Here is a 198,302-nt window from a genome sequence, read left to right on the forward strand (position 1 = left end):
GTGCGTATCACGCACATTCCGTCGGGTATTGTCGTGCAGTGCCAGAACGATCGCTCGCAGCACCGTAACCGCGCTGAAGCAATGGCCATGCTGAAATCGCGCCTGTACGAAGCGGAAATCCGCAAGCGTCAGGCCGAGCAGGACAAGCTCGAAGCGGGCAAGACGGACGTGGGTTGGGGTCACCAGATCCGCTCATACGTGCTGGACAACAGCCGTATCAAGGACCTGCGCACCAACGTCGAAATCAGCAATACGAAGAGCGTGCTCGACGGCGATCTCGATCCGTTCATCAGCGCGAGCCTGAAACAGGGCGTCTGAGTACGACCGGCGCGGCATGCAACGTCGCGCCGTATCTTTTTACCGCCTGAGGTCTGTCACCAACTGGCTGTCCGCAAGCCGGCCGCCGATTGCGGACCACCGATTGCGGACCACGAATACCAAACCATCATGAACGAACCGATCCAGCCTAATACGGCCCAGCCCGATGTGGCCCAGCCGAGCGTCGTGCCCGAGGTGGACGACAACAAGATCATCGCCGAACGCCGTGAAAAGCTGCGCGAGGTGCGTGAGCAAGGTATCGCCTATCCGAACGATTTCCGTCCCACGCATCATGCGGAAGATCTGCAATCGCAGTTCGAGCACACCGACAAGGAAGCGCTCGAGGCAAACCCGCTCGAAGTCGCGATTGCCGGCCGCATGATGCTCAAGCGCGTGATGGGCAAGGCAAGCTTTGCGACCGTGCGCGACGGCTCGGGGCAGATCCAGTTCTTCATCACACCGGCCGACGTCGGTCAGCAAACGTACGACGCCTTCAAGAAGTGGGACATGGGCGACATCGTCGCGGCGCGCGGCGTGCTGTTTCGTACCAACAAGGGCGAGCTTTCCGTGCGCTGTACGGAACTGCGCCTGCTGTCGAAGTCGCTGCGTCCGCTGCCGGACAAGTTCCACGGCTTGTCGGACCAGGAGATGAAGTATCGCCAGCGCTACGTCGATCTGATCGTCACGCCGGAAACGCGCAAGACGTTCGTCGCGCGTACGAAGGCAATCTCGTCTATCCGCAAATTCATGGCCGACGCCGACTTCATGGAAGTGGAAACGCCCATGCTCCACCCTATTCCCGGTGGCGCAGCGGCCAAGCCGTTCACCACGCACCACAACGCGCTCGACATGCAGATGTTCCTGCGCATCGCGCCTGAGCTGTATCTGAAGCGGCTGGTGGTGGGCGGCTTCGAGCGCGTGTTCGAGATCAACCGTAACTTCCGCAATGAGGGCGTCTCCGTGCGCCACAACCCGGAATTCACGATGATCGAGTTCTACGCGGCGTACACCGATTACAAGTGGCTGATGGACTTCACCGAGCAGTTGATCCGCCAGGCAGCGATCGACGCATTGGGCACCGCGACGATCACGTATCAAGGGCGCGAACTCGATCTGGCGAAGCCGTTCCATCGTTTGACGATCACTCAGGCTATCCAGAAGTACGCACCGCAATACACGAACGAGCAGTTGGCCGACAGCGCGTTCCTGCGTACGGAACTGAAGAAGTTCGGCGTGGACGCGTCGCAGCCGCAGTTCCTGAATGCGGGCGTGGGCTCGCTGCAACTCGCGCTGTTCGAAGAGACCGCCGAGTCGCAACTGTGGGAGCCGACGTACATCATCGACTATCCGATCGAGGTGTCGCCGCTCGCGCGCGCTTCGGACAAGGTGGAAGGCATCACCGAGCGTTTCGAGCTGTTCATTACCGGTCGCGAAATCGCCAATGGCTTTTCGGAATTGAACGATCCGGAAGATCAGGCGGCTCGCTTCAAGAAGCAGGTCGACCAGAAAGACGCCGGCGACGAAGAAGCCATGTTCTACGACGCCGACTATATCCGCGCGCTCGAATACGGCATGCCGCCAGCGGGTGGCTGCGGTATCGGCATTGACCGTCTGGTCATGATGCTCACTGACAGCCCGAGCATCCGCGACGTGATTCTGTTCCCGCACCTGCGTCGCGAAGACTGAGCATTACTCGCTTTGGTTCAAAGACGCCCGGCTCCGATGCCGGGCGTTTTGTTTTGTACGGAACGCCGAACACTGGCTGGACCATTCGGGCGTGTAACCATTGGTAAAAGCGCCCTTGGGTACGCGGGCGAAAGCGCGATTTTGGTCAAATCGTTACAATTGGAAACGTCAGGTGGATCGATTTCGCGGAGACTTGGTCTCACTACAAGTCACTCTGCCAAAGACGGAGGCGAAGATGGAAAGACCCAACACGCAACCTGCTACACCAGTCACGCAGAACTCGGCACCGCCGACATCCCAGCGGCGGCTTCATCCGCTCGTCGCGACCGCTGCGGGCGCTGTGATTATCGCGAGCCTCGTCGCGACGGCGGCGATGACGGGCATGTTCCCCAAGGCGTCCAGCACCGGCGAGCCCACCAGCCAGACGCAAGCGGCGCAGGTCTTGCCGCAAAACGGCCAGCCAGCCGTGGTCGATTCGGCGGCACCGGCTAGCCCGTCGGCGCAGCAGAGTTCCGGTCAGATCGCCCAGCAAGCCGCGCAGCAGCAACCCGTACCGCAGCCGCAGCGCGCGCCGGCACCTAGTCCCGCGCAGCAACAGTACGCACAACAGCAACAGGCGCAGCCGGCGCCGCAATACGCTCAGCCGCAGCCGACGCAACCGGCCTACTGCGCGAGTTGCGGCACTGTCGTGGCCATTTCCGAAGCACGGCAGGAAGGTCATGGAACCGGCATTGGCGCCGTCGGCGGCGCGGTGGCGGGCGGCGTGGTCGGCAACCAGTTCGGCAGCGGCAACGGACGCACCGCGATGACACTGCTCGGCGCGCTCGGCGGCGGCCTTGCGGGCAATTCAGTCGAAAAACATATTCGCAGCACGACGTCCTATTCGGTGCGGGTGCGAATGGAAAACGGCAAGACGCGCTACTTCACGTATCACGAAGCGCCGCCCTTCCAGCAAGGACAACGCGTTCGCGTGCAGAACGGCACGCTGGTGGCGGACTGACGCCGCGCATCTGATCCGACGTGCATAAAAAAGGCGATTCCAATGGAATCGCCTTTTTCTTTACCGCAGCCGCATCAGCGCAAGCCGCTTCGCAAACTCAGTAATCCGCGTCTTCAATCCATGCAGCCTGGATCGCCTCGAGGATCTTTTCGTTCGACCGGTTGGGATCGTCGTCGAATCCTTCCAGTTCGGTGACCCAGCGGTGCAGGTCGGTGAAGCGCACTTGCTGCGGATCGACGTCCTGATGCTTGTCGGTCAGGGCCATCGCGATGTCTTGCGTATCGGTCCACTTCATGGCTGCGTCCTCCTGTTAGTGATTTTCCTTCGCGTGATTGATCGAGTAACGCGGGATTTCGACGACCAGGTCCTGCTCGGCCGGCACAATCGCCTGGCACGACAGACGCGAAGCCGGCTCGAGCCCCCACGCCTTGTCCAACAGATCGTCCTCGTCTTCCTCGGACGGCGTCAAGGCGGCGAAACCCTCACGCACGATCACGTGACAGGTCGTGCACGCGCACGACTTCTCGCAGGCATGCTCGATTTCGATTCCGTTATCGAGCAGGTTGTCGCAAATGCTCTTGCCGGGCACGGCTTCGATCACCGCGCCTTCCGGGCACAGTTCGACGTGAGGCAGCACAACGATTTGAGGCATACATTTTCCGTTTGGGTCTGAGGCGCGGCCTCAACCAGGTCCGCGCCATTTTACTGGCGACACGCGAAGTTTTTAAGTCCGCGCGACGCGCTTCAGTTCTTGCGGCGACGCCGCTTGCCGGCGCTGTCAAAGCAGCCGGCGCGAGCTTCAGATTTCGTCGAGCTTGCGGCCGGCCAGCGCGCGACGAATGCCCTTGTTCATGCGACGGGCAGCGAATTCGTCGGTGCCCTCGGCAAGCTTTTTGGTGGCTGCTTCGATCGCGTCGACGTCGTCGCTGCCGGCGACATTACGCAGGCCGGTCAGCAGCGCGTCGAGTTCCGCGCGCTCGCCGTCGTCGAGCAGTTCGGCGTCGGCGGCGAGCGCCGCGTCGGTCGCTTCGACGAGACGCCGTGCTTCAACCTGCGCCTCGCGCAGCGCGCGGGCGCGCATGTCGACTTCAGCGGTGGAGAAGCTGTCTTCGAGCATTCTGGCGATGTCGTTGTCGGCGAGACCGTAGGACGGCTTCACGACCACCGACGCCTCCACGCCCGAGCCCAGTTCGCGTGCAAACACGGACAACAGGCCGTCCGCGTCCACCTGATACGTCACGCGGATGCGCGCCGCTCCGGCCGCCATCGGCGGAATGCCGCGCAGCTCGAAACGCGCGAGCGAGCGGCAGTCGCTGACGAGCTCGCGCTCGCCTTGCACGACATGGATCGCCATCGCCGTCTGGCCGTCCTTGAACGTGGTGAAATCCTGCGCGCGCGCCACCGGAATCGTCGAATTACGCGGGATGATCTTCTCGGTCAGACCGCCCATTGTCTCGACGCCGAGCGACAACGGAATCACGTCGAGCAACAGCCATTCGTCGCCGTCCGCGCCGCGGTTGCCGGTGAGCAGGTCAGCCTGAATTGCGGCGCCCAGCGCGACGACCTGGTCGGGATCGAGATTGATGAGCGGCGGCTGGCCGAAGAACGATTCGACCGCGCGGCGAATCACCGGCATGCGCGTCGCACCGCCCACCAGGACGACGCCCTTGATCTCTTTGGTCGTAACCTTGGCGTCGCGCAACGCTTTCTTCGTCGGGCCGAGCGTGCGTTGCACGAGCGCCTGAGTGATGGCCTCGAAAGTGGCCTCGTCGATCGTCAGATCGATCCTGGTGCCGTTGGAAAGCGTCACGGCGAGGGTTGCCTCAGGCGCGTCCGACAACGCCTCCTTGGTCGTGCGAACGCTGTCGAGCAGCAGCCGCACGTCTTCGGGCGCGAGCGTTTTCGGCGCGATGCCGGCTTGCTCCAGCATATGGCGATACAGCGCGTGGTCGAAATCGTCGCCGCCGAGCGCCGAGTCGCCGCCCGCCGCGAGCACTTCGAATACGCCTTTCGTGAGCTTGAGAATCGACAGGTCGAAGGTGCCGCCGCCGAGATCGTAGACGGCGTACAAGCCTTCCGAGCCGTTGTCGAGGCCGTAGGCAATCGCGGCCGCGGTCGGCTCGTTCAACAGGCGCAGCACGTTCAGGCCCGCCAGACGCGCGGCGTCCTTGGTCGCCTGGCGCTGGGCTTCGTCGAAGTAAGCCGGTACGGTGATCACCGCGCCGACCAGCTCGTCGCCAAGCGTGTCTTCGGCGCGCTGGCGCAGCGTCGCGAGAATCTCCGCCGATACCTCGACCGGGCTTTTCACACCGTCGACGGTACGGATCTGCACCATGCCGGGCGCGTCGATGAAATCGTAGGGCGCGTTTTCGGCACCTTCCACTTCCGCCTTGCCGCGTCCCATGAAACGCTTGACGGAGACGATGGTGTTGCGCGGATCGGTCGCCGCCTCGGCCTTGGCCGCGCGGCCGATGCGGCGGCCGCCCTTTTCCAGGTAGCGCACGACTGAGGGCAGCAGCACGTGGCCGTCTTCGTCGGGCAGCACATCGGGCACGCCGCTGCGCACGGCGGCGACGAGGGAATTGGTCGTGCCGAGGTCGATACCGACCGCGAGACGCCGCTGATGGGGCGCCGGCGCCATGCCGGGTTCGGAGATTTGCAGTAAGGCCATCTGGATCTTCTCGGAGCCGTCAGGCTCCGTCCTGAAATTGCGTTGCTGGATGTAATGCCAATGCCGCTTTGCATCGCTGCGATGCGATGCTGCAAACGAGCCGCCTAATCCTCGAGCCGCTCGATCTGCGTGCCGATTTCCGCGGCCACCCGTTCGATAAACATCAACTGCCGCACCGCCTCGCCCGCCGCCTGATTTGCGCCGCTGTCGAGCAATGCGCCGAGCTTCTCGAAACGGATGCGTTCCTCGTCGCGCAATTCCGTGAGCAACGCGTCGAGCGCGTCGACGTTCTTTGCCGCGGCGGCGTCTTCAATGCCTTCGCGCCACTCCATCTGCTGCATCAGAAACGCCGGCTCCATGGCGGTGTTGTCATGCGCGCCGACGTCGATGCCACGCAGATGCAACAGGTAGGTCGCGCGCTTTAACGGATCGCGAAGCGTTTGATACGCCTCGTTCGTGCGCGTGGCCCATTGCATCGCGATGCGCTTCTGTGCGTCGCCGGCCGCCGCGAAGCGGTCCGGATGCACTTGCGCCTGCACCGTGCGATACGCGTGATCGAGCGCAGCCGGATCGAGCGCGAATTGCGCAGGAAGACCAAACAGGTCGAAGTGGCTGTCGTTCAGCGAGACGTTCAGCGAAACCATCGAATCAAAAAATTCCGTCGAGAAAAGTGCATTGGAGCGGAGGTCGGGCGCATAGCCCGCTCAACCGGGCTGCCTCACGCGAAATCGCGGAGCAAACTAAAAAGGCGGCCCGCGCCGCCTTTGGTCCGCTGCACGCGGAAGTTTTCGAGCTACACGCGGAACGACTCGCCGCAGCCGCACTCGTCTTTCACATTCGGGTTATTGAACTTGAAGCCTTCGTTCAGCCCTTCGCGCGCGAAATCGAGCTCGGTTCCGTCGATATAGGCAAGGCTTTTCGGGTCGACGATGATCTTCACGCCATTGCACTCGAACACCTCGTCTTCGGGCGCGAGTTCGTCCACATACTCGAGCTTGTAAGCCAAGCCGGAGCAACCTGTGGTGCGCACGCCGAGACGCAGGCCCACGCCTTTACCGCGACGGGTCAGATACTTCTGGACGTGCTGTGCTGCCTTCTGGGTCAACGTAATTGCCATAGCGTTTCTCATTGCGCGGTGCGTGCCGACACACCGCTACCCTGCCTGCATCAAATGTCGCTCATGCCTGACGGCGCGTGTTGCCGCGCCGCCCGCTTCCTTTCACCCGGTCGTTCCCGAACCAGAAGTTTCAAGCGTGCTGCTTGTCGCTTTCTTCGACCGCTGCGCCGTGACGTTGCTTGTAGTCGGCGACCGCAGCCTTGATCGCGTCTTCCGCGAGAATCGAGCAGTGGATCTTTACCGGCGGCAACGCGAGTTCTTCCGCGATCTGCGTGTTCTTGATCGACATAGCCTGATCCAGCGTCTTGCCCTTCACCCATTCGGTGACGAGCGAGCTTGATGCGATCGCCGAACCGCAGCCGTACGTCTTGAACTTCGCGTCTTCGATGATGCCGTCTGCGCCCACGCGGATCTGCAGCTTCATGACGTCGCCGCAAGCAGGCGCGCCGACCATGCCGGTGCCGACCGTGTCGTCGTCTTTCGCAAACGAGCCGACGTTGCGCGGGTTTTCGTAGTGATCCAGAACCTTGTCGCTATAAGCCATGATTACACTCCTTAATTCGTTTCAATCTGCCAATCGGATAACAGCGCGATCAATTTCGACCAGCCGGCGCGTCAGTGCGCCGCCCACTGGATGGTCGAAATGTCGATGCCGTCCTGATGCATTTCCCACAGCGGCGACAGATCGCGCAGCTTCGAAATTTTCGTCTTCAGCAGATTGATCACGTAGTCGACGTCCTGCTCGGTCGTGAAGCGGCCCACCGTGAAGCGGATCGAGCTGTGCGCGAGTTCGTCGTTACGGCCGAGCGCGCGCAGCACATACGACGGTTCCAGCGAAGCCGATGTACACGCCGAGCCCGACGACACCGCCACGTCCTTCACCGCCATGATCAGCGATTCGCCTTCGACGAAATTGAAGCTGATGTTCAGGTTGTGCGGCACACGCTTTTCCATGTCGCCGTTCACATACACTTCTTCGATTTCCGACAGGCCGCGCAGCAAGCGGTCGCGCAGCATGCGAATGCGCTCGTTCTCCGTTGCCATTTCTTCCCGCGCAAGCCGGAATGCTTCGCCCATGCCGACGATCTGGTGCGTGGCCAGCGTGCCCGAACGCATGCCGCGCTCGTGACCGCCGCCGTGCATTTGCGCCTCGATACGCACACGCGGTTTGCGGCGCACGTACAACGCGCCGATGCCCTTCGGGCCATAAGTCTTGTGCGCCGAGAACGACATGAGGTCGACCTTCAGCTTTTGCAGATCGATCTCGATCTTGCCGGTGGCTTGCGCCGCGTCCACGTGAAAAATGATGCCTTTTTCACGGGTGATCTCGCCGATTGCCTCGATGTCCTGAATCACGCCGATCTCGTTGTTCACGGACATGATCGACACGAGAATCGTGTCCGGGCGAATCGCCGCCTTGAACTTTTCCAGGTCGATCAGACCGTCGTCCTTCACATCCAGATACGTGACTTCGAAGCCTTCGCGTTCGAGCTCGCGGCAGGTGTCGAGCACGGCCTTGTGCTCGGTCTTCACCGTGATGATGTGCTTGCCTTTGCTCTTGTAGAAGTGCGCTGCACCCTTGATCGCGAGGTTGTCCGACTCGGTTGCGCCCGAGGTCCAGATGATTTCGCGCGGGTCGGCGTTGACGAGCGCCGCGACGTTCTCGCGCGCTTCTTCGACTGCACGCTCCGCCGTCCAGCCATACGAGTGGCTGCGCGATGCGGGGTTACCGAACTGCTCGCGCAGATACGGAATCATCTTGTCCACCACGCGCGGGTCGACCGGGGTCGTGGCGCTGTAGTCCATGTAAATGGGCAGGTGGGGAATGTCGTTGTTCATCTATCGCTCCGGGGACGTCGTGTGCTCTGGCTTCTGAATTCGCTATGGGCTGCGGTGATGTCGTGCCGCGCCTCAGGAACCGGCCATGTTGAAAACGGAATTGGGCCCTTTTGGCGCCACGCGCACCGGCTCGACCGCCGGCGCCTCGCTGCGCCTATCGCGCAGGACGGCCGGGGCGCCTTCGCGCGAACGCTGCTGATCCACCAGATCTTTCAGGGAGACCGAATCCAGGTACTCGACCATTTTCTGGTTCAGCGTGGACCACAGCTCGTGGGTCATGCAGTGACCGTCGTGCTGTTTCGTGCCCTCGCACGAGCCCTTGCCGCCGCATTGCGTAGCGTCGAGTGGCTCGTCCACCGCGATGATGATGTCGGCCACGGTCACGTCTTCAGCACGGCGGGCAAGGTTATAGCCGCCGCCCGGTCCGCGCACGGACTCGACGATTTCATGGCGACGCAGCTTGCCAAAGAGCTGCTCGAGGTATGACAGGGAGATATGCTGGCGCTGGCTGATACCCGCAAGCGTCACCGGGCCCTGCTCCTGGCGCAACGCCAGGTCAATCATCGCCGTGACGGCGAAACGGCCTTTCGTGGTGAGTCTCATATGTATGGGGAACCGCTATTCTCGACAAGTTTTGTCAAGTATAAATACATGAGCGATTTAGTCAAGTATCCCTATCGCAATTTGGGTCATTCGCTTAATTGTCCGCGCGCCTCGCGGCCAACCGCCGGTGGATCTAGCCGATCAATTGGGGACGCAGCGCCGCGATAAGGCCTCGGCACGCTGCCTCGCATTGATCGAGAACCTGCTCGAAGCCTTCTGCGCCGCCGAAGTACGGATCGACGACTTCGCGTGAGCCGCCCCAGCGCGCGTCGGTTTCAGGCACGAACTCCATCAGCAGGCGAATCTTGTCCCGGTGATCCGGCGGGCAGACCTGGCGCAGTGCGGCCACGTTCTTGTCGTCCATTGCGATCAGAAGATCGAAGCGATCGAAGTCGATCCCGGCAACCTGCCGGCCGCGCAACGCGGCGAGATCGTAGCCCCGGCCACGCGCCGCGTGCTGCGCGCGCTCGTCCGGTGGCTGGCCGATGTGCCAATCGCCTGTTCCTGCCGAGTCGATCAGGATGCGCTCGCCAAGCTTCGCTTCTTCGACGAGACGGCGCATCACGCCTTCCGCGGTGGGAGAACGACAGATGTTGCCGAGGCAGACAAAGCAGATAGACACAGTTTTCATCAGCGGCTTCTTCTGACGCTTCACAGCGCACTAGTAGTACAACTCCGCGGCAACGGTACCGGCCCGCAAAACGTCGTCGACGCGGGCTCAGCAGATGAAACGCAGCGGCTACCGCACGGTGCCGCGATTATACAAAGCCCCGCCGAATCTCGCCCGCAGCCTAACGCTTGATCCGGCCGGTTGCTCGCCAGTTCAGGAGGCTTGCGGCAGCGGCGACGCAGTGACGGCGCGCATCGGCTTGGCGGGCAACGAGGATGTGTCATCGATCATGCCGTACGAGACGGCGCGCGCGAGTTCCGCAGTCAGCTGGTCAGCGGCAAGAGGCGCCTGCGAGGCACGCGAAGCCATGTCACCGCAGATTTGCATATACGCCAACCCCGCCAGCGCGAGGACGAGTGCGAGAGGCCAATACACCGCTATTGTCTTTTTCATGATGTCGTTCTTCCGAAGTGGCTCGCGAGTTCAATGCTCACTATGCCCATCACGAATCCTATAGAAAGAGGCAATCGAGAAAAACCCGCCGTCGCGCGATACAGCGTTGCGTGTAATGGAACAGTGCAACGACGTGACTCCCCGCAGCGCCACGTACCGTCGCGCCTGGCACGGAACTTAACTCCTTACAAAAGCATACAAAGCTGGCGAGACAGACGGTCATAATTGCGGTCTCATAGACATGAAACCTCTTGGCTCGGACTTGAAATGAAACGCTTTGCACCCCTCGGCGCTGTCGCCGTTGCCGCCCTTCTGGGCGGCTGCGCCGTGTATCCGGACGGCACTCCGATGTACAGCAACGGCTACAGCACCTACGACGGTTACGATGGTTACGGCGCGCCTGTCCCGCCACAGACCAACGTCTACATGGGTTACAGCAACTACTACGCCCCCGGTTATTACGACGGCCCCGGGCGCTACTACGGACCTGGACCGGGATATCGCGGCTATCCGGGACGTCCGTACCACGACGGCGACAACGGCAATCACGGCGGCAATGGCAATCACGGCGGCAACGGTGGATGGCACGGCCAGCCCGGCGGCGCATCGCCGCCCCAAGGGGCGGCCGCCGGTCCGCGTGGACCGAGTGGGTCGAATGCGCCGCGCCCGGCCGCCGCGCCTCCGCCGTCGGCACCGGCGCAACAGGCAGGGGGAGGAGGCGGAGGCGGAGGCGGCCATGGCAACGGCGGCGGAGCGGTAGTGAGAGGAGTTCCGGGTCGCCCGTCGGGCGGGATGACAGACCACTAAATGGCGCTTGAGCGCCTCGGCGATGTGCAAGAAGCACGTATAGCGTAGCTGGCAGGGACCTCGGTGCACGCTGATTCGCTGTCGCGCAGTTGACACAAGCCTGCGGGAACGGGCGCCTCGCTGAGTCAGTGACTCACTGACTCAGCAACTACGGCCACGATGGCTGCGCCCCGTTACCCGCGTTACAGCGGGACGCGAAGCGCCGTCACCACAATTAGCCGATATGACTGCGCTGCGCGGCGTACAACTCCCTGAACGTGCGGCCCACCGGTGCGGGCATGTCGCGGGTGTCAGTCCAGCCGGCGCCGGCTAACGGCAACTTGGCGATCGACCGGTTGCTTCCGCCGAGGCGCTCCAGCACGCGCACGGCGAGCTTCGTGACAAGCGCATACATCCCGGGATGCAGCGCCATAAAGCCCCACACAGCCAAGCCGGCGCGTTCCTTCCACGGACGCAGTCGTCGCTCCACCTGCTTCTCGCGCAGCTTTCGCAACAGATCGGACAAAGGAATCCCGACCGGGCACACGCTGTTGCACTCGCCACATAGCGTGGCGGCCTGCGGCAGATCCAGCGCCTTGTCGAGGCCGACGTAGCTCGGCGTCAGCACCGAGCCCATAGGTCCGGGATACACCCAGCCATACGCATGGCCGCCCACTTTCTGATACACCGGACAATGGTTCATGCACGCGCCGCAGCGAATGCAGCGAAGCATCTCCTGAAAATCGCCGCCGATCAGCCCCGTGCGCCCGCCATCGACGAGCACTACATACATGTGCTCCGGCCCGTCCTGATCGCCCTCGCCTCGCGGTCCGGTCAGGAGCGAAAAGTAATTTGACGTGGTCTGGCCGGTCGCCGAGCGCGGCAGCAGACGCATGGCCGTGGCGAGGTCTTCGAGTGTGGGCAATACCTTTTCGATGCCGGTGACGGCCACATGCACGCGCGGCATGACGGTGCACATGCCTTCGTTACCCTCGTTGGTGACGAGCACGACCGAGCCGGTTTCCGCGATCACGAAATTGCCGCCCGTCACGCCCATGTCCGCGCTCATGAAATGCGGACGCAGCACCTGCCGTGCTTCGAGCGTCATGTCGGGAATTTCGGTGAGGCGCGGCCGGCCATGTGTTTTGGCGAAGAGGTCGGCGATCTCGTCCTTATCCTTATGCACGACCGGCGCGATGATGTGGCTCGGTGGCTCATTGCCGTTGATCTGCAGAATGTATTCGCCGAGATCGGTTTCAATGGACTGCACGCCCATTTGCCCGAGCACTTCGTTCAGGCGCATTTCTTCGGTGACCATCGACTTCGTCTTGATCACCTTCTTCACATCGTGCCGGCGTGCAATGTCGCCGACGAGCCTCGCCGCCTCCTGAGTGGTCTGCGCGAAAAGCACCGTGACGCCGCGCCGGGTCGCCTCCCGCTCGAAGGTTTCCAGCCACACGTCGAGGTTTTCGAGCGCGCGATTGCGACGTTCCTTGAGCGCCGCGCGCGTGGCGGCGAAGTCGATTGCCGTCATCGCGACGGCGCGGGCGGAAACGAACTTGGTGGACAGCTTGGTCAGGTTCTGCTGCAACCGCTGGTCCGCGAGTTTCTGACCGGCGCGCGCCTTGAACTGCATGGACTGGATTTGCATGGCGATCCCCTTAAACGTCCCCGGCCAGCACTTGCGCGATGTGCAGCACGCGCGTCGCGGTATCGCCGGTACGCCTTAAACGCCCTTCAATATTGAGCATGCAGCCTAGGTCGCCGAGCACGACCGTGCCTGCACCGCTGTCGCGTATATTCGCGCATTTTTCGTCGACGATTGCAGTGGAAATGTCGCCGTACTTGACCGCAAACGTGCCGCCGAAGCCGCAGCAGTGCTCGCAGCCCTTCATTTCCGTCACCGCCACGCCCACTTGTGCGAGGAGCTCTCGCGGCTGCGCCTTGACGCCAAGCTCGCGCAGCCCGGAGCACGAGTCGTGATACGTAACCGGCCCTCCGAACTCGCCCGGCTGCAATTGCACGTGGGCGACATTCACGAGGAAATCGGTGAGTTCGAAGACCTTGGCGCGCAGCCGGCCGAAGCGGTTCATCAGTTCGGGATCGTCGGCGAAGAGGTCGCCGTAATGTGTGCGGATCATGCCGCCACACGAGCCCGAGGGCACCACCACATAATCGAACTGTTCAAACTCCCGCAAGGTCTTTTCGGCGAGATCGCGGGCGATTCGGCGCTCGCCCGAGTTGTACGCGGGCTGCCCGCAGCATGTCTGCGCCGGCGGGACTACGACTTCAAAACCGGCGCCCTCGATCAGCTTGATGACCGAAAAACCGATTTCGGGCCGCATCAGGTCGATGAGGCAGGTGACGAACAATCCGACTTGCATGAGCCCTCCTCCGGGAAAACGTCCCTGATTATCCGCTGTTTGGCGGACAATACCAACGCTCGGAAGGTGTAGGACGAAGGCCTCGCCGAATTCGAAGAGGTCTTCCAAGTGCGTTCGCTTTTTTCACGATACGAGATACAATCAATTTCCGCTGTTTGACGCGTCAACTGATTCTTCTTATGAGCGACACGAACCCGGATCCCAAAACTTCGATCCAGGTGATCGAACGCATGATGCGCCTGCTCGACGCACTCGCCGCGCATAGCGACCCGGTCAGCCTGAAAGAACTCGCCATCCGCACGCAGCTGCATCCGTCCACCGCGCATCGCATCCTGAACGACATGGTGATGTGCCGGCTGGTCGATCGGTCCGATCCCGGCACTTACCGGCTCGGCATGCGCCTGCTCGAACTCGGCAACCTGGTGAAAGCGCGCCTGTCGGTGCGCGACGCGGCGCTCACGCCGATGCGCGAACTGCATCGCGAGACCGGACAGACAGTGAACCTGTCGGTGCGTCAGGGCGACGAGATTGTGTACATCGAACGCGCGTATTCGGAGCGTTCCGGTATGCAGGTGGTGCGGGCCATCGGCGGACGCGCGCCGCTGCATCTCACCTCGGTGGGCAAACTTTTTCTCGCCGCCGACGAATCCACGCGCGTGCGCGCTTACGCGACACGCACGGGCCTGTCCGGTCACACGCAGAACAGCATCACCGATCTCGCCAAGCTGGAGCGCGAACTGTCGCACGTACGCCAGCAGGCTTGCGCGCGCGATAACGAAGAACTCGAACTCGGCGTGCGCTGCATCGCCGCGGGTATCTACGACGATACGGGCAAGCTGGTCGCCGGCTTGTCGTTGTCCGCGCCGGCCGATCGCCTGCAAGACTCCTGGCTCGGCCAACTTAGCCAGACCGCGCTCGTGATTTCCGAGGCGCTCGGGTATCGGCCGCAAGCTTCCCAAGGTCATAACCACCATCCGGGCTCGCACGCGTAACGCGAAAACCGTCCGTCGAATGAAAAAAGCCCCGCAGAAGTGCGGGGCTTTTTAACTTCAAGCGGCTGGCCGGCAAGCCGGCCGTGCGCGAACAGATCACGTTCCGGGGCCGCCGGCGTCGGCGCTCGTGATACGCGCCTGGTCGCCGCCGTTGTCGAGCCACGTGCGCAGCCGCGTCGCATCGGCGAAACGCGAATACTTGCCCGACGAATCGAGCAGCACCAGCACCATCGGACGGCCATGAATGTTGGCTTGCATCACGAGGCATTCGCCTGCTTCGTTGATGAAACCCGTCTTTTGGAGACCGATGTCCCAGGTCGGGTTACGCACGAGTGCGTTAGTGCTGTTGTAGGCCAGCGTGCGCTTGCCGGTGTAGACCTCATAACTATGATCCGTTGAGAACCTGCGGATCAGCGGATATTGATATGCCGCGTTGACCATCTTCACGAGATCGCGCGCGCTCGACACGTTCTGGCTCGTCAAACCCGTCGGATTCTCGAAGTGCGTGTCGGTCATGCCGAGTTGCCGCGCCTTTGCGTTCATGGCCGCGAGAAACGCCGGGCGGCCACCGGGGAAGTAGCGCGAAAGCGCTGCAGCCGCGCGGTTTTCCGACGCCATCAGCGCAATGTGCAGCATGTCTTCACGCGAGAGCACCGAGCCCACGGACAGGCGCGAGCCAGTGTTCTTTTCGTAGTCGCGGTCTTCGTCGGTGACTTCGAGCTGATCGGTCATCGGTTCTTTCGAATCGAGCACGACCATGGCCGTCATCAGCTTGGTGATGGACGCAATCGGCACCACGGCGCGCGAATTCTTGTCGAAGAGCGGTTCGCCCGTGTTCTGATCGACCACGTACGCGACGCTCGAGCGCAACATCAGCGCGTCCGGCGTTTCGTGCAGCCCGAATGCCTGGCCAACGGTAGGCTGCCGCGGCTCATATGCGACGCGCCGCACTACCGAGCGATGACGTCCGTTCGACGTATAAGTCACACGCTTGCGCTTGACGCTCGCGCGGGGCGCGTCGTCGTCGACGGCTGCGGTCTTCGCCACCGCGGCTTTGCCCACTTTAGCCGCCTTGCTGGACACCTTGGCGGTGGCGGCCGGCTTGGTCGCGGCTTTCGCGTGTTTCGAGGTTTTTGCAGATGCAGCTGGCGTTGCGGCAAAAGTGCTCACCGGGGCGCCAAGCGCGGCCGCGAGGACCATGGAGGCGGCCACCGACAGCGCGGTGCTGCGCGCCGCGCCGTGGATCACTTTTAGCGACGAAAACATGTCGGTTTTCATGGGTGTTCTATGAGGAGCGGCGAGAGATTTCCGCAAGTGTAGTAAAACAACGAAAATTTAGCAATTTGAAGCACTTATGGGCGCTCCTTAAACCGGCTTGTAAGCTCCGATCGCAAAAATACAAATAAGTGCCGCGCCTCGATCGAAAAAAACGATCGGGACGCCGAGCCCCGCCATCGCCGTTCCGCTCAAAAAGGGCGTGATCCTTCAAGCATAACGGCAATTTCGAGACAACCTTGATGAGGGGAAACACGAGCGCCGCGCAACCAGCGCCGCAACGCCTCGCGCGACGCTTTGAATGCGCGGCGCCTGCGCGATGTTAAGTGTCCGCTGCAAATCGAAGGACGCGCATTCGACCAGCATCAACGATTAACGTTCCGTGACACTTTATGGTTTACATCGATTCGCTTGCGCGGCGATATTTTGTTAAATGACAACCCTGCGCTCCACCCGCTTTGCGACGCACAACTAGCGCGTAAAAGCGGGCACTTTCCGGAACTAACTACCGAAAAATCGCCGCACCAGTTCAGTGCAACGGTCAATTCGACCGCGTCACGCGCTTGTCATGCCCAGCGCATAAGCTATTGTTTCTAAGTGGTTTCTTAAAATTGTGCAATGCACAAAAACCGCTTGACATTCGCTGGCGGCATCTTAAAATAGGATCCATTGCTGCGATGCACAATTCATCGCGGTCCGGGCAGACGAATCTGTGTCTCGCCACCACCCAATGCGGTCTGCAAAGATGGGCCGCGATCCAGGAGCGTAAACCATGACTTTGCTGACCCCCGAGCAATTCGCTGCAGCCCAGAAAGCTAATTTCGAAACGCTGTTCGGCCTGACGACCAAGGCATTCGAAGGCGTCGAAAAGCTGGTTGAACTGAACCTGCAAGTCGTGAAATCGACGCTCGCGGAAAGCCAGGAAAATGCCCAACGCGCGCTGTCCGTCAAAGACGCGCAAGAACTGCTGGCACTGCAAGCAAGCCTCGCACAGCCGGTCGCTGAGAAGGCGCTGTCGTATGGCCGTCACGTGTACGAAATCGTCTCGGCAACGCAAGGCGAGTTCGCCCGCGTAGCCGAAGCGCAATTCGAAGAGCAGAACCGCAAGGTTCAGTCGCTCGTCGAAAACGTCGCGCGCAATGCACCGGCCGGTTCGGAAACCGCCGTCGCCGTGATCAAGTCGGCCATCACCGCCGCCAACACCACGTACGAGACGGTTCACAAGGCCACGAAGCAGGCTGTTGAAATCGCCGAAAGCAACTTCAACGCAGCCGCTACGGCCGCGTCGAAGGCAGCTTCGCAAGCCGCAGCGCAAGCATCGCGCTCGGCCAAGAAGCCGGTCTAACGTTCGGGCCTCGCTCCTCGGGCTTGCCCGGGAGCGTGACTTGAAGGCGTTATTTGCGCCGGCCCAGCTCACCGCTGCGCCGGCGCTTCTGCAAGCAACAGCGTCGTGCCGTTGCCGCTCACACGGTTTCAATTGGCCGAACGCTCCGATACGTTGACTGACGTATCGTTTGCCCGGCGAAGCGCCGGGATTTTTTTGCGCGGCGTCACCACCCCGCTGGGGGGCGATCCGGCAGCAAACCTATCCAGCTCGCTGTCCCAAATGAAAACGGCGCGCCCCGCAAAGGGCGCGCCGTTTTTTTCGTCAGCACGATCCGCACCAATGCGGATGTACCGTGCGCATTACTTCTTTTTCTGCGGCGGCAAGTCCGTACACACGCCTTCGTAGAGTTCCGCGGCCATGCCGATCGATTCGCCGAGCGTGGGATGCGGGTGAATCGTCTTGCCAATGTCGGTGGCATCCGCGCCCATTTCGATCGCGAGACACACCTCGCTGATCAGGTCGCCTGCATTCAGACCGACAATTCCGCCGCCGATCACGCGATGCGTTTCCTCGTCGAACAGGAGCTTCGTGAAGCCCTCGTCGCGTCCGTTGGCAATCGCGCGGCCCGAAGCGGCCCACGGGAATACTGCCTTGCCGTACTTGACGCCTTCGGCCTTCAACTGATCTTCCGTCTTGCCGGCCCACGCGACTTCCGGGTCGGTATAAGCCACCGAAGGAATCTGCAGCGCGTCGAAGTACGCCTTCTCGCCATGAGCCGCTTCGGCAGCAACGTGGCCTTCGTGCACGGCTTTGTGCGCGAGCATCGGCTGGCCGACGATATCGCCGATCGCGAAGATGTGCGGCACATTCGTGCGCATCTGCTTGTCGACGTCGATGAAACCGCGGTCCGTTACCGTCACGCCCGCCTTGTCCGCGCCGATCTTCTTGCCATTCGGCGAGCGGCCGACTGCCACCAGCACCAGGTCGTAGCGCTGGGCCTCGGCCGGAGCCTTCTCGCCTTCGAACGACACGTAGATGCCGTCGTCTTTGGCCTCTGCCGCAGTGGTTTTGGTCTTCAGCATGACGTTCGCAAAACGCTTGCTGTTGTACTTCTCCCAAACCTTGACGAGATCGCGGTCGGCGCCTGCCATCAGACCGTCGAGCATTTCGACGACGTCGATCTTCGCGCCGAGCGTGGCGTACACGGTCGCCATTTCCAGGCCGATAATGCCGCCGCCGATCACCAGCATCCGCTGCGGAATCTGGCGCAGTTCGAGCGCGCCGGTCGAATCCACCACGCGCGGATCTTCCGGAATGAACGGCAGCTTCACCGCTTCAGAGCCCGCAGCGATGATCGCCTGCTTGAACTTCACGACCTTCTTGCCGCCTTCGGTCTGCACTTCCATGTGATTCGGATCGACAAAAGAGCCGGTCCCCGTCACGACTTCGACCTTGCGCATCTTGGCCATGCCAGCGAGGCCGCCCGTCAACTTTTTGACGACGCCCGACTTGAAGTCGCGCAGCTTGTCCAGATCGATCTGCGGCTTTGCGAACGTGATGCCATGAGCGCCGAGCGCTTCCGCTTCGTCGATCACGAGCGCGGTGTGCAGCAGCGCTTTGGACGGAATACAGCCGACGTTCAGACAAACGCCGCCAAGCGTTGCGTAGCGCTCGACGAGCACCGTTTTCATGCCGAGGTCGGCCGACCGGAACGCGGCGGAATAGCCGCCAGGGCCCGAGCCGAGCACGAGCATGTCGCATTCGATGTCCGCGCTGCCGGAGAAGCTACCGGCTTGCGGCGCGGGCGCGGCGGCTTGAGGCTTCGCCGCGTCAGCCTGAGGTTTCGCTTCAGCCGGCGCTTTCTCGGGTTCGTTGGCCGGAGCCTTAGGCGCATCTTCCGCGGGCGCCGCGTCCGCCGACGTTTCGACGAGCGCGATGATCGTGCCTTGCGAAACTTTGTCGCCAGCCTTGACGCGGACTTCCTTGACGGTACCGGCTGTGTCGCTCGGCACTTCAATGGAAGCCTTGTCGGACTCGAGCGTCATCAGCGCCTGTTCGTTCTCGATGACGTCGCCAGGTTTGATGTTGACTTCGATGACATCGACGTCTTTGAAGTCACCGATATCCGGCACTTTTACTTCGACGAGACTCATAGTGTCCCCTTCTCTTATTGACTGTGATGAACGAGGAACCTGCGCCGTCAGGCGAAAACGCGCCATTCGTCTGGCTGCTTTTCTCTGGAATACGGAGGAAAGCAGGCGCCGCCCTGCACAAGGGCGACGCTAATGCACCGACGCGAAAGCAGGTTCTACAGGGAGACGCGGATCAAAGAAAAAACCAGCGCCCACGCAACATCACAATCAAAGAATCACACGCCGGAAATCGGCAAGAAGCGCCCCAAGATACGCATTGAAGCGCGCAGCTTCGGCCCCATCGATCACGCGGTGGTCGTAAGACAGCGACAGCGGCAGCATCAGCTTAGGTACGAACTGCTTGCCGTCCCACACCGGCTTCATCGCGCCACGCGACAAGCCGAGAATCGCGACTTCCGGTGCATTGATGATCGGCGTGAAGTTCGTGCCGCCAATACCGCCCAGCGACGAGATCGAGAAGCATCCGCCTTGCATCTGGTCCGGCTTCAGCTTGCCTTCGCGCGCCGCCTTCGACAGGTCGGTCATTTCCTTTGCGATTTCGACGAGACCCTTCTTGTCCGCGTCGCGAATCACCGGAACCACGAGACCGTTCGGCGTGTCGGCGGCAAAACCCACGTGGTAATACTGCTTGAACACGAGGTTGTCGCCGTCGAGGCTCGCGTTGAACGTCGGGAATTTCTTCAGGGCCGACACGACGGCCTTGATCACGAACGCCAGCATCGTGATCTTCACGCCGGCCTTTTCGTTTTCCTTGTTCAACTGCACGCGCAGCGCTTCCAGTTCGGTGATGTCCGCTTCGTCGTTGTTCGTGACGTGCGGAATCATGACCCAGTTGCGATGCAGGTTCGCACCGGAAATCTTCTTGATGCGCGAGAGCGGCTTCGGGTCGACCGGACCGAACTTCGTGAAGTCGATCTTCGGCCACGGCAGCAGATTCAACTCGCCGCCGCCGGCAGCCGCGGGCGCGGCTGCACCGGCCGGCGCTGCGCGCTGGCCCGTCATGACGCCCTTGATGAACGCGGTCACGTCAGCTTGCGTAATGCGGCCTTTCGGACCCGTGCCCTGCACCTGCGTCACATCCACACCGAGTTCGCGCGCGAACTTGCGCACCGACGGCGACGCGTGGCTCGAATGCCGTGCGCCGCCCTCGCCGGCCGGAATCACCGGCGCTTGCGCGAGTGCGGACGGCGAAGCCGGAGCGGGCGACGGCGTAACCGGCGCGTCCGAAGGCTTTTCGGTTTGCTGCTTCGGTGCTGCTGCGGGTGCCGGAGCGGGTGCCGCGGCGGCGCCTTCGGCTTCCACCACGACGATGACCGAGCCTTCGGAGACGGTATCGCCGACCTTGACCTTCACTTCCTTGACGACGCCAGCGGCCGAGCTGGGCACGTCCATCGTCGCCTTGTCGGATTCGAGCGTGACGAGCGACTGCTCTTTCTCGACGCGATCGCCGACCTTCACCGCGACTTCGATCACGGGAATGTCTTTGTAGTCGCCGATATCCGGCACCTTGACATCCTGCAGGCCGCCGCCGGTTGCAGCGGGCGCTGCGGCCGGTGCAGCTGCGGGCGCAGGAGCAGCAGCGGGCGCCGGAGCAGCCGCGCCGCCTTCGGCGCCGTCCAGCACGACGATCAGCGAACCTTCCGACACGTTGTCGCCGACCTTGACCTTCACTTCCTTGACGACGCCGGCGGCCGAACTCGGCACGTCCATGGTCGCCTTGTCGGACTCCAGCGTGACGAGCGATTGCTCTTTTTCGACGGTATCACCCGCCTTGACCAGCACCTCGATCACAGGAATGTCCTTGTAATCGCCGATGTCCGGCACCTTGACTTCGATCGCTTGACTCATTGTTAGTGTCTCCTGGGCCGCGCACGCACCTGCCCCTGACGATCAGGAACAGGCGCGCACGCCGTGGCACACGGGGAATGATGCCTTAGACGGTCATCGGGTTGGGTTTGGCGGGATCAAGGTTGTATTTCTTGAGCGCCTCGGCGACGACCTTACGTTCGATCGTGCCCTCGTCTGCCAGTGCGTTCAACGCGGCCACCGTGACCCAGTAGCGGTCGACTTCGAAGAAGTGGCGCAGCTTTTCGCGCGTGTCCGAACGGCCGTAACCGTCCGTGCCCAGCACGACGAAACGTTGCGGCACGAATGCGCGAATCTGCTCGGTCAGCGCGCGCACGTAGTCGGTGGAGGCAATCACCGGACCAGGCGCGTCCTTCAGGAGCTTCTCGACGTGCGAGACTTTCTTCTCTTCGGTCGGATGCAGCAGGTTCCAGCGCTGCACTTCGTGGCCTTCGCGCGCGAGTTCGGTGAAGCTCGGCACGCTCCACAGATCGGCGGCGACGCCCCAGTCGTTCTTCAGCAGGTCGGCGGCGGCGATCACTTCGTTGAAGATCGTGCCCGCGCCCATCAGCTGCACGCGCGGCGCCTTGCTGTCGGCATCGGCCTTGCGGAACGCGTACATGCCCTTGATGATGTCGGCCGCTACGCTCTCGCCCTGCGGGATCGCCGGGTGCTCGTAGTTCTCGTTCATCACCGTGATGTAGTAGTACACGTCTTCCTGATCAGCGACCATGCGGCGCAGGCCGTCCTGCATGATGACCGCGAGTTCGTAACCGAACGTCGGGTCGTAGCTGATGCAGTTCGGCACCGAAGCGGCCCACAGCAGCGAGTGGCCGTCTTCGTGTTGCAGACCTTCGCCGTTCAGCGTCGTGCGGCCCGCGGTTCCGCCCAGCAGGAAGCCGCGCGAGCGCATGTCGCCAGCGGCCCACGCGAGGTCGCCGATGCGCTGGAAGCCGAACATCGAATAGAAGATGTAGAACGGGATCATGATCTCGCCGTGCGTCGAGTACGACGTCGCGGCTGCGATCCAGTCCGACATGCCGCCGGCTTCGTTGATACCTTCCTGCAGAATCTGACCGGTTTCCGACTCGCGGTAGAACATCAGCTGGTCGGAATCTTCCGGAATGTACTTCTGGCCATCCTGATTCCAGATACCGATCTGACGGAACAGACCTTCCATACCGAACGTACGCGACTCGTCGGGCACGATCGGCACGATGCGTTTGCCGAGCGCCTTGTCCTTCAGCAGGATGTTGAGAATGCGCACGAACGCCATCGTCGTGGAGATCTCGCGGCCTTCGCCCGTGCCCTTCAGCAGCGGCTCGAATGCCGACAGGTCCGGCACCGGCAGCGATTCGGCCTTCTGACGGCGCGCCGGCAGATAACCGCCGAGTTCCTGACGGCGGGCACGCATGTACTCGAGTTCCTTCGAACCTTCTTCGAACTTGAGGTACGGAACGTTCACCAGGTCTTCGTCGGCGATCGGCAGACGGAACTGGTCGCGGAATTTCTTCAGCTGCTCCACCTGCATTTTCTTCTGCTGGTGGGTGATGTTCATGGCCTGGCCGGCTTCGCCCATGCCGTAGCCCTTGATCGTCTTCGCAAGAATGACGGTCGGCTGGCCTTTCGTCTGGGTGGCTTCGGAAAACGCCGCGTAAATCTTGTGCGGGTCATGGCCGCCGCGGTTCAGATTCCACACGTCTTCGTCCGACCAGTCGGCGACCAGCGCCTTCAGTTCCGGCGTATTGAAGAAGTGCTCGCGAACGAACGCGCCCGACTCCGACTTGTACGTCTGATATTCGCCGTCCACGACTTCCATCATGCGGCGCATCAGCGCGCCCGACTTGTCGCGCTGGAACAGTGCGTCCCAACGGCTGCCCCACACGACCTTGATGACGTTCCAGCCCGCGCCGCGGAATTCGCTTTCCAGTTCCTGGATGATCTTGCCGTTACCGCGCACCGGACCGTCGAGGCGCTGCAGGTTGCAGTTGATCACGAACACGAGGTTGTCGAGCCGTTCGCGGCCGGCCATGCCGATCGCGCCGAGCGATTCCGGTTCGTCCGTTTCGCCGTCGCCGAGGAAAGCCCACACCTTGCGGCCTTCGGTCTTAGCGATGCCGCGCGCCTGCATGTACTTCATGAAGCGCGCCTGGTAGATCGCCATGATCGGGCCAAGGCCCATCGAAACGGTCGGGAATTGCCAGAAGTCGGGCATCAGCCACGGGTGCGGATACGACGAGATGCCCTCGCCGCCCACTTCCTGGCGGAAGTTGTCGAGCTGCTGTTCGGTCAGACGGCCGAGCAGGAACGCGCGCGAGTACACACCCGGCGACGAGTGGCCCTGCACGAACACGAGATCGCCGCCGTGTTCGGGCGACGGCGCGTGCCAGAAATGGTTGAAGCCGACGTCATACAGCGTGGCCGCCGACGCGAACGACGCGATGTGGCCGCCGACATTGGTGTCCTTGCCGGCGCGCAGCACCATGGCAATGGCGTTCCAGCGCGTGTACGAACGGATGCGGTGTTCGATGTCCTGGTCGCCGGGAATCTTCGCCTGACGCGTGACCGGAATCGTGTTGATGTACGGGGTGTTGGCGGAGAACGGCAGATGTTCGCCATGCACGCGGGCAAACTCGATCTGCTTCTCGATCAGGTAGTGGGCACGGTCGGGGCCAACAGCAGAAATCACGCCATCCAGCGCTTCGAGCCATTCGCCGGTTTCCTGGGGATCGTCGTCTTTCTCAGCGGCGACATATTTCATGACTTCGTCGGGTACAGCGGACATGCTCGTCTCCTGGATATAGAGGAACGCTCTTTGGACAGACGACGCGGACGAAGCACGGCCGCGGCAGCTTCGGCCGATTGTAATAAGGGTCCCGACGTCCACGCAACAAAATTTTCGAATTACGAGATCGGTTCTCATAATGCGGAAAATTGTTGCGGCGCAACCTGATTTGACTGCCTTTTGACGGATACGCGAGCTAGTGTGCGCCGATTAACGGCACTTTCCGTGATTTTTTGCGCCATTTGGGAAGTACGCGCTGCGCTACAATGCCACGCATGTTGACCGAACGGCTTTTCGCTCGCTCGGCGCGCACCGCCGGTTCGCCGACGGATTCGACGCCGTCCTCCCGCTGGCACCATGGACCATGGTGGTCGAATTCCTATTTGCTCACGCCGCTCCTGTCGATCCTGGTTTTCCTGGTCGTCATGAGCCTCATTCTGTGGAGCCTGAACCGGCGCGAGCAGCAGCAACAGGAAGACACGCTCTACCGCAACGTTGCATGGGCCCAGCAGCAGATCCGCCTGTCCATGACGGGCGCGCAAGAACAGATCCAGGCTCTCGCCCGCGACCTCGTGGCGGGCCACGCCGATCCGCAGTCGTTCCAGGTGTCCACCACGGACATCATGCAGGGGCATCCCGAGATCCTCTACATGAACTGGTACACGAGCCAGCAGCAGCCGCGCTGGCCCAGCACGGCGCTTCCGGTATTCGGACAGCGGCTCGCGAAGCCTAACGACACCCAGATGGACGAGGCAGTGAAAGCCGCCTTCACCGAGGCGCGCAGCACGCGCCGCCAGGTCTACTCGCCGCTCATCTACGACGACCTCGGCAACGGCTACATCACGTTGCAAACACCGGTCTATCGCGATCGCGAATTCCTTGGCTCGATTGCCGCCGTGTTTTCGGTCGAAGGCATTCTGAAGCACGACATCCCGCCCGAGCTGTCGGCCAAGTACAAGATTTCGATCATCGACGCGAACAACCGCGAGCTGACCACCACGTCCACGCGCCCGCGCCTGCCGCGCGACATGTTCTACGACCTGCCGCTCGACCCGCCGGGCCAGGGTGTCTCGGTGCGCGTCTATGCGTTCCCGCAAATGACCAATTTCACCAACAACACACTCGTGTGGCTGGTGGCAGGTCTATCGTGTTTCGTGCTGTGGAGTCTGTGGAGTTTGTGGAAACACACGCGGCAGCGTTTCGAGGCGCAACAGGCGCTTTACGCCGAAGCGTTTTTCCGTCGCGCGATGGAAAATTCCGTGCTGATCGGCATGCGGGTGCTCGACATGCACGGCCGCATCACACACGTGAATCCGGCGTTTTGCCGGATGACCGGCTGGGACGAAAGCGACCTGGTCGGCAAGACCGCACCGTTCGCTTACTGGCCGCGCGACGCTTATCCGGAGATGCAGCGTCAGCTCGACATGACGCTGCGCGGCAAGGCGCCCTCCTCGGGCTTCGAATTGCGCGTGCGCCGCAAAGACGGCTCCACGTTCCACGCGCGCCTCTACGTATCGCCGCTCATCGACAGTTCGGGCCGCCAGACCGGCTGGATGTCGTCGATGACCGACATCACCGAACCCAAGCGCGCGCGTGAAGAACTTGCCGCCGCACACGAGCGCTTCACGACCGTGCTGGAGAGCCTCGACGCCGCTGTCTCGGTGCTCGCCGCCGATGAAGCCGAACTGCTGTTCGCCAACCGCTACTACCGGCACCTGTTCGGGATCCGCCCGGACGGCCACCTGGAATTGGCGGGCGGCGGGTTCGATAGCGCACAGGCGTCGTCGGATTCGATCGATATGGTGGATACCTACGCCGGACTGCCTGCCGCCGCGTTGACGGAGAGCACGGCCGACGCGCAGGAAATCTATGTGCAAAGCATCCAGAAATGGTTCGAAGTGCGCCGCCAGTACATTCAATGGGTGGACGGCCACCTTGCGCAGATGCAGATCGCAACCGACATCACCACGCGCAAGCAGGCGCAGGAACTGTCGCGCCAGCAAGACGAAAAACTGCAGTTCACGAGCCGGCTGATGACCATGGGCGAAATGGCCTCGTCGCTCGCGCACGAACTGAATCAGCCGCTCGCCGCGATCAATAACTATTGCTCGGGAACCGTTGCACTGGTTAAATCCGGTCGGACGACGCCTGACAACCTGCTGCCCGTGCTCGAAAAGACCGCCCAGCAGGCGGTGCGCGCCGGCATGATCATCAAGCGGATTCGCGAGTTCGTGAAACGCAGCGAGCCGAAGCGTCAGGCTACGCGCGTGGCGGACATCGTCGCAGACGCGGTGGGCCTCGCGGAGATCGAGGTGCGCAAGCGGCGCATTCGCATCGTCACCGACATGCGCTCGCGGCTGCCCGTCATTTACGTCGACCCGGTGCTGATCGAGCAGGTGCTGGTCAACCTGCTCAAGAACGGTGCCGAGGCGATGGCCGAAGCGCGGCCCAATGCGGTCGATCCGGTGATCCGCGTGGTCGTGCGGCTGGAAAGCGGCTTTGTCTGCATCAGCGTCGTCGACCAGGGTCCGGGCGTCGACGAAGCAACGGCCGAGCGACTGTTCGAACCGTTTTACAGCACCAAGTCCGATGGTATGGGCATGGGGCTGAACATTTGCCGTTCGATTATCGAATCGCACCGCGGCCGTCTGTGGGTGGTCAACAACGTCGAGTCAGACGGCCACATCACGGGCGCCACGTTCCATTGCAGTCTGCCTATTGGAGAGCCCGACGGCCCGAGCAACGGCGGGTCAGAGGCGCCGACACCACAAACCGTTACGGGAGAGCTATGAACAGCCCAGTCACCACACAGGAAACTGTCTTTGTCGTCGACGACGACGAGGCCGTGCGAGATTCGCTGCGCTGGCTGCTGGAGGCAAACGGCTACCGCGTGCAGTGCTTTTCGAGCGCCGAGCAATTCATCGACGCATGGCAACCGCATCAGCATCCGGGCCAGATAGCCTGCCTGATTCTCGATGTGCGGATGTCCGGCATGAGCGGACTGGAACTGCAGGAGCGCCTGATCGCCGACAATGCGTCGCTGCCGATCATCTTCGTGACAGGTCATGGCGATGTGCCGATGGCAGTGTCCACGATGAAAAAAGGCGCGATGGACTTCATCGAAAAGCCGTTCGACGAAGCCGAGTTGCGCAAGCTCGTCGAGCGCATGCTCGACAAAGCGCGCAGCGAAAGCACGAGCGTGCAGCAGCAGCGCGCGGCCGCCGAGCGTCTCGGCAAGCTCACCGCCCGCGAACATCAGGTGCTGGAGCGGATCATTGCCGGCCGCCTGAACAAGCAGATCGCCGACGACCTCGGCATCAGCATCAAGACGGTCGAAGCGCACCGCGCGAACATCATGGAAAAGCTGAACGTCAACACGGTCGCCGACCTGTTGCGACTCGCGTTGTCGAACAAACCGCAGCAAGCGGCACAATAAGCGCCGGCGGCGCGCCTTCTGGCGTGCTTCACGCGAACTGAAAGGCCGTCGCCCCCGGCGGCCCGGTCGGCGCGGTCGGTCCACACGGCCCCAAGCGGCCGGACTGCCCAGTCCGGCCTTTCGTCGGTTCCTCCTCGCTACTTCTTCGTCAAGGCAAGCGCTCGCGTCGATCGGACGTCATCGGCATGACCGCGCACGCCGGTATAATGACGGACTTTGCAGCGGCGCCTAGCTCCGATTGGCGTCACGTGCTTTTCATGCGCCGACCCGTTCCCGCTGAAAAACGCCACGGTGCGCGGCACGCGCGCTGCTCCGCTTTCCATACTGTCCCTCTCGACCGACCATGACTGCCAAACTGATCGACGGCCTCGCCCTTTCCAAGACCCTGCGCGCCGACGTGGCCGCGCGCGCCGCCGCACTCACCGCTCGCGGCCATCAGCCGGGGCTTGCCGTCGTGCTGGTCGGCGACAATCCGGCAAGCGAAGTCTATGTGCGCAACAAGGTCAAGGCCTGCCACGACAACGGTCTCGGCTCATCGCTCGACCGCTATCCGGCCGATCTGCCGGAAGCCGAACTGCTCGAACGTATTGACGAACTGAACCGCGATCCGCGCATTCACGGCATTCTCGTGCAGCTTCCGCTGCCGCCGCATATCGATAGCCACAAGGTGATCGAGGCGATCGCGCCCGAGAAAGACGTGGACGGTTTCCACGTCGCCAATGCCGGCGCATTGCTGACCGGCCAGCCGCTGTTTCGCCCGTGCACGCCGTACGGCGTGATGAAGATGTTTGCGGCTTACGACATTCCGCTTCAGGGCGCGAACGCGGTGGTGATAGGACGCTCGAACATCGTGGGCAAGCCTATGGCGCTGTTGCTGCTCGAAGCGGGCGCCACGGTCACGATCGGTCACAGCAAAACGCGCGATCTGGCCGCGCATACGCGCAACGCCGACATCGTGGTGGCCGCCACCGGCCTGCGCAACATTCTCACCGCTGACATGGTGAAGCCGGGCGCGGCCGTGATCGACGTCGGCATGAATCGCGACGAAGCCGGCAAGCTGTGCGGCGACGTGGATTTCGCAGGCGTCAAGGAAGTGGCCGGCTACATCACGCCGGTGCCTGGCGGCGTGGGCCCGATGACAATTACGATGTTGCTCGTCAACACGATCGAAGCCGCGGAACGTGAGGCCGCGCGGCACGCTTGAGGTAAAAAAGAAAGCGCTGAGCGTTGCCCTGCCCCGCGCTTTCAACTCGCTTCGCACCCTACTCGGAGGTCGGCTCTCGCATCAATTTGAGCCGACCTCCCGCTTCGCTTCCTGCCTCGCTTTCAGACTCACTTACTGCCACACTTCAAGACCACCCTCGCGTCGCTTCCAGCCGACGTCTCGTCATCTCCTCGCCCTGCTCCCCGCCCCGCTCATTTCGAATGTCTGTCTCACACGCATCGCGTCTCACGGCGTTGCCGTCGCAGAAGACACAACCCGTCACTCCAAGCCTCGATCGACCGCCCCACACATTCACCACACGCTCTAGCGCACAGCCTGCTCGCTCACCGGCACGCCGTCGGGACGCGGCGCCCGTCGGCGCGCGAGGCGCCCACGGCACCACATCAGCACCGGCCGCTCGACGCAGTGCCACGACAAAGCCGCGCAGAGCAGGATAAACGGGGCGGCGATCAGCACTGCCGTCACATGGCTCAACTGCGGAGCGATATTCGCGACGCATTGCTGCACCATGAAGCCATACAGATAAATTCCGTACGAGTAGTCATGGCGCGGCACGAACCGCCGCAACAGCGGCGTCGTCCCGATCCACAGTACACCGTACACAAAAGCCAGATAGAACAGCGGCTGCGCGCCGGCCGTGTCGCGGAACACGAGGAACACCATGGTGAATGCGAGCGCTGTCAGACCGTCGATACTGATCCGCTCCCGCAAGCCATAGAGCAGCATGCCAAGCATGAAAAACGGCTCCGGCCAGAACGAATAGCCGCCGGGCGTCTCGGTGAAGTCGCGCAGGCCAATCTGTACGAGCGGCAGCGAATGCGGCGTCAGATGCGGCGGCAAATGCACGCGCAGCACGAAAGCGGCAATGCCGAGCGCCGCCGCGAGCGCGATGCCGCGCGCGCTCGACAGCAACCCGAGCAAGCCGGTTGCGAGCACGATCAGGTAGCAGCGTACTTCGAGCGGCAGCGTCCACAACGGGCCGCACACGTCGACGGGAAAGCGGTTGTGTTCGAACACGCCCGGCAGCGCCCAGCCGGTTTTCATCACGATGGTCGAGAAGTTGTCCAGATTCGCCCACGTCATGCCCGAACTGAAGTACTCACGCAGCGGCAGCGTCGTGAAAAGCGGCCCGACGATGAAGACTGTAACGAGCGATCCAAGCGCCACCGCCGGCCACAGGCGGGCAATCCGCAGCACGGCGAAGCGCGGCACCGAGCGTTGGCGGTCGAAGCTGGCGGTCACCAGCATGCCGCTCAGCAAAAAAAACGCGTACACACCGAGCGCGCCGAAACCGTCGAAACCGAGCGCGTTTTCGACCCAGTCGGTCGTGCCGTCCGGGGACTGCAGCAGATACGAATGGCCATACACCACGGCCACGGCGGCTAGCAGCCGCACGAGGTCGAAATTGTTGCCTTTGCGCGATAAAGCGTGCGAAAGCGGGGTCATCGGTACCTCTCCTGCTGAAAAGCGTCGCAACGCAATAGACACGTCAGAATGCGGCGCGGCACCATTTAGCACCGTTCGTTTTCGCACAAAAGCGCTACGGGCGGCCACATCTGCTAATTTGTGTGCCGGCGATTGGAATCGGCGCGCCCCGCCCCAATAATGCTGATGTGCGGTGTAATAACCGCCATGAGCCGCCACGAGCCGCCGCAGCGCGCACGCGGCTCAAGCACCGATTAAAGTACCGATTACCCGTTCACCCGCGTCAGACAGGAAGCCTCATGTCCACTACCGTCTCGAATCACGACAATCCGCTCCTCGATTTCTCCGACCTGCCGCGCTTTGGCGACATCCGCCCTGAACATGTCACGCCCGCACTTGACGTGCTGCTCGCCGATGCGGCCGCCGCCGTCGAGCGCGCTGCCCGGCCGATCACGCCCGCTTCGTGGGCCGATGTCGTCGAGCCCGTCGAGCGCGCGACCGAACCGCTGTCGCGCGCCTGGAGCGTTGTGGGCCATCTGAACGCCGTCGCCGACACGCCCGAGTTGCGCGCCGTGTATGGCGAAAATCTGCCGCGCGTGACCGAGTTCTGGTCGAGCGTCGGTCAGAATCTCGCGCTCTACGAGAAGTACAAGACGCTGAACGCGAGCGATGAATTCGCCTCGCTGACGAGCGAACGCAAGAAAATTCTTGGCAACGCGCTGCGCGACTTCCGTTTGTCCGGCGCGGAATTGCCTGAAGACCAGAAGCCGCATTTCGCCGAGTTGCAGGAACGTCAGGCAGCGTTGTCGAAAGCGTTTTCGGACCACGTGCTCGATGCGACCAACGCCTACGCGTATTTCGTCGAAGCCGGCAACGAGGCGGAACTGGCCGGCCTGCCGGAAGACGTGATCGAGGCCGCGAAGGAAGCAGCCGAGCGCGAAGGCAAGACCGGCTACAAGTTCACGCTGCATTTCCCGTCGTATTTCCCGGTCATGCAGTACTCGGAAAACCGTCCGATGCGCGAAGCGATGTACCGCGCATATGTGACGCGCGCATCCGAACTGGGCCCGCAATACGGCAAGGGCAAGCCCGAATGGGACAACACGTCGGTGCTCGCCGACCAGTTGAAGCTGCGTGCCGAAGAAGCGCATATGCTCGGCTACAAGAATTTCGCCGAGGTATCGCTCGCGCCCAAAATGGCCGAATCGCCGGAACAGGTCATGGCTTTTCTCGAAGACCTCGCCACGCGCGCGCGACCGCATGCGGAGCAGGACTGGAAGGAGTTGCGCGAATTCGCTTCAAGCGAACTCGGCTTGAGCGATCTGCAACCGTGGGACATGACGTTCGCCGCCGAACGTCTGCGTCAGAAGCGCTATTCGTTCTCAGAGAACGAGGTCAAACAGTATTTCCCTGAAGACGCCGTGTTCAAAGGCCTGTTCAAAGTGACGGAAACGCTCTTCGGCGTGCGCATCCGTCGCGACGAAGCAGCCGTCTGGCATCCGGACGTGCGCTTTTTCCGCGTCGAGAACCAGGACGGCGGCCTTGTCGCGCAGTTCTATCTCGACCTGTATGCGCGCGAAGGCAAACGCGGCGGCGCCTGGATGGACGACGCGCGCGGCCGTCACAAGCATACCCATGGCGGCGTGCAAACGCCGGTTGCTTATCTGACCTGCAACTTCTCTGCGCCGGTCGGCGGCAAGCCGGCCTGCTTCACGCACGACGAAGTCATCACGCTTTTCCACGAATTTGGGCACGGCCTGCATCACATGCTCACGCGTGTGGACGAGCTCGGGGTTTCGGGCATCAACGGCGTGGAATGGGACGCGGTCGAACTGCCGTCGCAATTCATGGAGAACTTCTGCTGGGAGTGGGATGTGCTCTCGGACATGACGTCGCACGTCGAAACCGCGCAGCCGCTGCCGCGTGAACTGTTCGACAAGATGCTGGCCGCGAAGAATTTCCAGAGCGGTCTCGGCACGTTGCGCCAGATCGTGTTTTCCATGTTCGACATGCAGTTGCATACCGGCTTCGACGCAGCAGGCACGAAGAACGCGACCGAACTTGCAAGCGAGATCAACGAGCGCTTTCATGTCGTGCCGCAGGCGCCGTTCTCGCGTTGGCCGAACACGTTCAGCCATATTTTTGCCGGCGGTTATGCGGCCGGCTACTACAGCTACAAGTGGGCCGAAGTGCTGTCCGCCGACGCCTACGCGGCATTCGAGGAAGCGGCGCAGGCCGCGAGCGGCAGCGTGCTCGACCAGACAACCGGCATGCGTTACCGCAAGGAGATTCTCGAAGTGGGCGGCAGCCGTCCGGCGATGGAATCGTTCAAGGCGTTCCGCGGACGTGAGCCGAACATCGACGCCTTGTTGCGACACAACGGCATGACGCCCGCCGCGGCGCATTGAAACGCCGCACGATGCGCGGAGGAAACCCTCGGCGCATCGGTCAGTGCCGATGTAAAGAAGCCGGTGTTCCGCGCGAGCGGACACCGGCTTTTCTTTGGCCGCACCCTGCCGCGCTCAACCGCGATGCAGCTTGAAATCCACCTCTGCGGGACGCCCTTCGAGCGACAGCGCCGCGCGCGCAGCCGGTGCACGGCTCACCACCTTGCCGCGGCTTATTACCGCCAGCCGCGCCGCGCGCAAACGGATCGCTTCGACCGGATCGCGCGCGTCGAGCAGCACGAGATTGGCTGCGCGGCCAGGCGCGACGCCATAGCCTTCCAGACCGAGAATGCGCGCTGCGTTCACCGTGACCGCGTCGAAACACGCGTGCATGCCTTCGACGCCTGTCATCTGCGCGACGTGCAAGCCCATGTGCGCGACTTCGAGCATGTCGCCCGAGCCCAGGCTGTACCACGGATCCATCACGCAATCGTGCCCGAAGGCGACGTTGATACCCGCCGCCATCATCTCCGGCACGCGCGTCATGCCGCGCCGCTTGGGATACGTGTCGCTGCGTCCCTGTAACGTGATGTTGATGAGCGGATTCGCGATGGCCGCCACGCCCGATTCGCGCATGAGCGGCAAGAGCTTGCTCACGTAGTAGTTGTCCATTGAATGCATCGACGTCAGATGCGAGCCGGTGACGCGCCCATGCAAGCCGAGACGCTGCGTCTCGGCCGCGAGCGTTTCGATGTGGCGCGACATGGGGTCGTCCGATTCATCGCAATGCATGTCCACGCGCAGCCCCTGCTCCGCCGCATACTCGCACAGCATGCGCACCGACTGCGCGCCGTCGGCCATGGTGCGCTCGAAATGCGGAATGCCGCCGACCACGTCGACGCCCATTGCGATCGACCGCTTCAGGTTCTCGAAAGCGCCTGGGCTGCGCAGCACGCCGTCCTGGGGAAATGCCACCAGTTGCAGATCGAGATAAGGCGCGACGCGGCGCTTCACTTCGACGAGCGCCTCGACAGCGAGAAGACGCGGATCGCACACATCGACGTGACTGCGGATTGCAAGCAGCCCGCGCGCGACCGCCCAGTCGCAATACTGCATCGCGCGTTCGATCAACGCGTCCTGCGTAAGTTGCGGCTTGAGTTCGCCCCACAACGCAATACCTTCGAGAAGCGTGCCCGACGCGTTCACGCGCGGCAAACCATACGAGAGCGTCGCGTCCATATGGAAATGCGGATCGACGAACGGCGGCGTGACGAGCGAGCCGGCAGCGTCGATTTCCTCGCGCGCGGCGGCGGCGAGATTCGGTTCCACGGCAACGATGCGCCCCGCTTCAATGCCGATGTCGAGCGGCTGCCCGGCTTGCGGCGCGATGCTTTTCGGCAGCATCGCGTGGCGGATGATCAGATCCATCTCTCCCTCCTTGTCTGTATGTCCGTGCGCTGTGGCTGATGACGATTCTATCGGCGCCAGAAAGTATGCGCAGGTTGTATCCGGCGTCTATCTAGCGTTTTGCCTGGCGCTTAATCCGCTTGCCGTACCGGCGAGTGCCGCGAAATCCGTACCGGCTGCGTGCACCGCGGCGCACCTATACTCAGCTCAGTCATCAAGACGCAATGATCGGGAGCATGCAGATGAAGACGATAGGTGTGATTGGCGGAATGAGCTGGGAGTCGTCCGCCGAGTATTACAGGCTGCTCAACCGTCACGCGAAGGCGCGCCTGGGCGGTCATCACAACGCACGCAGCCTGATGCTGACCGTGGACTTTGCGCCGATCGAAGCAGATCAGCGCGCGGGCGACTGGGGCGCGCTCGGCGAGCGGATGGCCGACGCGGCGCGTCAACTGGAACGCGGCGGCGCCGAGCTGGTGATGCTCGCCACCAATACGATGCATCGCGTGTATGAATCGATCGAGCAGGCGATCAACGTACCGTTTCTGCATATCGCCGATCCGACCGGCACCGCGTTGCGCGCGGCGGGCGTCGAGCGCGTCGGCTTGCTCGGCACGCGCTATACGATGGAGCAGACGTTTTACACAGGCCGACTGCACGATCGCTATGGACTCGAGACTTTGGTGCCCGAAGAAGCAGAACGCGCGGACATACACCGCATTATTTACGACGAGTTATGTCACGGCAACGTGAACAGCGAATCGCGCGCGGTGTATCAAAACGTGATCGAATCGCTGGCTTCGCGTGGTGCGCAAGCGGTGATTCTCGGATGCACCGAAATCACGTTGCTGATCAAGCCGGAAGATTCTGTTCTGCCCGTTTTCGATACCACGGCGTTGCATGCGCAAGCGGCGGTTGAGTGGGCGATTGGAACGCAGTAGTGGCGGACGACGCGCGATTGCATTTCAACGCAATCGCAGCGCCACAATTGCGGTGCTACAAGTTAAAAAGCCCGCTGGTTTGCGCCAGCGGGCTTTCAACAATGCTTGGTTGCGGGGACAGGATTTGAACCTGTGACCTTCGGGTTATGAGCCCGACGAGCTGCCAGACTGCTCCACCCCGCGTCAGAGAAAAAGGATTGTATAGAGATGTTAGCTATACGTCAAACGATCCCGCAACAATCGCATGATTCATTAGAGCGAAGCACGAACGAAAGCGCAAAAGGAGCATCTGTGGCTCACAGATCCAGCACAGTCGCGCCCTCGATCTTGCCGTCGATAATATCCGCGCCGTACTGGCTCGCGCTGCGTTTGGCCACGCCGAAATCGGAGAACGTTGCAGGTAGCACGAGACGAAACACGCGGCTCGCCTTCGACCCGCTGATTGCGCCGGGACGACACACGCGCACCGCGACGTCATAGCCTTCCGCGTGCCGCTTGTGACCGTCGAACTTGTCGAACGCCCGCGAGAAAACCAGCGGATGCACTTCGAAGTCCTTATAAAGATCAGGATAAAGTTGAGCCATGATGCCCTCCGCTGCACGCCAGTGCCTGAGTAAGTCAAACTGTGAGTGTGATCCCCACTATACGCCGCGCGCGTCGCGCATCGGCTTTTTATTTTGGTTCGCTTCGCGTGGTTCGAGCCGCGCGAAAATCGTTTTGCCCCGTATGCGCTGGTAAGCTACGGCTCCTGCGCCATTCAGCTTGAGAATCTCCCGTGAAAATCGCCACCTGGAACGTCAACTCCCTCAAAGTCCGCCAACAGCATGTGATCGACTGGCTGGAAACCAGCGGCACCGACGTGCTGTGCCTTCAGGAACTGAAGCTGCCCGACGAGAAGTTCCCGCGCGCCGAACTCGAAGAGAAAGGCTACCGCAGCTGGTTCGCGGGCCAGAAGACGTACAACGGGGTCGGCATTCTCGTGCGCCAGGGTCTGAATGTGGACGAAAGCAGCATCGTGCGAAATATTCCCGGCTTTGAGGACTTGCAGCAGCGCGTGGTCGCGGCGACCGTCGAGGGCGTGCGTATCATCTCTGCGTACTTCCCGAACGGCCAGGCGCCCGGCACCGACAAATTCGCGTACAAGCTCCGCTGGCTCGCCGCGCTGCACAACTGGATCGCAAGCGAAATGGCGCTGTATCCGAAGCTCGCGCTGCTCGGCGACTACAACATCGCACCTGACGACCGCGACGTGCACGATCCCAAGGCGTGGGAAGGCCAGAACCTCGTTTCGCCGGAAGAACGCGCCGAGTTCCTGCGGCTGATCGAATTGGGTCTCGTCGACGCATTCCGTCAGTTCGAACAGCCCGAAAAAATCTATTCGTGGTGGGACTACCGGATGATGGCGTTTCGCCGCAACGCGGGCCTGCGCATCGACCATATCCTGCTTTCAAAGCCGCTCTCTGAAGCCTGCACGTCATGCGAAGTGGACAAGGTGCCGCGCAAGTGGGACCAGCCGTCGGACCATGCACCGGTCGTCGCGCAGATCGGCTGACGAACACCGGCAAGATCCGGCCGGGTCTCGCAACGTCAAACCCGGCTGCGAGACAGACTGTTACGACCTGCTCTCACGAAGCCTCTCCCAAAGCCTCAAGCGGAAGCGCTCAGCGTTCGCCATAGAAACTCGAAAACCATCGCATCGTGCTCGGCCTGCTCCAGTTCATCGGAGCCGCCGTGTCCTCCGTCCGTGTTTTCGCGATACCACACGTTGTCGACGCCGAGCGCCTGCATGCGCGCGGCCATCTTTCGCGCATGGCCGGGATGCACGCGATCGTCGGCGGTAGATGTCGTGAACAGGACCGGCGGATACTTCACGCCGGCCGACACGTTGTGATAAGGGGAGTACGCGGCGAGTGCGCGCGCGTCGTCGGGATCGTCGGGATCGCCGTATTCGTCGATCCATGACGCGCCTGCATGCAGCAGGTGATAGCGGCTCATGTCGAGCAGCGGCACTTCGCAGATCACCGCGCCGAAGAGTTCGGGGCGCTGGACCATGCACGCTGCCACCAGCAGGCCTCCGTTGCTGCCGCCCTGAATGCCGAGTTGCGCGGCGCTCGTCACGCCGTTCGCGACGAGCGTTTGCGCTACCGCAATGAAGTCGTCGAACGCACGCTGCCGTTCTTCGCCTTGCGCCGCCGTGTGCCAGCGAGTACCGAACTCGCCGCCGCCGCGAATGTGCGCGACCACGTACACGCCGCCACGCTCCAGCCAGCCGATGCCCTGCCCCGTCAGATAACTCGGCAGCAATGGAATCGCGAAGCCGCCGTAGCCGGTCAGCAGGCAGGGCCGCGACGATTGCGAGGCCGGCCGCTCTTCTGCCGGGCCGTTGCATTGCTGATCCCGCGCGGTCCGCGGTCCGACCACTGTGTACGGTATCCGCGTGCCGTCCGCGGAGACAGCATGCCCGCGCGTCACCATGAAGCGCGTCGCGTCAAACTGTGTCGGCCAGCGCTCGAGCAGTTCCCACTCGTTGAGATCGTCACGGGCAAGATCGGCGAGCCAGTACGCGGGAGGCTGCAGATAGTCGTCGGTATCGACGAACACCTCGTCGTTCAGCGTGGACTCCACCGGCGAGACGTCGGCTTGCCCGTCCGGGTGCGATGGAAAGACGCGCCGCTGCCGCTGCCATGTCTGATCGGCGGCTTGCGACGTGGTGAACAACAAGGTCTTGTTCTGCACGTCTTCCAGATACGAGACGATGAGCTGATTGCGCGTATGCGTCCATTCGCACGCGGAGGTCTGCGCAGTCGGCATGAAGAGCGGCGTCACGTCACGCATGCCGCGCAGGAACGCGGCTTCGCGAATCGCCAGCAACGCGCCGCCCGGATAGACGACGCCGTTGCAGTGCCAGTCGAGGCGCGGTTCGAGCAACAGCCAGCCCTGCCAGCCGCTCACTGCCACGTGCGACGGCACATCATAAAGACGCCAGGCGTCGGCCGGAGCGTGAGCGCCGTCGACGCCGCCCGCATCGTCCAGGTAGTACGTGCGCGAATCGAAGAAATCGACGCTGCTCACCACCGTGTGCCGCTTTTCCACCGGATCGTAATGCCCTTCCACGCCGATATCGCTAAACGCACCCTTGAACACGACGGGTGCATCGGCGAGCGCCGTGCCGCGCGTCCAGCGCCGCACTTCGCGCGGATAGCCGGAGCGCGTCAGGCTCTTGCGACCATTGTCCCAACCCACGTAAAGCGTATTGCGGTCGATCCAGGACGCGGTGTGCTTGCCGGCCTTCGGGATCGCGAATCCGTCGTCGACAAAACGCCGCGTTTCGATGTCGAACTCGCGGACCACCAGCGCGTCCGAGCCGCCCGGCGACATCGTGATCAGCGCGCGATCGCCGTCGGGATAGAGAATGTCGAACTCCGAGCACACCCACGGCGTTCCTTCTGCTTCGCCGAGTGCATCGAAGTCGATCAGATTCTCCCATTCAGGCTTGCCGCCGCGCCATGCGGACCAGGTTGTGCGCCGCCAGATGCCTTTGGGATTGCGCTCGTCCTGCCACAGGTCGTATGCCCATTCCTTCCAACGATCGGGAATCACCGGACGTTCGCGCGGCAAGTAGGCATCGGCGAGACGTTGCCTGAGCGTTTCGAATGGCGCGCCGCTGCACCATGCGGCGCGCGTGCGGGCATTTTGCCTCTCGACCCACGCGAGCGCTTCAGGGGCGTCGAGTGCCTCGAGCCAGAGAAACGGATCGGGAGAAAGCGGCCAGGAAAAGGAAACTGGGGAACCGGGGGAACCGGGAGAACTGGGAGAAACGGAAGAAGCAGAAGGCATCGTCGGCTGTCGAAGGAAAACAGCGTTGATTATGCCTTGCGACCGCGGAAGCCCGCTTCAATGGCTTCCGCGACTCGCGAAGCGGGGTTGCCGGGCGCAACATCTCGCGATCGGCCAGGGCGGGCGCCGTGCACGCCATACCCTGAGCCGCCGCGCTCCGGTCAGTGGGAATGAACGCGCGTCAAGGCTCGAGATTGAGTTCCTGAATCTTGCGCGTAATCGTATTGCGCCCGATGCCCAGACGCTCCGCCGCCTCGACCTTGCGTCCGCGCGTGAAGTCGAGCGCCTCGCGGATCACTGCAGCTTCGAAGCGGCGCGCGAGTTCGTCCATCACATCGGCGGAGTTCTCGCGCAAGAGGCGTGCGACTTCCGTGCGCAGGCCGCCTTCCCAAGCGCTGACGGGCGTGGCGACCGGCATGCTGCCAGCCGCCGCGGAATGCGTGACCGGATTCATGCCGTTGATCGGCGCAGTACCCGCCAGGCTCGCGTCCGACGTGCCGAGCGCGGCACCGCCACCGCCGGCAAGGTCGGTTGCACCGGCCTGCGCGGGACCGAGATCGGGCGGCAAGTCCTTGATCTCGATGGTCTGCGCGGGCGCCATCACCGTCAACCAGTTGGCGAGGTTTTCCAACTGCCGCACGTTGCCGGGAAACGGCAGCGACGCCAGATACGCGAGCGCCTCTTCCGACACCCGCTTGGACTCGACGCCAAGATCGCGCGCGCTTTTTTGCAGGAAGTGCCGCGTGAGCAAAGGAATGTCTTCGCTGCGCTCGCGCAATGCGGGCAAACGCAAGCGGATCACGTTGAGACGGTGATACAGGTCCTCGCGGAACAAACCCTGACGCACGCGCGATTCCAGATTCTGGTGCGTCGCCGCGATCACGCGCACATTGGCGCGCAGCGGGTTGTGTCCGCCGACACGGTAGAACTGACCATCCGACAGCACGCGCAACAGACGCGTCTGCAAATCGAATGGCATATCGCCGATTTCGTCCAGAAAGAGCGTGCCGTTCTCGGCCTGTTCGAAGCGGCCCTGGCGCATTGCCTGCGCGCCGGTGAACGCGCCGCGCTCGTGGCCGAATAGTTCGGATTCCAACAGATCCTTCGGGATCGCGGCGGTGTTGAGCGCAATGAAGGGACCGTTCGCGCGTGGGCTATGTCGGTGCAGCGCACGCGCGACCAGTTCCTTTCCGGTGCCCGATTCGCCGGTAATGAGCACGGTTGCCGCGGAATGGGACAAACGTCCGATCGCGCGAAACATGTCTTGCATTGCCGGTGCCTGGCCGAGCATTTCCGGTGCATCGGCAACGCGCTCGTCCCAAGTCTGTTCGCCGCGCATGCTCTCGTCCACGGCGCGGCGGATCAGTTCGACAGCCTTGTCGACGTCAAACGGCTTCGCGAGATATTCGAATGCGCCGCCCTGGAATGCGGCCACCGCGCTGTCGAGATCCGAGAACGCCGTCATGATGATGACGGGCAAGCCCGGCACCTTGTCACGCACGGTTTGCAGCAATTCGAGGCCGGAGCCTCCGGGCATCCTGATGTCCGACACCAGCACCTGCGGGCTGTCGTGATCGAGCGCCGCCGAGGCCTCGCGCACATTCGCGAAGCTGCGAGTCGCGAAGTTTTCGCGAGCGAGGGCTTTTTCAAGCACCCAGCGAATCGATTGATCGTCGTCTACTATCCAGATCGGCTTCATATAGGTCTGTCAGAAGTCTTGAGATGCCTGCAGTGTGCAGATGCGGTGTTAGCAGTCGAGCGGCAGCAGAATCTGAAACTCGGTGTGGCCAGGCCGGCTTTCCACTTCGATCAAACCGTCGTGTTGTTGCACGAACGTCTGCGCGAGCGTCAGGCCGAGACCGCTGCCATCCTCGCGCCCCGATACGAGCGGATAGAAGATGCGGTCACGGATTTCCTCGGGAATGCCGGGGCCGTTGTCGATGATATGCAAGTCCAGTGCCAGCTTACATAAGCGTTTCGACACCGTAATCTTGCGTGCGATGCGCGTGCGCAATTCGATGCGCGCGTCGCCTTGCGAAATGCGTTCGCGCAAAGCTTCGGCCGCGTTACGCACGATGTTCAGCAGCGCCTGGATCAATTGCTCCTTGTCGCCGCGCAGGTCCGGCACGCTCACGTCGTAATCGCGCTCGATGGTGAGCCCGCGCGGAAACTCCGCGAGAATCACCTGACGCACGCGCTCGCACACTTCGTGAATATTCACGTCGCCGACGATATGCGGATGACGATGCGGCTCGAGCAACCGGTCCACGAGCGTCTGCAAGCGGTCCGATTCCTTGATGATGACCTGCGTGTATTCGCGCAACTCGTCGCGTTGACGCTCGCCGAGTTCGAATTCCAGCAATTGCGCCGCGCCGCGAATGCCGCCGAGCGGATTCTTGATTTCGTGCGCAAGATTGCGGATCAGCTGTTTATTGACGGCCGTCAGGTCGTTGATGCGCTCCTCGCGGTCGGTGCGCAAATGCCGCTCGTTCTCGAACAGTTCGAGCAACACGTAGTCTTGCGCGCTTTCCAGGAAGCCGACGATCGCATGCACATGCAGCGGCTCGTGACCGGGCCGCTCGAGCACAGCATCCAGATGCGTCGCGTGGAAACGGTTCGCGGCGATCGAGGTGATGGTCGCGACCAGCTCGTCCGCGTTCGAGAAAATGTCCGGCCACGCCATCTGCGTCAATTGCTTGCGCGAAAGCTCGAGCATCGACTCGGCCGACGGATTCGCAAACGCGACGCGCAGCGTGCGCTTCTCGAGTATCAGCACGACGGTGGGCAGTGCCTCGAAGCCCTGCAGCAAACCGGAAGCGACGAGCTGCGCGTCATCCGACAACGTCTGCTCGTGCCCTTTGCGCGCCTTGATCAGATTTTTCAGAACCATCTTGCAGTCTGGCCGATAGGAGATGGTGGCAAATCACTGCGGCCGGTCCAACGAAAAAGGGACGGCGCCGCCGTCCCTTCGTGACCGATCGCGAGCGTCGGACAAAGCGCTTCGCCGTTCGAAGGGCGAAGCGCCATTGCCGCTTACAGCGAGTAATACATTTCGAACTCGATCGGGTGCACCGACTGACGATAACGCTGCAGCTCGTTCGTCTTCAGTTCGATGTACGCATCGAGCATCGAATCCGTGAACACGCCACCGCGCGTCAGGAATTCGCGGTCGCCGTCCAGCGCGTCCAGAGCCTGATCGAGGCCGGCACACACGGTCGGGATCTTTGCATCCTCTTCCGGCGGCAGGTCGTACAGGTTCTTGTCGGCGGCTTCGCCCGGATGAATCTTGTTCTGCACGCCGTCCAGACCCGCCATCATCAGCGCGGAGAAGCACAGGTACGGATTCGCCATCGGATCGGGGAAGCGCGTTTCGATACGGCGGCCCTTCGGGTTCGACACGTGCGGAATACGGATCGACGCCGAACGGTTGCGAGCCGAGTAAGCCAGCTTCACCGGTGCTTCGAAGTGCGGCACGAGACGCTTGTACGAGTTCGTCGACGGGTTCGTGATCGCGTTCAGCGCGCGAGCATGCTTGATGATGCCGCCGATGTAGAACAGCGCGAATTCCGACAGACCTGCGTAGCCGTTGCCTGCGAACAGGTTCTGGCCGTCCTTCCAGATCGACTGGTGAACGTGCATGCCCGAACCGTTATCGCCGACGATCGGCTTCGGCATGAACGTTGCCGTCTTGCCGTACGTGTGCGCGACGTTCTGGATGATGTACTTCATTTGCTGCAGCCAGTCGGCGCGTTGCACCAGCGTCGAGAACTTGGTGCCGATTTCATTCTGGCCCTGGCCCGCGACTTCGTGGTGATGCACTTCGACCGGAATGCCGATCTGTTCGAGCAGCAGGCACATTTCCGAACGGATGTCCTGGAACGTGTCGACCGGAGCGACCGGGAAGTAGCCGCCCTTCGTGCCCGGACGGTGGCCGGTGTTGCCGCCTTCGAATTCCTTCGACGACGACCACGGTGCTTCTTCCGAGCCGATCTTGACGAAGCAGCCCGACTGATCCGTGTTCCACTGAACCGAGTCGAAAATGAAGAATTCCGGTTCCGGACCGAAGAAGGCCGTGTCGCCCAGGCCCGAGCTCTTCAGATAGGCTTCAGCGCGCTTGGCGAGCGAGCGCGGGTCGCGCTCGTAGCCCTTGCCGTCCGCCGGTTCGACGACGTCGCAGGTCAGCACGAGCGTGGACTCTTCGTAGAACGGGTCGATGAAGGCCGTGTTCGCGTCCGGGACCAGCAACATATCCGATGCTTCGATGCCCTTCCAACCGGCAATCGACGAACCGTCAAACGCATGGCCGCTTTCGAACTTGTCTTCATCGAATGCCGACACCGGCACCGAAACGTGTTGCTCTTTGCCGCGCGTGTCGGTGAAACGGAAGTCGACAAACTTGACGTCTTCGTCTTTGACGAGTTGAACGACGTCGGCCACGGATTTACTCATAACCTATCTCCTGATTAACGAATTCGGCGGATTTCAGCCGCCGCCCAATCTAGCTGACCCGTCCCGGCACGTCCACCCCTCAATGATGAAGAGTAAAAGTCGAAATTAGCCGCGGCAGATCGATCGGGACGGTTAAAGCAGCAACTGTGCCATGTATGCGCCAACAAGGCGCGAACGCACGTGCTGCGCGCGTTTCCGGGGAATTCGCGCACCGCGTGACGTGCGCCCTTGAGTTCTTGTCTCAGCGTCAAGCACCGTATTGGGGCAATTTTCGTTGAGCGCTATCCGCGTCGGTTTATTTTGGTGCATCGGCAGAAATTTGCACCAGACATGGGCGCTTAAATCCGCCACATGGCTTACTGTTCGACGCAGCATCTGGACCCCGCGCCACGCCTGGAGGCCGCGATAGAATGGTCTTTTGGTCAAGGAGACTGACTCATGAGCACACTAGAACAGCTGTATTCACAGGCGGACAAACGCCGTACCGAAAACCAGTTGCCGTACGCTGGCGCGCTCTCGCCTGCCGAGGCGTTCGAACTGCTCCAGCTCGATCCGCGCACGCATCTCGTGGATGTGCGCACGCGCGCGGAACTCGACTGGGTCGGCCGGCCGGTGATCGGCGACGGGCAGTATGCGCACGTCGAATGGACGCGCTATCCGGGCGCAGTGCCGAATCAGGAGTTCCTGCATCAGTTGAGCGACGTTGCGTCGCCGGATACGCCGGTGCTTTTTCTGTGTCGCAGCGCCGCGCGTTCGAAGCTCGCGGCCATCGCGGCCGCGCAAGCTGGCTTTACGAAGGCTTATGACCTGCTGGAAGGCTTCGAAGGCGACAAGGACGGCCAAGGGCATCGCAAGACCGTCTCGGGCTGGTGTTTTCGCGGATTGCCGTGGATCGGCGCTTAAAGGGGATTGCGTGAGGGCGATTGCGTGAGGGCGATCACATACGAGCGATTACGCACCGCCCAATGCGAATCCGCGCGGCAAGCGCGGTCGCAAATTTCGTAGCGCGCAGGCGAAGCTCAGGCGCGGGGCTTCGCCGCTGCCGCCTCGTGCTCGACGATGTCACCGCCCAGCAGGTGCACGCCTTCTCGCAGCTTCACAAACGCCGCCGCAACGGCCTCCGGCTCGCCCTTCACGCCCAGGTCGATGTGATGACGCGCATAAACACCCCCGCGCTCGGCGTCGCCGACACTCGGCAAACTGAACACGCGCACGCCAGGAAAATCGTGTTCGATCTTTTCCATTAGCGGCGTGACGCGCGACTCGGGCAGCTCGAACACCAGCAAGGACTTTTCCGCGTGCGGCATGGCGTGATGCAGATGCGCGTAGTGGGTGTCCAGCACCCATTCGATCATCGGCCAGGCCATGACTGGGAAGCCCGGCACGAAATAGTGCTCGCGGATCGAGAAGCCCGGAATCTTGTTGTAGCCGTTCGGAATAATCTCCGCGCCCTGCGGGTACGTGCCCATATTCAGACGATGCAGATTCTCGGGCGAATTCAGGTCCAGCGGCGTCGCTGCGGTGGCCGGATACATGTCGCGAATGCGCTCCTGAATCAGCTTCTGCGCTTGCGGATGCAATTCCAGCGGCACGCCGAGCGCAGCCGCCGCGCATTGACGCGTATGGTCGTCCGGCGTCGCGCCGATACCGCCCGTCGAAAACACGATATCGCCGGAGTCGAAAGTGCGCCGCAGCGTCGCGGTAATGCGGTGCGGGTCGTCGCCGATATATTCCGCCCAGCCGAGCGACAAGCCACGCGCGCCCAGCAGTTCGATGACTTTCGGCAAATGCTTGTCGACGCGCCTGCCCGACAGAATTTCATCGCCGATGATGATGACGCCAAATGCCATTGCCGCCTCTTTGGTTATGTCGTTTGTTGATCAATAAGGAACCGGCGCAGTCTGCCGCACGCCCCCTGCCTCGTCCGCGCGCATGCGTTGCAGTGCCCGCAAACAGTAGTAGCCGAACCACAGCGCCGAAAACACGAGGATGAATGCATAAATCCAGATGGTCACCGCGGTGATGACCGGGAATAACACGATCAGCCACACCGACGATGCCCACAACAGCGTCGGCAACGAACCCAGCAAACCGCTCGCGACGCCGATCAACAGCAGCGGCAAGCGGAAACGCCGAACCAGCGCACGCCGTTCGTCGCGGGTCGCGTGCAGAGCGAGCGCGTCGTAGGTCATCACGCGATAGGTCAGCCAGCCCCACAGCAGCGGCGGAATCAATGCGAAAAAGGGCGGCACCAGCCACAGCGGCAGCGTGACGATCAGCAGCACGAGACATACCAGCGTCGTCCAGAGCGCCTGGCCGACGCTGCCGTACCACGTTCCGCCGCGACGCATTTCGAGGCCTGGGAACTGGCGAGTCGACAGGAAGCGGATCACGGCCGGCATCGACAGTGTGGCGATCAGCAGCAATACCGTGACGACGATCAGCGGGATCGTCATGGCAATCACGAGGAACGGCGCGATGGCCGCGTGCAGTCCGGAAAAGCCAAGCGAGTCGAACAGATGGTAGAGCGTGACGGTGAACGACCAGCTTTCGAGCCAGCCGCGCGTCGCGCCGATCAGCGTCTGCCACGAGAACCACAGGATCACGCCCCACCCGACTGTTGCCGCGAGGAACGGCAGGAAGGTCAGCCAGAGCATGCGCGGGTGGAGCGCGCTTGCGAGCGCGCGCCCGAACGAGCGCAACAGATCATTCATGCGAGCCAGTGCCGGTGAGTGCAACGATGAAATGGAGGAAGCGGCGCGCGGTCACAGAATGCGGACCTTGAGCGCGAACGTGGACAGCATAAACCACGTGACGCGCCGCCGGGGAAACCGGCGGCGGGCGGAGAAACGAACCGTCAGGCTCAGACTGCGGTCGCACCGCCCTGATTGCGCCGCCGTGCCGACAGACGCCGGCCGATGCGCGCGAAGGCGAGCCAGTGCTGTGCCCAGAAACCTTCGCCGTAGACGCGGCCCTGGAGTTGGTCGCTGATTCCGGTCGGCTCCATCTCGCGGCTCCACGACACGCTCCGGAACAGCATGTCCCACCACGGAAACAGCACGCCGAAATTGCAGCCGTATTTCAGACCTTCGTGACCGTAGCCAATCGCATGATGGCGCCGATGGAACGTCGGGCTGACCAGCAGACGCTCTCCGAGCCAGCCGAAGTACAGGCGAATGTTGGCGTGCTGGACGCTTTGCGCGAGATTCGTGATGGCAACGAGCACGACGAATTGCGACGGCGGCACGCCAATCACGAGCGCGATCACCGCGAAGAACGACGCCTGCAGCAGGTCGTCGAGCAGATGATTGCGGTCGTCGGCCCACAGCGACATTTGCTGCTGGCTGTGATGCACCGCATGCAACTCCCACCAGACGCCGACGCGGTGCTGCCAGCGGTGATACCAGTAACCCGCGAAATCGAGCACCAGAAGGTACATGACAAAAGTGACGAGCGGCTGCGTCGTCACGCCGGGCCACAGATTGTCGAACTCGATATTCGAGATGTCATGCAGGCGCAACCACGCCTGCACATGGTCGAAAAACGGCTGCAGCGCAAAAAAGAAGAACAGGTTGAGAATGCCCAGCTTGGCGATCCACGTGTAGATCACGTCAACGCGCACCGCCTTGCGGTTCTCCCACTGCTCGACCGGACGCAGCGCTTCCAGCGGCCGCAAGATCGCGTACATGGCCAGCACTTCGAGGACGCCCACGATCACCCAGTAAAGGCTGTCGTATGTGTCCTCGTCGTAGTCCATCAGATTGAAGTGGAACAGCAGCGGCTGCACCACGTCGACATACAGCAACGTCTGCAACGCGGAGACGAAGCTGTCGAGGGAAGACGAAATCAGATGGAACATGGCGCTGGTCGGGTTACTTCGATCGTTGCGGCTCGCTGAAAAGCGGCTTGGATAGCAGCATTATCACGCGCCATTCGGCGCTGTGACCGGCGCACGATTAAAGAAATAGATGCCATGCGGCGAACGGCCCACCGCAATGGTCTGAATCAGCTTGCGCGTGTTCAGGTCGATGACGCCGACGTGCTTCGCGAAGCGGAACGTTACCCACAGATACCGTTTGTCGGCGGAAAGTTCCATGTCGTCCGGACCCGGCAGCAAACCGGTGATGTCGCCGACATTGGTAAGCGAATCTTCGTCGATAATGCTGATCGTGCTTGCCACCCGGTTGGACACCGCGACGTGCTTGCCGTCGGCGAGCGAGCGGAAGTTGTGCGCGCCGTTGCCCGTGTGAATGGTCTTCACGATCTTCTGCGTATGCCAGTCGACGACGGCCACGTAGTCGGCGCCGGTCATGCCGACGAGCAGATACTTTTCGCCCGGCGTCATCCAGAGCCCTGCGGGGACCTTGCCGACCTTCATTTTCCACTTGACGGTTTGCGTAGCCAGGTCGATCGCGGCGAGTTCGCCGGAGACCTGCAGCGTGACAAACACCGTCTTGCTGTCGTTCGTGAACGCCATGTGGCTCGGCATGACCGCGAGCGGCAGACGCGACGCGAGCGTCATCTGGTTCTTCTGGCCGTCGTAGTGATAGATATCGAGGCGGTCGAGGCGCAGACCGGTTGTAACCAGCCACTTGCGATCAGGCGAAAAGCCGATCTGGTACGGGTCTTCTATGTTTTCGACCCAGCGCTGCACCTGCCCCGACTTGGGGTCGACGAACATCAGGTTGTTCGACACCGAGTTCGCCACGATCAGCGACGAGTTGTCCGGCGTCGCCATCAGGTGATGCGGTTCCTTGCCGGTCGGTACAGTGCCGACTACCTGGCGAGTCGTCTCGTCGATAAGGCTCAGCGTGGCTTCGGCGGAATTCAGCACGATCACGTTGTTGGCATGGGCCGCCGGAGAAAAAACGCCTGCGGCGGCTACGAGAGCCATGCCCGCGGCGAACGTGGCTGTCACGCCAGAAAGAAAAAATTTACGCATGAAAACTCACTTCGGAGAACGACCGTCATTGTAGAACGTTTGCCCGGGCCTGCGGTTGACGCAGATCGGGGTGTCGCTCACGGAAAATGAAGGGCCGGATGGGACGCTTGTTGAGCGTTTGAATCTGCTTCCGGATGCGCAGCGATGGGAGAAAACGTCAGTCTCATTTGTGCGCGGACGCGATAAGACAATCTCCGCTCCGCATTATTAAAACTCGGAATAATCACGACTACTCTCTATTCCGCCTCGCTTTACAACCAAATTAATCGATCGATTTAAGACCGCTGGATTTGTTTCGCATATTTTCGGATTTCGCTTATTTCCGCCGTTCGCAGCGCGCTCCGACAATCTCGCGTGCTCATCGTCCAACCCTCAATCCCGTGGACGTTTCGAGTGTGACGCAGATAATCCGGGCGTGGGCAACCACACGAAAGCAACAGCCAGATAATTGGCAGCAAGCAGGCTCGCGTTAATAGCCAATATTTTCCGCACGCAACCTGATTAATGGGCGATGACGCCCTCTCCGATTATTTCGTCCACTCCGGCCACGACACAACTGCGCGGAGTTTCAAGACAAGTGAACAAAATCCATCAATCAATCTGGTGCGAAGCGACGGCAACCTGGGTAGCGACGCCCGAAACGTCAACGGCGAAGACCAAGCGCGGTTCTACGCGCACGAAGCTTGTCGTACTGGCGGTTGTCGCGGCGGCTGCGGCATTGGGTGGGGCGAACGCAATGGCGGCAGGCGTCAATTCCACGGCCGCGGGGCCTTTCGCAGTCGCCGCCGGAGATAACTCCGTGGCGCTCGGATTGAACGCGACGGCATCGGGTACGAGTTCCATTGCGGAAGGTGCGGGCGCCGCCGCGGCGGCAGACAACTCGATTGCAGTGGGCTCAGGGGCAACAGCCTCCGGGTTAAATTCGATCGCACAAGGTGCGGGTTCCAGCGCTTCAGCCGAAGGTTCGACAGCGTTGGGCATGAGTGCGCGTGCAGAGGGTTTCCGGTCGATTGCAGCAGGAACTGGCGCCGTGGCGTCGGGCGCCGATTCGGTCGCAACAGGGACCGCAGCCGTTGCCACTGGTGATCACGCGGTTGCCACGGGAGTGCTGGCAAGTGCAAACGGCATCGACTCGATCGCGGCCGGGTCAGGAGCGCTCGCAGACAAGGATGGCAGCGCCGCCTTAGGCAGTGGCGCAGCCGCAACCGGAACGCAGTCGACCGCCCTTGGCTACGGCGCGAAGTCCAGCGCGATCGGCAGTGTCGCGCTGGGCTATGCGGCCACGGCGTCGGGCAACAACGCCTTCGCCGGTGGACCCTCGGCTACTGCCTCAGGCGGGAACTCCACGGCGCTCGGCTACGCGGCCCTGGTTACAGGCTTGAACTCGGTCGCGATCGGTTACGGTGCCGCAGCCTCCACTGACAACAGCGCGGCGCTCGGCGCTCACTCCGCAACGGGCGCGGACCTCAGCAAACCCGCGTATGTACCCGCTGGCGCCGATCCCACGACCATTGCGGCTACGGTCGCAAAGGGCGAAGTATCGATCGGCTCTCAAGACAACGAGCGCCGCCTGACGCATGTCGCGGCTGGAGCGGACGCAACCGACGCTGTCAACGTCAGCCAGTTGCAAGCCGCTACCGCAAGCGCGTCGCGCTATTTCAAGGCAAACGGCAACGGCCTGAACGATGGCACGGACGACGCATCGGCGACCGGGGCCAATGCGGCCGCCATCGGCAGTTCGGCACTTGCCGCGGGCGATGCAAGCTTGGCCGTCGGCACGAGTTCACAGGCACAGGGCGGCTACAGTACCGCCGTTGGGGGTTTTGCCAACGCGTCAGGCGACGGCTCGACTGCCCTCGGATATGAGGCAAGCGCTCGCGCGGCCAACTCGGTTGCGCTCGGCTATCAGGCAAGCGCTGTCGCCGCCAACTCGGTCGCCCTGGGCTATCAGGCTAGCGCTGTCGCCGCCAACTCTGTCGCGCTCGGTCAAGGTTCCATCGCCGATCGCGCAGGAACGGTCTCGGTCGGCTCGGCCGGCAGCGAACGCCAGATCACCAACGTCGCTGCCGGCACCCAGGCAACCGACGCCGTCAACCTGAGCCAGTTACAAACGGTCAGTGCGAACGCGGCGCGCTACTTCAAGGCAAACGGCCTGAACGACGGCACCGACGACGCATCGGCGACCGGGGCCAATGCGGTCGCCATCGGCAGCTCGGCGCTTGCCGTCGGCGATGCAAGCCTAGCCGCCGGCACCAGTTCTCAGGCGCAGGGTGGCTACAGCACCGCCGTTGGAGGCTTTGCCAGTGCGTCAGGCGACGGCTCGACTGCCCTCGGTTATCAGGCAGGCGCGGCGGGGCTCAACTCCCTTGCCGTCGGCTATCAGGCAAGCGCGGCGGCTTCCAACTCCGTCGCGCTCGGCTATCAGGCAAGCGCCGTCGCCGCGAACTCCGTTGCGCTCGGCCAGGGTTCCATCGCAGATCGCGCGGGAACGGTCTCGGTCGGCTCGGCCGGTAACCAGCGGCAGATCACGAACGTCGCAGCCGGCACAGCCGATACCGACGCCGTCAACGTCGCACAGTTGAAAGCCGTCAGCGATCAGGGCGCCGCCAACGCCGCGAAGCTCGACGGTGCAGTGATGTACGACCAGGACGCCAATGGCGACGTCGACAAAAACAGCGTCACGCTGGGTGGCAATGCCGCTAGCGGCGGCACCACGATCCATAACGTCGCCGCAGGCGTCGACGCTTCCGATGCCGTCAACGTCGGTCAACTGAACGCTGCGATCACCGGCGCCGTCAACAACGCCGTGGTCAACGCAGCGAATCCGTTCTTCAGCGGCGAAGGTAATCGCGACACCGAAGGTGCCGTGTCGTCGGGCGTGCACTCGGTCGCGGGCGGCGCGAACGCGCAGGCCACCGGCGTGAACGCCACCGCAATCGGCGCGAATTCCATCGCAGGCGGCAACAACGCGACTGCGCTCGGCTCGGCTGCCACTGCTAGCGGCACGAATTCCGTCGCCTTGGGCCAAGGCTCGGTCGCGGATCGCGCGAATACGGTGTCCGTCGGCGCCGCGGGTCAGGAGCGCCAGATCACCAATGTCGCAGCCGGCGTGCAAGGCACGGACGCAGTCAACGTCAATCAGTTGCAGCAGAGCGCGAGCGGCGCGGTCGGCGAGGCGCGCAACTACACCGACGACCAGATCCGCTCAGCTCGACGCGACTCGTACGGCGGCACTGCATCTGCTTTAGCCATGGTCGGTCTGCCGCAAGCTGTGCTGCCCGGTCACGGCATGGTCGCGATGGCCGGCGGCACCTATGGCGGCCAGTCAGCGCTTGCCATCGGCGTGTCGCAGTTGTCGGAGACGGGCAAGTGGGTCTACAAGCTGCAAGGCAGTACGGACTCACGTGGCCAGATCGGCGCATCGATCGGTGCGGGTATGCACTGGTAAGTGAGTGTTGCCGGACTGGGGCGCTGGCGTCCGGTCCGGCAGAGCGCCGTGCGTCGCGGCGCTAAAAATATGGAGTCAGCCGGTCGGCGCAGGTCCGGCGCCGAATTGCGCCTGTTCGCGCGTGACACCCGTCCTCCCATAAGGAACGAGTGTCACGCGCCTTTTTTGTTCAGCGCGGTTGAAGGCGAGGAAAGCGCAGGAAGCGCTCGGCATGCGCAGCGGCCCCCAAACACCCGAGCCACAGCCACGCATTACGCCCCCCCACGACTCACCGCTGCATCGAATCCCACACCTTGTAAAGCCGCTTGACCGACACAGGCATCGGCGTGCGCAACTCCTGGGCGAACAGCGAAACGCGCAGCTCTTCGAGCAGCCAGCGGAACTCGGACAGACGTGCATCGGGCACGCCGCCGCGCTGCGCGACCGCTCGCTGATAGTTCTGCAGCAGTGGCTGCAATTCCGCGAACTGCCGTGCGTCGCGCGCGGGATCAGCCTTCAATTTGTCGATCCGCAACGCGATACCCTTCAGATAACGCGGAAAATGCGTGAGCTGCGAGTACGGGGTGTCCACCACGAATCGCTTGCCGATCAAAGCGTCGAGCTGATTCTGCATGTCCGCGTGCGCAGCGGTGAACGACTTGGCCTGCACCAGCTTCTTCAGTACCGACGCATATTCGCCGAGAATCTGTCCAACCAGCCGCGCAATCTCCTGCGCCAGCAACGTCAGCCGGCTACGGCCTTCATCGCGGCGCGTATGGAAACTGACATCGTCGTCGGGCAGCGGGTCCTGCAGGCAGGCGCGATCGAGCGCGGTGTCGATCAGCTGATCACGTAACTCTTCCTGTGTACCGCGTGTCATGAACTGCATCGCCATTTCGCGCAAGCCCGGCAGATTTTTCTCCAGATACTTGATCGGCTCCTTCAGCTGCAAAGCGAATAGCCGACGCAGGCCCGCCCGATGAATACGCGCGGCCTCATCCGGCGAATCGAACACCTCGACGTCGCAATGCGTGCCGCGATCCACGAGAGCCGGGTAGCCGAATAATGTCTGCCCGCCGCGACGGATTTCGAGCAACTCCGGCAGCTTTCCGAAATTCCACGTGGTGAGGTTTTCGTACAGCGCCGTGCCGCCCGCACTACCTGCGCTACCCTGCGACGGCGTCTGCGGCGCTGAAGCAGCCGCGCCCTTCCCTCGCTGTGCCTGACCACTGGAGGCAGGCGCCGTCCGCGGCGCTCCACCAACTCCTGCTCCGTCCGTCCGCGAACCGGCCGCGTCCGCCAACGCCGCGCCTGCCGCGCTCGATGCGATCTTCTGGAAGTGCTGCTGGGCCTGGCCGCCCAGTTCCGCCCGTAGCTGCGACAGGTTGCGCCCCATCGCGAGCTGCCGCCCGTGTTCGTCCACGACCTTGAAGTTCATGAACAGATGCGGCGGCAACGTCTCAAGCTTGAAGTCGGACTGTTTCAGCATCAGTTGCTTCTGCTCGCGAATATCGGCGATCAACGCTTCGAGCAACCCGCCGGCACCAAAACGCGGCGGCCCATGCCGGTCGACGAAACCGGCCGCATATTCCGGCAGCGGCACGCAGTGACGCCGGAGCTTCTGCGGCAGCGACTTGAGCAGCAGTTGCGTCTTCTCTTTCAGCATGCCGGGCACGAGCCATTCGCAGCGCCGCGCGTCGACCTGATTGAGTGCATAGAGCGGCACGGCGAGCGTGACGCCGTCGCGCGGAGAACCCGGCTCGAAGTGATAGGTGAGCGCCATTTCGACGCCCGCCATCGTCATCCGTTTCGGGAACAGATCGGTCGTCACGCCGGCAGCTTCGTGCCGCATCAGGTCGTCGCGCGACAGATACAGCAGGCGCAACTTGTCCTCGGGCTGACCGCTTTTCTTCAGTTCATCGCGATACCAGCGCTCGAACGACGCGCCGGTGTAAATCCCCTTCGGCAGCGCCTGATCGTAGAACGCGAAAATCAGTTCGTCGTCGACGAGCACATCCTGACGGCGCGACTTGTGTTCCAGTTGCTCGATGTCGGCAAGCAGCTTGCGGTTGTGCGTGAAAAATCCGAGCTTGGTGTCGAACTCACCTTCGACGAGCGCGCCGCGAATGAACAGTTCGCGCGCTCGCGCAGGGTCCTGTTTGCCGAAGCTCACGCGCCGCCGGTGATAGATCGGCAGCCCGTACAAAACCGCGCGTTCGAAGGCCGACACCTGCGCCGCGCGCTTCTCCCAATGCGGTTCTGACAGCGACTTCTTCAGCAAATGCGAGCCGATTTTTTCGATCCATTCAGGCTCGATCTTCGCAATGCAGCGCGCGTACAAACGGCTCGTCTCGACGAGTTCCGCGGCCATGACCCACTTCCCCGCTTTCTTGACGAGCGCGGAGCCCGGCCACAGATAGAACTTGATGCCGCGTGCGCCGAGGTAGTACGGCTCATCGTCGGCTTTCAGTCCGATGTTGCCCAGGAGACCGGTCAGCAGCGCGAGGTGAATCTGCTCGAAAGTCGCCTCAGCTTCGTTCAGACGCCAGCCGTGTTCGCGCACCACCGTCAGCAGTTGCGAATGCACGTCGCGCCATTCGCGCAGACGCAATTGCGACAGAAAATTCTTCCGGCATTCCTCGTGCAACTGCTTGTTCGATTTCTTGTGCGCGATCGCTTCTTCGAACCAGTTCCAGATTTTCAGCCACTGCAGGAATTCCGAGCGTTCGTCGGCAAACCGGCGATGCGCCTGGTCGGCCTGTTCCTGCGCCTCGATCGGCCGGTCGCGCGGATCTTGCACCGACAACGCGCTCGCGATGATCAACACTTCCTTCAGCGATTGCTGGTCGCGCGCGGCGAGAATCATCCGGCCGACGCGCGGATCGAGCGGCAAACGCGCGAGTTCGCGGCCGAGCGGCGTGAGCTGATTGTCGTCGTCGACGGCGCCGAGTTCGTTCAGCAGCTGATAGCCGTCGGCGATCGCACGGCCCGGCGGCGGTTCGATAAACGGGAACGTCTCGATCGCCGTCAGATGCAGCGACTTCATGCGCAAAATTACCGACGCGAGCGACGACCGCAGAATCTCCGGATCGGTGAAGCGCACGCGGCTCTGGTAATCGCTCTCGTCATACAAGCGAATGCAGATGCCGTCGGCCACCCGCCCGCAGCGCCCTGCCCGCTGATTCGCGGCGGCCTGCGAAATCGGCTCGACCTGCAACTGCTCGACCTTGTTGCGATACGAATAGCGCTTCACGCGCGCGAGTCCCGTATCGACCACGTAGCGAATGCCCGGCACCGTGAGCGACGTCTCCGCCACGTTCGTCGCGAGGACGATGCGCCGTGCGTTGGAGGTGCGGAACACGCGCTCCTGATCGGCGGCGGAGAGGCGCGCGAACAGCGGCAGGATTTCCGTGTGCGGCGGATGATGCTTGCGCAGCGCCTCGGCGGCGTCGCGGATTTCACGCTCGCCAGGCAAAAACACCAGCACGTCGCCGGGGCCTTCGCGGCACAGTTCGTCGACGGCGTCGACGATCGCTTCCATCAGATCGCGGTCGCGCTCCTTGCCCGTCTCTCGCGGAGTCTTTGCACGTTCACGCGACGCCGGACCGCCCGAGGTGCCTGACGTACCCTGCGCCGCTTTCACGGCGGGGCTGTCCTCTTCGATCGGACGGTAGCGCACCTCGACCGGGTAAAGCCGCCCGCTCACTTCGATTACCGGCGCGGGCTTTTCCTCGCTGCCGAAGTGGCGCGCGAACCGGTCGGTGTCGATCGTCGCCGACGTCACGATCAGCTTCAGATCGGGGCGCTTGACCAGAATTTCCTTCAGGTAGCCGAGCAGAAAGTCGATGTTCAGACTGCGCTCGTGCGCCTCGTCGATGATCAGCGTGTCATACGCTTTGAGCAGCGGATCAGTCTGTGTTTCGGCGAGGAGAATGCCGTCCGTCATCAGCTTGACGGATGCACCCGGCGACAGATTGTCCGTGAAGCGCACCTTGTAGCCGACCACTTCGCCGAACGGCGTGCCAAGCTCCTCGGCGATGCGCCGGCCCGTCGCCGAAGCGGCAATGCGGCGCGGCTGTGTGTGGCCGATCAAGCCCGAGCCGCCCGCGCCGAGGCCGCGCCCTAGCGCGAGGCAGATTTTCGGCAACTGCGTGGTCTTGCCCGAGCCGGTTTCGCCCGACACGATCACTACCTGGTTTTCGGCGATCGCCTTGGCGATTTCGTCGCGGCGGGCCGAGACCGGCAGCGCTTCGGGGAAGGTGATCGGCGGAACCGGATTCGGCTGCACCACGCGCGCCTCACGTGGGGCGCGCGGTTCACGGGGCGGTTGCTGGCGCGATGGCTTTCCAGCCTCCGGCTGCCCGCGTTGTTCGCGCTGGTCGCGCTGGCCACTCTGAGCGCTCTGCCCGCGTTGTTTGCGTTGTTCACCCCGCTGACTCGATTCTGGTAAGTCACGCGTCTCGCCAGGCGGCTCAGCGCGCTCGACATCTTTCGCCGTGCGAGACGGATTCTTCTGGTTGGAAGACGCCTGCGCGCGTTCGCCGGCACGATGCGGCTCGCGCGCCTTGCGAGGCGCGTCCGGGTTGCTTCGGTTCGCGTCCTTTTCGGGGCGGCGCTGCGCGTCGCCGGAGTTCGCCTGATCGGCGGCCGGCGCCGCATTCTCGTTCGCCGCGGCGGGACTTTTGGGTACATTCGACATGGGGGCGCATTATAATCCCCGGCATGAATTCCCAAACCGACCTCGTCCCCGCGCCCGCGAGCGTTCCGGCCCCCGCCGGAGCAACGGAAAACCTCGCACAGCACGCGCAATTCGTCGACTGGATGCGCTCAGTCGCCCCTTATATCCACGCGTTCCGGAATAAGACGTTTGTTGTCGGTTTCGGCGGCGAAGTGGTGCATCAGGGGCTCCTGAATGCGCTCGTGTCCGACATCGCGCTGCTGCAGGCCATGGGCATCCAGATCGTTCTCGTGCACGGCTCCCGGCCGCAGGTCGAAGAGCAGATGAGTCTGCACGGCGTCGAGTCGGAGTTTTCGCACGGCATGCGCATTACCGACGCCCGCGCGCTCGAGTCCGCGAAAGAAGCCGCGGGCGAAGTGCGTCTGGATATCGAGGCCGCCATCAGCCAAGGCTTGCCGAACACGCCCATGGCGCACGCGCACATCAGCGTCGTTTCGGGCAACTTCGTGACGGCGCGCCCAGTCGGCATTCTGGACGGCGTCGACTTCGCGCACACAGGCGTGGTGCGCAAGATCGACGCGGATTCGATCCGCCATTCGCTCGCAAGCCGCAAGCTGGTGCTGTTGTCGCCGCTCGGCTTTTCGCCCACCGGCGAGGCGTTCAACCTCGCAATGGAAGACGTCGCCTCGGCTGCCGCCATCGCCTTGCGCGCCGACAAGATCGTGTTCCTGACCGAAACGCCCGGCCTCATGCAGGCCGGCGAAGACGGCACCGAACTGATCCGCGAACTTTCGCTCGACGACGCGTACAAGCTGCACGAAAGCGGCGAAGTCACCGGCGACGCGGGCTTCTATCTGAAGCATTCGATCCGCGCATGCCGCGGCGGCGTGGCGCGGGCGCACATCATCCCTTACGCGCTCGACGGCAGTCTGCTGCTCGAACTGTTCCTGCACGACGGCGTGGGCACGATGATCTCGTACGAGAATCTGGAAAGTCTGCGCGAAGCCACGCCGGACGACGTCGGCGGCATTCTCGCGCTGATCGAGCCGCTCGAATCGGACGGCACACTGGTGCGGCGCGGCCGCCATCAGATCGAGCGCGACATCGACCATTTCTCGGTGATCGAGCACGATGGCGTGCTGTTCGGCTGCGCGGCGTTGTATCCGTACACGCAGGAGCGCATCGGCGAAATGGCTTGCCTCACAGTCGCGCCCGAAGCGCAGGGTACCGGCGACGGCGAGCGCCTGCTCAAACGCATCGAGCAACGCGCGCGGGCCCGCGGGCTCGCGCGCATTTTCGTGCTCACCACGCGTACCGAGCACTGGTTCCTCAAGCGCGGCTTCGTCAAGGTCACGGTCGACGACCTGCCCGAAGACCGCCGCCGACTGTACAACTGGCAGCGCAAATCGCTCGTGCTGATGAAACAGCTCTGAGCGGCCCCATATAAAGCGACCGCCCGTCCTCGTATCGATTACGGTAATTATTTTTTATGGGACTGGAGTGAGTGCCGAAGCATTCACTCCGGTCGACACAGGAGAAGCACAGCATGACTCGTATGGTTCAATGCGCGAAGCTCGGCAAGGAAGCCGAAGGCCTCGATTTCCCGCCGCTGCCGGGCGAACTCGGCAAGCGGATCTACGAAAGCATTTCCAAGGAAGCGTGGCAAGCCTGGTTGAAGCAGCAAACCATGCTGATCAACGAAAACCGTCTGAACATGGCCGACCCGCGCGCGCGACAGTATCTGATGAAGCAGACCGAAAAGTTCTTCTTCGGCGAAGGCGCGGATACGGCGCAAGGTTACGTGCCGCCGCCGGCTGAGTGAGCGCAATTGGAGTGCTCCGCACTCGCAGCGGTAGCGACGAAATCCGCGCCAGGTGCGCGGATTTTTTTCGTCCCTCGCCTGCCCCGCAAACTCTCCAAACGGTACATTTCGTGCTCTTCCAGACGTCTTTTCGGGACCGTCTCGATCGCCGGAATCTCCCGCCCCGCATGGGATCGAGCGCCTTCGCCAGACCGCGGATCCAAAACCGGGTTTGCACGATCCTCTGTCATCGTGCTAACATGTGCGTCGTTCCAACAGCAATTCACCTACATTCGCGTTCTCTGACCTTGCGACCCGCCATGTGCCTGCACTGCGTGAGTCCATCGCGATGGAACAGTTTTTATACAAGAAGGCTTGTCGGTCGTATCGCGGTTTGAAGTCGCCCTTCGGTCATCCAAGGGTCATTCAGGCGGCGAATAAAGCACCGGCCTTTTTCGTTTCAAGCCTTCCAGTGGCGTAGTCCGGCCTCCAGCCGTCTGCGTCCTCATGCATCTGCCCCCCTCCACGGCCACGCAGGTGCAACAGTCAACACAATTTAATCGAGTGTTTTTTCGCGACCTGGCTCGCGAGGCACGGGCGTTTGCTGCTATTGCCGCGCTTTCGCGTTTCTTTTCCGACGCGCGCCCACTCTTTCGCCTTCGCAGCGCAAGAACGCCATCGCCCCGTTTGCGAAACTGCACTTCCCAGCAACCGTGGCGGAACGCATCATGAGTTTCGTCGCAGTCATCGGAGTTTTACCTTGACCGCTTCCAGCAACGGCTTCTGGCGACATCACAAACAAGAACAGCGCCTTTCTCTCGACGACATCACCGTCGTCGACAACTCGCTCCTCAAACGTGCCGTCGGCGCCATGGCGCTCGGCAACGCAATGGAATGGTTCGATTTCGGCGTGTACAGCTACATCGCTGTCACGCTCGGCAAAGTGTTCTTCCCGTCGTCGAGCCCTTCCGCCCAGTTGATCGCCACGTTCGGCACGTTTGCCGCCGCATTTCTCGTGCGCCCGGTCGGCGGCATGGTGTTCGGGCCGCTCGGCGACCGCATCGGCCGTCAGCGCGTACTCGCAATGACCATGATCATGATGGCGATCGGCACGTTCGCGATCGGGCTGATCCCGAGCTATGGCTCAATCGGCATCCTCGCGCCGGCGCTGCTGCTCGTAGCGCGTCTGGTGCAAGGCTTTTCGACCGGCGGCGAATACGGCGGAGCAGCCACCTTCATCGCCGAATTTTCGACCGACAAGCGGCGCGGCTTCATGGGCAGCTTCCTTGAGTTCGGTACGCTGATCGGCTACGTGCTCGGCGCAGGCACGGTTGCGGTGCTGACCGCGACGCTGTCGAACGACGCGCTGCTGTCGTGGGGCTGGCGTGTGCCGTTCCTGATCGCCGGTCCGCTGGGCCTGGTCGGCCTTTATATCCGGATGAAGCTCGAAGAAACGCCCGCGTTCAAGAAGCAGGCCGAACAACGCGAAGCCGAAGACAAGGCGGTGCCGAAGCAGTCGCTGCGCAATCTGCTCATGCAGCAATGGAAGCCGTTGCTGCTGTGCGTCGGCCTCGTGCTGATCTTCAACGTGACCGACTACATGGCGCTCTCGTACCTGCCGAGCTACCTGTCGGCCACCCTGCACTTCAACGAATCGCACGGCCTTTTCATCGTGCTGCTCGTGATGGTACTGATGATGCCGATGACGCTCGCAGCCGGCCGTCTGTCCGATACGATCGGCCGTAAGCCGGTGATGCTGTTCGGCTGCGTGGGTCTGTTCGCGCTGTCGATCCCTGCCCTGCTGCTGATCCGCATGGGCACGCTGGTGCCCGTGTTCGGCGGCCTGATGATTCTCGGCGTGCTGCTGTCGTGCTTCACGGGCGTGATGCCGTCGGCACTGCCGGCGCTGTTCCCGACCAAGATCCGCTATGGCGCGCTGGCCATCGGCTTCAATATCTCGGTGTCGCTGTTCGGCGGTACGACGCCGTTGGTGACCGCATGGCTCGTCGACCGCACCGGCAATCTGATGATGCCTGCGTACTACCTGATGGGCGCGTCGCTGATCGGTATCGTCTCCGTGATGGCGCTTCGCGAAACCGCCCGCAAGCCGCTGCTCGGCTCGGGCCCTTGCGTGGCGACGCGCGCCGAAGCGCACGCAGTACTGCGCGGCGAACGTGAAGCCGAAGAGATGGACGAACGCTACGCAGCCACTGCTACGGCGCGTGCGTGATTGACTACGGCGCGGTAGCCGCGGTGACGCGACACGATTCCTTCGGCAGTCGCCGCTAACCGCGGTATCAGGCTTGATTGCGGTAATCGCGCTAGCGAAGCCGACTCACCGCGCGGCATTCCAGTTACATCGAAAGTAGACGTACGACGGGCCGGCAGATTTGCCGGCCCGTTTTCATTTCAGCAGCAGATCGAATCTCGCCTGCGCGCGCGATCCTTCGATCGTTAGAATGCCCGCCGACACCGGCAGCTTGAAACGCCGCGGCCCCGCACTGCCGGGGTTGATGAACAGCACGCCGTCGCGCTCGGTGATCGACGGCTTATGCGAATGGCCGGTCACCACCACGCCGATACCGTCGTTGAGCGGATCGGCTGGCACGTCGGCGATGTCATGCACGACAAGAATCGCGACCTGCTGCACGTTGAGCGTCGCATGCGTAGGCAGCGACGTGGCCCACTCGCCGGTGTCGTTATTGCCGCGCACGACGGTGAGCGGCGCGATCTGACGGAGCGCCTCGAGCACGGCCTCATTACAGATGTCGCCCGCGTGGATGATGGCGTCGCAGCCCGCGAGATATTCGAGCGCTTCGGGACGCACGAGGTTGTGCGTGTCAGAGATGAGACCGATGCGGCTCGACGGCGCGCGGCGAGTAGATGAAGTCATGACGACAGTATCCGTGAAGCTCGGGTCTGGTCGCAATTAGCCTCGTTGCACGAAGGCGGTCGCCCGCCAGCACGCTCAGGCTTCCATCACATGCTCGATGCGCCGGTCCGGCACGAGCCACCATGCCGCAGCAAGCGCGTAGAGCGCCGCCGAAATCCACGGTGCGACGAACGCGAGCGCAATGCCCGCCAGATAAATTGCCACCGACACTTTCCCTTTGATGTCGTTGCCCACCGCTTTTGCGAGCGTCGAGTCACGACCGTGCGCACGGATCAGCGTGCGCGTCAGGATGAAGTACGCGATGGCCGACATGAACAGCACGACGCCGTACATGGCGGTCGGCCACGAGGCAAGATGATTTTCGCCGACCCAATGCGTGACGGCGGGAAGCAGCGACAGCCAGAAGAGAAGATGCAGATTGGCCCACAGCACGCCGCCGTTGACCCTTTGCACCGCATGGAACATGTGATGATGATTGTTCCAGTAAATGCCCACGTAGATGAAGCTCAGCACATAGGCGGCGAATACCGGCACGAGCGGAGTCAGTGCGGCGAGATCGAAGCCTTCCGGTACCTTGATTTCCAGCACCATGATCGTGATGATGATGGCGATCACGCCATCGCTGAAGGCTTCGACACGTCCCTTGCCCATCGGCTGTTCCTCGAATGAATGCGATTGAATGCGAATGAATGCGATTGAATGCGGGGCGATTATCCGCGATGGCGCGACGCTTTGTCGATGCGCGCCGCGCTCGCGTTACTTCAGCGGCTTCAGACCGTCGAGCAAGGTCGGCACCAGTTCGCTGATGGTCGGGTGAATGTGCATCGCGTATTGCAAGGTGGGATACGGCGCGCCCGCCGTCATGATGTCGATGATGGTATGGATGGCCTCGTCGCCTTCTATACCGTGGATCGCCGCGCCGAGAATCTGCCGGGTGTGCGGGTCGGCAAGCACCTTCATGAAACCGTCGGTCTCGCCGCGCTCCCGCGCGCGGCCCACGCGCGACATCGGCATGGTCGCGATCAACGCGTCGCGGCCGCTCTTGCGCACGTCGTCTTCGGAAAGGCCCACGCGCGCGAGCGGCGGGTCCACGAACACCGCGTACGCCATGATCCGTTTGTCGACAGTGCGCGTGCCGCCATCGAACAGATTGGCCGCGACGATCTGATAATCGTCGTAAGACGTATGCGTGAACGCGCCTCGCCCGTTGATGTCGCCGATCGCCCATACGCCCGGCACGTTGGTGCGCAACTGGCCGTCCACGGGAATCGTGCCGTGCCGGTCGGTCTCGATGCCGGCTGCGGCAAGACCGAGATCGTCGGTATTCGGTTTGCGGCCGGTTGCGAACAGCAGGTGCGACGCCTCCAGCGCCGGAACATTCTGCTCGAAGCCGATACACACTTCATTCTCGCGATGCGGATGCGGCTCCACGCGCGAAGGCTGCACTCCGAAACGGAACTCCACGCCCTCACGCGCCAGCACGCTCTGCACCGACTCCGCAAAGTCGGCGTCCTCGCGCGTGAGCACACGATCGCCGCGCACCAGCACCGTCACTTCGCTGCCGAAGCGGCGAAACACCTGCGCGAATTCGAGCGCGATATAACTGCCCCCGACGATCACGAGCCGGCTTGGCAACTCCGTGATCTCAAGCAGACTCGAGTTGGTGTAATAGCGGGCTCGCTCGATGCCTTCAAGAGGCGGCACCACGGCGCGCGTGCCCGTATTGAGGAAAATCTCATCCGCGCTCAGTTCGTGCAGCACGCCTCCGTCTGGCCCGCTGACGGCAAGCGTGTGCGGCCCGGTGAAGCGCGCATGGCCGGTGAACACCGTGAGGTTCCTGGCGCCCCGCAGCCAGGCCTCCACGCCGTCGTGCGACTGGCCCACGATCTTGTCCTTACGCGCCTTGACCGCCGCCATATCCACGCCGACCGCGCCGCCGATATGCACGCCAAGCCTCGCCGCATGGCGCGCCACATGCGCCGCGCGGGCGCTCGCCACATACGCCTTGGTCGGCGTGCAGCCGACGTTCACACAGGTCCCGCCGAACGCCGCGCGTTCAATGACCGCCGTGCGGCGGCCGCTTTTGCCAAGACGCACGGCGAGCGGCGCGCCGCCCTGTCCCGTGCCGATCACAACCGCGTCGAAGTGCTGTGCCATCGCAAGTCTCCTGGGGCTCAGATGCAGGTCGTTGCATCTTACGCCCAGTCTTCAGCGCGGTTATGTCACGCTGCCGATCCTCGCGGATTGAGAACCCTCGCGACATACGCCAACGCGGCGAGCGGATCACGTCGCCGCATACACATCCGCCAACGCGCGTGCATACGCGCTCGCTCCCACTGGCCGGCTGTACAGATAACCCTGCTGTTTGTCGCAATCGATCGAACGAAGGAATGCGGCCTGCTCGGGCGTCTCCACGCCTTCCGCGGTGACGTTCATACCGAGCGAGTGCGCCATGGCCACCACGGCCTGCGTGATCGCAATCGAATCGCGATGATCGGGCAAGCCCGCCACGAACGACCGGTCTATCTTCAGGTTGTGCAACGGAAAGCGTTTCAGATACGACAGCGACGAATAGCCGGTGCCGAAGTCGTCGACGGAAATACGCACGCCCGTCGCGCTCAACGCAAGCAGCATGGGCAGCACGGTGTCGCTGTCGCTCATCAGAAGCCGCTCGGTGATTTCCAGTTCGAGCGCCGCCGGCTCGAGCCCGGAGTGGTCCAGACAGCGCCTGATCCGCTCCACCAGACCGTCGTTGAACTGGCGCGGCGACAGATTCACCGCGACGATCAGATCCGGCGCGAGCGTGCGCCGCCATTGCGCCGCCTGCTCGCAGGCACGGGCGAGCACCCAGTCGCCGATCTCGACGATCAGGCCCGCGTCTTCCGCAACCGGAATGAATTCGGCCGGCGAGACATTGCCAAGCTCGCTGTTGTACCAGCGCAGTAGTGCCTCCGCGCCGATGGTCCGGCCGGCGTGACTATCGACGATCGGCTGATATACGAGACTGAGCTCGTGGGCGGCAAGCGCGCGGCGCAGCGACTGCTCGATCAGGAACCGGCGTTGCAGTTGCTGATTGAGTTCCGCCGTGAAGAACTGGAAGTTGTTGCGCCCGCGCTGTTTCGCGTGATACATCGCCGAGTCGGCGTTGCGCATCAGCGTAGGAGCGTCCTGGCCGTCTTCGGGAAAGCGGCTGATGCCAATCGACGCGCCCAGGTAGTACTCGTTGTCCGCCACCGCGAACGGCACCGCGATTTCCCCGAGGATGCGACGCGCGAGGCCGACTATCTGCTCGTTGCATTCGCAGGCGCTCACCACGATCACGAACTCGTCGCCGCCCACGCGCGCGAGTGTATCGTCCGGGCCGACGCAGCCGGCAAGCCGCTCGGCGACCCGTTTCAGCAACGCGTCGCCGGCCTCATGACCGGCCGTGTCGTTGACCTTCTTGAATCCGTCGAGATCGACGAAGAGCACGGCAACGCTCGTGAGCTCGCCGCTGTAATTCGGGTTGCCGGGCGCGAACAGGCTGTTCATGCGCTCCGTCAGATAGGCCCGGTTGTAGAGCCCGGTGAGGGAATCGCGCGTCGCGAGAAATTTCAACTGGCGCTGCGCCTCGCGCACCGGGCCGATGTCGGTAAACGAGATCAGTACGGAGTCGGGCTTGCTCTCGCCCGGCTTCAGAATCGGCACGACGTTCTCGGTGACCCAGATCACTTCGCCGTTCACCAGTTCCAGCGCCAGTGTGACGCCGAGCATCGGCTGGCCGCTCGCAAGCACCTGCGCGACAGGCCGCTCATGCTCGGCTACGGGCGAGCCGTCCTCGTGAAAGCCACGCACCATCACCGTGCGGATACTGCGCCCGACGATCTGCGGACCGGTGCGCAACATGCGTTGCGCGCTCGGATTGCAGGCCAGCACGACGCCCGAGCGAGACTGCACCACAATGCCCTCGATCAGATGATCGACGACCAGCCGGTGGTGCTCCTCGCTATTCGCAAGCCGCTGCGCCATCGCGTCCTGATGCACGGCAAGCCCGACGCTGCGGCTGATGTCGCGCAGCATCGTCTCTTCCTGCGCGGTAGGACGGCGCGGCTCGCGGTGATAGACGGCGAACGCGCCCAGCACGGCGCCGGCGTCGTTCTCGAACGGCACCGACCAGCACGCGCGCAAGCCGTGCGGCAACGCAAGCGCGCGGAAGTCCGCCCATAGCGAATCCGTCTCGATGTCCTCGACCACCACCAGCCGCCGCTCGTACATCGCGGTGCCGCAAGAGCCCGCGCTCGGACCGATCGGCACGCCGTCGATCGCCGTGCTGAACTCCGCCGGCAACGACGGCGCGGCGCCCATCTTCACGTGGACGCCGTCGTCGTCGAGCAGCAGGATCGAGCACGACGCGCCCCCGCCCAGCAGCGCTTCCGCGCGGTGGCAGACTTCTTCCAGCAATTCCGGCAACGGCGTATTGCGCGTGATCAGCCGCAACACGCTACGCTCCGACGCCAACACCTCTTCGGCCAGATCCGGCCGGTAATGGCCGGCATCGGGCGTCGCTCCTACGTCCATGCGTGATGTCGCTTCGCGGTTCATATATGCGCCCCCCAACCCAACATCGGCAAAAAAGCGTAAGCAGCGCATCAGGGTATACCCGCCAAACGTGAAGATGTCCGCCGGGCGTGCTTCCGTTTGTGCTGCATTGCGCGATCCGGAGTGTCGGGCGGACCCGCGCGAGGCAACATCTGGTAATCACTCGCGGTAAGTGCCGCGTTTTTCCGGCGTCTCGATCGCACGGGATCGGACGATCATCCGTTGCATGAAAAACCATGCATCGCGGGAATCGTCATGAAAATCGTCCGCTCCGTTCTGATCGCCGCGCTGCTGATCGCGCATTCGCCCGTTCAGGCCGCAAGTTTCAACTGCACGAAGGGCCGTTCCTTCACCGAGAAGATGATCTGCAGCGACACGGCGTTGTCGCGTCTTGACGACACGCTTGGGCAGCTCTACTGGAAAGCGCGCCGACGAGCGCCGGATCGGCGCGGCTTCATCGCCGACAGCGACAGCAAATGGGCCTGGCGCGAGGCCAATTGCCGGGACGCGGCGTGTCTCGGCACGTGGTACGCAACACGTATCGACGAGCTTCAGCAGTTGCTGGCGAGCCTCCCGACGGGCGCGCCGCCTGCGCTGGCGCAACCCCCGGAACCTGCCGATGCGTTCAAGCCCGCGCTCAAGCCCGCGCTGCCGGAGCGCTCATACAAGCCGTCCGTGCCTGCGAGTCCTACCGTCGAAACGGCAATGCGCCAATGCACGGCCGCCAATCCGGGAATCGCGATCGGCGAGCAGTGCCCGAGCGTCATCAAGCAGAACGACGGCCGGTGGAAATACCGGCCGCATGGCGGCGACTGGTTCTGCGGCATCGCGATGCTGGAGCGGAGCTAACGGCTATTCCAGAACCTGCGCTGCACGTCCATTACCTCGGACTCGACTTCGGCGACCGGGCCGATCACTTCGACGCGCTTCTGACAGTGATCGAAGACATACCGGCAATCGACGCTCATGGTCGGATTCTCGGCGTGATCTCCGGTCGCCTCCAGCAGGCGCTTCTCCGTCATGCCGAACACCACCCGGCCGATGTTCGCCCAATACATCGTGCCCGCGCACATGCAACACGGCTCGACCGACGTGTACAGCGTGCAGCTCCACAAGTACGCGGGAGTGAAGTTGAGCGCCGCCACGCGAGCGAGCACCGACTCCGCATGGTTCACGGTGTCGACGTTGCCTTGCTCCATCAACACGGTTTCCTGGTCCGGGCCGACCAGCACTGCACCGAACGGGTGATGCCCGAGCAGCGTCGCACGCTCGGCGATCCGGCTCGAATGCCGCAGATGCCGCACGATCTGCTCGTGCGTGGGCGTCAAGCCCTGCGGCGGAAAGCCAGCCGCATCGGCGCCGGCGGTTGCGCTCATCTCCCCGCTCGGAACAGTCAGACTCACGGGTGTACTCCTTTTTTTTGTCGGCAGGCTGGGAGGCTCGATGCAGTTCGCGTTACTTCGGCAGCGAGCCGTCGACGCCCTGCACGAACCAGTTCAAACGCAGCAGCTCCGCGTCGCTCAGCGACTTGCCCGCCGCAACCTTCACCGCCCCGGACTGATCCACGATCGGCCCGGCGAACGGATTGAACTTGCCCGAGATGATGTCGTCGCGCTTCTGGCTCAACGCCTTCTGCGCAGTAGGCGACACCGCTTCGGTGTTGATATCGGCGAGATCGATCGCCTTCTCTTTCAGGCCCCACCACACCGGCGCGTTGTTCCATGTGCCCGCCATGACCTGCTGCACCAGATACGTGTAATACACGCCCCAGTTGCTCACGCACGCGCCCAGTTGCGCGTTGGGCCCGAACTTCTTCATGTTCGAATCCCAGCCGAACGCGTGCACCTTCTTCTGCTCGGCGGTCTGCATGGTGGCCGTCGAATCCGTGTTCTGAATGAGAACGTCCGCGCCCTGGCCGATCAGCGTTTCGGCGGCCTGCTTCTCGCGGCCCGGATCGAACCAGCTATTGATCCACACGACCTTGACGCGCACCTTCGGGTTCACGGAGCGCGCGCCCATCGTGAACGCGTTGATGTTGCGCACCACTTCCGGCACCGGCACCGAGCCCACGAAGCCAAGCGTGTTCGACTTCGTCGTGTAACCGGCGACGAGCCCGGCGAGATAGGCGCTCTGGTAGGTGCGCACGTCATACGTCGCGAAGTTGGCCGCTTTCTTGTAGCCGGTCGCGTGTTCGAACACCGTGTCCGGGAAGTCTTTGGCGACTTTCAGTTCGAAGTCCTGGAAGCCGAAGCTCGAACCCACCACGATCTTGTTGCCCTTCGACGCGAGATCGCGGAACACGCGCTCAGAGTCTGCGGACTCGGGCACGTTCTCGATGCGTGTCACCTTGATCTTGTCGCCAAACTTTGCCTCGACCTCTTTTACGCCCTGTTCGTGCGCATAGGTCCAGCCGGCGTCGCCGGGATTGCCGAGGTAGACAAACGCAATGCCGACGGGCTGCGCGGTGGCCGCCGACGCTGCCGTTGCAGCAAACCCGAGGCTGAGGCCGAGGGTTGCGGCACATGCCGCAACGAGCGCGGTCCGGGCAGTCTTGATACGCAATGATCGATGCAGCGCTCGCGCCAGCGTTGTTTTCATGAATTCTCCGAAATCGATTAAGGGGTTCGCCTGGCGCCCGTTGGTGCGGGCAGGCCTCCAGCATAGGGGGCCATATTCCGAGGTCAATTTCAGAGGAAAAATTATTCGCTGTTATCCCGTGTATAACGGAACCGGTATTGCGCGCGGCGCGATTAACTAGTGAAGGCTCGGCGGCGACGTGTCGTCGGGGTCGGGCGCCCCGTCATCGCCCGCGGCACCGCTCTCGCCGAACAGCTCCGCGCACACTTCCCGGCCGCTGTCGCTCAGACGCGCGGTGCCGGCGCCCTCCTCGTCGAAAGTCGTCTCCACCAGACCGCTGTCGACGAGCACCGTCAACTGCCGCCGAAGCGCGCTCATCGGCACGTTGGCCTGCTTGGAGAGCCGTGCTAACGACCACGCGCCGCTGCGCATCTCGCGGCGAGGCCTCGCGTCTCCCAAGCTTTCTCGATGCGCGCGCCAAAGCTGCCCCAGCACGGCGATCAGCACCGGGTCGATTTCATCGTCATCCATTCGTGTCTCCTTCTTACTGTTTTTGTCTGTCAAGCTCTGCTGCATCAACTCGTGCAAGCGCTTCACGCCATCTGCGTCACCAGTTCGCCCAGCGTCTTCAACGCCGCCTCCGTTTGCGCAGTCCACGGGTAGCTGTAATTGAGCCGGATGAAATGGCGAAAATCGTTGCGCGTCGAAAACATCATGCCCGGCCCGACCGTAATGCTGCGCGCGAGCGCCGCCTGATAAAGGCGCATCGAATCGACACGCTCGGGCAACTCCACCCACAACACATAGCCGCCTTGCGGCGTGGAGATACGGGTGCCGGCCGGAAAGAAACGCCGCACCAGCGCGGTCATGATGCTCGCCTGCTGCCGGTAGACCTTGCGAACATGCCGCAGATGCCGGTCGTATGCATCCTGCCGCAGATAATCGGCGACCGCGACCTGCGGCACGGAAGGCGTCGTGAGCGTGTTCAAAAACTTCAGCTTCTCGACCTGCGCACGATAACGCCCCGGCAACGCCCAGCCTATCCGGTACGACGCCGTGAGGCTCTTCGAAAACGACGCGCAATGCAGCACGAGCCCTTGCCTGTCGAAGCTTTTCAATGCCGACGGCCGCGTCTCGCCGAAATACAACTCCTGATAAACGTCGTTCTCGATCACCGGAATCTGATGCGCGGCGAGCAATTCGACGAGTTGCCGCTTGCGCGCATCCGGCATCTGGAAACCGAGCGGATTCTGAAAGTTCGGCATCACCATGCAGGCGGCGATCTTCTGCCGCTCGATGACCTGCGCGAGTGCGTCGACGTCGATTCCGTCCACCGGATGCGTCGCTACCTCGATAGCGCGCATACCGAGACGCTCGATCGCGTGCAGCATCGCGTAGTAAGTCGGCGATTCGACGGCCACTGTGTCGCCCGGCTTGGCGACCGCCTGCAGGCTCAAGTTGATCGCCTCGGTGGCGCCGAGCGTGATGACGATCTCGTCCGGATCGACCGGCATGCCGTTCTCGGTATAGCGCCGGGCGATCTGCCGGATCAGCTCCGGGTTGCCGGGCGGCAGATCGTCGATCAGGTTCCAGCTCGCCTGACGGCGCGCAATCGCGTTCGCGTACTGGTTGATGCGCCGCCACGGAAATAGCGATGGATCGGGATACGGCGAGCCAAACGGTATGGCGTCGTGCGCGCGGATGCTGCGAAGCGTCGACAGAACGAGGCGGCTCACGTCGACTTCCGCGGCAACGGGCGCTACCGGCGCCGCAGGCTTGCCGCCCGCCCGCCGGGTCTCGGGCCGAAACGCGTGCAGCGCGGCTTCGCGCACGAAGTATCCGGACTGCGGGCGCGTCTCGACGATGCCGCGGCTCTCCAGCAACGCGTACGCATGCAGCACCGTCTTGATGCTCACGCCATGCTGCTGGCTCGCCTGCCGCACCGAAGGAATCCGCTCACCGGCGGCGAACACGCCCCGGCGCACGGCTTCGGTAATTTCATCGGCGAGCTTTTCGTACAGTTTCAAGGACGTGGCTCAAGGAACTAGATGGTTTGAGACGCCAGTCTATGACAAATCGCGAGCAACTGTATCCCTTCCCTTTTTGATTTTCTGTATGCTGCAGTGCGATTGGAACACAGTAGTCTTGGAACATCGGCCCGAAAAGCCATGACAAGACCACGCGCGGCAACATCATGAAAAAAACCGACACACGCAGCGAATCCGGCAGCGAACCTCGCATCGAGCCATACAAGCATCCGGCAGCGGGCTGGGGCGCGCTCAAGTACGTCGCCATCAACCTGATCAAGGAAAAGGTGACGGGCGGCAACTACCGCACGCTGCTCAAACAGAATCAACCTGACGGCTTCGACTGCCCCGGCTGTGCATGGCCCGACCGCGAGCATGCATCCACGTTCGAGTTTTGCGAGAACGGTGTAAAAGCGGTGGCCGCCGAGGCAACCAGCAAGCGCGTGACGCCCGCGTTCTTCGCGGAGCACAGCGTCGCCGAACTGATGACGCAGTCCGACTTCGAGTTGGAGCAGCACGGGCGCCTGACCGACCCGCTCGTCTATGACGCGATGCGCGACCGGTACGTGCCGATCGGCTGGGACGAAGCGTTCGATCTGATCGCGAGCCATCTGAAGCGTCTCGACGATCCGAATGAGGCCGCGTTCTATACGTCCGGCCGCGCGAGCAACGAAGCAGCGTTCCTGTACCAGTTGTTCGTCCGGATGTACGGCACCAACAATTTCCCCGATTGCTCGAACATGTGCCACGAAGCGACGAGCCGCGGCTTGCCTCACACCGTGGGCATCGGCAAGGGCACGGTGACGCTCGACGACTTCGAACATGCCGACACGCTGCTGATCTTCGGCCAGAACCCGGCGACCAACCATCCGCGGATGCTCGGTGAACTGCGCGAGTGCGCAAAGCGCGGCGCGACGATCGTGTCGATCAATCCGCTGAAAGAACGCGGACTCGAGCGTTTTGCGAGCCCGCAGCATCCAGTGGAAATGCTGACGATGGGCAGCACGAAGATCAGCTCCGTGTTCATCCGCCCGAAGGTCGGCGGCGACTTCGCGCTCATCAAGGGCGTGGCCAAGCGCGTGATCGAACTGGACGACGAGGCTCAGGCTTCCGGGCTGGAACGCGTGCTCGACGTCGCGTTCATCGCCGAACATACGGTCGGCTTCGAGGCCTTCGCCGAAGATCTGCGGGCGGAAAGCTGGGAGACCATCGTCGCCGAAGCAGGCGTGCCGTTCGAGGACGTGCTGAAGCTCGCCGACATCTACGTGAAGGGCCGCGCGGTAATCTCGACATGGGGCATGGGCCTCACGCAGCACAAGAACTCGGTGCCGACGGTACAGCTGCTGTCGAACCTGATGATGATGCGCGGCAATATCGGCCGGCGCGGCGCGGGCCTGTGCCCGGTGCGCGGACACTCGAACGTGCAGGGCGACCGCACCGTCGGCATCGAAGAGAAGCCGACGCAGGCGTTCCTCGACCGGCTCGGAGAGGCCTACCGTTTCGAGCCGCCGCGCGAGCATGGGCTCGACGTGGTCAATACGATTCAGGCGATGCTCGATGGCAAGGTCAAAGTGTTCATTGGCCTTGGCGGCAACTTCTCGATTGCGACGCCCGACACGCCGCGCACATGGGAAGCCATGCGGTCGTGCGATCTGACCGTGCATATCACGACGAAGCTCAACCGCAGCCATCTCGTGCATGGCCGCGACGCACTGATTCTGCCGACGCTCGGCCGCACCGAGATCGACTTGCAGAACGGCGTTGCGCAAGGCGTGAGCGTCGAAGATTCGATGAGCATGGTGCACATCTCGTACGGCATGAACAAACCGGCGTCGGAGAACCTGCTGTCGGAAATTGCGATCGTCGCGCGCATGGCGCATGCGACGCTCGGCAGCGACAAGGTCGATTGGCTCGCGCACGCCGCGGATTACTCGCTGATTCGCGACGGCATCGAGAAAGTAATCGACGGTTTTTACGATTACAACGAGCGGCTCAAGCGCCCGGGCGGTTTCCATCTGGGCGTCGCATCGCGCGAGCGGATCTGGAAAACGCCCTCCGGCAAGGCGCAGTTTCTTGTGCATCCCATCGCGCTCGACACGCCGATTCATCGCGCACGAGAACAGCACGGCGAGCGCCTGATGACGTTGATGACGACCCGTTCACACGATCAGTACAACACGACGATCTACGGTCTCGACGACCGTTATCGCGGCGTGTATGGACAGCGGCGCGTGCTGTTCGCCAACAAGGACGACATCGCGATGCTGGGGTTTGCCGCCGGACAGCGCGTGGACATTACGAGCGTGTGGGCCGATGGTATCGAACGTCACGCAGATGGCTTCCTGCTAGTCGAATACGACATTCCGCGCGGTTGCCTCGGCGCTTACTACCCGGAGACGAATCCGCTCGTGCCGCTGTCGTCGGTCGCGGACGGTGCGGGTACGCCCACATCAAAGTCCATTCCGGTGTTGCTCAAAGCATCGGCTGTCGAAATGGCTGAAGCGGTCGCCGCCTGAAAAAACCATGACGTGCCGCGTGTTTTCGTTTGGATCGACCGCGGCACGTATCAAGCCTGACTCTTCGCCGACTCGCGATGGGTCAGGTAAAGCCGCAGATCGAATTCGATCTGGTGGTAACCCGGCTGCATGAACTCGCAGAGGCGGTAGAACGCCTTGTTGTGCTCGCTCTCTTTTAGATGCGCGAGTTCGTGCACGACGATCATTTTCAGAAACTCCGGCGCCGCCGTTTTGAATAGCGACGCAATGCGGATTTCCTTCTTCGCTTTGAGCTTGCCACCCTGCACGCGCGAAATGCTGGTGTGCAGGCCCAATGCATGACGCACTACGTCGAGCTTGCTGTCGTAAGTGACTTTGTCGATCTGCTCCGCGCTGCGCAAATGCTCACGCTTCAATTCCGCGCAGTACGTATAGAGCGCACGATCCGTCTGGACTTCGTGCGTGTTCGGATAGCGCGCGGCGAGATAGGCGCCGAGCTGGTCGTCGGCGATCAGCTTTTTGACTTTCTCCAGCAATGCCGGTGGATAGCCGCTCAGGTATTTCAGTTGATGCATGGTCGTGGCTTTGCATGAGCGCCGCTTGAGAATGCGGAACGCTGAATGCCAAGTTTACACGGCCAGGCCAGCAACGCGCTCAAGGGCGCCAAACGGGACCATGAGGAAAGTCATGCTGGTCGAGCGAGGCCGCGTGCATTTCGATGCTGTAGCCCGGTCGCTGCGGCGGCATATAACGGCCATTGCGGATCACGACAGGATCGACGAAATGCTCATGCAAGTGGTCCACATATTCGAGCACCCGGTTTTCGAGCGACGCCGATACGCAGATGTAGTCGAACAGCGAAATATGCTGCACGTACTCGCATAAGCCGACGCCGCCCGCGTGCGGACAGACGGGCACGCCGAACTTCGCCGCCATCAGCAGTACGACGATCACTTCGTTCAAGCCGCCCAAACGGCAACTGTCCACCTGACAGAAATCGATTGCGTGCGCCTGCAGCAACTGCTTGAACATCACGCGATTATGGCAATGCTCGCCCGTCGCTACGCCGATTGGCGCAAGGCGTTGGCGGATCGCCGCGTGACCGAGAATGTCGTCGGGGCTCGTGGGCTCTTCGATCCACCAAGGGTCGAACTGCGCGAGATGCCGCATGTTCGCGATGGCTTCGTCCACATCCCACACCTGATTCGCGTCCATCATCAGCTTGCGGTCCTGACCGATCTCTTCGCGCAGGATGCGAGCGCGGCGCATGTCCTCGTCGAGATTGCCGCCGACCTTCTGCTTGAAATGCGTCCAGCCTTGAGCGACGCCTTCGCGCGCGAGCCGGCGAATCTTGTCGTCGTCATAGCCGAGCCAACCCGCCGACGTCGTATATGCAGGATAGCCGTGCGCGAGCATTTCGTTCTCGCGCTCGCTTCTGGTGGCCGCGTGACGATGCAGCATGGCGATGGCCTCCTGCGGCGTGATCGCGTCCGTCACATAGCGGAAGTCCAGGCACCGCACCAGTTCTTCCGGGCTCATGTCGACAAGCAGTTTCCACACCGGCTTGCCTTCTGCTTTTGCCCACAAGTCCCACGCCGCGTTGACGACCGCAGCCGTGGCGAGATGGATCGCGCCCTTGTCGGGACCGATCCAGCGCAACTGGCTGTCCGAGGTCAGCATGCGCCAGAAAGCGCCCATGTCCGAAGCAATCTCTTCGAGCGTTCTACCGACGACGAGCGGAGCGAGCGCCTCCACCGCCCTCACGCAGATCTCGTTGCCGCGCCCGATCGTAAATGTCAGCCCGTGGCCGGTAAGCGCGTGTGGCGAATCGGTTTCAAGCGTCACGTAGGTGGCCGAATAATCGGGCGCGGCGTTCATCGCATCGGAGCCGTCGAGCGAGCGCGAAGTCGGAAACCGGATGTCCCTGACGGACAGCGTGGTAATCGTGGTCATGTGAGCACGCTCCTCGACGGCAGTTCGTTAAGCGACGATCAATCAATCGTAGAGCACTGCTGCGATCTTCGGATCGTTCATGTTGCTCTTGTCGTACCAGTAAAAGCCGGTGTCGACTTTCTTCGGCAGCTTCTCGCCCTTGAGCGCTTTCACTGCGGAATCGACGACGCATTTACCGATCCCGATCGGGTTCTGCGTGATTGCGCCGGCCATCAACCCGGAGTTGATGTCGTCTTTTTGCTCCTTGCCGGAGTCGTAGCCGATCAGCACGAGCTTCTTGCCCGATTCCTTGACGCCGATAGCCGCGCCTTCCGCCGAACCCTCATTCGCGCCGAAAATGCCCTTGAGGTTCGGATTCGCCTGGATCATCGCCTTGGCGATTTCGGCCGACTTCAAATGGTCCCCGCCGCCGTACTGCACCGAGACGATCTTGACGTTCGGATGCTTGCTTTTCATTTCGTTGAGGAACCCGTCGCGGCGGTCGATGCCCGTGCGACTCGTCTGGTCGTGCACGATGACGCCGACTTCCCCTGCATTGCCGATCGCCTCGGCCATCTTGTCGGCGGCGAGCGCGGCTGCCGCGAGATTGTCGGTCGAGCAGGTCGTGAGCGGAATGTCGCTGTCTACGCCGGAGTCGAACGCAATGACCGGAATCTTCGCGGCCTGCGCTCTTCGCAGCAGCGGAATGGCCGCCTTGCTGTCGAGCGCGGCGATGCCGAGCGCCTGCGGTTTTTTCGCGAGCGCGGCCGACAGCATGTCGATCTGCTTGTCGACCATGGCTTCCGTCTCCGGTCCTTCGAAGGTGATTCTGACCTTGTGTTCTTTCGCGCCCTGTTCGGCGCCTGCCTTGACCGCCTGCCAGAACTGGTGCTGGAAGCCCTTGGAAATGAGCGGAATGTAGACCTCGTCCGCGTGTGCGAGATTCGCGCCGCCGACGAGCGCGCCGACGCCTATCACGACGCCGAATAGTTTGCGATTCAACATGAAATATCTCCTCCTGAGGTGTGGACCCTTCTTCTTCAGCTGTGCAGGAAGCCTTGTGGCGCCTCCCGTTGTTGATATTGTCGCGAGCGTCAGCTCTTCCTGCGTCGCAAGATGTCCGCGTAGACCGCGAGAATGATGATGAGGCCAGTCACCACGATCTGCCATTCCTGAGCAACGGACATGATGCGCAGGCCGTTGGTCAGCACGCTCATGATGAATGCGCCGATGATGGTGCCGAGTATCGTGCCCGAGCCGCCCGAAAGCGAGGTCCCGCCGATCACTACGGCCGCAATCGCTTCGAGCTCGTAACCCTGGCCGAGCGCAGGCTGTGCCGAATTCAGGCGCGACGCGATCAGCAACCCCGCAATACCGCAAATTGCGCCGCCCAGGCCGTAAATGGCGATCTTCCACCTGTCGACGTTCACGCCCGAAAGCCGCACCGCTTCTTCGTTGCTGCCGAGCGCGAACGTGTAGCGGCCAAGCGCCGTGCGATTGAGCGTGACGGAACTCACGATTGCGAGAAAGAACAGAATCAGCACTGCGTTGGGAATCGGCAGGCTCGGCACCAGATAACCGATCAACGAGTCCTGCGAAATCATGTAGAAGTTTTCGGTGTCGGTGAAATAGATCGGCTTGTCGGCCGACACGACAAGCGAGAGCCCCTTGAGCAGCAGCATCATGCCGAGCGTCGCGATGAACGGCGGTATTTTCATCTTCGCGGTGAGCGTGCCCGAAATGGTGCCGCAGATCGCGCCCGTGCCGATCGCGGCAAGCACGCCGAGCCACATCGGCAAATGCCAGTACGTGAGAAACACGCCGCAAATGACCGCGGTGAAGGTCATCAGTGTGCCGACGGACAGATCGATGCCGCCGGTGATGATGACGAACGTGGAGGCAATCGCGAGAACTCCGTTGACCGCCGTCGCCTGCAGAATGCCGAGGATGTTGTCCATCTGCATGAAAGCGGGCGACGCGAAGCTGAAAAACACCAGCAACAGGATCAGGCTTGCGAAGGCGAGCAGCTTCTGCAAAGCAGTCGGCGAGAAGATGCGGGCTCTCAGGCCGGTTAAGCGCCGCTGGCCGGTCAGCGCGGAAGAATCGGGTTGCATTGTCATAGCGTCCTCTCGCGGCTCACGCCGCTTTCAGTGTTTGGCGCTGCGTGGCCAGATGCATGATGCGCTCCTGGGTCGCCTGCTCCGCCGGGAGTTCGCCGGTGATACGGCCTTCGCACATCACGACGACACGGTCGCTCATGCGCAATATCTCCGGCAGTTCCGACGAAATCATCACGATCGCCTTGCCCTCGTCCGCGAGCGAGCGCAGCAGCTTGTAGATTTCGCTCTTTGCGCCGACGTCGATGCCGCGCGTCGGTTCGTCGAAGAACAGTACGTCGCAGTCGCGCTCCAGCCACTTCGCGATCACGATCTTCTGCTGGTTGCCGCCCGACAGCAGCCGCACTTGCTGCGCGGCGGACGGCGTGCGAATCGCGAGCAGATTGATGAAGTGGGACGCGCGGCGGCGCATCCGCGCGCGGCGCAGAAAAAAGTTGAGCGACAGGAAATTGCGCAGGTTCGACATGACGATGTTCGATTCCACATCCATGCCGGTGGCGAGCCCGAAACGCTTACGGTCCTCCGACAGATAGCCGATGCCATGCGCGACGGCGTCGCTCGGCGTTCTGATCGAGGCCTTCGCGCCCTTCACGAAGATCTCGCCGGACTCGACCGGATCGGCGCCGAACACGGCTCGCGCGACCTCGGTGCGCCCGGCGCCCATCAGGCCGGCAAAGCCTAATATCTCGCCCTTGCGCAGCGTGAAACTCACGTCCCGCACGAGCGGGCCGGCGTGGAGATTTCTGACTTCGAGCGCGATCTCGCCTTGCGACGCAGCGCGCCCGGCAGGCGCGACATCGTTCAAGGTGCGCCCGACCATCATGCCGATGATCGCCTCGACGCTCGTGTCGGCGGCGGCGACGGTGGCCACGTACTCTCCGTCGCGCAGTACGGTGACGCGATCGGCGATCTGCTTGAGCTCGTCCATCTTGTGCGAGATATAGACGACGCCGACGCCACGCTGCTTCAACTCACGGATGATGCGAAAAAGCTCGGCGATTTCGGCGTCGTTGAGCGCCGACGTAGGCTCGTCCATGATGAGCACGCGCGAGTCGAACGACAAAGCCTTGGCGATTTCGACCATCTGCTGGCTCGCAACCGTGAGGTTGCCGACCATGGCGCGCGGGTCGATATTCACATGCATGCGCGAGAGGATTTCGCGCGCCTGTGCGTTGAGCTTGTCTTCATCGAGAAAGAGGCCAAGCCGCCCGCGAGGCTCGCGGCCGATGAAGATGTTCTGGGCGACCGTCAGGTGATTCATCAGTTGGAGTTCCTGATGAATGATGCCGATGCCCGCGGCTTGCGCGTCACGCGGGCTCTGCAACTCCACCGGCTGTCCACCGAGGAGAATCTCGCCGGAATCGCGGGTGTAGACGCCGGCGAGGATTTTCATCAGCGTCGATTTGCCGGCACCGTTTTCGCCCATCAGCGCGTGGACTTCGCCCTCGACCAGGTCGAACTGAACGTCGTGAAGCGCCCGCACGCCGGGAAAGCTCTTGCTGAGCTTTTTGACGGAAATCAACGGGGTCATGGCGCGAAGCCGATGGCGAGCGAGCGGCAAACGCCCGCATCAACCCGGGAGACGGGCCGCGAAAGCGCCGGGCGGCCGGGTTTGATTCGAATGAAATCGCAACGAGAAGCCAGGCACATTGCTGGACCCCCAAACCGATGTGCGACGATTCTACGACGCGCGACGGGAGCGGCTCAAGCTCAGGCATTCCCCAGTGTGTGCAGTGCTTACGTGGTGGGGTTTGTGCACAGTTTGGGATTGGGGTGGGGGCGGCGGCGGATACCGCCACCAGCAGGGAAAGCAGATGAATCAGGTCGACATGCAAACCCACGGCGTCCGCGGACCCACATCGCAAGCAGCGGGAGCCACGTTACGACTCACGCATCATCTTTGGAAGCGCACGGCGGCTCCGAAGAAGGGGGATTCGTGCTCACCTTCCGGGATATTCCGGAGGCCATTACCTGGAGCGATACCCTCGATGAGGCTCGCCCCATGGCCGCTGATGCGTTGCTCTCGGCAATGGATTCTTATTTCGAAGATTAGCGGCCGGTTTCGGCGCCGTCCAAGGCAAAAGAAAGGCGAGGAGTTGATCAACCTTCTCGCGATCGAGTCGGCGAAGGTACTTTTTGCGAGCACATCGACCTTGCTGACGTAGAAAGTGACTAGTAAAAACCAGCTCAAAACTTGGCTACCTCCGCGTCTATCCCTCTCCCTACATCCGCTGCAGATGGATGTCCGTCGCGCGACTTGGGGCGTTTACCTTTGCTGTAAAATTCGCCGACCCGTTTTTGCGCCCCGCGATGTCCACAGAGGTAACAAAAGAGAATGACAGGAAAATTCACGAACTTGCTCCCGGGTGTGCCCAGCGTCGAGAGCCCGTTTTTCAAGCAGATTTTTGCGGACCCGTCGGTCGACGCCGAAACGCTTAGGGTCGCCACTGATTTGAATCGCGACGGCTACGCAATTATCAAGTTTCCCGACGACGACTTTGACGCGATTGCAGCAGCCATCAAGTCAAATCTTTACGATCAGTGCGATTGGGCCACGTGGCGGGAAAAATGGTATGACGCCAAAGTCGGCCTGCGAGTCCTTGATGCATGGAAGACCGACGAAAACGTTCGTCGAATTGCCACGAACGCGAAGGTGATCGACTTGCTGTCCAAGCTTTTCGGACGGCAAGCGTGGCCGTTTCAAACCCTGAATTTCCCTGTCGGCACGCAGCAGCATGTCCACTCTGACTCGATTCACTTCAGCTCAGTGCCGGAGCGCTTCATGTGCGGCGTATGGACGGCTCTCGAAGACATTGGTGAAGATGCCGGCCCGCTCCTGTACTATCCCGGCTCACACAAATGGCCCGTCTACACGAACGAACACATCGGCTACTGCGCCACAGAGCCAGTCACAGAAACAAACAAGATGGACTACGAGACGATGTGGGACGCATTGATCGAAGCCCATGGAGCAAAGCCGGCCATCTTCACACCAAAAAAAGGCGAGAGCGTCATCTGGCTATCCAACTTGTTGCATGGCGGTCTTGAGCACAAGAACAAAGAAAAGACTCGCTGGTCGCAAGTGACACACTATTACTTCGAAGGCTGCGCGTACTATCGTCCGTTCAGATCCGACCCGTTCTATGGCTCGATCTATTTTTCGAAAATGAACGACATGATCACCGGCGAGCCGGTGAAACACCAATACAGCGGCTTCAATATTCCTGAGAGCTTCATAGACTCGTCTTTCAATAATTGCAGCGCACAAAAAGCGGTGATCCCTGCAGACTTCGACCCGCAGCAGTACCTGCTAGCTAATCCCGACGTCTTTGAGGCCGGAGAAGATCCAGTCTTGCACTACCGCCTGCACGGTTGGCGCGAAGGACGGCGACTCAGGCCAGAATGACCGGTGGCCGATGCATATTGAACGCCGGTGGCGGATGCCCCGGTCGTTGTCTTCCTATGCCGCATACGCGGTGATCGGGGCTGAGGAAGGAAGAACGTTCCCTCTGGCGTCGAGGGCGAGCGGGTTCCGTCGATGACTGTATTTGGTGAGCGCGCATTGCTGACGCGCGCTCAGACATTGGAAACTGTTGGAATACCCACCAAAATTGTTGACGAGCAGCGCACGCGTCAACTCATAGCTGCACAATCCGCAAGCAACGGGATCACAATGAAAACGAAAACAGCGCTGGCAGCACTGACCATGCTCGCCGCATGCACCACCATATCCGACGTCACGCCGGCTGGCGACGGCCGCTACACAGTCACCACGCAGGTCCGAGGCGGCATGACCGCATGGGGCGAGGTCAAGGCGTCGAGCCTGCAACGGGCGGACGCATACTGTAGGCAGCAGGGCAAGCTGATGCATCAAGTCGATATGCAGACGCACGGCGTCCGTGGATGGACGCCCCAGGAGGCAGAGCTGACGTTCTCGTGCACGACCAGTTGATGCCGTCCTGGACAGCACTATGATCATGCGATCAGCGTAGTTTCGGTGGACATTTGCAGCGTAGTTGATCCTCGGTGCGGACGCCTATGCCCGTGGTGGTCATTACCGCTGCGGCCGCAGATGCAATTCACTCGGGACACTCGTCTTACTCGGAATCATTGCCTTACCCAGAGGACGTACCGTTCGGAACCTCCAAATGGGACGCGGTCAGCGCGGAGTTCATGCCGGACTTGTGCCGAGTGATGAGCGGCGATCCTGATCAGGCAAAGCGCATCGGTCTTTGACTGACGATACATTCCCTCATCCGATTAAAGTTCTGCTTGGACGTGCCGAAATAAAGTAAGCGGGGACCGGACCAATTGCCGGTGACAACCTCGTACGTTCGAGGGAACGACGAGCGCGACCTGAGAAAATTTTCGAACAGCTTGCTTTGCACCACCCGCTTTCGATAAGGGCGGGAGAATAAATGCATACCGGGGAACTACGATGAAAGTATTCGCAGCGGTCGGCGTTGTGGCGCTGGCTTTAACTGCTTGCAAACCGTCGACTCAAGAGTCGGCACAGCCCTCCGCGGTGCCATCCTCTGCTGCGACGGTCAACGAAGCACCAACTGCCCAACGTTCAACGATCACACCAGTGCAGCGGGTGAACGTCGAAGTTCCGGCGCTGCCTCCTCCGCCTCCTCCACCGTCCCACAACTACGTGTACGAACAGGACGGGTCATATGGATATCAAGGAGCGCTAAGTGAGGACGACATCAAGAGCGGTAAAGCAACCAAGCCGCTCATCATGATGCGATACCTGGGTCGGGCCAACGGCACGTATGCGGTCTTCATTCCGGAGAACGATTCGGGCTCGCTGGGAACGCGGGTAACTTGCGCAGCTCCCTGCCAGTTCGCGAAGACGCAGACCATGTCGAATGGTATGGTCCTCAATACCGAAACGATACCGGTGCCTCAAACGTCCATAATTGGCGCCATGATGGAAGACGCGATGGCCGGCCAGGTCATCCCATTCGGGAGCGCTCCGGAACGGCAGACAATCGTCACGCCGTCGGTGCCGGCCGCGGCACAAACCTCCTCCGCAAATCCTCCGACGGTGGCGCCGGCCACGGTAGCATCACAAGACCCCAACCCGTCGACGTCACAAGGCCAAGTACAGGTGACAAGCTTCGATTGCTCTGCGGCCCACTCAATCCCTGAGTATCTGATTTGCCACGATCCGGAGTTAGCGGCATCCGATCGAGAATTGGCAACCCTCTATCAGCAAGCGAAAGCAGCTGCTCAAGACCCTGATGCGTTCAAAGAACGCACGCGAAAGCAATGGAACTATCGAGAGAAGAACTGCCGCGACAAGGATTGCCTCGTTTCCTGGTACGCGTATCAGAAGGACACGCTGACGAAAATTGCTCAGACGGGCAACATCAACACACAGTGACCAAGTGGGTCGCGACTTGGACTGGGGCCCTCTGCCCCTCTCGATCACAATCGCTAACCGCCGGAACGATCTGAGCTGGATTTGCGGACGGTCAGCGAGTCAGACAGTGCACCGATGGCTGGCAGCTTTTGCAGTGCTCTTGCCCCTATCGGCCTTCGCTCGCGGCGGCATCACCATTCCTACTGCTATCGCGGAGGCTGCACCGCCAGCGACATGCTTTTGTTTGGAGCCGTTGCTTTTATTGCTTTGTGCTACCTGCTTCTGGAGCTAGCGAAAGCGCTTGAGCCGACCGCGAGGCGAATCTCATGGTTTGTCCGTGATTTCCGGGGCGAGCAAGGTGTTCCTGGGCCGCTGATTCCACAGGGCCTGTCGACTCTCTGTGACATAGACACGATAAAAGGGGAACCATAACGCCCGCTCTCACACTTGCTTGCCCCATGCAGGTCGAGCCGGGCAACGACCCCGATGTGCGACGATTCTACGACGCGCGGCGGGAGCGGCTCAAGCTCAGGCATTCCCCAGTGTGTGCAGTGCTTACGTGGTGGGGTTTGTGCACAGTTTGGGATTGGGGGGGCGGCGAACGACGGGTTGACGTGCGATTGACAGAGTCGTCGAGGAAACTGGTTCATTCTTACAGCGACAGTGCGCGCACTGCGCCGCGCTCAGGGAAAGTTGAATCCCGAGGACCTTACCTTCCGGTCGCTACAGTGGGAGACCACCGGGGCGGAATTCATGCGCGGCGTATATCGAGCAATGGGCGGTGATCCCGACGGGTTCAGGCGCGTCGATCTCTGAGCCAGAAGCGGCGTCTTAGCCGATGAGTTGGGCCAGCCAAGCAGTAGCGCACCCAGGCATACAAACGACATGGTGAGACACAAGATGCCTGCGACTAAGTCGTACGGATATTTCATGCGATCCCCCGATTTCTCAGCCAGCAAGAATACGGTGGACCGAAATGGCGCACTGTTAAGGATGGTTAGAGATGAACAACGAGCGCGCGGCGCGCTTGTGGAGACCTGTCGGCACCGGGTTTGATCTTGCCCGGCAGGCAAAGCGCGTCTCGTCTTCTGCCTGTGGACTGTAGACGGAGCCGCGCTCTTATCAGCCAATTCCCTCAGGTATTCAACCACCGGGAAAGACTCGCTGCGTCGCTCGACGTTCCTGAACACTTCCTTTCACTTGCGCATGTGCCTGGAGCTGATCGCATCGCCCCAGTACTTCTTCCCGTCCTTTTCCATCGACCATGGATCCGAATGTTCTCGATGACTGCGTTCGACGTAGTCCTCACCTTGAGAGCTTAGCCGCGCGCGTTCTTCGCGCCGATGTCGGCGGTGCCATTTTGCTTTCTCGGGCGCTTCGGTCTCAGCGGTCGTGTTACCCAGAATTGGATTCTTACCGCGTCTACAGTGGAGCCGATCAATGATGAACTGTGCGGTTTCCACGCCTGCCGGAGCGCCGCTGACTTACTACACAGCCGACATTGCGCCGACGCTTGAGTCGATGCTCTCGGGGATCAAGAAGGACACGTGACCACTATGCGAATTTTTCCTGATGAGTTGTTCCTTCCCATTGCGACAGGGCGGCATCCAACTTGACCTCAAGCTTTTATCGACGCTGCCGTTAGTCTTCGCATGGACCCCAACATCATCACCCAAGCAAAAGCATTCTTCGAGTCGGCGAGCATTGCAGCCGAAGCCAGCGTTGTCGCGCGATACGGGGAGTTCGACATCTTCAAGGAGAAGCACTGTGCTGCATACGACGCCGCATTGTTTCCGCTGCTCGTGGAGTACTTTGGCGACATGACGATCGAGGAGGTGATAAGCATCGTCGGGTAGCCTCAACGATGGTGGCTCATCATCGAGATTGCAGTGTCGCTACACCTTCCGCCGAATGATCGCGTTCATGATGTCACACAGTTCGAGCGCGGAGCCCGATCCCGGAAGGATGAAGCGAAAATGGACAAGACTTCGGACGTCGTCAAAGTCGCAGCATGGGTTGCAAAGCTGACGGCCGAAACGCAGAAGTTGAAACTGTAGGTGCGCTGGATGTCCTTAGTATGGCGCGCGGCCTGATCCTCGCGATCATGACAATCGCGAAGTTTCTGTTCAACTAAATCCGAGGGCCGCCGAAAGGCGGCTTTTCTCTATGAAATGTTCGTCTCCGAAAGCGTCCGACTTCCACGATCTCAAGAACCGATTGGATCGCACAGGCGAACAGATGGCCGAGCTGTTCGGCGTCGCGGGTAGCCAGCAATGGCGCAAATATACGGGTGGCGTCGAGCCACGCGAGATGAGTCCACACATCCTTTTTTCGGAGCCGCTCGGCTTGCACTGTCTCCCGATGAACTAGCGAAGGTGCTGGCAACGATGCGGAAAATAGGTGCTGAGATCGAATTGGATTGATGTGTTGCCGAGACGCAGCCAAGACGGCATACGTGAAGGTGGGCAAGCCGGGCGAGGCTGTCACGCTACCCTTAAAGCCCCTATCCGAACACGAAATTCCATGATCTGCGGCACGGCGCCGCGTCGGAAATGATTAACGCGGGAATCGACCTGTTCACGGTCGGCGGCGTCCTAGGGCACAAGTCCGTCGTGTCGACCAAACGGTACTCGCACCTCGTCACTGACAGACTGGCTGCTGCAGTGGGTAGGATCGGGCAAAAGAGGAAGGACCCGCAGAATCCGGTTTAGGGCAGAAAAATCCACACCCCCTCGTTGGTACGCGTTGCGCGATTTCGTCATTTCCCGCGCTGGGCGAATGGTGCCGGGGACCGGACTTGAACCGGCAAGCCGTTAGGCGGCGGATTTTAAGTCCGCTATGTTTACCAATTTCATCACCCCGGCGAGGGTGGTCAAAACGCGTGGACGCGCATTCTACCATTGGCCGCCTGGCCGGCCAAACCTGCGCAGCGCCGCCGATCGCACCGGCAACGCCAACACCCCCGCACCGCACTTCACCGCCCCCGCTCGACTTCAAACCAAACAATCCGCAACCGAAACCGACGTCATCGCCAAGTCACAAACCTTTCCGATAATCCGCTCCTGAAAACGTTTACAACCGAGCGGAAATCATGACCCCGACAATCAAGGATGTCGCTGCGCACGCGGGCTTTTCGATCGCGACGGTCTCCCGCGCGATCAACGCGCCGCACACCGTCAATCCGGTCACGCTCGACAAGGTGCGCCAGTCCATCGACGCGCTCAACTTCCGCCCCAGCCCGCTCGGCCGTCAACTGCGCGGCGAGCGCACGCGCCTGATCGGCGTGATCGTGCCCACGCTTGCCAACCCTGTGTTCGCGGAGTGCCTGCAAGGCATCGACGAACTCGCAGCCGCGCAAGGCTACCGGCTCATGTTGATGACCACCCAGTACGACGCCGAACGCGAACGCCGCGCCATCGAAACGCTGCGCGAGCATCGCGTGGAAGGCCTGATCCTGACGGTCGCCGACGCCGACACGCATCCCCTTCTCGACGAACTCGACCGTGACGGCCTGCTCTATGTGCTGATGCACAACGACACGGTGCGGCGTCCGTCGGTGTCCGTGGACAACCGTCTCGCCGCCTACGAAGGCGTGCGCATGCTGATCGCGCACGGCCATCGCCGCATCCTCATGCTCGCCGGCACGCTCGCTGCCTCCGACCGCGCGCGGCAGCGGCATCTCGGCTACACGCAAGCAATGCAGCAAGCCGGCCTCGCGCCTGCACCCGCGCTCGAAGTCGACTTCAACGCGGACGAATTGTCGCCGGCGGTGCTCGCGCATCTGACGAGCGGCCCGAACCGTCCGAGCGCCCTCTTCTGCAGTAATGATCTGCTCGCAATGGTCGTGATGCGCGGCCTGCGCCGGGCGCGTCTGCAGATTCCACGCGACATGTCGATTCTCGGCTTCGACGGTCTCGCAATGGGCGAACTTTTGTCGCCGCCGCTCGCAAGCGTCTGCGCGCCGAACCGTGAGATCGGCTGTGCCGCGTGGCGCCGTCTGCTGACACGCGTCACCGCAAATTTCGAAGGTCTCGGCGAAACGCCGCTTGCACTGACGCTGCCGCACAGCTTGCGCGAAGGCGCCACGATCGCCGCAATTTCAAATCGCAACGACGCGGGCGCGACGCATGTCGGCCAGCGTCTTCATCTCCAACGTTGAACAATCCACCTGAACCACCCGCTCTCTTCCATTCCAGGAGAACCGCAGTGATCCGCTCTTCCGTACGCCTTGCATCGGCAGTCTCACCGCTGATGCGCCGCCTCGCCCAATCCACCGCCGTCGCACTGTGCGCCGGTACGCTCGTGACCGCCGCGCTTGCCACCGTCACCTCGCAAACGGCCCACGCCGATGAAACCGCGATCTGCTACAACTGCCCGCCCGAATGGGCCGACTGGGCAAGTCAGATCAAGGCGATCCAGCAGAAAACCGGCATTCGCGTGCCGTTCGACAACAAGAACTCCGGCCAGTCGATCGCGCAGTTGATGGCGGAACAAAAGAGCCCAGTGGCGGACGTGGTGTATCTGGGCGTCTCATCGGCTTTCCAGGCGAAAGACAAGGGCGTCGTCGAGCCGTATAAGCCCGCGCATTGGGACGACATCCCCGCCAACATGAAAGACCCGCAAGGCTACTGGTTCACGATCCACTCGGGCACGCTCGGCTTCTTCGTCAACAAGGACGCGCTCGAAGGCAAGCCCGTGCCGCGCTCGTGGGCAGACCTGCTCAAGCCCGAGTACAAAGGCATGGTCGGCTATCTCGATCCGTCGAGCGCATTCGTCGGCTATGCAGGCGCGGTTGCGGTGAATCAGGCGCTCGGCGGCACGCTCGATAACTTCGAACCGGGCCTCGACTGGTTTCGCAAGCTCAAGGCCAACGCGCCGATCGTGCCGAAGCAGACCGCCTACGCGCGCGTCATGTCCGGCGAAATTCCAATTCTGCTCGACTACGATTTCGACGCCTATCGGGCGAAATACAAGGATCACGCGAACGTCGAATTTGTGATCCCGAAGGAAGGCACGATCTCCGTGCCGTACGTGATGAGTCTCGTGAAGGGCGCGCCGCATGAAGCGAACGGCAAGAAGGTGCTCGACTTCGTGCTCTCCGACGAAGGCCAGAAATTGTGGGCCGATGCGTATCTGCGCCCGGTTCGTGCGAATGCGATGAGCGCGCAGACCGCCGCAAAATTCCTGCCGGCAAGCGACTACGCACGCGCAAAACCCGTCGACTTCGGCAAGATGGCCGAGAAGCAGTCGAGCTTCGGCGAGCGTTATCTGCAGGTGATGCATTGAACGACATTACGTTCCCACTGCGCTGGCGCATTGCACTGATCGCGCCGGCGCTAGCGGTCTTCATCGCGTTCTGGCTGTTGCCGATGGGCGCCCTCGCGCAACTGAGCGGCGACGGCCACGCGTTCGCCACCTATCGCGCGATGCTGACGAATCCGCGCTACATGTCGAGCCTCGGCGCGACAATCGTGTTGTCGGCGGCCGTCACGGCGGCCACGTTAGTCCTCTCGGTGATCGCCGGTTTGCTGCTCGCGCGTCGCGAGTTCGCGTTCAAGCGCACGCTGCTCGCATTGCTGACGTTTCCGCTCGCGTTTCCCGGCGTAGTGGTCGGCTTCATGGTCATCATGCTCGCGGGACGCCAGGGGTTGATCGGAGCGCTGTCGCTCAAGCTCACCGGCGACCGCTGGGTGTTCGCCTACTCGATGAGCGGCCTCTTTCTCGGCTACCTGTACTTCTCGATTCCGCGCGTGATCGTCACGGTGATGGCGTCGGCAACCAAGCTCGATGCATCGCTCGAAGAAGCCGCGCGTTCGCTCGGCGCGTCGCCGTGGCGCATTACGCGCGACATCGTGTTGCCCGCGCTGTCGCCCGGCCTGATCGCGGCGGGCGCGGTGTGCTTCGCGACCGCGATGGGCGCGTTCGGCACGGCATTCACGCTCGCAACCGACATCGACGTATTGCCGATGACCATCTACACCGAATTCACGCTCAACGCGAACATGATGACGGCGGCCGGACTTTCGATCGTGCTCGGCATCGTCACGTGGGCGGTGCTTGCATTGGCGCGCAGCGTGAGCGGCTCAGCCGTGGCGGCGAGCGCATGAGCGGCGTCATTCGATACAGCGCGAACCCAACCTGAAGCAGAACCTCTCGATGAATTCCATTACTTCCTCTTTGCCGTCCGAGGCAAAGCCACGTACGCGGCTCCGTCTGCCCGATGCAAGAGCGTGGCTCACGGCGGGCCAATGGCTCGTCACGCTGCTGCTATGCGCGTTCCTGATCGTGCCGGTTGTCATGTCGATCGTCGCCGGCGTGACCGTCAACTATTTCAAGGGTGTCTCGAGCGGCTTCACGCTGCGCTGGCTCGCCGAAGTGTGGACGCAATATCACGGCTCGGTGTTCCTGTCTCTCGAAGTGGCAGCGATCACGTTGCTTATCACGCTGCTGACCGGCGTTCCCGCAGGCTACGTGCTCGCGCGCAGCAAGACGCGGCTTTCGCGCATCGTCGAGGAATTTCTGGTGCTGCCGATCGCATTGCCGGGTCTTGCATCGGCTCTCGCGCTCCTCGTGGTGTACGGCGGCTTCACGATGTTCCGCATGAGCGTGGCGTTTATCGTGGTCGGACATGTGGTGTTCACGCTGCCGTTCATGGTGCGCGCGGTTGCCGCAGTGTGCGCGAGCAGCGACCTGCGCACGCTCGAAGAAGGCGCGGCAAGTCTCGGCGCGAGTTTCATGCAGCGCTTCGTGACCATCGTTTTGCCGAACGCGAGGCCGGGCATCGTGGCGGGCGCGCTCGCCGTGCTGACGCTTTCCATTGGCGAATTCAACCTGACGTGGATGTTGCACACGCCCGACACGAAAACGCTGCCGGTCGGTCTCGCCGACACATACGCGTCGATGCGCATCGAAATAGGCAGCGCGTACACGATTCTCTTTTTCATCATGACGATGCCGCTCCTCGTCGCAATGCAATGGCTCGGCGTCGATGCGACCGGCCAGCGCAACGCGGCGAAAAAACGCATCGCCGCTTCTGCTTCGAATTCCGTCACGACATCATGAAACTCGCCTCTACCGCTGTGTCCGCTTCTGTTGCCGGCTCGGTTCCCATCACGTTGACGCAATGCGCGAAAACCTTTCGCGGCACACGTGTACTCGAACCGGTCGATCTTCATATCGAAGCCGGTGAGACGCTCGTGCTGCTCGGTCCGTCCGGCTGCGGCAAGACCACGACGCTGCGCATGATCGCAGGACTCGAAACGCCCGACGCCGGCGGCCGCATCGCATTCGGCGACGACGACGTCACCGCCCTGCCCATCGAAAAACGTCAGGTGGGCATGGTGTTTCAGAGCTACGCGCTGTTTCCTAACCTGACCGTGCGCGGCAACATCGGTTACGGATTGAAAATCAAACGTATGCCTGCGGCGACAGCGCGGCAGCGCATCGACGAATTGCTCGACATGATGCGCCTCACCGCGCATGCCGATAAGCCGATCGACCAGCTCTCCGGCGGACAGCGTCAACGCGTGGCGCTGGCACGCGCGCTTGCCGTGCAGCCGCGCGTGCTGCTGCTCGACGAACCGCTCACGGCACTCGACGCCCGTTTGCGCGACGCACTGCGCAGCGAGATGAACACGCTGCTGCGCAAACTGGGCATTACGACCGTGTATGTGACGCACGACCAGGCCGAAGCGATGGAACTGGGCGACCGCATCGTCGTGATGAGCGCCGGGCGTATCGAGCAGATCGGCTCCCCGCGCGACATCTACTACCGACCTGCAAATCGCACCGTCGCGCAGTTCGTCGGCACGATCAACCGTGTCGCCGGCGAACGCCGCGGCGACATGTTGACGACGACGGGCGGTGCCGTGCCGCTGCCTTCGACACCCACGCAAATCGCGGCACCGGCACGCTCGGCGCACGAGATCTTTTTCCGCCCCGAAGATGCGTTTCTCGCCGATCCCGCACACGCGCAACTGCGAGGCCACGTCGAAACAAGCGCGTTTCTCGGTGAGCGCACGCGCCTGACGATCTGCGGCGCCGCACCGGATGCGTTGCTCGTCGACGTCGCGGGCCGCGTCGAACTCGCCCGCGGCACGCCGGTCGGCATCTCGATCGTGCAGGACGCGCTGATTGCGCTATCGTAATAACGCGGCGCTGCTTTGGAGCGCGCTCAAACAAGGACTATCCCATGCTGCTGGCTCAAATTAGCGACCTGCATATCAAGCGGCCCGGCGGGCTCGCCTATCGCCGCGTCGACACCGCCGCGTATCTCGCGCGTTGCGTCGCTGCGCTGAACGCACTCGTTCCCCGTCCTGACGCCGTGATCATCACCGGCGACCTAGTCGATCAGGGCGATCCGCAACAGTACGAACACCTGAAGACGCTGCTCGCGCCGCTTGAATTGCCCTACTTTCTGCTGGTCGGCAATCACGACGACCGGACCGCGTTGCGCGCCGCCTTTCCCGACCGTGCGGAACTGCACAGCGGCGGCGAATTCGTCCAGTACGCATTCGATGTCGGCGCATTGCGCGTGATCGCTCTCGATTCGCTGGAGCCGGGCGAAAGCGCCGGTACGCTGTGCGACGCGCGGCTCGCGTGGCTCGAGACGCAACTCGACGCGGCGAGCGGCAAGCCAACAATCGTCGCGCTGCATCATCCGCCGTTTGCTTGCGGCATCGGACATATGGACGAGCTGCGGCTCGATCCTTCTGCGTCAGCCAGACTGGCTGCACTGATCGCGCGTTATCCAAACGTGGAGCGCGTGATCTGCGGGCACGTGCATCGTCCGATGTTCGTGCGTTTTGGCGGCACGATTGCATCCGCGGTACCGGCGCCCGCGCATCAGGTCGCGCTCGATCTTCGCGACGACGCGCCGTCGGCGTTCATGATGGAACCGCCCGCGTATGCGCTGCATCGCTACGATCCGGCAACAGGCCTGGTTACGCACCACGCGTATGTCGATGCCGCGGACGGTCCCTATCCGTTCTACGAGCCAGAAGGCACGCTGATCGACTGAACATGCGTTCGTTCTGTGCGGGTCAGCGGTTGACGAATGTTCGACGCGCGCGCCGCGATACGCTGGAGTACGGTATTCCGAGCGCGGCCGCGACGATCGCCTGCATCAGGCCGTCGAACGGAATCGCAATGGCGATCCCGATCGCATGCGTCATGTAATCGCTCACCAGATAGGCGCCCGTGCGCAGTACCAGAATCGCACCGAGCCACGCCTGCACGTGCACGTTAAAACGCGCCGATCTGCGCGCGGCAAGGAGCGTCAACCACCCTGCGCCCGCCACGATGAACGCGCCGGTCATCACATTCGCGCCGCCCATTAAGATCACCGTGCGATACCAGCCATGCGTTCCGGCGCGCGCGAATACCGCAAGCAGTTCCCATTCGAGCATCATTTCCAGTGGGTCGCGCATTGCGATTGCAGTAGCGAGCGCCCACGCCGCGAAACAGATCAGCGCGATAAACAGGCCTCCGCCAATGCGTGGCGACTGCCGTTGAGTTGAGCGTGTCGTGGGCTCTTTCATGAGATCGTACGGAGTTGGCTGAGATAGCGCGCCGATTCTACGAATCCGGGCCCGGCAAACTTCGCATTTTTGTCACGGGCGCACATGGCGCACGCGTGGCGGCGAGTCAGCACAATCCGGTTCGCTCCGGTATGATCGGCACGCTTGAGGACCGTGCATGGGCCGGTCCGCCCACCGCATCTCTCATGTCCACTTCCAACCCGTCCACACCCGCCTCCGACCGGTCGCTGCGCGGCCTGCTGCTTCTGCTCGCGACCATTGCCGGCATCTCGGTCGCCAACATCTATTACAACCAGCCGCTGCTCGACAACTTCAGGCAGTCGTTTCCGGCGAGCGCGTCATGGGTCGGCGCGGTGCCGGCCATTACGCAGCTCGGCTACGCGGCAGGCATGTTGTTGCTCGCGCCGCTGGGCGACCGCTTCGACCGGCGGGCGTTGATCCTGCTGCAGACTGCGGGCATGTGCGTCGCGCTTGTCGTCGCGGCCGCCGCGCCGACGCTGTCGGTGCTGATCGTAGCGAGCCTCGCGATCGGTGTGCTCGCTACCATCGCCCAACAGGCGGTGCCGTTCGCCGCCGAACTCGCGCCGCCGTCGGAGCGCGGCCATGCGGTCGGCACGGTGATGAGCGGTCTGCTGCTCGGCATCCTGCTGGCGCGGACAGCTGCAGGCCTCGTTGCGCAATACCTCGGCTGGCGTGCGGTATTCGCCGCTTCCGTGGTCGCATTGCTCGTGCTTGCCGTGGTCATCATCCTGCGTCTGCCAAAAAGCAAGCCGACCTCGACGCTGACCTACGGCAAGCTGCTCATGTCGATGTGGCATCTGCTCGTCGAGCATCGCGCGTTGCGCGAGGCTTCGCTGACGGGCGCCGCGCTATTCGCCGGTTTCAGTATCTTCTGGTCGGTGCTTGCGCTGTTGCTGGCGGGCGCGCCGTTCCATCTCGGACCACAGGCTGCGGGACTGTTCGGCATCGTCGGCGCGGCGGGCGCGCTCGCTGCGCCACTTGCCGGCAAGTTCGCGGACCGCCGCGGACCACGCGCGATCATCACGCTGTCCATCGTGCTGGTGGCGATCTCTTTCGTCGTGTTCGGCGCATCCGCGAAGAGCATCGTGGGACTCGTGATCGGCGTGATCGTGCTCGACGTCGGCGTGCAGGCCGCGCAGATTTCGAATCAGTCGCGCATTTACGCGCTCAAGCCAGACGCGCGCAGCCGCGTGAATACCGTGTACATGGTTGCGTATTTCATCGGCGGAGCGATCGGCTCAGGCGTCGGCGCAGCGGTGTGGCCGGTCTTCGGATGGGTGGGTGTGAGCGTCGCGGGTCTGTTGTTCGCGGGCCTCGCCGCGTGGAATCATCTGGCGCTGCAGGCTCGTACTGCCAAAGGTTGATTGCGGCGAACGCCTAGCCGTTGCTTCGTGCGAATGCGTACTCGTGCAGCGCATCGATCACGCGATCGAATTCGAAAGACTTGTCGTAGAAGTGGCGCACGCCATATTGTTCGCAGCGCTCGCGATAAGCCGGCAATGCATGATTGGTCAGCACCGCGGCAAACACGGAGTCGATCAAACCTTCGCGCTGCAAATAGGCCAAGACGGGTACGCCCGATCCCTGCTTCAATTGCAGATCGACAATCACCGCGTCGAACGCGTCGTCGCTCAGGAGCGCGATGGCTTCGTCGGCCGAATCGGCGTAAGCCGCCACGCGCAGCGAACCCGACGCGTCGATCGCCTCCACCAGACTGCGGCGGATCAGCGGCGAATCCTCGATAAGCAGCACGCGCAACGGTGCGCGGCTGGCTGACTCGGCAACGGTGTTCGATTCGCTGTTCATCGGGATTTCTCGATCGTCCATTATTCGATCAAGCCGTTCTTGATCGCGTAATAAGTCAGATCGGCATTGTTCGCCAGGCGCATTTTCTCGAGCACGCGAGCCCTATACGTGCTGACCGTTTTCACGGACAAATGCAGTTCCTCGGCAATCTGCGTGGGAATCTGCCCCGCCGCGAGCTTGCAGAAAATCTGAAACTCGCGCTCGGACAGCGCTTCGTGCGGCCGCGCCGCTGCCGGTTTGTCGAGATTGTCGGCAAGCGTGTCGGCCACCGCCTCGGATAAATAACGATGCCCTCGCGCTACCGCACGAATCGCGCGCACGATCTCGTCGGGTTCGCAGTCCTTGTTCAGATAACCGTTCGCGCCCGCGCGCAGCAGGTTGATCGCGTACTGGCTCTCCGGGTAGCCCGAGAGGATCAGCACGCCCTGCTCCGGGCGCACCTGCTTGATGACGCGCAAGGTGTCGATACCGTTCTTGTCCGGCATCGCAATGTCGAGCAGCACGACGTCAAATGCCTGTTCGCGCACGAGGCTGATGGTTTCGTCGCCGGTGGCCGCTTCCGCCGCGACGCACATGTCCGGCTCGTCGGCGACGAACTGTCTGAAACCCCCTCGGACGATCGCGTGGTCGTCAGCTATCAACACTCGAATCATCGGCTTGGTGTCCGTACGATGGAATCGCTCCAAAGCAGACATTGTAATGACGTCGCGCCGTACTTCGGCGTTATCGCGGCCGGAACCGCCGGCCGCAAGCTCGCCATGCCAGGCGCAATCACTCGCGCCCTTCGAGCAGGTCGGCCATATCGTCGGCATGCTCTTCCTCGACTGCGAGAATTTCTTCGAACATACGCCGCGTCGTCACGTCCTTCTCGCCGAGATAGCGGATGATCTCGCGATAGGTGTCGATAGCGATGCGCTCGGCCACCAGGTTCTCGCGAATCATGTCCGTCAGGTTCTCGCCTTCCTTGTACTCGGAATGCGCGCGCGTCTTCAGCCCGTCCGGCGCGAAGTCCGGCTCGCCGCCAAGCTGCACGATGCGCTCGGCGATACGGTCGGCATGTTCCTGCTCTTCGGCCGCGTGCTCCGCGAATTCGGCGGCTACCGCTTCCGAGTTGATGCCCTTCGCCATGAAATGATGGCGCTTGTAGCGCAACGTGCAGACGATTTCGGTAGCCAGCGCGTCGTTGAGGAGCTTGAGCACCGTGTCGCGATCAGCGCCGTAAGTTTGCGTGACCGGGCCATCCGACATGTGCTTGCGGGCGTCGTCGCGGATCTTCTGAATGTCCATCACGAACGGATCGCTCGACTGCGATGCCGCGCCTTGGGCGCCAGGTGTGTTCGCCATTGAATCTCTCCTTTATCCGTATTGGGGGTGGCTGCATCACGCAAGGTGCCCGCGCGATGCGCCGATAGAATCATGTTCAGGTCTATGTTCGGAAGACACCGAGCAGCAGCGTGACCACGAACACGACGAGGAAAATATAGAACAGTATCTTCGCGATCTCGGCCGCGCCCGCCGCGATTCCGGTGAAACCGAACACCGCAGCAATGATGGCGATGACGAAGAACACGATGGCATAGTGAAGCATGGCGACTCTCCTTCTTGTTAGTATCCGCGGGGATTTCCGTGCGCTCAGGTTGCGCGTGCCGCTTTGCTTAAGCGCCCAGTTTCAGGCGCCTCGACGAGGCAAAGCGGCGCTAATCGACGATTTTTTTCGTCACCACGAAGCCGAGCACGAGGAACACCACGCACAGAATCAGGAACACGACAAACAGGAACTTCGCGATTGCCGCCGCGCCCGCAGCCACGCCGGTGAACCCAAGAAGGCCGGCGATCACCGCGATGACGGCGAAAAACAACGCCCACTTCAGCATGATGGCTTCCTCCAGAACAGTGAATGGGATCAGGGTCCATCGTATCCAGCTGTATCGCCGGGCGCATTCCGACGCACTCCGGTTTTCGTGTGAGAATCCGCTTACATTGGATTACGGCCGCTTTACGCGAAGCGGCCCGGACGCAGATTCGCCACGCACAATGTGCGCGCCAGCGCGCGGGCGCGCACCCGCGGCGACTGCAGCGGACGCTACACTGATGCGTGTCCAAGGAGTAGAACGTGTCAAACGTGCAGAACGCCGCTGATGTGCATAATGAAGTGCACAATAAAGTGCAGAACGAAGCGCAACAGGAAGCCCGAACCGGCTCGCAAACCCAGGCGCCGCAACCCGGAGCCGCAGCCCGCCTGAGCAACTGGATGCGCAACCGCAGCTGGGCGATCGCGATGACCGTGGCGATTGTGATCACCGTCGGCGGCCTGGTGATTCTCGAAACCGCGCGCGAGCGCATCGCCGCCGAGTACGAGACAGCGCTCGAAGCCCGCGACGTCACCGTGCAACTCAGCGCGCTCGCGAGTCAGCTATCGCGTCTGAGCGCGCAGCAAAGCGATTTTCTTCTGACGAAGCGTGACGCCGCAGCGCACGATTTTTGCGCAACCGCCGTCAGCATTCGCGACAGCGAACAGCTGCTGGAGCGTTTTTACCGCAGTCCCAAAGCCGATAGCGCGGAGCTCGCGAGCTTCACGCAAATCCGCGCGCTGATCGACGCGCGAATCGGCGCCGGCGCCGCCGCCTTGCAACGCGCGGCGCCTCGTCCGCTCGATCTGAGCGCATGCGGCAACGCGAGCCATGCCAACGCGGTAGATGCGGCGCTCGTCGACAGCACACTGAGCCTCCTGCGCGACAACGAAGAACGGCGCGCGCAGCACGCACTCGCCGCGAGCCGTGCCGATCAGCGCATTTCGACGTTATGCGCGGCTGGCCTGTCGGCGCTCAATATCGTGTTGTTCATTCTGCTCTTCCGCAATCTGGGCATTCAGATCGACCGGCAGGCGCGCGTTCAGCGTCAATTGATCACACAACAAGGCGAGCTCGATCAACTCGTGAACGAACGCACGCGTCAACTCGAGGCACTCGGCTGGCATTTGCAGGCCGTCAGCGAAAACGAGAAGACGCAACTCGCCCGCGAGCTGCACGACGAACTCGGCGCGATTCTGACCGCGAGCAAAATGGACGTGGCGTGGGCAAACCGCAAACTGAAAGAGAGCGACCCCGACATCTCCGAGAAGTTGAAGCGCGCGCTCGCCAATCTGGACCAGGGCATTGCGCTCAAGCGCCGCATTATCGAAGACATGCGGCCTACCGTGCTGGCGAATTTCGGTCTTGTGACCGCACTGCGCACACTCGCCGACGAAGCCGCGCAACGCAATAACTGGACGCTGAACCTGCAGCTTCCCGCCGACGATATCCAGCTCGACGAGCAAACGGAAATCGCGCTCTTTCGCGTCGCGCAGGAATCGTTGACGAACGCGGCGAAGTACGCGCGAGCGTCGCAGGTGTCGATCGGCTTGCAGGTCGGCGACGGCCGGGTCACGCTCGATATCGCCGACAATGGCGTAGGCATCATGCCAGCCGATCTGACACGCACGCATACCCATGGACTGCTCGGCATGCGCCAGCGGGTCGCCGCGCATGGCGGGCAGTTCGACATCAGACGCGGCGTGCCGAGGGGCACCGACATCCATGTCGTGATGCCGAGCGTCAGCACGTCGGCGCAGCCGGGCAGCGACCCGTTGCCGTTCCCCGCGCGCACTTCGGTGTAGCCGCGTTGCGCCGCGCTTGAATCCGCTGCTGCTCGTATTTGTAGGAGTGCGCCGACGCCAACACCAGAGCACGCCTACAACAAAATCGCAGCGTAGCCGACAGCGCGGCACGCACCCTTTTTTTACCATGCAATCAGACCGGATCGACTGGCGCAAGCCACGGTCGGCAGCTAGCACAGCCGCTAGCGGGACACGTCTACCGATACCTTCTCGACAAGGAGAACTTTCATGAATCGACTGATCGCTTTGCTTCTCATCGCAGGCACGGCCGCGCTCGCCGGCTGCAACACCATGGCAGGTGCCGGCCAGGACATCTCGAAGGGCGGCGACGCCCTTACCAACTCCGCTGAAAAGGCGAAGTAAGTCGTTCTACGTCGAGCGGCCAGCGCCGTCGCGGCGCATAGCCGCTGCGTTTGAATGAAACCCGCTGCGGGAAACCGCAGCGGGTTTTTTTGTTGAACGTTGTTGAACGTTGTTGAGCGCGGTCATGTCCGGGTGCGGGTATCGAATGCATGTATCGAATGCTTGCGCACAAAACAAAGCGGCGACCCACATGCGTGGATCGCCGCCCCGTCCTCCCCAGGACTTGCCGCTATCGCGTGCGCTGCAATGCGCGCACGCTCTCTAGCGAACTTATGCGCCCGTCAGCGTGTTCGACAATTCGACGCTCGGCGTGTTCGTGTTGCCGTTCTGCACGACGAGCAGATGGATCTGTCCCACCGCCAGTTGGCTCAGCGCGCCGCCGATCGGCACCGACGTGATCAGCCAGTCAGCGTTGTTCGACAACGTGAACGACTGCGACTGATAGATCGGCGTCTTGCTGCCGGCCGCCGTCGCGATCAGCACATACTGGCCGCCCGACACGTAGATGGAATCCTGGCCGCTTGCCGGCACCGCGTTCTTGAACGACAAGCCGGACATCGTCGGGGCTACGTTGCTGATGTTCGTGTTGGTCGACTGGACCAGATAGAGGTCGAGGTTCGGTGCATTGCCCGATGCGTTGAAGCCCCGCACACGCGCGCTGTTCGAAAGCAGACCCTTGTCGAACGGATCGTCGATCAGACCGATGTCGGCTGCCGCCGCGCCCGGCAACGCGAGCACCGTATATTCGTGGCCCTTCGCGACGTTCGGGAAGTTGCCGCTTGCGAGCGCGGTCGTCGTGCCGGTTGCCGCATAACCCACGTTCGTCGAGCCGGTGTTGATGTTCGTGAAGTTCGTCACGCCCTTATACGAGACATTCGTCTGTCCCGACGGTGCGGTGCCGTTCACGAGAAAATCCACGGCCGGTCCGCTCGGGATCGCATGCACGAAATGGATTTGCGGGTTCGTCAGGCCAAGCTCCTTGCCTACGTCGTCGGAGCCCCCGCCGCACGCGCTCAGGACAGAAGCAACGGCGATCACGGCCGCCATGGTTCGGATCAGTTTCATTGTGTTCACCTATATCGATGTCGGGCTCTCCGCCCATTCATATGCGGGCGCACGCTTAAAGACAGTGCCATCTGAAACCGTGTTCGATGCGTTGTTCGAACGGTCCCGGTCCGGCTGTCCTTCGCGAAGCACTCCCTCCTATCCCTGCGCGCATTACGCCTTTTCAGGGCGCCGCGCGGTCCATTCGATGGACGCTCGCAATGAGCAATGGCTGTGCCGCAACCATCGATTTGGCTTATCGAGGCGTGACAATGTCTTACCGGGCAACATCTTGCGAGCATTAGAAGCTTTCCTCAGATGGTGGTCGCGAGCGCGCGGTGTATCGTTCGTGCGCATCCCATACTTACAACGGCAGCCTGTATGTCTTACCAACACTTACTCGCGGAGCTGGACCTCGGTTTCACCCGCCTGCGCAATCGCGTTGTGATGGGCTCCATGCATACCGGCATGGAAGACCGCTTCTGGAATTATCCAAAGCTGGCCGCGTACTTCCGTGAGCGAGCGAAGGGCGGCGTTGGTCTGATCGTCACCGGCGGCATCTCGCCGAATCGCGAAGGATGGCTGCTGCCGTTCGGCGGCACGCTCAACTCGGTATTCGATCTGCGCAATCATCGGCTGCTCACGCAAGCGGTTCACGAAGAAGGCGGCAAGATCGCGCTGCAGATCCTGCACGCGGGGCGTTACGGGTATCAGCCGCTAGTTGTGTCGGCATCGGCTTTGAAGTCGCCGATCTCGAAGTTCAAGCCGCGCGCGCTCAGCATTGCCGGCATTACGAAGACGGTGCGCGACTACGCGCGCTGCGCGAAGCTCGCTCAACGCGCGGGCTATGACGGCATCGAAATCATGGGCAGCGAAGGCTACCTGCTCAACCAGTTCCTTTGCCCGCGCACCAACCGGCGCACGGACCGCTACGGCGGCGGCATCGAGAACCGCATGCGGATCGCGCGCGAGATCGTCGAGCGGGTTCGCGAGGTTTGCGGGAAGCGCTTTATCGTCGTGTACCGGCTCTCGCTGATCGATCTGGTGGAAGGCGGCAATACGTGGGATGAAACCGTGCACGTCGCGCAGGCGCTTGAAGCAGCGGGCGTGACGATGTTCAACACCGGCATCGGCTGGCACGAGGCGCGCGTGCCGACCATCGTCACCTCGGTGCCGCGCGCCGCGTTCGCCGCGCTGAGCGCGCGACTGAAGGCGGCGGTGAAGGTGCCGGTGATCGTCTCGAACCGCATCAACACGCCAGAGGTCGCGGAGGCATTGATCGCCGACGGCGCCGGCGATCTGGTCTCGATGGCAAGACCGCTGCTCGCCGATCCGGAGTTCGTGCTGAAAACCGCCGAAGGACGCGCGCACGAAATCAACACCTGTATTGCGTGCAATCAGGCGTGTCTCGATCATACGTTCAGGAATCAGCGCGCAACCTGCCTCGTCAATCCGCGCGCGGGGCGCGAAACCGAGCTGGTGTATCGACCGCTCGCGGGTCCCCAACTCGTGCGGACTGTGGCGGTCGTCGGTGCGGGACCGGCGGGGCTGTCGGCGGCGACGGTTGCAGCGTCGCGCGGACATCGCGTGACCTTGTTCGATGCAGCCGCAACGATCGGCGGCCAGTTCAATCTGGCCATGCGCGTGCCGGGCAAGGAAGAATTCAGCGAGACGATCCGCTATTTCCAAAGCCAGCTGGAACGGCATTGCGTCGACGTGCGGCTCGGTACGCGCGTCGACCCAGCGCTCCTCGCCGCCGGCGCTTACGACGACATCGTGATCGCGACCGGCATCGTGCCGCGTCGGCCCGCAATCGCGGGCATCCATCTGCCCAATGTTCTGTCATATGTGGATGTGCTGCGCGGCGCGCCTGTGGGACGCCGCGTCGCCGTGATCGGCGCGGGAGGCATCGGCTTCGACGTCAGCGAATTCCTGCTGCATCCCACTGGCGAGCCTTTGCCGATGCCGCGCGACGCGTGGCTAGACGAATGGGGTGTCGATCTTTCCGTGCGCGAACGCGGCGGCTTGAAGCCGCCCGCTGCGGCTAGGCCGATCCGGCAAATCTGGCTGTTGCAACGCAAAGCGGGCAAGCTCGGCACGGGGCTCGGCAAGACTTCGGGCTGGGTGCATCGAGCGACGCTCGCGCGGAACGGCGTGAAGATGCTGGCCGGGGTGTCGTACCTGGAAATCAGCGAGCGCGGTTTGAAGATCGCGCATGGCGGCGTCGAAGAATGGCTGGAGGTCGACAACATCGTCGTGTGTGCAGGACAGGAATCGCTGCGCGATCTGCATCCACGGGACCCGGCGGATGCAGGCGGCCCACGCTATCACGTAGTTGGCGGCGCGGCGCTCGCCACCGAGCTTGATGCCAAGCGCGCAATCCGCGAAGGCGCGGAACTGGCCGCACGGCTTTGACGCAGGGCATCTACGGGAATCGGCGGAGTCGCGTGCGCGCCCAGCTCGTACCGCCGCAGGCGTCGCCTTTCAGGCGAGCCCTTTCTTCCGATAATCGAGCCAGAAAGACAAGCCCACGCTGACCAGGATCACGACAGTCGCGATCACCGTCGAGTGCGTAACGGGCTCGCCGAGCAGCAACGCGCCGAGCGCCACCGCAACCACCGGATTCACGTACATGCAACTGCTCGCAATGATCGGGCTCGTATGCCGTATGAGAAAACCGTAGGCGACGTAGGCGGCCATGGTCCCGATCAGCATCAGATAGACGAACGCGAGCAGCGGGAGGAAATGCACTTCGAGCATGCGCTCGCCCGAAACCCAGGCGACCATGGTCGACATTGCGCCGCCAAGGCCGATCTGCAGCGACGTGGACAAAAACAGGTCCGACGGCAGCTTAAGACGCCCCGCGAGATGCGCGCCGCCCGCCCAGAAGAGCGCCCCGCATAGAATCGCGAGACTGCCGCCCGCCGAACCGGGCGCACTGTCGCCATGGCTCAGGATCGCGATACCGACCAGCCCGAGCCCGACCGCGAACCACTCGCCTTTGCCGATCTTGCGTCCCGCCACGGCAGCGATCACCGTCGCAAAGAGCGGCACGGTCGCGACCATTACCGCGGCTGTGCCCGTGCCGACCGTGCGCATGCCGTACGCCAGCATGCCGCTCGACAGCCCGACCAGCATCGTACCGACGAGGCCGGCGTTGCGGATCTCCGCCGCGCTCGGCCAAACCGGATTGCGGCGAGCCGCGAAAACGAACAGCCCGACGCCCGCGAAAAGATTGCGCAGGCCGGACATCAGCAACGGCGGAAACGAGCCTAGCGCAACATGGACTGCAAGATAGGTCGAGCCCCACACCACATAAACGACGCCGAGCGCGAGCGCGATCTGCCCGTTGCGCGACTGCGGCAGACGGATCGGGAAACCACGAGAAAACCGGCTTGGAAGTTCCAGCGACATCGTTTCAACCCGCCCATGCCGTTCGAGGCGCCCGCTGGGGGGACGGCGGACACCGCATCGGCGATGCGGTCAGGCGGGCGAGGCTGGCAGACATGATGGTGGAGCGAAGTACGAAGGTTGGCTAACAGAGAAAGCCAGACGGGACATGCAACGCCGCGCCGGTCGAGCGGTGGCTCTGGCGGATTCGCGGCTGACACGCGCCGAATTCGTGGCGCGCATCGCATTATGCAGTAAGCGCCCACCGCGCCATGCGAAAGAATCGTAACTTTTGGTGCGCATGCAACAAAAAGCCGGGGCGTAACCGCACCCCGGCTTTTTGTCTGGATTTGAGCGCCAGGCGCCGCTTCATGCAACGTGCATCGGAACCACCCGGGCGGCGCAAGCCGCACCCGGCACGCAGATATGCGGCTTCGGCGGCCCGCCTAGTTGCTCATCGCGCCCGACGCCTCGTGTTTCATGCCCATTGCGTCGCCTTTTTTCATCTTGTCGTGCTTCATTGTGTCCTTCTTCATGTGGTCTTTCGACATGCCGTCCTTGGACATGGAATCTTTCGACATCGAATCATGCGACATCGAATCGTTGGACATCGCGCCGCTTGCCTGCGCGAATGCGGCGCCGCCGCTCATCAGAAAGGTGACGGCCACTGCTGCGATTGCAAATTTCTTCATGGGATAACTCCGTTTGTTGTGGATCAATCGAACCGGCCGTAGCCGGCGTATTTCCGAAGCTTCTGCCGCCCGGGGTCGCGCATGCGCGCGGCGCATGCGGCGACCCGCGCGCGTCAGGAGCCTCCGAACCAGTTGTAGCCCTGGTCGACCCAATAGCCGCCAGGATACGTGTTGGTGACGAACATCTCGACGATGTGCTTCGGGTTCTTGTAGCCGAGCTTGGTCGGCATGCGCAGCTTCATCGGGAAGCCGTATTTCGCGGGCAGGCGCTCGCCGTCGTACGAAAACGTGAGCAGCGTCTGCGGATGCAGCGCGGTGGGCATGTCGATGCTTTCGTAGTAGTCGTCCGCGCATTTGAAGCCGACGTACTTCGCACTCGTGTCCGCGCCGATGCGACGCAGAAAATCGCCGAACGGCGTGCCGCCCCAACGACCTATCGCGCTCCACCCTTCCACGCAGATATGCCGTGTGATCTGCTCCTCGTGCGGCAGCGCATACAACTCGGGCAAGCTCCAGACGCGCTGGCCGGTCACGAGGCCGCTGATTTTCAGTTTGTAGCCGGAAGCGTCGACCTGCGGCACCTCGTCGACACCGTAGTAGGCATTGAACGGAAACGGCCGAGTGATCTGCGCTTCGGTGTATGTAGGCGCCAGTTGCCTAGGATCGAACAGCGCGGCTTGTGCGCGATCGTTCAGGCGCGAGACGGCAGTGAGAAACTTGTTGACCGATTCGTCGTCGGTCAGCGAGCAGCCGGTCAGCATCGACAATCCGCCGAGCGACAGTAGCTGCTTGCCGAAGAGTCGCCGCGACGGCATCGAAAGCTCGCGCCTGACGTCGATCAGGATCGACTCGCGGTCCAGTTTGCCAGCGACATTCGTCGCAGCGTTTTTAATGAGCTTGTTCATGATTCGGTATCCGTAACATTCGCGCGAAGCATTTATCGACCGCGCAACATGGCAAGCAGCGAGCGAGGCACGAGCGCAACCATCGCCAGATGAACGACGATGAACGCGGCCATCAGCGCCATCGCGCAGAAGTGGACGATGCGGGCGTTGTCGTAGCCGCCCATCAACTCGCGCAGCAGCGGGAACTGCACCGACTTCCAGATCGCGAGCCCAGACAGCACAAGCACGAGCAGATCGAGAACGACGAACAGGTAGGCGAATTTCTGCACCGCGTTGTAGACCCGCAAGTCCGCGTGCGACAGCTTGCCGGTCAACGCGGCGATGAAATCGTGCAACACCGCGCGCGGCGAGACCGGCAAAAACTTGCGGAAGAAACGTCCGGTCGCAAGGTTCAGCGCGAGATACGCGAGGCCGTTGAAAACCAGCAGCCACATCGCTGCGAAATGCCATTGCAATGCGCCGCCGAGCCAACCGCCGAGCGTGATTTCCGTCGGAAAACGAAACGCGGGAAAGACCGGCGACGCGTCGTAAATGCGCCATCCCGACAGCATCATGACGATCGCCGCGAGTGCGTTGAGCCAATGCGTGATGCGCACCCATACCGGATGTATCACGCCGCTGGAGGGCGCGGCAGGCGGTGCGCTGTCGCGAACAACATGAGGCGTTGCCATGGGAATCTCCGTTGATTGACGCGAGCTCAATGGCAGGCGGCCAGTTCGGCCACCTGCAGCACGTCGCCGGTTGCTGCGTTCTGGACAAAAGCGACTACGCCGAATCTGTCGGCCGACGCGTTCGCGTTCTTGTTCGTATCGGCATTGGTATCGGCATCGTCGAAACGAATGTCGCGACTGATCTGCGCATTGCCGCCGACGAGCGGCACCGGCCCGATCCATTGCCGCACCACTCGTTCGTGATGCAATGTCGCGCCGCGGTTTTCGCCGGCGCCGACCTGCGAGCTCAGCGAGTTTTCGTACACCGCGACGTAGGCATCGAGCGGCCCGGCGGTATCGGCAGTCTTGCTGTCAAAGCGCGCTGCGACGTTGAATGCGCCGCCCGTCTGCGGCTTCAATTCGAGGGCGACATTCGCTCGTGCCGGCTCAGCCACGAGCTTGCCGACGCGACCTTCGAAACTGTCGCGTTGCGACCAGCTTCGCAACTCCCGCCCCGCCACGAAAACTTCAGGCGTGTAGATGGTGTGACCGCCCGCAAGATCGGTGAGCGTCTGCTGACGTTCGGTGAAGCGGTGCTGCGAGAAGCGATCCGTCCAACCGAGGCTGTTCCAGTAGTCGACGTGCAGCGCCAGAGGCACGATGCTTTGCGTTGAACCGCTGTGCTTCCATTGGCTGAGCCACTGGTCGGCGGGCGGACAGCTATTGCACCCTTCGCTGCTGTACAACTCGACGAGTGCAACGCGATGCGCTGGACTGCGCGCGCTGCACATCGCGCCGGCTGCATTTGCCAGACCGCTCGCGGACAACATTGCTATTGCACTGAGAACTGCGACGGCTCGAACGAACGGTCGGCGTGCGCGGCGCATGACGATTGATTGCATGACCTGCTCCTATCGGGATCTGCACGTTTGTCGATGCGCGCAGCAGGTTATGACAGCCCCCCGCAAATTTTTTTGCCTGACGTTTGCACGCGTGTTCATCGCATCACCGTTTGGCGCGGCCCGACTTACAGCGGCGAAATGTTCGCGAAGGTCGTTGAAAGACGCCGTGCTAACATGCCCTTAATCACTGCGCCGCTTGCTGTCACCACAGTCATCGTCAGCTACAAGCGGCGCGTCGCTCATCTTCACTCGACAACTGCCGGCCCTTCAATGCGTTCTCCGACTTCACGCGCCCACACCCGCTTGCGCCCCCGCCGCGCAAGTGGATGCGCGCGCGTGCAGTTCGCGCCGCATTCCGCCGACGAGCCGTCGCGAACGCTTCCGCCAGAAACGCTTCCGCTTCTCGCCGCCCGGCGCCCCACCTGACGCAGCTCGCTTCCTTGCCTGAAGCCGCGTCGTCCCCAAGGGGACTTTCGGGGCGCCGGGCCGATCACATCCGCATGATGTTTCCTCACACAGATTGCAGCCATATTGCAGATCGAATTGGAGTAGCCGCCGTGAAAACGACCAGAAGGACCAAGCAGTGTTACCTCACCGAACTCGACGTCGCCCGTCTTGAGAAGCACGCCGCTGCACCCGGCGCGGACGCACGTTTGCACGACATGCTCGACGACGTACTGGAGCGCGCGGTTATCGTCGATTCGCGCGAGATTCCGGCCAACGTGGTCACGATGAACTCGCAGGCGACGCTCGTCGACGAAAGCAGCGGTGAGCACATGACCTGGACCGTCGTCTATCCCCCCGACGCCGACTTCGCGCATGGCCGCCTGAATGTGTTCTCGCCAGTCGGCCTTGCGCTTCTCGGCGCGAAACGCGGCGAGCAGATTCGCTTCGTGCCGCCAAGCGGTGCCGAAAAGGTGCTGAAGCTGGAAAAGATCCTGTACCAGCCCGAAGCCTCGGACGATTTCACGCTGTAGGCAAACAGGCCGCGCGGCATTAGTGCTGCAGCGCGTCATACGCGGCGCGCCCGTCAATACAAGGATAGTGCGCAAATAGCGGATCGGCGGGCTGCAACGCGATGCGGCGTCTTGCGCTTTCGCTCCCGCAGATAGCCTCGGCCCACAAGGGCGCTGCGCCTCACGCAAGACGCCCATACCGATCGCACACAGCATTGCAGACGGGTTGCCAAGCGGCGCCCGCCCGGTGTATCGTGTGCGCTGCTAACGCGGGGGTCCTGCGATGCACGGGAGTTGGAGGTCCGTGCCACGTGGGTGAGAAATACCCTTTGAACCTGATCTGGATAATGCCAGCGCAGGGAAGCGTACGGATTTCGCACTCCAGCCCTTGTGCCTCATCTCTCGCGAATTCCGACTACTTCCGTCTCGTCTCCTGCTTAGCGGCCCACATTGCTTTGACGGAGAACACGCATGAACGCCAACCCGAAGTTTCTTTCCGCCGACGCCCACGTCGACGAAGCCGCCGTCGCGCCGCTGCCGAACTCCCGCAAGGTCTACGTGACCGGCTCGCGCCCCGACATCCATGTGCCGATGCGCGAAATCACGCAATCCGACACGCCAGACAGCTTCGGCGGCGAAAAGAATCCGCCCGTGTACGTCTACGATACGTCGGGTCCCTACTCCGATCCCGAAGCGAAGATCGACATCCGCGCCGGCCTGCCCGCGCTGCGTCAGCGCTGGATCGAAGAACGCGGCGACACGGAACCGCTCTCCGGCCTCACGAGCGACTACGGCCGCGAGCGCGCCGCCGATCCCGCGACTGCCGAATTGCGCTTTCAAGGCCTGCACCGCACGCCGCGCCGTGCGATGCCCGGCAAGAACGTGTCGCAGATGCACTACGCGCGCAAAGGCATCATTACGCCGGAAATGGAGTACATCGCGATTCGCGAGAACCAGCGCCGCGCGGAATATCTCGAGACGCTGAAGACGAGCGGTCCGAACGGCGAAAAGCTCGCCGCGATGATGGGCCGTCAGCATCCGGGCCAGGCGTTCGGTGCGAGCGCTTTTGGTCCGAACGGCCTCACCGAAATCACGCCGGAATTCGTGCGCGACGAAGTTGCGCGCGGCCGCGCGATCATCCCGAACAACATCAATCACCCGGAAAGCGAGCCGATGATCATCGGCCGCAACTTCCTCGTGAAGGTGAACGCGAACATCGGCAACTCGGCGGTGACATCTTCGATCGGCGAGGAAGTCGACAAGATGACGTGGGCGATCCGCTGGGGCGGCGACACGGTGATGGATCTGTCGACCGGCAAACACATTCACGAAACGCGCGAGTGGATCATCCGCAATTCGCCGGTGCCGATCGGCACGGTGCCGATCTATCAGGCGCTCGAAAAGGTCAACGGCAAGGCCGAGGACCTGACGTGGGAGATCTTCCGCGATACGCTGATCGAACAGGCCGAACAAGGCGTCGATTACTTCACGATTCATGCCGGCGTGCGTTTGCAGTATGTGCCGCTCACCGCCAAGCGCATGACCGGTATCGTGTCGCGCGGCGGCTCGATCATGGCGAAGTGGTGCCTCGCGCATCACAAGGAAAGCTTCCTGTACGAGCATTTCGAAGACATCTGCGAAATCATGAAGGCGTATGACGTGGCCTTCTCGCTCGGCGACGGCCTGCGTCCCGGCTCGATTTACGACGCGAACGACGAAGCGCAACTCGGCGAATTGAAGACGCTCGGCGAGCTTACGCAGATCGCATGGAAGCACGACGTGCAGACGATGATCGAAGGCCCCGGCCACGTGCCGATGCAGTTGATCAAGGAGAACATGGACCTGCAACTCGAATGGTGTGACGAAGCGCCGTTCTACACGCTCGGGCCGCTCACCACCGACATCGCTCCCGGTTACGATCACATCACGTCGGGCATCGGCGCGGCAATGATCGGCTGGTTCGGCACCGCCATGCTCTGCTACGTGACGCCGAAGGAACACCTGGGCTTGCCGAACAAGGACGACGTGAAGACCGGCATCATCACGTACAAGCTCGCCGCGCACGCCGCGGATCTGGCGAAGGGCCATCCGGGCGCGCAGGTGCGTGACAATGCATTGAGCAAGGCGCGCTTCGAATTCCGTTGGGAAGATCAGTTCAACCTCGGTCTCGATCCGGATAAGGCACGCGAATTCCACGACGAAACGCTGCCGAAGGATTCCGCAAAGGTCGCGCATTTCTGCTCGATGTGCGGTCCGCATTTCTGCTCGATGAAGATCACGCAGGACGTGCGCGAATTCGCGGCGCAACAGGGCGTCACCGACGACGAAGCGCTGAAAAAAGGCATGGAAGTGAAATCCATCGAGTTCATGAAGAAAGGCGCCGAGATCTATCAGCGGCAGTAAAAGCCACGCGGTTCTCGCACCGGTGACAGCCGCGCGCGCATTTCGATGCGCGCGCAACGTCTAGCAACACAAAGCCCGCCATTGGCGGGCTTTTTTTCGCCTGCTGTTCAGGTACGGCTCCTGCTACGCGTTGGGAAACATTTGATTACGAAACCGTCAGTCTGCTGACAACCTCATACATCTGGAAACTGTCCACAGCGATAAGATCAATTCAGGAACGCAATACGACAGGCGGCTTCCAATCACAACAAAGGGAGTGAGCATCATGAAATCGATTCGTAAATTGGGTTCGCTCGCGATGATCGTCGCGGTTGTCGCGAGTCTTTCGGCCTGCGAGGGAATGAGTACGCGGCAACGGGATACCGCAATCGGCGCGGGCGTCGGCGGTGCCGCGGGTGCGGTCATTGGAGGCAGTGCGCTTTCCACGCTCGGCGGCGCGGCCGTGGGCGGCGTGATTGGTAATCAGGTCGGCAAGTAAGCTTCGTTACTCCTCAGCGGTGAAACGCGAGCCCGGGTGCAATGCCCTGCTCGCTTTCCGCTGACAAGACGTGCGCCGGGAAAAGCCGTAAAACGAGGCGAAATACGCCGTTACGGTTTTGCAATCCTCTTTGCGCCGCGTGAGCGTAAGCTCGTGCAATGACGTACCGACGAAGGCGTCGGCTGCGTCGCTCGCAAGTTGCCTGCACACCGGAGCTCGTCATGAAGTCCCGCCTGGTTGACTCTTCTCATTCCGTTTACATGCTGTCGCGGCTCCGCACGCGCCAACGTATTTCTACCAGCGGTTACATCGGCCGCGTCCGGCTAGCGCTCTGCGGCGCCGCTGGCGCAGTGGTGCTGTCGGGCTGCTATTACCCATACGGTTACTATCCGGGCTACTACCCTGCGTATTACGCGACCGTCCCAGCCAGCGCGGCACAGCGAGAAGTGCCGGTGGGCACGGTGGGCGGCACGGGCACCGATCCGCAGGCCGGGCAGCAAGCAATGCAAGGACAACAGGTCGAGCAGCAGCCAGGCTCGTCGTACCCGCCTGCCACCTATGTGGTCGCGCAACCGCCGGTGTACGTCGCGCCCGCTTATCCCGCGTATTATCCGCCGCCGGTTTATCCGCCCTGGTACGGCTACGGCTATCCTGGCTGGTACGGTCCGTCTGTGTCGATCGGCTTCGGCTGGTGGTCGGGCGGACATGGCCATGGCCACGGCTACCATCATTGAACGACTTGAGGTTGAGCGAAGTGATTCTTGCCGGCGCGCGCCGCCGGCACGACTCAGGGCGACAAGCTTCCGATTGCTCCCGTAGTTTCCCTTCTTGACGTGAGAGCCTCGGGCTCTATGCTTGGTTAAGCCGCACACAGTAACCGTTTAAAAGCGAGCCGACCGGTGGTTTTCTGCGCGGGCGGCGCTCATCCGTCCTGCAGGAGCGACGCGTCCCGTCATTCGCAGTCACGCGTCGATTTCGAACAACAACGAAGGAGACGTGATGTTTCATCAACTACTCACTCCAGTCGGCAATTCCCTGCTTCCGTCGTTCCTCGTCGCGGCATTGCCGATCATCGTCGTGCTGTTGCTGCTCGGCTGGGCGCGCCGGCCTGCATGGCAGGCGTCGCTCGCGGGGCTGATCGTCGGCCTCATCGTCGCGATTGCCGTGTGGCAGTTTCCAGTGAGGCTCGCGCTGGACTCCGTCGCCGCTGGCGTCGTGTTCGCGTGCTGGCCGGTCATGTGGATCGTGTTCACCGCGATCCTGCTATACAACATCGCACAACGCTCCGGCCGCTTCGCGGCCTTTCGCATGTGGATGATCGACAACCTGCCGAACGACCGACGCGTCGTGCTGGTCGTGGTGGGCTTTTCGTTCGGCGCGTTGCTGGAGGGAATTTCGGGCTTCGGCACGCCGGTCGCAATCACGAGTTCGCTGCTGATCCTGCTCGGTTTTCCGACGCTCGAAGCACTCACCTTCACGCTGATTTTCAACACGGCGCCCGTGGCATTCGGTGCGCTCGGCGTGCCGATCACGGTGCTCGGCGCAGTCACGCATCTGCCCGCCGATTCGCTCGCAAAAATGGTCGGCCGCCAGTTGCCGTTCTTCGCCTTGCTGTTGCCGTTCTACGTGATCGCCGTCTATGCCGGCTTTCGCAACATGGTGCGCGTCTGGCCGGTGCTGCTGGTTTCAGGCGCCAGTTTCGCGCTCACGCAGTTCGTCGCGTCGAACTACGTCAATTACAGCCTGACCGACGTGTTGTCGTCGATGGTGTCGCTCGTCGTCACGATCGCGTTTCTGCGCGTATGGAAACCGGCCGTCGATCCCGCGTTTGCGGTGAATATCGACCGCGTCGGCGAAGTGCGCGGCAAGATCGGCGGCAGCCAGGGCTGGTATCCGTGGATCATCGTGTCCGTAGTCGTGATCGTCTGGACCGTGGCGAAAATATTTCTGATCGGCGACGTCAAAGTGCCTTGGCCGGGCCTCGATAAGGCGGTGTTCATCACCTTGTACAACACACCGTACGGCGCGATCTGGGACTTCCAGCCGCTCGCCACCGGCACGGCGATTCTGGTCGCCGCGATCATCACGAGTCTGGTGGTCGGACTCAGCGCGCGTGATTTCGGCGCGGCGATCGTCGATACGTGGGTGCAGACGCGCATCGCGATTCTCACAGTCGCGACCATCGTCGGGCTCGCCTATCTGATGAACTACTCGGGGCTCACGTACACGCTCGGGCTCGGGGTCGCGTCGGTCGGACCGTTCTTCCCGCTGGTGTCGGCGTTCCTCGGCTGGGTCGCGGTATTCCTGTCCGGCAGCGATACGTCGGGCAATGCGCTGTTCGGCAACCTGCAAGTGGTTGCGGCCAATCAGTTGAACCTGAACCCCGTTCTGATGGCGGCGACGAACTCCTCGGGCGGCGTGATGGGCAAGATGATCTCGCCGCAAAATATCTCGACAGGCGTGGCAACGACGGACCTCAAAGGCAAGGAAGGCGTGGTATTCGCCAAGACGTTCAAGCATTCGATTCTGTTGACCGTGCTGCTCGGCATTCTGGTCTGGCTGCAGCAGAATGTCCTTCAGGGAATGATTCCGCACTGAACCAGCGTTGAGGTGGCGGGCGCGCTGGCTTGGCGCGCCCGCGCCTCTCCCTCGCGTCGTGAAATCGCAATTTTTCTCACATCAGCGTGAGAATTGCTCGCTTTGCGCGGCTTCCCGCCACGCTTACGATCACGTGTGTCAGACGCCCTCTCCCGAATCTTGCCATTTCATTCCACGCTGAAACGTTTCGTCTTCTCGCGCTGATACGATGCGCAGGCGTCTCGACTCAACCGCGCGCGACGCCATCACAATGAATGCCAAAAATATCGTCCAGTTGCTGATCCTCGCGGCCCTGTGGGGCGCGTCGTTCCTGTTTATTCGCGTCGGCGTAACCGACTTTGGCGTTGCGCCGCTGATGGCGCTGCGCGTCGGCATCGGTGCGGCCTTCCTGATCGCCGTGCTGCTCGCGCGCCGCCCGTTGCAACAATCGGCGACGATCCTGCGCACGCGCGCTTTTCCGCTGCTCGTGGTGGGCATTCTGAATTCGGCGGCGCCCTTTTGTCTCTTCGCCTATGCGGAGTTGACGCTGTCGGCGGGCGTGACGTCGGTGATCAACGCAACGACACCGCTGTGGGGCGGCCTCGTGGCTTTCCTCTGGCTGCGCGACCGGCTGAGCGCGCTGCGCACGCTCGGCCTCGTGATCGGTTTCCTCGGCGTGCTGATGCTGGTCTGGGATCAGATGGCCAGCCCGGGCAGCGCGTCGGCGACGCCGCTGACAACCGCGCTCGCCGCCGGCGCGGCGCTCGGCGCAACGCTGCTGTATGGCATCGCCGCGAATTACACGAAACGTTACCTGACCGGCGTCGACGCGCTCACAGTGGCCGCCGGCACGATGACGGGCGCCACCATCGTTCTGTTGCCGCTCGCGGTGATCTACTGGCCGAGTGCACCGATCTCGCTGCACGCGTGGGGCGCAGTGCTCGCGCTTGGCGTAGCGTGCACCGGCGTCGCCTATATGCTGTTCTTCCATCTGATCGCGGTGGCCGGGCCGGCGCGGGCGATCACGGTCACCTTCGTGATCCCGATCTTCGGCATTCTGTGGGGCGCGCTGTTTCTCGGCGAAGGCGTTTCAGCCGGCATGCTCGAAGGCTGCGGCGTGATTCTGGTGGGTACGGCGCTGGCAACGGGCGTCATCAAGCGCTTGCCGTGGGTCGGAACCCGTCGCGCGGATACCTGAGGATTGCGCAACGCGTCGATCAGAGGGGCATTCAGGCGAACGGCAACCCTTGCGGCGCGCCGCCGCGAGCCGTTCGTATCAGGTCAGCGGTAGCGTCTTGCCCGCTGCCCTGCGACACGACGCGCCCCCGCTTGACTCCAATCACCCACCGTTTGAATTCAGCGCAGCGGCCACCTCGGGCGCAGCGTGCCCGCGTGACGCGTCCGCAGCGCTCGCGGCCGTCGCGACTCCTGCGGATTCAAGGCCGCACCGCACACGAGCGCGAGAACGAGCAAGCTCGCCGCCCACATCCAGTAAGGGATCACGTCGAACATGGCTGTCTCCGGTTGAGCGCCGATCCAGGCCGGCCCACTCATCGTGAGCAAGACGTGTGCACGCGGCATCTCGCGGGACGGCAACGTGATCTCATTCGTCGCAAAATAAAGAACCCGCCCGGGAACGGCGTTCCGGACGGGTTTTCAGACAGCCTGCCGCCAGTTGCAGCGGCGCGCGTCAGTGCAGTTGATCGGCCATCAGCGTCATGATCTGCGTGGCCTGCGGGCTTTCGTCGACACCACCTTTGTCGTCGACCACGGCGACGCGGGTCTGGTCAGGCGTCAGCGCGCGCACGTTCACGCGATACTGCTTGGCCACTTTTTCCTTCTTGCCGTGGAATACCTGGCTCCAGAAGCCCTGCTCGGCCGACGACATGTCCTTCGGATCGACGTAACGCACGAAGTACAGGCCGCGGCTCAGATCGCGGTCGTCGACGGTGAAATTGCTGCGGTCGAGCGCGAGGCCCACGCGCAGCCATGCACGGTCGTACGGCTCGCCGAGCGTCAGTTCGTTCGACGACAACTGCGCCGACGCGTTCCCCGCGTCCGGATCGCGCACCGGCTGCTGTGCCGAAAGGGCGACATTCTGTGCCGCAGTGGCCGCAGCCGCCGATTTCGCGCCCGACGTAGCCGCGTTAGGCGCGGTCTGCGCGCCGGCCGGCGACAGTTCTGCTGTCTGGCCGCCGCCCGACTTCGCGCGCGAATCGGCAAGCGCGAGCGCCGCCATCAAGCGCTTCAGGTATTCCTGCTCTAGGCCGGGGTCGTTCGCCTTCGGCTCCCACGTGCTCGAGTCGTTGTTCGTGCCGGTCAGCGCCTCGCGCATGCCCTTCTGGCTGATGAACACGTACGTGCCGCCGTTCGGCGCCGCTTCGAGGCGCGTGCGGTACTTGTTGCGCTCGGAAGTAACGTAACTGTTGCCCAGCGCCTTGGACAGCGTGCTGCGGATCAGACCGTCGTTGATCTGCGCGTGCGTTTCGTTCCAGTCGGTTTCCATCACGCCCTTGTCGCGCTGGTCGACCACGAGCAGGAAACCCTGCTCCTGCCAGAACCGGCGGATTTGCGGCCACGCGTCTGCCGGCGCCTTGCCGTCGATCACGAGCCAGCTTTCCGTGCCGTCGCGCTGGATATGCATGTTGCTCACGGGCGGCACGACCGCCAGCGTGTTGGCCGCGGGCGCCTGGGCCTGAACCTGACGCAGCGTGGACAGCGAGGTTTCGCCGCCTTGCGGGGGCAGCGAACGCTGATCGGGCGTCTCGTCGATCATGTTCGGCGGGACGGCGAGTGACACCTGTTTCGATTTGGAGTCGCTCTTGTAGTCGACTTTGGTCGGCGACGACGTGCCGCAGCCGGCGACCAGCCCGCCCGCCATCAGCATTACTGCAAACCGCTTGGTAAGACGAAGATCAGTCATGTTCGGGGAATCCTTCCGCTACGCCACGGCAAGTTTCCGTGGATCAACCCGATATTTTACCGATCCCGGCGAGCCCTGTGCAAAAACCGGGGTTTGCACCGCCCGAGGGGTTCACCGCATGCGTCATATTTAACGTTCGGCAAACATTCCGAATGGCCTGTCAGGTGCATGCGACGCGTCTGTCAGAACATTGTTTCCAAAGACTCTTTGCAGGCTCGACGCCCATCACTTTTGCGATAACACAGGGCCGTGAAACGGGCGCCAGGCTTCGTCAGGAAGCGCGAGTGATATCTTCAAATCGACTTTGCGAGAACAACAAACGCGCCACGCCACGGAGACTGTCATGCCCCAAGCCCATTTCTTTCGCGTCATTACCGCGTCAGCGATTGCCGTCGCGACGCTGTGCGTCAGTGTCCATGCTTGCGCTCAACTCGGCGGTGTGATGCCGCTGCAGCCGACGGGCCACGCCGCGGCGCCTCAAAGCCTGCTGAACGGCGCGCTGCGCCTGCGTACATCGACCGATGCGGGCAACACCGCCATCAACGAATACGCGACGAGCACGGGCGAAATCGTCGCCTATACGTGGCAAGGCCCGACGATGCCCGATCTCGTCGCCCTGCTCGGCAACTACGCCGGCTCTTACCGGGCGGGCGCTGCGGCCGCGGTCGACGGCAATCTGCACGCGTCGCGCGTCGCGCGGCCGGACGTGATCGTGGAATCGGGCGGACCCATGCGCGGCTATGCGGGCCGCGCATGGCTACCTGGCGCGTTGCCGCCGGGCGTCACTGCCGACGACCTACGCTGACGCTGGTCCAGGCGCTTCCGGATGGGCCCGGCGCTTGTATCGGTGCTGCTCCAGTTCGAAAGACCATCGGACAACCCCTTCGGCGCCGGCAGACCAACAGAGCCGGACAAGCAACGCGGCCAACGCATGGTCAGCCGCGCAAATCCTGTTGCTGCGCTCGCGCCGGCCTTCAACCCGATTGCGGCAAGCCGCGCCCAGAAGCGCCTCAACAATTCGCCTGAGCGCGCCCGCACCACCAGGCGCCCGGAACAACCAAAACGACTGCCGACCTACGTTGACTCCATGAAGCTCAATCTCTCACTCCCTCTCCTGCTGCTCGTCTGCGCGGCTCTTACGGCATGTGGCGGCGGCAGCGGTGGCGGCCAGGCCGCGACCACCCCGGCGCGCAGTTCAGGGGCGGCGAGCGCGCCCGTCGCGTCGGCTCCGACTGCCGCATCGAGCCCAAGCGGCACTGCCGTCGCACAGTCGAACACGCCCAATGTGCAGCCGATCGTCGTGACGGCGGCGCCGCGTCTCACGCGCAACATACTGACCACGAGCGTCACCATCTGCCAGCCGGGCACGGACAACTGCGCGACCATCGACAACATTCAGGTGGACACCGGCTCGCACGGCCTGCGCATTCTTGCCTCGGCCGTTCCGGCTGGCTTGCCGCTCGCCGCGATCACGTCGGGCGCCGGGATATCGGGCGAATGCGCGGTGTTCGGCGGCGGCTACGCGTGGGGCGCGGTGCGCAGCGCGGACGTGCGCATGGCCGGACAACTGGCCGCGTCGATCGCGATTCAACTGATTGCCGACCCTGCGGTGCCGACGGTCCCTGCGGACTGCGCCGGCGCGGGGCCGTCGATGCTCACGCTCGACACGCTGCGTGCCAACGGCATTCTCGGCGTCGGCGCGTTCGCGGCCGACTGCGGCAGCGCCTGCGCGAACGCAGCGCTGCCACGCTGGTACTACGGCTGCGACGCGGGCGGCGCCTGCATGCCGGCCGCGCAACCTCTCGCACAGCAGGTGGTCAATCCGGTCAGCCGCTTCGCCCTCGACAACAACGGCGTGGTGATCGATCTCCCCGCGGTTCCAGACAGCGGCGCGCTCACCGTTTCCGGGTCGATGATCTTCGGCATCGGCACTCAGGCAAACAACACGCTCGGCAGCGCGCGGGTGTTGAAGGGCAATCCGCAGACCGGCTACGTGACGACCACGCAAGGCGCTCAAACGTACACGCAAAGTTATCTCGACACGGGCTCGAACGGCCTGTTCTATCGCGACACGCAACTGCCCCAATGCGGCTACTGGTATTGCCCGAGTTCGACGCAGTCGGCGACGGCGACGATCACCGGCACGGACGGCGCGGCAAACGCAGTCACGTTTTCGGTCGGCAATTCGCGGGTTCTGTTTGCATCGGCGAACAACGCCTTCAACAACATGGCGGGCATCGCAAGCAGAGGCTTCGGCTGGGGCCTGCCGTTCTTTTTCGGGCGCCGTGTGTACACTGCGATTGCATCGCGCGCGACGTCCGCGGGGCCCGGCCCTTACTACGCCTTCTGAGTGCGATGCCTCATTTGCTGTGCTGAAAATTCGCAAATTCGTGGATGGCGCAAATTCGGTATCGGCTGGCTGCGATAATCGTCGTTCGAGGCTAACGCATCTGGAAAATGCTTAGTCATGCATAACTACCCACGCCCTCCCGATGGAAGAAGCCACCTTTTCGCTCGACCAATTCGAGCATCTCGTCTACACGCGGCAGCATATCCGGGCGTCGATCCAGCTTCTCTCGGCATTCGCGCTGCTGCAGCACAAACGCGGTCTGCTGGACGAGAGCTTTCTTGCGTCGGGCATGAGCGGCCTTGCGCCTGCAGAGCAACGCACGCGCTTCTGTACGCGGCTCGCCAGCGCGGCCTCCACGCTCTTTGCCGATCCGGAGTTCCAGCTGCCCGGTGAATGTTTCAGGCTCTTTCTGACGCTGCATGAATGGGTGGGTTTGCTGTTCTCGGTTACGCCGTTCGGCAATGCGGACCATGTCGCTTGCCAACTGAATCCGCGCGGCGTGCACGACAGACAGTTTCTTGCAGGTGACCGTTTCGTCGAGAAGCTTTGCGTGCTGTATTCAACCGGCTCTGAAATGGAGCTAGACTTGGTCGCGCTGTGGGCGTACGACAAGGTGCTTGCGGCCTCCCTCGCACTCGTCCTGCTGGCGCCGGTTTTCAAGGGTTCGCCGAGCGCGCATCTCAAGCGCGAGGCACTGATCGAGTGGCTTCCCGGCAAACTGCAGCAGATCGGCGACCTCGACGATCTGCCCACCGCGTTGCTGCACAACGCCTACATGTTTTGCAGCTACGCAGAAACGCCGCGCCGTCATGAGATCAAGCGTGACATTAATGTGCTCGTGCGCCGCAAGCTCACGCAACTCGGTTTGACCGACCTGCCGGCGCCACCGCGCAAGGCGAACGCGGCGAACCCCAAGACGTCGAAGAACGCGAAGCGCCGCAAAAAGCCGTTGATGATGGTCGTGCTCGAGTGGTTCGGCGGTGCGCATTCAATTTACCGCACGCACTCGCGCACTATCGAGGCGGCGCGCAAGCATTTCGAGGTGGTGGGCTTTGGCTTCGGCTATGCAATCGACGATATCGGGCGAGCGGTCTTCGACCGTTTTATCGAACTGCAAGACCCGGAGTACATCGGCGAATGTCTGCGGACCATTCGCGACTTTGCGGAGCGCGAAAAGCCCGACGTGCTGTACATGCCGAGCGTCGGCATGTTCGTGATGACGGTATTCATGTCGAATCTGCGCGTCGCGCCGTTGCAGATCGCGGGCCTCGGGCACCCGGCCACCACGCACTCGGACAAGATCGACTACGTGAGCGTCGAGGAAGACTATGTCGGCGATCCTGCATGCTTCAGCGAGCGCCTGATGAAGCTGCCGAAAGACGGCCAGCCGTACCGGCCTTCGGTTGCGTTGCCGGAGATCTCCGCGCGCATTCCGCCTGCGCGCGAAACACTAGAAGTGGTCATTACCGCTAGCGCGATGAAGCTCAACCCCGGTTTTCTCGCAGCGTGCCGCGAGATCGGTGCGCGGGCCGCGACGCCTGTCGAATTCCACTTCATGAGCGGCGTGCCGGCCGGCCTCGCGCTCGACCAGATGCGCGAGGTCATCGGACGCGCGGTGCCGGGCGCGGTTGTGCACGAGTTTTGTCAGTATGCGGACTACCTGGAGCGCGTCAATCGCTCCGATCTCTTTCTGAGTCCGTTCCCGTTCGGCAATACGAATGGGATCGTCGACGCGCTCACGCTCGGTTTGCCGGGCGTGTGCAAGCGCGGGCCTGAGGTATTCGAACGGATAGACGGCGCGCTATTCGAGCGCGTGGGTATGCCGCCATGGACAACGGCGGACAACGTCGAGGGTTATATCGCGGCAGCGGTGCGAATGATCGACGGACACGACGAACGCACGGCATTGCGGCAGCGGCTGATCGACACGCGCGCGGTTGAACGCTGCTTTGAAGGCCGGCCTGAGGCGTTTGCCGAAAGCGCGCTAGCGTTGATGCTGGAGAGCAGATAGGCAGCGCAATGTCAGGCGGTGGATTCACGTCACCCGGATAATGAACCGGCCGCCTGGGAGCTTACTCGTCTGTTTCGTTCGCGTCCGGGTCGGAGGGCGCCGCCAGCTTTGCCGGCGCTAGCCAGCTAAACGTGTCCAGCGTCGGGCCATGGAACGTGCATTCGGCGGCTGCGGCCAGAATCAGCTTCTTCGGCTTGTTCGGCTTCCGTGCAAGCGCATCAGCCTCCGACGCAGTGACCGCCGAAGCCGCCTGCGACACAGACGAAGCCGCCCCCACACCCGAGGCCGCCATTCTGCGTCCTGCCCGAGCGCCCGACGCTGCTCGCGCTGACGCGGCCGCTACTTCAGACGCCGTCATCACATGTTCAATGGACCCTTCCACCACGACGCGTGAGCCGTCGATTCCCGCGCCCGTATGGCCGATCTTCAGCGTATCGGTCGATTGTTCTGCCAGCTTGCTTCGCATTAACTGCTCGCACGCGTCCGAGTTCTTGTAGACAGCCGTGCAGGCCGCGAGGAGTGCTGCGGCAGTCGCAGCGCACGCGATAGTGACAATCCGAATCTTCATTGACGTTCCGTTTTTCAAGCCGTCGGGAATTGTAGCCTGGCGCCGCGCGCGAGCGCCCCGCTTGACGCCGTCCCAATAATATGTTCCTATTGCGCACTATGTACCGCGCCCAGACCACCCTATCGCTACTACTAGCCCGCTCTACCGGGCTAGGTCTGCTGCTGCGCGCTTCCATCTGAAACACCCGAAGCACCGCATAATTCCCCAGTAACTGACCCAGCCCCGGTTTCCGACCGGCGGCGCTGCTTTGCGTTCTTGTCGTCCGGTCGACTACCAGCCAGTCGAACCCACGGACGATGAAAATGTTGAAGAACCCAGCTACCAAGTACCGCTCCTTCAAGCCCATCAATTTGACGGACCGCCAGTGGCCGTCGCGCACGATCACGCGCGCGCCGATCTGGATGAGCACCGACCTGCGCGACGGCAACCAGGCTCTGTTCGAGCCGATGAACGCAGAGCGCAAGATGCGCATGTTCAAGACGCTGGTGCAGATCGGTTTCAAGGAGATCGAAGTCGCGTTTCCGTCGGCATCGCAGACCGATTTCAACTTCGTGCGAGAGTTGATCGAAGGCGGCCACATTCCCGACGACGTAACGATCGAAGTGTTGACGCAAGCCCGCGACGATCTGATCGAGCGTACGTTCGAATCGTTGCGTGGCGCGCCGCGCGCGATCGTCCATCTGTACAACGCAACAGCGCCGGAATTCCGCAAGATCGTGTTCGGGCTCGACCAGAACGGCGTCAAGGAACTCGCGCAAAAAGCCGCGCGCACGATGAAACGTCTCGCCGATGCCGCGCCGGAAACGCATTTCACGCTGCAGTACAGCCCTGAAGTGTTCAGCGGCACCGAACTCGAATTCGCGAAGGAAGTTTGCGACGCGGTGTTCGACATCTGGCAACCCACGCCTGAGCACAAGGCCATCGTCAACTTGCCGGCAACCGTCGAAATGGCCACGCCGAACGTCTACGCCGACCAGATCGAATGGATGCACCGCAACCTCGCGCGCCGCGATTCGTTGATCGTGTCGGTGCATCCGCATAACGATCGGGGCACCGCGGTGGCCGCGGCGGAACTCGCGGTGATGGCGGGCGCTGATCGTATCGAAGGGTGCCTGTTCGGCAACGGCGAGCGCACCGGCAACGTGGACCTCGTCACGCTCGCACTGAATTTGTACACGCAGGGCGTCGATCCCGGACTCGACTTCTCGAACATCAACGAAATCGCGCGCACGGCCGAGGAATGCACGCAGTTGCCCGTCCATCCGCGTCATCCGTATGTGGGCGATCTGGTGTTCACCGCATTCTCCGGCTCGCATCAGGATGCGATCAAAAAAGGTTTCGCTGTGCAGAAACCCGACGCGATGTGGGAAGTGCCGTACATGCCGATCGATCCGAACGACCTGGGCCGCACCTACGATTCCGTGATCCGTGTGAACAGCCAGTCTGGCAAGGGCGGCATCGCGTACCTGCTCGAGCAGAGCTACGGCGTCGTGTTGCCGCGCCGCTTGCAGGTGGATTTCAGTTCGGCCGTGCAGCGTTTTACCGACGACAGCGGACAGGAAGTCACGCCGTCGCAGATCTGGGAACTGTTCCAGCAGGAGTACGTGCAGAATACCGCGCCGGTGCACTACATCGGCCACAGCCTGTCCGAGCAGGACGGACGCGAGCGCATCAAGCTGACTGTCGACATCAATGGCACCCGGCGCGTGTTGAACGGCGAAGGCAACGGTCCGCTCGACGCACTGATGCACGCGATGGGTGTGCCCGTGCGCATCCAGCACTATGAGGAGCGCGCGTTGACGCAAGGCGCCGACGCCCGCGCAGTTGCCGTCGCCGAAATGGCCGGTGCGGACGTAAGCGGCAGTGCGTTCGGGGTGGGTATCGACGCCAATCTGGTGACCGCGTCGATTCGAGCGGTGATCAGCGGCGTGAATCGCGCGTATGCTCGCGTCAATGAAGAGGCGAAGGCACGGTTCTTCGAAACTGCGCTGGACAACGAAGCCGAGCGCGCCGAAGCGTAAGACACCAATAAAGTGCCTTTAATGGCCTGATATGCAAAGGGGCGCAGTTCTGAACTGGCGCCCCTTTCTTCTTTGTTGCATACCTCAGCGGCTTCCTTATCAAAGATACTCGCTCATATCCGCTTCACTCGGTCCATGCATCGGGCAAGCTGTGCGTCAACGTCGAGACGAAGCGCGCGGTTTCCTCCTGCTGCGGCCGCATGAACACATCGCGTGACGGACCCGACTCCACCACTACGCCGTTGTTGAGGAACACCACGTCACGTGCAATGGTAGCGGCGAGCCGCAAATCATGCGTCGCCATCAGCATGGTCATGCCTTCATTCGCGAGTTGCTTGAGTACTTCGACCACTTCCGCGGCGAGTCCGGGATCGAGCGCGGACGTGGGCTCGTCGCATAACAATACTTCGGGCGACGGCGCCAATGCTCGCGCGATCGCAACGCGCTGCTGTTGCCCGCCCGACAGGGTGACAGGCCATGCATCGCCCTTGTGCGCGATGCCGACCTTCTCCAGCAATTCGTCAGCGCGGGCCCGCGCCTTTTCCTTGTCCCATTTCAGCACGGTGATGAGGCCTTCCATTACGTTCTGACGCACCGTGAGATGCGGAAACAACTGGAAGTTCTGAAACACCATGCCGGTACGGCGGCGAATAGTCAGGACCGTTTCGCGCGACGGCCGCTCGTCGCGGCTGAACGTGAGTTTCTGATCGCCGATTTCGAGCGAGCCGGCCTCGGGAATTTCCAGCAGATTCACGCAACGCAACAGCGTACTCTTGCCGCTACCCGACGGCCCGATCAACGCAGTCACGTTGCCCTGCGCGAGGTGCAGGTCGACCGAGTTGAGCACACGGAGCCCGGAAAAATACTTGTCGATTTTTTCCAGTCGGATCATTAGTTGCCCGCCTGAAAGAGTGCATGACGGCCGAACTTCCGTTCAAGCCTCACTTGAGCCGACGAGAGCACCGAGCTGAACAGGAGATACACCAGCGCAGCCTCGGTATAAAGAATCAACGGTTCGTAGGTGACCGAAGCAATTCTCTGCGCTGCCTGAAACACTTCGGGCACAGTCAGCACAGCGGCCAACGACGTGTCCTTCACGAGCGCGATAAACGAGTTGGACAACGGCGGCAGCGCGACGCGTGCGGCCTGCGGCAAGATCGTACGACGCAGCGCCTGTTCGCGTGTCATTCCCATTGAATACGCGGCTTCCCACTGTCCTTTCGGGATCGACTCGATTACACCGCGAATCACTTCGGAGTTGTAGGCGCCCACGTTCAGTGAGAAGCCGATAATCGCCGCCGTCAACGGATCGAGCACGATGCCTACGTTCGGCAAGCCGTAGAAGATCACGAATAGTTGCACGAGCAACGGTGAACCGCGAAACAGCCACACGTAAAAGCGCACCACCGCCACTGCCCACTTCGGCCCAAAGAGCCGCACCAGCGCGACAATAAACGCGAGCGCGAGTCCGATTGCAAACGAAGCCAATGTGAGCGGCACAGTGAACACGAGCCCCGCATATAGCAGGGGCCACAGCGAGTGCGCCATCAGATGCAACCATGCCGGCATGATTCAGACTCGCGAAAGGCGTTTATTTGGAGACGTCTTTGCCGAAGTACTTCTGCGAGATCTTCGCGTAGGTGCCGTCTTTCTTCATATCCGCGAGCGCCTTGTTGATCGCCGCGACGAGTTCCGGGCTGCCCTTGCGAATCAGCACGGCGGACTTGTCGCTGCTTTCCGGCGATGTGTCCAGCGCGGCGATCTTCACCTTCGCATCCGGCTTGTGCTTCTTGAAGTCGAGGAACGACAGCGAATCGTTCACGGTTGCATCGACACGGCCCGCGGTCAGCAGATCGATCGATTCATTGAAGCCCTGCACGGGAATCACTTCCGCGCCGTGCGCGGCAGCGATCTTGCCGAAGTTGCTGGTCAGCGTGTTGGCGGACTTTTTGCCCTTCAGATCGTCGAAAGTCTTGATCGCGTTGTTGTCCGAGCGCACGATCAGTGCGGCATGCGACGTGATGTACGGGTCGGAAAAATCATATTTGAGCTTACGCGCGTCGGTCACCGCAACCTCGTTGATCACCGCGTCGTAGCGGTTCACGTCGAGACCGGCAATCAGGCCGTCCCATTTGCCTTCGATGAATTGCGGCTTGACGCCCAGACGCTGCGCGATCTGCGTGCCGACTTCCACGTCGAAGCCGGTTAGCTTGCCCGACTCGTCGTGATAGGTGAACGGTGCATAAGTGCCTTCCGTACCAATCCTGAACACGCCCGAGGACTTGATCTGCGCGAGCTCATCGGCGGCGAACACGGGGCTCACGGTTACCGCATGAAACAGCGCGATCAGCACGATGGAACGAATCGACTTCATGAGTGGCTCCCTAAGGTGGTCAGGACGCATGCCTGGACGCGTGTTGGCAGTCCCACCGGCGCTCGTGCCCGGCGGAGTGGGCGGACTGTAGCAAACGGCCTGCGTTTTTACAAAGGATCAGCTTTCCAATCCATATGCGCATTCATGCTAAGCCGCAGCCATCGCCTCCACTATCACATGAATTCCAACTCTACAGCAGATGTGACGACGCGGCATGCATCGCAACATGGAACATGGGCGGGACGCCATCGGGGAAAACGCGAGACAGCGGTGCCGCGGCGATTGCGCGGCGCCGAAAGGAAAGTCGGCGCGAGCTTGCCCGCCCGCGCCGCAGTCTGGAAGCTCGAGCGCTACCGCTCGATGGGATGCGGCTCTTTCAGCTTGTTCGACACGCGGATCGCGTCGAAGTAAGCAGCATTTGGCGGACGCTTCTGATACTGCCCAGCGCCTCTCACGGCTCGCAGATCGCCGTCGCTCCAGGCAAGCGCGCCGCGCGTGAGCGTATGCATGGCCACGCCTTGCACCGTCATGCCTTCGAAAACGTTGAAGTCGACTTTCTGATGATGCGTCTTGACAGAAATCGTCTTGCTTGCGTTGGGGTCCCATACGACGATATCCGCATCGGCGCCGACACGCACCGCGCCTTTACGCGGGTACAGGTTGAAGATCTGTGCAGCGTTCGTCGACGTAATGCGCACGAACTCGTTTGGCGTGAGACGCCCGGAGTTCACACCGTGATGCCACAGCACCGCCATGCGATCTTCAACTCCGCCGCAGCCGTTCGGAATCTTCGTGAAGTCTTCGCGGCCCATGGCCTTTTGCGACGCACAGAATACACAGTGATCGGTCGCGGTGGTATGCAATTGCCCGGCCTGCAAACCTCGCCACAATGCCTCGCGATGTTCGGCCGAGCGAAACGGCGGGCTCATCACATGCGCCGCGGCGCGCGTCCAGTCGGGATCGCGATATACGGCTTCGTCGATCACGAGATGCCCTGGCAACACTTCGCCGAATACGCGCAGCCCTTCGCTGCGCGCCCGCGAGATCGCATCGACAGCGTCTTTCGCGGACACGTGCACGATATACACCGGCACTCCCAGCACCTGCGCGATACGAATCGCGCGATTGGCCGCCTCGCCTTCGACTTCGGGCGGCCGTGACAGCGGATGCGCCTCGGGCCCCGTGAAGCCTTTTGCGAGCAACTGGCGCTGCAACTGGAACACCAGTTCACCGTTTTCCGCATGCACAGTGGGCAGCGCGCCGAGTTCGAGCGATCTTGAGAAACTGTTCACCAGCACTTCGTCGTCGGCCATGATCGCGTTCTTGTAGGCCATGAAGTGCTTGAAGCTCGACACGCCATGTTCATGCACGAGCGTGCCCATGTCGCGATACACCGAGTCGTCCCACCATGTCACGGCGACATGAAACCCATAATCCGCCGACGCCTTCTCCGCCCAGCCGCGCCACTGCTTGAACGCTTCCATCAGGCTTTGCTTCGGACCAGGAATCACGAAGTCGATGATGCTCGTGGTGCCGCCCGACAATCCCGCTGCAGTGCCCGTATAGAAGTCGTCGCTCGCGGTGGTGCCCATGAAGGGCAGCTCCATATGCGTGTGCGGATCGATGCCGCCAGGCATCACATACTGCCCGCCCGCATCGACGATCGCCGCGCCCGCCGGCGCTTCCAGGTCCGCTCCGATCTGCAGGATGGTGCCGCCGTCTTGCGGGTCGGCACACAACACGTCCGCTCGATACGTGTTCTCCGCGTCGATAATGGTGCCGCCGCGAATCAGGGTCGTCATGTTGCCGCCTCCTTATGAATTTGCTTGTGTCGCTGCTGCAGACACGCGTTTCTCATGCACTCGCGACGCGCGCGCTGGGTCCTTTGCTGAGTTTCATCCAGGCGCTGTACACGATCGACGCCAACGCGAGCCCGACAAACCATGCATACGTGTAGACCGTATTGAAGATCGACGGCACGTTCGCGAACGAAGCAGGAAACGCCGTGTGCAAAAAGCCCGGCAGATTCGGCAGCACACCGATCACCAGCGCGACCACAGCGCCGATATTCCAGCCGCCGGTATAGCTATATTCGCCGCGCTCGTCGAATAGTTCGCGGGTATCGAGCCGCGTGCCGCGAATCAGGAAGTAGTCGACCATCAGAATGCCTGCCACCGGACCGAGCAGCGCCGAGTAACCGACGAGCCACGTGAAGATATAGCCTTGGGTAGTCGCGAGAATCTTCCACGGCATCATGACGATTGCGATGGTCGCGGTAATCATGCCGCCGACGCGATACGAAATGCCCTTCGGCCACAGGCTCGAAAAATCATAAGCAGGTCCGACGAGATTCGCGGCAAGATTGCAGCACATCGTGTCGAGCGTGAGGATGATGAGAGCGAGGCCGACGCCAATGCCCGTCATCCGGCTCGTCAGGTCGATCGGGTCCCAGATCGCCTTGCCGTAGATCACCACGGTGGCGGACGTCACCACCACCGAAATTACCGAGAGCAAAGCCATCGGCACCGGCAAACCGATCGACTGCCCGACAATCTGGTCGCGCTGCGTTTTTGCAAAGCGCGTGAAGTCGGGAATGTTCAACGCGAGCGTGGCCCAGAAGCCGACCATGGCGGTAAGGCCCGGCCAGAAAGTCGCCCAGAACATGCCCTCCTTCTTGCCGCCCGGCACGAACTGCGAAGGCGCCGCGAGCATCGAGCCGAGTCCGCCCGCTTTCGACGTCGCCCACCAGACAAGCGCAATACACATGACGATCTTGATTGGCGCCGACCAGCTTTCGAGCCAGCGGATCGAGTCCGTGCCATGCACGATGAAGTAAATCTGCAAGGCCCAAAACACCAGGAAACACGCGAGCTGTGCAATGGAAATGTCGATGAACGGCAACGCTGCGCCGTGCAGCGCGTTGCCGGTGAGAATGTTCAACAGCGTATAGATCGCGCTGCCGCCAAGCCACGTTTGAATGCCGTACCAGCCGCAGGCCACAATGGCGCGCAGCATTGCCGGCAGTTTGGCGCCCTGCGTGCCGAACGACGAGCGCACCAGCACTGCATATGGAATGCCGTGCTTGGCGCCCGCGTGGCCGATCAGCAGCATCGGCACGAGCACGATCAGGTTGCCTAGCAGCACGGTCAACACCGCTTGCCACGGCGACATACCCTCTTCAGTCAATCCGGCCGCGAGCATGTACGACGCAATGTTCATCACCATGCCCACCCACAGCGCTGCAAAGTGATACCAGCGCCAGGTGCGCTGCGCGGGGCCGGTGGGTGCAAGGTCGTCGTTGTAAAGACTGCTGCCTTGCGCGCCGGCCGCGAATTGCGGATCGACGGGTTGCGCGGTCTGCTTCATCGAAAGATCTCCACTAGATCGTTGAAGCCCGCGCGGCTTCTGTCGGCGCGTCGGGCGTTAGAGAAAACACCGGTTCGGTACAAGCGCTGCGCTAACAACTGCGCTTACAACGATTTCGCCCTGTATTTCAGGCGGCTTTTGCTGCGTGGGCGGGTTCGGCGTTCGCTGACTCTGCCTCTACCTCACCAGCCGGAGCATTCACTCGCGCCGGATTGTTCGGATGCGTAGTCCAGTTCGCGTATTCGCCGTTGTCCACGCGCTCCATGGTGATGCATTGCTCGACCGGACACACATGCATGCACAGATTGCAGCCCACACATTCGGAGTCCATCACTTCAAAATGCCGGACGCCATCTTTTTCTTTCATGATCGCCTGATGCGCAGTGTCCTCGCATGCGATATGACAGAGGCCGCATTGAATGCACTTGTCCTGGTCGATGCGTGCCTTGATGTCGTACTTGAGGTTCAGATACTTCCAGTCGGTAACGTTGGGCACGGCGCGGCCGCGAATGTCGTCGAGCGTCGCGTAGCCCTTTTCGTCCATCCAGTTGGCAAGACCGTCGGCGAGATCCGTGACAATGCGAAAACCGTAGTGCATGGCCGCGGTGCAGACCTGCACGCTGCCCGCGCCCAGCACCATGAATTCGGCTGCATCGCGCCAGGTCGAAATGCCGCCGATACCCGAAATCGGCAGGTTCGGCGTCTCCACGTCACGCGCGATTTCGGCGACCATGTTCAATGCGATCGGCTTGACCGCCGGGCCGCAGTAGCCGCCGTGCGTGCCCTTGCCGTCAACCATCGGCAACGGTGCCATTGCGTCGAGATCCACGGCGACGATCGAGTTGATCGTGTTGATCAACGACACGCCGTCCGCACCGCCCTTGTATGCCGCGCGCGAGCCGAGCCGGATGTCGGTGATATTCGGCGTGAGCTTGACGAGGCACGGCAGCTTCGTACCTTCCTTGACCCAGCGCGTGACCATCTCGATGTACTCGGGCACCTGGCCGACCGCCGCGCCCATCCCCCGTTCGCTCATGCCGTGCGGACATCCGAAATTCAGTTCGACTGCATCGGCGCCGGTGTCTTCCACGAGCGGCAAGATCCACTTCCAGTCGCGCTCATTGCACGGCACCATCAGCGAAACGATCATGGCGCGTTCGGGCCAGTCGCGTTTCACCTGTGCGATTTCACGCAGATTGACGTCTAGCGGGCGGTCGGTGATCAACTCGATGTTGTTGAGCCCCGCGATGCGTTGACCGTTCCATTGCACCGCGCCGTAGCGCGAACTCACGTTGACCACGTGCGGGTCCAGGCCGAGTGTCTTCCACACCACGCCGCCCCAGCCGGCTTCGAACGCGCGGTTCACGTTATAGGCTTTGTCGGTCGGCGGCGCAGACGCGAGCCAGAAGGGATTTGGCGATGTGATGCCGGCAATCGTACAGCGCAGATCGGCCATGTTCGGCTCCTTGGGGACGGCTATTTTGTTGTGTCTTCCAGTGCTGTGCAGCGAGCCACGCTACGCGGCTTTCACGGCGGTGCGAGCGAATTGCGCATCGATAGCGGCGGCCGCAAGCTTGCCGTCCTGCACGGCTTGCACGGTCAGGTCGATACCGCCCGTGGCCGCACAATCGCCGCCCGCCCAGACGCCGGCAAGCGACGTCTGCCCGGTTGCATCGACAGCAATGCGGCTGCCGTCGAGCGTCAGCAACTCGCGTTCGATTCCCACCGGCACGAGCGTCTGGCCAATCGCCTTGAGCACCATGTCCGCTTCGATCACGAAGCGCTCCTGGTCGCCCCCGCTCACTGTGCGTTCGAACTCGACGCCCGTCACCACGCCGCCCTCGCCGATCAAACGTACTGGCGTTGCATGCGTGATGAGCGTGACGCCGCTCGTTTGTGCGAAGTCGCGTTCGGCCCATGTCGCGCTCATGGATTCAACGCCGCGCCGATACACCATCGCTACCGATGTCGCGCCGAGCTTGCGACTTTGCACAGCCGCATCCACCGCGGTATTGCCTCCGCCGATCACGACGACGCGGCGGCCCACCGGCACCGTGCCGAGATCGCGTGCGCTCCGAATCTGCTCGATGAAATCCACCGCATTCACCACGCCGCTCAGGTCCTCGCCGGCCATGGCGAGTGCGCGCACGCCGGTTAGGCCAATCGCGAGAAACACGACGTCGTGTTGCTTGCGTAGCGTATCGAGGTCGATGTCGCGCCCTAGCGCAACGCCATTTTTTATTTCGATGCCTCCCACGGAGCACAGCCATTCCACTTCACGCTGCGCGAAATCGTCGACTGTTTTATAGGCGGCAATGCCGTATTCGTTGAGACCGCCGGCTTTGTCGCGAGCGTCGTAGAGGGTGACGTCATGGCCCGCCAGTGCAAGGCGATGCGCGCACGCGAGCCCCGCAGGCCCCGCGCCTATGACTGCGACGTGCCGACCGGTCGCGGGCGCCCGCTTGAACAATGCTTCGCCGCGCGCCATCGCCCAGTCGGTTGCATGACGTTGCAGTGCGCCGATCGCCACCGGCTTCGCGTCCTGATGATTGCGCACGCAAGCGCCTTCACACAGAATTTCGGTCGGGCACACGCGCGCGCACATGCCGCCGAGCGGATTGGCCGACAGAATGTCCACCGCCGCGCCCTTCAGGTTGCCGTTGCCAATCTTGCGAATGAAGCTGGGAATATCGATCCCGGTCGGACAAGCGTTGACGCAAGGCGCGTCGTAACAGTAGTGGCAACGGCTCGCTGCCGCGGCGGCGGCGCTTGCGTCGAGCAAAGGTGCAATGTCGGAGAACTCGCAGGAAAGCTGCTCGGGCGACAGGCGTTGCGCGGCGATGTCGCCGGTTTGCTTGATAGCCATACACGTTCCTTCTGTCGATTTGAGGACGCAGCCGCACCTGTCGGCTCTCGCGTGAGCGAAGCCCGGACGGCATGTTTTTCTGGCGCTACGGTGAAGCTGTTAAAGCAGGTAATCCGGCTCGCGATCAGAAGCCAGGACGGCGCTCGCCAGCCGCATTGATCGGTGCACTATGAAACCGGCTCGCACGCACGCTCCAGCATCGCATGGAGCAATACGTTCGCGCCGGCTTCGATCCATTCGAAGGAGGCGTCCTCGATTTCGTTATGGCTGATCCCGTCGACGCACGGCACGAACACCATTGAAGTGGGCGCGACTTGCGCGAGATAACAGGCGTCGTGCCCCGCGCCGGACACCATGTTGCGATGCGAGTAACCGAAGCGCTCGGCCGCTGCGCGCACCGACTTCACGCAAGCTTCGTCGAACGCAACGGGCTCGTAGTAAAAGATCTGTTCGAGTTCGGTTTCGAGACCGATGCCGCTCGCGATCTGCGCCACGCCTTCGCGCAACGCGGCATCCATCTTCGCCAGCACGGCGTTGTCCGGATGCCGGAAGTCGACGGTAAAGAACACTCGCCCAGGAATCACATTGCGCGAGTTCGGATAGACCTGCATCATGCCGACCGTCGCGCACGCGAGCGGCGCATTATCCAGCCCGATTCGATTGACGAGGTCGACTACTCGCGCGGCGCCGAGCAGCGCATCGCGCCGGCGCGGCATCGGCGTCGGACCCGCGTGCGCCTCCTGTCCCGTCAGCGTGATTTCGTACCAGCGCTGACCTTGCGCGTCCGTGACCACGCCAATGGTTTTCTGCTCGGCTTCGAGAATCGGCCCCTGCTCGATATGCAGTTCGAACGCCGCATGCAATCGGCGACCGCCGCACGGCACATCGCCCGCATAGCCGATGCGCTGCAGTTCCTCGCCGATCGTCTTGCCATCTACGTCTTTGCGCGACAAACCGTATTCGAGCGAGAACACGCCCGCGAACACGCCGGACGCAACCATGGCCGGCGCAAAACGCGAGCCTTCCTCGTTGGTCCAGATCACGACTTCGACAGGATGCTCGGTCTCGATGCCATGATCGTTCAGACTCCGAATCACTTCGAGACCGCCCAGCACGCCGTAAATGCCGTCGAAGCGGCCGCCCGTCGGCTGCGAGTCCGCATGCGAGCCGGTCATCACAGGCAGCGCATCGGGATTGCGTCCTGCCCGGCGCATGAACACGTTGCCCATCTGATCGACACTGACTGTGCAGCCGGCTTCCTTCGCCCAGCTAACGATCAGGTCTCGCCCTTCCTTGTCGAGGTCGGTCAGCGCAAGGCGGCATACGCCGCCTTTAGGCGTTGCACCGATCTTTGCCATCGTCATCAGGCTGTCCCACAGCCGCTTGCCGTCGATCCTGATCGACGTAGCGGGCTCTGCCCGCTTTAGCGCTTCGGATACCGCGTTCATTCGTCTCGCTCCTTCCGGTGAACCGACATGAAACTGGTGCATGGGCGGCGGCTTTTGGGGCGTCTCCGCACGGCTGCGGTGCAGGTTCCATGCGCCTGGTTGCTTCTCATAGCGAGGGCTAACCCTGGTGCATGTCCCGCTTTCTCAATCCTGTCCAGTTGGACAGGTTGTAGACGATTAACTCCGCCAAATCAATGCTTTTCGCACGGTCAAACCAAGAGCGAGAAGCGTGCCATTGCATTGCAGCAGCGCCGACAGCGGCTTTCAAAATACGTAGATCAGCAGTGCGTCGAGCGACTAGAATGAAGCGCGACGCGGCACCCATGCCGCCGAAGGCGAACATGAGAGACGACGACGTGGCTGGGGGCATCACGGAAAACGACGAAACGCGCGCGCCTTTGCGGCGGCGCAAGGCGCACATTCGCGAGTCGAACGAAGCGCATCTTCTGGCTTGTGCGGAAGCGGTCTTCGCGGAACGCGGACTCGACGGCGCGAGCACCGCGATGATCGCCGAACGCGCGGGCTTACCGAAAGCCAACGTGCATTACTACTTCCCGACCAAGCTTGCGCTTTACCGGCGTGTGCTCGAAGACCTGTTCGAAGACTGGTACCGCGCAGCCGATACATTCGAATGCAGCGACGATCCGGTGGAGGCAATCGGCGGATATGTGCGCGCGAAAATGGAATTATCGCGGCGGCGCCCGCTGGGCTCGAAAGTGTGGGCGAGCGAGATCATTCACGGTGCCGGGCATATGGAAGACATCCTCACGGGGCGCGTCAAGCCATGGCTCGACAGCCGTGTAAAAGTAATCGACGACTGGATCTCACGAGGCCTGCTCGCGCCTGTCGATGCGCGAACGCTGATGTATATGATCTGGGCGACGACCCAGCACTACGCCGACTTCGACGCACAGATTCGCGCGCTCAAAGGCAAGCGCGCGATGACGCAAAAGTCGTTCGAGGCGACGACCGAAGAAGTCGTGCAACTGGTCATTCGCGCGTGCGGGGCAGTGTCGCCGGCACAACGGGCGCCAGGCCGGTGACGCTTCGCGGCAGCGGCTTCTGGCGCGGCCGGATCAATACGTTTCCAGATGCAGGCGCCCTTCTTTCTTCAGCTTTGCCCACAGCGCTTCCCAATCCAGCTGATGCTGCTCGCCGATCTCTTTCAGCGCTTGCAGCACGCCGTCTTCCATACCCTTTAGCCCGCATACGTAGATATGCGTATTGTCGTCCTTGAGCATCTGCGCAACGTCGACCGCGCGTTCGCGCATCGCGTCCTGCACGTAGCGCTTGGGCTGTCCCGGCGTGCGCGAGAACGCAAGATTGGTGTCGATGAAATCCTTCGGCAGATTAGTTAGCGGCCCGAAGTATGGCAACTCCTCTTTGGTGCGGGCACCGAAGAACAGCATCAGCTTGCCCGTTGCTCCCTTCAGGCGACGGCGCCGGCGATATTCCGTCATTGCGCGCATCGGGGCCGAACCGGTGCCCGTGCAGATCATCAGAAGGTGCGAATTCGGATGGTTCGGCATCAGAAACGTGCTGCCGAACGGGCCGATCACCGTGACCACGTCGCCCTTTTTCAGATCGCACAGATAGTTCGAGCAGACTCCGTCGATCGAATCGCCATGCCGTTGTGCGACGCGCTTCACCGTCAGCGAAACGTTGTTGTAGCCGGGGCGCTCGCCGTCGCGCGGGCTGGCGATCGAATATTGGCGCGCGTGGTGCACGCGCCCGTCGCCGGTCGCGCCGGGCGGAAGAATGCCGATCGATTGACCTTCGAGCACCGGAAACGGCATCGTTCCGAAGTCGAGCACGATGTGATGTATGTCGCTTTCCGTCGATACGTCGGTAAGCCGGTAGTTGCCGACCACAGTCGCCGTAGTCGGCGTCTTGTGTGTGTAGAGATTGACGTAAGGCTTCGCGGCGGACCACGGCGGCACGACCGACCCGCGCACGGTGTCTACTTCAATGCCGCTCGCGTTCGCCGCTGCATCGCCGGTAGTGTCCGCCGCGGGCGATTCCTCCACCGCGGGCGCGGCCATTGTGTTCTGCTCCGGCAAGACGTCCCAAGTGAATTGTTCTTCGACCGGATATGCGTCGGCCTTCAATACGGTACGCCAGTTGTCGATCGCGCCGGTCGGACAAGGCGGCACGCACGCCATGCAGCCGTTGCAGACATCCGCCTTCACGACGTAGTTGTTTTCGTCGTGCGTGATCGCGTCGATCGGACAGGTCTCTTCGCACGTATTGCAGCGAATGCAGATTTCCGGATCGATCAGATGCTGCCTGAGAACCTCGATCGACACTGGGCCGTTCATGACTTCCTCCACCATGTTGTGCCGCGCAAGCTTGCCACGCGCGCTTCATGCAACTTCAGCAACTCCTGCGTTGCGCGATACCGGCGTTCAGTTAAAGCGCACGTATTCGAAATCGACCGGCTGACGGTTCACGCCCATCGCGGGCGGCGCAATCCAGTTCGCGAACTTGCCAGGCTCCGTGACGCGACCCATCAGCGACGCAACGAATGCGCGGTCTTCCGGTGTGGCGAGCCACTTCGCTTCGTTTGCGGCCCACTCCGCTTCGCCAATCACGCGGCCATCGGGCGACACGCGTGTGCCCGCAAAGGTGCCGATCTGCCGGTTGAACGCCTTGTGCGGCACCGTCATGCGAAAGTCTATGCCGGCCTTTTCGAGCACCTTGTTCCAGCGGCCTACACCCGCAACCGAGTCCTTGATGTAGTCGTCGCGCAGAACTTCGTTCATCGCATTGAGCATGGGCACTTCGCGTTCCACGAGCTTGCCGTCCTGCACATCCAGTAGCTTGTAGCTCTGCCCGTTCAATTGATGATCGTCGTCGCGCTTGCCCTCTTCATAGCGGCCCTTCAGGCCCGAACTATAGAACGTGGCCGCATTCGACGAATGGTCCGCGCCGAACAGGTCGATCGTCACCGAGTAATGGAAGTTCAGATAGCGCTGAATGGTCGGCAAGTCGATCACGCCGGCCGCGCGAATCCGGGCGACGTCGTCGGTGCCGAGTTCGTTCATCACCTGAGCAGTCCGCTGAATCACGCGCGAAACGCCCGATTCGCCGACGAACATATGGTGCGCCTCTTCCGTCAACATGAACTTCGTGGTGCGCGCGAGCGGGTCGAAGCCCGATTCCGCGAGTGCGGACAACTGGAACTTGCCGTCGCGATCAGTGAAGTACGTGAACATATAGAACGCGAGCCAATCCGGCGTTTTCTCGTTGAACGCACCGAGAATGCGAGGATTGTCGTCGTCGCCGGAACGTCGCCCGAGCAGTGCTTCGGCTTCCTCACGACCGTCGCGGCCGAAGTAGCGGTGCAGCAGGTACACCATGGCCCACAGATGGCGGCCTTCTTCCACGTTGACCTGAAACAGGTTGCGCAAGTCGTACATGGAAGGCGCGGTCAAGCCGAGGTGTCGTTGCTGCTCGACGGAAGCGGGCTCCGTATCGCCTTGCGTCACGATGATACGGCGCAGATTGGCGCGGTGCTCGCCGGGCACGTCCTGCCATGCGGCTTCGCCCTTATGTTCGCCGAAATGAATCTTGCGGTCCTGGTCGCCCGGCGTCAGAAAGATGCCCCAACGATAGTCCGGCATCTTCACATGATCGAAATGCGCCCAGCCTCCCGCATCCACGCTCACCGCAGTACGCAGATACACGTCGTAGCCGTGCGAGCCTTCCGGGCCCATATCGCCCCACCACGACAGGAAGTTCGGCTGCCACTGCTCGAGCGCGCGCTGCAGCGCGCGGTCGTCGGCGAGGTTAACGTTGTTCGGAATCTTTTCGCTGTAGTTGATCGTTGACATGGTCGTTCCTTGCAATGCGGAATGTGAGAGGCGTACCGGGAAGCGGGCGTCGTAATGCGCTCGTGCGTCAAACGCGCGATACGTCGAATTGCGCCTTGCTACCCTTGCCGTACACCTTGAGCGCACCCTTCTCGCCCACTGCGTTCGGCCGGTTGAAGATCCAGTTCTGCCACGCGGTGAGACGGCCAAAAATGCGCGTTTCCATTGTTTCGGGGCCGTTAAAACGCAGGTTCGCTTCGAGTCCGGTCAGCGCATCGGGGGACATTGCCGCGCGTTCTTCGAGTGCGATCCGAATTTCGTCGGCCCAATCGATGTCGTCCGGCGCTCCCGTGACAAGTCCCAAACGCTCGGCCTCGACCGGCTTGACCGACTGTCCGATCAGCGAACGCACCGTGTCGAGCGGCGCCGTTTCTTCATAGAAGCGGCGTGCAAGCCGTGACTGGTGGGTAACCATCGGATAAAGACCGAAGTTCGCTTCCGACAGCGTGATGGCCGGCTCCTCTTCCTCATTGCCCGGCAACGCGGCCATATACGAACGATCCGCGGCAAAAGCGAGTTCGGCGAACGTGCCGGCAAAGCATGAGCCCGGTTCGATCAACGCAAATAACGAACGCGACGAAACGTCGATGCGCGCGAGCGTGCGGCGCAACATGCCAATCGTCTCGCGTACGAACCAGTGGTCCTTGTGCTGCATCAACACGGCGTCGGCGGCGAGCACGTTGCGCGCGTCGCCTTCGGTTCGGAATATCCACGTGCCGACTTCAAGCTCGTTGGTGCGCATCGACAGGATGGCGTCGTCGAGTTCGCGAGCGAATTGCAACGGCCACCAGGTCGCGCCCGCTGCGATGATCGCGTCGATATTTGTAGGCTGTTCCGTTTGCGGCGCTTTTGCGGTGAATGTCGCAATGCGTTTAGCGCGATCGATCGTGACGTCTAGCGCTTTATACGTGAGCCCGTCGTCGCGGTCCGTACGCTCGATGCGCGTGAGCATCACACCTTGCGCGTCGGAAGGACGATCGCTCTGCGCGGCGAGTTCGAGCGCGCGGGCCTGAATGGCCTGGTCGAACTGGTTCGGTTTGACGACCTCGTCCACGAGACGCCACGCTTTTGCCCGCTCGCCGCGAATACCTTCGACCACGGTGCAGAAAATGTCGGCGCGGTCATGGCGCACCTTGCGTTTGTCAGTGACTCGCGTGAGTCCGCCCGTGCCGGGCAGCACGCCGAGCAACGGCACTTCCGGCAACGACACCGACGAAGAGCGGTCGTCCACCAGGTAGATCTCGTCACACGCAAGCGCAAGTTCATAACCGCCGCCCGCGCAAGCGCCGTTCACCGCCGCAAGAAATTTGAGGCCCGAATGACGCGACGAGTCTTCCAGTCCGTTACGCGTTTCGTTCGTGAACTTGCAGAAGTTGACCTTCCACGCGTGCGACGAAAGGCCGAGCATGAAGATGTTGGCGCCCGAGCAGAACACGCGGTCCTTGAGGCTCGTCAACACGACGGTTTTGACTTCCGGGTGCTCGAAACGGATTCGCTGAATGGCGTCGTGCAGTTCGATATCTACGCCGAGGTCATACGAATTCAGTTTGAGCTTATAGCCGTCGCGAATGCCGCCGTCTTCCGCGATGTCGATGCCGAGCGTCGCTACCGGGCCGTTGAAACTCAGCTTCCAATGCTTGTACTGCGAGGGATCGGTGCGGTAGTCGACCGGCGCGATCGCGGCTTCTGCTGTGGACATGGGCGTCTCCTGACTGGACGATGCAAGTTGTTTCTAGAACAATAGTGCACCGTCAAACCCATGTAAAGCACTTTAATGCATATTAAGGTGTTTCCCTGATCCCTCAGTGCATGTCAGACAGCGCGTGCCTCATCGGGCGATTCGGCTGCGAGCCGCGCAGCAAGGCGGTCTCGCAGTTGCAGATAGGCGTCCGCCAAGGTTTTCTCGCTCGTGTCGAAGGTCATATCCGCGCGGCCATACAACTCGCTGCGGCCGGCCAGAATGCGCTTCAGGTCGTCCATCGCCTCCTTGTTGCCTGACATGGGCCGCAAATCGCCCTGCGCGACGACCCGGCGCATGTGCTCTTCCGGCGCGGCCTGCAGCCACACGGTGAAGCAATGCGACAGCAGCGCGTTGAACGTGCCGGACTCGGACACCAGCCCGCCCGGCGACGCGATCACCGCACGTTCGTGCTCCTGTATCACCGCTTCGAGCGCACGGTGTTCGTACCGCCTGTAAGCGCTTGCGCCATATAGCGAATGGATTTCCGCCGGCGGGCAGCCCGCCAGTTGCTCGATCACCCTCGTCAACTCGACGAACGGAACCTTGCGCTCCTGCGCGAGCATGCGCCCGAGCGTCGACTTCCCCGCGCCGCGCAGTCCGATCAGCGCGATCCGGTCCTTGCGATGCGGGTCGCGCGGCGCCTGCGCGAACATCTCGGCAAGTGCCACGCGCGCGCGCTGCAATGCAGCCTGGTCGCGCCCGTGCAGCAGTTCGCGGATCAACAACCATTCGGCGGACGCAGTCGTTTCGTCGCCGATCACCTCGGCCAGCGGGCAGTTCAACGTGGCCGCGATCTGCCGCAACACCAGCACCGACGCATTGCCGACGCCCGATTCCAGATTCGCGAGATGCCGCTCCGACAAGCCGGTTTCAGCAGCCAGTGTCTTGCGCGTCATGCCGCGACGTGCGCGCAGCAGGCGCACGCGCTCGCCCATCGCGGTCAGAAACGGGTCGCGCTCTTCGCGTTCGCCGGTGCGCTCGCCGCGAGCGCTCTCCTCGCCGACGGTTTCGAGCGACGGCGAGTCAGAAGGCGAGTCGGACGATGAAGCAACGTTATTTCGGTTCATGTTTTCTACCTAGATCCAGCCATACATGTACTATAGTGCTTGACACACGCTTAGTGAACGGTTAATTTTCGCCGAACATTGATCGCATACCAAGCTCGCCGCGATTCTTCGAGCGGCATTACGGAGACCGCGCAGCGCGTCACATGCATTAACGTGCGTGCGCACAGTCTGGAGGCCCGCATGTCCCCATCCGATTTCCAGCGCCTGATAGCCGGCGTGACAGCGCAACTCGCAGGCCGGCCGCTGAACGCCGAACTCGCAGACTGGCTCAACAGCACGTATCCCGCAGACAGCCAGACATTTCGCGATCTCGCCGCTGCATGCCGCGCGGGAGCCGCTGAAGGCTGGCTGTGCAATCGCGAGGGCGGCGGCATCCGTTACGGGCGCATCTTCAAAGCGCTGCCCGACACCCACGGCTTTTCCGTCGACGTAGTCGACATGAAGGACATTGCCGGCCCGCATCATGTTCATCCGCACGGCGAGATCGATCTCATCATGCCGCTGACAGAAGGCGCGACTTTCGACGGTCATCCTGCGGGCTGGTGCGTCTATCAGGCAGGCTCTGCGCATCGACCCACGGTGGCGAACGGCCAGGCGCTCGTGCTGTATCTTCTGCCGCAAGGCGCAATCGAATTCACCGCTGCGTGAGTGCCGTCATGATCGAACTGTTGAAGAACCACGTAGCGGGCGAATGGGTCGTGGGAACCGGAGACGGACACACGCTGACCGATCCGGTAACGGGAGAAGCGCTCGTGCGCGTGTCCAGCGAAGGACTGGATCTGTCACACGCATTCCGCTTTGCGCGCGATGAAGCCGGCGCGGCACTGCGCGCGCTGACCTATGCCGAGCGCGCCGCGCGTCTTGCCGATGTGGTCAAGCTCCTCCAGTCGAAGCGCGAGGACTACTATGCGATCGCTCTCGCGAACTCCGGCACGACGCGCAACGATTCATCGGTCGATATCGACGGCGGCATTTTCACCCTGTCGTACTACGCCAGGCTTGGAGCATCGCTCGGCAACGTGCATGCGCTGCGCGACGGCAACGCGAGCGCATTGAGCAAGGATCAATCGTTCAGCGTGCAGCACGTGCTCACGCCAACGCGCGGCGTCACGCTCTTTATCAATGCATTCAACTTTCCGTCGTGGGGCCTGTGGGAAAAAGCGGCCCCTGCGTTGCTTTCCGGCGTGCCCGTCATCGTGAAGCCCGCGACCGCGACGGCGTGGCTCACGCAACGCATGATCGCCGATGTCGTCAACGCGGGCATCCTGCCACGCGGCGCGCTCTCGGTGATTTGCGGCGGCTCTGCGGGTCTGCTCGACCAGGTTCAGGCGTTCGATGTCGTGTCCTTCACGGGCTCGGCTGAAACGGCCGCATCGCTGCGCGCGCACCCGGCTTTCGTCGTACGCGGCGCGCGGCTCAACGTCGAAGCCGATAGTCTGAACAGCGCGATTCTGTGTGCAGATGCCACGCCTGACACGCCCGCATTCGATCTTTTCATCAAGGAAGTCGTGCGCGAAATGACCGTGAAATCCGGGCAGAAATGCACGGCGATCCGGCGCGCGTTCGTTCCCGACACGGCGCTTGATGCCGTCGTCGATGCGCTAAAAACGAAGCTCACGAAGATCACTGTGGGCAATCCGCGCAACGACGCCGTGCGCATGGGATCGCTCGTGAGCCGCGCGCAATACGAGAACGTGATGGCGGGCATTGCCGCGTTGCGTGAGCAAGCGGTGCTCGCGTACGACGGGTCGGCCGCGCCGCTCATCGACGCCGATGGTGCTGTTGCTGCGTGCATCGCGCCGCATCTGTTCGTCGTCAACGATCCGGATAATGCGACGCTGCTCCACGATGTCGAAGTATTCGGACCCGTGGCGAGTGTGACGCCATATCGCGTAGCAAACGGCGCCGGTGAACTGCGCGAAGCGCACGCGGTCAACCTCGCGCGGCGCGGACAGGGATCGCTCGTCGCATCGATCTATTCAAACGACGACGCGCACCTGGGCAGGCTTGCGCTTGAACTCGCCGATTCGCATGGCCGCGTGCATGCGGTTTCGCCTTCCGTCGAGCAGAGTCAGACCGGCCACGGCAACGTGATGCCGATGTCGCTTCACGGCGGACCGGGACGCGCGGGCGGCGGCGAAGAACTCGGCGGTCTGCGCGCGCTTGGTTTCTATCACCGGCGTTCGGCGATTCAGGCGTCGGCAGCGGCAATCGATGCAGTTGCGCAGCTAACCCATTTGCCCACAGCATGACCACTTGAAGATGAACACCACATGACGAAGAAGCGCCCGCAGTAGCGCACGCAGACATTCAGCGGATCATGAGCACATAACAGCCGGACCGCCCCCACTCGATGGAGGAGACATATGGAAGCCCTGTTCGAACCGGCTGCAAGCCAGCCCGTCGTCACGGTCGAGCCGCCGCCCGCTCGCTTCAATTTCGCGGCTCATCTGTTCGCGTTGAACGAGCAGCGCGCGGCGAAAACCGCTTATATCGACGACAGCGGCCACATGACTTACGGCGAACTCGAAGACCGCGCACGGCGCTTTTCGAGCGCGTTACGCGGTTTGGGCGTGCATCCTGAAGAGCGCGTGCTGCTGGTAATGCTCGACACCGTCTCATTGCCCATTGCCTTTCTCGGCGCGCTCTATGCGGGCGTGGTTCCGGTGGTCGCAAACACGCTGCTCACGCCGGCCGATTACGTGTACATGCTCACGCATAGTCATGCGCGTGCGGTCATTGCGTCGAGCGTGCTGATCCCGAATGTCACGCAAGCCATGGAGACGGCCGAGCACGACGGCTGCCAGCTCATTGTCTCCAACCGGGCGGCGCCAGCACCTGAAGGCGAGCCGCTCGCGGCGCCGGTATTGGAAGATCTGATCGACGCCGCGACGCCCGCCTTGAAAGCTGCCACCACAGGTTGCGACGACATTGCCTTCTGGCTGTACTCATCGGGCTCGACCGGAAAACCGAAGGGCACGGTCCACACGCATGCGAATCTTTACTGGACCGCCGAGTTGTATGCAAAGCCGGTACTCGGCATTGTCGAAAGCGATGTGGTGTTCTCCGCGGCGAAGCTGTTCTTTGCCTATGGGCTGGGTAACGCGCTGACCTTTCCGCTTTCCGTCGGCGCTACTGCTGTGCTGATGGCTGAGCGCCCCACCGCCGACGCCGTTTTCTCCCGCCTCACGCGCCACCGTCCGACCGTTTTCTATGGCGTGCCGACGCTTTACGCGAGCATGCTAGTGTCGCCGAACCTGCCTGCGCGCGACGATGTCGCGATGCGCGTTTGCACCTCCGCTGGCGAGGCATTGCCGCGCGAGATCGGCGAACGTTTTACGCGGCACTTCGGCTGTGAAATTCTCGACGGCATCGGCTCGACGGAGATGCTGCATATCTTCCTGTCGAATCGCGCGGGCGAAGTCGAATATGGCACGACGGGTCGCCCTGTGCCCGGTTACGAAGTGGAGTTGCGCGACGACAGCGGTCACGCGGTCGGCGACGGCGAAGTGGGCGACCTCTTTATCAAAGGCCCGAGTGCCGCGCTGATGTACTGGTGTAACCGCGAAAAAACGCGTGCCACTTTTCTCGGCGAGTGGATTCGCAGCGGCGACAAGTACAGCCGTCTGCCGAATGGCTGCTATGTGTATGCGGGCCGCAGCGACGACATGCTGAAAGTCAGTGGCCAGTATGTGTCGCCGGTCGAAGTGGAAATGGTGCTGGTGCAGCATGACGCAGTGCTCGAAGCGGCCGTGGTCGGCATCGATCACGGCGGCCTTGTGAAAGCGCGCGCGTTCGTTGTGTTGAAGCGCGAGTTCGCACCGTCTGAGATACTGGTGGATGATCTGAAGGCGTTCGTGAAAGACCGGCTCGCGCCGCACAAGTATCCACGCGATATCGTGTTCGTCGACGACTTGCCGAAGACCGCCACCGGAAAAATTCAACGCTTCAAACTGCGCGAACAGTCATAAGGTGATACATGCAGAATGCCGCTGTCGAGACACCCACTAGCCATTTCGTCGACTTGCCCGCCACGGCATCGCACGGGCCGCTGCGCATTGAATATCGCTGGTTGAACGGTGAAGCCGCCGACACCACTGGCAACGCAACGAGCCATGCGCCAATCGCCGTCTTTCTTCACGAAGGACTCGGCTCGATCGCCATGTGGCGCGACTGGCCACAATCGTTGTGCGAGCGGCTCGGCATGCGTGGACTCGTCTACTCGCGTCCCGGATATGGTTTGTCGACACCGCGCCCCCACCACGTCAAATGGCCGGTCGACTTCATGAGCGACCAGGCACGCGATATTTTGCCCGCGCTGCTGGACGAACTCGGCATTGGCCTGCACGAACGGCGGCGCATGTGGGTCATTGGACACAGCGACGGCGGCTCGATCGCGCTGCTTTACGCGGCGTTGCATCCCGACGCGCTGGCGGGCGCGGTTGCCATCGCGCCGCACGTATTTGTCGAAGAGCTATCGGTGCAAAGCATCGCGCAGACAAAGCAGCTTTACGAAAGCACCGACCTGCGCGACAAGCTCGCCCGCTATCACGCAGACGTCGATTCCGCTTTCTATGGCTGGAATGATATCTGGCTGGATCCTGCATTCCGCGACTGGTCGATTGCGCAGCAGCTTTCGACGATCAACAAGCCTTTGCTCGCCCTACAAGGCCACGACGACAACTACGGCACGATGGCTCAGATCGACACCATTCCCGAATATGCGCCGCATGCGGAACTCGTCAAGCTCGACGCTTGCGGACACTCGCCACACCGCGATGCGCCTGACCGGTTGAACGAAGCAATCGCGGCGTTCGTGTTGCGATACCGGTAGCGGCAGGTTGCCGCTCGCCGGCACGCAACGGGCGAGGCGACAGCCTCTATCCCCATTTGTCACCAAATCCCCAAATTTCCAAAACTTCACAAAACTTACACAGGTAAGCGGATATTCTCTTCGCACCGCTGACCTGGGCACACCGATGCCCGCGCGTTCCCCGTGCCGGAGACATCGCTATGTCCTATGCGTCGAAGCCGTTCAGTGCCTTGCATCGCAAACGTTTGGCCACTGCGCTCGTGGCGCTGCCACTTTCCGCGCTGATCGTCGCCTGCGGCAATGACGACGCCAAGGCGCCGGATGCGGGCAATGCCAGCTCCGCGCTAAATGCCACCGATCAGAGCAGCACCGCCGTCCTGTCGGCAAATCCTCTTTCTGCATCGCCCTCGCCTGCCGCCGTCACGATTCAAAGCCCAGCACTACCTGCATCAAGCGCCGACCCGGCATTGTCCGCCGCCGCTTCGACGCCCCTCGCCACACCTGTAATCCATACCGTTGACTGAGTCCCGCGCTTCACGCGCCGCTCATGCCTGCCGCGCTGCGTGGATCGTTTTCCCACTGAAGACACGAAAGCACATACCATGACCTCAAAAAATCGTCGTGATTTTCTACGCTCTGCCGCGCACGCGGCCGGTTCCGTCACCGCGCTGAGCATGCTGCCGCAAGGCATTCGCAACGCGCTCGCCATTCCGGCGAACAACAAGACCGGCACGATCCGCGACGTCGAACACATCGTGGTGCTGATGCAGGAAAACCGCTCGTTCGACCACTACTTCGGCACGCTTAAGGGTGTCCGCGGTTTCGGCGACACGCGTGCGGTCAACCTGCCCAATGGCAAGCCGGTGTGGTATCAACCGCTTGCTGCGGATCTCGGCTATGTGTTGCCGTTCCGCCCGAGCGCGCCGAACCTCGGACTGCAGTTCCTGCAGGACCTCGCGCACGACTGGAATAGCACGCACGCCGCGTGGAACGGCGGCCGCTACGATCAGTGGGTGCCCGCCAAAGGCTCGACCACCATGGCCTACCTCACGCGCGAGGACATTCCTTTTCACTATCAACTCGCCGACGCTTTCACGATTTGCGACGCCTACCATTGCTCGCTGATGGGCCCGACGGACCCGAACCGCTACTACATGTGGGCAGGCGGTGTAGGCAACGACGGAACCGGCGGCGGTCCCGTGATCGACAATTCCGAACTCGGCTACGGCTGGTCGACCTATCCGGAAGTGCTGCAAAACGCAGGCATTTCGTGGAAGATCTATCAGGACATCGGCACCGGGCTCGACGCCAAGGGCTCGTGGGGCTGGACTCAGAACGCTTACATCGGCAACTACGGCGACAACTCGCTGCTCTACTTCAACCAGTACCGCAACGCTCAGCCGGGCAACCCGCTGTATGAGAACGCGCGCACCGGCACGAATGCATTGAAGGGCGACGGTTACTTCGACATTCTCAAGCGCGATGTGCAAAACAACGCGCTGCCGCAAGTCTCGTGGATCGTCGCACCGGAAGCCTATTCAGAGCACCCGAACTGGCCCGCGAACTACGGCGCGTGGTACATCGACCAGGTCTTGCAGATCCTGACCTCGAATCCCGAGGTGTGGAGCAAGACCGTACTCCTGATCAATTACGACGAGAACGACGGCTTCTTCGACCACATGGTGCCGCCGTGTGCGCCGAGTTCGAGTGCGAACGGCCTCTCCACCGTCGACACCGTCAACGAAATCTATCCGGGCGATGCAAAGAACGTTGCCGCGCCGTACGGCCTCGGCCCGCGCGTGCCGATGCTCGTCGTCTCGCCGTGGTCCAAAGGCGGCTATGTTTGCTCGGAGGTGTTCGACCATACGTCGGTAATCCGCTTTATCGAACAGCGCTTCGGCCAGCAGCACAATCTCGGCGAGCCGAACATCTCGCCGTGGCGACGCGCGGTGTGCGGCGATCTGACATCGGCCTTCAACTTCAGCAATCCGAACGACGCCTTCCCGACGTTGCCGAGTACGAGCGGCTATGTGCCGCCCGATCAGAACCGTCATCCGGACTACGTGCCGCTGCCGCCTGCGGTACAGGCAGTCCCGCGCCAGGAACCCGGCGTGCGCCCGGCTCGCGCGCTGCCGTATGAAATGTTCGTGCGAGTGCATGGCGAAGGCGCCGAGAAAACGTTGACCATGCGCTTCGTCAATACGGGCAGCGCGGGCGCGGTGTTTCTCGTCTATCGCGCGAACAGCCTCGAGGCGCCGCGCACGTACACGGTCGAGGCCGGCAAGCGCTTGCAGGATCAGTTCCCGCTGAGTGCGGACGGCTCTTACGATTTCACCGTGCACGGTCCGAACGGTTTCTTGCGCCGCTTCACCGGCCGGCCAATTGCTCGCAGCTGGTGGGACGGATCGGATATCGCGCGCCCCGAAGTGCTCGAAGGCTACGACGTCGTGAACGGCAACCTGCAACTGCGCCTTGAAAACGTGGGCAGCGCGCATTGCAAGTTCACGATCGTCAATGCGTACGACCCGAAGCACACGATCAAACGTGTGGTGCGCGGCGGCGATACGGACGAGCTCTACCTCGATCTTCGCAATGCGCACGGCTGGTACGACCTGGCGATTACCGTCGACACCGACCCGCTGTTTGCCCGCCGTTTTGCAGGCCACGTGGAGACGGGCAAGAGCAGCATGAGCGATCCTGCGCTGGGCGCCTGAACGAGCGCGAACACCGACGCATGACAACGGCCGCTGCGATAAAACGCAGCGGCCGTTTTCTTTAAATCGTAGTGCACGTTGGCAGTAATTGAATCTTATCTTCAGACGAATTCGCGCGATGCACTGCGTGAAAACACTAGCGCACATGCGCTCAAGACTTTCGGTTCGAGAGCCGTAAACCGCGTATGAGGCGCCCGCCTCAATCACTACGGCTCTATGCTCATCCGAAAGACTTCCACCATGTTCACATCCATTCGCGCGCGGATCGTTGCGCTGTGCGTCGCCATCGTCGTGGTCGCACTTGCTGCCAATGCGGTCCTTAATTATGTGGTCGCGAATTCGTACAACGCCGACGCCATCGACAGCAGTTTGACGGCAGTCGAGAGCGGCCATGCAGCCGGTATCAGCGACTGGGTTGCCGCCAATAGCCAGATGATCGACTCGCTGCAGAACGCGGTTCTGCAACCCGACCCGTCGCCGGCGCTCAAGCAGATCGCCACCGCTGGCAAGTTCACCAACGTTTATGTCGGCTACGCGGACAAGACAGCGAAGTTCTCCGACCCGACCGGCATTCCCGCCGACTACGATCCGACCGGGCGGCCCTGGTATAAGCAGGCCGTGGCAGCAGGCAAGCCGGTGGCGACGCCGCCTTATGTGGATGTCGGCTCGGGTAAGCTGGTGGTCGCGTTCGCCGCGCCCGTGGTACGCGACGGCGCGGTGAAGGGCGTGGTGTCCGGCGACGTCGCAATGGACAGCGTGATCGCCAACGTGAAATCGATCCACCCGACGCCCGCGAGCTTCGGCATGCTGATCGACGCGAGCGGCAATATCGTCGCGCATCCGGATGCAAAGCTCACGTTGAAGCCGGTGTCCGATCTCGCGCCGGGACTCGCGGGCGACAAGCTCGCCGCACTCTTTAGCGCGCAACGTCCGGTGCAGATGGACGTGAGCGGCAGCCCGAAACTGTTGCGCGCGCAATCCATTCCGGGCACCAACTGGTACGTGGTCGTCGCGCTCGACAAAGCGGAGGCAACCGCCGGCATGCGTTCGCTGCTGACCGCGTCCGTGATCGCGCTGATCGTGATTGCGGGCATTGCAGCGGCTGTCGTCGCGGCGGTCACCGCGGTTTCGTTCCAGCGTCTGTCCAAAGTACGCGATGCAATGGACGACATCGGTTCCGGCGAAGGCGATCTGACGCAGCGGCTGCCCGCCATCGGCAACGACGAAGTCGCGCAGATCGCCCGTTCGTTCAACACATTCATCGACAAACTGAGTCACGTGATGCGTCAGATTCGCGACGCGAGCGAGTCGGTGCGCGTGGCCGCCAATGAAATTGCAGCGGGCAACGTCGATCTGTCCGGACGCACTGAATCGGCTGCGGCGAGCTTGCAGGAAACCGCCGCGTCGATGGAAGAGATCACGTCCACGGTCACCCAATCGGCGAACGCCGCGAAGCAGGCCGACACGACCGCGGTTTCCGCATCGCAGGTCGCTTCGCGCGGCGGCGTGGTGATCTCCGAAGTGATTACGACGATGGGCGAGATCGAACATGCGTCGGTGAAGATCTCCGACATCATCGGCGTGATCGACGGCATTGCTTTCCAGACCAACATTCTTGCGCTGAACGCTGCGGTTGAAGCTGCCCGCGCCGGCGAACAGGGTCGCGGCTTCGCGGTCGTGGCCGGCGAAGTGCGCAGCCTCGCGCAACGCAGCGCGCAAGCCGCCAAAGAAATCAAGGCGCTGATCGAAGCCACGGTCGCGAGTGTCAGTTCAGGCTCAGGCCAGGTGCGCCAGGCGGGCGAAACGATGACGGAGATCGTGAGCAACGTCGCCAACGTGACCACGATCATTTCCGAAATCACGCAAGCCGCCAATGAGCAGACTCGCGGCATTCAGGAAGTGAACCGCGCGGTGAGCCAGCTGGATGAAATGGTTCAACAGAACGCCGCGCTCGTCGAACAGTCGACCGCAGCAGCAGCCGCATTGCAATCGCAGGCGGTGAGCCTTGCGAGCGCGGTTACGCAGTTCAAGCTCGACTAGACGATCCGAAAAACCCGGTGGCGCGGGCTCACGATTCGAAGTCGAGCCCGCCGATCAGCGCCACCGGATCGGCCTGCGTGTGCGAAAGAAAATCGAGGTCACGCGCATGATGCCACGCCGCCAGCTTTCGCGGCAGCGCAGCCAGATAGCGAGAGAAACGCGCCTGGCCTTCTTCTTTCATGAGCCTCTCGATCTCGTCGCTGTCCCACGTGAGATATAGATTCAACGGATGCTCAAACTGGGCGATATGCTCTAGCGGTGCGGCATGAATGCGCAGGCGCGTAGGATGGCCAGGGCCTTCGTACGGCAGTACTTCCGTGTGCACGGTGGTAGCGAAGCACGCGGCGATGGCCTCGGCAATGCGAGGCGCGAACTCTTCATCGAAACGGGCGGCATTCTCTGGACGCATCTGATTCTCCGACATGCTGCGCAATGAGCGGAGCATCGTAGCATGTACCATGCGGCCCGCTGCAAGCACTCAGCTCGGCGCCGCCTAGCCCACGCGCCTCGTTTTACGCGCGCGATTGCCGCGCCGCCGGATCACGTAACTCACGAGCGCAGCAAGCGCTGCCGTCGCCGCATAGCCAGCCAGGCGAATAGCCTGCTCGGTGGGCAGGCGCGCGATCAGCATCGCGACAATGATGCTTGCGAGCACGACGAGAAATGCGATTGTCCACTTCATTCCGGTCTCCGCTGACGTTCACGACGTTCATAACGTTCTTCAAGTTCGTGGCGTACTGTCGCACGGCGCGTGCGCGCTCTTTTTCACAGCATACTCGCGAGAGCTACATGAAGGGACAATTGTGGTCCGCCGAAGACGCGCGGGCTACGAAGCGTGGGCTACGAAGCGTGGGCTATGAAGCGCGGGCTACCGAGCGCGGGCTATGAAGCGCCCCCTCTTCCGCTTGCTCGCGCCTGCGCCAGAATGAACTCGATGAAAGTTGCCGCGGCGCGAGTGTGGTGCCGGTTCGGCATGTAAAGCATGTACATGTTCGTGCCGAAGATGCTCAAACGCCATTCGTCGAGCGTGGTCACGGCATCGCCGCGTTTCAGATCATCTTGCACCACATAATCCGGCAAGATGCCGACGCCAAGTCCTGCGAGTACCGCTTGCCGCAAAAACAGAAAGTTCTCGGAGATAATCGTCGGTTCGAGCAACACCTCGTGCCGTTCGTCACCGAGATAGGCGGCAACGCGTAACTGACGGCCCACGACCGCCGCCGTAATCAACGGCGTGGTGCGCAGATCGTCTAGTTGCATGGGCATGCCGTGGCTTTCCGCGAACGCGCGCGATGCACAGGCAACGTATCTGACCGGCCCCATGTCGCGTGCCACGAGATTTTGCGGCGGCTCGGACATGACCCGCACGGCAATGTCCACTTCGTCGCGCATGAGGTCTTCCACGCGGTTCTCGAACAACACATCGAGAACGATGCCTGGATAGCGACGCTTGAACTCGATCAACCACTCCGACATGACGAGTTGCCCATAACCGCTCGGCACGCTCAGGCGCACTCGCCCCTGCAGGCTTTGCCCAAGCGTCGTTACCGATTCGCGCGCGGCCAGCAACGCGTTCTGAATCGCGCGGCCATGCTCATATAGCTGAAGACCGATCTCCGTGGGCTCGACGCGACGCGTGGTGCGCCGGACGAGTTGCAAGCCCACCGAGCGTTCCAGCTGGTTCAGGTGATAGCTCACGTTCGCGCGGCTCATCTTCAGGCGCCTCGCCGCCTCGCTCAGGTTACCTGCGTCGAGTATCTCCACCAGCAAAGTCAGCGAATGGACGTCCACAACCGCGCCTTTTGTCAAAGATATTTTGACAGTCTGTCAATGGTTCATGTGATTGTCAATGAACCTTGACCACTCCACAATCAGGACAATTCGCGGGCGCGGGATGCCGCCTACGCGCCCAGACAATCAGCCAGGAGACGACACGCCATGAGCCTCACCACTTCAACCGACGTCGTGACACGCGAATTGCGTGGCAAGGTGCTGCTCGTCACGATCGATCACGCGCCCGTCAACGCGCTCTCCGCCGACGTGCGGCGCGGACTGCTCGCCGCGATCGAAGCCGCCGACAGCGACCCTTCCGTGCAAGCCGTGTTGATTGTCGGCGCGGGCCGCAACTTTATCGCCGGCGCGGACATTCGCGAGTTCGGCAAGCCACCGGTGCCGCCGTCGTTGCCGGACGTATGCAACCGCATCGAAGCGTGTACGAAACCCGTCGTCGCGGCGATTCACGGTGCGGCGCTCGGCGGCGGTCTGGAGGTGGCGCTCGCGGCGCACTACCGGCTCGCCGTAGACGGGGCGAAGCTCGGCTTGCCCGAGGTTCAACTCGGGTTGCTGCCCGGCGCGGGCGGCACGCAACGCACGCCGCGCCTGATCGGCGCTCAGGCGGCGCTCGACCTGATGTTGAGCGGTCGCCATGCAAACGCGCAGGAAGCACTGGCGTTAGGGCTCGTCGACCGGCTTGGCAGTAGCGACGACATCCTCGCGGAAGGGCTCGCCTATGTTCACGAATTGCTTGCGGGTCATGCGCCGGTGCGGCGCACGCGCGACGCCACTGCGTTGAACGACCGGGCCGCGAGCCTCGCCGTAGTCGCTACGGCACGCGCCGAGACCGCCAAAAAATCGCGTGGTCTGTTTTCACCGCTAAAAATCGTCGATGCAGTCGAAGCGGCGATCGCACAGCCTTTCGAAGACGGCTTGCGCCGCGAACGCCAACTCTTTCTCGAATGCCTCGACAGTCCGCAGCGTGCGGGCCTCGTTCATGCGTTTTTTGCGGAGCGCGAAGTGCTCAAAGCGCCCGAGACGCGCGACACGAAGCCGCGTGCGCTGAACGCGATTGGCGTGGTCGGCGGCGGCACGATGGGTGCGGGCATTGCCGTCGCAGTGCTCGACGCGGGCCTGCCCGTGACGATGATCGAGCGCGATGAAGCTTCGCTCGCCCGGGGCCGCGCGCACATCGAAAAGGTCTATGACGGCCTGATTGCGAAGGGCCGCATGAGCGCCGAGAAAAAGGCCCAACTCATGGCGCTCTGGACCGGCAGTACTTCATACGATGCACTCGCCAACGCGGATCTCGTGATCGAGGCCGTGTTCGAAGATCTGTCGGTCAAGCAGGCCGTGTTTGCCGAACTCGACCGCGTGTGCAAGCCGGGCGCCGTGCTCGCAACCAACACGTCGTATCTGGACATCGACGCGATTGCAGCCAGCATCTCGCGCCCCGCCGATGTGATCGGTCTGCACTTCTTCTCGCCGGCCAACATCATGAAGCTGCTTGAAGTAGTCGTGCCGAAAGCCGTCAGCGCCGACATTGTCGCCACCGCATTCGAGCTTGCAAAGAAGCTGCGCAAGACGCCGGTGCGCGCAGGCGTGTGCGACGGCTTCATTGGCAACCGCATTCTCGCCGTGTATCGCAGTGCCGCCGACGCGATGATGGAAGACGGCGCCTCGCCCTATCAGATCGATGCAGCAGTACGCGCGTTCGGCTTCCCGATGGGACCGTTTCAGGTGGTGGATCTCGCTGGCGGCGACATCGGCTGGGCAGCGCGCAAACGGCGCGCAGCGACGCGCAATCCGGCGGCGCGCTATGTGCAGATTGCCGACCGTCTATGCGAGCGAGGCTGGTTCGGTCAAAAAACGGGGCGCGGCTTTTATCTGTACCCCGAAGGATCGCGCAGCGGCCAGCCCGATCCGGAAGTCGAGGCGATCATCGATGCCGAGCGTGTACGAGCCGGCATCACGCCGCGTGAATTCTGCGACGACGAGATCATTCGCCGCTACATGGCCGCGATGATCAATGAAGGAGCGAATGTCGTGCACGAACGGATTGCGCTGCGACCGCTCGACGTCGACGTGACCTTTTTATACGGCTACGGTTTCCCGCGTTATCGCGGCGGCCCGATGAAATATGCGGACATGGTCGGCCTGCCGCGCATTCTCGCGGACATCCACGAGTTTGCGAAAGAAGACCCATTGTTCTGGCGAGCTTCGCCCCTGCTGATTGACCTGGTCGAGCGCGGCGCGGATTTTGCGAGCCTCAATCACACGGCATGAAGCGGCTCTTTTTCAGCGTAGCCGTTGAACCCACGAAGGAACAGTCATGGATCTGAACTTCACACCTGAAGAAGAAGCCTTTCGTGCAGAGGTGCTTGCGTTCTTGCGCGACAAACTTCCGCAGCACCTCGCCGACAAGGTGCATGGCGGCCGGCGCCTCACGCGCGACGACATGGCCGGGTGGCATGCGATTCTGAACGAGCGCGGCTGGCTCGCGAATCACTGGCCGGCAGAATACGGCGGACCGGCTTGGACCGCAGTGCAGAAGTTCATCTTCGAAAACGAATGTGCGCTGGCCGGAGCGCCGCGCATCGTGCCGTTCGGCGTCAACATGCTCGGACCGGTGTTGATCAGATACGGCAGTGAAGCGCAAAAGCGGTATTGGCTGCCGCGTATTCTCGATGGTTCCGATTGGTGGTGTCAGGGCTACTCAGAACCCGGCGCAGGGTCCGATCTCGCTTCGGTCAAGACCACTGCCGTGCGCGGCGTCGACGCGGACGGCGAGCATTACATCGTGAACGGCCAGAAGACCTGGACCACGCTCGGCCACTACGCGAACATGATCTTCTGTCTCGTGCGCACCGCAACCGACGTACGCAAGCAGGAAGGCATCAGCTTCCTGCTGATCGATATGAAAACGCCGGGCGTCGAAGTGAGGCCGATCATCACGCTCGATGGCGAGCATGAAGTGAACGAAGTATTTTTCACCGACGTGCGAGTGCCCGCTGAGAACCTGGTCGGGGAGGAAAACAAGGGCTGGACGTACGCCAAATATCTGCTGACGTACGAGCGTACGAATATTGCGGGCGTCGGGTTCTCCGTCGCGGCGTTCAACCGGCTGCGCAAGATTGCCGCGAAACAGCAGCGCAACGGCCGGCCGCTTTGCGAAGATCCGGCGTTCGCGGCGCGCATGGCACGCGTTGAAATAGATCTGGAGAACATGAAGACGACCAACTTGCGCGTGATCGCGGCAGTAGCGGGCGGAGGCGTGCCGGGTGCCGAGAGTTCGATGCTGAAGATTCGCGGCACGGAGATTCGCCAGGAGATCTCGTCGCTGACGCGCCGCGCGATGGGGCCGTATGCGCAGCCGTTCATCGAAGAAGCATTGCACGACGGTTATCAAGGCGCACCGGTCGGTCCCGAAGAAGCGGCGAGCGCGGCTTCGCTGTATTTCAACAACCGCAAGCTGTCAATTTTCGGTGGCTCGAATGAAATCCAGAAGAACATCATTTCTAAAATGATCCTCGGACTGTAGGAGACGCACGTCATGAATTTCCAGCACACCGAAGATCGCCGCATGCTTGCGGATACGCTGAACCGCTTCGTCAGCGAGCAGTACCGCTTCGAGACGCGCGACAGGATCGCCCGCTCGCCTGAAGGCTTTAGCCCTGAACTGTGGAGTCGTTTTGCAGAGCTAGGCATTATCGGTGCCCTCTTCGATGAAGCGAACGGCGGCTTTGGCGGCGGCGGATTCGATATCGCGGTGGTGTTCGAGAGCCTGGGCCGCGGCCTCGTGGTCGAACCGTTCCTCGATACGCTTATTGTGGGCCAGGCCGTCGCACGAAGCGGCAACGCCGCGCAACGCGCTCTGCTGGGCGAATTGATCGACGGCTCGCGTATCGCCGCACTCGCGCATGGTGAACCCGGCGGCCATTACGAACTCTCGCGTGTCACCACGCACGCCCAACGCGAGGGCAACGCGTGGCAATTGAACGGCGCTAAAGCGGTGGTGCAGCACGGTGAGCACGCTGCACTCTTCCTCGTGTCCGCGCGGACCACCGGTGCGGACGATTCAGAGGAAGGTATAGCGCTCTTTCTCGTGCCTCCGAACGCAGCGGGTGTCAGCGTGCGAGGCTATCCGAAAATCGACGGCGGACGCGCAGCCGAAGTCACGTTCGACAATGTCAAGCTCAGCGAAGAATCGCTGCTTGGCGCGGAAGGTGCGGGCTTCCCGACGCTGGAGTATGCGATCGCATGTGGTGTGCTTGCGTTGTGTGCGGAGGCCGTCGGCGCGATGGATGTCGCGAAAGACTACACGCTCGACTACCTGCGCACGCGCAAGCAGTTCGGCGTGGCGATAGGCAGCTTCCAGGCGCTGCAGCACAGAATGGCCGACATGCTGCTGGAAATCGAGCAGGCGCGTTCAGCGGTAATCAACGCGGCAGCGGCGCTCGGTGCGCAGCGCACGGTGCGGGAGCGCGCGGTGTCGGCGGCGAAGTACAGCATCGGCAGGATCGGCGCACTCGTCGCGCAAGAGTGCATTCAACTGCACGGCGGCATAGGCATGACGTGGGAGTTGCCACTCGCTCATTACGCGAAGCGGCTTGTGATGATCGATCATCAGCTTGGAGATGAGGATCATCACCTGGATAGATTCGTGCGATTATGGCGTGAGTAAAGTCATAACCGCGTCTGCCCGCCAGGACCAGCAGTCTCCTGACCACTGATGAGAACAGTTCAGGTTCTAAGGGTTATGACTGACGCGCTCGCTTCGACGGTTCCGGGACATTGCGCGCTCGTTTCTGGCCAGCACTGCGCCAGATCGCAACCTCATTCAATGCGCGGGATAAATCCCGGGTTGCCGGTCTTCACGACCTGGTTGAACCGCTGCCTGGTTTCGATGCGATTGATCTCGTCAAAGGCATCAGCGGGAAGAGCCGAAATGTCGAAATTCTCGCGCGCCCGCGCTGCGGTCTTCGGCGTCGTCAGGACGGCGGTACCACGCTGCACCGCCCATGCAAGCAGTACCTGTGCAGGCGTCTTGCCAATCCGCGCGGCAATTCGTGAGACGACCGGATCTTCGAGCGGCCCGGGTCTAATTCCGTGACCTAACGGGGCAAACGCCAGAAACACGATCTCTTTCTTCTTGCAGAACTCCAGGAGTTCGTTTTCTGGAAGATAGGGATGCGCCTCGACCTGAACCACGGCCGGCTTTATTCTTGCCGATTCATAGAGCGGTACCAGATCATCGAGGCCAATGTCGGACAGACCGATCGCGCGACATCTTCCCCCGTCGACCAGATCTTCCATCGCCCGCCATGTATCGAGCAGGGTCACTCCTTCGTCATAGAGGACGTTTCCATTTGCGTCGCGGGGATCCTGCTCATCTCCCGCCTGGAATGCGAACGGCGTATGAATGAGATAAAGATCCAGATAGTCGAGTCGAAGCCTTTCAAGGCTTGCGTCGAAAGCCGGTTTGACGCGCTCCGGGCGATGATTCGAATTCCATAACTTCGTGGTCACGAAGATGTCTTCGCGTGCGATTCCTCCCGCTGCAAGCCCCGCTTGTAACGCGTCGCCCACCTCGCGCTCGTTGCGATAGCGTTCCGCACAATCGAAGTGCCGATAGCCCGCTTCCAGCGCGTCTTTCGTGGCGCTTATCGTGATGGCCGCATCGGCGATCAGCGTGCCAAAGCCGATTGCGGGCATGGAGCCGCCTCCGTGGTTCAGCGCAATTCTTTTGAGCCGGAAATCGCAAGGCTCGATCATGACGATACCTCCGCATTGAGTGGTGCCGCACAGGTCCCGTAGCCGGGTACTCCGGGCGGGCAAAGAGACAGGGTCAATGCCACGCATCGAACCTCAAGCGAAGACTGTGCCTTCGCAATTGTCCAACCCTTGTCTCGACTTCCAGCATAGGACGATTTGTGAAGAACACCGGACGATTTCGACGAAGAGAAGAGACGCGATGCGCCGCGCGCCGCATTCACAAATGTAAGCTGACCTGTCTGGCAAACTCGCCGATCACCTCTTCATTGCGCGATAAAAAGACCCACTGGCCCACTCGCGTCGGAACCACAAGCTGCGCCTCTACCAGGCTTGCAACGTGCGCCGAGACCGTGGACTGCGATAATCCGCTGCGCGCATGAATCGCGTTCGGTGGAACGCCATGACTGAAATCGATGTGACCCTGTGCAAAAACTTCGTCCGGCGTCTTTAACCACGCGAGAATCTGCCGCCGGAAGGGATTCGCTAGCGCCTTATGAATCAGGTCGACATCAATCATGGCGTTTTGCCCGAAATGGAAATAGAAAGCATCGAATGCATGTTCAGAACATGTCCGCGGCCTGAAGGCGCACTGCCCCTTCCTTTCCCGGTTCCGGATCGGATCGCGACGGTATGAACGGCCCTGTAATCATGTTCGAATAGCTTTGACCTGGACCTACCATTGGAAATACGTCGGCGTTCTGATCGATCATCACTTCCAGAAAGGCGGGTCCCTCGAAAGCCACGAAAGCTTTCAGTTTCTCCTCGAGTTCGCCAGGCGTTTCGACGCGACAGGCAAACTCGAAGCCGTCCGCGCGCGCCGCCATCACAAAGTCCTTGCGATGAAGAGCCTTGTCGCTTACGAAAGTACGTCCTTCGTAAAAGAGACGCTGCCACTGGCGAATCATCCCGTCACCGCGATTGTTGAGCAGCAAGACTTTTACTGGAACGCCATACGTGCTGGCCGTTTCGAGTTCTCCAGCGTTCATGCGGATACTGCCGTCACCGTCGATGTCGATAACCAGCGCATCAGGCCGCGCCAGTTGAGCGCCGATTGCGGCGGGCAGGCCGAATCCCATCGTGCCCATGCTGCCCGAGGTAAGAAAGCTTCGCGGCTCGGTGAACTGGTAGAACTGTGCGGTCCACATTTGATGCTGGCCTACACCTGTGCTGATGATCGCGCGGCCACCTGTGATTTCGCTGAGTTTCTCAATCACACGCTGCGGCTGAATCAGAGGGTTGCTGCGGTCATAGTTCATGCCGTGGCGCTGCCTCAGTTCCGTCACCCATCCGATCCATAGGGCGGACGACAAAGCAACGGACTCGTGCTCCATCAATGCGCGCAATGCCTGCCTCGCGTCGCCTATGTGACTCCAATGTGCGCGCTTGACCTTGTTGATCTCCGCCTCGTCGATGTCGATATGTGCGACGTGTCGCGCGCCTGCCGCAAACATGTCCGGTCGACCGCCCGCGACCCGGTCGTCGAATCGTGCGCCCACCGCAATCAGGATGTCGCAATCTTCAACGGCGTAATTCGCGCAGGCGGCGCCGTGCATGCCGAGCATGCCGAGCGATAGCGGGTGTTGCGCTGGTATCGCGCCGAGGCCCATCAACGTCGTCACGACCGGGATCTCGTAACGCTCCGCGAACTGACGCAGTTCGGCCGTCGCGCCTGCCGCGATAACACCGCCGCCCACATACAGGAGCGGTCGCTCGCTCTGTCTAAGGAGATCGAAGAACTGGGCGCCCTTTTGCTCGTCAAGACGAGAACCGTTAGCCACCAATCGCAACCGGTCGGAGTAGCCTCGAAAGTGCAAGGTGCCTTGCCCCTGATACTGACCGACCCAGTTCTGGATGTCCTTTGGCACATCGACTACGACGGGACCAGGGCGGCCGGTGCGCGCGATTTCGAATGCAGTGCGCAATGTCTGTTCGAGTTTGGCGGGGTCGGTGACGAGAAACACCTGTTTGGCGCATGCCGACATGATGTTGAAGACCGGCGCCTCCTGGAAAGCGTCGCTGCCGATTGCCGCGCGCGGCACCTGACCGCATATGAGGACGACGGGAATCGAATCGCCGTTGCAGTCGGCGATCGGCGTGACTGCATTGGTCGCGCCAGGCCCGGACGTCACCATGAACACACCTACTTTTCCGCTCGCGCGCGCATAGCCGGCCGCCATGAAACCCGCCGCCTGTTCGTTGGCCGGCACGACGAATTTGATCTGGCGTTCAGGGCGTGCGGCGTGTGATTCGTTGAAACGGAACACTGCGTCGTAAGTCGGCAGGATCGCGCCGCCGCTATATCCGAATAGCGTATCGACGCCCTGCTCCGCAAGTACGCGCAGGATAATGTCGGCGCCCGACATTGGTTCGCCGGGAAGCGTTGGCGCCGGACAGACTTGTGAAGCAACGTTCAGATTCGTGGTCATGGCTGACTCGTGTGGAGAACCGCCTTGGGATCGACGGCCAGGTCTTACCGGCGATGGACCGGAAGAACATCAAGTCGATTCTGCCAATGATCCAAACAGCACGCTCAACGATGCAGGCGCTCTACGGGCCAAAAGAGAACACATCCGGGCCAGCGTATCGCCGCGGCGCGCGAAAAAAGGAAACGCGGTCGTTCCAGCACCTTGCGGTACATGCTTCGGTTCAAATGCCTGGACGCAATAGTGCTTTCGCAACGTCGCCGGCGATGTGTTCGCCCAGATCTTCTCCGACGAGAGCCAACGCGAGATAGATACCGGCACTCACGCCGCCCGACGAATAAAGGTTGCCGTCTTTAAAGCAGATTTGATCCGTTACAACGTGTACCAATGGATACTCGCTTGCAAGACGCTGTGCGTCGCGCTCACGCGTGGTCAGCCAGCGATCGTTCGCAAGACCCGCGCGCGCCACGAGAAAAGCACCGTTCGATACCGACGCAATCTTTCTCGCGCTGCGTCCAGCGTTCGTTAGCCAATTCACCAGTTCGCGGTGCTCGCGCTCCGAACCTGTCGCCGGAGAACCGGGCACCATGACAATGTCGAACGATGTCTGCAAATCGCGCAGAGACGCTGTCGTGCCCACCGCGGTGCCGTTCGAGCATATAACCGGCCCGGGACGCGGCCCAACAACGTGCTGCTCGTAGAAGGCGGCGCCGCATACACGGTTCGCTTCCTGGAACACGTCCATTGGGCAACTCACCTCAAGCAGTTGAAAACCTGAATACACCATCATTCCGACACGCATGCGCCGTTACTCCGCGAGTGCACTCAAATAGATCGATCCTTCAAATCAACTTTAACCAATCGACGTCGCCCCGGAATGCATAGATCCCGCGATACCTGGCCAATCGGCGCGGAATTTGGGCCACTTCGTGCCGCTGGCATTGCCGTGAGTTTTTGTCCGTTCTTTACACTGACGCAAAAGTCATTTAACGGTTACGGCGGGCGCCGCATGTGGCGGTTGCTGTAAGCTAAGCCATCGCTCGTTGCCGTCGCTTATCGCGTTGCATGGCGCCCCCATCAAGGAGCGTCGGCCCATGCTGGTAACGGAAGCGCGTTCCTATTTGATGAAGGTCACGGCATGAAAGTCGCCATTGTCGTATTCGATGGTGTGCAGGCACTGGACGTTGCAGGCCCACTCGATGTATTCGCGGAAGCGAATGCAAACCTCTCCGAGCATCAACGCTATGAGGTGTCGCTTGTCGGAAGCAAAGCCGGCACTGTGACGTGCTCCAACGGGATGCAACTTTCCGTACCGTCGGCTTTTGCCGATTCTCTCGCCCAGTTCGATATGGTTCTCGTCGCGGGAGGACCGACCCTGCCCGATTACCAGCCAACGGACGACTTTTTGAAATGGTTGCAAACGCAGGCATATGGCGCGGCACGGTTCGGTTCGGTGTGCAACGGCGCGTTTGTGCTGGGACACGCGGGACTGATCGACGGCAAGCAAGTTACGACCCATTGGGCAGAAGCCGCCCGCCTCGCGAGCGACTTTCCTTTGGCCTGCGTGCAGCCCGACCGGATTTTCATTCGTGACGGCCGGCTGTTTACATCTGCTGGCGTGACAGCGGGAATCGACCTTTGTCTTTCGCTCGTGGCCGAAGACTGGGGACACGAAATGGCGGTGCGTGTCGCAAAACGCCTCGTTGTATATATCCAGCGAGAAGGCGGTCAATCGCAGTACAGCCCTTACATCGGGGCCGGCAAGGATGACAATCCGATTATCGGCAAAGTGCATCAGTATGTGACCGAGCATATAACCGACACGCTTTCGATCGAGCAGCTTGCCACCGCTGTTTCTGTCAGCCGGCGCACCTTTTCGCGACTCTTCGCCAAGTATGCGAAGGTCACGCCTTCGGCGTTTGTCGAACAGGTTCGCGTAGATACGGCGAGAAAGCTACTCGAAGACTCGGACGCTCCGCTAAAAACCGTCGCATTCAAGTGCGGCTTTCACAGTGCCACGCAAATGCGTACTACCTTCGCCCGTCGGCTCAATGTCACGCCAAAACAATATCGCCAACGATTCCGCGGCACGGTCGAGTCGCGCCCGCGGACAGATACGGGCACCGGCATGCTTGTGGCGGCGCAAAGCGCGAGCTATTCGTGAGTTGCGCCATCGACACTCAATCGCTTCCGGATGTTCTCGAGCCAGGTTTGTCGCTGATATTTTGTGGAATAAATCCTGGCATGCGTGCTGCAGCGACAGGTCACCACTTCGAGGGTAGAAACAACCGCTTCTGGCAGACGGTGCACCTCGCAGGCTTTACTCCGCAACAGATTCGTCCTGAAGACGACTGTACTTTGCTCCGTTATGGTTGTGGACTCACCACCGCAGTCTCGCGTCCAACTGCGCGAGCGGGCGAGCTTTCGCGACTGGAGATAGAAGCGGCCGCATCTGATTTCCAGCGCAAAATCGCACACTATGCGCCGCGGTATATCGCCTTTCTCGGGAAGATGGCGATCTCGGCAATGTCCGGCAGGCGCGATATCCAATGGGGATTGCAGGCCGACAGATTCGGCGGTGCGCGCGCATGGGTGCTGCCCAACCCGAGTGGTCTCAATCGTGCATATAGCCTCGATTCGCTGGTGAGTGCCTATCGCGAACTTTACGTGGCCGTTGCGTCTTCGTCCTGAAGGTGCGGATTGCTGCGCAGGCTCTCGGTGACGAAATCCACAAACGCGCGCACCTTGCCGCTCGCGCCCCGCCGCTCGATGTGCAGCAGATTCACTGGCACAGCCTCGGGCTCGAACGCCGTCAGGAGAGCCCGCAGCTTGCCATTGAGCACCTCTGGCGCCGCTTGATACGAGAGCAGTTGAGTGATGCCTACGCCATCGAGTGCCGCCAGCACCGCGGCGGGAGACAGGTCGACAATCATCCGTGGCTGAAGCCGCACCGGCAGTCTCAATCCGTTCTCGTTGAACACCCATTCGAACGGACTGGACACGCCGGTAAACGACACACAGTGGTGATTCATCAGTTCCCTGGGATGGCTGGGCTCACCATGCGCCGCAAGGTACGCAGGCGCCGCGTAGGTCCGGCGTCGCACCGTGCCTAGAGGAACGGCGAATATCGTCGAATCTCCAAGATGGCCGATACGAATTGCAATATCCACGCCTTCTTCCAGTAGCCGAGTCGTGCGATCGGCATACACGGCATTGACGTTGACCTCGGGGTAGCGCAGCGCGAACGCGTTGATCAAGGGCGCAACGAACCGCTGCCCGAATAGAACCGGCGCCGATACCGTCAGCGTGCCGACGGGATTCAGGTGGTCTGCAGCGACATTCGCGTCGGCCTCGGTAATAGCGTCCAGCACTTTACGGCAGGCATCGAGGTAGCCGACGCCTGCGTCAGTCGGCCGGACCGTGCGAGTGGTCCGTGCGAGCAGTTGCGTGCCAAGCCGCGCTTCAAGCGAATTCAGTGCCCGTGAGACCGCCGGTGTCGACATTCCGAGCTTCTCCGATGCACCCGTAAAGCTGCCACGATCGACGATGGCGACAAAGACCTCCATCTCGCGCAATTTGTCCATTTCAACTCCCCATCGGTCATCTGCTGCGCACCTCGCGATTGTAGGCATCGGAATGCTTCGTTTCTTCACCTTGGCCCAAAGAAGACCGGGATTGGCCGAGCGCAGGCTATTTGAGGCGGACACAAATGCAATGCTCAAAGTGTTTGCGATGCTAGCTGTGTCTGCATCGGCACTATTGGTCTGAAGGAAGAAAACGCTCGTCCCCGCGCCTGTTCACGGAATGGCAAATTTGCCGAACTTATTGGCCCAATATGGGGCGCGCTTGCGCTTCAGTAAATTCGATGCGTCACGGACAATCAATGCAGCCAATCGCCCGACTGCGGGTCAATCGTATCGCTAAGCAAAGGAAGAGTCCGGAATGTTTTCTGCAATGCTCGAAGTACATCCTCTACGTGAACAGTTCGATCTGTATCTCGGCATGGCAAAGATGCTACGCCCAGAACTCGAAAAGATCGTGGGCTTTATCGACAACAACCGCTATGCAAGTTTGACGCGCGACGGGTGGCTACTTTCGCTGTCAACCTGGCGCGATGAAAAGTCCCTCGTGCGCTGGCGCACCACGACGAAGCATCATCAAGTACAACAGGCAGCGCGCGACCGCGTGTTTTCCGACTATCGCCTGCGAATTGGACAAGTCGTCGAGGACACCTGCCTGCCCGAGGGAGAAGTGCTGCTTGAACAACGTCTTGATGTAACCGAGACAGGAGCAGGCACTGCGGTGACGCTACTCGCTGCGACGTATGCGCCGGAGTGGCTCAGACAGGCAGGAGCAGAGGCAGTTGTGAAGTCAATGGGACTCGACCTTGCGGCTTCCGGTCTGGTTGCGTGGGACGTATTCGATGCGCTAATGACGCCAGGCGACGTGATCGCGGTGCTGACGTGGCGCGATCTAGATGCCGCACAGGCATTCCAGCGAGAAGCCACGCTGTCGGCCAACGTGCACTTGCGACATATTCGTGTGGTGCGCGAGTATGGAATGTTCGATCGCCGTGAAGCACCTCAATACTTCAGCGACGCGCAGCCTGCTGCCTAGCGCGCAGGGCGAATCGGGAGGCGGCCCTACATCGCCTCCCGATACGCCCGAGTACCGTCAGCTATGCCTCGACAATGCGCACGTCATAGTCTTCGTCGACGAAAGCGACGAGGAACTCCTCCGGCATTAACCACGAATCGACGCTCACGGTTTTTGCATTGACGTTCACGCTAACTTTGGCGTCTGCGTCGACCATCTTCATTGCATGCTCAATGGTCGGGACGTCGTCTGTGTGAATGTCTTTCTTCACCGAAAATTTCATGTCTCACCTCTCCAGTCAATAGCATTACGGCTGCACACGTTCTTCGCACCAGACATCAGACTGCATGCAAGCCAGCACGCAGTTCATGGCGATGCACCTTTCAGAAGAAGCATGGCGCGACGGCACATCGCCGGCTCGTCCCAACTATGGGTGTCGTATTTGCCATTGGAAAGCCTGCATTCTTGCATTGGCCCAAAAACGATCAGAAATGGCCACCGTACGCTTCGTGGGCGAGTTACACGTCTTCGTACTGTCTCCAGCACAACCCATGTCGATTGGCTCGTCGAATCGAAAGACAGTATTCCAGCACACGCGCATGCATGAGGGCGCTCGGACTCATTGGCCCGATTCGCAAACGGAATGGCCAAATGAACAAGCTCCATTGTCTTTCATGAAGATCAGTTGGTCTCCTAGAATTAATCAACCTCGATGCGGTAGTCCAGCGGCGCTGAAATACGTTGAACGGACGCGCCGGAACTACGAGGGGAAAGAAGCGACCTGTACGCCGGTTCCGCTCGATATTTAACACTACCGAGCGTCGGCGTCGGCAAACTCGGTGCCCGGCGCGAAAGCCCAACCCTTCTGGTAGATCTGCAGACCTCATGAACATCGCAACGCCACGGACAACTGGAACGGCAGAACCGGAGGAAGTCGGCTCGCCGCCACCGGTCGCCTTACGGGAAGCAGACAGTCCAACTCCAAAGAACGCTGCGACATCTGCGTTATCGCCTCGCCTCGCAATCGGGTTGGTTGGGATGCTTCTCTCCTCATTGCTGGCGATAGTCAATGAGCAGGTGACGGCGGTCGCGCTGACGGACATCCGCGGCGCGCTGTCGATCGGACACGACGACGGAACGTGGCTGACTGCTCTCTTCGAGGCTGCAAACGTGACCACGATGGTATTTGCGCCGTGGTTCGCGATGACGCTCACGCTCAAGCGGTTCACGATCGGCGCGGTAGTGGCCACCATGGTGTTCGGATTTCTTTGCCCGCTGGCACCGAATCTGCCGACGCTGTATGTGCTTCGAGTACTCCAGGGAATAGCCGGCGGTTGTCTTCCGCCGATGCTGATCATCGCAGCACTGCGCTATCTTCCGCCGAAGATCAAGCTCTATGGACTTGCTGGCTATGCATTGACTGCAACCTTCGGGCCGGCACTTGGAATTCCTCTCGCCGCGCTGTGGACTGAATATGTGAACTGGCGGATGACTTTCTGGCAGATCGTGCCGCTAGGCCTGCTGAGTTGTATCGCGATCCAGCAAGGGCTTCCTGTGGAGCCGCTCAAACTCGAACGTTTCAAATCGTTCAACTGGAGCGGATTCGTGACAGGCTGTCCTGCAGTTGCGATGCTGGTCATTGGCTTATTGCAAGGCGACCGGCTGGACTGGCTCAATTCCGGCTTTATCCGCGTGATGCTCGGCGGTGGTGCATTGCTGCTGATCGCATTCATCGTGAATGAGTGGTTTCATCCGCTGCCGTTTTTCGGCCTGCGTCTACTTGGCCGGAGAAACTTCACGCACGGCCTTCTTACGCTCGCGGGGGCCGTGATCCTGCTGACCGGCATCGCCGTCATCCCGTCCCAATACCTTGCGAAGGTACATGGTTACCGGCCGCTTCAAACGACGCCGTTGGCGCTGCTCGTCGCACTGCCTCTATTGATTGCGCTGCCTCTGACTGCGGCCGTTCTGAACGTCCAGCGGATCGACCGCCGGTGGATTCTCGCCGTAGGAATTTCGCTGATGGGCGTCACCTGCTTCATGGGAAGCTTCATGACGTCAGAGTGGGTGCGCGATAACTTCTACTGGCTGCAATCGCTGCAAATTGCAGCACAACCCATGGTGATCCTCTCGATCCTGATGGGCGTAACCGGTGGTCTCGCTCCAACAGATGGCCCGTTTGCATCCGCCATGTTCAACACGGTGAAGGTTTTCGCAGGAGTGGTAGCGACCAGTCTCATCGAGGGGCTAGGTACCGCTCGCCAGCACTTTCATTCGAGCATGCTCGTTGACCGGCTCGGCAATAGCGCACTGATTACAGCGCAAAGCGTCGGTGAAGATCACGGCCTCCTCGCCGCACTTGCGCATCGTATTCACGAGCAGTCCGTCGTGCTGACATCCGCGGACCTTTATCGCGTGATGGGCTGCATCGCGATAGCCCTGCTTCTTCTCGTGCCCGTGTTACCGACGCGTATCTATCCGCCCTGGTGCACCACGCCTCCCTCTTCCCGCTGATCGATGAATATATGTCAACTGTCTTCCGACTCCCTTTGAAAACGCTTCGGCTCGCCGCGTATGTGGTGGTTCCCTGCGTCGTTGTACTTGTTTGTATATGGCTGTGGGCCGAGCCCGGCAGCGAGTCGACCAACGACGCGTATGTCACCGCCGATTTCACTCTGGTGGCGTCACGCATCGCAGGCCAGTTGTCTGACGTGCCGGTCACAGATAACCAGCAGGTGAAGGCCGGCCAACTGCTCGCGCGTATCGACGACCGCGACTTCCGGGCAGCGCTCATGAGCGCCGAGGCTGACGTGGCCGCCGCGAAAGCCTCCGTTGCGAACTACGACGCGGAGATTGCGCGGCATCCGTCGCTCGTCGATCAGGGCCGCGCGACGCTTCGCTCGGACGAAGCAGCCATCGAGTTTGCGCAAGCAAATGCATCGCGCTATCGCAATCTGTCCGAAACCGGCGCGGGCACGACGCAGGAACAACAGCGTGCATCGAGCGCACTGGCCGAGCAACTCGCACAACAGTCGCGCGATCGCGCGGTACTCGTCGCCACCCAGCAAAACCTCGACGTGCTGCGTACGCAGCGCGATAAAGCAGCCGGCGCCCTCGCGCATGCGCAGGCCACTCTGGAGCAGGCAAAGCTGAACCTTTCCTATACGGAGATTCGTGCACCCATAGACGGGAAGGTCGGACGACGTTCGGCACGCGTTGGCGCATTCATTACGCCGGGTGCCCCGCTTCTTGCCATCGTGCCGCTTACGGATGCATATGTCGTCGCGAACTTTCAGGAAAACCAGCTTGCAAGAATGCGCCCGGGAGCTACAGTGCGCATTAAGGTCGACAGTTTTCCGGGTGTCGTTATTCGAGGCCATATCGACAGTCTTGCGCCCGCTACCGGCGTCAGCTTTGCGCCTATCGCGCCCGACAACGCGACCGGTAATTTCACGAAAGTGGTGCAGCGCGTGCCGGTCAAGATCAGCATCGACCCGGGTCAGCAAGCGGCATCTGCATTGAGCGTGGGGCTTTCTGTCGAGACTGAAGTCGCTGTCGGCAAACCCGCCGATGTGTCGATGAAGGAGGCGGACCTCAAATGAACGCGCGCGAGTTTTCCGTCCGTACACCGGCATTAACTGTGTTGGTGTGCTTTGCGCTAAGCGGGTGTCTGGTCGGGCCCAACTTCGAGCGCCCACAGGCCGCTGCACCTGATGTGTTCAATCGAACACAGTCCGCGCAAGCAGCGAGCCGCCCGGTCGAGTCGGAATTCAACTCCGACTGGTGGAAGCTGCTTAACGATCCCACGCTGAATGCGCTGGAAGAACGTCTGGGTGATGCGAACCTCGATGTAGCGGCGGCGTCCGCTCGCCTGCTGCAAAGCCGGGCGGAGAGACGCATCGTCGGCGCTGAGGAATATCCCAGCCTCAATGGAGCCGCCTCATATAACCGCGAGCGTGGCAGCATGAACGGCATCCTCTCGTTGCTCGGCGTTACGCCCACGGGAACACAAACCCAGTCTGCTTCCGGTGCTTCGCCGACCGGCGTGGCGGCATTGCCTGGCGACAAAGGCTCGCCGGCGTACGACCTTTATCAGTTCGGCTTCGACGCATCGTGGGAACTCGATTTCTGGGGACGAGTAAGGCGTGGCGTGGAGGCCGCCACCGCGATGAGCGAGGCGTCTTATCAGGACCGGAATGCTGTGCTGCTGTCTGCGCGCGCAGAACTTGCGCGAGACTATGTTCAGCTGCGCGACACTCAGGCTCTGCTGGAAATAGCAAAGCAGAACCTTGCAATCGCTCGCGATGCCACGAAGCTCACAGAGACGCGAGTACGTGAAGGCGTCACTACGAATCTGGACGTGGCCAACGCTTCCGCGCAGGCAGAGTCGATCGAGAGCCTCATTCCGACTCTCGAGGCCAGCCGCGAAACAACGATCAATGCAATTGGCGTGTTACTGGGAATGCAGCCGGGTGGACTACAGCAGATGCTCAGCGAGGCCGGTGATGTTCCAGCGTTGCCTCGTCAAGTACCTATCGGATTTCCGTCGGAAGTGGTGCAACGCAGGCCGGACATCAGGAGAGCCGAGGCGCAATTGCACGCCGCGACCGCGACTATCGGTATGGCTAAGGCAGACTTTTATCCGCGCATATCGCTCAATGGCAGCGCGGGATTTCAGAGCCTTCAGCTTTCGAGTCTCGCAGACTGGGCGTCGGGTCAATTCGTGATTGGGCCGTCAATAACGCTTCCAATCTTCGAGGGTGGCCGCCTGAAGGGAACGCTGCACTTGCGCGAGGCGCAACAGCAGGAAGCCGCTATCGTCTACAAGCGCACGGTGCTGCAGGCCTGGCGCGAGGTGGACGATGCGCTTGTCGTGTACGACGCCGAACAGCGCCGCAACGATCGGCTCAAACAAGTGGTCAGCCTGAATCAGAGTGCGCTTTCGATCGCACGGCAACGGTACAAAGCAGGGGCCGTCGATTTTCTCGACGTGCTCAACGTGCAGAAGCAGTTGCTCGACGCACAGAGTAACCTTGAACACAGCAAAGCGAACGCCGCCACTAATCTCATCACGCTCTGCAAGGTACTCGGCGGTGGTTGGGAGTCGACTTATGGCCAGCAGCAAGCGGAGCATTAGAAGTTGAGCCGTGACGCTGCCCGTTCTTACAATCGACACGCAATTAGGCAATTGCGGCACAAAGGGGTCAAAAGAAGGTATGTAATTCAACCTACACGGTTCGATTCGTGATCCTATCGATCTATACCGGATCGTGCTTCAAACTGAGGTTAAAAATGAAAGTTTCCTTATCTTCAATGCTGGTTGCCACGGTAATGTCCGCTGCATCGGGTCTCGCGTATTCGCAAACTGGCCAGCCTGTCCAGAATAGCGACGGATCAGGTACGACCATGTCGCAACCTGCAATGTCGCAACCTACGGCAGCGACACCCGGGTACGACTCTCTCGGACCGCAACCCGGCGGCTCCGCCGCAAGCGGCAGAGGGCGAGACGGGGGCCCTTGTATCGTTGGCTTGTCCTGCGACATTTATCGGGGCAGCTAACTCGGCCGGCGACACATGTCACCGCGAGGCGTCGAGCATGTGTCGAACGTGTGTCGACCGCCTCGCTCCAGACTGCGCCGGAGCCGTCCGTCGTCATTCCGCCGCGCAGTGAACGTCGAATTTGATGAGCTTCGTCGGGCCGAACGTGTTGCTGATTGCCACGTCGGCGGCATCGCGGCCACGCGCCATCAGCACCCGACCGATACGCGGCACGTTATTGCGCGGATCGAAGGTTTGCCATGAGCCGCCGACATACGCTTCAAACCAGGCCGCAAAATCCATTGCGCTCCAGGGCGGCGGCACGCCGACATCGCTGATATAGCCGGTGCAGTAGCGTGCCGGAATATTCATTGCACGGCACAGCGCCACAGCCAGATGGGCGAAATCGCGACAGACGCCTTTGCGTTCCTGCCATGCATCGAATGCGGTTTTGGTCGGGCGCGCGAATTCGTAGCCAAATTCGATATGGCGGTGCACGTAGTCGCAAATCGCCTGAACCCGTGCACCGCCGGGTGGCGTGCCGGCGAATAGTTTCCACGCAATGTCGGAAAGCAGATCCGTTTCGCAATAACGGCTGCCGAGCAAGAACGCGAGACACTCGTCCGGGAGCGCTTCGACGGCGTGCTGATAGTCAAAAGGACCGCGCGTCTCCGGCTGATCGGAGACGTTGAGCAGCGCGCTTGTCGAAAGCGAGATCGCCCCCTGAGGTGCAACAAGGCGGCTGCATAGATTGCCGAAGCTATCGCGATACTGCGTAATGGCCACTGGCGGATTCACAACCAGAAGATCGGCGGACAACACGTCCTGAGCGTGCGAAAAGTGTGTGTTCAGCATCAACATCATCGGTGTCGGCTGTGCGCACTCGTAGACCAGCTCATAGCCCACGCGAAGTTTCATCGGACCATCCTTTCATTGATAAAACACGTGACGCGCTGCGCGCTGGAGATGCCGGGTGCCGGCGGTGACGTGGGTCGGGTGGATCGAGCGACGGATCAGCGATAACAATTCTGCTGATCGTGACTCGCCAAAAACAGGAAAAAGGTGCACGCGAAATCGCAGCGACGCTGCTTCTAACTGGCTCGTACACCTTGTTGAAATGCGCACACACATGGGGCAAAGCGGCTGCCCGCCACGTGCGCGTGTCGTTACTTTTTCTTCGCTACCGCACTCGGTACGGCAGCCTTGGAGGCAGGTGTCCTGAACAGATCCGTTCCGGGTGATGGTGACTTCTTCGGCTGTTTTGGCTTTTTCGCCTCGCGGTTACTACGCAGTTGACCTTTTGCCATTTTGTTCCCCCGTTTCGGCGGCCACGAAGAGGCCGCTCTCCTACTCATTCTGGGCGCATTTCTGCTTAATGTCGCGATCTATTTAAAAGCGGCGCTCGGAGCCCGGGCTTGTGGCCGTCAACGGCTGCCGATACCGTGCTGCGTCGCGAGACTGCATGCGCTGGCAAACCGGGTCCGCCGGTCACGAGCGTCAATACTCGTAACCGGTAAATATGCATGCCAAATCCTGTCTACGCATCGCCTGCTGCGGGAGGTATTGGACCATGGTCCCATTCACCGTGCCGACTGACTCGCCTATCCTTGATGCGGAAATGGCAGTGCGGAACACTCAATATCGCGACTTTTTTCCTCAACCATCCGACAAATGCAAGCCGACCATCCTGTTCCGGAAGGTGGACAGACTGCGGCGCCCGCGCGGCGATGGCTGCGTTGGCTGCCCGGTCTGACGATGCTTCGGACATATCGGCTCAACTGGCTACCTAACGATCTTGCAGCGGGACTGGTGCTCACCACGATGCTCATACCCGTGGGTATCGCATATGCCGAGGCGTCCGGCGTGCCTGGCGTTTACGGTCTCTATGCGACGATCGTTCCGTTACTGGCTTATGCCGTCTTCGGCCCCAGCCGGATTCTGGTTCTCGGTCCCGACTCCGCGCTGGCCGCGCCGATTCTTGCCGTCGTTATCGCTACCGCCGGCAGCGACCCGTCTCGCGCGATCGCGATAGCCAGCATGATGGCGATCGTCTCCGGCCTCTTCTGTATCGTGATGGGGCTTCTTCGCCTCGGTTTTGTCACGGAACTGCTCTCCAAGCCGATTCGATACGGCTATATGAACGGCATTGCGCTGACTGTCCTGATCAGCCAGCTACCCAAACTCTTTGCCGTTTCCTTCGACGATCGCGGACCCTTGCGTGATCTGCTGTCGCTTGGCGCCGCAATCGTCGACGGCAAAACCAACTGGTACAGCTTCGCGGTCGGTGTGGGAAGCCTCGCGCTGATACTGTTGCTAAAACGCTTCGATAAAGTGCCGGGTATTCTTATCGCCGTCGTTGTCGCGACGCTAAGCGTTATCGTTTTCGATCTGGACAGCCGAGGCGTCAAAGTACTCGGCAAGATCCCACAAGGTCTCCCGTCATTTGCGTTGCCAACGATCGGCGATGCCGATCCCATCAAGATTCTGTTGGGCGGCTGTGCGGTCGCACTGATTTCATTTGCGGATACCAGCGTGCTGTCACGGACCTTCGCTGCGCGATTTCATACACATGTGGATCCAAACCAGGAGATGGTCGGCTTGGGAGCGGCAAATCTGGCGGCTGGCTTTTTTCAGGGCTTTCCGATCAGCAGCAGTTCTTCGCGAACACCCGTGGCCGAAGCAGCGGGCGCGAGAACGCAGGTGACGGGTGTTGTCGGCGCGGTGGCGGTAGCGATTCTTCTGATCGCCGCGCCCAATCTGATGCGCTACCTGCCCAATAGCGCGCTCGCCGCTGTCGTCATTGCCGCAGCCCTCGGCCTGTTCGAATTTGCGGACCTCGGCCGCATCTTTCGAATCCAGCAATGGGAGTTCTGGCTTTCCATTGTCTGCTTCGTGGGTGTCGCCGTCTTCGGTGCGATTCCCGGCATCTGCATCGCAATCGTGATCGCAGTCATAGAGTTCCTGTGGGACGGTTGGCGCCCCCACTACGCCATTCTCGGACGCGTGGAACACCTCCGCGGCTACCATGACATCGAGCGCTATCCGCATGCCTTGCGGATTCCGGGACTGCTTCTATTCCGCTGGGACGCGCCATTGTTTTTCGCCAATGCCGAGCTTTTTCAGGAATGCCTGCTGGAAGCCGTCGATACATCTCCAACGCCCGTGCGCACAATCGTAGTGGCTGCCGAGCCTGTCACCAGCATCGATGTGACTTCGGCAGACATGCTCAGAGAACTGACGCGAACACTAGGCAAGCGCGACATTGAGTTGCACTTTGCGGAAATGAAGGATCCTGTGCGAGACAAGCTCAGACGTTTCGAAATGTCCGATGTGCTCGGCGATGCGCAATTTCATCCGACAGTAGGGAGTGCCGTCGATGATTACCTCGAGCGGCACTCAGCGCAATAACTCATCCGCTATGAACGGGTCACGCGCTTCCCAGCCTCAGATCAGCAGCCGCCTCGCCTCTCCAAACATATCCCGTTCAGGGAGAAGATCACTGCGTTTGAAGCGCAGCAATGCAAACGCACGAGTCAGGTTGGCGGACTCAGGCAGTTGCACTACCGTGAACTCGACCTCGTTCGCCTCCCGACCACCCGTTCCATTCGTACCATCCGTACCATCGGCCACGATATTCATCGGGTCTAGCCGCAGCTTTTTCTGTTGAACGCATAGGTATGGCCCTGGCGAAGACAGTACTTCGCATATCAGACCCAGTCCACGCTCGATCGTCTCCGTCTTGAGACCAAGCTTCGCCAGTTCCTGTTCGTTCCGGTCGAGTTGCGCCTGGGCACTCGCCATCTCGCCGACGCTCGGCGGCGCTTCGCTTCCCAGCATGGACTGCACGCCAGCGGCTTGCCGCTCCAATAGCACGAGGCGTGCTCTCAACAGTGCGCGCTCTTCCTGAAGGGCATTGCGCCGCGATTCGTCGGTTTCGATTTTTTGCAGGCCTTGCAACATCAACTGGTCGAGCAGCCGCAGCACGATCTGTTGACGAAGTTCTGAATCGGTTGCGCCGCATACGCGCACCTGATGATCGCTGAAACTGACGGTAGTTTGAGCGACATCGGATCGGGTGGCTACGCCGTGCTGTGCAACGCCGAACACCTGTCTCTGATGCCAGGCCATGCCCAACACCGCGAATACCTCAAGCAATTCCGCATGCTCCTCGAAGTAACTCCGCAAGTGTTCTGATTGACTCAATGCGGCACATACGTCCTGCGGCGTCGTAAAGAAGGCGTGAATGCAGGGATCGCTGGACCATGCGGCAGCAGTCGCCTCGTGCGCAGCGGGAACTTCCGCAGTGAGCCGCTCGATGTAACGCACGGCTTCAGTCAACGCGGGCAACAGACGCGCCTCATAATTCCGGGCGAAACGTAATGGAGGGCTCATTCCGACGACGCGATCCAACATTTGCTTCATCTGCTGGTGATCGGCTCGATCGTCGTGACGGTGGCGGTTCAGCAACCATGACAGCATGCTCATCGCCGGCTCCTGGCGTGCTTTTATCTCTCGCGTCCCCGAAGAATCTGCGCGTTGATCAAGGGTACTGGCAGTACTTGTAATGGATGCGCGACGGCAATGTTCTCGAGGCGTGCATGAGCAAGCGGCACCGCGTTAACGGCCAATGCAAAGCGTAGTCCACGCTGGTCTTGATCGGCGTCTGTTCATGGTCGCACCGCTCGACGACTCCTGTAATCAGACCAAGGTCGTATTACCGGTGGATCAGCCAGCGGTTACGCTGGATTCGCCAACTCCGGTTCATTTTCGGGCGCGGTCGCGCGCTGCGCTCGACCGTCCATTCAGGCCGACGATGACGCGTATCTGGTGCCGTTGGGCGCTTGCGTGTGCAAGTGCATTCGGCACTCTACTGGCCAACGCCCCAGCGTGTTCACAGGAACTGGAACCTCGCTCGTATTCTCCTTCGCCTGTAGGCACCAATTTTCTGGTCGCAACATACTCGCATCTTTCTGGCGATGTACTGACGGACTCGTCTTTACCGATTACCGGTGTGCAGGCCCAATTCAACCTGCTGACGCTCGGCTACGTCAGGACCTTCGATCTGCTCGGTCACACAGCCTCGCTCGGAGTCGGAGTGCCGTTCGCGCGCGGCAACGTCAGCGGCAATGTGATCGACGCGCCCACCGAAGTACATCGAAGCGGCATTGGAGACACGCGACTTCGCTTCGCTTACAACGTCTTCGGTAATCCACCGTTGCCGCCCGAGGCCTTCACGAAGCCGGAATCGACTACGTCGCTTGGCACCAGCCTGACGGTCATTGCGCCGTCCGGGCAGTATGTGGATTCGAGGCTCGTCAACATTGGCGCAAACCGATGGGCATTCAAGCCCGAACTGGGCATCTCGCAGCCATTCGGAAACTGGTTCATGGACGGGTCCGCCGGTGCGTGGTTCTTTACGGCTAACAATGACTTCTTTCGCGGCAAGAAGCGCAGCCAGGCGCCTTTAATGATCTTTCAGTTGCACGTGGGCTACGGTTTTCGCCCCGGCCTCTGGGTCGCGGGCGATATCGGCTACGCAGCAGGCGGCCGAACCACGACGAACGGTGTCGACGCCGCCGATCGATCGGCCAATATACGATACGGGATGACGTTCTCCGTGCCCATTGCACGAGGCTGGTCGACCAAGTTGGCCTTCTCGCACGGACTCGTCACACGAGCCGGCGGAGACTTCACGTCCATTTCGTTGACGCTGCAGTATCGCTGGTTCAGTCGATGATCATGGCCACGCGCCAAGGAGCGTTATGCCCGAGTGTGTTGTACCCGCTTAGCTAAGCGCTGCCGCATTCGCTCACTCGTCAATGGCGCGAGACCTTTAAGCCAGGTTTAGCCGCGACCGTACAGACGGCTTTATTCGGAACGAAACGTTGGCTATCTTTGATTCAGAGTTAATTAAAACCACTTGGAGACGCAATCATGAAAACACTTCACGTCGTGAGTCGGCTTGTCTTCGCCGGATGTCTGACGCTGGCCTCGAACGTCTACGCGCAAACCAGCAACGCCATGCCGACGACGTCAGCTTCAGGTGCAAGCTCAGGCAGTACGGCACAGTCCGACAAGAAGCTGGCCCGCGATGTTCGCAAAGCGTTGTCTAAAGCGCCCCACTTCAATGTATCGAACGTATTCGTCAAGGCGCGCGGCGGCGTCGTGACCTTATCGGGCAGCGTGCCGGACGGTGCCCAGATCGAGCAGGCCGCGACGGTGGCGATGAACGTGCCGGGCGTAACCTCGGTGAGTAACCATCTGTCGCTGTACACCAAGGGGTATTGACGCCTGACCATGCAAATCGCGGGCTTAACCGGCGGCGCCGCGAGGCTCGAATGCGAACCGCTCGATCTCGCCGCCGCGCGCCACCACCGCGGTGCTCTCCGGAATCTCTTGCCACCATCCGGGCAAATCGGCGAGCGGTTCCGAAAGAACCAGAAACGCATCCTGCCCGGCCATCGCGATGCGCGTGTCGTCGGGATACAACTGGTGCAGGTGGCGGAACGACGTGTTGTGAAACAACGAGCGCGACTGCCTTTCGCTCGAGTAGCGCACGGCGACGATCTGCTCGCCATCGGTTGCGCAGACGGTCATGTTCAACGGTTCGGCGACGCCGTGGCGGCGCCCCGTTTCTTCGACGAACCCCACCATCCTCTCGATAGCCGTAACGGGTTCCAGTTCGAGACCGAACGTGAGCGCGAGGAAGAACAGCACTTCGGAGTCGGTCGAGCCTTCGATCGAAGGGAACAGTTCGGGCGAAATCGCGATCATCAGGTCGCGACGCACCGCCGGATAATTACGCACGAGCCCGTTGTGCGCGAACAGCCAGCGCCCATGACGGAACGGATGACAGTTGGTTTCCTGCGACGGCGTGTCGGTCGCCGCCCGGATGTGGGCGACGAATAGCGGCGCGCGGACCGCTCGCGCCGCTTCGCGCAGATTGCGGTCGCTCCATGCGGGCTGAATGCAGCGGTAGCGAAAAGGTATGTCGGTCGGATGGCCGTACCAGCCGATCCCGAAGCCGTCACCATTGGTGGTCGTGTGGCCGAGCCGCGAATTCAGGCTCTGATCGATCAAGGAATGCTTGGCATTGAACATCACCGTTTCAAGCTGAATCGGGTTGCCGGAATAAGCGAGCCAGCGGCACATGAGAGGTCTCCTGTCAGATACGCCGGGGTAAGTGGCGAAAAGTTCGCGAGGCAAAGGAGCGCCGCACCGGCTCTGTGAAATTGCGGGCCGCAAGCGCGGTGCTAATAGACAAACTTGACGATATCGTTCGAGCAAGGCACTAAGTCCCTCTCGATCCGGTCACTGCACGGCCATTACGATCAACGCGGCGGCGACCACCGCCACTGCGTCTTCGACGAGCGCCGCCGGCCGGTCGCGACCAAACGCGCGCGACATGGCTCCGCGGGCTCTCGCGCCGCCCAATGTACCGATGACTGCTCCGACCAGTCCAGCAATTACGCCGCCGACCCAACCGCCGTTCGCCGCGCCGATTGCCGCGCCGCTCAGTCCGCCCGACACGAGACGCGCGCCGAACTGTATCGGCACGGTGCGGCTGGCGGTATTGGGCAACTGATCGACGATGAACTCCGCAATGGCCAGCACCGTGAAAATGTAGGGTGTGGCAGCGAAGCCGAAGAATGCGAGCGGGGTCTCCCGCAACGGCAACCAGCCGAGGTACGCCGCCCAACTGACGGCGGTGGGTGCAGTCATCGTGCGAAGCCCTGCCACAACGCCAATCAGCAATGCGAGAACATACATAGACATGCGGACTCCAGGTCGGAACCAATAACGCGTATTAAACACGCTCATTGACTTCCGTGTCATCGGGGTACCGCATCGATTTGCGGTCGCGAGTTGCGATGCGCAGCTACAGGGACCGCCGGCGTTGGGTGCTCCTCAGAACAACAAAGGGGGATCTTCCGGGCGCACTCGCTATCGCGAGATCGGCTTCTTTTTGCTCGACAGGCCTGGAATGGATATCAGGTTAAGCGCAATCACCGCGATTGCGACACCGAAAAAAATCGCGAGTACGCCGTAGCGAAACTCCGCCGGGCGATCGTAAAGCAAGCCGACGATAGTCGTATAAAGACCGCTCAGCCATAAAGCGACGCCGACCAATGCGATCGCAACCCGCCTTTCCGATTTTTTCATCAGGACCTCTGCAGTCTGCGACTGGTTCCTCAAACCATATTAGTGCGCCGTTGCGGCGTTTTCCAGAAGAGGCGCGTTTGCGCCGACAAATATTCGGGCGGACGAGCCCATCGAAGCGCCATTCCGGAATCTCGCCGTCCAGGACCAAGGTCTCATTGACCACCCTGAAGTTCGAGTGTTTTATTGCATCGGGAAGGTTTGCGTGTCCGTAACCTGCTTCGCGCCGGTTTTGGACTCATCCAAACCCCGTGCGCGCCCGCCCGTGAAGCCTCCACTAAATACTGGCTGACGCACCGCGGATACCTTCGGCCACACCGCGATATGAACCGTGTAGAGAGAGAGCAGACATGGACTGGAATCGCTGGTACAGCTTGAAGAGCTACCTGAGATCTTCGCTGTGGACTGTGCCGCTCATTGCGATCGCGATCTATGCCGTGGTAAAGCCCGTGGCTGAAATGATCGGAAGATGGATGACGAGGCAAGGCACCCTTGACGCAAAAACCAGCCTTCTTGGACTGTCCATGACGGGTGCGCGGTCACTGCTCGGCGACATCGTTTCCGCAGACCTGGCGTTCCTGGTATTCACGTTTGGTTCGCTGCTCGTCGCAATCCAGGTAGCCGGGGGACAGTACACTCCGCGGATCATCGCAACCACATTGCTGCGCGACAACGTCATCCGTAGCATTTCGGGGTTATTCGTTTTCACACTGCTGTTCGCCAATAGAACGGCCGGCTGGATGGGCGAGAATCAGGTACTCCAGCTGCAAGTGTTCATTGCAGCGCTATTCGGATTTACTTCCGTCGTCGCTTTTCTCTTTTTGATCGACTACGCGGCAAAATTTTTGCGCCCTGTCAGCCTCGTGGCTCGCGTGGGAGAGCAAGGAATCGCGGTTATTGAGAGCGTTTACCCCTCCCCGTCTACGGGCGTGGTCGTCGCGCCGGAACTTCACAAAGAGCGAGGCGTACCCGATCGCATTGTTTGTCAGCGCGGGAAGCCCGGCATCGTTCTGGCCGTGAATCTGGAAAGGCTGGTGGCCAAGGCACGGCGCGCTGACGTAGTGATCGAATTCGTGCCGCAAGTCGGTGATTTCGTCGCGGTGGACGAACCCCTCTTTCATTTGTACGGAAACTTCGGCGCAATCGACGAAAACAAGCTGCGCACGCTCGTCGCTTTCGGGACGGAGCGCACGATGGAGCAGGACCCAATGTTCGCGTTCCGCATCCTGGTCGATATTGCGCTCAAAGCGCTGTCGGCGGCGATAAACGATCCGACCACGGCGGTGCTTGCGATCGATCAGTTGCACCGGCTATTACGCATGGTGGGCAAACGTTCTTTGCGCGTCGAAGAGATCGAGGATCGCTCGGGGCGGGTTCGCGTGATCTTGCGGACGCCCAATTGGGAAGATTTCGTGCATATCAGTTTCCGCGAGATACGTCAGTATGGCGCGAGCAGCATTCAAATCGCACGGCGTCTGCGCGCGGCGATAGAGAACCTCATCCAGTGTCTGCCGGAGCATCGTCATGAGGCATTGCGCGTCGAGCTAATGCTGATCGACCGTGCGATCACCAGGCATCATCCATTCCCGGAGGACCTGGCGTTGGCCCGCATCCCTGACTCGCAAGGGCTTGGAGGTTCGGCGGTCTCGACGACAAATAACTATTAAGTAGCCCTTCCGGAGACAAGCCATGCGCAAACTGATAATGGGCATCGTCGAGTTTCGCGAGAAAATGCTGCCGCAATACGCGAAGCAGTTCAGCAAACTGGCGCTTGCGCAGACACCCGATGCGCTCTTCATCACGTGCTCGGACAGCCGGGTTGTGCCGGACCTGCTCGTCTCGACGCATCCGGGCGATCTGTTCACGATGCGCAATGTCGGCAATCTGATACCACCAGCAACTTCGGAAGGAACCTCTACCGGCGACCTCTCCGAGGCAAGCGCAATCGAGTACGCAGTGCTGGTGCTGAAAGTCGCGAATATCGTTGTATGCGGGCATTCCGAGTGCGGTGCAATGAAAGCCGTGTATGCACACAACGCCAAGCTGAAAGCGCCGAACCTCGATAGATGGCTTTTCCACGCCAATAACGCAGCGTTTCGCCTCGAAAACGAAGGTCCGCTCAATGGGACGTTGAAAACGCACGATCAATTGTCGCAACTCAACGTGCTTGTGCAACTCGAGCATCTGATGACATACCCGATAGTTCATCAGCAGGTCACGTCCGGGGCACTGGTATTGAGCGGCTGGTGGTTCGACATCGCGACGGGCGACATGTACGCCTATGAGCGCACGAGCCGCTCATTCGAAGTCATCGACCGTGCGATGGCTGACCGGATGATTGCGCGCCTGGCCGCACGTGCACGGTGAAGGCGCGCTCCGATGTTCGCTCGTGGCGACGTCAATCGATGAAACGAAATCAGATGAGTTGCGCAGTGGGACGTACGACGATTTCGTTGACATCGACTTCAGCCGGCTGCTCGATGGCGAACACAATGGCACGCGCAACGGCTGTGGGAGAGATCGCTTTTTTGTAGATCTCCAGAATGCGGGCGCTGTCCGTGCCGGTAGTTTTGTTCTGAATACCACTGTCTACTGCACCGGGCGTGATCGAGGTCACCCGGATTGAATGTTGGGCCATCTCGGCTCGCAATCCTTCCGAGAGCGCTCGAATGGCAAACTTGGAAGCAGAGTGCACGGCGCCACCCGGTGAGAATACCTTCAAGCCATGGACCGAGCCCAGGTTGATCACGTGGCCAAAGCCTTGTCGCAGAAATACGGGCAAGGCGGCAGCGATCCCCCACAGGGTCCCCTTCAAGTTCAGGTCAATCGTGGCTTCCCATTCCTCGGTGTTCACCTCGGCCATCGGACGAATCAACATGACGCCCGCGCTGTTGATTAGCACGTCGAGCTTGCCGAGATCAGCGACGATGGTATTGACGACCCGCTCGATATCGCTCTTTCGAGTGACGTCGACGTTGTAGTGCCTGGCGTCTCCACCCTCGGCGCGAATTTGCTGGACCAGCAGCGCCGATCTCTTTTCATCTATGTCCGCAACGGCAATGATTGCGCCGTCTGCGGCTAACGCTCTCGCCGCGGCAGAGCCGATTCCGCCCGCGCCGCCTACGATCAAAACCACCTTACCCTTGATTCCTTCACGCATCACGTATCCTTTTGCCTTTGATGAGCTTCGGCGCATTTGCGTTGAGCAAACGCCCGAGCCGCCGTTCATGCATCGACAGATGCTGTTGCTCATCGAAGGCCTCATGCTAACCGGCATGTTTTCGTTGAACCATTCGCTAATTTCCGACAATGGCTGATCAAATCCGCACACCGTTCGATTGGGAAGACATCCGTATCTTCGTGTCTCTAGCACGTTATGGGAGCCTGTCAGCCGCAGCGCGTGCATTGTCGCTGTCCCACGCGACGATATCCCGCCGCATTCGGACGCTCGAGAAAGCGATGGGGGAGAAATTGGTGGAACGTCGTCCCGATGGTTATGCGTTGACCGCGGCTGGCGTGCGCGCTCTGTCTCCTGCGAGCGAGATGGAAGCGGCCGCTGCAAGATTCGGACGCCGAGGCGAAACCCAGGTCCCGAGTGGACTGGTGCGCGTCAATGCCCCTCCCAGTTTGGCCCAAAGCTTTCTCGTCGAAAGACTAGCCCGCTTGAGCACGACCTATCCAACGTTGGATATCGATCTCGCCACCGACTTTCGAGCGGTCAGCCTCGAGCGACGTGAAGCCGACATTGCGCTGCGGTTCGGTCGGCCAACTGACGGCGATGTCATTGCAAAGCGGGCGGCGACGGTCGGTTTCGGTTTTTATGCTCTGGACGAATGGCGGCGACGTCTGGATGCCGGCGAGAGCCCAACCTTTGTTGGCTTCGACGAGGCCAACGCGCACTTGCCGGAAGCCACCTGGCTCAGTGAAACCTACGCGCGCGCCCGCATGGCATTCAGAAGCAATAGTCAGGTGATGCAGGCTGCAGCGGCGCGCGCCGGCGCAGGAATCGCCCTATTACCGCACTTTGTCGGGCGCAACCAGGATGCATTGGTGCGCTGCCTGATGTTGGAGGCACCGCCATCACGAGAACTTTGGCTATTGATCCGACGCGATGGCGTCACCGACCTCGCAACCAAAACGGTCGCCGACTTTCTGATCAACCTCTTCTCAGCGAGCGTGAATCGATCGAATAGGTTGCGCTCGGACATCGCTTAGCCTTTGCCAAGGGTTGTATCGCACGCACGTCGGTTCCGCCTTGAGTGCATCTGTACAAAATTGATCATCCGCTGAACAAATACGAGGAATGCCGCCCGGAGAGCGATGTCGCCATAATCGCCGCATTCTCATTCGACATTAGGCGCTGCGATGACTGGTGCAACGATTACCCTGATTGGCGGACCCACCACTTTGATCGAGATAAACGGCTGCCGGTTTTTAACGGACCCGACGTTCGATCCGCCTGGTACTTACCAGCCATACCCTGGCAAGTCAGTGACGTTTGATAAAACCACCGGTCCCTCGATGACGATTGAGCAGATCGGCGCGTTAGATGCCGTATTGCTAAGCCACGACCATCACTTCGATAATCTCGACTCAGCGGGGCGCACAATCTTGCCGGCCGTGAAAACGACCTTCACCACGATGTCCGGGCAGGAGCGTTTGGGCGGCAATGCGTTGGGCCTCGCCCCCTTCGAAACAAAAACGTTCGAAGGTTCGGGCGGCAGGCGTTTGCTGATTACCGGGACGCCGGCACGACATGGCCCGGTGGGAATCGAGCCGTATTCGGGTGACGTCATCGGTTTTCTGCTGGGAGAAGAGGAAGAAGGCGATGCGATCTACGTGACCGGCGATACGGTCTGGTACGAGGGCACGGCTGAGGTCGCCCGCCGGTATTCTCCAAAGGTGGTGATCGTCTTTGCCGGCGCGGCCGAACCGCGGGGACGCTTCCAGATGACGATGGACAGCAACGATGCTCTCGCTGCCGCCCACGCCTTCCCCAATGCGAAGATCCTGGCAGTGCACAACGAAGGCTGGAAGCACAACACGGAAAGCGCCGACGACCTCGCGTCGGTATTCAACTTGCTCGGCGTCGGCGATCGCTTGTTGCCCTTGCTGCGCGGCGAGCCTTTGAAAATCGAGTGGTGAATGACAAACCCGGCGAACGCAGCCGGTCCCACGCTCGGTGTCGACAGAGCGCAGCGCACACGCTATGCCTCATTCAGAAAAGTGTGCCGGATCGCCTGCAAGGCGCGACCCGGCATCGCTGCGAGCCTCAACGCACAGCTAGAAGGACTGCCAGGCCGGATTGCTATCGCCGGACGCAACGGGCGCGTCGCTCCTGCGCTGGACACTCTTCCTGGTCTTCAGCATGGGGCGGCTTGCTGCGAGCGTCGTGTGCTCCGGCAGGCTTGCGAGACCGACGACGTGCGTGGGCAAACGAAACGTCGAAACAAGTTCGCGCAGCGTGCCTGACTGCGCCGCCATCGACTGCGCAGCTGCAGAGGCTTCCTCAACAAGCGCCGCGTTCTGCTGCGTCACCTCGTCCATCTGCATGACGGCCTGGTTCACCTGCTCGATACCGGTATGCTGTTCGACCGACGCGGAAGCGATCTCCCCCATCAGATCAGTAACACGTTTTACCGAGTCGACCACCTCTTTCATGGTCGTCCCCGCGTTATCGACCAGTGATGTCCCGGCCTCCACTTTCGCCACGGACTGGCTGATGAGTTCCTTGATCTCTTTTGCCGCCGAAGCACTACGCTGCGCGAGTCCGCGGACTTCGCTGGCGACAACGGCAAATCCCCTGCCTTCCTCACCGGCCCGTGCAGCCTCGACTGCCGCGTTCAGCGCGAGGATGTTGGTCTGAAATGCAATGCCCTCGATCACGGAAATGATCTCGGCCACTTTTGCCGAACTCGCGGAAATGTCGTGCATGGTGTGAACCACTTGCGCTACGACTTCGCCACCTCTTGCTGCCACCTCGGATGCGTTGCTGGCCAGCGTATTGCCTTGCTTGGCGTTATCCGTGTTCTGTTTTACCGTCGCGGTCAGCTGCTCCATGCTCGCTGCGGTTTCTTCGAGCGATGCAGCCTGCTCTTCCGTTCGCTGGCTAAGGTCAGTGTTGCCGGCGGCAATCTGCGAGGAGCCGGTAGCAATGCTTTCGCTGCTGGATCGAACGCGGCTGACAACGTCCACGAGTCGTTCGTTCATGTTTCGCAGCGCCAGTAACAGTTGGCTGGTTTCATCGGAACCGGACACCGCAATGTCAGATGTGAGATCACCGCGGGCCACCGTCTCGGCAATACCAACCGCGCGGCCGAGCGGAGTGACGATCGAACGTGTGATCAGCCATGCCACGAAGATAGAAAGAAGGATCGCCGCACACGCAAGCGTTGCAGTGAGCACAACCGTACTACGGTAGTTCGACGCAGCTTCAGTACTCGCTGCAGCTGCTCCAGCGCGATTCAGCTTTACACCTTGCTCGATCCATTGAAGCGCATCTGTGAATTGCCGTGCGGACTCGCCCGTTGCCAGTGTTCTAGCGGCGGCAAAGCCAGCGTCTCCCGACTCGGACAACTCAAGCAGGCTCTTGTCGGAACCGAGGTATGTCGTCCACGCCTTCTTCATGTTGTCGACGATCTGCTGTTCCTCGTGCGAGGAAACAAGCTTCTCATAATCGGCCATCGCAGTACTTAGCGATGACAGTGCCGCGTCGTGCTGCGTGCGTTGGTCCTGTTTCTGGCGCGCATCGCTTTCCAGTATGGAACGCAGACTTGCCCTGCGCACGCCGTTGGCCAGGGCCCTGATCTCCCCAAGACTCTGCACGCTCGGCAACCAGTTCTCAGCGATGTCCTGAGTGCCTCCATAGATTCTGGAGACCTGCAAAACCGCCAGCCCCCCGGTCAGCAGCAGCAACAGCAGCGCAACGCCAAATCCGACTCTAAGTCGCGCCCCAATTCGTAGATTGCCCAGATACTTCATTGCTCAACTCCCACTTGATGTGTCTCAGATATATCGGATCGGTCAATGGCACACTGAACCGCGCCAGGTGTAAATACTTTGAATAAAATAATGTTCGGTATGCTTAATTATTCTTGCAGTCCATTTAACGCGTAATTCAGGACCTCCAGTCTCCGCAGACATCAGGCGTACGAGAAGCATTCCCTCGAAGGTGACGTGCGTATCCCTTGCTCCATGGTCGATCCGGCCAATGGCGACGCAACGCAGGCGTCCGCTTTTCGCTCCCGCGCCTTCCCATGCGGCCCGCTCTCGTAGCTTTCTGCAACGGCGAGAAGCTCCCCCAGCTCTCCGCTGCGGCCGGTCAGCGCGGCCCTGATGGACTGCTCGAGCGGTAGCTCCTGAGCAAAATCAGCCTGTTCCCGCGCATAACTCACGTGCAGCAACGACAGCATGCCGGTGAGGTAGGCGGTCTGTGCGAACGCCGTTCCAGCCGGGCGCTGCAACAGGGCGAGTCTCAGCATGAGAGACGCGCGTTGAGTCGCCAGCGCAATCAGCGGGTCACGGGAGACGATGTCGAAGTCCCCATGGTTGTAAAGCAGCAGGCTGCACCACTGGAAGAGTCTCGTTGTCCCGGCCGCAGCGAGTGCGTGGTGCAGCGATGAGATGGCCGTACGTTTCTGGTTGGCAGTACCCGGGCAGTTCGCAAGCCGAAGCAGTTGCGCCACCAGCACTGGCATAGTCGACAGTGCACGTATGATCCGGTGATCACACGCATCGTCGATCAGCAGGTTCAGCACTTCGAGCACCCGCCCCAGGTCAGGCACCATACGGCGCGCCTGCATGAGCTCTGGCCTGCTGAAGTAGAACCCCTGAACCATGTCGCAACCCGAATCGATGGCAGCCTGCAACTGCTGCCTATCGTCGACCTTCTCTGCTACGACGACCTTGCCAGTGCGTTTCAGATCGCGCACCACTGTCTTCGCTCTGCCTGCTTCAATGGCGGGCCACTCGAGCTTGACGATGTCTACTACCGGCAGAAAAGCCTCGATGTCAGGAGTGATGTCCAGCACATCGTCCAGCGCGATCCGGAATCCGGCAGCGCGCAGCAGAGCGCATCGTTTTTTAAGCTGGTTGTCGAGCTCGCACGTCTCGAGTACTTCCAGCACGAAGCGCCTGCCACCAAGGATCTGAGTCACTGCGGAGTGCAGGAAGTCCGCAGTGCAATTCAGATATCCATCGAGACCGTCCAGAACTGCCTCAATCCCCAACGCCCCCACGGTGCGCTCGACAACCTCCGCAGTGCAGCCAAACCCGTCGTAAATATTCGCCCCGGGGCCAGGTCCATCCCTGAACAGAAGCTCATAAGCCACGAGCCGGCCCGCCCGGTCGACAATCGGTTGGCGCGCGACCCAGGTCGTTGCAGCGTGGCTAGCTCCAGTCTGCTCACTGCTACTCATGATCTCGCCTCCCGTTGTCTGTCCGGTTCGTATTGTTTTCGCCGCTGACCGGCGTCTTCAAATATTGATAACGGCGCGAGTCTGACGATTCTTTAGTGAAATTTCCATTTTTTCCATTTTTTGCGGATGCCTAAAACGGCGCCGCGTCCACTCTGCCGAATTGATCGACATGCGGCTTTTCCAAAAAAAAAAACCGGCCAATGGCCGGTTTCAGAAATCCTTGCCCGTCGGGGTACGGGAAGGACGAGGGTTGATACAAGCCTCCATCTTAACTCGATTTGCCGAATTTGCTATATTTTTTTCGTGATTCGCCGTTTACCCCTATATGCCGTATCCTCCCGGGGACGAAAAGACTGGAACAAGATGGAAGACCCAATCATCACCACCCGGGCGGCAGCAGAACTGCTCGGCGTTTCGATCCGCACTGCGCAGACATGGATCGAACAGAACGCCCTCGACTCATGGAAAACGCCAGGCGGCCACCGGCGCGTGCGCCGCAGCGCTGTAATGGACCTGATGGCGAGACTGGCGCGCGAAAGAATCCACGGCCCTGCGATGGTCCTCGTCCATGCGCCGCGACATAAGATGCATCGCTACGTTGAAACCTTGGGCGTTTTGCCGGAGTGCACCGTTCGCGCCGATTCCGACCCGTTCTCAACATTGTTAACGGCCGGATATCTGCTACCGCCAGTGATCGTCGTGGAATTCGACGGGGACGACGGCGTCTACCCGCGGCTCATAAAAGAAATCCTCCAGCATCCGGGACTGGGACACACTCACGTCGTCGTGACCGGAGATGTGCCGGGCGAACACGTGGCGAATCTCGGGGGCCCAGGAAGCCGCCTGCATGTGTTGCCGACGGGCGGGACTTCGGAAATTCTGCAGAAGACAGTCCGCCACTTACTCGGTGACAAAGGGGCACTGGCCCGGCCTTCGGTCGGGCCGGAGAGCGGTGATCCAGCGAGCAACGAGTCGCAACGGTTGATGGCCGTTGCCGCCGCCGGCGTAGTCGATACGCCTGAGGAAGAAGCGTTCGACGAGATCACGCGACTGGCGGCAACCCTGCTTGAGGCGCCCATTGCGTTGCTGACGTTGCTCACGCCGGAGCGGCAGTGGTTCAAATCTCATTGGGGCCTTGAGCGCAGCGAAACACCGCGTTCATGGGCCTTCTGCAACTTCACGATCCAGCAGGACGACGTATTCGTCGTTGAGGACGCGGTGGCCGACCTGCGCTTTGCAGAGAATCCGCTGGTGACGGGCGAGCCCCACATCCGCTTCTATGCGGGCGTGAGCGTTCGCGACATTCAGGGCTACGCGCTCGGGTCGCTGGCTGTGATCGACCGCGCGCCGCGCAGACTCCTCCAGTCGCAGCGCGACGCACTCTCCACGCTCGGGCGCCTTGCGTCGGACCGTATCAACCTGCGCATCAGGGAACGCCAACTCAGATGGGCTCTGACGAGGCGCGCTGACGCGGGTGCCCCGCCCGTCGCCTGAGATCGAACAAATGATCCTGGTCCACCAACTGAAGGCTGGCCGCTGTCAGTAAGCTCGACGGCGCGTCGCTCGTGCACTCGAAGCCGCGCTGTCTTTTTTCGCAACACATAGCCGCCCGGTTGCGCCAACGCGCAACAGCGTCATGACCGTCAGCAAGCACGCTGACGGGCTCCAATGTTTCCCGCCTCTCCAGCCTGGCGCGTCTTGCGGCTTAGCACTGCCGAAATGGCATGCGACTTGCCTTGAACGACTCGCAGCCAGACTGCGTTCCCAAAGCGACGACGTCGCCGTCCGGCTTCGCGTCGATAACTCAACAGCAACCATGTGGTGTGGATCGGACCAGCGCGCCGCGCTCGAGTTCTGATTGGCCGCGACCACGTCGCATGAGACCGGAGAGCGCTTAAGCGCGAACTCCGGTCGACACAGGAGACAAGGATGAAAGCACGTTCAATTTCGGTGCTGCGGCCGCGAGCGCTTGCAATAAGCGTCGCCGCGGTCGTCAGTCTGTCATGCGCAACGGCCGCCTTCGCCGACGACTATCCCGCCGTCACCTACGACCGGCTGAGCGCCGCGCAAAGCGATCCGGGTTGGCTCACGTATTACCGCACCTACAACGGCCAGGCACATTCGCCGCTCAAGCAGATCGATACGTCGAATGTGAAGCAGTTGAAACAGGTGTGGAGCTACAAATTTCCCGCGGATCTGCAACAGGGTTTCGAAGCCACGCCAATCGTCAATGGCCGTTACCTCTTCGTGACCACGCCGAAAGACAACGTCTATGCATTCGATGCGGCAAGCGGCAAGCAGTTGTGGAAGTTCGAACCGAAGCTCGGCGCCGAGTCGTTCAAAACCGCATGCTGCGACGTGATCAATCGCGGCGTCGCGCTTTACGGCAAGAACGTGTATGTCGCGATGCTCAACGGCGAGGTCGTCGCGCTCGACGCGCAAACAGGTTCGCTCGCATGGCGCAAGACGATGTTCGAGCCGGGAGTCGGCTATGCGTTCTCGCTTGCGCCGCTCGCGATCGACGGCGCGCTGGTGGTGGGCAGCGCGGGCGGCGAGTATGGCGCACGCGGCTTCATCGCGGCATTGAATCCCGATAACGGCAACGTGCTGTGGAAGCGCTTCACGGTGCCGGCGGCCGGAGAGAAAGGCGCCAACACGTGGCCCGACGGCATGCAGGAGCACGGCGGCGCGCCTGCGTGGCTCACGGGAACGTATGACGCGGCATCGAGAACGCTGTACTGGGGCGTGGGCAATCCGGGCCCGTGGCTCGCAGATCTGCGGCCGGGCGACAACCTCTATTCGGATTCGCTGCTCGCGCTCGACCCGAAGACCGGCGACCTCAAATGGCATTACCAGTACACGAAGCACGACACCTGGGACTATGACGGCGTCAACACGCCGGTGCTCGCGAACATCAAGTATCAGGACAAGAACTATGACGCGATCATTCATGCGGACCGCAACGGCTACTTCCACGCAATCGACCGCGGCACGGGCAAGCTGATCTACGCGAAGCCCTTCGTCAAAGCCACCTCAGTGACAGGCTACACCGCGGACGGCGTGCCGGTTCAGGACCCGTCTAAATACCCGAAGACAGGCACGACCATCGAGACATGTCCGAGCTTCCTCGGCGGCAAGAACTGGTGGTCGGTTTCGTACGACCCCGACAGACAGGTTGCGATTGTTCCGGCGCTGCATGCGTGCATGTCGCTGTCCGGCAAGTCGGTCACGTACATGGAAGGACTGCCGTACCTCGGCGAAGGCTTCGAGATCAAGCCTGAGCCTGGCAGCAAGGGCTACGGCGAACTGCAGGCTATCGACGTCACGACCGGCAAGAAGATGTGGAGTTACTGGAGCAAGCTGCCGTGGAACGGTGGCGTGGCCACCACCGCGAGCGGACTCGCGTTTAGCGGTTCGCTGGACGGCCATCTGTACGCATTCGATTCGTCGACCGGCAAGGTGCTCTGGAAGAGCCCGAAGCTAGCGAGCGGCATCGTGGCGCAACCGTCGGTGTTCGAGGTCGACGGCAAGGAGTACGTGGCGATTCTCGCCGGCTACGGCGGCGCGAATCCGATCTGGGGCGGGCCGATGGCGAAAGCTGCCGAGAAAATTCCACGCGGCGGCACGCTGTACGTTTTTGCACTCAACCACGGCTGATCTCCACGCGGCCGCCGCGCCAGCCTCGCGCGCCTGTTCGCGCGCGCAGGTGGCTCGCGGCGGTCCCGCCCTTCCCGGAAGCAATATCATGAAGACTCGACTCAACTCTTTTGCTCTAGCCGGCGCGTTGCTGGCGAGCGGCATGCCGATGCCTGGCCACGCCAGCGCGGGCGTGCGCGTTTGCACTTTTCCAGGCAGCCCTTCGACGGTACTCGACGAGGCCGTCACACGCGAAGCATTTCGCAGCGCGGGCATTGCTTTGACGCTTGCGCCAGGAGGCTTCGCGAGCAACGACGACGACGGTGTCTCGCTCAAGGAACTCGACAAGGCGCTCGCCCGCAAATGCGATGTGATCGCCGGCTTTCCGCGCTCCGAGGTCGCCGACGGCTCCAATAGCAAGCTGACTTTCTCGCGGGCTTATCTGCACTCGGGCTATGTGAGCGTGACGATGCATGAACCCGCGGTGCACACAGGCGACGCCGAGATTGTTGCGGCCACATATGCGAGTCCCGCGCAGTTGATTGCCGTGCAGCAACCGAACGTGAAGCTCGATCTTGAGAACACCGCTGAACTCACCGTCGATGCCGTCGCCAACGGACATGCACAACGTGCGATCGTCTGGTACCCGGCTGTCGTTGCTTATACGAAAACGCATCCCGAGCGGCGCTTTCAGATCGCGCAAGCCGCTTCGGCATATGCCGACTGGCAACTGGTGTTTGCGTTCGGCAAAAACGGTGCGGCGTTGCAGCCGCGTATCGACGCCGCGCTGCGCAAGATGGAGTCCGACGGCAGACTCGCCGCATTGACGCGCGGCTGGACGCTGCCTCGCACGGCACAGGCGATGATGCCGGACGCAGCGGTGTTTGCGTATCGCGACGGTCCTCGCCGCGCTGACATCAACGGAGCGATCATGCGAGCCGGTGGTCGCGAGATCGCCGAGGGCCATTTCATCAAGGTCGATGCGGCCGTGTCCACGGACGCGCCGGCTTTCGACCGCGCCCAGGTCGCGCATGGCAAGACCTTGTACTCGAGCGCGTGCGCGAAGTGCCACGGTCCCGATCTGCAAGGATTGAATGCGCCTGCGTTGCGAGGTCCGTCGTTTGCACCAACGGCGAATGCGAAGCTGACTATCGGCGGTGTGTATGGGTATATGGCGACCAACATGCCCGCGGACCGTCCCGGCAAGATGAAGCCGCAAGACTATGCGGACATCATGGCGTTCCTGTTGTATTCGAACGGCTACAGCGCCGGAAAGAGCAAGCTGACGGACGAGAGCGCGAGGGCGTCGTCGAAACCGCTGAGCGCCGGTAGCTCGCTCAATGCGGGTACTTCGCCCTAGAGGCAAGCGGTCAAAGTGTGATTCGCGCCGTGCGGCGCGAGTGAAAGCGCTCAGCGATTCCCTGCGGTTCAGGAGAATCGCTGGGTGCTTTTAACGTATGTGATAAGTACCTTGCGGCGCCCCGAACGCTCAAATCGTGATCACTCTACCCAGCCGCGTTGCCGCGCATGCTCGATGAAACGATAGACGTCCGTGGCGAGATCCGACGCGTTGAACATGTCCTCGAGCTCGCCGATGATCTCGTCGAGTTCGCGCGTGCCGTCGCAGCGACTTAGTATTTCGCCTGCTGTCGGATTCAACTTGACGACCCCTGCCGCAGACACCAGCACATAGCCGTCTTGCGCGACATCTCGCTGCAAGCGAAAGCGCGGGTGCAAATTCGGGCGCGGACCGATGAAGTTTTCAGTATCCGGAGCATTCATGGCAGTCACGCGTTTCTGATTCGTTGTGGCAGGGGGCTGCCTGCATCGAACCCCGGAATCTATGCTTGCGCAGGCGATGCTTTGAACGCCGCCGCGCGCGTCGTGCAACGTGACGCGCGCGGCGGCGTTTGAACATGGCTTAGCGAGTGGCGATATACATCGTAATTTCAAAACCAAAGCGCAAGTCGGTGTAAGCGGGGGTGGTCCACTGCATGGTTGTCTCCTGAAATAGGACATTCGATAAAAAACCGCGTCGGCGAAGCGGTTCTCTTTCGAACGCAAGGTCCATGCCGAACGTATCGACCGGCGCTTTCATTTCGCCTGTAGTGCAGCCGTAGCGTTGCGTCCCAAGCGACGGCTTGTTTGCGGGCCAACGCCTGTTGCGCGTTACAAGCACGGCGTGCTGGGCGCAGGGTCGAAATTCGCACCCGTTCAATTCCGGAACAGTGCTGTTGCACAACGGAGCATTGCAGCGCATCGCGCCGCAAGCGAATCACGCTGCGTCTTCGCTGTTGTTCGCGCCGTGCGCCGGCAGCTTCCGATAGATGGTATTGCGCGAGATGCCGAGCGTGCGAGCCGCAGCCGACACGTTGCCGCCATGCTGCGCGACCGCGTTGGCGATCACGCTCGCGGCAACGTCGTGAAGCCGCCCGCTCGGTAACGACAACACATCCACTCCGTGCGGGGACGATGGCCCGGCGACACGCAGGTCGTCGAAGAAGTCGTCGGGAAGATGCTCGCGGCGAATTTCTCCGTCTGCATCCACCATCACCGCCGCCGTGCGCAGCAGATTGCCGAGCTGGCGGAAGTTGCCGGGCCACGCGCATTGCCCGAAGAGCGTCATGACGTCGTCTGCGATGCTGAGCGCCTGGCCGCCGCCGATCTCAGCCGCTGCGCAATCCAGCATTTTTCTGATCACCGCTGACAGATCGGTGCGTTCGCGCAGCGGCGGCAATTTGACGACCAAACCGTTGAGGCGGTAGTACAAATCCTCGCGAAAGCGGCTCTGCGCGATCATTTCACGCAGATCGCGATGGGTCGCGCAAATGATCGCGACATCGACGGGTATCGACTTTGTCGAGCCGAGCGGGTTCACGAGACGCTCCTGCAGCACCCGCAACAGACGCACTTGCAACGGGTACGGCATGTCGCCGATTTCATCGAGAAAAAGCGTGCCGCCGTTGGCCTGCAACAGTTTGCCGACGGCGCCTTTGCGCCGCGCGCCGGTAAATGCGCCCTCCTCGTAGCCGAACAGTTCCGATTCAATCAACGTTTCCGGTATCGACGCGCAGTTCACCGCGACGAAAGGGCCGGCGCGGCGAGGCGAATCGTTGTGAATCGCCTGCGCGAGCAGTTCCTTGCCGGTGCCCGTCTCGCCGGTGATCAGAATCGGGATGTTCTTGCCGATGACCTTGCGCACCTTGGCGATGACCGCCGCGATCTGCGGGTCGCCGGTGTCGAGATAACCGAGTTTCGACAGCGGATGCGCGGGCATGGCGGACGGTTCGCTGCGCTGGGCTGCAGCCGGTTCGGTCGGCGTGCGCGAACGGGCGGGCTCTTCGGCGACTGTCGCGCGGCGGAACCGGACATTCGCGCACACCACGGCGCCGTTGCTCAGGTTCAGCGACAGATGACGATCGCGGTGCGTGCGCAAACGGTCGATCAACTGGGCGCTGGTAAGCCCGAACAGCGACGACAGCGTATGCGCGCGCAACCCCGCAAGCGGCACGCCGAGCTGGAACTGCGCGCTGCGATTCGCGGACAGAAATCGGCCGTCGCACGTGAAGGCAGCGATGCCTTCCATCAAGGTACCGAGAAATTCCGGGCGGCCATGAAATGCGATCTGCAAGGTTTCGCGGAACGTGTTGGCAAACAGATGATTCTCGATCATCTGCACGGACATTTTCGCGAGCGCCATGGTGTGCTGGTGATAGCTGCGATGGTCGCCCGTGACGTCGAGCACGCCGATGAGATCGCCGTACGGATCGAGAATCGGCACGCTGGAGCAGGTCAGGAACCGGTTCGCGGCGAGATAGTGCTGCTCGCCGTGCACGACGGTTGCGCTGCGCTCGGCGAGCGCTGTGCCGATTGCATTGGTGCCTTGACGGTTTTCCGCCCAGTTCGCGCCCGGCCGCAGCGCGACCTTTTCGGCGCGCCGCAGGAAGTCGTCGTCGCCGATCGAATGAAGGATCAGACCTTCGGCGTCCGTCAGCACGATCATGCTCTGAGTGTTCACAATCTGCTCATGGAGGGTTTCCATGACCGGCGTGGCGTGCGCGCAAAGAATGCGGTTCTGCTCGAGCTTCAGCGCCAGTTCGCCGGCCGGCAGCACATCGTAGTCGGGACGCATGGACTCGCTCAGACCGAACACTTCCGAGCGTTCATGGGACTTCTGAATCGACGGGGTAAGCCAGCAAGTCTCGTTGGGGGCGAATGGGGTTACGGCGTGATACGTATCGTCGCGCATTGTCTCCTCCTGGTCAGGCCCGGGTCGTTTTGCCCGGGCCGTGATGGTGCGACACAATGCAAATATTGCGCCAACTCGTCACACACAGCGGCTGGCCTGATGGTGGACGGCACGCATGCCACCGACATCACGCGCCCGACGGACTCAGCAGATTCCCCAACGCCGACGCTGTCACCGGCCGCGAAAACCAGAAACCTTGCGCCTCGTCGCAGCCGAGCGCCTGTAGCTGCGCCGCCTGCTCAGGTGTTTCGACGCCCTCCGCCGTGACGCGCAGCCCGAGTGCGTGTGCCATTGCGACGATCGCGCCGACGAGCGCGTGACATTGCGGATCGCCGGCCATTCTCGTCACGAACGACTGGTCGATCTTCAGGCGATTGAGCGGAAACCGCGTCAAATACGCGAGACTCGAATAGCCTGTGCCGAAGTCGTCGACGGCAATCTCCACGCCGAGCCCGCGCAGCGCGTGAAGCGTTTCTAGCGTGTGCTCGGTGTCGCCCAGCAATACGCCTTCGGTGATCTCCACTTCCAGATAGGACGGAGCGAGCGCGGCGCTGTCGAGCGCGCCGCGAATGGTCTCGAACAGGTCGTGCCGCTGGAACTGCTGCGGCGACACATTGACCGCGACGCGCGGCAGGTTGCCCGTCATGCGAAGCAGCTTGCCCGCGTCGCGACACGCGGTGCGGATCACCCATTCGCCGATCTGCTCGATGAGTCCGGACTCTTCGGCAACCGGCACGAACTCGGCCGGACTGATCATGCCGCGCTCCGGATGATTCCAGCGCAGCAGCGCTTCGACTTGCGCGATGCGGCCAGTGGCGAGCGTCACCTGCGGCTGGTAGACAAGATGCAACTGCTGGCGCTCCAGCGCTTCACGCAACATGGTCTCGATCTGGAAGCGGCGCGCGGCCTGCCCTTCGAGCGCGGTCGAAAAGCGCCGGACCGCGTTGCCGTTGACCGCCGCTGCCGCCGAGAGCGCGACGCCCGCGCGGCGCATCAACGTCGGCGCATCGCCGCCGTCGTCCGGATACGCGACGATGCCGATGCTCGCCGCAATGTTCAGCGCCGTACCGCCGTAATCGATCGGTTCGGCAATGCGGCTGAGCGCCTCGGCGGCGAACGCATCGGCAGCGGAGCCGGTCTCGTTGATCAGCAATGCGAACTGCGTGCCGCCGATCGAGGCGATCGTGCCGTCGTTCGGAAAGAGACCTCGCAACCGCTCGCCGACGATCTGTAACACCAGTTCGGCTGCGTGCAAACCGAGTGCGTCACGAAGCTTGCGCAAGTGATCGAGCTCAGCGATCAGCACTGTAAAGCCGCTCGTATGGCGTTCGCAGCGTGCGATCGTCAACTCGAGGCGCTCGGTGAAAAGCGTCTGATTGGGCAGGCGCGTCACGCCGTCGTGATGCGACACATACCAGAGGCGCGCGTCCGATTGCGCGTAGCGCGTCATGTCGACGACAACGCCGACGTAACGCGCGTCGCCGGGATGACACACCCCTTCACCGGAAAGCGGAGACAGCGCGAGTACCACGCGTACCGGCGTGCCGCTGCGTCGCAAATAGGTCCACTCACTCTCGTAGCGGGCGCCTATCTTGGCCAATATCGGCAATTCACCGCGACGTCTCGCAAGCTCTGCCGGATCGTGGAGAGACTCAAAGCTACGCCGGCCGATCAGTTCATTGGCGGTCATTCCCGTCAGTTTTTCGAAGGCCGCGTTGACGTGCTCGAACGTGCCGCGTGCATTGCAAATGAACATGCCGAAGGGCGCCGCTTCCAGAGCGGCGTCGCGCGCATGCACTGCAGGATGAGACGGGTCTTGCATCGCGCGCCTTATATTTTTCTGATAATGGCCGAGACCGCGTGCGGCGACTAAGGCGCGCGCGGCAGCGCTGATTTGATAAACACCGCACAGAGCGCTTGCATGCCCTTTGCGTCGTCTTCGTCGAAGCGCGCAACGAGCGGGCTGTCTACGTCCCATACGCCGATCAGCGTGCCGTCCGGTGCGACGAGCGGCACGACGATTTCCGATTGCGACGCGGAATCGCAAGCGATGTGGCCGGGGAATTCGTGGACGTCGCGCACAACCTGCGTCTCGCGCGTTTGCGCAGCGGTGCCGCAGACGCCTTTGCCGAGCGCAATGCGCACGCACGCCGGCTTGCCCTGGAATGGGCCGACCACGAGTTCGCGGCCATCAAAAAAGTAGAACCCTGCCCAGTTCAGACCGCTCAGCGAATGAAACACGAACGACGAGAAATTCGCGGCGTTGGCGATCCAGTCGGTTTCGTCGGCGAGAAGCGCGCGCGCCTGCGCGACGAGTTCTTCGTAATGCGCGGCCTTGGGCAATTGCGAGGCGGAGGAAACTTCGAACATGACGGGTCCGTGATGAAAGCGGGAAGTGAGGAAACCAGTCGGCCCAGTGTAAAGCAAGCGGCGCTCTGGTTCACTGGAGTGCGGCCACTACGACTGCACGCCGATGATCACGCTCGACGCCTTGAAGATCGCCGTTGCCGCTTTGCCTGCCGCGAGGCCGAGGCGCTCTGCGCTCTCGTTGGTCACGACCGCAGCGATCTGCGCGCCGCCCGCGCCAATGATCACCTCCGAATTGACCGCGCCTTTCGTTACTGACGTCACGGTACCCGCGATGCAGTTGCGCGCCGACACCTGATTCTTCGCTACGTCGACCATCACGATAATCGACGACGCCTTCACCAGCGCAAAAGCTTTCTTGCCTGCGGCGAGACCAAGCGCCGTTGCACTGCCGTGCGTAATGATTGCGACGATGTCCAGTCCGTCCGCGGTGCGCAGCGTGACTTCGTCGTTGACGGCGCCGTGCGTGACTGTCGTGACTTCGCCGGCAAACTGGTTGCGTGCGCTCGTTTGCATATCTTGCTCCTATGGATCAACGCACGAGGCGTTGAATGCGTTCGTTTGCGAATCGATCAAGTGTAATGGAACGCGCGACACCGTATCATCGTGGCCTTGGACTTACTTCGCCGAACTCATGCCTGTAGCCGTCCCTTTCCGCATCGCTCGCTCCTGGCCGAACGCCGCGCGCGCCGTCGTCATTTCCCTGGCTTTCGCGTCGCTTGCGGGGCTCGCCGCGTGTAGTAATCCGTCGCAGACACGCGACGCGCGCGTTACCGCAGATACGATCACGCTGTTCCCGCTCGGCGCCTACGATCAGGACGTCGATCACTGGCTCGATCCGGCGAGCCCCGGTTACGACCATGCGTTCCTGAGTGCCGCCGACCAGCAGGCGCACTTCCGGGCGCTCTATGCACGCTACTTCGGCACCGGCACCAATGCGCCGTCGCCGTGGAATTCCGCGTACGTCGCCATGCGCGTCTATCGCCAGCAAGGCGCGGATATCGTCGCGCTGCAGCAGCGCCGCATTGCCAGCTTCGACAATAGCGGCAAGAGCGGCGCGGCTGTCGGTTATGGCGAGAACTTCCGTCCGCACGACAAGGCGTGGATCGACGCCATCGCGCGCAACATGAACGTCGCGCAGTTCACCGAGGCGCCGGTCTACCAGCCCTCACGGCGTGCAATCGCGACGACCAACCTCATGGTGCGCGAACTGCCGACCTCCGACCCGTCGTTCTACAGCCACCGTCTGGCTGGCGAAGGCTATCCGTTCGACAACCTGCAGATCTCCGCGGTGCGGCCGGGGACGCCGCTGTATGTGCTGGGCACGAGCGTCGACGGCGCATGGCGTTATGTGCAAACGCCGGATGTGCAGGGCTGGGTGCGCAGCGACGGTGTGGGCATGGCGAGCGAGCGATTCGTCGATACTTGGCGCGCAGCAACGGCCAAGTCGCTCGGCGCGGTGATTTCTGCTTCGGCGCCGGTGCGCGATAGCCGCGGTGTCTTCCGCTTCGACGCGCCTGCCGGCACGCTGTTGCCATTGATCGCGCGCTCATCGGTCAACGCGGGACGCGGCGTGAAGACGCGTGCGGCGGCTGACGGTAGCGCTAGCGGTGCTGGTGCTGCCAATGACTCGAGCGCGGACGCGAGTGCCGGAACCAACGCTAGTGAACGTGGCGCAGTCGCCGTGGCGCCGGCTCCGCGTGAAGTCCTCGTGCCCGCACGCGACGCAGAAGGCGACGCGCTCGTTCGCACAGCCGAACTTACCGACCAACAGATTGCACCGATGCCGCTCGCCGCGACGCCGCGCCATCTCGCGACGCTGATGAAAGCACTGATTGGCCGGCCTTACGGCTGGGGCAACAGCGGCCTCTATAACGACTGCTCGTCGGAGTTGCAGAGCATCTTCGCGACCTTCGGCGTGTGGTTGCCGCGCCATTCGTCCACGCAGATGAGCGCCGGGCGCATGATCGATCTGTCCGCTTCGACGCCTGGACAACGCCTCGACTATCTGGCGCAACATGGCGTGCCGTTACGCACGCTGATTTATATCGGCGGACATGTGATGCTTTACATCGGCAATACGACTCGCAACGGCGTCACGGTGCCGGTCGTCTATCAGGACGTGTGGGGACTGCGTCCCGCTGACAATAGCCGGCGCGCGGTGATTGGCGGCTCCGTCATCCTGCCGCTTTTCGAGCACATTCCCGAAGATTCCACACTGCAGTCGCTTGCGGCCACGCCGACATTCCAGATCAGCATACTTGGCGCACCCGACGGGACGGCGGCGCCTTCGCCAGGCCCCGCTGCGGCGCCACCGGCGCCTGCGGATGAAGATCATCCGGCGGGCTGAGGGTTGGCTGCGATGACTGGAAGCTGACGGCTGACGGCCGATGGCTGACGGCTGACGGCCGATTCTGTTGAAAAAGTCGTGTTGTGGTTGGGGGCGCAGAAGTTGGCGACACGTTTCCGAGTTGTGGCGCTTAGCGAAGTGGCGAACTTGAATCAGGCAGCGATCCCCGTTGCTGGTCATGTAGCGGCCTGATTCATCTGCTTGCTTGCTGGCATGAGCCACTTGGCCATTCTTCGCAGATTTTGCGCGGTTGCTGCCATTAGGAACTCATCATGAGCACCGCTTGGACCGCGCAGTCGCAGGCGATCCAGCTTCAGGATGCGCTTGAGGTGAGCGAAGAGCATTTCCACTTTCTTTCGCTGCCGGCGAGACTGCTTGTATTCTGCGGTTGTCGCGATGCGCCTTGCTTCATCGCGGGCGGCTTCATGGATGCTGCGCGTGATTTTGCGAAACGACATATTCGGACAGCATTGATTCTTCATCGAACAATGGCTGCAGTTCTTTTCACTCGATCGATACACGATGGTGTCGGCTTTCGTGATGTGCGTGCGTGGATTTTTCAGTGGACGCCAGTCGCTGCGTAGGGCGTTCCCTGCAGGGCATCGATACTCGTTGGCCTGTTCATTCCAGATGAATTCGCTACGGGAGAACGTATTGTCCTTGCGCGTTGTTTTATCCCAGACCGAGACGTGCGGCTCAATGTGTTTCTCTTCAACCATCCAGCCAACCAGCGCTGCTGTGCCGTAGGCGGTGTCACCTACCAGCTTGCGGGGCGTCAGGTCCCATTGACGTTCTACACGGTCAATCATTGTTCTGGTTGATTCGACTTCCTGTGACCGATTCGCCGGCGTCGCCTCAACGTCCAGAATGATCCCTGCCTGCAGGTCAATCAGATAATTCGTCGAGTAGGCAAAGAACGCAGGGCCGCCTGGAGCGGCCGTCCATCGTGCGGCAGGATCGGTCAGGGATATCTTCTTTGGAGGCGTCAAAGACGTTGCTGGCTCAGACGCATCTGCTTTCACCGGATTGGTTTGCTGCAATGCCTCAAGGTATTCCCGCACAGCGCGACTCTGGCCGTCGGCACGTCCCCAGTCGATAGGCTCTGTTCCCAACACGCCATTCGCAGGACTCGCGTCAGCCTTGATGATGCTTGCATCAATCGCGAATCCCTCGCCTTTGACGAGCCCTTCGGTCATGCAGCGACTCAGCACAGATTCGAACACGTGACGTAACAGATCGCTATCGCGAAAGCGCCCGTGACGGTTCTTTGAGAACGTCGAGTGTTCCGGTACGGCGTCCTCCAGACCCAGGCGGCAAAACCACCGGTATGCAAGGTTCAGATGCACCTCTTCGCATAGACGTCGTTCGGACCGGACGCCGAAGCAGTAACCCACGATCAACATGCGAATCATGAGTTCCGGGTCAATCGATGGACGACCCATTGGGCTGTAGAACGGTGCGAGGTGCTGGCGCAGTTCTCGCAGATCAAGAAAGCGATCGATGCCTCTCAGCAGGTGTGATTGCGGGACATGGTGGTCGAGGTTGAACGAGTAGAAAAGCTTGTCCTGTCCGCTATCCAGTCGAATGAAATGAACGCGTCCCACCCAGAAAACAGGATCAGGAGATGTGGCTGGTTACAGGCCAACAGCGCGAATGTGTTCGGGAGGAAAATCCACG

165 protein-coding genes, 2 tRNA genes, 1 pseudogene and 1 riboswitch (1 of these 169 running past the window's edge) are annotated in these 198,302 nt (G+C 61.7%); of the genes and pseudogenes, 74 read left to right on the forward strand and 94 right to left on the reverse strand.

The annotated features are described in order from the left end of the window. The 3 genes from prfB to J2W46_RS20290 form a co-directional block, all read left to right on the forward strand. The gene (gene prfB / locus J2W46_RS20280; RefSeq protein WP_123282627.1) for a peptide chain release factor 2 occupies positions 1-318 on the forward strand (it extends 787 nt beyond the left edge of the window). Within the gene, positions 1-318 belong to an annotated coding region that runs on past the window's edge; the region does not span the whole gene. A gap of 129 nt (positions 319-447) precedes the next feature. Then, positions 448-2,004 carry a lysine--tRNA ligase gene (gene lysS, locus J2W46_RS20285; RefSeq protein ID WP_288823522.1) on the forward strand — a complete coding sequence of 519 codons (1,557 nt, stop codon included), beginning with the start codon at positions 448-450 and terminating at the stop codon, positions 2,002-2,004. A gap of 235 nt (positions 2,005-2,239) precedes the next feature. Beyond that, positions 2,240-3,004, forward strand: coding sequence for a glycine zipper 2TM domain-containing protein (locus tag J2W46_RS20290; protein WP_310355704.1), 765 nt, complete (start codon positions 2,240-2,242; stop codon positions 3,002-3,004). Positions 3,005-3,101: 97 nt separating this feature from the next. Here J2W46_RS20290 and iscX read toward each other — a convergent pair whose 3' ends face one another. From iscX to J2W46_RS20340, 10 genes are all read right to left on the reverse strand, one after another. Then, positions 3,102-3,299 carry a Fe-S cluster assembly protein IscX gene (gene iscX, locus J2W46_RS20295; protein WP_013588918.1) on the reverse strand — a complete coding sequence of 66 codons (198 nt, stop codon included), beginning with the start codon at positions 3,297-3,299 and terminating at the stop codon, positions 3,102-3,104. A 15-nt stretch (positions 3,300-3,314) separates the two neighbouring features. Next, positions 3,315-3,656, reverse strand: a complete 342-nt coding sequence (fdx, locus tag J2W46_RS20300) for an ISC system 2Fe-2S type ferredoxin (RefSeq protein ID WP_006051275.1) — start codon at positions 3,654-3,656, stop codon at positions 3,315-3,317. A 147-nt stretch (positions 3,657-3,803) separates the two neighbouring features. Continuing rightward, on the reverse strand, positions 3,804-5,675 hold the full coding sequence (hscA, locus tag J2W46_RS20305; RefSeq protein WP_310355705.1) for a Fe-S protein assembly chaperone HscA: 1,872 nt from the start codon (positions 5,673-5,675) through the stop codon (positions 3,804-3,806). Positions 5,676-5,779: 104 nt separating this feature from the next. Then, positions 5,780-6,319, reverse strand: coding sequence for a Fe-S protein assembly co-chaperone HscB (gene hscB, locus J2W46_RS20310; RefSeq protein ID WP_020065507.1), 540 nt, complete (start codon positions 6,317-6,319; stop codon positions 5,780-5,782). 149 nt (positions 6,320-6,468) lie between these two features. After that, positions 6,469-6,792, reverse strand: coding sequence for an iron-sulfur cluster assembly protein IscA (iscA, locus tag J2W46_RS20315; RefSeq protein ID WP_020065506.1), 324 nt, complete (start codon positions 6,790-6,792; stop codon positions 6,469-6,471). 130 nt (positions 6,793-6,922) lie between these two features. Then, a complete protein-coding gene (gene iscU / locus J2W46_RS20320) occupies positions 6,923-7,336 on the reverse strand; it encodes a Fe-S cluster assembly scaffold IscU (RefSeq protein ID WP_020065505.1) in 414 nt (137 codons plus the stop codon). Between the two features lie 71 nt (positions 7,337-7,407). Further along, positions 7,408-8,631, reverse strand: a complete 1,224-nt coding sequence (locus J2W46_RS20325; RefSeq protein ID WP_020065504.1) for an IscS subfamily cysteine desulfurase — start codon at positions 8,629-8,631, stop codon at positions 7,408-7,410. A gap of 72 nt (positions 8,632-8,703) precedes the next feature. Continuing rightward, the gene (gene iscR, locus J2W46_RS20330) at positions 8,704-9,234 is read right to left on the reverse strand and encodes a Fe-S cluster assembly transcriptional regulator IscR (protein ID WP_006051269.1); all 531 of its coding nucleotides are present in this window, start codon (positions 9,232-9,234) and stop codon (positions 8,704-8,706) included. A gap of 133 nt (positions 9,235-9,367) precedes the next feature. Next, on the reverse strand, positions 9,368-9,865 hold the full coding sequence (locus tag J2W46_RS20335; RefSeq protein WP_310355707.1) for a low molecular weight protein-tyrosine-phosphatase: 498 nt from the start codon (positions 9,863-9,865) through the stop codon (positions 9,368-9,370). Between the two features lie 192 nt (positions 9,866-10,057). Further along, positions 10,058-10,297: a hypothetical protein gene (locus J2W46_RS20340; protein ID WP_310355708.1), complete on the reverse strand. Its 240-nt coding sequence runs from the start codon at positions 10,295-10,297 to the stop codon at positions 10,058-10,060. A 267-nt stretch (positions 10,298-10,564) separates the two neighbouring features. Between J2W46_RS20340 and J2W46_RS20345 the strand changes: the two genes are divergently transcribed. Beyond that, positions 10,565-11,104: a hypothetical protein gene (locus tag J2W46_RS20345; RefSeq protein ID WP_310355710.1), complete on the forward strand. Its 540-nt coding sequence runs from the start codon at positions 10,565-10,567 to the stop codon at positions 11,102-11,104. 214 nt (positions 11,105-11,318) lie between these two features. Here J2W46_RS20345 and J2W46_RS20350 read toward each other — a convergent pair whose 3' ends face one another. Beyond that, complete coding sequence (locus tag J2W46_RS20350) at positions 11,319-12,734, reverse strand: LutB/LldF family L-lactate oxidation iron-sulfur protein (RefSeq protein WP_310355711.1); 1,416 nt, start codon at positions 12,732-12,734, stop codon at positions 11,319-11,321. Between the two features lie 10 nt (positions 12,735-12,744). Next, positions 12,745-13,467, reverse strand: a complete 723-nt coding sequence (locus tag J2W46_RS20355) for a (Fe-S)-binding protein (protein WP_310355713.1) — start codon at positions 13,465-13,467, stop codon at positions 12,745-12,747. A gap of 179 nt (positions 13,468-13,646) precedes the next feature. Between J2W46_RS20355 and J2W46_RS20360 the strand changes: the two genes are divergently transcribed. Further along, positions 13,647-14,459, forward strand: a complete 813-nt coding sequence (locus J2W46_RS20360; protein ID WP_027775436.1) for an IclR family transcriptional regulator — start codon at positions 13,647-13,649, stop codon at positions 14,457-14,459. 96 nt (positions 14,460-14,555) lie between these two features. Here the strand turns inward: J2W46_RS20360 and pbpG are convergent, their stop codons facing one another. Continuing rightward, positions 14,556-15,737, reverse strand: coding sequence for a D-alanyl-D-alanine endopeptidase (gene pbpG, locus J2W46_RS20365; RefSeq protein WP_310355715.1), 1,182 nt, complete (start codon positions 15,735-15,737; stop codon positions 14,556-14,558). Positions 15,738-16,506: 769 nt separating this feature from the next. Here pbpG and J2W46_RS20370 point away from each other — a divergent pair. Then, a complete protein-coding gene (locus tag J2W46_RS20370; RefSeq protein ID WP_020065495.1) occupies positions 16,507-17,079 on the forward strand; it encodes a phasin family protein in 573 nt (190 codons plus the stop codon). Positions 17,080-17,420: 341 nt separating this feature from the next. Here the strand turns inward: J2W46_RS20370 and lpdA are convergent, their stop codons facing one another. The 3 genes from lpdA to aceE all read right to left on the reverse strand — a co-directional run bounded on the left by lpdA (position 17,421) and on the right by aceE (position 23,844). Continuing rightward, positions 17,421-19,214 (reverse strand): dihydrolipoyl dehydrogenase, encoded by a 1,794-nt coding sequence (gene lpdA, locus J2W46_RS20375; protein ID WP_310355716.1) that lies wholly within the window; start codon positions 19,212-19,214, stop codon positions 17,421-17,423. 207 nt (positions 19,215-19,421) lie between these two features. Beyond that, entirely contained in the window at positions 19,422-21,062 is a 1,641-nt protein-coding gene (gene aceF / locus J2W46_RS20380) for a dihydrolipoyllysine-residue acetyltransferase (RefSeq protein WP_310355717.1), read from the reverse strand. 85 nt (positions 21,063-21,147) lie between these two features. Beyond that, positions 21,148-23,844, reverse strand: a complete 2,697-nt coding sequence (gene aceE / locus J2W46_RS20385) for a pyruvate dehydrogenase (acetyl-transferring), homodimeric type (RefSeq protein WP_204520533.1) — start codon at positions 23,842-23,844, stop codon at positions 21,148-21,150. 275 nt (positions 23,845-24,119) lie between these two features. Between aceE and fixL the strand changes: the two genes are divergently transcribed. The 3 genes from fixL to folD all read left to right on the forward strand — a co-directional run bounded on the left by fixL (position 24,120) and on the right by folD (position 28,484). After that, on the forward strand, positions 24,120-26,636 hold the full coding sequence (fixL, locus tag J2W46_RS20390; RefSeq protein ID WP_033379390.1) for an oxygen sensor histidine kinase FixL: 2,517 nt from the start codon (positions 24,120-24,122) through the stop codon (positions 26,634-26,636). Beyond that, positions 26,633-27,280, forward strand: coding sequence for an oxygen response regulator transcription factor FixJ (gene fixJ / locus J2W46_RS20395; protein ID WP_020065489.1), 648 nt, complete (start codon positions 26,633-26,635; stop codon positions 27,278-27,280). Before fixL ends, fixJ begins: the two co-directional genes overlap by 4 nt. A gap of 343 nt (positions 27,281-27,623) precedes the next feature. Next, positions 27,624-28,484, forward strand: a complete 861-nt coding sequence (gene folD, locus J2W46_RS20400) for a bifunctional methylenetetrahydrofolate dehydrogenase/methenyltetrahydrofolate cyclohydrolase FolD (RefSeq protein WP_310355720.1) — start codon at positions 27,624-27,626, stop codon at positions 28,482-28,484. Positions 28,485-28,808: 324 nt separating this feature from the next. Here the strand turns inward: folD and J2W46_RS20405 are convergent, their stop codons facing one another. After that, positions 28,809-29,951, reverse strand: coding sequence for an acyltransferase family protein (locus tag J2W46_RS20405; RefSeq protein WP_310355722.1), 1,143 nt, complete (start codon positions 29,949-29,951; stop codon positions 28,809-28,811). A gap of 278 nt (positions 29,952-30,229) precedes the next feature. On the opposite strand from J2W46_RS20405, the gene J2W46_RS20410 reads away from it, so the two are divergent. After that, positions 30,230-32,338 (forward strand): M3 family metallopeptidase, encoded by a 2,109-nt coding sequence (locus J2W46_RS20410; RefSeq protein WP_310355724.1) that lies wholly within the window; start codon positions 30,230-30,232, stop codon positions 32,336-32,338. 114 nt (positions 32,339-32,452) lie between these two features. On the opposite strand, the gene J2W46_RS20415 is transcribed toward J2W46_RS20410, so the two are convergent. Beyond that, the gene (locus J2W46_RS20415) at positions 32,453-33,745 is read right to left on the reverse strand and encodes an amidohydrolase family protein (RefSeq protein ID WP_310355726.1); all 1,293 of its coding nucleotides are present in this window, start codon (positions 33,743-33,745) and stop codon (positions 32,453-32,455) included. Between the two features lie 221 nt (positions 33,746-33,966). On the opposite strand from J2W46_RS20415, the gene J2W46_RS20420 reads away from it, so the two are divergent. Next, positions 33,967-34,665, forward strand: a complete 699-nt coding sequence (locus J2W46_RS20420; RefSeq protein ID WP_310355729.1) for an aspartate/glutamate racemase family protein — start codon at positions 33,967-33,969, stop codon at positions 34,663-34,665. A 106-nt stretch (positions 34,666-34,771) separates the two neighbouring features. Here the strand turns inward: J2W46_RS20420 and J2W46_RS20425 are convergent. Both J2W46_RS20425 and J2W46_RS20430 read right to left on the reverse strand, forming a co-directional pair. Beyond that, a tRNA-Met gene (locus J2W46_RS20425) sits at positions 34,772-34,848 on the reverse strand. A gap of 113 nt (positions 34,849-34,961) precedes the next feature. Next, entirely contained in the window at positions 34,962-35,249 is a 288-nt protein-coding gene (locus tag J2W46_RS20430) for a hypothetical protein (protein ID WP_020065482.1), read from the reverse strand. Positions 35,250-35,440: 191 nt separating this feature from the next. Between J2W46_RS20430 and xth the strand changes: the two genes are divergently transcribed. Next, entirely contained in the window at positions 35,441-36,217 is a 777-nt protein-coding gene (gene xth, locus J2W46_RS20435) for an exodeoxyribonuclease III (protein WP_310355731.1), read from the forward strand. Positions 36,218-36,312: 95 nt separating this feature from the next. On the opposite strand, the gene J2W46_RS20440 is transcribed toward xth, so the two are convergent. From J2W46_RS20440 to glnA, 4 genes are all read right to left on the reverse strand, one after another. Then, positions 36,313-38,502, reverse strand: a complete 2,190-nt coding sequence (locus J2W46_RS20440; protein WP_310355733.1) for a prolyl oligopeptidase family serine peptidase — start codon at positions 38,500-38,502, stop codon at positions 36,313-36,315. Between the two features lie 181 nt (positions 38,503-38,683). Next, a complete protein-coding gene (gene ntrC / locus J2W46_RS20445; RefSeq protein ID WP_288823540.1) occupies positions 38,684-40,201 on the reverse strand; it encodes a nitrogen regulation protein NR(I) in 1,518 nt (505 codons plus the stop codon). A 48-nt stretch (positions 40,202-40,249) separates the two neighbouring features. Next, positions 40,250-41,392, reverse strand: a complete 1,143-nt coding sequence (gene glnL / locus J2W46_RS20450) for a nitrogen regulation protein NR(II) (RefSeq protein WP_020065478.1) — start codon at positions 41,390-41,392, stop codon at positions 40,250-40,252. 143 nt (positions 41,393-41,535) lie between these two features. After that, positions 41,536-42,951 (reverse strand): type I glutamate--ammonia ligase, encoded by a 1,416-nt coding sequence (gene glnA, locus J2W46_RS20455; RefSeq protein ID WP_020065477.1) that lies wholly within the window; start codon positions 42,949-42,951, stop codon positions 41,536-41,538. Positions 42,952-43,389: 438 nt separating this feature from the next. Here glnA and J2W46_RS20460 point away from each other — a divergent pair, with 438 nt between their 5' ends. Beyond that, positions 43,390-43,854, forward strand: a complete 465-nt coding sequence (locus J2W46_RS20460; RefSeq protein WP_310355738.1) for a rhodanese-like domain-containing protein — start codon at positions 43,390-43,392, stop codon at positions 43,852-43,854. Between the two features lie 116 nt (positions 43,855-43,970). Here the strand turns inward: J2W46_RS20460 and J2W46_RS20465 are convergent, their stop codons facing one another. From J2W46_RS20465 to J2W46_RS20480, 4 genes are all read right to left on the reverse strand, one after another. Further along, positions 43,971-44,801, reverse strand: a complete 831-nt coding sequence (locus tag J2W46_RS20465; RefSeq protein WP_310355740.1) for a competence/damage-inducible protein A — start codon at positions 44,799-44,801, stop codon at positions 43,971-43,973. 30 nt (positions 44,802-44,831) lie between these two features. Beyond that, positions 44,832-45,665, reverse strand: a complete 834-nt coding sequence (locus tag J2W46_RS20470) for an EI24 domain-containing protein (RefSeq protein ID WP_020065474.1) — start codon at positions 45,663-45,665, stop codon at positions 44,832-44,834. Between the two features lie 149 nt (positions 45,666-45,814). Beyond that, entirely contained in the window at positions 45,815-46,810 is a 996-nt protein-coding gene (locus J2W46_RS20475) for a sterol desaturase family protein (protein WP_020065473.1), read from the reverse strand. Positions 46,811-46,873: 63 nt separating this feature from the next. After that, complete coding sequence (locus J2W46_RS20480) at positions 46,874-47,893, reverse strand: YVTN family beta-propeller repeat protein (RefSeq protein WP_020065472.1); 1,020 nt, start codon at positions 47,891-47,893, stop codon at positions 46,874-46,876. Between the two features lie 577 nt (positions 47,894-48,470). On the opposite strand from J2W46_RS20480, the gene J2W46_RS20485 reads away from it, so the two are divergent. Then, positions 48,471-51,341 carry a YadA-like family protein gene (locus tag J2W46_RS20485; RefSeq protein ID WP_310355742.1) on the forward strand — a complete coding sequence of 957 codons (2,871 nt, stop codon included), beginning with the start codon at positions 48,471-48,473 and terminating at the stop codon, positions 51,339-51,341. A 268-nt stretch (positions 51,342-51,609) separates the two neighbouring features. Here the strand turns inward: J2W46_RS20485 and hrpA are convergent, their stop codons facing one another. Then, positions 51,610-56,019 (reverse strand): ATP-dependent RNA helicase HrpA, encoded by a 4,410-nt coding sequence (gene hrpA / locus J2W46_RS20490; RefSeq protein ID WP_310355744.1) that lies wholly within the window; start codon positions 56,017-56,019, stop codon positions 51,610-51,612. A 23-nt stretch (positions 56,020-56,042) separates the two neighbouring features. Here hrpA and argA point away from each other — a divergent pair, with 23 nt between their 5' ends. From argA to proP, 3 genes are all read left to right on the forward strand, one after another. Further along, positions 56,043-57,431: an amino-acid N-acetyltransferase gene (gene argA, locus J2W46_RS20495; RefSeq protein ID WP_310355746.1), complete on the forward strand. Its 1,389-nt coding sequence runs from the start codon at positions 56,043-56,045 to the stop codon at positions 57,429-57,431. Between the two features lie 113 nt (positions 57,432-57,544). Then, positions 57,545-57,820 (forward strand): oxidative damage protection protein, encoded by a 276-nt coding sequence (locus J2W46_RS20500; RefSeq protein WP_027775455.1) that lies wholly within the window; start codon positions 57,545-57,547, stop codon positions 57,818-57,820. Between the two features lie 739 nt (positions 57,821-58,559). Next, a complete protein-coding gene (proP, locus tag J2W46_RS20505; RefSeq protein WP_020065467.1) occupies positions 58,560-60,029 on the forward strand; it encodes a glycine betaine/L-proline transporter ProP in 1,470 nt (489 codons plus the stop codon). A gap of 174 nt (positions 60,030-60,203) precedes the next feature. On the opposite strand, the gene J2W46_RS20510 is transcribed toward proP, so the two are convergent. The 4 genes from J2W46_RS20510 to J2W46_RS20525 form a co-directional block, all read right to left on the reverse strand. Next, entirely contained in the window at positions 60,204-60,692 is a 489-nt protein-coding gene (locus J2W46_RS20510; RefSeq protein ID WP_310355750.1) for a metallophosphoesterase family protein, read from the reverse strand. Between the two features lie 75 nt (positions 60,693-60,767). Next, positions 60,768-61,343: a TMEM175 family protein gene (locus J2W46_RS20515; protein ID WP_087752577.1), complete on the reverse strand. Its 576-nt coding sequence runs from the start codon at positions 61,341-61,343 to the stop codon at positions 60,768-60,770. A 105-nt stretch (positions 61,344-61,448) separates the two neighbouring features. Further along, positions 61,449-62,849, reverse strand: a complete 1,401-nt coding sequence (locus J2W46_RS20520) for an FAD-containing oxidoreductase (protein ID WP_310355752.1) — start codon at positions 62,847-62,849, stop codon at positions 61,449-61,451. A 126-nt stretch (positions 62,850-62,975) separates the two neighbouring features. Continuing rightward, positions 62,976-65,273 (reverse strand): putative bifunctional diguanylate cyclase/phosphodiesterase, encoded by a 2,298-nt coding sequence (locus J2W46_RS20525; RefSeq protein WP_310355753.1) that lies wholly within the window; start codon positions 65,271-65,273, stop codon positions 62,976-62,978. Between the two features lie 252 nt (positions 65,274-65,525). Here J2W46_RS20525 and J2W46_RS20530 point away from each other — a divergent pair, with 252 nt between their 5' ends. After that, a complete protein-coding gene (locus J2W46_RS20530; RefSeq protein WP_310355754.1) occupies positions 65,526-66,119 on the forward strand; it encodes a lysozyme inhibitor LprI family protein in 594 nt (197 codons plus the stop codon). On the opposite strand, the gene J2W46_RS20535 is transcribed toward J2W46_RS20530, so the two are convergent. The 4 genes from J2W46_RS20535 to J2W46_RS20550 all read right to left on the reverse strand — a co-directional run bounded on the left by J2W46_RS20535 (position 66,116) and on the right by J2W46_RS20550 (position 69,874). Next, the gene (locus tag J2W46_RS20535; RefSeq protein WP_020065460.1) at positions 66,116-66,646 is read right to left on the reverse strand and encodes a nucleoside deaminase; all 531 of its coding nucleotides are present in this window, start codon (positions 66,644-66,646) and stop codon (positions 66,116-66,118) included. The genes J2W46_RS20530 and J2W46_RS20535 overlap by 4 nt on opposite strands. A 79-nt stretch (positions 66,647-66,725) precedes the next feature. Beyond that, positions 66,726-67,868 carry a BMP family ABC transporter substrate-binding protein gene (locus J2W46_RS20540; RefSeq protein ID WP_310355756.1) on the reverse strand — a complete coding sequence of 381 codons (1,143 nt, stop codon included), beginning with the start codon at positions 67,866-67,868 and terminating at the stop codon, positions 66,726-66,728. 156 nt (positions 67,869-68,024) lie between these two features. Continuing rightward, positions 68,025-68,378, reverse strand: a complete 354-nt coding sequence (locus J2W46_RS20545) for a transcriptional regulator (protein ID WP_088174781.1) — start codon at positions 68,376-68,378, stop codon at positions 68,025-68,027. A 62-nt stretch (positions 68,379-68,440) separates the two neighbouring features. Next, complete coding sequence (locus J2W46_RS20550; RefSeq protein ID WP_310355758.1) at positions 68,441-69,874, reverse strand: aminotransferase-like domain-containing protein; 1,434 nt, start codon at positions 69,872-69,874, stop codon at positions 68,441-68,443. A 167-nt stretch (positions 69,875-70,041) separates the two neighbouring features. Between J2W46_RS20550 and J2W46_RS20555 the strand changes: the two genes are divergently transcribed. After that, the gene (locus tag J2W46_RS20555; protein WP_310355761.1) at positions 70,042-72,390 is read left to right on the forward strand and encodes an FdhF/YdeP family oxidoreductase; all 2,349 of its coding nucleotides are present in this window, start codon (positions 70,042-70,044) and stop codon (positions 72,388-72,390) included. A 50-nt stretch (positions 72,391-72,440) separates the two neighbouring features. Here J2W46_RS20555 and J2W46_RS20560 read toward each other — a convergent pair whose 3' ends face one another. The 5 genes from J2W46_RS20560 to J2W46_RS20580 form a co-directional block, all read right to left on the reverse strand. Next, positions 72,441-72,944: a M48 family metallopeptidase gene (locus tag J2W46_RS20560; RefSeq protein ID WP_310355763.1), complete on the reverse strand. Its 504-nt coding sequence runs from the start codon at positions 72,942-72,944 to the stop codon at positions 72,441-72,443. Between the two features lie 79 nt (positions 72,945-73,023). Further along, complete coding sequence (locus J2W46_RS20565) at positions 73,024-74,322, reverse strand: L-fuconate dehydratase (RefSeq protein WP_310355764.1); 1,299 nt, start codon at positions 74,320-74,322, stop codon at positions 73,024-73,026. 42 nt (positions 74,323-74,364) lie between these two features. Further along, the gene (locus J2W46_RS20570; protein WP_087752585.1) at positions 74,365-75,306 is read right to left on the reverse strand and encodes an ABC transporter substrate-binding protein; all 942 of its coding nucleotides are present in this window, start codon (positions 75,304-75,306) and stop codon (positions 74,365-74,367) included. Positions 75,307-75,395: 89 nt separating this feature from the next. Then, positions 75,396-76,421 (reverse strand): ABC transporter permease, encoded by a 1,026-nt coding sequence (locus J2W46_RS20575; RefSeq protein ID WP_087752586.1) that lies wholly within the window; start codon positions 76,419-76,421, stop codon positions 75,396-75,398. 16 nt (positions 76,422-76,437) lie between these two features. Continuing rightward, positions 76,438-77,949 carry a sugar ABC transporter ATP-binding protein gene (locus J2W46_RS20580; protein WP_310355767.1) on the reverse strand — a complete coding sequence of 504 codons (1,512 nt, stop codon included), beginning with the start codon at positions 77,947-77,949 and terminating at the stop codon, positions 76,438-76,440. 804 nt (positions 77,950-78,753) lie between these two features. On the opposite strand from J2W46_RS20580, the gene J2W46_RS20585 reads away from it, so the two are divergent. The 6 genes and pseudogenes from J2W46_RS20585 to J2W46_RS20610 all read left to right on the forward strand — a co-directional run. After that, on the forward strand, positions 78,754-79,824 hold the full coding sequence (locus J2W46_RS20585) for a phytanoyl-CoA dioxygenase family protein (RefSeq protein WP_310355770.1): 1,071 nt from the start codon (positions 78,754-78,756) through the stop codon (positions 79,822-79,824). A 267-nt stretch (positions 79,825-80,091) separates the two neighbouring features. Next, a complete protein-coding gene (locus J2W46_RS20590; protein WP_088174787.1) occupies positions 80,092-80,370 on the forward strand; it encodes a hypothetical protein in 279 nt (92 codons plus the stop codon). A gap of 486 nt (positions 80,371-80,856) precedes the next feature. Beyond that, a complete protein-coding gene (locus J2W46_RS20595) occupies positions 80,857-81,807 on the forward strand; it encodes a lysozyme inhibitor LprI family protein (protein WP_374726853.1) in 951 nt (316 codons plus the stop codon). Positions 81,808-83,438: 1,631 nt separating this feature from the next. Then, positions 83,439-83,642 carry a hypothetical protein gene (locus tag J2W46_RS20600; RefSeq protein WP_310355773.1) on the forward strand — a complete coding sequence of 68 codons (204 nt, stop codon included), beginning with the start codon at positions 83,439-83,441 and terminating at the stop codon, positions 83,640-83,642. A gap of 310 nt (positions 83,643-83,952) precedes the next feature. Continuing rightward, the gene (locus J2W46_RS20605) at positions 83,953-84,156 is read left to right on the forward strand and encodes an XRE family transcriptional regulator (protein ID WP_310355774.1); all 204 of its coding nucleotides are present in this window, start codon (positions 83,953-83,955) and stop codon (positions 84,154-84,156) included. A gap of 146 nt (positions 84,157-84,302) precedes the next feature. After that, positions 84,303-84,497 (forward strand): annotated as a pseudogene (locus J2W46_RS20610) (tyrosine-type recombinase/integrase); the annotation flags it as partial. 68 nt (positions 84,498-84,565) lie between these two features. Here the strand turns inward: J2W46_RS20610 and J2W46_RS20615 are convergent. Next, a tRNA-Leu gene (locus J2W46_RS20615) sits at positions 84,566-84,650 on the reverse strand. Here J2W46_RS20615 and J2W46_RS20620 point away from each other — a divergent pair. The 7 genes from J2W46_RS20620 to J2W46_RS20650 are packed head-to-tail and all read left to right on the forward strand — an operon-like array spanning position 84,625 to position 90,805. Continuing rightward, positions 84,625-84,852: a hypothetical protein gene (locus J2W46_RS20620; RefSeq protein WP_310355775.1), complete on the forward strand. Its 228-nt coding sequence runs from the start codon at positions 84,625-84,627 to the stop codon at positions 84,850-84,852. The genes J2W46_RS20615 and J2W46_RS20620 overlap by 26 nt on opposite strands. A 25-nt stretch (positions 84,853-84,877) precedes the next feature. Next, complete coding sequence (locus tag J2W46_RS20625; protein WP_131316737.1) at positions 84,878-85,945, forward strand: LacI family DNA-binding transcriptional regulator; 1,068 nt, start codon at positions 84,878-84,880, stop codon at positions 85,943-85,945. Between the two features lie 47 nt (positions 85,946-85,992). Beyond that, the gene (locus tag J2W46_RS20630) at positions 85,993-87,072 is read left to right on the forward strand and encodes an ABC transporter substrate-binding protein (RefSeq protein ID WP_288823559.1); all 1,080 of its coding nucleotides are present in this window, start codon (positions 85,993-85,995) and stop codon (positions 87,070-87,072) included. Further along, on the forward strand, positions 87,069-87,893 hold the full coding sequence (locus J2W46_RS20635; RefSeq protein WP_020065443.1) for an ABC transporter permease: 825 nt from the start codon (positions 87,069-87,071) through the stop codon (positions 87,891-87,893). The genes J2W46_RS20630 and J2W46_RS20635 overlap by 4 nt, the downstream gene beginning before the upstream one ends. Before the next feature lie 49 nt (positions 87,894-87,942). Beyond that, a complete protein-coding gene (locus J2W46_RS20640; RefSeq protein ID WP_310355777.1) occupies positions 87,943-88,848 on the forward strand; it encodes an ABC transporter permease in 906 nt (301 codons plus the stop codon). After that, the gene (locus J2W46_RS20645; RefSeq protein WP_310355779.1) at positions 88,845-89,933 is read left to right on the forward strand and encodes an ABC transporter ATP-binding protein; all 1,089 of its coding nucleotides are present in this window, start codon (positions 88,845-88,847) and stop codon (positions 89,931-89,933) included. Before J2W46_RS20640 ends, J2W46_RS20645 begins: the two co-directional genes overlap by 4 nt. A 44-nt stretch (positions 89,934-89,977) precedes the next feature. Next, positions 89,978-90,805: a phosphodiesterase gene (locus J2W46_RS20650; protein WP_310355780.1), complete on the forward strand. Its 828-nt coding sequence runs from the start codon at positions 89,978-89,980 to the stop codon at positions 90,803-90,805. Between the two features lie 22 nt (positions 90,806-90,827). On the opposite strand, the gene J2W46_RS20655 is transcribed toward J2W46_RS20650, so the two are convergent. Then, complete coding sequence (locus J2W46_RS20655) at positions 90,828-91,325, reverse strand: DUF2569 domain-containing protein (protein WP_310355781.1); 498 nt, start codon at positions 91,323-91,325, stop codon at positions 90,828-90,830. A gap of 185 nt (positions 91,326-91,510) precedes the next feature. Here J2W46_RS20655 and J2W46_RS20660 point away from each other — a divergent pair, with 185 nt between their 5' ends. Further along, on the forward strand, positions 91,511-92,710 hold the full coding sequence (locus J2W46_RS20660; RefSeq protein ID WP_310355782.1) for an MFS transporter: 1,200 nt from the start codon (positions 91,511-91,513) through the stop codon (positions 92,708-92,710). A 13-nt stretch (positions 92,711-92,723) separates the two neighbouring features. Here the strand turns inward: J2W46_RS20660 and J2W46_RS20665 are convergent, their stop codons facing one another. The 5 genes from J2W46_RS20665 to J2W46_RS20685 form a co-directional block, all read right to left on the reverse strand. Continuing rightward, the gene (locus J2W46_RS20665; RefSeq protein WP_027775480.1) at positions 92,724-93,152 is read right to left on the reverse strand and encodes a response regulator; all 429 of its coding nucleotides are present in this window, start codon (positions 93,150-93,152) and stop codon (positions 92,724-92,726) included. Positions 93,153-93,172: 20 nt separating this feature from the next. Next, on the reverse strand, positions 93,173-93,805 hold the full coding sequence (locus J2W46_RS20670; protein WP_013338705.1) for a response regulator: 633 nt from the start codon (positions 93,803-93,805) through the stop codon (positions 93,173-93,175). A gap of 118 nt (positions 93,806-93,923) precedes the next feature. Then, a complete protein-coding gene (locus J2W46_RS20675; protein WP_020065436.1) occupies positions 93,924-94,496 on the reverse strand; it encodes a ferritin-like domain-containing protein in 573 nt (190 codons plus the stop codon). Between the two features lie 82 nt (positions 94,497-94,578). Further along, positions 94,579-94,740 (reverse strand): DUF1328 domain-containing protein, encoded by a 162-nt coding sequence (locus J2W46_RS20680; RefSeq protein WP_006052455.1) that lies wholly within the window; start codon positions 94,738-94,740, stop codon positions 94,579-94,581. A 109-nt stretch (positions 94,741-94,849) separates the two neighbouring features. Then, entirely contained in the window at positions 94,850-95,026 is a 177-nt protein-coding gene (locus tag J2W46_RS20685; RefSeq protein ID WP_020065435.1) for a DUF1328 domain-containing protein, read from the reverse strand. Positions 95,027-95,265: 239 nt separating this feature from the next. Between J2W46_RS20685 and J2W46_RS20690 the strand changes: the two genes are divergently transcribed. Continuing rightward, a complete protein-coding gene (locus J2W46_RS20690; protein WP_310355784.1) occupies positions 95,266-96,807 on the forward strand; it encodes a sensor histidine kinase in 1,542 nt (513 codons plus the stop codon). A gap of 228 nt (positions 96,808-97,035) precedes the next feature. After that, positions 97,036-97,170: an entericidin A/B family lipoprotein gene (locus J2W46_RS20695; protein WP_020065433.1), complete on the forward strand. Its 135-nt coding sequence runs from the start codon at positions 97,036-97,038 to the stop codon at positions 97,168-97,170. 270 nt (positions 97,171-97,440) lie between these two features. On the opposite strand, the gene J2W46_RS20700 is transcribed toward J2W46_RS20695, so the two are convergent. Next, complete coding sequence (locus J2W46_RS20700) at positions 97,441-98,235, reverse strand: DUF4397 domain-containing protein (RefSeq protein WP_020065432.1); 795 nt, start codon at positions 98,233-98,235, stop codon at positions 97,441-97,443. Positions 98,236-98,595: 360 nt separating this feature from the next. On the opposite strand from J2W46_RS20700, the gene J2W46_RS20705 reads away from it, so the two are divergent. Beyond that, the gene (locus J2W46_RS20705; protein WP_310355786.1) at positions 98,596-100,629 is read left to right on the forward strand and encodes an NADPH-dependent 2,4-dienoyl-CoA reductase; all 2,034 of its coding nucleotides are present in this window, start codon (positions 98,596-98,598) and stop codon (positions 100,627-100,629) included. Positions 100,630-100,698: 69 nt separating this feature from the next. Here J2W46_RS20705 and J2W46_RS20710 read toward each other — a convergent pair whose 3' ends face one another. The 5 genes from J2W46_RS20710 to J2W46_RS20730 all read right to left on the reverse strand — a co-directional run bounded on the left by J2W46_RS20710 (position 100,699) and on the right by J2W46_RS20730 (position 104,753). Next, on the reverse strand, positions 100,699-101,628 hold the full coding sequence (locus J2W46_RS20710; RefSeq protein WP_020065430.1) for an EamA family transporter: 930 nt from the start codon (positions 101,626-101,628) through the stop codon (positions 100,699-100,701). Positions 101,629-102,050: 422 nt separating this feature from the next. Further along, positions 102,051-102,296 carry a pentapeptide MXKDX repeat protein gene (locus J2W46_RS20715; protein ID WP_020065429.1) on the reverse strand — a complete coding sequence of 82 codons (246 nt, stop codon included), beginning with the start codon at positions 102,294-102,296 and terminating at the stop codon, positions 102,051-102,053. 113 nt (positions 102,297-102,409) lie between these two features. Next, entirely contained in the window at positions 102,410-103,201 is a 792-nt protein-coding gene (locus J2W46_RS20720; RefSeq protein ID WP_310355787.1) for a molybdopterin-dependent oxidoreductase, read from the reverse strand. A 32-nt stretch (positions 103,202-103,233) separates the two neighbouring features. Further along, a complete protein-coding gene (locus tag J2W46_RS20725; protein WP_027775488.1) occupies positions 103,234-103,872 on the reverse strand; it encodes a cytochrome b/b6 domain-containing protein in 639 nt (212 codons plus the stop codon). Between the two features lie 26 nt (positions 103,873-103,898). Beyond that, complete coding sequence (locus J2W46_RS20730) at positions 103,899-104,753, reverse strand: DUF1223 domain-containing protein (RefSeq protein WP_310355789.1); 855 nt, start codon at positions 104,751-104,753, stop codon at positions 103,899-103,901. Positions 104,754-105,310: 557 nt separating this feature from the next. Between J2W46_RS20730 and J2W46_RS20735 the strand changes: the two genes are divergently transcribed. The 6 genes from J2W46_RS20735 to J2W46_RS20760 all read left to right on the forward strand — a co-directional run bounded on the left by J2W46_RS20735 (position 105,311) and on the right by J2W46_RS20760 (position 112,365). Then, entirely contained in the window at positions 105,311-105,730 is a 420-nt protein-coding gene (locus J2W46_RS20735) for a GreA/GreB family elongation factor (RefSeq protein ID WP_020065425.1), read from the forward strand. 240 nt (positions 105,731-105,970) lie between these two features. Continuing rightward, a riboswitch (TPP riboswitch) is annotated at positions 105,971-106,089 on the forward strand. A gap of 91 nt (positions 106,090-106,180) precedes the next feature. Beyond that, a complete protein-coding gene (thiC, locus tag J2W46_RS20740; protein ID WP_310355790.1) occupies positions 106,181-108,112 on the forward strand; it encodes a phosphomethylpyrimidine synthase ThiC in 1,932 nt (643 codons plus the stop codon). Between the two features lie 265 nt (positions 108,113-108,377). Then, positions 108,378-108,590 carry a glycine zipper 2TM domain-containing protein gene (locus J2W46_RS20745; protein WP_020065423.1) on the forward strand — a complete coding sequence of 71 codons (213 nt, stop codon included), beginning with the start codon at positions 108,378-108,380 and terminating at the stop codon, positions 108,588-108,590. Between the two features lie 221 nt (positions 108,591-108,811). Next, complete coding sequence (locus tag J2W46_RS20750) at positions 108,812-109,324, forward strand: hypothetical protein (protein WP_310355792.1); 513 nt, start codon at positions 108,812-108,814, stop codon at positions 109,322-109,324. Positions 109,325-109,589: 265 nt separating this feature from the next. Then, a complete protein-coding gene (locus J2W46_RS20755) occupies positions 109,590-111,188 on the forward strand; it encodes an L-lactate permease (RefSeq protein WP_310355793.1) in 1,599 nt (532 codons plus the stop codon). A gap of 250 nt (positions 111,189-111,438) precedes the next feature. Next, entirely contained in the window at positions 111,439-112,365 is a 927-nt protein-coding gene (locus J2W46_RS20760; protein ID WP_088174951.1) for a DMT family transporter, read from the forward strand. A 158-nt stretch (positions 112,366-112,523) separates the two neighbouring features. On the opposite strand, the gene J2W46_RS20765 is transcribed toward J2W46_RS20760, so the two are convergent. Further along, positions 112,524-112,679, reverse strand: a complete 156-nt coding sequence (locus J2W46_RS20765) for a hypothetical protein (RefSeq protein ID WP_310355794.1) — start codon at positions 112,677-112,679, stop codon at positions 112,524-112,526. A gap of 178 nt (positions 112,680-112,857) precedes the next feature. Continuing rightward, positions 112,858-114,090 carry an outer membrane protein assembly factor BamC gene (gene bamC, locus J2W46_RS20770; RefSeq protein ID WP_020065418.1) on the reverse strand — a complete coding sequence of 411 codons (1,233 nt, stop codon included), beginning with the start codon at positions 114,088-114,090 and terminating at the stop codon, positions 112,858-112,860. A 343-nt stretch (positions 114,091-114,433) separates the two neighbouring features. Between bamC and J2W46_RS20775 the strand changes: the two genes are divergently transcribed. The 3 genes from J2W46_RS20775 to J2W46_RS20785 all read left to right on the forward strand — a co-directional run bounded on the left by J2W46_RS20775 (position 114,434) and on the right by J2W46_RS20785 (position 118,451). After that, a complete protein-coding gene (locus J2W46_RS20775) occupies positions 114,434-114,895 on the forward strand; it encodes a DUF2844 domain-containing protein (protein WP_310355795.1) in 462 nt (153 codons plus the stop codon). Positions 114,896-115,177: 282 nt separating this feature from the next. Then, the gene (locus J2W46_RS20780; RefSeq protein ID WP_310355797.1) at positions 115,178-116,440 is read left to right on the forward strand and encodes a DUF3443 domain-containing protein; all 1,263 of its coding nucleotides are present in this window, start codon (positions 115,178-115,180) and stop codon (positions 116,438-116,440) included. Positions 116,441-116,582: 142 nt separating this feature from the next. After that, entirely contained in the window at positions 116,583-118,451 is a 1,869-nt protein-coding gene (locus tag J2W46_RS20785) for a glycosyl transferase family 1 (RefSeq protein WP_310355798.1), read from the forward strand. Between the two features lie 61 nt (positions 118,452-118,512). Here the strand turns inward: J2W46_RS20785 and J2W46_RS20790 are convergent, their stop codons facing one another. Further along, a complete protein-coding gene (locus tag J2W46_RS20790) occupies positions 118,513-119,019 on the reverse strand; it encodes a hypothetical protein (RefSeq protein WP_310355800.1) in 507 nt (168 codons plus the stop codon). 302 nt (positions 119,020-119,321) lie between these two features. Between J2W46_RS20790 and leuA the strand changes: the two genes are divergently transcribed. Further along, the gene (gene leuA / locus J2W46_RS20795) at positions 119,322-121,040 is read left to right on the forward strand and encodes a 2-isopropylmalate synthase (RefSeq protein WP_310355802.1); all 1,719 of its coding nucleotides are present in this window, start codon (positions 119,322-119,324) and stop codon (positions 121,038-121,040) included. A 124-nt stretch (positions 121,041-121,164) separates the two neighbouring features. On the opposite strand, the gene J2W46_RS20800 is transcribed toward leuA, so the two are convergent. The 8 genes from J2W46_RS20800 to J2W46_RS20835 all read right to left on the reverse strand — a co-directional run bounded on the left by J2W46_RS20800 (position 121,165) and on the right by J2W46_RS20835 (position 131,094). After that, positions 121,165-121,932 (reverse strand): amino acid ABC transporter ATP-binding protein, encoded by a 768-nt coding sequence (locus J2W46_RS20800; RefSeq protein WP_310355804.1) that lies wholly within the window; start codon positions 121,930-121,932, stop codon positions 121,165-121,167. Further along, positions 121,932-122,609, reverse strand: a complete 678-nt coding sequence (locus tag J2W46_RS20805; protein WP_310355806.1) for an amino acid ABC transporter permease — start codon at positions 122,607-122,609, stop codon at positions 121,932-121,934. The genes J2W46_RS20800 and J2W46_RS20805 overlap by 1 nt, the downstream gene beginning before the upstream one ends. A gap of 22 nt (positions 122,610-122,631) precedes the next feature. Beyond that, positions 122,632-123,414, reverse strand: a complete 783-nt coding sequence (locus J2W46_RS20810; protein ID WP_020065410.1) for an amino acid ABC transporter substrate-binding protein — start codon at positions 123,412-123,414, stop codon at positions 122,632-122,634. Positions 123,415-123,764: 350 nt separating this feature from the next. After that, positions 123,765-125,216, reverse strand: a complete 1,452-nt coding sequence (hydA, locus tag J2W46_RS20815; protein WP_310355808.1) for a dihydropyrimidinase — start codon at positions 125,214-125,216, stop codon at positions 123,765-123,767. A gap of 52 nt (positions 125,217-125,268) precedes the next feature. Next, the gene (locus J2W46_RS20820; protein WP_020065408.1) at positions 125,269-126,780 is read right to left on the reverse strand and encodes an NCS1 family nucleobase:cation symporter-1; all 1,512 of its coding nucleotides are present in this window, start codon (positions 126,778-126,780) and stop codon (positions 125,269-125,271) included. Positions 126,781-126,907: 127 nt separating this feature from the next. Next, positions 126,908-128,236, reverse strand: coding sequence for an NAD-dependent dihydropyrimidine dehydrogenase subunit PreA (gene preA / locus J2W46_RS20825; protein WP_310355810.1), 1,329 nt, complete (start codon positions 128,234-128,236; stop codon positions 126,908-126,910). Positions 128,237-128,296: 60 nt separating this feature from the next. Next, the gene (locus tag J2W46_RS20830) at positions 128,297-129,646 is read right to left on the reverse strand and encodes an NAD(P)-dependent oxidoreductase (protein ID WP_310355812.1); all 1,350 of its coding nucleotides are present in this window, start codon (positions 129,644-129,646) and stop codon (positions 128,297-128,299) included. Between the two features lie 167 nt (positions 129,647-129,813). Beyond that, positions 129,814-131,094 (reverse strand): Zn-dependent hydrolase, encoded by a 1,281-nt coding sequence (locus tag J2W46_RS20835; protein WP_088174812.1) that lies wholly within the window; start codon positions 131,092-131,094, stop codon positions 129,814-129,816. 302 nt (positions 131,095-131,396) lie between these two features. Here J2W46_RS20835 and J2W46_RS20840 point away from each other — a divergent pair, with 302 nt between their 5' ends. Continuing rightward, complete coding sequence (locus J2W46_RS20840) at positions 131,397-132,137, forward strand: TetR/AcrR family transcriptional regulator (RefSeq protein ID WP_087752612.1); 741 nt, start codon at positions 131,397-131,399, stop codon at positions 132,135-132,137. 33 nt (positions 132,138-132,170) lie between these two features. Here J2W46_RS20840 and boxA read toward each other — a convergent pair whose 3' ends face one another. From boxA to J2W46_RS20860, 4 genes are all read right to left on the reverse strand, one after another. After that, positions 132,171-133,412, reverse strand: a complete 1,242-nt coding sequence (gene boxA / locus J2W46_RS20845; RefSeq protein WP_310355814.1) for a benzoyl-CoA 2,3-epoxidase subunit BoxA — start codon at positions 133,410-133,412, stop codon at positions 132,171-132,173. A gap of 87 nt (positions 133,413-133,499) precedes the next feature. Further along, positions 133,500-134,927: a benzoyl-CoA 2,3-epoxidase subunit BoxB gene (gene boxB, locus J2W46_RS20850; RefSeq protein ID WP_020065402.1), complete on the reverse strand. Its 1,428-nt coding sequence runs from the start codon at positions 134,925-134,927 to the stop codon at positions 133,500-133,502. Between the two features lie 67 nt (positions 134,928-134,994). Then, positions 134,995-136,665, reverse strand: a complete 1,671-nt coding sequence (gene boxC / locus J2W46_RS20855; RefSeq protein ID WP_310355815.1) for a 2,3-epoxybenzoyl-CoA dihydrolase — start codon at positions 136,663-136,665, stop codon at positions 134,995-134,997. Between the two features lie 113 nt (positions 136,666-136,778). Further along, positions 136,779-137,774 carry a helix-turn-helix transcriptional regulator gene (locus tag J2W46_RS20860; RefSeq protein WP_310355817.1) on the reverse strand — a complete coding sequence of 332 codons (996 nt, stop codon included), beginning with the start codon at positions 137,772-137,774 and terminating at the stop codon, positions 136,779-136,781. A 180-nt stretch (positions 137,775-137,954) separates the two neighbouring features. Between J2W46_RS20860 and J2W46_RS20865 the strand changes: the two genes are divergently transcribed. From J2W46_RS20865 to J2W46_RS20895, 7 genes are all read left to right on the forward strand, one after another. Further along, positions 137,955-138,422 carry a DUF4863 family protein gene (locus tag J2W46_RS20865; RefSeq protein ID WP_087751278.1) on the forward strand — a complete coding sequence of 156 codons (468 nt, stop codon included), beginning with the start codon at positions 137,955-137,957 and terminating at the stop codon, positions 138,420-138,422. An 8-nt stretch (positions 138,423-138,430) separates the two neighbouring features. After that, positions 138,431-140,026, forward strand: coding sequence for a 3,4-dehydroadipyl-CoA semialdehyde dehydrogenase (locus J2W46_RS20870; protein WP_310355819.1), 1,596 nt, complete (start codon positions 138,431-138,433; stop codon positions 140,024-140,026). Positions 140,027-140,140: 114 nt separating this feature from the next. After that, a complete protein-coding gene (locus J2W46_RS20875) occupies positions 140,141-141,745 on the forward strand; it encodes a benzoate-CoA ligase family protein (RefSeq protein ID WP_310355820.1) in 1,605 nt (534 codons plus the stop codon). Between the two features lie 8 nt (positions 141,746-141,753). Further along, positions 141,754-142,608 (forward strand): alpha/beta fold hydrolase, encoded by an 855-nt coding sequence (locus J2W46_RS20880; protein WP_310355821.1) that lies wholly within the window; start codon positions 141,754-141,756, stop codon positions 142,606-142,608. Between the two features lie 179 nt (positions 142,609-142,787). Then, complete coding sequence (locus J2W46_RS20885; RefSeq protein WP_310355823.1) at positions 142,788-143,111, forward strand: hypothetical protein; 324 nt, start codon at positions 142,788-142,790, stop codon at positions 143,109-143,111. A 78-nt stretch (positions 143,112-143,189) separates the two neighbouring features. Next, positions 143,190-145,301, forward strand: coding sequence for a phosphocholine-specific phospholipase C (locus J2W46_RS20890; RefSeq protein WP_310355825.1), 2,112 nt, complete (start codon positions 143,190-143,192; stop codon positions 145,299-145,301). 240 nt (positions 145,302-145,541) lie between these two features. Further along, a complete protein-coding gene (locus J2W46_RS20895) occupies positions 145,542-147,341 on the forward strand; it encodes a methyl-accepting chemotaxis protein (RefSeq protein ID WP_310355826.1) in 1,800 nt (599 codons plus the stop codon). A 28-nt stretch (positions 147,342-147,369) separates the two neighbouring features. Here J2W46_RS20895 and J2W46_RS20900 read toward each other — a convergent pair whose 3' ends face one another. The 3 genes from J2W46_RS20900 to J2W46_RS20910 all read right to left on the reverse strand — a co-directional run bounded on the left by J2W46_RS20900 (position 147,370) and on the right by J2W46_RS20910 (position 149,132). Then, the gene (locus tag J2W46_RS20900) at positions 147,370-147,750 is read right to left on the reverse strand and encodes a DUF5594 family protein (RefSeq protein ID WP_020065392.1); all 381 of its coding nucleotides are present in this window, start codon (positions 147,748-147,750) and stop codon (positions 147,370-147,372) included. A gap of 84 nt (positions 147,751-147,834) precedes the next feature. After that, positions 147,835-148,023: a hypothetical protein gene (locus tag J2W46_RS20905; protein WP_088174822.1), complete on the reverse strand. Its 189-nt coding sequence runs from the start codon at positions 148,021-148,023 to the stop codon at positions 147,835-147,837. A gap of 200 nt (positions 148,024-148,223) precedes the next feature. Further along, positions 148,224-149,132: a LysR family transcriptional regulator gene (locus tag J2W46_RS20910; protein ID WP_020065390.1), complete on the reverse strand. Its 909-nt coding sequence runs from the start codon at positions 149,130-149,132 to the stop codon at positions 148,224-148,226. 147 nt (positions 149,133-149,279) lie between these two features. Between J2W46_RS20910 and J2W46_RS20915 the strand changes: the two genes are divergently transcribed. From J2W46_RS20915 to J2W46_RS20925, 3 genes are read left to right on the forward strand one after another with little or no spacing between them, the layout of a single operon-like run. Further along, complete coding sequence (locus tag J2W46_RS20915; RefSeq protein WP_310355828.1) at positions 149,280-151,400, forward strand: 3-hydroxyacyl-CoA dehydrogenase NAD-binding domain-containing protein; 2,121 nt, start codon at positions 149,280-149,282, stop codon at positions 151,398-151,400. A gap of 46 nt (positions 151,401-151,446) precedes the next feature. Beyond that, the gene (locus J2W46_RS20920; protein ID WP_310355829.1) at positions 151,447-152,655 is read left to right on the forward strand and encodes an acyl-CoA dehydrogenase family protein; all 1,209 of its coding nucleotides are present in this window, start codon (positions 151,447-151,449) and stop codon (positions 152,653-152,655) included. A gap of 12 nt (positions 152,656-152,667) precedes the next feature. Continuing rightward, entirely contained in the window at positions 152,668-153,798 is a 1,131-nt protein-coding gene (locus J2W46_RS20925) for an acyl-CoA dehydrogenase family protein (RefSeq protein WP_310355831.1), read from the forward strand. A gap of 152 nt (positions 153,799-153,950) precedes the next feature. On the opposite strand, the gene J2W46_RS20930 is transcribed toward J2W46_RS20925, so the two are convergent. The 4 genes from J2W46_RS20930 to J2W46_RS20945 form a co-directional block, all read right to left on the reverse strand. Beyond that, positions 153,951-154,889: an aldo/keto reductase gene (locus J2W46_RS20930; protein ID WP_088174827.1), complete on the reverse strand. Its 939-nt coding sequence runs from the start codon at positions 154,887-154,889 to the stop codon at positions 153,951-153,953. 217 nt (positions 154,890-155,106) lie between these two features. Then, positions 155,107-155,406, reverse strand: coding sequence for an ArsR/SmtB family transcription factor (locus tag J2W46_RS20935; RefSeq protein WP_088174828.1), 300 nt, complete (start codon positions 155,404-155,406; stop codon positions 155,107-155,109). Positions 155,407-155,449: 43 nt separating this feature from the next. Next, positions 155,450-157,315 (reverse strand): biosynthetic-type acetolactate synthase large subunit, encoded by a 1,866-nt coding sequence (ilvB, locus tag J2W46_RS20940; protein WP_374726854.1) that lies wholly within the window; start codon positions 157,313-157,315, stop codon positions 155,450-155,452. Positions 157,316-157,535: 220 nt separating this feature from the next. Beyond that, entirely contained in the window at positions 157,536-158,114 is a 579-nt protein-coding gene (locus tag J2W46_RS20945; RefSeq protein WP_310355833.1) for an AraC family transcriptional regulator, read from the reverse strand. A 336-nt stretch (positions 158,115-158,450) separates the two neighbouring features. Here J2W46_RS20945 and J2W46_RS20950 point away from each other — a divergent pair, with 336 nt between their 5' ends. Then, positions 158,451-159,476 (forward strand): GlxA family transcriptional regulator, encoded by a 1,026-nt coding sequence (locus J2W46_RS20950; RefSeq protein WP_204520477.1) that lies wholly within the window; start codon positions 158,451-158,453, stop codon positions 159,474-159,476. Between the two features lie 8 nt (positions 159,477-159,484). Next, a complete protein-coding gene (mug, locus tag J2W46_RS20955; protein WP_310355876.1) occupies positions 159,485-160,003 on the forward strand; it encodes a G/U mismatch-specific DNA glycosylase in 519 nt (172 codons plus the stop codon). On the opposite strand, the gene J2W46_RS20960 is transcribed toward mug, so the two are convergent. Then, positions 159,976-160,896 (reverse strand): LysR family transcriptional regulator, encoded by a 921-nt coding sequence (locus J2W46_RS20960; RefSeq protein WP_310355835.1) that lies wholly within the window; start codon positions 160,894-160,896, stop codon positions 159,976-159,978. The two genes, mug and J2W46_RS20960, sit on opposite strands and share 28 nt — an antisense overlap. A gap of 358 nt (positions 160,897-161,254) precedes the next feature. Between J2W46_RS20960 and J2W46_RS20965 the strand changes: the two genes are divergently transcribed. Next, positions 161,255-161,929 (forward strand): antibiotic biosynthesis monooxygenase family protein, encoded by a 675-nt coding sequence (locus J2W46_RS20965; RefSeq protein ID WP_310355837.1) that lies wholly within the window; start codon positions 161,255-161,257, stop codon positions 161,927-161,929. A gap of 61 nt (positions 161,930-161,990) precedes the next feature. Here the strand turns inward: J2W46_RS20965 and J2W46_RS20970 are convergent, their stop codons facing one another. Beyond that, positions 161,991-162,191 carry a hypothetical protein gene (locus J2W46_RS20970; protein ID WP_088174834.1) on the reverse strand — a complete coding sequence of 67 codons (201 nt, stop codon included), beginning with the start codon at positions 162,189-162,191 and terminating at the stop codon, positions 161,991-161,993. Positions 162,192-162,946: 755 nt separating this feature from the next. On the opposite strand from J2W46_RS20970, the gene J2W46_RS20975 reads away from it, so the two are divergent. From J2W46_RS20975 to J2W46_RS20985, 3 genes are read left to right on the forward strand one after another with little or no spacing between them, the layout of a single operon-like run. Continuing rightward, the gene (locus J2W46_RS20975; protein ID WP_131316665.1) at positions 162,947-164,422 is read left to right on the forward strand and encodes an MFS transporter; all 1,476 of its coding nucleotides are present in this window, start codon (positions 162,947-162,949) and stop codon (positions 164,420-164,422) included. Positions 164,423-164,433: 11 nt separating this feature from the next. Beyond that, entirely contained in the window at positions 164,434-165,510 is a 1,077-nt protein-coding gene (locus tag J2W46_RS20980) for an HlyD family secretion protein (RefSeq protein WP_027804212.1), read from the forward strand. After that, positions 165,507-167,045, forward strand: coding sequence for an efflux transporter outer membrane subunit (locus tag J2W46_RS20985; RefSeq protein WP_310355838.1), 1,539 nt, complete (start codon positions 165,507-165,509; stop codon positions 167,043-167,045). Before J2W46_RS20980 ends, J2W46_RS20985 begins: the two co-directional genes overlap by 4 nt. Before the next feature lie 515 nt (positions 167,046-167,560). On the opposite strand, the gene J2W46_RS20990 is transcribed toward J2W46_RS20985, so the two are convergent. Further along, positions 167,561-168,364: a transglutaminase-like domain-containing protein gene (locus J2W46_RS20990; protein WP_310355839.1), complete on the reverse strand. Its 804-nt coding sequence runs from the start codon at positions 168,362-168,364 to the stop codon at positions 167,561-167,563. Between the two features lie 753 nt (positions 168,365-169,117). On the opposite strand from J2W46_RS20990, the gene J2W46_RS20995 reads away from it, so the two are divergent. Continuing rightward, positions 169,118-170,854 carry a SulP family inorganic anion transporter gene (locus J2W46_RS20995; protein WP_310355842.1) on the forward strand — a complete coding sequence of 579 codons (1,737 nt, stop codon included), beginning with the start codon at positions 169,118-169,120 and terminating at the stop codon, positions 170,852-170,854. A 36-nt stretch (positions 170,855-170,890) separates the two neighbouring features. Here J2W46_RS20995 and J2W46_RS21000 read toward each other — a convergent pair whose 3' ends face one another. Then, complete coding sequence (locus tag J2W46_RS21000; RefSeq protein WP_310355844.1) at positions 170,891-171,931, reverse strand: hypothetical protein; 1,041 nt, start codon at positions 171,929-171,931, stop codon at positions 170,891-170,893. Positions 171,932-172,457: 526 nt separating this feature from the next. On the opposite strand from J2W46_RS21000, the gene J2W46_RS21005 reads away from it, so the two are divergent. Together J2W46_RS21005 and J2W46_RS21010 are read left to right on the forward strand one after the other, a co-directional pair. Continuing rightward, the gene (locus tag J2W46_RS21005; RefSeq protein ID WP_310355845.1) at positions 172,458-173,183 is read left to right on the forward strand and encodes a transporter; all 726 of its coding nucleotides are present in this window, start codon (positions 172,458-172,460) and stop codon (positions 173,181-173,183) included. A gap of 197 nt (positions 173,184-173,380) precedes the next feature. Beyond that, positions 173,381-173,734, forward strand: coding sequence for a BON domain-containing protein (locus J2W46_RS21010; RefSeq protein WP_087751257.1), 354 nt, complete (start codon positions 173,381-173,383; stop codon positions 173,732-173,734). Positions 173,735-173,758: 24 nt separating this feature from the next. Here the strand turns inward: J2W46_RS21010 and J2W46_RS21015 are convergent, their stop codons facing one another. From J2W46_RS21015 to J2W46_RS21025, 3 genes are all read right to left on the reverse strand, one after another. Further along, a complete protein-coding gene (locus J2W46_RS21015) occupies positions 173,759-174,598 on the reverse strand; it encodes a class II glutamine amidotransferase (RefSeq protein ID WP_310355846.1) in 840 nt (279 codons plus the stop codon). Positions 174,599-174,757: 159 nt separating this feature from the next. Beyond that, positions 174,758-175,222, reverse strand: coding sequence for a DUF4126 family protein (locus J2W46_RS21020; RefSeq protein WP_310355847.1), 465 nt, complete (start codon positions 175,220-175,222; stop codon positions 174,758-174,760). A gap of 168 nt (positions 175,223-175,390) precedes the next feature. Beyond that, the gene (locus J2W46_RS21025; protein ID WP_020065367.1) at positions 175,391-175,609 is read right to left on the reverse strand and encodes a DUF2964 family protein; all 219 of its coding nucleotides are present in this window, start codon (positions 175,607-175,609) and stop codon (positions 175,391-175,393) included. Between the two features lie 347 nt (positions 175,610-175,956). Between J2W46_RS21025 and J2W46_RS21030 the strand changes: the two genes are divergently transcribed. Both J2W46_RS21030 and J2W46_RS21035 read left to right on the forward strand, forming a co-directional pair. Further along, complete coding sequence (locus J2W46_RS21030) at positions 175,957-177,273, forward strand: DUF2254 domain-containing protein (protein ID WP_310065543.1); 1,317 nt, start codon at positions 175,957-175,959, stop codon at positions 177,271-177,273. A gap of 22 nt (positions 177,274-177,295) precedes the next feature. Next, positions 177,296-177,973, forward strand: a complete 678-nt coding sequence (locus J2W46_RS21035; RefSeq protein ID WP_020065365.1) for a carbonic anhydrase — start codon at positions 177,296-177,298, stop codon at positions 177,971-177,973. Positions 177,974-178,022: 49 nt separating this feature from the next. Here J2W46_RS21035 and J2W46_RS21040 read toward each other — a convergent pair whose 3' ends face one another. Then, positions 178,023-178,859 carry an SDR family oxidoreductase gene (locus J2W46_RS21040; RefSeq protein ID WP_310355849.1) on the reverse strand — a complete coding sequence of 279 codons (837 nt, stop codon included), beginning with the start codon at positions 178,857-178,859 and terminating at the stop codon, positions 178,023-178,025. Between the two features lie 56 nt (positions 178,860-178,915). On the opposite strand from J2W46_RS21040, the gene J2W46_RS21045 reads away from it, so the two are divergent. Further along, on the forward strand, positions 178,916-179,821 hold the full coding sequence (locus J2W46_RS21045; RefSeq protein ID WP_310355850.1) for a LysR family transcriptional regulator: 906 nt from the start codon (positions 178,916-178,918) through the stop codon (positions 179,819-179,821). A gap of 150 nt (positions 179,822-179,971) precedes the next feature. Next, positions 179,972-180,751 (forward strand): MBL fold metallo-hydrolase, encoded by a 780-nt coding sequence (locus J2W46_RS21050; RefSeq protein WP_310355852.1) that lies wholly within the window; start codon positions 179,972-179,974, stop codon positions 180,749-180,751. 138 nt (positions 180,752-180,889) lie between these two features. Here J2W46_RS21050 and J2W46_RS21055 read toward each other — a convergent pair whose 3' ends face one another. Together J2W46_RS21055 and J2W46_RS21060 are read right to left on the reverse strand one after the other, a co-directional pair. Next, the gene (locus tag J2W46_RS21055) at positions 180,890-182,587 is read right to left on the reverse strand and encodes a methyl-accepting chemotaxis protein (RefSeq protein WP_310355854.1); all 1,698 of its coding nucleotides are present in this window, start codon (positions 182,585-182,587) and stop codon (positions 180,890-180,892) included. 161 nt (positions 182,588-182,748) lie between these two features. Next, complete coding sequence (locus J2W46_RS21060; protein WP_310355855.1) at positions 182,749-184,023, reverse strand: EAL and HDOD domain-containing protein; 1,275 nt, start codon at positions 184,021-184,023, stop codon at positions 182,749-182,751. Between the two features lie 126 nt (positions 184,024-184,149). Here J2W46_RS21060 and J2W46_RS21065 point away from each other — a divergent pair, with 126 nt between their 5' ends. The 3 genes from J2W46_RS21065 to J2W46_RS21075 all read left to right on the forward strand — a co-directional run bounded on the left by J2W46_RS21065 (position 184,150) and on the right by J2W46_RS21075 (position 189,019). Beyond that, the gene (locus J2W46_RS21065; RefSeq protein ID WP_310355857.1) at positions 184,150-185,517 is read left to right on the forward strand and encodes a GAF domain-containing protein; all 1,368 of its coding nucleotides are present in this window, start codon (positions 184,150-184,152) and stop codon (positions 185,515-185,517) included. Between the two features lie 435 nt (positions 185,518-185,952). After that, positions 185,953-187,680: a methanol/ethanol family PQQ-dependent dehydrogenase gene (locus J2W46_RS21070; protein ID WP_088174850.1), complete on the forward strand. Its 1,728-nt coding sequence runs from the start codon at positions 185,953-185,955 to the stop codon at positions 187,678-187,680. A gap of 88 nt (positions 187,681-187,768) precedes the next feature. Further along, positions 187,769-189,019 carry a c-type cytochrome gene (locus tag J2W46_RS21075; RefSeq protein WP_310355859.1) on the forward strand — a complete coding sequence of 417 codons (1,251 nt, stop codon included), beginning with the start codon at positions 187,769-187,771 and terminating at the stop codon, positions 189,017-189,019. A gap of 140 nt (positions 189,020-189,159) precedes the next feature. Here the strand turns inward: J2W46_RS21075 and pqqD are convergent, their stop codons facing one another. From pqqD to J2W46_RS21105, 6 genes are all read right to left on the reverse strand, one after another. Then, positions 189,160-189,441, reverse strand: coding sequence for a pyrroloquinoline quinone biosynthesis peptide chaperone PqqD (gene pqqD / locus J2W46_RS21080; protein WP_310355861.1), 282 nt, complete (start codon positions 189,439-189,441; stop codon positions 189,160-189,162). Positions 189,442-189,580: 139 nt separating this feature from the next. Next, positions 189,581-189,655: a pyrroloquinoline quinone precursor peptide PqqA gene (gene pqqA / locus J2W46_RS21085; RefSeq protein ID WP_033379411.1), complete on the reverse strand. Its 75-nt coding sequence runs from the start codon at positions 189,653-189,655 to the stop codon at positions 189,581-189,583. Between the two features lie 279 nt (positions 189,656-189,934). Next, the gene (locus J2W46_RS21090; protein WP_310355862.1) at positions 189,935-191,908 is read right to left on the reverse strand and encodes a sigma-54-dependent Fis family transcriptional regulator; all 1,974 of its coding nucleotides are present in this window, start codon (positions 191,906-191,908) and stop codon (positions 189,935-189,937) included. Between the two features lie 127 nt (positions 191,909-192,035). Further along, positions 192,036-193,730: a putative bifunctional diguanylate cyclase/phosphodiesterase gene (locus J2W46_RS21095; RefSeq protein ID WP_310355864.1), complete on the reverse strand. Its 1,695-nt coding sequence runs from the start codon at positions 193,728-193,730 to the stop codon at positions 192,036-192,038. Between the two features lie 47 nt (positions 193,731-193,777). Continuing rightward, complete coding sequence (locus J2W46_RS21100) at positions 193,778-194,278, reverse strand: GAF domain-containing protein (protein WP_310355865.1); 501 nt, start codon at positions 194,276-194,278, stop codon at positions 193,778-193,780. An 87-nt stretch (positions 194,279-194,365) separates the two neighbouring features. Then, positions 194,366-194,791: a TOBE domain-containing protein gene (locus J2W46_RS21105; RefSeq protein ID WP_087751240.1), complete on the reverse strand. Its 426-nt coding sequence runs from the start codon at positions 194,789-194,791 to the stop codon at positions 194,366-194,368. 118 nt (positions 194,792-194,909) lie between these two features. On the opposite strand from J2W46_RS21105, the gene J2W46_RS21110 reads away from it, so the two are divergent. Further along, positions 194,910-196,625: an SH3 domain-containing protein gene (locus J2W46_RS21110; RefSeq protein WP_310355869.1), complete on the forward strand. Its 1,716-nt coding sequence runs from the start codon at positions 194,910-194,912 to the stop codon at positions 196,623-196,625. 176 nt (positions 196,626-196,801) lie between these two features. Here J2W46_RS21110 and J2W46_RS21115 read toward each other — a convergent pair whose 3' ends face one another. Beyond that, the gene (locus tag J2W46_RS21115; RefSeq protein ID WP_310355878.1) at positions 196,802-198,211 is read right to left on the reverse strand and encodes an IS1182 family transposase; all 1,410 of its coding nucleotides are present in this window, start codon (positions 198,209-198,211) and stop codon (positions 196,802-196,804) included. Between the last annotated feature and the right edge of the window lie 91 nt (positions 198,212-198,302).

The sequence above is a fragment of the Paraburkholderia strydomiana genome, assembly GCF_031456815.1.
GTDB classification, from domain to species: Bacteria; Pseudomonadota; Gammaproteobacteria; order Burkholderiales; family Burkholderiaceae; genus Paraburkholderia; species Paraburkholderia caledonica.

What these genes read in the sequence shown, in the direction of transcription:
- lysS (WP_288823522.1), top strand. Translation starts at nt 448, where the DNA reads ATGAACGAACCGATCCAGCCTAATACGGCCCAGCCCGATGTGGCCCAG.
- J2W46_RS20290 (WP_310355704.1), top strand. Translation starts at nt 2,240, where the DNA reads ATGGAAAGACCCAACACGCAACCTGCTACACCAGTCACGCAGAACTCG.
- iscX (WP_013588918.1), bottom strand. Translation starts at nt 3,299, where the DNA reads ATGAAGTGGACCGATACGCAAGACATCGCGATGGCCCTGACCGACAAG.
- fdx (WP_006051275.1), bottom strand. Translation starts at nt 3,656, where the DNA reads ATGCCTCAAATCGTTGTGCTGCCTCACGTCGAACTGTGCCCGGAAGGC.
- hscA (WP_310355705.1), bottom strand. Translation starts at nt 5,675, where the DNA reads ATGGCCTTACTGCAAATCTCCGAACCCGGCATGGCGCCGGCGCCCCAT.
- hscB (WP_020065507.1), bottom strand. Translation starts at nt 6,319, where the DNA reads ATGGTTTCGCTGAACGTCTCGCTGAACGACAGCCACTTCGACCTGTTT.
- iscA (WP_020065506.1), bottom strand. Translation starts at nt 6,792, where the DNA reads ATGGCAATTACGTTGACCCAGAAGGCAGCACAGCACGTCCAGAAGTAT.
- iscU (WP_020065505.1), bottom strand. Translation starts at nt 7,336, where the DNA reads ATGGCTTATAGCGACAAGGTTCTGGATCACTACGAAAACCCGCGCAAC.
- J2W46_RS20325 (WP_020065504.1), bottom strand. Translation starts at nt 8,631, where the DNA reads ATGAACAACGACATTCCCCACCTGCCCATTTACATGGACTACAGCGCC.
- iscR (WP_006051269.1), bottom strand. Translation starts at nt 9,234, where the DNA reads ATGAGACTCACCACGAAAGGCCGTTTCGCCGTCACGGCGATGATTGAC.
- J2W46_RS20335 (WP_310355707.1), bottom strand. Translation starts at nt 9,865, where the DNA reads ATGAAAACTGTGTCTATCTGCTTTGTCTGCCTCGGCAACATCTGTCGT.
- J2W46_RS20340 (WP_310355708.1), bottom strand. Translation starts at nt 10,297, where the DNA reads ATGAAAAAGACAATAGCGGTGTATTGGCCTCTCGCACTCGTCCTCGCG.
- J2W46_RS20345 (WP_310355710.1), top strand. Translation starts at nt 10,565, where the DNA reads ATGAAACGCTTTGCACCCCTCGGCGCTGTCGCCGTTGCCGCCCTTCTG.
- J2W46_RS20350 (WP_310355711.1), bottom strand. Translation starts at nt 12,734, where the DNA reads ATGCAAATCCAGTCCATGCAGTTCAAGGCGCGCGCCGGTCAGAAACTC.
- J2W46_RS20355 (WP_310355713.1), bottom strand. Translation starts at nt 13,467, where the DNA reads ATGCAAGTCGGATTGTTCGTCACCTGCCTCATCGACCTGATGCGGCCC.
- J2W46_RS20360 (WP_027775436.1), top strand. Translation starts at nt 13,647, where the DNA reads ATGAGCGACACGAACCCGGATCCCAAAACTTCGATCCAGGTGATCGAA.
- pbpG (WP_310355715.1), bottom strand. Translation starts at nt 15,737, where the DNA reads ATGAAAACCGACATGTTTTCGTCGCTAAAAGTGATCCACGGCGCGGCG.
- J2W46_RS20370 (WP_020065495.1), top strand. Translation starts at nt 16,507, where the DNA reads ATGACTTTGCTGACCCCCGAGCAATTCGCTGCAGCCCAGAAAGCTAAT.
- lpdA (WP_310355716.1), bottom strand. Translation starts at nt 19,214, where the DNA reads ATGAGTCTCGTCGAAGTAAAAGTGCCGGATATCGGTGACTTCAAAGAC.
- aceF (WP_310355717.1), bottom strand. Translation starts at nt 21,062, where the DNA reads ATGAGTCAAGCGATCGAAGTCAAGGTGCCGGACATCGGCGATTACAAG.
- aceE (WP_204520533.1), bottom strand. Translation starts at nt 23,844, where the DNA reads ATGTCCGCTGTACCCGACGAAGTCATGAAATATGTCGCCGCTGAGAAA.
- fixL (WP_033379390.1), top strand. Translation starts at nt 24,120, where the DNA reads ATGTTGACCGAACGGCTTTTCGCTCGCTCGGCGCGCACCGCCGGTTCG.
- fixJ (WP_020065489.1), top strand. Translation starts at nt 26,633, where the DNA reads ATGAACAGCCCAGTCACCACACAGGAAACTGTCTTTGTCGTCGACGAC.
- folD (WP_310355720.1), top strand. Translation starts at nt 27,624, where the DNA reads ATGACTGCCAAACTGATCGACGGCCTCGCCCTTTCCAAGACCCTGCGC.
- J2W46_RS20405 (WP_310355722.1), bottom strand. Translation starts at nt 29,951, where the DNA reads ATGACCCCGCTTTCGCACGCTTTATCGCGCAAAGGCAACAATTTCGAC.
- J2W46_RS20410 (WP_310355724.1), top strand. Translation starts at nt 30,230, where the DNA reads ATGTCCACTACCGTCTCGAATCACGACAATCCGCTCCTCGATTTCTCC.
- J2W46_RS20415 (WP_310355726.1), bottom strand. Translation starts at nt 33,745, where the DNA reads ATGGATCTGATCATCCGCCACGCGATGCTGCCGAAAAGCATCGCGCCG.
- J2W46_RS20420 (WP_310355729.1), top strand. Translation starts at nt 33,967, where the DNA reads ATGAAGACGATAGGTGTGATTGGCGGAATGAGCTGGGAGTCGTCCGCC.
- J2W46_RS20430 (WP_020065482.1), bottom strand. Translation starts at nt 35,249, where the DNA reads ATGGCTCAACTTTATCCTGATCTTTATAAGGACTTCGAAGTGCATCCG.
- J2W46_RS20440 (WP_310355733.1), bottom strand. Translation starts at nt 38,502, where the DNA reads ATGCCTTCTGCTTCTTCCGTTTCTCCCAGTTCTCCCGGTTCCCCCGGT.
- ntrC (WP_288823540.1), bottom strand. Translation starts at nt 40,201, where the DNA reads ATGAAGCCGATCTGGATAGTAGACGACGATCAATCGATTCGCTGGGTG.
- glnL (WP_020065478.1), bottom strand. Translation starts at nt 41,392, where the DNA reads ATGGTTCTGAAAAATCTGATCAAGGCGCGCAAAGGGCACGAGCAGACG.
- glnA (WP_020065477.1), bottom strand. Translation starts at nt 42,951, where the DNA reads ATGAGTAAATCCGTGGCCGACGTCGTTCAACTCGTCAAAGACGAAGAC.
- J2W46_RS20460 (WP_310355738.1), top strand. Translation starts at nt 43,390, where the DNA reads ATGAGCACACTAGAACAGCTGTATTCACAGGCGGACAAACGCCGTACC.
- J2W46_RS20465 (WP_310355740.1), bottom strand. Translation starts at nt 44,801, where the DNA reads ATGGCATTTGGCGTCATCATCATCGGCGATGAAATTCTGTCGGGCAGG.
- J2W46_RS20470 (WP_020065474.1), bottom strand. Translation starts at nt 45,665, where the DNA reads ATGAATGATCTGTTGCGCTCGTTCGGGCGCGCGCTCGCAAGCGCGCTC.
- J2W46_RS20475 (WP_020065473.1), bottom strand. Translation starts at nt 46,810, where the DNA reads ATGTTCCATCTGATTTCGTCTTCCCTCGACAGCTTCGTCTCCGCGTTG.
- J2W46_RS20480 (WP_020065472.1), bottom strand. Translation starts at nt 47,893, where the DNA reads ATGCGTAAATTTTTTCTTTCTGGCGTGACAGCCACGTTCGCCGCGGGC.
- hrpA (WP_310355744.1), bottom strand. Translation starts at nt 56,019, where the DNA reads ATGTCGAATGTACCCAAAAGTCCCGCCGCGGCGAACGAGAATGCGGCG.
- argA (WP_310355746.1), top strand. Translation starts at nt 56,043, where the DNA reads ATGAATTCCCAAACCGACCTCGTCCCCGCGCCCGCGAGCGTTCCGGCC.
- J2W46_RS20500 (WP_027775455.1), top strand. Translation starts at nt 57,545, where the DNA reads ATGACTCGTATGGTTCAATGCGCGAAGCTCGGCAAGGAAGCCGAAGGC.
- J2W46_RS20510 (WP_310355750.1), bottom strand. Translation starts at nt 60,692, where the DNA reads ATGACTTCATCTACTCGCCGCGCGCCGTCGAGCCGCATCGGTCTCATC.
- J2W46_RS20515 (WP_087752577.1), bottom strand. Translation starts at nt 61,343, where the DNA reads ATGGGCAAGGGACGTGTCGAAGCCTTCAGCGATGGCGTGATCGCCATC.
- J2W46_RS20520 (WP_310355752.1), bottom strand. Translation starts at nt 62,849, where the DNA reads ATGGCACAGCACTTCGACGCGGTTGTGATCGGCACGGGACAGGGCGGC.
- J2W46_RS20525 (WP_310355753.1), bottom strand. Translation starts at nt 65,273, where the DNA reads ATGAACCGCGAAGCGACATCACGCATGGACGTAGGAGCGACGCCCGAT.
- J2W46_RS20530 (WP_310355754.1), top strand. Translation starts at nt 65,526, where the DNA reads ATGAAAATCGTCCGCTCCGTTCTGATCGCCGCGCTGCTGATCGCGCAT.
- J2W46_RS20535 (WP_020065460.1), bottom strand. Translation starts at nt 66,646, where the DNA reads ATGAGCGCAACCGCCGGCGCCGATGCGGCTGGCTTTCCGCCGCAGGGC.
- J2W46_RS20540 (WP_310355756.1), bottom strand. Translation starts at nt 67,868, where the DNA reads ATGAAAACAACGCTGGCGCGAGCGCTGCATCGATCATTGCGTATCAAG.
- J2W46_RS20545 (WP_088174781.1), bottom strand. Translation starts at nt 68,378, where the DNA reads ATGGATGACGATGAAATCGACCCGGTGCTGATCGCCGTGCTGGGGCAG.
- J2W46_RS20555 (WP_310355761.1), top strand. Translation starts at nt 70,042, where the DNA reads ATGAAAAAAACCGACACACGCAGCGAATCCGGCAGCGAACCTCGCATC.
- J2W46_RS20560 (WP_310355763.1), bottom strand. Translation starts at nt 72,944, where the DNA reads ATGCATCAACTGAAATACCTGAGCGGCTATCCACCGGCATTGCTGGAG.
- J2W46_RS20565 (WP_310355764.1), bottom strand. Translation starts at nt 74,322, where the DNA reads ATGACCACGATTACCACGCTGTCCGTCAGGGACATCCGGTTTCCGACT.
- J2W46_RS20570 (WP_087752585.1), bottom strand. Translation starts at nt 75,306, where the DNA reads ATGTTGAATCGCAAACTATTCGGCGTCGTGATAGGCGTCGGCGCGCTC.
- J2W46_RS20575 (WP_087752586.1), bottom strand. Translation starts at nt 76,421, where the DNA reads ATGACAATGCAACCCGATTCTTCCGCGCTGACCGGCCAGCGGCGCTTA.
- J2W46_RS20580 (WP_310355767.1), bottom strand. Translation starts at nt 77,949, where the DNA reads ATGACCCCGTTGATTTCCGTCAAAAAGCTCAGCAAGAGCTTTCCCGGC.
- J2W46_RS20585 (WP_310355770.1), top strand. Translation starts at nt 78,754, where the DNA reads ATGACAGGAAAATTCACGAACTTGCTCCCGGGTGTGCCCAGCGTCGAG.
- J2W46_RS20590 (WP_088174787.1), top strand. Translation starts at nt 80,092, where the DNA reads ATGAAAACGAAAACAGCGCTGGCAGCACTGACCATGCTCGCCGCATGC.
- J2W46_RS20595 (WP_374726853.1), top strand. Translation starts at nt 80,857, where the DNA reads ATGAAAGTATTCGCAGCGGTCGGCGTTGTGGCGCTGGCTTTAACTGCT.
- J2W46_RS20600 (WP_310355773.1), top strand. Translation starts at nt 83,439, where the DNA reads ATGGACCCCAACATCATCACCCAAGCAAAAGCATTCTTCGAGTCGGCG.
- J2W46_RS20605 (WP_310355774.1), top strand. Translation starts at nt 83,953, where the DNA reads ATGAAATGTTCGTCTCCGAAAGCGTCCGACTTCCACGATCTCAAGAAC.
- J2W46_RS20620 (WP_310355775.1), top strand. Translation starts at nt 84,625, where the DNA reads ATGTTTACCAATTTCATCACCCCGGCGAGGGTGGTCAAAACGCGTGGA.
- J2W46_RS20625 (WP_131316737.1), top strand. Translation starts at nt 84,878, where the DNA reads ATGACCCCGACAATCAAGGATGTCGCTGCGCACGCGGGCTTTTCGATC.
- J2W46_RS20640 (WP_310355777.1), top strand. Translation starts at nt 87,943, where the DNA reads ATGAATTCCATTACTTCCTCTTTGCCGTCCGAGGCAAAGCCACGTACG.
- J2W46_RS20645 (WP_310355779.1), top strand. Translation starts at nt 88,845, where the DNA reads ATGAAACTCGCCTCTACCGCTGTGTCCGCTTCTGTTGCCGGCTCGGTT.
- J2W46_RS20650 (WP_310355780.1), top strand. Translation starts at nt 89,978, where the DNA reads ATGCTGCTGGCTCAAATTAGCGACCTGCATATCAAGCGGCCCGGCGGG.
- J2W46_RS20655 (WP_310355781.1), bottom strand. Translation starts at nt 91,325, where the DNA reads ATGAAAGAGCCCACGACACGCTCAACTCAACGGCAGTCGCCACGCATT.
- J2W46_RS20660 (WP_310355782.1), top strand. Translation starts at nt 91,511, where the DNA reads ATGTCCACTTCCAACCCGTCCACACCCGCCTCCGACCGGTCGCTGCGC.
- J2W46_RS20665 (WP_027775480.1), bottom strand. Translation starts at nt 93,152, where the DNA reads ATGAACAGCGAATCGAACACCGTTGCCGAGTCAGCCAGCCGCGCACCG.
- J2W46_RS20670 (WP_013338705.1), bottom strand. Translation starts at nt 93,805, where the DNA reads ATGATTCGAGTGTTGATAGCTGACGACCACGCGATCGTCCGAGGGGGT.
- J2W46_RS20675 (WP_020065436.1), bottom strand. Translation starts at nt 94,496, where the DNA reads ATGGCGAACACACCTGGCGCCCAAGGCGCGGCATCGCAGTCGAGCGAT.
- J2W46_RS20680 (WP_006052455.1), bottom strand. Translation starts at nt 94,740, where the DNA reads ATGCTTCACTATGCCATCGTGTTCTTCGTCATCGCCATCATTGCTGCG.
- J2W46_RS20685 (WP_020065435.1), bottom strand. Translation starts at nt 95,026, where the DNA reads ATGCTGAAGTGGGCGTTGTTTTTCGCCGTCATCGCGGTGATCGCCGGC.
- J2W46_RS20695 (WP_020065433.1), top strand. Translation starts at nt 97,036, where the DNA reads ATGAATCGACTGATCGCTTTGCTTCTCATCGCAGGCACGGCCGCGCTC.
- J2W46_RS20700 (WP_020065432.1), bottom strand. Translation starts at nt 98,235, where the DNA reads ATGAAACTGATCCGAACCATGGCGGCCGTGATCGCCGTTGCTTCTGTC.
- J2W46_RS20705 (WP_310355786.1), top strand. Translation starts at nt 98,596, where the DNA reads ATGTCTTACCAACACTTACTCGCGGAGCTGGACCTCGGTTTCACCCGC.
- J2W46_RS20710 (WP_020065430.1), bottom strand. Translation starts at nt 101,628, where the DNA reads ATGTCGCTGGAACTTCCAAGCCGGTTTTCTCGTGGTTTCCCGATCCGT.
- J2W46_RS20715 (WP_020065429.1), bottom strand. Translation starts at nt 102,296, where the DNA reads ATGAAGAAATTTGCAATCGCAGCAGTGGCCGTCACCTTTCTGATGAGC.
- J2W46_RS20720 (WP_310355787.1), bottom strand. Translation starts at nt 103,201, where the DNA reads ATGAACAAGCTCATTAAAAACGCTGCGACGAATGTCGCTGGCAAACTG.
- J2W46_RS20725 (WP_027775488.1), bottom strand. Translation starts at nt 103,872, where the DNA reads ATGGCAACGCCTCATGTTGTTCGCGACAGCGCACCGCCTGCCGCGCCC.
- J2W46_RS20730 (WP_310355789.1), bottom strand. Translation starts at nt 104,753, where the DNA reads ATGCAATCAATCGTCATGCGCCGCGCACGCCGACCGTTCGTTCGAGCC.
- thiC (WP_310355790.1), top strand. Translation starts at nt 106,181, where the DNA reads ATGAACGCCAACCCGAAGTTTCTTTCCGCCGACGCCCACGTCGACGAA.
- J2W46_RS20745 (WP_020065423.1), top strand. Translation starts at nt 108,378, where the DNA reads ATGAAATCGATTCGTAAATTGGGTTCGCTCGCGATGATCGTCGCGGTT.
- J2W46_RS20750 (WP_310355792.1), top strand. Translation starts at nt 108,812, where the DNA reads ATGAAGTCCCGCCTGGTTGACTCTTCTCATTCCGTTTACATGCTGTCG.
- J2W46_RS20755 (WP_310355793.1), top strand. Translation starts at nt 109,590, where the DNA reads ATGTTTCATCAACTACTCACTCCAGTCGGCAATTCCCTGCTTCCGTCG.
- J2W46_RS20760 (WP_088174951.1), top strand. Translation starts at nt 111,439, where the DNA reads ATGAATGCCAAAAATATCGTCCAGTTGCTGATCCTCGCGGCCCTGTGG.
- J2W46_RS20765 (WP_310355794.1), bottom strand. Translation starts at nt 112,679, where the DNA reads ATGTTCGACGTGATCCCTTACTGGATGTGGGCGGCGAGCTTGCTCGTT.
- bamC (WP_020065418.1), bottom strand. Translation starts at nt 114,090, where the DNA reads ATGACTGATCTTCGTCTTACCAAGCGGTTTGCAGTAATGCTGATGGCG.
- J2W46_RS20775 (WP_310355795.1), top strand. Translation starts at nt 114,434, where the DNA reads ATGCCCCAAGCCCATTTCTTTCGCGTCATTACCGCGTCAGCGATTGCC.
- J2W46_RS20780 (WP_310355797.1), top strand. Translation starts at nt 115,178, where the DNA reads ATGAAGCTCAATCTCTCACTCCCTCTCCTGCTGCTCGTCTGCGCGGCT.
- J2W46_RS20785 (WP_310355798.1), top strand. Translation starts at nt 116,583, where the DNA reads ATGGAAGAAGCCACCTTTTCGCTCGACCAATTCGAGCATCTCGTCTAC.
- J2W46_RS20790 (WP_310355800.1), bottom strand. Translation starts at nt 119,019, where the DNA reads ATGAAGATTCGGATTGTCACTATCGCGTGCGCTGCGACTGCCGCAGCA.
- leuA (WP_310355802.1), top strand. Translation starts at nt 119,322, where the DNA reads ATGTTGAAGAACCCAGCTACCAAGTACCGCTCCTTCAAGCCCATCAAT.
- J2W46_RS20800 (WP_310355804.1), bottom strand. Translation starts at nt 121,932, where the DNA reads ATGATCCGACTGGAAAAAATCGACAAGTATTTTTCCGGGCTCCGTGTG.
- J2W46_RS20805 (WP_310355806.1), bottom strand. Translation starts at nt 122,609, where the DNA reads ATGCCGGCATGGTTGCATCTGATGGCGCACTCGCTGTGGCCCCTGCTA.
- J2W46_RS20810 (WP_020065410.1), bottom strand. Translation starts at nt 123,414, where the DNA reads ATGAAGTCGATTCGTTCCATCGTGCTGATCGCGCTGTTTCATGCGGTA.
- hydA (WP_310355808.1), bottom strand. Translation starts at nt 125,216, where the DNA reads ATGACGACCCTGATTCGCGGCGGCACCATTATCGACGCGGAGAACACG.
- J2W46_RS20820 (WP_020065408.1), bottom strand. Translation starts at nt 126,780, where the DNA reads ATGAAGCAGACCGCGCAACCCGTCGATCCGCAATTCGCGGCCGGCGCG.
- preA (WP_310355810.1), bottom strand. Translation starts at nt 128,236, where the DNA reads ATGGCCGATCTGCGCTGTACGATTGCCGGCATCACATCGCCAAATCCC.
- J2W46_RS20830 (WP_310355812.1), bottom strand. Translation starts at nt 129,646, where the DNA reads ATGGCTATCAAGCAAACCGGCGACATCGCCGCGCAACGCCTGTCGCCC.
- J2W46_RS20835 (WP_088174812.1), bottom strand. Translation starts at nt 131,094, where the DNA reads ATGAACGCGGTATCCGAAGCGCTAAAGCGGGCAGAGCCCGCTACGTCG.
- J2W46_RS20840 (WP_087752612.1), top strand. Translation starts at nt 131,397, where the DNA reads ATGAAGCGCGACGCGGCACCCATGCCGCCGAAGGCGAACATGAGAGAC.
- boxA (WP_310355814.1), bottom strand. Translation starts at nt 133,412, where the DNA reads ATGAACGGCCCAGTGTCGATCGAGGTTCTCAGGCAGCATCTGATCGAT.
- boxB (WP_020065402.1), bottom strand. Translation starts at nt 134,927, where the DNA reads ATGTCAACGATCAACTACAGCGAAAAGATTCCGAACAACGTTAACCTC.
- boxC (WP_310355815.1), bottom strand. Translation starts at nt 136,665, where the DNA reads ATGTCCACAGCAGAAGCCGCGATCGCGCCGGTCGACTACCGCACCGAT.
- J2W46_RS20860 (WP_310355817.1), bottom strand. Translation starts at nt 137,774, where the DNA reads ATGAACCGAAATAACGTTGCTTCATCGTCCGACTCGCCTTCTGACTCG.
- J2W46_RS20865 (WP_087751278.1), top strand. Translation starts at nt 137,955, where the DNA reads ATGTCCCCATCCGATTTCCAGCGCCTGATAGCCGGCGTGACAGCGCAA.
- J2W46_RS20870 (WP_310355819.1), top strand. Translation starts at nt 138,431, where the DNA reads ATGATCGAACTGTTGAAGAACCACGTAGCGGGCGAATGGGTCGTGGGA.
- J2W46_RS20875 (WP_310355820.1), top strand. Translation starts at nt 140,141, where the DNA reads ATGGAAGCCCTGTTCGAACCGGCTGCAAGCCAGCCCGTCGTCACGGTC.
- J2W46_RS20880 (WP_310355821.1), top strand. Translation starts at nt 141,754, where the DNA reads ATGCAGAATGCCGCTGTCGAGACACCCACTAGCCATTTCGTCGACTTG.
- J2W46_RS20885 (WP_310355823.1), top strand. Translation starts at nt 142,788, where the DNA reads ATGTCCTATGCGTCGAAGCCGTTCAGTGCCTTGCATCGCAAACGTTTG.
- J2W46_RS20890 (WP_310355825.1), top strand. Translation starts at nt 143,190, where the DNA reads ATGACCTCAAAAAATCGTCGTGATTTTCTACGCTCTGCCGCGCACGCG.
- J2W46_RS20895 (WP_310355826.1), top strand. Translation starts at nt 145,542, where the DNA reads ATGTTCACATCCATTCGCGCGCGGATCGTTGCGCTGTGCGTCGCCATC.
- J2W46_RS20900 (WP_020065392.1), bottom strand. Translation starts at nt 147,750, where the DNA reads ATGCGTCCAGAGAATGCCGCCCGTTTCGATGAAGAGTTCGCGCCTCGC.
- J2W46_RS20905 (WP_088174822.1), bottom strand. Translation starts at nt 148,023, where the DNA reads ATGAAGTGGACAATCGCATTTCTCGTCGTGCTCGCAAGCATCATTGTC.
- J2W46_RS20915 (WP_310355828.1), top strand. Translation starts at nt 149,280, where the DNA reads ATGAGCCTCACCACTTCAACCGACGTCGTGACACGCGAATTGCGTGGC.
- J2W46_RS20920 (WP_310355829.1), top strand. Translation starts at nt 151,447, where the DNA reads ATGGATCTGAACTTCACACCTGAAGAAGAAGCCTTTCGTGCAGAGGTG.
- J2W46_RS20925 (WP_310355831.1), top strand. Translation starts at nt 152,668, where the DNA reads ATGAATTTCCAGCACACCGAAGATCGCCGCATGCTTGCGGATACGCTG.
- J2W46_RS20930 (WP_088174827.1), bottom strand. Translation starts at nt 154,889, where the DNA reads ATGATCGAGCCTTGCGATTTCCGGCTCAAAAGAATTGCGCTGAACCAC.
- J2W46_RS20935 (WP_088174828.1), bottom strand. Translation starts at nt 155,406, where the DNA reads ATGATTGATGTCGACCTGATTCATAAGGCGCTAGCGAATCCCTTCCGG.
- ilvB (WP_374726854.1), bottom strand. Translation starts at nt 157,315, where the DNA reads ATGACCACGAATCTGAACGTTGCTTCACAAGTCTGTCCGGCGCCAACG.
- J2W46_RS20945 (WP_310355833.1), bottom strand. Translation starts at nt 158,114, where the DNA reads ATGCGTGTCGGAATGATGGTGTATTCAGGTTTTCAACTGCTTGAGGTG.
- J2W46_RS20950 (WP_204520477.1), top strand. Translation starts at nt 158,451, where the DNA reads ATGAAAGTCGCCATTGTCGTATTCGATGGTGTGCAGGCACTGGACGTT.
- J2W46_RS20960 (WP_310355835.1), bottom strand. Translation starts at nt 160,896, where the DNA reads ATGGACAAATTGCGCGAGATGGAGGTCTTTGTCGCCATCGTCGATCGT.
- J2W46_RS20965 (WP_310355837.1), top strand. Translation starts at nt 161,255, where the DNA reads ATGTTTTCTGCAATGCTCGAAGTACATCCTCTACGTGAACAGTTCGAT.
- J2W46_RS20970 (WP_088174834.1), bottom strand. Translation starts at nt 162,191, where the DNA reads ATGAAATTTTCGGTGAAGAAAGACATTCACACAGACGACGTCCCGACC.
- J2W46_RS20975 (WP_131316665.1), top strand. Translation starts at nt 162,947, where the DNA reads ATGCTTCTCTCCTCATTGCTGGCGATAGTCAATGAGCAGGTGACGGCG.
- J2W46_RS20980 (WP_027804212.1), top strand. Translation starts at nt 164,434, where the DNA reads ATGTCAACTGTCTTCCGACTCCCTTTGAAAACGCTTCGGCTCGCCGCG.
- J2W46_RS20985 (WP_310355838.1), top strand. Translation starts at nt 165,507, where the DNA reads ATGAACGCGCGCGAGTTTTCCGTCCGTACACCGGCATTAACTGTGTTG.
- J2W46_RS20990 (WP_310355839.1), bottom strand. Translation starts at nt 168,364, where the DNA reads ATGAAACTTCGCGTGGGCTATGAGCTGGTCTACGAGTGCGCACAGCCG.
- J2W46_RS20995 (WP_310355842.1), top strand. Translation starts at nt 169,118, where the DNA reads ATGCAAGCCGACCATCCTGTTCCGGAAGGTGGACAGACTGCGGCGCCC.
- J2W46_RS21000 (WP_310355844.1), bottom strand. Translation starts at nt 171,931, where the DNA reads ATGAGCATGCTGTCATGGTTGCTGAACCGCCACCGTCACGACGATCGA.
- J2W46_RS21010 (WP_087751257.1), top strand. Translation starts at nt 173,381, where the DNA reads ATGAAAACACTTCACGTCGTGAGTCGGCTTGTCTTCGCCGGATGTCTG.
- J2W46_RS21015 (WP_310355846.1), bottom strand. Translation starts at nt 174,598, where the DNA reads ATGTGCCGCTGGCTCGCTTATTCCGGCAACCCGATTCAGCTTGAAACG.
- J2W46_RS21020 (WP_310355847.1), bottom strand. Translation starts at nt 175,222, where the DNA reads ATGTCTATGTATGTTCTCGCATTGCTGATTGGCGTTGTGGCAGGGCTT.
- J2W46_RS21025 (WP_020065367.1), bottom strand. Translation starts at nt 175,609, where the DNA reads ATGAAAAAATCGGAAAGGCGGGTTGCGATCGCATTGGTCGGCGTCGCT.
- J2W46_RS21030 (WP_310065543.1), top strand. Translation starts at nt 175,957, where the DNA reads ATGGACTGGAATCGCTGGTACAGCTTGAAGAGCTACCTGAGATCTTCG.
- J2W46_RS21035 (WP_020065365.1), top strand. Translation starts at nt 177,296, where the DNA reads ATGCGCAAACTGATAATGGGCATCGTCGAGTTTCGCGAGAAAATGCTG.
- J2W46_RS21040 (WP_310355849.1), bottom strand. Translation starts at nt 178,859, where the DNA reads ATGAGCAACAGCATCTGTCGATGCATGAACGGCGGCTCGGGCGTTTGC.
- J2W46_RS21045 (WP_310355850.1), top strand. Translation starts at nt 178,916, where the DNA reads ATGGCTGATCAAATCCGCACACCGTTCGATTGGGAAGACATCCGTATC.
- J2W46_RS21050 (WP_310355852.1), top strand. Translation starts at nt 179,972, where the DNA reads ATGACTGGTGCAACGATTACCCTGATTGGCGGACCCACCACTTTGATC.
- J2W46_RS21055 (WP_310355854.1), bottom strand. Translation starts at nt 182,587, where the DNA reads ATGAAGTATCTGGGCAATCTACGAATTGGGGCGCGACTTAGAGTCGGA.
- J2W46_RS21060 (WP_310355855.1), bottom strand. Translation starts at nt 184,023, where the DNA reads ATGAGTAGCAGTGAGCAGACTGGAGCTAGCCACGCTGCAACGACCTGG.
- J2W46_RS21065 (WP_310355857.1), top strand. Translation starts at nt 184,150, where the DNA reads ATGCCTAAAACGGCGCCGCGTCCACTCTGCCGAATTGATCGACATGCG.
- J2W46_RS21070 (WP_088174850.1), top strand. Translation starts at nt 185,953, where the DNA reads ATGAAAGCACGTTCAATTTCGGTGCTGCGGCCGCGAGCGCTTGCAATA.
- J2W46_RS21075 (WP_310355859.1), top strand. Translation starts at nt 187,769, where the DNA reads ATGAAGACTCGACTCAACTCTTTTGCTCTAGCCGGCGCGTTGCTGGCG.
- pqqD (WP_310355861.1), bottom strand. Translation starts at nt 189,441, where the DNA reads ATGAATGCTCCGGATACTGAAAACTTCATCGGTCCGCGCCCGAATTTG.
- J2W46_RS21090 (WP_310355862.1), bottom strand. Translation starts at nt 191,908, where the DNA reads ATGCGCGACGATACGTATCACGCCGTAACCCCATTCGCCCCCAACGAG.
- J2W46_RS21095 (WP_310355864.1), bottom strand. Translation starts at nt 193,730, where the DNA reads ATGCAAGACCCGTCTCATCCTGCAGTGCATGCGCGCGACGCCGCTCTG.
- J2W46_RS21100 (WP_310355865.1), bottom strand. Translation starts at nt 194,278, where the DNA reads ATGTTCGAAGTTTCCTCCGCCTCGCAATTGCCCAAGGCCGCGCATTAC.
- J2W46_RS21105 (WP_087751240.1), bottom strand. Translation starts at nt 194,791, where the DNA reads ATGCAAACGAGCGCACGCAACCAGTTTGCCGGCGAAGTCACGACAGTC.
- J2W46_RS21110 (WP_310355869.1), top strand. Translation starts at nt 194,910, where the DNA reads ATGCCTGTAGCCGTCCCTTTCCGCATCGCTCGCTCCTGGCCGAACGCC.